The sequence below is a fragment of the Streptomyces sp. NBC_00654 genome (assembly GCF_026341775.1).
GTDB lineage: Bacteria > Actinomycetota > Actinomycetes > Streptomycetales > Streptomycetaceae > Streptomyces.
On record NZ_JAPEOB010000001.1, the window covers coordinates 3,559,558 to 3,789,687 of the forward strand.

Genomic DNA, 230,130 nt, shown 5'->3' on the forward strand with positions numbered 1-230,130 from the left:
TGCGCTCGAGCCTGCGCCCGCTCACCCGTATCGAGGAGACCGCGGCGGCGATCGCGCACGGCGACTTCTCCCGCCGGGTGCCGACCCTGGCCGGGCCGCGAACCGAAACGGGCCGGCTCACCACGTCGCTCAACGGGATGCTTGTCCAGATCGAGACGGCCTTCCAGGCTAGGGAGGAGGCCGAGGTGCGCATGCGCCGCTTCGTCGCCGACGCCAGCCACGAGATGCGCACCCCGCTCGTCGGCATCAAGGGATACACGGACCTCTACCGCATGGGTGCTCTGCCGACCCGCCAGAACGTCGACGAGACGATGGAACGCATCGCCCGGGAGTCAGAGCGCCTGGGCCGGCTCGTCGAGGACATGCTGCTGCTCGCGAGGCTCGACGAGAGCGCGTACCTCGCCCGGCCGGGAGCCGCAGCGCCGGACCCGTACCCGTTGGAGCTCGCGCCCATGGACCTGCGCACTCTCGCCGTCGACGCCCTGCACGACATCCACGCCCTGGATCCCGCTCGGTCCGTCACACTGACCGGCCCGGACGCCGGCAAGGCCACCTCGGCCCCCGCCCTGGCGGACGAGGCACGACTTCGGCAGGTGGTCAGCAACCTCGTCGGAAACGCGGTGAACCACACCCCGCCCGGCAGCGGCATCCGCGTCGGCGTCGGCTCGCTGGACGGCCATGCCGTGATCGAGATCGAGGACACGGGCCCCGGTCTGACGGCCGACGAACAGGAGCGGGTCTTCGAACGCTTCTACCGCGCGGACAATTCGCGCAGCCGAACAGCGGGCGGGGGCTCCGGACTCGGCCTCGCCATCGTCCACGCACTCGTCAGCGCGCACGGAGGCAGCATCGAACTGCGGTCGGAGCCCGCGCGAGGGTGCTGCTTCCGGGTGCTGCTGCCCCGGCTGAACATCGAGACACATGGGACCTGAGGCCAGGCAGGCCAGGGGCTGTGTCGCCAGCCAATTCTCCCCGGATTCACCCCAGTACTTGCAGGAGGGTAAAAGTCCTGGTCAGGGCCTTGCTTGGAGGTAGGTAGACGAGATCACCCGCATCACTTCTCCCCAGGGACTCCCATTCTCCCCATCCGCTCCTCAGCGCAAGTTCATTCTCCCCAGCTTCGGTCCCGCACGCACAGCGGCAGTGCCACCGGTCGGTGGTCTTTCCGGGATAGGTCTCAAGGGGCTCGAACCCCGCCTGGCGAACCTCGGCAGCGGCCCTAAAGAGATTGGTTCGGCTGCCGGCTCGGGGCACTTCTTGCAGCCTGCCGTTCCGGAACGGACGAAGGACAGGCGCGTCATGACGTCGTTCCCGCAGGAACAGCGGCAGTGCCACGGGGCCGTCGCCTGGCCGGGGTAGGGCTCCAGCGGCTGGAACCCGGCCGCGCGCATCTCGCCTTCGGCCTGTTTAGCGTTCGATGACTTGGAGGAGCAGAAGCGGCAACGGCTCCCTCCATTGTTGACGTTGGAGGTGCTCTCTCGTTCGCCTGTGGTGCAGCGGCAGCGCCAGGGGGTCTGACTGGATGGTCGATTCCAAGGGGTAGTTGCGGCTTCGGGGTCCAATGAGCCTTCAGGTCCGGTTGACGGCCACTCGTATGGGGACAGTCGACGGGATTAGATACTGGCCCTCAACGTAGGCATGGATGAGGAGCACGACCAATGACCAGCGTCAATCGCATAGGACCGCCCCGTTTTGGCAGCGAACGCGACATGCTGCGGGCTTTCCTCGACTACCACCGCGCAACTCTCGCCATGAAGTGCGAAGGGCTCACCGACGAGGAGCTGCGGCAGCAGCCGATGCCGCCGTCCGCGCTTTCGCTGCTCGGTCTGGTGCGGCACATGGCGGAGGTGGAGCGTGCTTGGTTCCGTCGAGTGTTCGAGGACAATGACGCGCCCATGGTCTGGTCCGACAAGATCGACTTTCAGGCAGCGTACGACGCGAGTGCGTCGACCAGGGACGAGGCGTTCGTGGCCTGGGATGCCGAGGTGGAGAACTCGCGCCGTATCGAGCGGGAGGCTGAGTCCCTGGACCAGGCCGGGTATCAGCCACGATGGGGCGAGGAGGTGTCGCTGCGGATGGTGATGGTGCACGTGCTTCTGGAGTACGGCCGCCACAACGGGCACGCGGACCTTCTGCGTGAAGGTGTCGATGGGACCGTGGGCGCCTGAGTCCGCGGGAGCCATCGATCTCCACATGCTGATCCGTTCCAGAGAATCGCCTGCGGGGTTGGAAGGAGGGAGTCCAACGTCAGTGTGCGAAGACAGAGTTGGACTCCCTCGCCACCGCACTCTGTGTGAAGACCGACGACTTGCTGAAGGACTCACCGCACCTGGCGTCCTGGCGTCCGGCGGTCGGGATCGCTCCGCAACTGACCGATGCCGAGCAGGTCACGCTCGCGATGATGCAGGCCATGCTGGGCTTCACCTCCGAGGCCGAGCGGCTCCGCCACGCCCGCGCCCACCTGCGGCATCTCTTCCCCTACCTGCCCAAGCAGCCCGGCTACAACAAGCGCCTGCGCAAGGCCACCGAGCTGCTGCGGCGGGTGACCCGGGTACTGGCAACCGACACCTCTGTATGGAGTGATGACATGTGGATCGTGGACTCCACGCCGGTGGAGTGCGGACGCTCCCGCGAGACCGTCAAGCGCTCCGACCTGGCCGGATGGGCCGAGTACGGGTACTGCGCCAGCCACAGCCGCTTCTTCTGGGGCCTGCGCCTGCACCTGGTGTGCACCCTGCAGGGCCTGCCCATCGCCTTCGCCCTGACCGGGGCCAAGGCCGACGAACGCGAGACCCTGCTGGACTGCTCGCCGCCGGACCGGAACTGGTCGCCGCCCGGGCCGGGCAGACGCAGATCGGCGACAAGAACTGCTTCGGCCGCGCCTTCGAGTACCAATTGGCCGAGCAGGACATCCGGCTGCTGAGGCCGGCCCGCAAGGGCGAGCCGGAGCGGGCCGGGCACCCCTGTTCAAGCCGTTGCGGCAGGTCATCGGGTCGGTCAACGAGACCTTCAAGGGCCAGCTTGACCTCGAACAGCACCGAGGCCGCACACCGGGCGGCGTGGTCGCCCGCGTCATGCAACGCATCCTCGCGCTGACGGCCGTGATCTGGCACAACGACCACACCAGCCAGCCCGTCCTACGCTCACTGACCGCCTACGACCACTGACCCCTTGGAATCGATCATCTGGTGCGGTAGGGCTCCAGCGGTTCGAATCCGGCCGCGCGCATCTCCGCCGCGCACTCCGCAGGGTCGAGCGGCGCGCTTCCCGCGCAGTGCCCGCAACGGTGCCCGCGGCCCTTGACCCCGGAGTACAGGGGCTTCGACTCCTTCCCGTACGTGGTGCAGCGGCAGTGCCAGCCCACCGAAGCACCGGGATACGGCTCCAGCGGCTCGAACCCGTGCGCCCGCATCAGAGCGGTGGCCTCGACCGGGTCGATACGGCGGGCAGCACCCCGCTGCTTGTTCCCCACCGCCCGGCAGAGCGGACACAGGTCGTAGCCGCTGCGGACGCTCGACGCCTTCACCCGGACCACCTCGCCGCACGCTGCATGACGGCAGTTCCACGGTGTACCGGCAAGAAGATTCGGCTCCAGCGGCTCGTACCCCGCCTCGCGCATCATGGCCTCCGTCTTTCCGGCGTTGGCCTCGCGCTGCCGCCGACCGCGGGCCCTGCGGTTGCACGTGGCGCAGCCCGACGAGACCCCCTCCTTGACCAGTTTCCGGACCGCGGACAGTCGTGGTGTGCCGACGGCCCCACACGCGGTGCAGCGGCAGCGCCACGGTGTCTGACTGTTGAGATACGGCTCCAGCGGCTCCAGACCGACCGACCGCATGTCCGTCTCGGCCCGGTCGGCCCCACCGGCGCGCTCCTGGAAGATGGCCCGGCGGCTCTTCTTCGTGCACTCCGTGCACCCGACCCTGCCCGGCGCTGAGGTATGCCGGTCGTGGGGAGACGATGCTTCCGCACGCCAGGTGCCGGGACCGCCACGGTTGCCCGCTCCCGGGATAGGGCTCCAGCGGCTCATATCCGGCTGCCTGCATTTGCGGCGGTGTGCTTGGCCTCAGCTGCTTGACTGCGCGGCCGCCCTGCATCCTTGCGGTCGGAGAAAGGGCTGCGGGAGGACGAGCGAACCATGCGACGATTCTCGCGCTTCAGCGCGAGCAACGAGCCCTGGTCTGTGGTCCTCTTCGAAAGTTGGCTTGCGAGGGCGTGAGCTGTCGTCCGGTTTCAGGATGACCACGCCGGGGGAGATCCTGCGGTTCTGCGCCATCGTGTCGCGCACTGGCCGCGTGCTGATGGGGCCGGAGGATTATGGAATAGAGGTTCGCATCCCAGGCGCTCAGTCCGGCTTGCTTGCCGCAACGTCGGCAGCCGGGCCCGTACGCGCTTGCTGCCCGCGCCTAGGGCGCGTATCGGGTTGTGATCAATAGGTGGTCCGGGTGAGGTGCTCGAGCCAGATAAGGTGCCCCCGAAGTCAGGCATGAGGGGGATCGCGGTGGAGCGACGGAAGCTGATCGGGATCGGGGCGGGGCTGGCGGTCCTACCCGCCTGGTGGGCCCTGCGTCAGGTGGCGAACGGGGCCAAGGGGGACTGGCACACCACTACCACACCGCTGGAGCGGGCGTTCCCGCTGCTGGGCCCGCTCACCGACGCCAAGTGGGTGAGCAGCCGGGACAACGATCGGGGCATACCCTCGCCGGAGCTGGTGATCTCGGGCTTCGCCCGGCTGACACCGGGGAAACTTGCCGAGCTGACGGCGGCCCACGCCTTCGTCTCCGAAAGGCCGGCCGATGACTTCTCCTCGTGGTTCGAGAAGCCGCTCAAGGGCGAGGGGCCGGAGAACCCCCAGTGGATCCGGTCGCACGAGCTCGACCGCGACGGCAGCGGCTACTCCACCAACCTGTGGTTCGACCGTCGCAGCGACACCGTCCGCTTCTGGGCACTCAACCCGTACGGCTAGAAGTTTGCTGAAAATCTTGTCGAAGGGCTGTCCGGCTGCAGGCCGGGTGGCCCTTTTCGCTATGCGGTGGCTGGGACGAGGTGCCAGGTGTTGCCCGTCCGAATGAGTCCGAGGCTGATCAGTCGGCGGAGATTGAGGGCGGCGGCGCGGTGGTGGAGCCAGATGTTGTTGGTGATGACGCCGCGGTAGGGAACCCGGCGGTTGCCCTTGGCGACGAGCCAGGCCATAGCCCGCTCGACGGGCGGCCGCCATCTGCGGTATTCGTCCTGCCAGGCCACGTCGGTGGTGGCCTGGGCTCGGGCGGCGGCCAGCAGGTCGTACTGGGGGTGCACGTTGAGGGTGCGTCCGGTCTTGGAGGTGGTGCAGCGTTCCCGCAGGGGGCAGTCGGTGCACAGGCGCTTGAACTGGGCGGTGCGGGCGCCGTCCGCTTTGACCTGTCCGAGGTTGGCGGCGTGTCCGGCCGGGCAGGTCGCGGTGTCGGCCGCTGCGTCGATGCGGAAGTCGTCGATGGTGAAGCCGCCGGGGACGGCCTGCCGCATCGGCGGCGGTTTGATCACCAGGGTGTGGCCCTCCGCGTGCAGCCGAGCGCGCAGGTCGCCGGTGCCGTAGGCGGAGTCGCCAAGCACGGTTAACTCGCCGTCTTCGTCGGCGAGCAGACCGGCGGCGACGGCGGCCTCGTGGTTGTCGGGGCCGTAGCCACTGGTGAGGGCGACTGCGGTGAACAGGCCGGTCTCCGGCTCGAAGGAGACATGTCCTTTGAAGCCCTCCTGGTGACGGGTGCGGTTTTTGTGGATGTGCCGTGCGTCGGGGTCGACGGTGGACACGGTCCGGTCGGCCACCGTGCGCTTGGCGATGCGCCAGCGTCCGTCGCGTCCGTCGGAGTCCTCGGCGGGTTCCACGTCCTGGCCCGCGACCAGGGCCAGCAGGCCAACAGCGTTCGCCGCCTTCTCGCCCAGGTTCTGCTCGGGCAGGTGCCCGAGCAGGAGATGGGCATCAGTGACCAGCGCGTCGACCAGCGTGGCGCGGGCCGTCTCGTCGTCCCAGGCGATCCTCGGCTTGCCCGGGTCGGTGTAGTCGTGCGCCCGGCAGTGTTCCGCAGCCACTTCCCCGGCGCCGGGGACCTCGCGGATCACTCGGCGGACGGCGGAGATGATCTGGGTGACGGTGTCCTGGGTGGCCACCGCGTCATCGAGCACCGTGGAGTCCAGCGCCCGCCGCTGCCTTCCCTTGAGTACGCCGGTCGCGGCCACGACCTCCCTGACCTTGGTAAAGATCCGCATCGGATCGGCCGAACGACGCAGGCGGCGCCGGAAATACGTCAGCAGCGACGGATCGAACGCGGTGTCGTACAGGCCGAGCCCGCAGGCGGCCTTCCACCGCAGGTCACACCGCAGCTCCTGGACCGTCTCGAAGTCCGAAAGCCCCTGCAGGCTCTGCAGCACCACCGTCGCGGCCAGCACCTGCGGCGGCAGACTCGGACGGCCGTTGGACGACGGATACATGTCCGCGAACATCCCCGGCGGGAACAGCACCTCACGATGTTCAGCCAGGAACGCGAACACACTGCCTGCCGGGATCAACTCCCGGCAGGTCTCCCACACATCCGGCCCGACCGTGTCCCCGGCCCATTCCCCCTGCATGCCTACAAGACTGGCCCCGACTCCACCGAGCCGGGGCCAGAACCCGAGATTTTCAGCAATCTTCTAGGGCGCTGATTGTGATCAATGGGCGGTCCGGGTGAGGTCCTTGATCCAGATCATCGAAGCGCGGAGGTGGAGGCCGGCAAGGTAGCTCTCCGGCGTCTTGTCATAGCGAGTGGCGATGCCTCGCCAGGCCTTCAGCTTGTTGGTTGGGTAGGCCACGCGACGAGGTGCCTGCCATATGCAGGCCCTTTTCCGCACGGCCCTCCTCCGAACCCGCCGTACGAGTTTCCCCGTAACGGGCTCTCCAGTGACCTATTTCGTGACGCTGCTGGTTGGCTTTCCCGAGTGGATCATGTCATGGCAACCAGTGCAGACCACCAGAGTCTTGCGCCGTTTCTTCGCCATGACCTGGCGCCATTCAGTAGGTGGATCTCCCCTGTCGAGGTCGGCGATTCTTCGGATGTGGTGCACTCGCACGTCTTCCGATGTCCCGCATAGCTCGCACTTCCCTTTCAAGAGCCGGGTAATCAGCTCTTTTCTGGGGCGGGGGTTGGCCACTTGACGGTCCGCGGACCGCTGCCTTCTGTCGCGTCAATGAGATTCCGCCGAATCGTGCGACCAGTGGCTTCCTACCTGCGCCGCTGGGGATGCTGGCTTCGAAGCATGTGCGGGACCCATATGGTGTCTCGACTTTGGCCTTGTAGCGGGCCGCCATCTTGGACACGGTCGAGCGATGCTTCGCTGCCAGTGTCTTGAGCAACGAGGTTTCCATGGCCCAACGCAGCCGATGCAATCGGCATACGTTGCCAGCCAGTAGGTAGTACTGGACGATGCCCCGGTATTCGGCCCCGTAGACGTTGACGATGGTGTAGTCGTCGTCGAGGGAGCTGGGACCGATGCGCGGGTTTTCCGCGACTGAAATACAGGGCTGCCTTCTCTCGAATCACCTTCGCTGGCACACGCAAGGCGATCGACCCGTTGGCCGTCCTGCGGCCCCGGGTTGCCTGCCTATCGTTGTGCTGGACGGCGATCTCGTATCCGAGGAACGTAGCCGCGCCCTTGCGGGCGTGGGTGATCAGCGTCTTTTCTGGCGACATTTCCAACTTGAGGTCGTCGCGGAGGAATGCCGCGAGGCGCCGTTTGATCTCTTCGGCCTCGGATTTCGGCCCGATGAACCCTAGCAGGGTGTCATCGGCGTATCGCACGTAACGCAGCCTTCGGTAGCCCGGATCATTCGGATCCACGCTGGGAATACTGCGCTGCTGCTTGCGAAGTGACCGGACTTCGGTCCGGTTGCCCCGCCTGCGGGCACGAGCGATCGCGTTGACCACCTCCAGGTAGGCAGGGTTGCGCACCCTGCTCTGCCCTCGGGTGTATTGCGGAATCAGAGTCTTCTCGACAAATCTGTCCAGTCGGTGGAGGTAGATATTGGATAGAAGCGGGGAGAGTACCCCGCCCTGGGGTGCCCCACTGAGCGTGGCGCCCCAGGTCCAGTCCTCCATGTACCCGGTCTCAAGCATGTTTCGCACCAGCCGAAGAAACCGGCCATCGTGAATTCTTTCTGACAGGGTCTCGATGACGACTTGATGGTCGATCGATCCGAAACAGTCGGAGATATCACCTTCGATGAACCAGGTCGTACCCGTCCAGGTATTGCCCACCTCGGTTAAGGCCGTGTGGCATCCCCGTCCGGGCCGGAACCCGTGGGAACGGTCGGAGAACTGCGGCTCGTAGTACGCCTCCAGAAGGAGGCGCATCACTTCACCAACCAGTTTGTCCGTCCATGTCGGCAGCCCAAGCGGGCGGAGCTTCCCATTCTTCTTGGGAATGCTGACCCGCTTGACGGGACTGAACCGGTAGCGCTCGTGACGCATCGCATCGATGATGCGGCCGATCTTGTCCAACGACATGCCGTCCACGGTTTCTTGAGTGACTCCCGGCGTCATCGCCCCTTTATTGGAGTAGATGCGGTCGTAAGCCGCCAGGTACAACTGCGGATTAAACATTTGCCGATACAGTTCGTCGCACGGCAGTTCTAGCCTGCCGCGCTCACGAAGGATGCCTAACACCGTGTCGGCACTCTGCATTTCGCATACCTCCAGGTCTCGTTCGCATCCAGTCACCTGTGCCCCTTCGCCCTGCGAGCGGCTTTCCCGCTCTCCTTGACAGGTCGTTACTCCTGCGACTACTACGAGCACTCCGTCGCCTTAGGGTTCGCACCCCGTAGGCGATCCCACGTTCGTCCTTGTTGTACGTCATAGCGTGACGTAGGCGCCCCACTCATCTCCTTGAATGCCCGTCACTGGACATCGCCCCATGTCGCAGAGGGTGCGTCGGCCCCTGATCAAGGCCGCCACAGGACATGGCATCGGTTTCAGTAGCCTTTCCGATGGATGCGAACTTTCATCAACTGGAGATTGGGGTTCAGGCAATCCAGCTTTCGCCATATCACGCGGGCCCCTCAGTGCACCGTCCCTGGCAACTGAGCCCGGTCACTGATTGTCTGGCATGCTCTGGTCCCCATCACCTTTCGGATCCAGGTGAGCCATCAGGCCCAGGAATATCCCTCCAATTCCTCCCGGCTGAGCCGGGGATACAACAAGGCGCCTCGTGGCGCACATCAGGCGTTCGACGGTGTTCCTCTCCTTGTAGAGGTCGGCGTCGTGGCTGTCGGGCCGGCCGCCTCTGGAGCCCTTCTTCTTCCGGTTGGCGGCCTGGTCCCTCTTCTCAGGGATGACCGCCTTGATACGGCGTCTACGCAGGTAGGCGCGGTTTCCGCGGGACGAGTAGGCCTTGTCCCCGGCGACCGCGTCCGGCCGTGTGCGGGGGCGGCCGACGGGCCTGCGTACCCGCACCTTCTTCAGGGCCGGGATGAACTGCGGGCCCGCGGTCAGGATGAACGCCAGCGGGCGGCATTTGCGGTCGGCGGCGAGGTGGACCTTGCTGGTCTGTCCGCCTCTGGAGCGTCCGAGGAGGGCAGCTTTCAGCCGGAGTTTCCGCCGACGCCGGACGCGTCTTCGTTCTTCCCGCACGGGATCGCTTTCGGTCTCCTGCCCGCTTTGTTCTTCGATACTGCCCCCTTTGACCTGACCTTCTCCTCCCCGGCGGCGGCTTTCTCCAGGGCGGCGACGACGTCCTCGTTGAGGTGCATCCCGGCCGTGTCGTGGTGGGCCCGGGTGGTGGTGGAGTCGATGCTGACCAGGAACAAGTCCACCTCACCGCGTTTCGCGGCTTCCGTGATCAGGCCCTCCAGCAGAGCCTCGAAGACCCCGGCGTCACGCCCTGCCTAAAGCGGTTGTAGACGGTCGACCAGGCGCCGAACTCCGTCAGCGTCTCCCGCCACTGCCCGCCCGTCCTGAACCGCCACATCACGCCCTCGAACTGCTGCCGCAGCCGCTCGGGATACGGGCCGTACTCGCCGATCGGCAGGTACGGCCCGGCGAACTCCCACTCTGCATCCTTCAGTCGCACTCGCGTCACGCAAGAAGGTCTACCGGCCCAGGTCTCGCCGTGAGGGCGAAATCTGGGACTGCCACCGTCCGCTGTCGAGTCGAACTGGGCTCAGCCGAGACCACGATGGGCGGCCCACAACGCCCCGGCACGGCCGGCAGCATCGGAGACCAGGGCCGCCAGCTCGGGTTTATCGGGGACAGGGAACGAGACGTACGCGCCCCGACCACCACCGACTGGTCTGCCGTAGGCCTTCACGGCCAGGTGACCGTCCGGGAGAAGCCGGACGTTGAGTGTGGTCAGCGTGAACGCTTCACCGCGTCGGGTGTCCGTCCAGCGGAGCGCCTGCGGTATCACGACATTGATCGCCAGAGCGCTTACTTCCAGGTCGCTGCTCATGGACGGATGATCTCACGCGAGTCGCCGCGGGCGGCCGCCACCGGCCCACGCAGCAGGTAGTTGATCACGACTCGATACGCGCCCTAAGGGGCCTGTGCCCTTTCGGCCGGGGGCGGTTTCCTACCGCGCCTCCGGCTCGCGAGGCCATCGGGCGGGAAGCCGTCGCTCGCGAGTTCCATGTTGCCGAGGGGCCTCGGGTGGGCCGCAGACAGCGAGCCGACTTCCGGAGCGGTCGAGTGTCGATCGCCTGATGGTTCATCAGGTACGTCGGCATTCAGTCAGCATGAGTCCCCGCGCGTTCCGGGACGATCGTCTCAACAGGCTCCGGTGCGAAGGGAAAGTCCAGGTAGGAAGCCGTCGCGCCTGACCGGAGCGATGTTCCTCACAAACATCGTTCGGCGCGTGCCGGTGTAAGGTCGAGACCGCCCTTGACCTGCACAAAGCAGGCAGGGAGCCGTATCAGAGGAGTCCCCGGTGCTGCGCACGATGTTCAAGTCCAAGATTCACCGGGCCACGGTGACCCAGGCCGACCTGCACTATGTCGGATCCGTGACCATCGACGGCGAGCTGATGGAGGCCGCCGATCTGCTGCCCGGTGAACTGGTGCATATAGTCGACATCGACAACGGTGCACGCCTGGAGACGTACGTCATCGAGGGCGAGCGCGGTTCCGGTGTCATCGGCATCAACGGGGCGGCCGCCCACCTGGTCCACCCCGGCGACCTGGTCATCCTGATCAGCTACGCACAGGTCGACGACGCCGAGGCCCGCGCGCTGACTCCACGAGTGGTCCACGTCGACGCGGGCAACCGGATCGTCGCCCTCGGTCACGACGCCTCCGCGCCCGTTCCCGGGACCCGTACCCGACGTGGCCCGCACGTGGTGCCCGCGGCAGGCTGAACCGCACCGTCCATGCCCGCAGGCGACAGGAGCACCGTCATGGCAGAGAACTCAGCGGTCGGCATCCGGGACGACCGGGAACACGGCAACCTCGTGGCCTACGAGGACGGCACGGCCGCCGGGGTCATCGCGTACTTCGTCATGGAGCCCGTACCCGGCGCCCTCGTCGCCGTGCACACCGTCGTCGAGCCGGGCCACGAGGGCAAGGGCATCGCGAGTGCCCTCGTGGCGGAGTTCTACGCCATGGCGGCCCGTGAGGGAGTCCCCGTCGTCCCGCTCTGCCCGTACGCGGCGAAATGGGCGCAGCGCCACCCGGAGCAGGCGCCCGCCGCCCCCGCGGAGCTGGTCCGGGAGGCGGAGCGGCAGCTCACGTCGCACCCCGAGCTGTTCTGACCGCGTCGGCGCCGCGGGTGCGCGGGGCACACGTGTGGACTCGACAGGCGCGGGCAGCCGCAGCGGGAGACGGTGGAGACGAGCTCCACCGGAAAGACTCCCGACGCTTTGGAGGTCCGAGATGACCCACCCGTACCCCGACCCGGTACCGCCGGCGCCGACCCCCGCACCGGTGCCCGGTCCGCCCACACCTGTACCGGGCCCGCCGCCCGGACGGCCGGGGCCCGGCCCGATGCCGCCGGGACCGTCGCCCGACCCGATTCCGCAGCCGCCGGGGCCCGACCCCGACCCGGTGCCCGAGCCGGAGCCCTCGCCCCAGCCCGCCGGGTGAGCCGCTGAGCCCCCGTCCGGCACGCGGACCCTCAGGCGGGCCGGGCAGGCCCGCCGCCGGGCCCGGCCAGCGCGTCGGCGTGGGCGAGACCGCTCTCCGCCGCGATCGAGTCCAGCGACTGTGCATCGCGCACCGGGGCGAACACCACCCCGGCGCCACCGTCGCCCGCGGCGGCCCGGAAGCCGTGCACGGCGGGGCGCGGCAGGCTGTTGTACGCCCACGGGGTGGAGAAGTAGTAGGCACCCGTGTCGTACAGCACGACGAAGTCGCCCTCGCGCAACTCCGGCAGCTCCCGGCCGTACGCCACCACGTCCCCGGCGAAGCAGCACGGGCCCGCGATGTCCTGTGCCAGCGGTGGTCCCTCCTTGGGGCGCCCGTCCGCGCCGAACGCGCCGACCCGCAACGGCCAGGCGTCCGGCATCAGGACCGTACGGGTGGCGGTCTGCGCACCCGCATGGGTGAGCGCGACACGGCGTCCGCCCGCGTCCTTCGTGTACTCCACCAGGGCGCCGATGAAGCCGTTCTTCGCGAGCAGGGAACGGCCGAACTCGGTGACGAGCGCGTAGCGGCCGTCGAAGAGGCCCGGTACCGCCTCCGTGAGGGCCGCCACGTAGTCGGTGTACGCCGGCCGGACCGTGTCGTCGGCGAAATTGACCGGAAGCCCGCCGCCGATGTCGAGGCTGGTGATCTGCCGGGTCCCCAGACGCCCGTTGATCTCCTCGGCCAGCCGGTACGTCTCGCCGATGCCCGCCGCGATGAGTTCCAACGGGCAGCCCTGGGAACCGACATGGGCGTGCAGCCGGGTCAGCCACGGCCGTTCCCCGAAGGCCCGGACCACGGCCTCACGGGCTCCCGCGTCGCGCAGCGCCACCCCGAACTTCGAGGTGGCCGTCGCCGTGCTCATCGCCCCGATGGAACCACCGCCCACCTGCGGATTGACCCGCAGCCCGAGGACGGACGCGGTGTCCGGGGAGCGCAGTTCGTCGATACGCCGCAGTTCGTCCAGGCTGTCGGCGTTGACGGCCACGCCCAGCGCGAGCGCCAGCCGGATCTCCTCCCGCGTCTTGACGGGGGAGTCCAGCACGATGGCCGAGGGAGCGAAACCGGCGTCCAGGGCGAGCCTCAGCTCACCCGGGCTCGCCACCTCGCATCCCATCCCGCAGTCGGCCAGCAGCCGCAGCACCGGGATCAGGGCGGCGGCCTTCGCCGCGAAGGTGTGGAGTACACCGGGCGTCCCGGCGAACGCGTCCCGCAGCGCGGCGACGGAATCACGTACCCCGTCGGTGTCGATGAAACCCGCGACGGGACTGTGCTCGCCCAGCAGGCCCTGCTCGACGGCCTCGCGGACGGCGTCGGCGAAGTACGCGGCGCGTCCGGAGGAGGCGGACTGCGCTGAGGAGGCGGACTGCGCTGAGGCGGCGGACGGCGGGGAGGAAGCGGACTGCGCGGATGTCTGCGTCATACGGTGAGAATCGGTGATGGGAACCCCACAGGTCTTTGTCGGGAAGGACAAGACTGGCGCCGATCCTTGTCCGCACGGGCAACCGCCGTACGGAAACCTGCCGAACCCCTCAAACCTCACCCGACAGGCGCACGGCCAGGGCCAGGAGCAGCCGGGTGTCCGGGTCGTCCACATCGACGCCGAACCTCTCCCGTACGCGCCGCAGCCGGTACCGCAGCGTGTTGGGATGCAGCACGAGCCGGTGCGCGGCCCGGGTCACATCGCCCGCGGCGTCGAAATAGGCGGCGAGCGTGCGGACCAGCTCGCCGCCCGCCGCGAGATCGGCGGCCACCAGGCCGTGCACCGGCCCGCCGCCCGCCTCCCACAACGGCCGTACGGTATCCAGCACGCGCAGCACATCGAGGGCCGTCCGTACCCCGGACGCCCCGGCGTACCGCACCGGGGCGCCGTTCCCGCCACGGTGCTCCCGCTCGCGCAGCACCCGGACGACGAGCACGGCCTCCTCCAGCGAGCCGGCGGCGCCGAGCGCGGAAGGGGCCACGGACCCGGCCCCGATCCGGACCGGAACGCCGCCGGGCAGTGACCCCGCCACCCGGTCCAGCTCCCGGGCCAGAGCGAGCGCCTCGCGGTCCCGCCCCCGCTCGGCGGGCAGCAGCACCAGCAGCCGCGCCCGTTCGCGCAGGACCAGCACCGTACGGCGGTACGCGGAGGCGTGCAGGCCGAGCACATCGAGCGCGCGGCCGGCGGACGACGGCGAACCGGCCGCCGGGTCCGGGACCACCGCCAGGACCGCGCACGGAGCGTCCGGTGCCAGGCCCAGCGACCAGGCGTGGGTACGGCGGTCCCCCTGCCCGTACAGCAGCCCGCGCAGGGCATGGTCGCGACGGCGTACGGCACCGCTCTCGTGCAGCCGGTGCCGCACGAGATGGGGCGCCACGGCCCCGGCGGCGCGGCGCAGCGCCTCCCCGGCCCGCGGGGACAGGGGGCGGCCGTCCGCGGCGGCCCAGATCGAACCGAGCACCTCCGGGCCGCTGCGCACGGCGATGACCAGGCGCTCGGGACTGTCGCCGTCCGCCGGGCGGTGGATGACGTCGCGTGAGGTCCACAGACTCCGCAGGATCCCGCTGCGGCGCAGCTCGGCCACCCGCCACTCGGGGACCCGGCCGCCCAGGATCGTGGACCGGCGGATCCCGTCGGCCTCGGGCCGGGTGGCCGAGTGGGCCAGCACCCGGAAGCCGGTGTCCTCGATGGTGATCGAACCGCCGGCCGACTCGGCGATGGACGCGGCGAGCGCGCTCAGCCCGCCCGCCGGAGTGCCGTCCGCCACCGGGTGACCGCTGCGCCCCGCGCGTGCGTACGCGAGTGCGGAGCGCAGCAGGGTCGCGGTGTCGGTCCAGTCCGCCCACGCCGCGCGGGCCAGCAGCGCGATGCCCGACTCCTCGGCCGCGGCGAGCACTTCGGGAGCTGCCGCGGCGTCCTCCGCCTCGCGCAGCACCACGGCACAGGCACCCTGCCGGGCCGCGCGGAACACCGGCTCCGCCGCCTCGGCCAGGGCTGTCGACGCCCCGACCGCCAGGACCAGGTGCGCCCCGGCGGGCCGGTCCGCCACCTCGTCGCCGAACATCACGCCCCGGACCGCGACATCCTGCCCGGCGGGGGCCAGCAGCAGCCGCAGCGCCCCGCTGTCGTCGAACGCCAGGATCTCCCGGAGCGTGAGCCCGGCCGCCGTCATCTCATGGGGCGGTCCGCTGTCCATGGAACCGAGCATACGAGCGGGACCGGCGGGACGGACCGTGCCGACGGCATCCCCCGGACCCGCCGCGCAAACGACGGCCGCCGCCACACCGTGGGCGTCACCTTCGTGGACCGTACGGAGGCGATCCGCGACCCCGCCCTACGGGCGCTGAGCCGCGATGGGCCGAGCTGGGCTGGACCGTGAAGGCGACGGCGGCCGGCCCCCCGCGGTTCCACGGCCCTCGGCCGAGTGCCAACGGCCCGCGGCCGAACGGCCCGTGGCCGGGCGCCGACGGCCCGAGCGGCCGACCGCCCCCGCCGCCGTGGTCCCCTCAGGCGATGAGCGGGACCACGGCCTCCGGCGTCAGCATCCGGAAGGTGAAGGCCTGGTGGAAGTAGAGGCGGATGCTCGTGGCGTCGTGGTCCTGGTAGCCGATCGACAGATCCTGGCCGAGCCGCAGCTCGAAGTCGCCGCCACGGGTGGACAGCAGGACCCCGCCCGTCACGGCGGGCGCCCACAGGATCTTGTCGTCCAGCAGGCGCCCCAGATGGGTGGCCACCGGATATCCGTGGTCGGAGGTCTCGGTGGCCTCGGTGAACGCGTCGGCGCCCAGCAGCAGCCGGTACGGTCCGTCGACCCCGGCGAGCCGCAGCTGTGTCAGGGCCTGGCTGACCGCCGCCGGGTAGTCCCGCGCATCGGCCGGCAGCGGGAGCGGAGTGTGTGAGGAACCGTCCCGCAGACCGGTGATCCCCGCCGCCGGGTAGCCGTCGATGACGGCCATGTCCTCGGCGAACGCACAGGTGCGGGCCGCGTCCTTGACGGGCTGCCAGTCGCTGTCGTCGGAGCCCCGTTCCACATCGTCCACGGCCGCCCGGGTCACCGTGAACGGCACCTTCCACTCGATGAGCGGCATCGAGGTACGGGCCCTGGCCAGCACGTCCGGGGTGGGCGGGTCGATGTCGCGGAGGTGACCGTCGCCGATCGCGGCCAGCTCCGGCCCGTCCGGGTCCGTCACGTCCACCACCCGGCGGCCGGCGACATGGCGGCTGAAGGTGCGCCGGGCCTCCTCCTCGATCTGGTCCCAGGCGGCTTCCGTGACGGGCGCGAGTTCGCGGTGGAGGTTGTTCATCACTGGGCGCTTTCTTGCAGGCTGCCGATGCGCAGCGAACCGTCGGCCGGGACCGCCGGTGCCGGTGCCCGCCGTACCGGCGCGGTGGCCGGTTCCGGGCGGGCCCCGGCCCCGGCGAGGGCGGGCGACGGCGGCGGGGCGTCGAGGAACTCGGCGCTGGGGGCGTAGAAGAGCGTGCCGGTGACCGCGGTCGAGAAGTCGAGGATGCGGTCGTGCGTACCGGGCGGATCGCCGAGGAACATGTTGCGGAGCATGCGCTCGGTCACCTCGGGGTCGGCCGCGTAGCCGATGAAGTACGTGCCGAACTCGCCCTGTCCGAAACTGCCGAACGGCATGTTGGCGCGCAGGATGTCGCGCTCCGTACCGTCCGGGTCGGTGATCGTGTTGAGAGCGATGTGGGAGTCGGCGGGCTTCTCGGCGTCGGACATCTCGACGTCGTCGAACTTGGTCCGGCCGATCACCAGTTCCTGGTCACGGACGGACAGCGCGTTCCAGGCCGCCAGATCGTGCAGGTACTTCTGCACGATGACGTAACTGCCGCCCGTGAAACCGGGGTCGTCGTCGCCCACCAGGGCGGCGGACCGCGCGTCGTCACCCACCGGATTCTCCGTGCCGTCCACGAAGCCGAGCAGGTCACGGTGGTCGAAATAACGGAAGCCCTGGGTCTCGTCGACGATCCGCACCGCACCGCCGAGCCGCTCCAGCAACTGCCGGGCCCACTCGTAGCAGACGTCCATCCGCTCGGCCCGGACATGAAAGATCACATCGCCCGGCGTCGCCGGAGCATGGTGGAGCGGACTCCGCAACTCCTGGAAGGGATGCAGCCGCGCCGGGCGGGGACCGTCGAACAGCCGGTCCCAGGCCGCGGAGCCGAAACCCGTCACACAGGCCAGCCCCGCGTCCGGGAAGCGGAACCCGATCGAACGGCTGACCGCCGCCAGGTCCGGCAGCACCTCACGCACGGCCGCCTCGCCCCCCGGTTCGATCGTGCCGACCAGAATCAGCGCGGCGCTGGTCAGCTGGGCGACCACGGGCTGGACCGCGACCGGGTCCGGGACGGCGTCGGGCATGCGCGCACTCCAGGGTTGGCGGGGCATCGGCGGGGCATCGGCTGGACATCGGCGGGACCGGAGGCCGGCGGGGGCTCGCTGCCACTTACCCACACCCGCGGCCCTCCCGCACCCCGGGTGACCCGGCCGGGTCACCCGGCGGACCGGTGGCGTCACCCGGCGGGGACCTCCGACCTGTCGCCGCCCCAGAGGGTGTGGAAGGAGCCCTCCCTGTCGGTACGCCGGTAGGTGTGCGCGCCGAAGAAGTCCCGCTGTCCCTGGGTGAGCGCGGCCGGAAGCCGGCCGGCGCGCAGCCCGTCGTAGTACGAGAGCGCGGCGGCGAACCCGGGGACGGGGACCCCCTGCCGTGCCGCCTCGGCGACCACCGCGCGCCAGTCGTCCTGCGCGGCGCCGATCTCCCGCGCGAACTGTTCGTCGGACAGCAGGCTCAGCAGTTCCGGGCGGGCGTCGTAGGCCGACCTGATCCGGTCCAGGAACGCCGCCCTGATGATGCACCCGGCCCGCCAGATCGACGCGACGGCGCCGAGGTCGATGTCCCAGCCGTACGCCTCGCCGCCCGCCCGGATCTGGTGGAAGCCCTGGGTGTACGAGACGATCTTGGAGGCGTAGAGCGCCTGCTCGACCCGGTCGGCGAAGGCCGCCGACTCCGCCTCGCCCAGGGGTACGGCCGAGGGGCCCGCCAGACCGCGGGCCGCCTCCCGGAGGTCCGCGTGGCCGGACAGCGACCGGGCGAAGACCGCCTCCGCGATCCCGGAGACCGGCACGCCGAGATCGAGCGCGATCTGTACGGTCCAGCGGCCGGTGCCCTTCTGCTCGGCCCGGTCCTGCACGATGTCGACGAAGGGCCTGCCGGTGGCCGCGTCGGTGTGGGCGAGGACCTCCGCCGTGATCTCGATCAGATACGAGTCGAGCCGCCCGGTGTTCCAGCTGCGGAAGGTCTCGGCGATCCGCCCGGGTGAGTAGCCCGCGACGGCCCGCAGCAGGTCGTACGCCTCGGCGATCAGCTGCATGTCCGCGTACTCGATGCCGTTGTGCACCATTTTCACGAAGTGTCCGGCCCCGTCCGGCCCGATGTGGGTGGTGCACGGGGTGCCGTCCTGGGCCTTCGCGGCGATCCTCTCCAGCATCGGCCCCAGCGACTCGTACGACTCGGCGGAACCGCCGGGCATGATGCTCGGGCCGTGCAGGGCGCCCTCCTCACCGCCGGAGATCCCCGTACCGACGAAGTGGATACCGCGCTCGCGCAGTTCCCTCTCGCGTCGGCGGGTGTCCTCGAAATGGGCGTTACCGCCGTCGATGACGATGTCGCCCTCGTCCAGCAGCGGTACGAACTCCTGGATCACCGCGTCGGTCGGGTCCCCGGCCTTCACCATGATCACGAGGCGGCGGGGGCGCTCCAGTGCGGCCACGAACTCCTTCGGCGTGTGCGCGGCGACGAAGGTGCCCTCGTCGCCGAACTCCCCGACCAGGGCGTCCGTCCTCGCGGTGGTGCGATTGTGCACGGCGACGGTGAAGCCGTGGCGCGCGAAGTTCCGCGCGAGGTTGCGGCCCATCACCGCGAGCCCGGTGACGCCGATCTGCGCAGTGCCGCTCATCTGTGTACTCCTGCGATCTCGTGGGATGACGGGGACGTGAGGGAACGGCCGGGGTGGACACCGGTCGGGAGGACGGAGCGTTCAGGACGTGCCGGCGCCCGCCTCACGGTGCGGGGGAGGGGGCCGCGCCGTCACCGGTGGGCAGCGGCCCCTCGCCCGGCAGGCCGTCCTCCTCGTCCGGAATCACATACATGGCCGCTTCCTCGGCCGATGCCGCGGCGCCGTCGATCCCGACGTCCCGAGCGGTCAGTGTGTACGGAACGCTGCCGTCCGCCTGCTGGGTGAGCCGTCCGGCCCGGACCGTGCCGACCTCGGTGTCCCGGAGCTCGCCGTCCCCGCCGGGCAGGTCACCGGGACCGTCGTCGGCGGAGACCGGGATCTCGGGCAGTTCCCTGGTCAGCCGGCTGTCTAGGGACTCGCCGGTGTGCTGCTCGGCCGCCGTGGTGCCCCGGTCGTCGACCGCCCACGGCCGGTCCGGTGGCGAGTAGCCCTCGTCCAGGACATCCGTGATTCCCGAGGTGTCCAGGGTGTCCTCGACATCGAGCAGGTCGTCGGGGTCGGAGGCTTCCGGCTCCTGGGGCTGGTAGACGTCGTCCCCCCGGTCGGTGTCGGTCATGGTGTGTGTCCTTTCTGCCCGTCGTCACCGCATTCGGCACTCCGCCTCCGGCAGCGCACTCCGGCGGTCCACCCTTGGCGGTCCACGTCGGCGGTCCACTCCGGCGGGGCGGACAGCCCGGTGCCGAACGGCGCGGGCGCCCAACCGTCCCCTGTACGCAATTCCACTCCGGTCGGGCCGGGGCCGCAAAGGGAAGATCAGCACCCGGCCCGTCCGCGGAGGCGCGGCCGTGCCTTCCCTCGCAGCTCAGGGCCTGCGCCGGGCCCCACCCGGCACGCTCCAGGCTTGCCCCCACGCGGTCGGGACAACCGTCGTCCGGGGCCGAACATCCCGCGCGGGACCTGCGGCCCGCGCGGGTTCCGTCGCGCAGGGCCGGGCATACACTCGGTCCATGGGTCGCACCGATGACGTGAGGAAGTGCCTGTCGCGGGCCACCTCCGTGCTGCGCCCGGCCGCTGCCGCTCCGGCAGCTCCCGCAGCGGCGGCCATGCCCGCCGAGGGTGCCTCCGATACGCGTCGCACCGCTCTGCACGGCCACGGCTAGCGATCTTCCGCGGTTCCTGTCCGGGGCACTGCCCCCGACCCGCCCCCTTCACGACCCCGGCCTTCGCGCCGGGCTGAACCGTCGCGTCCGGCATCGGCCGGCCGCGAGACCCATCACCGGCTCCACACAGCATCACCGCAGCTTCCGGCGCACCGCCGGTGCTGTTGCCCGGCGACGGCCGCAGGACCGGGCCCGAGCCGCCTTCGAAGGGACCACCGTGAAGCTGAGCGAACTACTGGCCGGGCAGGAACACCACGTGCTCCAGGGTGTACCGGAGCGGACCGACATCACCGCAGGGACCACCTTCGACGCGGACCGGGTCACTCCGGGCTCGCTCTTCGTCGCGGTGCCGGACCACCTCGCGGGTGGCCCGCATGCCGTGGCCCCGGCCGCCGCCCGAGGTGCGGTGGCAGTCCTGGTCGACGCGCAGGCACCGCCGCTCCCGGCCTCCGCGGAGGGTGTGTGCGCCGTCCGTGTACCGGACACCCGGAAGGCGGCGGCCGTCGTCGCCTCGCGGTACTTCGGTGAGCCGGGTCGCGCGATGGACCTGGTGGCCGTCACCGGCACCAACGGGAAGACATCCGTCTCGTACATGGTCGAGTCGGTGCTGCGGATCTCGGAGGGCGCGAGGGTGGGGGTGATCGGCACCGCCGGGAGCCGGATCGGCGACGAGCTGATCCCGATGCCTCCCTCGGTACTGACCACGCCCGAATCGCCCGACCTCCAGTATCTGCTCGGGCGCATGCGTGACCGGGGGGCCGGCAGCGTCGTCCTGGAGGCCACCTCGATGGGCCTGCTGAACCACCGGGTGGACCGTACGTTCATCGACGTCGGCGTCTTCACGAACCTGACGCAGGACCACCTCGACGACCACGGGACGATGGAGAACTACCGGGACGCCAAACTCCGCCTCTTCCAGGGACTCTGCCGGCGTGCCGTGGTCAACGCCGACGACGGGGTGGGCGCCGGGATCCTGGCGATGATGCCGGGCGAGGTGACCACGTACGCCCTGGACACCCCGGCGGACTACCGGGCCACCGACCTTCTCGTGGATGCCGCGGGCACCCGCTTCACCCTGCACCACGAAGGCGTCAAGTATCCGGCGGCGATCCCCTCGCCCGGACGGTTCTCCGTCTCCAACGCACTGGCGACCGTGGCCGCCTGCCACCTTCTGGGGCACGATCTGACCGGGCTGGTCGGCGCGCTCGAACGGATGCCGCAGATCCCGGGCCGCTTCGAGCGCCTCCACACCCCGCGGGGCACATCGGTGATCGTGGACTACGCGCACTCGCCGGACTCCCTGAACAAGGTGCTGACCACGATCCGGGGCTTCGCCCGGGGCCGGATCATCACCGTGTTCGGCTGCGGCGGGGACCGCGACACCACCAAACGGGCCGCCATGGGCACCATCGCCGGTACCCACTCCGATCTGTGCGTCCTCACCTCGGACAACCCCCGGTACGAGGACCCGGACGTCATCCTGGACCAGATCGCTCCGGGCCTCATGGCGACCGGAACCCCCTTCGAACGCTTCGCCGACCGCCGCCGGGCCATCACGTTCGCGCTGGAACGGGCGGGCCGGGACGACATCGTTCTCATCGCGGGCAAGGGCAGTGAGCCGTACCAGATCGTCGGTGACGAACTGGTGCCCTTCAGCGACATGGCGACGGTGCGTGAGCTCATGGGGACATAGGGCCCGTTGTCCGACGGTCCCCGGCCGACGGACCGGTCGCGCGTGCCGGGCCTCCTCCGTACGCCTCCCGTACGGAGGAGCGGGCCCGGACGCCGTGCGCAGACCCGGCACGGCCGCGGGGTGTGCCGTCTCGCGGGACCGCGCCGGTCATTCGGGCCAGGGGGAGTCGAGGACGGTACGTACGAAGTCACCGCGTGCGAAGCCGGGGACGAAGTGCTCCAGCACATCGGCCTTGACATTGCCGAACGTGGTCTCCGGCCTGGTCCGGATGCCGTCCGTGAACGCGGCGAGAATCTCCCGCTTGAAGTCCGGACGCGGATGGAGCGCGACGATCTCCGCCCGGTCGGCCTCGGAGATGTCCCCGAAACCGATGCCGAGCACGTCGTACTCCACACCGGCGGTCACCAGAGCCACTTCGGGTTCCATGTGTGACGGAATGCCCGGGGTCGTATGCAGGGCGATGGCGGTCCACACCCGCCGGACGCTGTCCTCGGGCACCTGGTGCGCCCGGAGGAAGCGGCGGGCCTCGTCCGCGCTGTCCACTTCGAAGCGCCTGCCGCTGGAACGGAACCGCTCGCCGAGCCCGAGGTCGTGGAACATCGCCCCGATGTAGAGCAGCTCGGGATCGAAGGAGAGGTCGCGGTGACGGCCCTGGAGGGCGCCGAACCAGAAGACCCGGCGGGAGTGGTGGTAGATCAGCTCGCTCGTGGTGTCGCGTACCAGCTCGGTCGCTTCCCGCGCGAGCGTGGTGTCGGGTACGGGGACACCGGCCGTGAGAGGCGTGTCGGTCGTCATGGTGTTCACCGGCTTTCCGCTTCGTGGATCGTACGGTCGTGGGGCGTGCGGTCGCGGACCGTGCTGTCCTCGGCCGTGCCGTCATGGGCGGTGCCGCGGTCCGAGGGTTCCGCCCGGTGCTGCTTCGGAACGTACACCCCACAGATCCGGACATCGGCTGTTCCCAGGCTGTTCCCGGGGGCCGGGTGTTCCCCGGGCCGCCGCTCCGTACGACCGTGGCCGTGGCCGTACGGCACTCGGTTCCGCACACCGGCTCACATCCACAGTGCGTCAATCGTGGTGATCTCGGTGTTGGCGCGTTCGTCCGACCGCTGACACGCTGAATCCGTGTCCGGAACCGAGAACCGGTCACGGAGGACGGGGGAGCAGCGGTGGCCGAGTACACGACCAGGTCCGGACGGGTGCGCGGGCGGACGGCCGCACGGGACGACAGGATCGTCGCCGTGCTCGGCATCCCCTACGCCGCTCCGCCGTTCGGCGCGAACCGGTTCGGCGAGCCCCGGCCGGCGCGGCCCTGGGACGGGGTCCGCGACGGTGCGGCCTTCGGGCCGGTGGCCCCCCAGTCCGCCGAACTGCCGGGCGCGCCGGTCTGGTCACCCGGCGACGAGGACATCCTCACCCTCAACATCTGGACGCCGGGCACCGAGGGGGACGGGCTGCCGGTACTGGTCTGGATCCACGGTGGTGCCTATGTCTTCGGCTCCTCCGCGCAGCCGGACTTCGACGGCACCGCACTGGCCGGATCGGGAGTCGTCGTCGTGACCCTCAACTACCGCCTGGGCTTCGAAGGTTTCGGCCATGTCCCGGCCGGGGAGGACGAGGCGCCCTGTCCCGACAACCGGGGGCTGCTCGACCAGATCGCGGCCCTGGAGTGGGTACGCGACAACATCGCGGCGTTCGGCGGCGCGCCGGGGAACGTCACCGTGGCGGGACAGTCCTCGGGAGCCACCTCGGTCGCCTGCCTGATGGCGATGGACCGGGCGCGCGGACTCTTCCGCCGCGCCATCGTCCACAGCGCCGTCAACGCCTGCGCGTCCGTGGCGGAAGCCGCGCGCACCACCGCCGAAGTCGCCGCCGCGGCCGGTGTGCCCGCCACCCGTACGGGGCTGCTCTCCGTGTCGCCGCAGCTTCTCGTGGCCGCGGGCGACCGGGTCGTGGACCGGTACCGGCGGGACCCCCGTTCCGGGCAGCGCCACTACGACCCGGCGGTCTACGGACCGGTCGCGGACGGGGACATCCTGCCCCTCGACCCGCTCACCGCCTCGGCGGCCGGACTCACCCGGGCGGTGGACCTGCTGGTCTGCCACACCACGGAGGAGTACTGGCTCCTGGACGCCGTCGGGAGCAGCGCGAAGATCGCCACGGAGAAGCAACTGGCTTCCTTCGCCAGGGACTTCGGCCTCCCCGACGCGCTCGTCGAGGGATACCGCGTACGGATGCCGGACGCTTCCGTGCGCGGCCTCCATCTGGCCATCCATACGGATCTGCTCTTCGGCGAGTACAGCAGCCGGCTCGCCGACTCCCACGCGGACGCGGGCGGGACGGTGTTCATGTCGCGCTTCGCCCGGCGGCGCGGTGGTCAGGGGCAGCGGGTGCGCGCCTGGCACTGCGCGGACATCCCGTTCGCGTTCGGCAACCTCGACGAGGAGAGCGTCCACTTCCTGACCGGCGGCGTACCCGGGCGGGACGATCATGAGCTGTCGCGCCGCATGCTGGGGGCCTGGGCCGGTTTCGCCGCGCACGGCGATCCCGGCTGGCCCCGGTTCGCCGCCCCCTCCCGGGCGGTGAGGATCTGGCGTACCGCCGGGGAGGAGGACGCCGCGCCGGGCGGCGGCTTCCGCGAACTGTGGTCCGAGGCCGGACTCCCACTGCTGGCCCCGTGACCGCGATCAGCCCTCGCCCGGCCTGCACCCGGTGAACGGGCCTGTCACAGGAGCCCCCTGAGGAACCCGAAGAACGCGCTCACCAGCATGGCCAGCCCTACCAGGACCCCGACGATCACCACGGTGACCCAGGAGCAGCCGCCTCCGGTTTCCACCTCGTGCTTGTTCCGGCCGCCCAGCTCCCAGTCGAACAGATCCACGAACTTCCCCCTCTTCCGACGACGGAGCCCCCGGCTCCATCGGGATGCGCTTTCGCCCCGTGCCACTGTGACAGTACGACCGCTGACGGTGCGCCGGATGAGTACGCCTACTCAGCCCCCGTACCGGGTGGAGCCCTGTTCCGGCGCCGGTTCGCTCCTTGGTGTGGACCTGATCCATTGGCATGGACCTGCCTATCGTTCTGGGCTACAGTCCGTTGCGGTACATCTGAGAGCGCTCCCAGTCGACTGTTCCGGATGCGCTCCCGGATGCCTCCTGTTCCACCCCACGATGCTGGAACAACAGGAAGGTCCATTCCCTTGAGAAACACGACAGTTGTGCGGACCGGTCTGTCCGCGCTGCTCCTCCTCGGCGCCTGGGCGGCTGTCGGCCTGCCCTCGGCCTCCGCGGCGGATTCCCCCTCCATCACCGGCACCCGGGCCTCCGCAGCCGCCGACGCTCCGGCCTCCGCCGGCCTGCTCTCGGCGATGCGGAAGGACCTCGGGCTGACGGAAAGTCAGGTACGGGCGCGGCTGGCCGCCGAGAAGACGGCGACAGCGGTGGAGCCGAAGGCACGGCGCGCGGCAGGATCCACGTACGGCGGCTCCTGGTTCGACGCGGGCACCGGCAGGCTGACCGTCGCCCTCACCGACGACCGGGCCGCGGCGGCGGTACGGGAGACCGGCGCCGATACCCGGCTGGTCCCGCACACCGCACGGCGGCTCGACGCCGCCAAGCGGCGCATCGACGCGCTGTCCGCACCGAGCGGTGTCAGCAGCTGGCACGTCGACCCCGAGGCGAGCAGCGTCGTCGTGAACGTGGTCGCCTCCGCGCGTGCTGACAACGATGTCCGGAGTTTCGTCGCGCAGGCCCGCAAGGCCGGTCCGGTCACGGTGAGGGAAACGGCCGGCGCCCCGCGGACCTTCGCCGCGGGCACGGTGGGCGGTGACCCGTACTACACCGGCAACGTCCGGTGCTCCATAGGCTTCTCGGTGCACGGGGGCTTCGTCACGGCCGGGCACTGCGGCCAGGCGGGCGGGGCGGTCCGCGGCTGGGACGGCTCGGACATCGGCAGCTTCCAGGGTTCGTCCTTCCCGGGCGACGACTACGCCTGGGTGAGTGTGGGCAACGGCTGGTGGACCGTCCCCGTGGTCCTCGGCTGGGGTACCGTCTCCGACCAGCTGGTCCGGGGCTCGGCCGAGGCTCCGGTCGGCGCCTCGGTCTGCCGCTCGGGCTCCACCACGCACTGGCACTGCGGCAGCGTGCTCGCCAAGAACGAGACCGTCAACTACAGCCAGGGCGCCGTCCATCAGATGACCAAGACGAGCGTCTGCGCCGAACCCGGTGACTCCGGCGGCTCCTTCATCAGCGGTGACCAGGCGCAGGGCGTCACCTCGGGTGGCTGGGGCAACTGCGGCGGCGGCGGTGAGACCTGGCACCAGCCGGTCAACGAGATCCTCGGCCGCTACGGGCTGACCCTGCACACCGCCTGATCCACCCGGCCCGTGTCGCCCGGGCGACACGGGCCGGGGTGGGCGGAACCACCGGGCGTCCCGGCGAAGGGTGACCGGGATCGAGATCGCCCTCAGCGTCGCTCGTCGCGAAACCTGCGCAGCTGGGGCGCGCGTATGGCGGGCAGCCCGACCAGCGTGTCCGCGAAGGCGCGGCGGTTGGGCATCAGCGGGTACCAGGGCTGCGACGGCAGTGGATAGTCGTCGCGCAGGACACCCTCCGGGAGCACTCCGCTCGCGGGCATCGGCGAGGTCTCGCCCGGGTGGGCGAAGTACGCCCAGACCCCGCTGTCCAGCGGCACCACGGCCCCCTCATCGCCTGCCGGGCGCCAGGTCTCCCCCGTGAGGGGGTGGAGGGGGACGAGGAGGACGGCGGGTCGGGGGCGGGGCGGGGCGACCCCCGGGCCGGCCAGTCCCACGGTCCGGGCACCCGGCCCGGCAGGGAGACACCGGCCGACGGCGTGGCCGAGCAGCTCGGCGACGGGGCCGGCGGGGAGAATGACCGGGCCTCCCGCGGTGGTCGCCACGAGGTGGGCCAGCACGACCCCGACCGCGGCCTCCCAGCGGCGGCTCCACGACCCGTCGGGTTCGACGGGCGGGACGCGATGCTCAGCGCGTTCCAGATCGTCCCAGCAGGGCGGCGGACCGGCGGGGAGCAGCCCCGAGGGGCGGCATACGACCGCGTCGGGCTCCAGCCACACCGTCTGCCACATTCCGCAGTCGTCCATACGGGTCGCCACGGCCCGGCCGCATTCCTCGCACGCCAGGTTGGGTCCGGCCCGGCCGTCCACACCCCGGCAGTAGCCCTCGCACTTCTCGGGGATCAGAGCCATGGACCGGGAGTCGCCGGGGGCGATGACGATCCTGTTCCGCGCGCCGAAGGAGACGGAGTACACCGGCGCGTACACGCCCTGCCGGGCGGCCGCTTCCTCTCCGACCTCCTCCCACAGTCGCCAGGGCGGTCCGGTGGGCCGGGAGTCGACGGCGTACGTGGCGGACTCCATCAGCGGAGGATGGAGCTCCTCCCACGCCCCGTGGTGGGCGTGGACGGGGAGGGCGACCCGGGACACCGGCGCCGTCAGCTCCGTGCCGCACCCGGCACACGCGAACACGTCCAATCCAGCTCCCCCTCGGCCCGCTCCCCGGGGGATTGTGCCTCGCCCGCGGCGGAGGAACCACCGGATTTCGGGACGGCGCTCGGGGCGCCTCTTCCTGATCGCCTCGGCGCCGTCGTCATCCGGTCAGCAGTGATGCGAAAGAAAGGGCCTGGATTCGAAAGAAACGGTCTGGGGGCAGTGATGCCCGGGAGTCAATGTGCCCGGACCAGGACACGCCGCCGAGGCCGGGCGCGCGAGGACTTCGTGCCACGGCAGACCGTTCACCTCCGTCAGCCGGCCGCCCGCGCGAGGCGAGTCGGCGCGCGCAGAGGGGCAAATGCCACGGTCCTGTAGGCCGTGGTTGCGGAAGACGAGCAGATGGACGCCGCCGGGGCGAGCGCGTCGCGCGACGCGGCGACCGTGTCCCGATGGGCCGCCCCGGTTCACCTGTCGCTTCCTCGCCCCGACTCGTCCGGTTCTTATGGAGGTTCAGCGTGTGTTCGGGCGGTTCGGGGGGTGCGACGTGGTAGGCCGGGCCGGTCGCTCCCACAGGCCGGCCAGATGCGTGTGGAGGAGGTCGTGTGCCTCGTGCGGGGTGAGGTGGCCGATGAGGACGTGCGCGGTGAGGCCGTCGGCGAGGGCGAGGAGGGTGCGGGCCTCGCGCTGCGGATCGAGGGGAACGGCGGATCCGGCGCACTCGTCCGCTTCCGCGATGAGTCGGGTGAACGCCTCCTGCAGAGCCGCGTAGTTCGCCTTCAGCGTCCTGGCGAGCACCGTGCTCACAGCCGCCTGCGCGACGAAGGCGAGCCAGACCCTGGCCTCGGCGCGGTGCTCCTCCCGGAGCAGTGAGATCTCGTCGGCGGCGTGTCCCAGGGCGGTGCCGGCCGACTGGGCCGGGCTCCTGACGAGGCGGGCCTGTACGCGCTCGCCGATCCGCTCACCGATGTGCCCGAGAGCGAACACGAGCATTTCTTCCTTGGTGCGGAAGCACCGCTGAACCGCGCCCATCGACACCTGCGCGCGGGCGGCGACGTCGCGAAGGGTCACGCCCTCCAGCCCCCGTTCGTCGGCGAGATGGCAGACGGCCTCGGCGATGAGGCGGCGCCGGCCCACATGGTCCACGTGCCTGGGCATCCTCCGTCGCCTCCTTGTTTCACAGCACTCCGGTTCACCGCGCACTTTATGTGATGCGAACGCATCGGTTCCAGCGGTACGGTTCCGATGCAAGCGCATTGGTACGGGAACGAGGAGGGGAAAGCCATGCAGGACGCCCTGTGGACGATGCCGGCCACTGCACAGGCGGAGGCGGTGCGCGGCGCGGACGTCTCGGCCGTGGAACTGGTCGAAAGCCACCTGGATCGCATCGCCGAGGTCAACCCGCAGGTGAACGCGGTCACTCAGCTCCTGGCGGAGCGCGCACGGGAGGCCGCGGCACGGACGGACCGGCGACGGGCCGCCGGTGAAAGGCTGGGGCCGCTCGCGGGCGTGCCCTTCACGGTGAAGGAGACCACCGCCGTCGAGGGCGTGCCCACCACGTTCGGAGTGAAACGCTTCCGTGATCTGGTGGCATCGGCCGACGCGCCCCCGGTGGCACGGCTGCGCGCGGCCGGGGCCATCCCCATCGGGCACAGCAACATCCCCACCCTGATCCTGGCCGGGGTGCACACGCGCAGCGAACTGTTCGGTGACACGGTCAATCCGTGGGACAGCAGCCGGACCCCGGGCGGATCCAGCGGAGGTGACGCGGTGGCCGTCGCCACGGGCATGGCAGCGCTCGGGCTCGGCAATGACTCGGGCGGATCGGTACGCGTACCGGCACAGTTCTGCGGTGTGGCCGGGCTGAAGCCGTCCATAGGCCGGTTTCCCGCCGACCACCGGATCCTCGGCCCGGACGACCCCGGCCCGGCGTCCCAGATGCTGGTCACCGACGGCCCGCTGGCCCGGAGCGTGGGCGATCTCCGGCTCGCGTACGAGGTGCTTGCCGGGACCGATCCGCGCGACCCGCGCGCCGTGCCGGTACCCGCCTACGGCGAACCGCTCGCCGGGCCGGTGAAGGTCGCGGTCGTGGCGGACCCCGGCGGGCACGGCGTCCACCCCACGGTCCGCGCAGCCGTCGAGACGGCGGCCGACGCGCTCCGCGACGCCGGATACGACGTGCGCGAGGTGCCGGACGTGCCACGCCTGGACGAGGCGCTTGAGGCGTACGGCCGGATCACCGTGACCGAGTTCGCCCCGAACTGGCCGGCGGTGCGCGAGCTGCTCGGCAAGGGCGGGGACCGCTATATCGGGATGGCGATGGAGCAGACCCCGCCCGCGACCGCGGACGAGCTCATGAAGCTGATGGGCACCTGGATGAACATCCGCCGCTCCTGGGCCGGATTCCTCGACTCCTATCCGCTGTTGCTCGGCCCGGTGTTCACCGAGCCGCCGGTCGAGCCGGGGCTGGAATCGCGTGACAGGCCGGGGCGGGACCGTGTCGGGTCGGGGATGCGCCTGTGCACCGTGACCAGCTTCGTGGGCGTACCCGGTGTGGCCGTACCGACCGGGATGGCGGACGGGCTCCCCACCGGGGTGCAGATCGTCGGGCGCGCGTTCCGGGAGGACCTGTGCCTGGACGCGGCCCAGGCGATCGAGGACCGGCTCGGAGTCCTCGCACCGGTCGATCCGCGAGTGGGAGGCTTGGCCGATTGAGCCCTTGAGCCCTTGAGCCCTTGAGCCCTTGAGTCCTTGGGCCCTTGGGCCGTGGGGGACGCGCGGGACGACCTGTGTACCGGTCACCCTCGGGATGCGGCTTCCCGCGAGGCTCCCGGGCGCGGCCGCGCGCCTCCCTCGTACGGCAACACCGCGTGCACTGTGCATCGTTCACGGGCTATTGACACTCTCTCAGCACCGGCGAAACACTGACACGGCGCGGGAGAGCGCCCTCCCGCGCCGTGTCTCCCGTCGAATCTCCCGATGAATCCGGGCTTGGGGAACATCGGTACAGCGGTTGGCGCTGAGAACGATCACGAGCGGTGGGCGGTGGACTTCTAGCACGGGTGGTCTGCTTCCCGGGGCCCTTCGGTCAAAGATCCACGTTCTGTAGCGGCGGGTGGTTGGCTCCGCCGCATGCCGGTGGAATTTCTGACGGATAACCAGGCCGAGGCGTACGGGAAGTTTGTCGAGGAGCCGACGCGTCCGGAGTTGGAGCGCTTCTTCTTCCTGGACGACGTGGACCGCGATCTGATCGCGCTGCGGCGTACGCGGCACCACCAACTGGGCTTCGCTCTGCAGATGTGCACGGTGCGCTACATCGGCAGGTTCCTCCCCGACGATCCTCTGGGTGTGCCGTGGCCGGTGGTGGAGCACCTGGCCGAGCAGCTCGGCATCGAGGACGTCTCGGACGTGAAGCGGTACACCGAGCGGCCGAAGACGGCGTACGAGCACGTGTGGGAGATCCGGAACGCGTACGAGTACCACGAGTACGACGACCCGGAGTGGGGGCGGAAGTTCCGGACGTTCCTGCACGGGCGGGCATGGACCGCGCATTCGGAGGGGCCGAAGGCGCTGTTCGACTGTGCGGTGGGCTGGCTGCGTAAGCACCGGGTGCTGCTGCCCGGGGTGTCGGTGCTGGCGCGGCAGGTGTCCGAGGTCCGCGAGATCGCGGACAAGCGCCTGCACACGACAGTCGCCAGGGCGGCCTGGCGGGCGGACCGGTCGCTGCCCGCCGACCTGGTGGCGCTGCTGGAGACGCCGGAGGGCAGGCGGTACTCGTATCTGGAGACCTTCCGCCGGCCGCCGACGAAGACCACGGGGACGGCGATGAAGCGGGCGCTGGAGCGGGTGGATGAGATCGCCGTGTACCGGCTGGGGCGGGTGAAGCTGGACAAGCTACCGCCGAACCGGCTCGCCGCGCTGGCCCGTTACGGCCTGGGGTCGAAGGCGACAAGCCTGGAGCGGGCGAGCGAGCCGAAGCGCACCGCGATGCTGACCGCGGTGATGCGGCACTGGAGGCCAGGGCCATCGACGACGCGCTGGAGCTGTTCACGGTGCTGATGTCGACCAAGCTACTCAGTACCGCGAAGCGGCTCACGAACAAGGATCGGCTCTCCACGCTGCCGCAGCTGGAGAAGGCGTCCCGCATCACGGCCCGCATCTCGAAGGTGTTCATGGAGGAGCTGGAGCACATCGAGGAGAGCGGCAAGGCGGTGGATGCGGCCGCGATGTGGAAGGCCTTGGAGGAGGTCGCGCCGAGGGCCCAGCTGTGGAGCGCGGCCGCCACGGTGGCGAGCCTGGTCCCGGAGGACGACAACTCGGCGGAGATCGCGATCCGCGAGGCGTTGGCCAACCGCTACAACACGGTGCGCCCGTTCCTGTCGCTGCTCGGCGACACCAAGATGCTCGGCGCGGCCCCGGCCGGGGAGCGGGTCCTGGCCGCGGTCAAGGGCCTGCCCGCGCTCAGCCGGCGCCAGGTGACGAAGAAGCCGCTGCTGAAGCGGGAGGTTGACGACAAGGTGGTGCCGCCGTACTGGCGCAAGGCGGTGTACGCGAACAAGGACCTGCCGCAGGGCGCGGTGGACCGCGACGCCTATGTGGTGTGCGTGCTGGAGCAGCTGTACCGGGCGCTGGTCAGCCGCGCCATCTTCGCTTCCCCCTCGCACCGCTTCTCCAACCCGCGCGCCCGTCTGCTGGACGGCAAGCCGTGGCTGGCGGTGCGCGAGGACGTACTGGCGGGCCTGAGCCTGGAGGCGCCCGTCGAGGAGCATCTGGCGGAGCTGGTGCGGGTACTGGACGCGGCGTGGAAGCAGATGGCCGAACGCCTCGAAGAGGCCGGCGCGGATGCGAAGGTCAGTATCGAGGTGCAGCCCAACGGGCGGGCCAAGCTGAACGTGGACGCGCTCGGGGCACTCGGGGTGCCCAAGTCGCTGGCCTGGCTGCGGCGCCGGGTGGAGAAGATGCTCCCGAAGATCGACCTGCCGGACCTGCTGTTCGAAGTGCACTCCTGGACCGGGTTCCCGGACGCCTTCGTGCACCTGGGCGACGGCAAGACCCGCATAAAGGACCTCACCACCTCGGTCGTCGCGCTCCTGGTGAGCGAGGCGTGCAACATCGGCATGACCCCGGTGACCAACCCCGGCCACGAGGCGCTGACCCGCTCCCGGCTGGTCCACGTCGACCAGTACTACCTTCGCGCCGACACCATCGCCGCGGCCAACGCCGCCCTGATCGCCGCCCAGGCGAAGGTCCCGATCGTGGCGCACTGGGGCAACGGACTGCTTGCCTCCGTCGACGGACTGCGCTTCGTCGTCCCGGTCCGCTCCATCAGCACCGCCCCGAACCCGAAGTGCTTCGGATTCAAGCGCGGCATCACCTGGCTGAACGCCGTCAACGACCAGGTCTTCGGCATCGGGCAGATGGTCGTCCCTGGCACGCCCCGCGACTCCCTGCACATCCTGGACGCCCTGCTGACCTCGACGGCGGGGTGAAGCCGGAAATGGTCGCCACCGACAACGCCTCGTACTCGGACATGGTGTTCGGCCTGTTCAAGATCCTGGGCTACAACTTCTCCCCGCGGTTCAAGGACCTGGACGACCAAAGGTTCTGGCGGGCGGAGATGGACGGGATCGAGACCGGCGGCTACGGGCCGCTGACGGACCTGGCCCGCACGAACAAGGTGAACCTGAAGAAGGTGACCACCCAGTGGGAGGACATGCTGAAGGTGGCCGGCTCGCTGGTCACCAACCAGGTGCGGGCCTATGACCTGCTGCGGATGTTCGGCAACCATGGACGACCGACGCCGCTGGGGCAGGCGTTCGCCGAGTACGGGCGCATTGCCAAGACCCTGCACCTGCTCCAGGTCGTCGACCCGGTCGATGACACCTACCGACGGCAGATGGGCAAGCAGCTGTCCGTCCGGGAGTCCCGCCACACGCTCGCCCGGGACATCTGCCACGGCAAGCGGGGCACCATCCACCAGGCATACCGAGACGGCATGGAGGACCAACTCGGATCGCTGGGACTGGTGCTGAACGCCGTCGTGCTCTGGACGACGAAGTACATCGACGCTGCGGTCGCCCAGCTGCGTGCCGAGGGCCACGAGATCAGCGATGAGGATGTCGCCCGCCTCTCCCCGCTGAAGTTCAAGAACCTCAACGTCCTGGGCCGCTACAGCTTCACCCCCTCCACCCCGCGCCAGGGCCTGCGTCCGCTGCGCGACCCGGACGCTCCCGAGCTCGACGATGACGAAGACGGGGACGAGTGGGCCGCCCCGGCACAGGACTCGTCAACTTCTCGCAGTACTACGACTGGGCTGGGAGCAGGGTGAGGCGAACGCTTCGGCCCTCCAGGTGGAAGCTGAGAGGAGAGTGATGAACGAACCGGACGATATGGCCCTTAGAACCCGTCTTTGAACGGCCCTTGAGCAGACTGTCGGGAGAGATCGCGGGAACGCCTCCTCTGATTGGGAACGCATCGAGCCTTCTCGCCGGGCTGAGCGGTCATCGATCGCCCGGCCGTCTCGCTGCCGGGGCGGTTTGCGGCAACTCTGATGGACGCGCATCAAGGTGCGAGCGATGAGGTCTCGCGGCACTTCGCCGCCTGGGCAGCGGCTCAGCGGGCGCGGCGGATGGGCTGCCTGGTCTGGGTGGGATTGGTGGTGAGGAAGTCCAGGATGGCCCGATAGACCGGCTCCGGCTTCTCCATCACCAGGAGGTGTGATGTGCCGGGTACGACGGCGAGCTCGGACTCGGGGATCGCCCGGTGGAGCGCGATCGTGTGCTCCAGCGTTACCGCGTCGTCGTCCCCGGACATGACGAGGGTGCGGCTCGCGATGCGGCCGAGGTCGTCCTCTGTCAGGTTCGGCTCGGACCGCGCCATGCGCAGCAGCTTGTCCACGACGACGGGGAAGTGTTCCTGGCCGTCGGGTGACACTTCGCCGTAGCGGGCACCCAGGTACGGCACGGCCTCGGCGAATCCGTCCAGAACGCCGGGCACCAGGCCGCCGTGTCGGAAGTTGCCGCTGATCAGGACGAGACGCCGCACGAGGTCGGGGCGGCGCATCGCGACGATCATCGCCACGTTCGCGCCGTCGCTGTGGCCGACCAGGTGCGCCGGGCCGCCGACCGCCTTCTCCAGGAAGGCGATCATGTCGTCGGCCATGACGTCATACGACAGCGGGCCATGGACGTCGGGTGTGTGGCCGTGACCGCGCCGGTCCACCGTGATGACGCGCAGGCCATCGAGAACGGGCAGGGCCGGGACGAACATCCGCGAGTCGACGAAGCCACCGTGGAGCAGGACGACGGGTTCACCGTCGCCCTGCTCGTCGTACCAGGTCGCAACCTCACCGAGCTGAATGATCGCCATATGATCCATTGTGGCCCACGTGGGACAGCGACGGCATCGGCGGGTCGCCCTGAAGAAGATCGACGTCGTCGGCTACGCCGTCTGGGCCGGCATCGGAGCCATCGGCGCGGCCGTCCTCGGTCCGGTGTTCCGGCTGACACGCATTCCGTGTGCCGGTCAGCCGATCGTCCTGGCTGCCCGGCACACGGACTCCGGCCTTGAGGGCCATCGGGGCAGCCGTTAGCGCCAAGGGCTGCCCCGATGGTCCCCAAGGCTGTAGACATCGGCCCCGACCACGAGTTCGACGCCGGGATGGTCGCCGTCGCACGGCGACAGGTCGAACGGATGCGGATGATGGAATGGGAACTTCGGGCGCCCACCCGAGCGACGTCGACCCAGACGCCGAGTGATTCTCACAAACGGACCCTTTGCCCGAGCAAGATCAAAGATGGCGTCCCGATGATCGCGAACCGGCGGTTCGGTTCGCAGAACTCGTTCTCACTCAAAGGTGGGTTCGGGGTACTTCTGGGAATCGTTTGTGACAGTCTCCGGTGCCATGACGGTCCCTCAAGAGGCTTCCGCGAGCGACGCGGACGATGTCGAGCGCCACCCCTGCCCGCGCTGCCGAGCCGAGCCCGGCTCGCCGTGCCGCTCTCGCTCCGGGGCGGTCGCCGGCACCTACCACACCGGCCGCTTCACCGAGGTGCCCCGGCTCGCCAAGCTCCTGCGCGTGCCCACCCCAGCCGACCGCGGGCCCGGCCGGCCGTGGCGCCCCGGTACCCCGGTCCCGCTCGCCCTCGCGCCGGACACCCCGACCGCCGACATCCGTATCGGGTACGCGCGGTGCTCGACGCTCACCCAGGAACTCCAGTCGCAGCTCGACGCCCTCACCAAGCACGGCATCCCGCGCGACAAAGTGTTCTCCGAGAAGATCAGCACCCGGGTCCGTGTCCGCCCGCAGTTCGAGGCCGCGCTCGCACTCGCCCGCCAGATCAAGGCCCACGCCCCGCACTGCCGGGTCATCTTCACCGTGTACGAGATGAAGCGCCTGGGCCGCGACGCCGCCGAACTCACCGCACTCGCCGACCACCTCACCGCTCATGGCCTGGTCCTGGAGATGCTCGCCGGACCTCTGCCGGGGATGTACGACCCGAGCGGGCCCGGAAGGCTGCTGTTCGCGTTCTTCGCGGCAATGGCGGAGACCGAGCGGGAGAACATCCGGGAGTCGACCCTCGAAGGACTCGACGCAGCGGCCCGCAAGGGCAAATACGGCGGCCGGCCGCCCGTCATCACCGAGGACATGCTGCACACCGTGCTCCGACGCCGGGCGAACGGCGAGTCGGTTGAGCAGATCCAGCCCGACCTGATCATTCCGACCGGCAAGCGCAAGGGCCTGGCCCCCAGCGTCGCGAGCGTCTACCGGGCGCTCGCCGAGCACGAGAAGCAGGAGGTGTACCCCGAGGCCGTCGCCCAGGCGCACGCCGACTTTGCCGACCTCCAGGACGTCGACGACATCCCGCGCCCCCTCCGAGTCCGCATCCGGCGCCCCGGCGACCCGCTCACAGCCGAAGAAGCCGACCTCCGCCAGCGACTCCAGACCCAGCCTCACCCGAACTCGGAGACTGCCACCCAGGAACCATGATCGTTCTCAGCGCCAACCGCTGTACCAATGTTCCCCAAGCCCGGGATCGGTGGAGTCGATAGGCACGGGACAGCCTTCAGGCCGACTCCCTCACCACCAGCTCCGGTTCGAAGATCACGGATGTGGGCGGGCCGTCCGGCCGGGCCAGCCGGTCCAGAAGCAGCCGGGTCATCTCCGCGGCCATCTCCTCCACCGGCTGCCGGACCGTGGTCAGCGGCGGGCGGCACGCGGAGGCGGCGCTGCTGTCGTCGAAGCCGACCACCGCCACATCCTGCGGCACCCGGCGGCCGTGTTCCCGCAGCACATGGCAGGCCCCCATCGCCATCAGGTCGTTGGCGGCGAACACCCCGTCCAGATCAGGGTGTTCGGCGAGCAGCCGGGCCATCGCCGCCTCCCCGCTCCGCTGGGTGAACTGCCCCTCGGCGACCGGGATGTACGGGTGTCCGTGCCGCGCCATGGTGTCCCGGAACCCGGCCAGCCGGTCCTGGCCCGCGGGGACGTCCAGCGGGCCGGTGATCGTGGCGACGCGCCGGCAGCCCCGGGCGAGCAGATGCCCGGCGGCCAGCCGGGCGCCGTCCTGGTGAGCGAGATCGACGAAGCTGATGCGTACGGGCCGGGCGGGGCGCGCGTACAGCACCGCCGCCAGACCGGCGTCGGTGATCAGTCCGGGCAGCGGGTCCTCCGCGTGCGTCGACACGATCAGGGCACCGTCCGCGCTGCCCTGGCGCAGATACGACACCACCTCGTCGCGGTCCCGCGAGGTCTCCGCGCACATCAGAACGGGGTGCATCCCCCGCGGCCGCAGGTAGTTGATGACCCCGGTCACCACCCGGCCGAAGAACGGGTCGGTGAAGACCCGCGTGGTGAACGGGCCCTCGGCCGCGGTCTGCGCCGCCCCCGCTTCGACGCCCGCGCCCGACATCACCAGGGCGACGGCATCGGCGCGCCGGGTGACCAGCGAGCGGGCGGCACGGTTGGGGGCGTAGCCGGTGACGGACACCGCCTGCCGCACGGCCTCCTGGATGGCCGGGTCGACATTGCGGACCCCGTTGATGACCCGTGAGACGGTGGCGCGCGACACGTCGGCCGCCCTCGCCACGTCCTCCAGGGTTGGTGCACCTGCCGACCGCGGGTCATCCGTCATGTGCGCCTTTATAGCATCAGGGGAGAGCGCTCTCCATTTCCCGGCCGCGCCGCCCCGGCCGGCGTGCGCCGGTGCTCCTCAGGGGCGTCGGCCGACCGCCCGCGGCGCGGGCCCGGGGGCGGAATCAGGCCATGGGAACGGCAGGGGCGGCCGAGACGAAACGGTACCTTGTCACCATCCTTCGTATGGGCCTAAGTTGGCCGTTTGCGACGTGTCCTACTGCCTGTGGGGGAGCCAAGTCATGGCCGCGAACGGACGGCACCGCAAGTATCAGCCGAGCCGGATCAACCGTGCCTCGCTCACGGTGACGGTGGGCGGTGCGGGCATCGCGCTCCCGCTCATCGCCGCGGCCCCGGCCGGGGCCGCATCCAGCGATGTCTGGGAGAAGGTCGCCGCGTGCGAGGCGACCGGCGACTGGCACATCAATACCGGCAACGGCTATTACGGCGGACTTCAGTTCACCGGTTCCACCTGGGCGGCGTACGGCGGTACGGCCTTCGCGGCACGCGCCGACCTGGCGACCAGGGACCAGCAGATCGCCGTGGCCGAGAAGGTGCTGGACGGGCAGGGGCCCGGCGCCTGGCCCACATGCTCCGTGCAGGCGGGACTCACCCGCGGCGGCGACGCCCCGGAGGTCACGCCGCAGGCCGCGGGCAGCAGGCCGGTCCAGGCCCCGAAGAAGGCCGCTCCGCCCCGTCAGCCGCGGACCGGCACGGCGTCCGCCTCGCCGACCGCCGTGCCCGGCGAGCACGAGTCGTACACCGTGGCGAGCGGCGACTCGCTCTCCGGGATCGTGGCGACAGAACGCCTCCGGGGCGGCTGGCAGGGGCTCTACGAGGCGAACCGCACGGTGGTCGGTGACAACCCCGACCTCATATTTCCCGGGCAGCGGCTGAACCTCGACGTGGCCCGGACACCGAAGGCCGGAGCGAAGAAGCAGGCGGCCGACGCCACGTCCGGGAGGGAGCGGGCGAAGCCCGCCCCCCAGCCGAAGAAGCAGGACGGGAAGGCGGCGGAGACCGGGCGGGCCGAGAAGCCGCAGGCCACGGAGTCCGCCACGCCGACGCCCGGGCAGGCGGCCCGGCAGGCGGCCCGGCCGGTGGCGCAGGCCCCCGCGAGGCAGGCCGCCGAATCCGGGCCGAAGAAGACCCCCGAGCCCAGACGGACCTCCGAGCCGAAGCGGAAGCCCGAGCCGAAGAAGGAGCATCGCGCCCCCGAACGGGCGGAGAAGCCCTCCGGACTGAGCGCCCCCGTGTCCGCCCGTACCGGAACCCCGTACCGGCAGGCCGGTTCCTGGTCCAGCGGCTATCACACGGGCGTCGACTTCCCGGTCCCCACCGGCACGTCGGTGAAGTCCGTGGCCTCGGGGAAGGTCGTCTCGGCCGGCTGGGCGGGAGCGTACGGCTACCAGGTCGTCATCCGGCACAGCGACGGCAGGTACAGCCAGTACGCCCATCTGTCCGCGCTCCATGTGCGCGAGGGGCAGAAGGTCTCCAGCGGGCAGCGGATCGCCCGCTCGGGCTCCACGGGCAACAGCACCGGCCCGCACCTGCACTTCGAGATCCGCCTCGGCCCCGGCTACGGATCGGACATCGACCCGCTGGCCTACCTCAGGGCGGGCGGCGTCAACGTCTGAACGGCCCCCGCCTCCACGGCCCGCTCCGGCTCAGCCCCGACGGCGGGTGCCGGCTCCGCACGTCGTGCCCGGCCGCGAAGGGCCGCGGGCCGGCGAACACCACACGCCGCGCGCCGCGGCCCGGCGGCACGGTCACGGACAGCGGCAGGGCGTGCGGCGCGGGAAACGGACCCGGCGGCAGGGCCTCGGCGCGCGCGCCGGGGGCAGCCTTCCCGGTTGCCGTGACACCGGCCGAAGCGGGGCGGGCGGGCGGCTCGGGCGGGCGCGGGACCGACCGGCTCCAGGGCGCCGCTCCGGCCGGAGTCACCGGCAGCGCGGGCGTCCCGGCGGAGCCCCGGCGCGATTCCGCGCCCGGTGCGCCCTCGGGGTCGCCCAGGTCCTCGGTGGCCCTCCCGTCCCCGTCGCCGGTCCCGGCCGCCTCGGCGGCCCGCACGGCCTTCGCCGCCCCGGCGGAGGCCGCCTGCGCGCGCTCCCCTGACCGCGCGGCATCGCTCATGCGCTCGGCGCCCAGCCGTTCCGTCGTCAGCAGCACCAGCCCGCCCGCGGCCAGGGCGCCGCAGGACAGCGCCAGTCCGGTGCCCGTCCAGCCGTAGCGGAAGTGCTCGCCGAACAGGGTGATGCCGACGGCGGCGGCGACGACCGGGTTCACCACGGTCACCGTCGCCAGCGGAGCGGTCAGACCGGCCCCGCGGTACGCCGCCTGGGACAGCAGCAGACCCGCCGCGGCGAGTCCCGCGATCACCAGGAGCGGCGGCAGTCCGGAACGTACCGAACCGGACGTCCACTCCATGGCCACGGTCTTGGTGAACACCGACGCCATACCGAAGGCCACCCCGGCACCGGTGGCCAGCACCACGCTCCGCAGCATCGGCCGGTGCAGCCCCTGGGCGAGGAGGAAGAGCGCTGCCACGGCGCCGAACGTCACGGTCGCCAGCATCAGCTGCTCCGGACCGTCCAGCGAGTGCGACGCGGAGTTCCCGGTCAGGGCCAGCAGTCCGGCCAGTCCGACCGTCGCCATGACCGCGCCGCGCCAGGCCGTGGCGCCCGCCCTGCGGCGGACGAACAGCGCCGCCATCGGCAGGGCGAACACGATCGTGAGGGCGCCCAGTGGCTGAACCAGGCTCAGCGGACCGTAGGCCAGAGCCACCACGTGCAGGACCGCGCCGACCCCGTTGAGGGCCACGGCGGCCCACCACGCGGCGTTGCGCAGGGGGGCGTACGAGCGGCCGTCACCGGCCGCGGCCACGCGCTCCTGGACGATCGCCCCGGCCGCATAGGCGACCGCGGAGATCAGTGACAGCAGCACAGACAGCGCGAGGGAACTCATGTACACCACGATGTCCCGTTCAGGCCGCCGCGTCGTCGTCCTTGAGTCGGCGATTCGGCGTACTGCTCTAGTAGTACGGGCGTAACGCCTACGTCCTCCTCCTGACGGTAGTCCTCCTTCCCCCAGGGCTCAGAAGTTGGGCCCCTGCGGATACGGTGAGCTGCTGATCCGGCACATCGAGTGGCCGGAACAAGGCGGACGGGCTGTGACCGGCCCGAGGAGGAGCCGAGCATGGACCTGACCCGAGCGGCCTCGGTGGGCGGATTCTTCGCCCTCAGGACCGCCCCCGTCCCCGAGGGGGCCCACCGGCCGCTGGCACGGCTGTACGCAGGGGAAACGGCGCCGCTCACGGCCCGTATCGACAGGGTCGCCGCCCGGCTCCAGGCTCCCGAGCGCCGGGTCGCCGCCTCCATCGCCCACCTCGGTCTCGCGGCGCGGCTCTGGTCCGTCGCGCTGGGGCCGGCCGCGCTTTTCGGCCAGTTCCCGGACATCGCGCCCGAGGCACTGCACTGGGACCCGGAGCACACCTCCCCGGACGACCTGTGGCTGGCGGACCCGGAAGCGGTGCCGGGCACCGCCGAGCGGCTGCGCGAGGCCGTCCAGTACGGACACCTCGTGCCGCTCGCCGCGGCGATGCGGCGCGACGGGAACATCTCCGGCCGGCTGCTGTGGGGCAACGCGGGCTCGGCGCTCGCCGGTGCCGTACGCGAACTCGTCGCCTGGGCGCGGACGAACTCCCGCCCGGACGTGGCGCACCGGGCCCGTGCGCTGGGGGCCGAACTCTTCGACGATCCGGACCTGCGGACCACCGGTGCTCCGCACACACCGGCGTTCCGGCGGCGCAGTTGCTGTCTGTACTACCGGTGTCCGGCGGGCGGGCTGTGCGGCGACTGCGTCTTCGACGCACCACCCGTGGCGCGCTGACGGGTCCGGGCCGCCGTCCTCCGGGCCGCCGTCCTCCGGCCGACCGGTTCCCCGGCCACTCGGCGACCGCTCAACTGCTCAGCTCGAACTCCGCCCGGATGCGCTTGCCCACCGGCACCCGCTCGGCGGTCAGCCGGTCGCACAGCGCGACGACGATCTCCATGCCGTGGCCGCCGGGCCGGGCCGGATCGGGCGCGTAGAGCACGGGCAGTGCCGTGCTGCTGTCGTACACCGTGACGCTGATGCGCTCGGCGGTGCCCTCCAGCTCCAGGAGATAGGGCCCGTGGCTGTACCGGTCGGCGTTGGTGACCAGTTCGCTGACCGCCAGCATCAGGTCGTTGCGGGTGTGTTCCCCCAGCACCGCCAGCCATTCGGCCGCGAGCCGCGCCAGGAACCGGTCGGCCAGGGCACGGGCCTGCGCTATGCAGCCCGGCTCGCCGTCGAACACGGCGGCGCTGTGCAGCATCTCGGTGGGCCGTGACTCCTCGGAGCGGCCGACCGGTCGCGAGGTGACCTGTTCGTTCATGAGCTCCAGCCAGGGCGCTGCGGGGATGGTCGGATTCGCTTTCTCGCCGGTCGTCTACCCGCGTCCGGACATCTCACTCCGGCCGGATTCCGGCGGCCCCACGAGGGGGCGGGGAAATCCTACGGGTTCCGTCCCGGTCCGCTCCAACACCCGGCGGACCGGGGGGTGCCGCGGGGGAGGGCCGGCACGCGTTCCGGCCCCCTCACCGGCGCGAGGGGGCCGGAACGCGAGCGGACGATCCGTCAGGCCACCACGGACATGCCCGTGCGCAGGCGTTGCACGATCCGCGACAGCAGCCGCGACACATGCATCTGGGAGACGCCCAGCTCCGCGCCGATCTGTGCCTGCGTCATCTCGTCCCCGAACCGCATCTGGACGATTCTGCGCTCCCGCTCGTCCAGCTGCTCCAGGAGCGGCGCCAGGGTGTGCAGGTTTTCGACGGTCTCCATGGCGGGGTCCGTCTCGCCCAGCAGATCCGCGTAGGCCCGCTGGTCCTGACCCGAGTCGCTGTCGGCCGACGGGGTGTCGAGGGAACCCGCCGAATAGCCGTTGGCGGCGACCAGACCCTCGATGATCTCCTCCTCCGGGAGGTCCAGACGGGCGGCGAGCTCCTTGACCGTGGGTTCGCGGTCCAGCTCCGCCGACAGCTGTTCCTTGGCCTTCGCCAGGTCCACGCGCAGTTCCTGGAGCCGCCGCGGCACGTGGACGGACCAGGAGGTGTCCCGGAAGAAGCGCTTGATCTCGCCGACGATGTACGGCACGGCGAAGGTGGCGAACTCGACCTCCCGGGACAGGTCGAAGCGGTCGATCGCCTTGATCAGCCCGATGGTGCCGACCTGGATGATGTCCTCGGTGTCGTCACCGCCGCGGTTGCGGAACCGGGAGGCGGCGAAACGCACCAGCGACAGGTTCATCTCGATGAGGGTGTTGCGCGCGTACTGGTACTCGTGCGTGCCCTCCTCAAGGACCTGGAGCCGGTCGAAGAACACCTTCGACAGGGCGCGGGCGTCCTGTGGCGCGACCTTCCCGGTCTCCTCGATCCAGGGCAGTGTGCCCGGGTCGGCTCCGGTGGTTCGCACGGACATGGCCGCCATGGTGTCGCCCTCCCTGCCGTCGGATGTGTCGATGCGCGCCTGCCCAGCAATACGGAGGTCATGCGTCCGGGCGCGCTCTTCTGCCGCAGGTCGAGTCCATGTCGATAAATCGTCGAACGGATGTCGACAAAGGGTCGGGCGGACACGAACGGAGCAGCGTTCGGCTCATGGCAGACTTGACCGGGGTGTTTCGGCCTGCGGTGACCAGTGGCCCGCAGGGACAGATGGCAGAGGATCGGCAATGACGGTGACAGAGGACAACCCGGAGTTCGCTCCCGGAATCGAAGAGTTCGGTGCCGGTATCGACCCGGAGCGACTGGCCGTCTGCCTGAGCGTGCTCGACGAACTCGACTCCATCGAGATCGACCACCCGGACGCCGTCGCCGTGCGCCGGGCCACCGCGGGCGTCTACCGCACGGTGAAGCAGCGCCGCCGCCAGGAGCGCCGGGCGGCGAAGACCGCGCACGACAAGGCCGTCACCGAAGCCACCGCGACCGGCTCCGCCGAGCGCATCGACGACGAGACCCAGGGCGTCCTGCCCTCGTCCTCGGCCGAGGCGGAGATCGCCGGGATACTCCAGCGGCCCCGGTCCTGCTACATCTGCAAGACCCGCTACGTCGAGGTGGACGCCTTCTACCACCAGCTCTGTCAGCGGTGCGCCAAGGAGAACCGGGCCCGGCGCGACGCCCGGACGGACCTCACGGGGCGCCGTGCGCTGCTCACCGGCGGCCGGGCGAAGATCGGTATGTACATCGCGCTGCGGCTGCTGCGCGACGGTGCGCACACCACCATCACCACCCGCTTCCCCAACGACGCGATCCGCCGCTTCAAGGCGATGCCGGACAGCGACGAGTGGATCCACCGGCTGAAGATCGTCGGCATCGACCTCCGTGACCCGGCCCAGGTCGTGGCTCTCGCCGACTCGGTCGCCGCCGAGGGGCCCCTGGACATCCTGATCAACAACGCCGCCCAGACCGTGCGCCGGTCCCCGCAGGCGTACAGCGAGCTGGTCGGTGCGGAATCGGCGCCGCTGCCCGCGGGCGAGCTGCCCGCGGCCGAGGTGATCGGCACCTTCGGCAGCGGCACCGTGGACCGGGTCGCCGCGCTGCCCGCCGCCCGCAGGGAGGGGCTCAGCGCGCAGGACGTCACCGAGCTCGCCCTGGTCACGGGCTCGGCCTCGCCGGCGCGCATCGCCGCCGGTACCGCGATCGACGCGGGCGGGCTCGTCCCGGACCTGCACGACACCAACAGCTGGATCCAGACGGTCGAGGAGGTCGAGCCGATCGAGCTCCTCGAAGTCCAGCTCTGCAACTCGACCGCGCCGTTCATCCTGATCAGCCGGCTCCGCCCGGCGATGGCGGCCACGGCCGCGAAGCGCGCGTACGTGGTGAACGTCTCCGCGATGGAGGGGGTCTTCAGCCGCGGTTACAAGGGCGCCGGCCACCCGCACACCAACATGGCCAAGGCCGCCCTGAACATGCTGACCCGCACCAGCGCCCAGGAGATGTTCGAGAAGGACGGCATCCTGATGACCGCCGTCGACACCGGATGGATCACGGACGAGCGTCCGCACCCCGACAAGATGCGCCTCGCCGAGGAGGGCTTCCACGCCCCTCTCGACCTGGTCGACGGTGCCGCCCGGGTCTACGACCCGATCGTGCGCGGGGAAGAGGGCGAAGAGCTGTACGGCTGCTTCCTCAAGGACTACGCGCCCGCGGGCTGGTGATCCGGGGCCGGTTCTCCCGGCCCCCGGATCCGCCGATGGCGGAAAGTGACCCAGGCCACACGTTCTGTCGAGCGCGATGACGCTCATTTGGTTACTCTGAAGTGAACGGACGGCACCGAGGGATCCACGAACCTTCCTCGACCGTCCTGGGACAGGCCTGCAACCAGGTCGTCGTCCCGCCCCATGCCGGCGCCACCGCGACCGAACTGTTCCTGCCCCTGCCCCCGAGGGCGGTCGGTCCACGGCCGAGAGGTCGCGCCGTAACTGTCCGGGGTTACGCGACACAGAGGAGTGCGCGGTGACACCAGAACTGACGAAGGACGAGAAGCGGCCCGCCGAAGGGCACGGAGAGCGGGCCGGACGGCCCGAGAAGCTCCGGAACATCGAGGTCTGGGCCAGGTCCGCACCCATCCGGCTGGCCGGCTACGAGGACGACCTCGCCGAGCCGCACATCCTGCCCGGCATCGACTGACAGTCGTAGCCGCACACCGCACCGCCGAGCCCCGGCTCCCGCACCCGCGGGGGACCGGGGCTCGGTGGTGCGAGAGGCCCGGCAGCCCGGGCCCGCGCGGCCGGTCCCGTCACCGGACCGCGCCGGCCAGGGCGGCCCCGGCGAAGGACAGTCCCACGCCCGCGCCGACGCTGACGCACAGGTAGGCGCCGGCCGCGGCGACGCGGCGTGCGGAGGCCAGGGCCAGCAGCTCGTACGAGAGCGTCGACCAGGTCGACAGGGCCCCGCAGAAACCGGTGGCCAGCAGCAGGTGGACCCGGGACCCCAGATCCCCCTCGGACGCCCCTTCGGCGACGAATCCGAGGATCAGCGCGGCGGCCGCGTTCGCCGCGAAGGTGCCCCAGGGGATGGCGGTGTGGACGCGGGACGTGACCGCGGCTCCGGTCAGATAGCGGAGCGGGGCGCCCACGAGACCGCCGGCCAGGACGAGCAGCCAGTCGAGCGTCATGCGGTCACCCCGTTGCCGCTCCGGCGGCCCAGCACCGCGCGCGTGGCGTACACGCCCGCGGTCACACCCGCGAGAGCCGCGACGACGGTCAGGACCAGGCAGCCGACCGCGTACCCGGGGGATCCCTCCTCGAACAGCCGGCGCACGTCGTCGGTGTAGTGGGAGAACGTGGTGAATCCGCCGAGCGCGCCGGTGCCCAGCAGTGGATTCAGCAGAGCCGGCGCACCGGTGAACCGTTCCTTGAGGGCCACCATCAGGATCCCCATCAGCAGACAGCCCACGGCGTTGATCAGCAGGACGGTCCAGGGGAAGGACGACTCCCCGTCCGGCCACAGGCGCTCCGCGCCGTAGCGTGCCCCGGCGCCGATGGCGCCGCCGACGGCCACGGCGGCGACCACGGGGCCCTGTCTGCCGGGGGAGTGATCGGGGTGAGCGTGTTCGCGCGAAGGGGATCTGAGGGACACCTGTGGACCGTACGGGGCGGCGATGGCGCCCCCGGCGTACCGACCGCGCGGGGCTGCGGGCCGTCACTCCTCCGGCGCAGCCATCCGGATTCTCCGGTGGGGCGAAAGTAAGCAAATGGGATATATCTATCATTGGCTGCCACCTCCGTTCCCCGGGTGGCTTCGCCGCCATGTTTCCCTGCTGAGTTACGGAGTTCCTCGTGCCCTCCGCCGAAGCGCGACAGCACCAGAGGTCGAAGGCACCGCAGCCGCTGGCCTACTTACTCGCCTCCGTGCGCGGAGTCGGTCAGGTGGATCTCCAGCCCGGCGCCTGGACGGGCGCCGTCATCCTTCTCGGACTGTGGGCGGCGGGCTGGGAGACCGGTCTCTTCGCCACCCTCGGCACACTGATCTCCACCGCCACCGCCTACGCCCTCGGCGTGGACCGCTCGGGCATCGCGCTGGGTCTCCAGGGGTACTGCGGCTGCCTCACCGGCATCGCCCTCGTCAGCTCGCTGGGCCACCATCCGGCCACCTATGTGCTCGCCGTCATCGGCGCCATCATGTGCACGCTCCTCATGGCGGCCCTCACCACACTGCTCGCCCCCTACGGACTGACCGCGCTCACCGCGCCGTTCTGCCTGGTCTCCGGAGTCATGGTGCTCGGAGCGCCCTCCTTCGGCCGGATCTGGCACGGTGACCCGGCACCCGTGTCCAGCACGACCAGCGGGGACACCGCACTGTCCTGGGACGACCTCTGGCACGGCTTCTTCACCAACGTCTCGCAGGTGTTCCTGGTCGACGACTGGTATGTCGGACTGATCATGCTCGTGGGCCTGGCCCTCGCCGGGGTCCGTGTGGTCCTGTTCGCCGTCGCGGGCAGTGCCGTCGGGATCTTCGCCGCCTGGGCGCTCGGAGCGCCCGCCGAACTGATCGCCAACGGGATCTACGGCTACAACGCGGTTCTCGTGGCCATCGCCGTCGGTGCGGTCCTGCTGGCCGGCACTGTCTGGAACGCGGTGTACGCGCTGTTCGGAGCCGCCGCCACCACCGGCCTGACGGCATCGCTGACCTCACTGTTCAAACCCTTCGGCGGCCATACCTTCACCTGGCCGTTCATCCTCACGACCTGGGTCCTCATGGCCGCCGTGCCGCTCCTGCCGCGCTTCCGCCCGAGCGACTGACCCCGCCCGTCCGCCCACGTGTTGCCGCACATCCCCGACGAGGAAGGTACCGACGATGAACCTCGCGCCTCGCGAGATCGACAAACTGCTCGTGTACGTCGTGGCCGACCTGGCCCGCAAACGCCAGGGCCGCGGTCTCAAGCTCAACTACAGCGAGTCGGTGGCACTGATCACCGAAGCCATCCTCGAAGCGGCCCGGGACGGAAGGAGCGTGGCCGACTGCATGGAACTCGGCCGCCATGTCGTTGGCGAGGACGACACGATGCCCGGCGTACGGGAGATGCTCGGCCTGCTCCAGGTCGAGGCGTCCTTCGTCGACGGCACGAAGCTCGTCTCCTGCCACGACCCCATCGGCGGCTGACCCCGGTGGCCGGGCGATGCCGGGTGATCGTTGTCTGCGGACACGAGGCCGCGTACGGGCGGGCCGTGGCGGACCTGACGGGTCCGGACGTGACCGTGGTGCCCGGCGGACGGGAGCTGTTCCGGTGTCTTGCGGAGCTGGGCCGCCGGGGGGAGGAGAGCTGTGTCGTACCGATGACGCTCGGGCGCGACCCCGAACTCGTCGCCGACACCGCCCGTACGCTCCGGGCGCTGCCCGCGAAGGACCGGGCGGGGACGGTCCTGGCCGAACCGTTCGGCACCGCGCAGCACCTCGTCGGCTGGCTGCGGGCCGCCGCGGGCCGGGTACCGGCCTCCGACGCGCTGCTCGTCACGGCACCTTCCGGGGATCCGTTCGAGGACGCCGAGCTGTACCGGGTCGCGAGTCTCGTGCGGCGCTACGGGAACCACCCGCTGGTCGAGGTGGCGTTCACCGGCGGTGACCCCGATCCCGCGCAGGGGGTGCGGCGCTGTCTGCTGCTGGGCGCCGCCCGGGTGGTGGTGCTGCCGGCGGCGTTCGCGGTGCCCGGGGTCCCGGAGGTGCCGGGCGCCCGGGTCACCGTCGCCGGCCCGCCGGTGTCGCGCTCCGCCCTGCTGCGGGTGCTCGCCGAACGGGTCTTTGACGCCCTGCGCCGACGCGAGCACGGCGACGACGGGATCGCCGCCGGACTGGGCGCCGCCGACCACCACGGCCACCACCACACCCACCCACCGGGCGAGGGCCACGAGCACGGCCACGAGCACGGCCACGAGCACGGTCAGGCACCCGGCCACAGCCATGGTCACGTCCATGTCCCCGCCCACGGCGGGGGCCGGCACGACGACAGCCACGAGCACCCGCATCAGCACCCGCACGCCCCCGGCGCGGGACACGTTCTCAGGAGCTCCGCATGACGTTCCGTCAGAAATACATCTACGGCAAGGACCCCGTCGAGATCAACGCGGGCCGCCGCACGGTGACGCTCACCGTCAGCAATACCGGCGACCGCGCGGTCCAGGTCGGCTCGCACTACCACTTCTTCGAGGTGAACTCCGCGCTGTCCTTCGACCGCCAGCAGGCGCTCGGCATGCACCTCAACATCCCGGCAGGCACCTCCGTACGCATCGAACCCGGCGGCACGCGCGAGGTCGAACTCTGCGCCTATGCCGGAACGGGCCGGCTCGTCGGCTTCAGCGGACTGCTCAACGGCAGCCTCGCCTCCCACCCCGCGAAGGTCGAGGCCGTGCGCAAGGCCATCGAGCAGGGCTTCCAGGGCGCCGAACAGCCCCCGAAGGCCGCGGTGGCGCCCCGCGCGAAGAGCCCGCGCAAGAACGCGAGCCCGAAGACCACGACCGGTGCCAAGAACGCGAAGGCCACGCCCGGCACCAGGAGCGTGAAGGCCGCTCCGAGCGCCAGGAGCGCGAAGGCCGCGGCAGGTGCCAAGGGCGGGAAGGCCGCCGCGGGCGCCAAGAACGCGAAATCCACGACCGGCGCCAAGAGCGCGAAGACCAAGAAGAAGGGTTCGCGCTGATGCCCATCCTGCCCCGCAAGCAGTACACCGACATGTTCGGCCCGACGGTCGGTGACCGGTTCCACCTCGCCGACACCAACCTCGTCGTCGAGGTCGAGAAGGACTTCAGCGAGGGCCAGTACGGCGACGAGGTCCTCTACGGCGGCGGAAAGACCATGCGTGACGGCATGGCGGCCTCCCCGCAGGCGACCAGCGGCCAGGGCGCGCTGGACACCGTCATCACCAATGTCGTGGTCATCGACCCCATGGTGGGCGTCGTCAAGTGCGACATCGGGATCAAGAACGGGATGATCGCCGGGATCGGCAAGTCCGGCAATCCGCAGACGCAGAACAACGTCGACCCGAACCTGGTCATCGGCCCGGGTACCGAGGCCATCGCGGGCGAGCACCTCATCGCCACCGCCGGGGCCATCGACAGCCACGTCCACCTGATCGCCCCGCAGCAGGCCGAACAGGCGCTGACCAACGGCATCACCACCCTCATCGGCGGTGGTACCGGTCCCTCGGACGGCACCAACGGCACCACGTGCACCCCCGGTCCCTACAACATCGCCCGTTTCCTCCAGGCTGCCGAGGCCTGGCCGGTGAACCTGGGCATCATGGGCAAGGGGAACGGCAGTCTGCCGGAGGCCCTCGACGAGCAGATCGAGGCCGGAGCCTGTGCCCTGAAGGTCCACGAGGACTGGGGTGCCACCCCGGCCGTCATCGACAACGCGCTCAATGTCGCGGACCGCTACGACGTCCAGGTGTCCATCCACACCGACAGCCTGAACGAGAGCGGCTTCTTCGAGGACACCCGCTCCGCGATCGACGGCCGCGCGATCCACACCTTCCACAGCGAGGGCGCGGGCGGCGGTCACGCCCCCGACATCATGCGAGTGGCCGGCGAGCCCAACATCCTGCCGTCCTCGACCAACCCGACGCTGCCCTACACCAAGAACTCCGTCGATGAACTCCTCGACATGGTCATGGTCTGTCACCACCTCAGCCATGACATCCCCGAGGACGTGTCCTTCGCCGACAGCCGGGTCCGCGCCGAGACGATCGCCGCCGAGTCGGTGCTCCACGACCTCGGCGTGATCAGCATGTTCTCCTCCGACTCCCAGGCCATGGGCCGGGTCGGTGAGTCGGTGACCCGCGCCTTCCAGACGGCGCACCACTGCAAGGACAAGCTGGGAATCCTGGAGGGCGACTCCGCCCGCAACGACAACCAGCGGGTCCTGCGCTATCTGGCGAAGGTCACCATCAACCCGGCCATCGCCACCGGTATCGCCGACCATGTGGGCTCCCTGGAGAAGGGGAAGATCGCCGACATCGTGCTCTGGCCCATCCACTCCTTCGGCGCCAAGCCGAAGATGGTCATCAAGGGCGGCATCATCTCCTGGGCGCAGATGGGCGACCCGAACGCCTCACTGCCCACTCCGCAGCCGGTCATCTACCGTCCGATGTTCGGGCAGTTCGGCAAGGCGCTGCCGGCCACCCATGTCACCTTCATGTCGCAGGCGGGCATCGCCGCGGGCGTCCCGGCGGAACTCGGCCTGGACCGCACGATCCTGCCGGTGCGCGGTACCCGCACGATCGGCAAGCACAACATGGTGCGCAACAACGCGCTGCCGGACATCCAGGTGGACCCGGAGACCTTCAAGGTCACCCTCGACGGCAAGGTCGCGACGATCGACCCGGCCGAGGAACTGCCCCTCAACCACCTGTTCTTCCTGGTCTAGGGCCTGAAACCCCGATGTACCTCAACGAGCGCGAGCATCCCGGCCGCCCGGCCGCCCCGGCACCGCCACCCGTGGTGCCGCCGGCCGGGCCCGCCGGGACCGGACCGGACCTCGCGGCGCTGCTGACCGGTCTCCAGCTGACCGATTCGGCCTTCCCGAGCGGCTTCTACACGCTGTCCCACAGCCTGGAGGGATACGCCCACGCGGGGGCCGTCGACGCCGCCACCCTGCCGTCGCTGCTGGAGGACCTGCTGGTGCACGGCGTCGGTCCGGCGGACGCCACCGCCCTCGCCCTCGCCCACCGGGCCGCGGCGTCGGGCGACCTGGACGCGGTGGCGGACATCGACGAGCATCTGTTCGCCACCAAACTGGGCCGGGAGATGCGCCAGGCGTCCACCCGGACCGGGCGGCAGCTCCTCGACCTGGGGGCGGAGGTCTTCGACCGGCCGTCGATCACCGCCTACTTCGACCGGGTCCGGCGCCGGGAGGCGCCCGGCACCCAGGCGGTCGCCGCCGGGGTCATCTACGCCGCGACCGGGGTCCCGGTCCGCCAGGCCGTCGCGGCCGACCTGTTCGCGTTCTGCGCCAGCTTCGCCGGTGCGGCCCTGCGGCTCAGGCTGACCGACCACCGGAAGGCCCAGACCCTGCTGCGGGGAGCCGCACCCGTCATCGAGCGTGTCGTCGAAGAGGCGCTGCGGCGCGAACTCGCCGATGTCGGCGCCACCGTCTTCGCCTCCGACGTCATGTCGGGCCGCCACGAACGCGCCGAGGCGCGCCTCTTCGCCAGCTGACCATCCACCCCACCGGACAAGGGAGCACCATGGACGACAACGTACTGAGGGTCGGCGTCGGCGGACCGGTCGGCTCGGGCAAGACCGCCCTCATCGAGGCGCTGGTGCCCGTGCTCATCGCCCGGGGCCACCGTCCCTCCGTCATCACCAATGACATCTACACCCAGGAGGACGCCCAGCACATCCGCCGCACGCTCGACGGGATCCTGGAACCGGAGCGGGTGGTCGGTGTCGAGACGGGCGCCTGTCCGCACACGGCCGTCCGCGACGACCCGACGATGAATCTGGCGGCGGGTGCCGAGATGCTGGAGCGGTTCCCGGACACCGACACGCTGTTGTACGAGTCCGGCGGCGACAACCTCACACTGACGTTCAGCCCGGCCCTCGTCGATCTCTTCCTGTTCGTCCTGGACACCGCCGAGGGCGAGAAGATGCCGCGTAAGCGGGGCCCCGGTATCACCGATTCCGATCTGCTCGTCATCAACAAGATCGATATCGCGAAGTATGTGCGCACGGACATCGGGATCATGGAGTCCGACGCCCACCGGGTCCGTGACAACCGCCCCGTCGTCCTCACCGACTGTCTCACCGGCATCGGTATCGAGGACATCGCGGGCTATCTGGAATCCCGCCGCAAGGTGCTGATCTGACATGCCGCCCGCCCCCGTACCCCCCATGGCGCCGCGGTCCGCCACGGACCGGCTCGCGCCGGGGTACTACACGGCGGCGCGCGTCCCCCCGGAGGTGGGGGAGCTGGCGTCCCTGCCCGATACGCTCGCCCCCGGCTCACCGGCGAAGGTCGGCATCCTGGACCTGGGCTTCGCCGTCCGGGGCGGGCGCACGGAGCTGGTCGAGCGCTACCAGAAGACGCCGTTGCAGATCATGCGGCCGTTGTGGATCGATCCGGCGCTGCCCGGGATGAGTTACGTGTATCTGATGGCCACCGGCGGCGGGATCGCCCAGGCCGACCGCTACCGGATGGACTTCCGCTGCGGCCCCGGCACCCAGGTGCATCTGACCACCCAGGCGGCGAGCAAGATCTTCCGGATGGAGCACGACTACGCGAGCCAGCGCGTGCACATCACGGCGGCGGAGGGCTCCTACGTCGAATACCTCCCCGACCCGCTGATCCCGTTCAGGGACGCCCGGTTCTACCAGCACACCGACGTGACCGTCGCGCCCGGTGCCACCGTCGTCCTCGGCGACACCGTCACCGCCGGGCGGCTCGCCCGCGGCGAGCGTCACGACTACCGGGTGCTCGCCACGGACCTGCGCATCCGCCGCCCCGACGGCACCCTGCTGGCCATCGACACCCTGCGGCTGGCGCCGGGCGGCGGCCGGGGCCGGGCGGAGGTCCTGGGGCCCGGGGTGTTCGCCGGGCACGATCATGTGGCCTCGCTCTATGTCGTCACCGACCGCAGACCCGCGGCCGAGGTCGCCGACACCCTGCACCACGCACTGGCGGAACGCGGACTGCTGTACGGCGTCAGCGTGCTGCCGCGGGAGTGCGGCGCCTGGGTACGGCTCCTCGACGACAGCCCGGTCCGGGTCGCCGCCGCGAAGGACGCCGCCTGGGACGCCGTACGCCGTCTGCTCACCGGCCACCCGGCCCCCGACCTGCGTAAAGCCTAGTCCGTCTCCGGAAGAACCCGCCCGGCCCACGAACGCTCCCACCCCCTCCCCCACGAGGTGTCCCTCGATGATCACCGCCCCCGCGCCGATGCCCCCCGCGTACGACTCCGGCGACACCGCCTGGCTGCTCGCCTCCACCGCGATGGTGCTGCTGATGACGCCGGGACTGGCGTTCTTCTACGGCGGTATGGTGCGCACCAAACACATCCTGATGATGATCAAGATGAGTTTCGCCGCGCTCGCCTTCGGCACCATCGTCTGGTGGGTGATCGGCTACACACTCGCCTTCGGCCCCGATGTCGGAGGAGCGGGAGTGATCGGCGATCTCGACCATGTGTTCATGCGCGGGATCGAACTGAACACCCTCACCGGTCACATCCCCACGTACGTCTACAGCACCTTCCAGATGGGCTTCGCCATCATCACCGTCGCGCTGATCAGCGGCTCGATCGCCGACCGCGCCACGATGAAGGGCTGGCTCGTCTTCGTCGTCCTGTGGCTGCTCATCGTCTACATCCCGGTCGCGCACTGGGTGTTCGACCAGGACGGCTGGATCGTGAAGCATCTGGGGGCACTCGACTTCGCCGGCGGTCTGCCGGTGGAGCTGAATTCCGGTGTCGCGGGGCTCGCGGTGGCACTGGTACTGCGCGCACCGCGCGACTTCGCACGCCGCGAGGAGCAGCCGAACAACATCCCGCTCGTCGTCGTCGGTGTCGCACTCCTCTGGTTCGGGTGGTTCGGCTTCAACTCCGGCTCCGCGCTCTCCGACCAGGGCACCGCGGCGGCCGCCTTCCTGAACACCCAGCTCGGCGCGGCGGGTGCCATGGTCATTTGGCCGCTGGTGGAGAGGTGGCGCACCGGCCGGGTCACCACCATGGGTGTCGTCTCCTCCGCCGTCGCGGGCATGGTCGCCATCACCCCGGCCTGCGGGGAGATCAACACCCTCGGAGCCGTCATCACCGGTCTGGTCGTCGGCGCCGTCTGCGCCTTCGCCATCACGCTGAAGTACCGCTTCGGCGTGGACGACACCCTGGACGTCGTCGGTGTGCACGGGGTGGGCGGTCTGATCGGTCTGATCATGGTCGGGCTGTTCGCCACCGCGCGGATCAGCGGCAAGGAGGGGCTGTTCTACGGCGGCGGCTGGGGGCTGCTGGGCAAGCAGCTCGTCGCCATCGTCTCGGTGATCGCGTTCTCCTTCGTCCTCACCTGGATCATCGCGAAGGCGGTGGACCTGACCGTCGGATTCCGTGCCCGCGACGAGTACGGCAGTGTGCCGGGCGAAGAGGTGGAGCGGGCCTACGACTTCCGGACCGCCGAGCGGCTGGGCGCGCTGGTCCAGGGCAGGGAAGGCACCAGCGACTCCGAACTCGTGGAGCAGATCGGCCGGTTGCTGAAGTCCCGCGAGGATGCCAAGTAGCGCGGACGGCCGAGCGCCCGGAAGCGGGCGGCAGGGGACCGGGAGCGCGTGTCCGGGCCGGTGGCAGGCCCCGGCCCGGACGCGTCATGTCGTCGGCGACCGGATGACGCTCCTCGGGGACGACCGGCCGCTCAGCCGGCGCACCACGGGCGGCCCACTCGTGATCGATGTGCCCGCGGCGGCGCGCCGGACGGGGGAGCGCGCCTGGGTGTTCACGGTCGCCTGGTCGTCCTGCGCGGCACCGGCCGGGCCATCGGCCGCATGAACTCCCGTACGTAGGTCCGGTGCCACCAGCGTCCGGTGGCCCGCAGTTCGCGCCAGTCGGTGTACCGGTAGTGGTACACCCTGGCGCGGACGTGCGCGGGCGGTGTGCCGGGGAACGGATTGTGCCGCAGCAGCCGGAGCGTGTCGCGGTCGTTCCTCAGGAGCCGCTCGGCGAACGGCCCGAACCACGGACGGGCGTAGGCGGGGGAGAGGGCCGCGAACCACATCATCCAGTCGAGCCGCAGGTGATAGGGGGCGAACTGCCGTGCCGCACGGCGCGGATCGCCCGGCTTGCCGCGGAAGCCGTACTCCCGCCAGTGCGCCCCGTCGTGGGCGACCGGATCGGCCGTCCCCTCCACCACGACTTCGAGCCGGAGCCTGCTGATGCTGCCGAACGCCCCGTAGGTATTGACCAGATGCAGGGGATCGAAGGACCGGTTCATCACCTGACGGCGGGAGAGCAGATTGCGCGCCGGGCGGTAGCTGAGGACCAGGATCAGCGCGGTGACCGCGATGACGGCCACCTCGTACCAGAGCGGCGGCGCCGACAGCGCGGGAGGCCGGCCGCCGATCGGACGCCAGTCGACCGCGGAGAGGGCGAGAGTGATCGTCAGCCAGTTCAGCCAGGCGAAGTTCCCGGACAGGACCAGCCACAGCTGGGTGATGACCATCAGCCCCGCGGCCGCGCTCGCCACCGGCTGCGGGGTGAACAGGAGGAAGGGGACCAGAAGCTGGGTGACATGGTTGGCGGCCGCCTCGACCCTGTGCACCGGTCTCGGCAGACGGTGGAAGAACCAGCTCAGCGGCCCCGGCATCGGCTGGGTCTCGTGGTGGAAGTCCAGACAGGTCAGCCGCCGCCAGCACGCGTCGCCCCGGATCTTGATGAGCCCGGCACCGAACTCCACCCGGAAGAGCAGCCAGCGCAGCAGCCACAGCACCAGCACCGGCGGCGTGGTGTCCCCGGTACCGAGAAAGACGGCGAGGAACCCCGTCTCCAGCAGCAGGGACTCCCAGCCGAAGCCGTACCAGACCTGGCCGACCTGGACGATCGACAGGTACAGCACCCATGGCAGAGCCCAGAGCAGCATCCCGCCCCACAGCGGAAGGTGTCCGTCGAGTCCGGCGATCAGGGCCACCGAGATGGCGCAGCCGCTCCAGGCGACGGCGGCGAAGAACCGGTCGGAGTAGTGGAGCCGGAAGAGACCGGGAGCCTCCCGCCAGTGAGTGCGCCGCAGCAGCTCCGGTACGGGCAGCATGCCGCGCTCGCCGATCAGCGCACGGAACTGGAGCGCGGCGGCGAGGAAGGCGACCAGATAGACCACGGCCAGTGCCCGCTGGAAGATCAGCCTGCTGAGCCAGTAGCCGTCTGCGGTGAACCACTCCATCCCTCCCAGTATCGGCCAGGGTTCAGCTCACGGCCACGATTCGGCGCAGGGTCCGGCCCAGCCTCCGCGCGTACCAGAGCTGTACGGGCGGCACGAGCGGCCCGGCGAGCCGGGCGTACCAGCTCGCCGGGCGGGAGAACGCCATGACCGTGAACCAGACCGTGCCGTCGTCCGCCAGATCCACCACGAAACACTCCTCGCCGCGTTCGGGATGCCGCTCCAGCGTCCCGTAGCCGAAGCCGGTGCGGTCCTTCTCGTACGCGGTCCAGACCACCTCGCACGGGGCGGTGAACCGGACGGGGCCGAGCCCCAGCGACACCTGGACGCCGCCGCCCGCCTCCGCCCGTGCCGCCGAGGCGTTCACCCGGGCGCCCGAGGTGCGGTGCATCCGCCACTCCGTGACCGCGGCGCCCGCGGCCCGGAAGTCGGACCGGCCCCGGCCCACCCGGGTGCGGTGGTGGAGATGGTGGTAGCCGCTCGGGAGCGGGCCGAGCCGGGTGGCCCCGACCTCCGGGTAGGTGAACGTCGTCATGCGGTCCCGCCTTCCGGGTGGGCGGCGCCCCGGACACGGCGCCGGGCAGCCCCTTTGAACATGTTCAACAGCTGGGTCGAGAGTAGGGCTTTCCTTGAACGCGTTCAAGACGCTGGGTGGTACGTCGTGTGCGCCATGTGCCCCATGCCGGCTTGCGGGCGGGCGTGACGTGCCCAAGAGATGGGAGTCGCCCATCCGCCCGATGTGAACAGGCAGGTCGACGTGGCCAGACAGACTGACACAGGCCGGCAGGCGCCGCCCGGTCCGGCCTCCCGGCATCTGCGGCGCGCGATGCTCGCCGCGCTGTCCGCCGGAGTCCTGTTCGCCGCGGGCTGCGGCGACGGCGGCGACGGGGCGGCGCGCGGTACCCCCGGCACCGCCGAGGCCGCGGAGGTCCTTCTCCAGCCGGTGGCGGTGGCGGGACCGGCTCCGTTCACCGGGTCGACGGCGAGGCCCGCGCCCGCGCCGTCCGTCACCGCGAAGTCGACCGCCAGGCCCCCGGGCGACGTCCGGAGGGCGCGGGCCGTGTCCGGGGCGGCCCCGGGACTCTACGGCGGCACCCGCTCCGCCGCGGCCTGCGACGTCGAACAGCAGATCCGCTTCCTGACCACCGACCGGGCCAAGGGGCGCGCCTTCGCCGGGGCCGCGGGCATCGAGCCGGTACAGATCCCCGGGTACCTGAGATCGCTGACCCCCGTCGTTCTGCGGGCCGATGTCCAGGTGACCAGCCACGGCTACGAGGCGGGCGCGGCCACCAGCTTCCAGTCCCTGCTCCAGTCGGGCACCGCCGTCATGGTCGACAGCAGGGGCCTGCCGCGGGTCCGCTGCGCCTGCGGCAACCCGCTGGACCCGCCCGTCGTCGCGAAGGGCCGGGTCGCGCACCGCGGCGAGCCCTGGGCGGGCCACGACCCGTCCCGGGTCACGGTCATCCGCTCCAGCGCGCAGGTGATCACCCATCTGGTCATCGTCGATGTCGCGGACAACACCTGGATCGAGCGGCCCATGGGTGACGGCGGAGGCCGGGACAAGGTTCCGGACGTCCCGCCGCCGTTCGAGCCGGGCGACGACATCCTGCCACCGTCGCGCCCGGCGGACCCGTCCGGTTCCGCCGACCCCACGCCCTCCGGCGGGACGGGGCGTACGGACTGTCCGGCGCCGGCCCGGCCGGGCCGTGACGCAGGGACCGCGGCACCCACGGGATGCCCGACGGGCGGTGACGGCGACCCGGACCGGGACCCCGTGACGCCCGGCATGCCCACGGACACCCCCACCGACCTGCCGCCCGACGGCCCCGGTGACCCCGACCCCGGCCACCCGGCCGATCCCGTCCACCCGGACGGGTACCCGGACGGACCGGCCCCGGTCCTTCCCGACGGACCCGCCGAGCCGGCCGCCCCCGAGCCCTTCGCGGGCTGAGCGGGGCCGGGTGCGGGTGCGGGGCGGGTGCGGCGGCGGGCTGCGGGCGAGGGTGGGGAGCAGGGGCGTGGGAACGCTCGAAGAATCGGACAAATGATGGCAGAGTGACCCACATGGATGATCGGGTAGCGGGTGCCCTGTCACTCCCCGACGACTGGCCCGCCCACCCGGACCTCAGCCTCGCCCTGAACCGTATGGGCAGCTTCGACTGGGATCTGGACAGCGGCCTGATGCACATGGACCGGCCCGCCCTCGACGTGTTCGACCTGAGCCCCGAGGAGTACGACGACCGGCCGGAGTCGCTCGCCGTGCGCGTACCGACGGACGAGGGCATCCGGCTGGACAGCATGGTCTCGCAGGCGCTGAAGAGCGGGTCCGCCAACTACGGCGTGTACTTCCGTATCCAGCGGCGCGACGGGACCCTGCGCTGGACCCATACCCAGGGCTTCGTCCGGCGGGACCCCACCGGCCGGCCCCGTCGCATCATCGGAATCGTCCGCGACGCCACCCAGGAGCTGGCCGACTCGACCGCCCGGCTGGAAGTGGACCAGGACCGCCGGCGCCGCACCAGTCTGGTGGAGGGCACCACGGCGGCCCTGGCGCACGCCCGTACCGTCAAGGACGTCATCGACGTGCTCAACAACTCCCAGGGGCTCGCGCACCTCGGTGCGACCAGCCTCGTCGTGGGGCTGCTGGAGGCGGGGCGCATCCATCTCGTGGCCGACGGGCCCGACGGGGCGTATGTGCCGGGCACCCGGTACACCCGGACGGACGAGCCGTACCCCATGAGTGAGGTGGTCCGCACGCTCACGCCGCGCTTCATCGAGTCCGCCGAGGACTTCGCCGCCTCGTACCCCCTCCTGTGGCCCAGCATCAGCCACCTCGGCATCACCTCCGCCGCCTATCTGCCACTGATCGCCCAGGCCCGCCCGATCGGCGCCCTCGGGCTGCTCTACGGGGACAAGGAGGGCTTCACCGCCGATGAACGCAATCTGATGGTGGCGCTCGGCAGCTCGATCGCGCAGAGCCTCCAGCGCGCGATGCTCTACGAGCAGGAGCACGACCTCGCCGAGGGGCTCCAGCAGGCGATGCTGCCGCGCCGTATCCCCGAGGTGCCCGGGGCGCAGGTCGCCGTCCGCTACCGCTCGGCCCGCCTGGCGCGCGACATCGGCGGCGACTGGTACGACATCATTCCGCTGCCCGGCGGCCGGGTCGGCGCCGTCATCGGAGACGTACAGGGCCATGACACCCACGCGGCGGCCGTCATGGGGCAGCTCCGGATCGTGCTGCGCGCCTACGCGGCCGAGGGGCACAGCCCGGCCACCGTGATGGCGCGGGCCTCCGTCTTCCTCCATGAGCTCGACACCGACCGGTTCGCCACCTGCAGTTACGCCGAGGCCGATCTGACCACCGGAGTCGTGCAACTGGTCCGGGCCGGGCACGTCGACCCGCTGGTGCGGGACGCGGACGGCAGCTGCCGCAGACTGCCGGTCGAGGGCGGGCTGCCGCTCGGCCTCTCGGCCGAGTTCGGCCGGCTGGAGTACCCGGTCAGCACCGTCGAGCTGGACCCCGGCCAGACGCTGGTGCTCTACACCGACGGCCTGGTGGAAATGCCGGGTACCGATCTGGACGAGGGCATGCAGCTGCTGACCGCCATGGTGACGAACGGCCCGCAGCACCTGCAGACGCTGGCCGACCAGCTCTGCGAAGCCGTCGACGAACGGGGCGGCGAGGACGATGTCGCGGTGCTGCTCCTGCGCCGCAGGGCCGCCGACGCACCGCAGCCCGGCGGCCGGCTCCAGCAGCACGTCGCGCAGAACGACCCGGAGGCGCTGAGCTCCTCCCGGCACATGCTCAGGGCGGCGGTACGGGCATGGGGTGCCAAGGACCGCGCGGACGAGATCGAACTGGCCGCCGACGAGCTGATCACCAACGCGCTGATGCACACCGACGGCGGGGCCATCGTCACGATCCGGGTCCTCGCCGGGCCCGAGCGGCGGCTGCGCGTCGATGTCGAGGACCGCTCCAGCGCTCTGCCGCGGCGCAGGGACGCGGGGGAGTCGGGAGTCTCCGGGCGCGGCCTGATGCTCGTGGACCGGCTGGCCGACGTCTGGGGCGTGGAGTCCCGGGGCAACGGCAAGTGCGTGTGGTGCGAGTTCCTCATCCCTGAGCGGCTGTGAGGCGGCGTCCCGTGAGCCGCTGAGGCACCTCGCCCAAGAGGCCCGGCCCGCGTGCGCGTGACGGGTCCCCGGCGGAGAATGATCCGTACTGCAAGGTAACAATACGTAACAAGTCTGTCCTTGACCGTAATCGACCGCAAGGGATTGACTGCGGCCGTACGGCGGTTCTGCCTTCGATGACATGAGGACCCGTTGGGCACCGAGCTTCTGGCCCCTCTCGATCTGGCTTTCTGGCACTTCGAATCCGCGTCCCACCCGATGCATCTCGGCGCGCTCGCCGTCTTCTCGCCGTCCCCCGGCGTCACCCCGCAGGACATCCTGGGGCTGCTCGGCGACCGGGCCGCCGCGATTCCCCGGCTGAGGATGTGCGTACGGGACGTGCTGCTGCCGGTCGGCGGCTGCGCCTGGGCCGTGGACAAGAACTTCGATGTCCACCGCCACGTCAGGCGGCTGGTCCTGGCCGAGGGCGACTTCATGGAGCAGACGACCCGGCTGGCCGGGGAGCTGATGGAGCAGCCGCTCGGAAGGGGGCTGCCGCCCTGGCGGATGTACCTCATCGGGGGTGCCGGCGGCGGGCCGTTCGCCGTACTGGTGAAGCTGCACCACGCGCTCGCCGACGGGATGCGCGCCGTCGCCATCGGCGCCGGGATCTTCGACGAGATCGCGGCCGTCACCGGCGGCCGGGGCGCGGCCCGCCGCGCCCCCGTACCGCCGCGCTCGTGGCTGCCGGACCCCCGTGACGTGGTGGGTACGGCGCTGGGGCGGATCGGTGAGGTCGGCCGGGCGCTCGGCGTGGGAGCCTCCGTCGTCCGGGCGGGGCGCTTCGGTCCGCGGGGTGCGACCGCGCTCACCGCGCCCTCCAGCGGCACCCGGCGGATCGCCACCGCGGAGCTCGACGCCGCCGCGGTCCGACGGATCCGCCGGGCCGAGGGCGGCACGGCCAACGACGTCCTGCTCGCCGTGGTGGCCGGGGCGCTGCGGCGCTGGATGCTGGAGCGAGGCGAGCCGCTGCCCGCCGGTGATCCGCGTGCCCTGGTGCCCGTCTCCCGGCGGCGGCCGGGCGGTGCGGCGGTGACCGGCAACCTGCTCTCCGGATACCTCCTCGGCCTGCCGGTCGGCGAGTCCGACGGCCGTGAGCGGCTTCGCGCGGTCCGCACCGCCATGGACCGCAACAAGGCGGCGGGACCGCTGAAGGGCGCGGGCGCCGTCGCCGTACTCGCCGATCGGCTGCCGCCCCTGGCCCACCGGCTCGGGGCGCCGCTGGCCGCCGGTGCCGCGCGGATGCTGTTCGACGTTCTGGTGACCAGCGTGCCGCTGCCGCGCTCCGCGCTCTCGCTCGGCGGCTGCCCCCTGCGCGCGCTCTACCCGATGGCCCCGCTGGCCCGGGGGCAGTCCCTCGCCGTGGCGCTGTCCACCTACGGAGGGCGGGTGCAGGTCGGGCTGGTGGCCGACGGCAAGGCGCTCTCGGACCTCGACCGGCTGGCGGCCGCGGTCCAGGAGGAGTTCGGGGAGCTGTACGCGCTGACGGTCACCTCGCGGACCGCGGCGCTCGGCGGCGGGGAAAGCGCGTGATAGGTCGGACAGATCGCTGAAGATCTGTCCGCATTCCTGGTGATGGCTCCTGCCGGGAGTGTTGACGCGCCCAAGTGATCCGATGAATATTCGCTCTGTACATCAAAGTGATCATCGGGGAGGGCGGCGGATCCATGCGGCGCAACAGGCTCGGACGCAGTGCGGTCGAGATCACCGAACTGTCCTTCGGGGCAGCGGCCATCGGCAATCTCTTCACCGCAGTCACCCCGGAACAGGCCGCTGCCGCCGTCGACGCGGCCTGGGACGAGGGCATCCGCTACTTCGACACCGCGCCGCACTACGGCCTCGGCCTCTCAGAACGGCGGCTCGGCGAAGCCCTGCGCACCCGGCCCCGCGACGCGTACACGGTCTCGACCAAGGTGGGGCGGATCCTCGAACCGCTGCCCGCGGGTGACAGGCCCGCCGGCGACGGGCTCTCCGAAGGGTTCGCCGTACCCGCCACCCACCGGCGCCGCTGGGACTTCAGCGCCGACGGCGTCCGCCGGAGCATCGAGGACAGCCTCGAACGGCTCGGCCTCGACCGCGTCGACATCGTCTATCTGCACGACCCCGACGACCACGGGGAAGCGGCGTTCCGCGAGGCGTACCCGGAGCTGGAGCGGCTGCGCGCCGAGGGCGTCGTCGGGGCGATCGGCGCCGGGATGAACCAGACCGCCATGCTCACCCGGTTCCTGCGCGACACCGACGTCGACACCGTCCTGTGCGCGGGCCGCTACACCCTTCTCGACCGGAGCGCCCTGACCGCCCTGCTGCCCGAGGCCGCCGCCCGCGGCAGGAGCGTCGTCGTCGGCGGCGTCTTCAACTCCGGACTCCTCGCCGACCCGCGCCCCGGCGCGCGGTACGACTACGCCGCCGCCCCTCCGGCCCTGCTCGACCGGGCCCTGCGGATGAGGGCCGTCGCCGAGGGGCACGGTGTGCCGCTGCGCGCCGCGGCCCTGCACTTCCCCCTCGCCCACCCCGCCGTCGCCGGAGTGCTCGTCGGTACGCGTTCCCCGGACGAGGTCCACGACGCCGCCGCCCTGCTGCGCGGCGGCATCCCGGACGGGCTCTGGGACGACCTGCGCGCCGAAGGACTGCTGATGACGGACGGACACGAGGACGGGAACTGACATGAGGGTCGCTCTGCACACCAAGGTCCGCGCCGACCGCATCGAGGAGTACGAGGCCGCGCACCGCGAAGTCCCGGCGGAACTCACCCGCGCCATCAGGGCGGCGGGCGCCACCTCCTGGACCATCTGGCGAAGCGGCACCGATCTCTTCCACCTCGTCGAGTGCGCGGACTACGCCCGGCTCCTGGCGGAACTGGAGCAGCTCCCCGTCAACGTCGCCTGGCAGGCCCGGATGGACCAGCTGCTCGACGTCTCCCACGACTACTCGGCGGACGGCGCCGGGGCCGGACTGCCCGTCGCCTGGGAGCTGTGAGCATGACCGCTCCCGTACCCCCCGCGCTTCCCCTGCCTGCGGTCGACTCCCACCACCACGTCTGGGACCTCGCCGTGCGTGACCAGGACTGGATCACCGGCGAGGAACTGGCCCCCATCCGGCGCACCTTCACCCTCGCCGACCTGGAACCCGAGGCCCGCGCCGCGGGGGTGTACGCCACCGTCCTCGTGCAGACCGTCACCGTCGCCGAGGAGACCCCCGAATTCCTCGCCCTCGCCGACGGCAGCGACCTGGTCGCGGGCGTCGTCGGCTGGAGCGACCTCACCGACCCCGGGATCGCCGGCACCCTCGCAGCCCTGCGCGCCCTGCCCGGCGGCGACCGCCTCGTCGGCCTGCGCCACCAGGTCCAGGGCGAACCCGACCCCGAGTGGCTGCTGCGGCCCGACGTGCTGCGCGGGCTCGCCGCCGTCGCCGACGCCGGACTCGTCTACGACCTCATCCTCCGGCCGCACCAGCTGCCCGCCGCCACGAGGGCCGCCGAACTGCTCCCCGCACTCACCTTCGTACTCGACCACGGGGGCAAACCGCCCATCGCCGCCCGGCGCGTCCACCCGTGGTCCGAGGACCTCGGGGCCCTGGCAGCCCTCCCCAACACCGTCTGCAAGCTCTCCGGTCTGGTCACCGAGGCCGACCCGCGCACCTGGACGGTCCAGGACCTGCGCCCGTACACCGCCACGCTCCTGGACGCCTTCGGACCGGACCGGCTGATGTTCGGCTCGGACTGGCCGGTGTGCCGCCTCGCGGCGGGGTACGCGGAGGTCGTCGACACCGCACACACACTCACCTCCCACCTCACCGAGGACGAGCGGCGGGCCGTGTTCGCGGGGACCGCCACCCGCGTCTACGGACTCGGCTGACCCGTCCACGGCCGCAGCCGCCCGGCCGCCGCTGGAGAGGCACCCGTCACCGGCCTGCGGCAGGCTGGGGGACATGCCCGAACTGCCGGAAGTCGAAGCCCTGCGGGTCTTCCTCGACGACCACCTCGTCGGCAAGGAGATCGCCCGCGTCCTGCCGCTCGCGATCAGCGTCCTCAAGACGTACGACCCACCGCTGACCGCCCTGACCGGCGGCACCGTCACCGCCGTGGACCGGCACGGCAAGTTCCTGGACATCGAGGTGGGGCCGCTGCACCTGGTCACCCATCTCGCGCGGGCCGGCTGGCTCCGGTGGCAGGACAGCTTCCCGGCCACGCCGCCCCGGCCCGGGAAGGGCCCCCTCGCGCTGCGCACCGTCCTGAGCGGCGGCGACGGCTTCGACCTCACCGAGATGGGCACCACCAAACGCCTCTCCGTCCACCTGGTGCACGATCCCGCCGAGATCCCCGGCGTCGCCCGTCTGGGGCCCGACCCGCTCGCCGGCTCCTTCGACCGTGACACGTTCGCGGCCCTGCTCGGCGGGGAACGCCGCCGGATCAAGGGCGCCCTGCGCGACCAGTCCCTCATCGCGGGCATCGGCAACGCCTACAGCGACGAGATCCTGCACGTCGCGAAGATGTCCCCGTTCAAACCCACCACCGGCCTCGGCGAGGACGACATCACCCGGCTGTACACCGCGCTGCGCACCACCCTCGGCGATGCCGTCGCCCGCTCCAGCGGACTCACCGCCGGAAAGCTCAAGGCCGAGAAGAAGAGCGGCATGCGGGTCCACGGCCGCACCGGCCTGCCCTGCCCGGTCTGCGGCGACACCATCCTCGAAGTCTCCTTCCGCGACTCCTCCCTCCAGTACTGCCCCACCTGCCAGACCGGCGGCAGACCGCTCGCCGACCGCCGGCTGTCCAGGCTCCTCAAATAGCGGGAAGAAGCCCGTCAGCACTCGTGCCGACACCGCCCCGCAGCACCTACACTCCGGCCTCATGCTGCGCGTACTCGCCGTCGACGACGAACAACCCGCCCTGGAGGAACTCCTCTACCTCCTGCGCGCCGATCCCCGCATCCGCAGCGCCGAGGGCGCGGGCGGAGCCACCGAGGCGCTGCGCCGCATCGGCGGCGCCGTGGACGCGGGCCCCGAGGACCCGAACGCCATCGACGTCGTCTTCCTCGACATCCACATGGCGGGCCTCACCGGACTCGACGTCGCCCAGCTGCTGGCCGGATTCGCCGCGCCCCCGCTCATCGTCTTCGTCACCGCCCACGAGGGCTTCGCCGTCCACGCCTTCGACCTGAAGGCCGTCGACTACGTCCTCAAGCCCGTCCGCCGCGAACGACTCGCCGAAGCCGTGCGGCGCGTCGCCGAACAGGTCCAGGACCGCTCCGCACCCGTCCACGACATCGCCGCGGACCAGATCCCGGTCGAACTCGGCGGCGTCATACGCTTCGTCCCCGTCGACGACATCGCGTACGCCGAGGCGCAGGGCGACTACGCCCGGCTGCACACCGCCACCGGCAGCCATCTCGTGCGCATCCCGCTGACCACCCTGGAGGAACGCTGGCGCTCCCGAGGCTTCGTCCGTATCCACCGCCGGCATCTCGTGGCGCTCGGCCGCATCGACGAACTCCGGCTGGACGCCGGCAGCATGAGTGTGCGCATCGGAGACGCCGAGCTGGCCGTCAGCCGCCGCCACACCCGCTCCCTGCGCGATCTCCTGATGCGCCAGACCAGCCGCTGACCTGGACCTCCGCGGCCGGAGACCTTCCCAGCGGGACAGGGCCGCGCCTACACTCCCAGCTCATGTCCGCAGAGCCCACCCCCCGGCGCGAAGTGGTCACGGGGGAGCCTCGGCGGGTCCGTCCGCTGCCCCGCTACCGCACCCAGTCGGAGATCGACGAGCAGACCGCCCTCGGCGGTGCCTATGTGCGCTCGCTGATGCGCAGCCAGCTCCGTGCCGCGATCACCGCCTTCGCGGTGCTCGCCCTCGTCGCGGGGACCCTGCCGCTCGTCTTCGCCGCGCTCAGGAGTTCCGCGCTCGTCTGGGCGGTGCTCGGCTTCGCCGCCTACCCGCCGCTCACCCTGACCGCCTGGTGGTACGTCCGCCGGGCCGAACGCAACGAGCGCGACTTCGCCAGGCTCGTGGAAGGCCGCCCCGCACCGTGAGCGAACCCGACCACATGGCGTCGTGGGCGGCGGTCGCTCTCGTCGTCCTCGCCACCGTCCTCGTCGGCGGATTCGGGCTGCGCATCTCCCGCACCACGTCCGACTTCTATGTCGCCTCACGCACCGTACGGCCCCGCCTCAACGCCGCCGCGATCAGCGGTGAGTACCTCTCCGCCGCCTCCTTCCTCGGCGTCGCGGGCCTGGTCCTCGTGCACGGCCCCGACATGCTCTGGTACCCGGTCGGATACACCGCCGGGTATCTCGTGCTCCTGGTGTTCGTCGCCGCGCCGCTGCGCCGCTCGGGGGCGTACACCCTGCCCGACTTCGCCGAAGGACGGCTCGAATCGCGGCAGGTGCGCCGACTGGTCAGCGTGTTCGTGGTCGGCGCGGGCTGGCTGTACCTCGTGCCGCAGCTCCAGGGCGCCGGGCTCACCCTGAAGATCCTGACCGGTGCGCCCGGCTGGCTCGGTGATGTCCTCGTCGCCTCCGTCGTGGTGATAGCGGTCGCGGCGGGCGGCATGCGCTCCATCACCTTCGTCCAGGTGTTCCAGTACTGGCTGAAACTCACCGCGCTCCTCGTCCCCGCGGTCTTCCTCGTACTGGCCTGGCGCGGCGACGGTCAGCCGCGGGTCTCCTTCGGCGATCAGCTCCCGGTCTTCCGCGCCGACCACCCGCTGTACGCGACCTACGGGCTGATCGTGGCGACGTTCCTCGGCACCATGGGGCTGCCCCATGTCGTGGTCCGCTTCTACACCAGCCCCAACGGCCGCGACGCCCGCCGCACCACGGTCGCCGTGCTCGCGCTGGTCGGCGCGTTCTATCTGCTGCCGCCCGTCTACGGTGCGCTGGGCAGGCTGTACGCCCCCGAACTCCGGCACGGCGGGGACGCGGACGCCGCGGTGCTGCTGCTGCCCGCCCGGGTCATCGGCGGGCTCGGCGGCGATCTGCTCGGCGCGCTGATCGCGGGCGGCGCCTTCGCCGCGTTCCTGTCCACCGCCTCGGGGCTCACCATGGCCGTCGCCGGCGTCATCACCCAGGACGTCCTGCCCTCGCGCGGCGTACGGCACTTCAGGCTGGCCACCGTGCTCGCCATCGCGGTCCCGCTGGGCGGTTCGCTGCTGGTCAGCCGGGTGCCGGTGGCCGATGCGGTGGGCATGGCCTTCGCGGTGTCCGCGTCCTCCTTCTGCCCGCTGCTCGTCCTCGGCATCTGGTGGCGCCGGCTCACCCCGCCCGGAGCGGTGGCCGGACTGCTGCTCGGGGGCGGCTCGGCGCTGCTGGCGGTCGCCATCACGGTCAGCGGTGCGGTGCGGCCGCCCGGCTGGCCGCACGCGCTGCTCGCCTGGCCCGCCGTGTGGTCCGTGCCGGTCGGCTTCCTCGCGATGATCCTGGTCTCGCTCGCCACCCCGGGCCGGATACCCCCGGGCACCAACGCCGCCATGACCCGCTTCCATCTGCCGGAAGCGCTCACCTCCGGGAGGGAGCGATGACCGGGGCGGGGATCGCCGTACTCGCCGTGCTGGCGGCGCTGCTGACCGGTGCGGGCTTCCTGCTCGGGCGCCGCACGGCCCGCCCCGTACGCCCCAGCGACGTCGGCACGCCCGTCGAGCACGCCACGTTCGAGACCCTGCACACCGCCTCCCTCGCGGCGCCGCCGCTGCGGGCAGGTCTCACCGAGGAGAGCGCCCGCCGGTCGGCCCGCCGGCTGCGCTCGCTGCTGGGCACCGACGCGCTCTGCCTCACCGACCGCGACCGGGTCCTGGTCTGGGACGGCGCGGGACACCACCACGGCAAGGACGTGATGGACCACGTCCGGGGCCTGCTGGACAGCGGCCGCGACACCGCCTTCCACAGCGGCTGCGGCGACATCGACTGCCCGCTGCGATGGGCCGTCGCCGTCCCGCTCACCGTCGACCACCGGGTCCTGGGCGCGCTGGTCGCCTACGCGCCGCGCGAGTCGGCGGTACTGGCCAGGGCCGCGGGAGAGGTGGCGCGCTGGGTCTGCGTCCAGCTGGAACTCGCCGAGCTGGACCGCTCCCGCACCCAGCTCATCGAGGCGGAGATCAAGGCCCTGCGCGCCCAGATCTCCCCGCACTTCCTCTTCAACTCACTCGCCGCGATAGCCTCGTTCGTCCGCACCGACCCGGAGCAGGCACGCGAACTGCTGCTGGAGTTCGCCGACTTCACCCGCTACTCGTTCCGCCGCCACGGCGAGTTCACCACCCTGGCCGACGAACTGCACTCCATCGACCAGTATCTGGCGCTGGTCCGGGCCCGTTTCGGTGAACGCCTCGCGGTCACCCTCCAGGTCGCACCCGAAGTGCTGCCGGTCGCTCTGCCGTTCCTGTGTCTCCAGCCGCTCGTCGAGAACGCCGTCAAGCACGGGCTCGAAGGCGCCGCCACGACCAGCCGCATCACCATCAGCGCCCTGGACGCCGGTTCCGAGGCCGAGGTCGTCATCGAGGACGACGGCACCGGCATGGACCCCGGCCGGCTGCGACAGATCCTGCGCGGCGAGGGCGGCGCGTCCAGCGGCATCGGACTCCTCAACGTCGACGAGCGGCTGCGGCAGGTGTACGGCGACGACTACGGGCTCGTCATCGAGACCGGTGTCGGCGCGGGTATGAGGATCACGCTGCGGCTGCCCAAGTACCGTGCCGGGGTGCATGGTTCATGACCCGGCGCGCGGGCGTTCAGCAGAGGTGGACGGCCAGGTGCCCGAGCGGCAGCCCGAGCTGCCACGCCGGTGTCCAGACCTGGGCCTCCGCTTCACCGGTCCTGTCCGCCCGCTCCGCCCGGCCGGCTCCGTGACCCGGTGGCTCCCGGTGCGGCGGCGTGATCGCGTCGAGGTCCGCGGCGAGCATCTCGGTCTCCTCCAGCCACCGCCAGGCCGCCCGCGCGAGCGCCAGATCGGGGTCGCCGGGTGCGGACCGCGCCGCCGCGCCCGCCAGCCGCTCGCAGACCCATCGGCGCCAGGGCGCCCCGCACGCGGTGAGCAGCCGCAGTTCGTCCACCCGCGCCTCGGACAGGGCACCGGCCGCCGCCCCGTCCGAGAGGAAGATCGTCAGCGCGAGCGCGTCGCGCCCCGCGCGGAACTCCAGCGTCGCCGGCTCCATCAGGTCGCCGGTCCTCAGCAGCTCGTCGGCCATGTACTCCGTGGACAGCCAGGCCATCGGGACCGGCAGCCCGCCACCGGTCCCCTCGTCACGTTCCGGACGCATTCCGTCCCGCCTCTCTCCCCGCTCGGCACCGGGCTCCACCGAGCATTGAACCGGGGGCGGGTGCCCCGCGTGGGCAGAAGAGCAGGATCGTTGAGGAGATACGAGGTTGTGATGACCGCCGACCCCGGCGATGACCCGCATGTGCGCCAGTCGCTCGGCGCGTACGTCCTGGACGCCCTGGACGAGGACGAGGCGCGCCGGGTCTCCGGACACCTCCAGCGCTGCGACGGATGTGCCGCGGTCTATGTGGAGCTGGCGGAGGCCTCGGCCCTGCTCGCGCTGCTCGGTGAGGAGGACCTGTCCCCGGGGCCGCCCGCCCCGTAACCGGGCAGGCCGCGCGACAGCAGCCGCAGCGCGTAGTACGAGCGGGACTTGACGGTGCCCGGCGGGATGCCGAGCACCTTCGCCGTCTCGCCCACGCTGAGTCCCCGGAAGTAGATCTGCACCAGCACCGCACGGTGCTCGGGGCTGAGGGTGCGCACGGCCTCCCGTACGTCGAGGGCGCGGACCGCCGAGTCGGCCGTGTCCTGCGGTGCCGGGGCACTCTCCAGGACGGCGTCGCTCACCTCGACGGGGCGGGCACCGCGCGACCTGCGGGCGTCGATGGCGAGCCGGCGTCCGACGGTGAAGAGCCACGGGCGCATCGAGTCGAAGGGCGCGTCGAACGCCTCCGGATGCTGCCAGGCGCGTACCAGGGTCTCCTGGAGCAGGTCCTCGGCACGCTGCCGGTCGCCGAACGTGAGGCCGAGCAGAAAGTGGAACAGTGCGGGGCCGTGCTCGCGCTGCAACTCCGCGATGGCCCGCTCATCGGTCGTTGTCGTGGTCATCGTGAACGTCCTTTCCCGCGAAGGCCTCTGCCGCCTCGCTGCCGCCTGCCGTATACGAACGCATCGGGGCGCTGAGCAACAGGCGGTACGCCGAGGCGTGCGACGAGCGGTCGCACAGTGCGGCGAATGGTGCGGTGAACGGTCGCGGGGCCGTCGGGTGCGAACAGTACGGCCGGTTCAGCTACTTACGCGGCTTTGCTCCTTGAATGAGTTGTATGACTATCTCTTTATTCGGAAGGTCTAAATCTTCCGACTGTGGAGCCGCGCAGATGACGAAGCGCATCCGAAGGGGCGCGACGGCCGCCGTCGCCGTGCTGTTCGCCGCGGCGGCCGGCTGTACGGGCCCGCAGCCCCCGCCGGCCGGGGAGCGCGGGCCGCGGCCCGCCGGTTCCCCGGCCGCCCGGGGTGCGGGGGGCGAGGAAACCGGCGGGCCGGGCGCCTTCACGCTGCTGGCCTCCGGCGACGTACTCCCGCACTCCTCCGTCATCGAGCGGGCCGCCGCCGACGCGGGCGGCCGCGGCCACGACTTCGCCCCGATGCTCGAAGGTGTCGCCCCGGTCGTCTCCCGGGCCGATCTGGCCCTCTGTCACATGGAGACGGTGTACGGGCCCGCCGGCGGACCGTTCAGCGGCTATCCGAGCTTCACCTCGCCGCCCGAGATCGCCACCGCGCTGCGCTCGACCGGATTCGACTCCTGCTCGACCGCCTCCAACCACAGCCTGGACGACGGCACGGAAGGCATCCGCCGCACCCTGGACGCCCTGGACAGGGCGGGCGTGCGGCACGCCGGTTCCGCCCGCACCGCCGCGGAGGCCGCCCGCCCCGTACTGCTGAACGCGGGGCCGGGGAAGCGGGCGGCCACGGTCGCCCACCTCGCGTACACCTACGGCACCAACGGCATCCCGTCGCCCGCCGGCCGGCCCTGGGCGGTCAACGTGACCGACGGGCGCAGGATCGTCGCCGATGCCCGAGCCGCCCGCCGCGCGGGCGCCGACGTGGTCGTCCTGTCCGTGCACTGGGGCACCGAGTGGCAGGACGAACCCGACGGGGAACAGCTCGCACTCGCCGAGCGGCTCACCGCGTCCGCGTCGGCCGGCCGCCCCGACCTCGACCTGATCATCGGCACCCACGCCCATGTGCCGCAGGCCTACGAGAAGGTCAACGGCACCTGGGTCGTCTACGGCATGGGCGACCAGATCGCCGGAGAGATGATCAACTACGAGGGTGAGCGGGATCCGCGCGGCAACCAGGGCTCCATGGCGCGCTTCACCTTCGCGCCGCCCGGGAAACCCGGGCAGCGCTGGACGGTGGAGAAGGCCGAATTCATCCCCCAGTGGTACGACCCCGAAGCCGGTCGTGTCATCGATCTCAACGCGGCCATCGGCGACGGGAACAACGGTCTGCGGGAGGTCCGCGACCGCATCCGCACCGTGGTGCTGGGCCGGGGAGCGGGCCGGGACGGCCTGGTCATGGGGAAGTAGGCGGCGCGGACCCGTACGCCGGGCACCGCGGGCCGGCCCCTACGGCACCACGGTGACCGGCCAGCGCCCGGCCTTCACCAGCCGTACCGCCACCGACCCGATGAAACGGTGCCCCGCCGACTCCGACGCGCCCACCACCACGGCGTCCGCCCGCAGCTCGTCAGCCGCCGTCACGAGCCCGTTGTAGGGATCACCGCGGAAGGTGTGGAACTCCCAGCGCACATCCCATATGTCCTTGAGCCGCTCCGTGGCCGCCCGGATCTCGCTGACCAGCCCCTCGGCGACCTCGACGGTGGTGTCCCCGACCGGCGCGCCGAGCGCGGCACCCGCGGGCATCACGGGCTGGACGTACACGAGGGCGAGCATGGCGTTCTGCCGACGGGCGAGCCCGGCCGCGTAGGCCGCGGCGCGCATGGAGGAGTCGGACCCGTCGAGACCGGCGACGATCACCTTGGGACCGTCTGTGCCACGTTCGAACTGATGGGGGTTCTGGTCTGTCACGGGACAGAGGTTATCGGCTGATACGGAGGAAGCTGCTCCGGGTGTCCCCGGCACGGTGAGCGGTCCCGCCGGGCGCCGCCGACCTGCTGCGTCGATCGGGTGCAAAACCACCGGCACCCGGTGTCGCACGCACGCTCGCACGCTCGGGCGTGCGAGCAGTTGGCCATGAGACGTGATCAGACCTCACCCGGGCGCCGCACCGCTCTGAAACTCGCCCTGGGCTTCGGGGCCGCCACCGCCGTACACCTGATCGCGGCCGATCAGGCCGCCACACCGGTCCGTCCCGCGGGCACTCGGGCCACCGCCGCCGCCGGTCCGCCGGCGAAACCGCGGGGGAGACCCTCCGCCTACCGGCTGCAGCCGATGACCGGGAGCGCGCCGCCCCGGTTCAGACCGGCGGCACCGCCGGTACGCACCCGGCCGTTCGAGGCGCTGCCCGCCCTCGGGCACTCCATGGTGCTCAGCTTCGACGACGGCCCCGACCCCCGGTACACGCCGGACATCCTGGCCACGCTGCGCGCACACCGGGTTCGCGCGATGTTCTTCGTCTGCGGCGAGATGGCCGACGACAACCGGGACCTGCTGCGGGAAATGGCGGCGGACGGCCATGTCGTGGGCAACCACACCTGGACCCACCCGTTGGTCCCGAAACTCTCCCGGCCGGGCATCCGCGACGAACTGGGCCGCACGAGCGAAGTGATCGAGAGGACGCTCGGCGCCCCGCCGCTCTGGTACCGGGCGCCCTACGGAGCGTGGAACCGCGACTCGTTCGAGATCGGCGCCGAGCTGGGCATGGAGCCGATGGCCTGGACCGTGGACACACTGGACTGGACGACGCCGGGCACCGGAACCGTCGTGCGCCGGGTCCTGGACGGAGCCGCGCCCGGGGTGGTGGTCCTCTCGCACGACGCGGGCGGCAACCGGTCGCAGAGCGTCGCCGCGCTCCGCCGCTATCTGCCCGCGCTGCTCGACGACGGCTACCGGATCACCGTGCCGCACCGCGACTGACGGTGGGACGGCGGGGGCGCGGCCGCCGTACTCCCGGCGGGCGCGCTCCCGCGCCCCTCAGCGGGTCTCGACCAGCCGGGCGAAGACGACCACGTTCCCGTCGTACCCGCCCGCCCTGGAGTAGCCGCCGCCGCAGGTGATCACCCGGAGCTCCGCGTGGCCCGTGTCGCCGTACACCCGGGCGCCGGGGAAGTCGTTCTTGGAGAACACCTCCACGCCGTACACCTCGAACACTCCGATCCGGCCGTCGTAGCGGGTCACCTCGACCTGCTTGCCCTTGGCGAGCGAGCCGAGCCCGTAGAAGACGGCGGGCCCGGACTTGTTGTCGACATGGCCGACCACGACGGCGGTTCCGCGCTGACCGGGAGCGATCCCGTTCTGGTACCAGCCCGCCAGGTTGGGGTCCTCCGGGGGCGGCGCGGCGATCCAGCCGTTCGCGTCCAGATTCACATCGATGACGGGTGCGTCGACATCGATGGACGGGATCTGGACCCGGGCGGCGGGGGCATACGGCAGGGTCTGCACCGGCTCGCCCTCCACGGGCGGACCCGCGGTGTCCTGCCCCTTGTCCAGGGAGGCGGCCGCTGCGGGCTGGGGCGGGCCCGCCGTGATGTCCGCGCCGTTCCTCATGAGGGCGAGGCCGGTGAGCATCACCAGGGCGACAGCGCCCCAGGGCACGCGTCTGGTGCGCTCGGCCCCCGAGTAGTCCCGGCCCATGGTTCTCCCTTCGTCGCGACGAGGGGAACGTTAGGTGCCGTGCGGCGGGGCGGCGATCAGAGAGGGGCGAACGGGTGGCGGCACCCGCCGGCCCACCGGGCTGTCTGCTCTTCGGAGTAATGAGCGGATAAAAGTTCTGACGGTCTGTGACCTGCGACTCCGTCAGATCCGGGGTTTCCGTACGGCGTGTCGGCTCACCGGGGTGGAGCAGTGCCGAAGTGCGACGGCCCGGGGAACTGGTGAGGGTTCGTCATGGGACGCGTTTCTCTTCGATCCATCCCGGAGGACAGGACTCCGGGGCGCGCCCCGCTGGAGGTTCACACCATGCGTGCTTCACGCGCTCTCGCGGTCACCGCGACCGCCTTCGCGGCCGTCGGGCTGGCGGCCCCGCTGGCCGCCGCCGGCGGTGCTCCCGGCGATGCTCCGCGCAATATCACCGTCAATCCCTCGTCGGTCCACCAGGGCGCCACGATGCAGGTGACCGCACAGGGCTGCCGCAACGGCGGCAAGGTGTGGTCGAACGCCTTCCCGACGACCGAGCTGTCGGCGGGCCGTACGGGGTACGCCACGGCGCACATCCGGCACAACGCCACGCCCGGGAACTACAACCTGTCCGTGCGGTGCAACAACAACAACGAGAACAACAACGACTTCAACGGGAACGGGGGCAACGGAGGCAACGGGGGCGACGGCGGCAACGGCGGAAACGGAGGAAACGGCGCCATCGCGACGCACCAGTTCACCGTCCTGCCCGGCCGGGGCGCACAGGGCGGCCTGGGCGGTTCCATGGGGCCGAGCTCCGTGGAGATGCAGATCGGCGGCGGTCTGGTGGCCGCGGCGGCCGTCGGAGGTGCCGTCTTCATCACCCGGCGCCGGCGGTCGAGCGATGCGGCGGTCTAGGGCCTCGAACCTCCCGCCCGGCCCGATACGCCCGTCGCCCCGGGTCCTGGATCAGGACCCGGGGCGACTGTCGTGCGTCCGCGGTGTACCGCCGGTCAGTGCTGACGGCCGGCGGTGCGCCGCCGCACGAAGTAGACGGCCCCGGCGCCCGCCGCCAGCACCAGCCCCGTACCGGCGGCGATGCTGGTGGCGTCCATCGTGCCGATACTGCCTCCGAGCCCGCCGGTCACCCCGCCGGGTGGCGCGATGGATGTCGAACTGGATGTGGGCGCCGTGGTGGGGGTGGCGGTGGCGCCGCTGGTGATGGTCAGGCTGACGCTCCTGCTCGCCCCCGTGGAGCCGCAGACGAAGGTCACCGCGTAGACGGCACCCCGCCTGGCGGCCGCGTCGACCGTGGCGGTGGCCGAGGTGCTGCCGCTCGGGATGACCGTGGTGCCGAACACGCCCGAGGTGACGGTCGTATTGCCCGTGCAGCCCCCGCTGCCGAGGGTGACCGTGCCGCCCGGGGCGACCACCGACGGGGCGACGGTCGGGTCGAACGAGGTGTTCGTGCCGCCCGCCACGGCTTGGACGGCCGGTGTCAGCAGGGTGAGTGCGGTGGCGCCGAGCAGGGCGGCGGGTGCGACACGTATCGCGCGCATGGTGAATCCTCCGGGTCCCCGAGGAGCAGCTGCGGAACGGATTTCCACAAGGAATAGGAAATGCACCTCGATACCCGAAACGCTAGAAGTCGCTCATATCGCCCGCGATCAGGGTCCGGCGAATGGGGCAGCGTTGTCCCCCGGCCGGCGCACCGGCCGGGGGTGGCGGCCGTCAGCCGCCCGCGTGCGGGAACAGGTCGAGGAAGGGTGCGGCGGTGGCCGGGACACCCCGGCCGAACGGTGAGTCGAAGTCCCAGATGAGGAAGAGCAGAAAGGCGATGAGTGCGCTGAACAGGCCCGCCAGCAGCAGTTCGCGGAAGGTCCTGCGGATCTGCAGCGTGAAGATCAGCCCGACCGTCACCAGCGCTCCGGTGATCAGCCCGAACCAGACCACCCCCGGCATGGTGGCTCCGGCGCTCTGCCCCCGGGAACTGCGGGCGTCGTCGGCGGCGGCGACCTGGTCCACCAGTGGCTGGTACGCCTGCCCTTCGTGATCGGTCCTCGGCTCGTATCCGGTGACGTCGGCACGGACCCGGTCCAGCAGGCGCGTACCCCGGTCGGTGAGGCTGCCGCGGTCGGACATGGCCTTCCACTCGTCACGGACGACATGGCCGACATAGGCGTCGACATCGGCGCGGATACGGTCGCGGACCTCGGCCGGATAGACCGATGACCGTGCCCGCACCTCGTGCAGCGCCTGGGCTTCCAGCCGTACCGACTCCTGGGCCGCGCTGCGGCCCTCCCAGACTCCGGCGATGGCGAGGCCGAGCACGATCGCGTACACCACGCCGATCATCATCGTCATGTACTCGATGACGTCGGGTGTCTCGGACGGGTCGTCGTCCTCGCCGACGCGGCGGTTGTTGAGGACGGCGATGGTGAGGACGACGGCGCAGGCCGAGGCCATCGCAAGGGTCAGAACAAGCCATTCCGACATGGGTTTCTCCCTCGGTCAGCGGGACGAGCGGGGCCGGAGCACGGCGACGGCGAATACGGCGGGGGCGGTGATCAGCAAGGTCAGGGAGACCAGCGACGGCCCGCTCCCCGGTGTCTTGTGTGCCGCCCTGCGGTACGTGGGGAGTGCCACGGGCCGGGGGGTCGGGGGCGCCGCGCGTGCCGATGGTGTCGGCGCGGGCTGCGGGGAAGGTTTCGGTGGGGGCGGTGGCGTGGGCATCCGCGACGGAGGCTCCGGTTCCGGTGGTGCGGGAACCGGAGCGGGCGCAGGCGGAGGCGGGGGTGCGGGCGCTGGCGGTGGCGGTGGCGGTGCGGGACGGGGTGGAGGAGGAGGCGGCGGTGGCTCCTCCGGCGGCGGCGGGGGAGGTTCGGGCTTCGGGACCGCCTCGCACCGTGCTCCGCCCGCCACGGCGACCGAGGAACCGCCGTCGAGCCCGATGGAGGCCACCGCACAGGCGTCGGCGGACGCGGGCGGCGGTATGGCTATCAGCCAGATGAGTGCGGCGGCTGCCGTGAGCCGCCCGATGAGTGATCCGTACACGATCCGGAGCATGTTCCGCGCCGAAGCCGGACACGCGAGGAGTGGCAGTGGATTCGCCTGATAGGGGGGACAATTGACGGTTCACGTTTGAGACGCCGGGCGTGCGCACTGCCGAACCGGTCGATCACTCAAGGCTTTTGGCGCGCGAGGACCCGGAACGGGGGAGAGATCCGCCGAAGCCGCCGTCCGGGCGACTGCTCAAGAAGTGAGCGATGCTCACCCCGGTGGCCGGGAAATGCGGCGAAAGCCGTCACTGCCGGGTAGGTCCATACCTTTTCCGGTGATGTGAAGCGCGGATCCGCCAACTGCCGGGGCGTCGGCGGAACATGATACGCGGTCTCCGACGTACGGAACTCGGCGGTGCGCCGGAGTGGTCCGCGGGCATCACCGCGCGCATTCGTCCAAGTCGCCGCCGGGTGCCGGAAAACGGGCCCGAAGTGCCGTTCCGTCGCTGAATGCGTACACGCAGCGACGGGCGGCGCCGCACATGCCACTGGTGTGTGACCAATAACGGACCGCTAATTTCCGTTTCCGCTCGCTCTCTTGGCGGCCGATCAGTAGCCTCTGGTCAACACTGACCATGAACATGGCCGGATCGCCGTGGCGACTTGTTGGAGACATCGATGGAGCGTCCCGCCTGGGCACCGCAAGGCATAGACATTTCGGTGCCGAGCGTGTCTCGCATGTACGACTTCTATCTGGGCGGATCGCACAATTTCGAGGTGGACCGGGAAGCGGCGCGCAAGGCCATGGAGTTCATGCCCGGCCTTCCCAAGATCATGCAGGCGAACCGGGCGTTTATGCGCCGGGCCGTGCGCTACGCCACAAGCGTGGGTATCAGCCAGTTCCTGGACATCGGTTCCGGCATACCGACCTTCGGCAATGTCCATGAAGTCGCCCGGGCGGCCGACCCCGAGTCCCGGGTGGCGTACATCGACCACGACCCCGTCGCGGTCGCGCACAGCCAGGAAGTGCTGGAGGGCGACGACCGTACGGTCGTCGCCGCCGCCGACCTGCGCCGCCCCCGGGACATCCTGAACAGCCCCGAGGTGGGCGGACTGCTCGACCTCGGCAGGCCGGTGGCGCTGCTGCTCGTCGCGGTGCTCCACTTCATCGAGGACGCCGACGACCCGTACGCGGCTGTCGCCGAACTGCGTGAGGCGCTGGCCCCCGGCAGCCTGATCGTCGTGACCCACGCCTCGTACGAGGGGATCCCGCTGTCCGAGGCGGAGGCGGGCGGCACGGTCGGCGTCTACCGCAACATCCGCAACCCGCTCGTCATGCGTTCGCGCGACGAGGTCAGCAGGTTCTTCGAGGGGTACGAGATGGTCGAGCCCGGCCTCGTCGCCATGCCTCACTGGCGCCCGGACACCCCCGTGGTGCCGGAGCAGGAGGACCCGTTCGCCTTCTCGGGCTTCGCAGGGGTAGGACGCAAGGCGTGAGCATTCCCGCCCAGGCGTCCGGTGAGCCGGACGCGGAACCGGACGGCCCCGAGGGCCGGCTCCGGAGATTCGCCACGATCTGGAGCCGGGCCATCTTCCCCTCGACGGCCACCTCCATGACCCGACCGGAATTCGAGCAGCATCTCCTGCCGCTGGCACGGGAGCTGAACGGAATCCTGCACGCCCACCCGTTCGAGGCGGCGCCCGCCCAGCGCGTGGGCGCGGCGCTGGTCGAGGCCCACTGCACGGACCCGGACGCCCTCAGCTCCTCGCTCGGCGTCGTCGACTCCTATCTCGTCCTCTACTGCGGCGGCAACGGGCCCAGGGAACTGTCCACCGAGGACAGCAGGGCCCGCTGCGCACGGATGCAGCACGCGATGGCAGGCGGCTTCACCCAGGCGCTGCGTGAGCGGACCCTGTCCGAACAGGAGGCCATCGCCCGCTCGGCCCTCGCCGCCCGCTCCCACGCGGAGCAGGTGCTGCATGCCACGGAGGCACGCTTCCGGGCCGTCTTCAAGGACGCCGCCATCGGCATCGGCATCGCGGACCTGGACGGCAACGTCCTGGAGGTGAACGACACCCTCACCCGGATGTTCGGCGGCCTGGACCACCATGTCCGCGGACACAAGCTGAACGAGTGGGTCCACCCCGAGGATTCGCCGCAGGTCTGGAAGTACTACAACGAGCTGGTGCGCGGCGAGCGCGAGCACTACCGGGTCGAGAAGCCCTACTACCGCAACGACGGAACGGTCCTGTGGACCAACCTGACGGTGTCGCTGCTGCGGGACGCCGAGGGCCGCCCGGAGTACCAGCTCGCCCTGCTGGAGGACACCACGGAGCGCAGGCTCCTCAATCTGCGGCTGCGCTACGAGGCGACCCATGACGCGCTCACCGGCCTTCCCAATCGCACGCTCTTCTTCGAACGGCTGGAGAAGGCCGTCTCGGCGAGGAACGGCACCCGCTTCGGGCTCTGCTACCTCGACCTGGACGGCTTCAAGGCGATCAACGACAGCCTGGGCCACGCCGCCGGTGACCGGCTGCTGGTCGAGGTCGCCGACCGGCTGCAGAGCTGCGCCACGGCACCCGGCGAGATGGTGGCCCGGCTCGGCGGCGACGAGTTCGTCGCCCTGACCACCGGACCGGACACCGAGGACGAGGTCGACGAACTCGCCTGCCGCATCCTCGGCGTGCTCGCCACACCCATCCGGCTGGACGGCCGGGAGCTGACCGTGCGCGGTTCCATCGGCATCGTCGAAGGCCCCTCCGGGGAGCGCAGCGCCGCCGAGGTGCTGCGCAGTGCCGACATCACGATGTACCGGGCCAAGTCGGCCGGCGGCAACCGTTTCGAGCTCGCCGACGCGGAGGCCGACGCGCGCGCCATCACCCGGCACGGGCTGACCACCGCACTGCCCGCGGCGCTGGACCGCGGTGAGTTCTTCATCGAGTACCAGCCGCTCGTGCACCTGGGCGACGGCAGTGTGCACGGTGCGGAGGCGCTGGTGCGCTGGTGCCATCCGCAGCACGGGGTGCTCGGTCCGGACCGGTTCATCCCGCTCGCCGAGCACACCGGGCTGATCGTGCCGCTGGGCCGCTGGGTGCTGGAGGAGTCCGTCCGGCAGGCGAACTTCTGGCAGGAACGGCACAGCGACGGCGGCCCGTTGCGGATCAACGTCAACCTCTCGCCGACCCAGCTGCACCACCCGCGGCTGGTCGCCGAGACGGTCGATGTGCTGGAACGTTCCGGTCTGGAACCGGGGGCGCTCTGCCTGGAGGTCACCGAGTCCGCGCTGATCGGCGCCGACGACGACCTGCTCAAACCGCTGCGGCAGCTGGCGGAGATGGGCGTCGACATAGCGCTCGACGACTTCGGCACCGGATACTCCAACCTGGCCAATCTGCGCAGGCTGCCGGTGAGTGTGCTCAAGCTGGACCGTTCCTTCACCCAGGGCATGCAGCAGCACCCGGCCGACCCCGTCGACCTGAAGATCGTCGAAGGGATCGTGTCGCTCGCGCACAGCCTGGAGCTGGCCGTGACGGTGGAGGGCGTGGAGACCGGGGCCCAGGCCCAGCAGCTGCGTGAGCTGGGCTGCGACACCGCCCAGGGCTGGTACTACGCCCGCCCGGGTGCCCCGGACCGTATTCACAGCCTGCTGCTGGCCGACGCCGTGTGAGGGGACCGCCGGGCGGACGTGCGTCAGCCCGGCGGTCCTGCCCGGGGGCCGGTGGTCCTGCGGTTGTCCTCAGCCGCCGGACGGGACCGGACTTCCGGCCCGTCCGGCGATCGAGGACAGCAGCACACGCCGCAGCTCCCTCGCCGCCCGCGGCGGTGCCACATCGCTGCGGTGCGCGAGCGCGATCGTGCGGCGCAGCCCGGGTCTGGCCAGCGGGGTGGTGCGCAGATCGTGCCCGGCCCGGTTCGCGACCATGCTGGGCACCACCGCGATGCCCAGCCCCGCCCGGACGAAACCGAGCACCGCGTCCATCTCGCCGCCCTCCACCGTGAACGACGGTTCGAAGCCCTCGGCGCGGCAGGCCGCCAGAGTCAGCTCGCGCAGGTCGTAGCCGTGACGGAACATCACCAGCGGCGCGCCCTGGAGATCGGTGATCCGCACCCTGCCGCCCCGCCCCGGGGCGGCCTCCGCCGCGGACGACACCACGACCAGGTCCTCGTGCAGCAGCTCCACGGTGGTCAGCGCGGGCGAGGCGGCCGGCAGGGGCAGCACGACCAGGGCGAGATCGAGCGCGCCGCGCGCCAACTGCCGTACGAGGTCGTGCGAGCCGCCCTCCTCCAGCAGCAGCCGGACGCCCGGATGCAGATCGTGGAAGGCGCGCAGGACGTCCGGCAGCAGACCCGTGCAGAGGCTGGGGGTCGCCCCGAGCCGGACACGCCCGCGCCGCAGCTGCACCAGCTCCTGCACCTCGTGCCGGGCGGTGTCCGCGTCCGCGAGGATCCGGCGGGCCAGCGGCAGCAGCGCCTCGCCCGCGTCGGTGAGGGCGATATTGCCCCGCGCCCGGCTGAACAGTTCGGCGCCCAGCTCGTTCTCCAGCGCCCGGATCTGCTGGGAGAGCGAAGGCTGCGAGACATGCACCGCCTCGGCGGCGCGGGTGAAGTGCCGGGCCTCGGCGACGGCCACGAAATAGGAGAGCTGCTGGAGGTGCATACACCGACGATAACGCGGCACGATAGGCAAAGCCTATGAAGATGAGCCACACCATGTCTTGGACTGATGGGTCTTTCGGCCCTAGCGTCGTGTCCATGGCATTGGCAACGCGGGCGGACCGACGGCCGTCCATGACGCGTACACTCTGGGACTCGTCCGTCGGCAAGAAGACGATCATGGCTGTGAGCGGCCTGATCATGCTCGGCTACCTGGTCGTCCACATGGTCGGCAACCTGAAGATCTTCTTCGGATCAGGCGAGTTCAACCACTACGCCCACTGGCTGCGGACCATGGGCGAGCCCTTCCTGCACTACGAGTGGGCCCTGTGGATCGTCCGGGTGGTGCTCGTCGCCGCCGTCGTGCTGCACGGCGTCTCCGCATACCAGCTGAGCCGGCGCGACATCAGGGCGCGCCCGACCCGTTACGTCCACCGCAAGCCGCGTGCGAGTTACGCCACCCGGACCATGCGCTGGGGCGGCATCATCCTGGCGCTGTTCATCGTCTGGCACATCCTCGACCTGACGACCGGCACCGCGCACCCGGGCGGCTTCCAGTCCGGACGTCCCTACCAGAACGTCATCGACACCTTCTCGACCTGGTACGGGAACACCGTCTACATCGTCGCGATGCTCGCCATGGGCCTGCACGTCCAGCACGGATTCTGGAGCGCCGCGCAGACCCTGGGCGTCGGCAGCGCCACCCGTGACCGTGTTCTGAAGACCCTCGCCAATGTGCTCGCGGCGGTGCTGACGCTGGGCTTCATCTCCATACCCGTCGCCGTCATGACCGGAGTCGTGAGCTGACATGACCGACTACTCGCACTACACGACGGGCACGCCCGTCGCCGACACCAAGGCACCCGAAGGGCCCGTCGCCGATCGGTGGGACACCCGGCGCTTCACGGCCAGACTCGTCAACCCGGCCAACCGCCGCAAGCACACCGTCATCGTCATCGGCACCGGCCTCGCGGGCGGTTCGGCCGGCGCCACCCTCGCCGAACAGGGCTACCACGTCGTCCAGTTCTGCTTCCAGGACTCGCCCCGCCGGGCACACTCCGTCGCCGCGCAGGGCGGCATCAACGCCGCGAAGAACTACCGCAACGACGGCGACTCCGTCCACCGGCTGTTCTACGACACCGTCAAGGGCGGCGACTTCCGCGCCCGGGAGTCCAACGTCCACCGGCTCGCCCAGATCTCCGTCGAGATCATCGACCAGTGCGTCGCCCAGGGAGTCCCCTTCGCCCGCGAGTACGGCGGGCTCCTCGACAACCGCTCGTTCGGCGGCGTCCAGGTCTCCCGCACCTTCTACGCCAGGGGCCAGACCGGGCAGCAGCTCCTCCTCGGCGCGTACCAGGCGCTGGCCCGGCAGATCGCCGCGGGCAACGTCGAACTCCACGCGCGCACCGAGATGCTCGACCTGATCGTCGTCGACGGAAAGGCCCGCGGCATCGTCGCCCGCGACCTGATCACGGGGAAGATCGACACCTACTTCGCCGACGCGGTCGTCCTGGCCAGCGGCGGCTACGGCAACGTCTTCTACCTGTCGACCAACGCCATGAACTCCAACGCCACCGCCATCTGGCGCGCCCACCGTCGCGGTGCCTACTTCGCCAACCCCTGCTTCACCCAGATCCACCCCACCTGCATCCCGCGCACCGGCGACCACCAGTCCAAACTGACGCTGATGAGCGAGTCGCTGCGCAACGACGGCCGGATCTGGGTCCCGAAGGCCAAGGGCGACGACCGTCCCGCGGGCGAGATCCCCGAGGACGAGCGCGACTACTACCTGGAGCGCATCTACCCGGCCTTCGGCAACCTCGTGCCCCGTGACATCGCCTCCCGGGCCGCCAAGAACGTCTGCGACGAGGGCCGGGGCGTCGGCCCCGGCGGCCAGGGCGTCTACCTGGACTTCGCCGACGCCATCGCGCGGATGGGCAGGGCCGGGGTCGAGGAGAAGTACGGCAACCTCTTCGACATGTACGCGCGGATCACCGCGGAGGACCCGTACAGCACACCCATGCGGATCTATCCCGCCGTGCACTACACGATGGGCGGCCTCTGGGTCGACTACGACCTCCAGACCACCGTCCCCGGGCTCTTCGCGATCGGCGAGGCGAACTTCTCCGACCACGGGGCCAACCGGCTGGGCGCCTCCGCGCTGATGCAGGGCCTCGCCGACGGCTACTTCGTCCTGCCGTCCACGATCAACGACTACCTGGCCCGCAACCCCCACACGGAGACCGTCGACGCGGACCACCCGGCGGTCGCCGAGGCCGTCGCCGAGACCGAGGACCGCATCAACCTGCTGCTCGCCGTCGACGGCGACCGCACCCCCGACTCCTTCCACCGTGAGATCGGTGAACTCATGTGGGAGTTCTGCGGGATGGCCCGCACCGAGGAGGGGCTGCGCAAGGCCCTGGAACGGATCCCGCAGATCCGCGAGGAGTTCTGGCGCCGCATCAAGGTCCCCGGCACCGGAGAACAGTTCAACCAGTCGCTGGAGAAGGCCAACCGCATCGTCGACTACCTCGAACTCGCCGAGCTGATGTGCCTCGACGCCCTGCACCGCGCCGAATCCTGCGGCGGCCACTTCCGTGAGGAGTCACAGACCCCTGAGGGTGAGGCCGCCCGCCGGGACGAGGAGTTCTCCTACGCCGCCGCCTGGGAGTTCTCCGGCACCGGCGAAGCCCCCGTCCTGCACAAGGAAGACCTCGTCTTCGAGTACGTCCACCCCACCCAGCGGAGCTACGCATGAAGCTCACCCTGCGCGTCTGGCGCCAGCAGAACGCCGAGACGCCCGGCGCCATGGCCACCTACCAGGTCGACGGCATCTCCCAGGACATGTCGTTCCTGGAGATGCTCGACACCCTCAACGAGGAGCTCATCCTCGACGGGGACGAGCCCGTCGCCTTCGACCACGACTGCCGCGAAGGCATCTGCGGAGCGTGCAGCCTGGTCATCAACGGCGACGCCCACGGCCCGGAACGCACCACCACCTGCCAGCTCCACATGCGGTCCTTCCAGGACGGCGACACCATCGACATCGAGCCCTGGCGGGCCGCCGCGTTCCCGGTGGTCAAGGACCTCGTCGTGGACCGCTCGGCCTTCGACCGCATCATCCAGTCCGGCGGCTACATCTCCGCCCCCACCGGCACCGCCCCGGACGCGCACGCCACGCCCGTGCCCAAGCCGGACGCCGACTTCGCCTTCGAGCACGCCGAGTGCATCGGCTGCGGCGCGTGTGTGGCGGCCTGCCCCAACGGCTCCGCGATGCTCTTCACCTCGGCGAAGGTCAACCACCTCAATGTGCTGCCGCAGGGCGCGCCCGAACGTGAGACCCGGGTCCTGGACATGGTCGCGACCATGGACGAGGAGGGCTTCGGCGGCTGCACCCTCACCGGCGAGTGCGCCACGGCCTGCCCGAAGGGCATTCCGCTGCCGTCGATCGCGGCCATGAACAAGGAGTGGCTGCGCGCGACCCGCAGGGCCGCCCGCTGACCGGACCCGCACACCGCTCCTGACCCCCGGCCCCGGGGGTCAGGAGCCGATCACGAGGTCACGCCCCGGCCGTCCGGCCGCAGGGCCCTCGCCAGATAGGGGGCCGTGCGGCTGTCCGCCGCCCGTGCCACCTCCGCCGGAGTGCCCGTCGCGACGATCCTGCCGCCCCGGCCGCCGCCTCCCGGCCCCAGATCGATCACATGGTCCGCACCCGCCACCACGGCCATGTCGTGCTCCACGACCACCACCGTGTTCCGCGCGTCCACCAGCCCGTGCAACTGCCGCATCAGCACCTCGACATCGGCCGGATGCAGTCCGGTCGTCGGCTCGTCCAGCAGATACAGCGTGTGGCCGCGCCGGGTGCGCTGGAGCTCGGCGGCCAGCTTGATCCGCTGGGCCTCGCCGCCCGACAGCTCCGTCGCGGGCTGACCGAGCCGCAGATACCCCAGCCCCACATCGAGCAGCGTCGACAGACTGCGCCCGGCCGCCGGGGTGCCGGTGAAGAACCCGGCCGCCGACTCCACCGTCAGGTCCAGCACCTGCGCGATGGTCAGCCCGCCCAGCGTGACCTCCAGTGTCGCCGGGTTGTAGCGCGCGCCGTGACAGTCGGGGCAGGGCGCGTACGTACTGGGCAGGAACAGCAGCTCCACGGAGACGAACCCCTCGCCCTGACAGGTCTCGCACCGCCCGCCCGGCACATTGAAGGAGAACCGCCCCGCCCTGTAGCCGCGCGCCCGCGCCGTCTCCGTCCCCGCGAACAGCTTCCGTACGACGTCGAAGAGCCCGGTGTACGTGGCCAGATTCGACCGGGGCGTACGGCCGATGGGCTTCTGGTCGACCTGGACGAGCCGGTCCACCGCCTCCAGCCCCCGCGCCGACGCGCAGTACCGCGCGCCCCGCGCCCCGGGCGGCCCGTCCGCGGCCTGCCGGTCCGCCAGTGCCCCGGCCAGCACCTGGCCGACCAGGGTCGACTTCCCCGAACCCGAGACACCGGTCACCGCGGTGAACACCCCGAGCGGGAACTCCGCGTCGACGCCGCGCACATTGTGCCGGTCCACCCCGGTCAGCCTCAGCCACCCGGACGGCGTCCTCGGCTCCCGTACCGGCGCCGGAGTTCTGTCGAACAGGAACCGGCGCGTGGCGGACTGCGGCACGTCCGCGAGCCCGGCGGGCGGCCCGCTGTGCAGCACCCGCCCACCGTGCTCCCCGGCCAGCGGTCCCACATCCACCAGCCAGTCCGCGCGCCGCACCACATCCATCTGGTGCTCCACCACGAAGACCGTGTTCCCGGCCTCCTTCAGCCGGCCGAGCACGGCGAGCAGGGACTCGGTGTCCGCGGGATGCAGTCCGGCCGAGGGCTCGTCCAGGACGTACACCACCCCGAAGAGCCCCGAACGCAGCTGGGTGGCGAGCCGCAGCCGCTGCAACTCGCCGGAGGACAGCGTCGGTGCCGTACGGTCCAGGCTGAGATAGCCCAGCCCCAGCTCGGTCACCGTAGCGATCCGCGCCAGCAGATCGGCCGTCAGTACCCGCGCCGTCTCCCCGCCGCCCGCGAGGGACAGCACCTCGGCGAGCTCGGCGAGGGGCAGCGCGGCCAGCTCGGCGATCGTCCGCCCGCCGAAGGTGACGGCCATCGCCTCCGGCCGGAGCCTGCTGCCCGCGCAGACCGGGCACGGGGCGCTGGTCAGGAACCGCTCCGCCTTCGCCCGGAGCGTGGCGCTGCGGGAGTCCGCGAACGTATGCATCACATAGCGCCGGGCGCTCATGTACGTGCCCCGGTACGGGCGTTGGATCCGGCCCGCCTCACGCACCGGATGGACTGTCACCACCGGCTGCTCGTCGGTGAACAGGATCCACTCCCGGTCGGCGGCCGGCAGCTCCTCCCACGGCCGGTCCACGTCGTACCCGAGCGCGTCCAGCACATCGCGCAGGTTCTTGCCCTGCCAGGCTCCGGGCCAGGCGGCGATCGCCCCGTCCCGGATCGACAGCGAGGCATCCGGTACGAGCAGTTCCTCGGTGGTGCGGTGGATCCTGCCGAGACCGTGGCACGAGGGGCAGGCCCCGGCCGCCGTGTTCGGGGAGAAGGCGTCGGAGTCGAGCCGCTCGGCGCCCGCCGGATAGTCCCCGGCCCGGGAGAACAGCATGCGCAGCGAGTTGGAGAGCGTCGTGACCGTACCGACCGAGGAACGCGACCCGGGGGCGGAGCGGCGCTGCTCCAGGGAGACCGCGGGCGGCAGTCCGGTGATCTCGCCGACCGCCGGAGCGCCGACCTGGTGGATCAGCCGGCGGGCGTACGGGGCGACGGACTCGAAGTAGCGGCGCTGGGCCTCGGCGTAGATCGTCCCGAAGGCCAGCGAGGACTTCCCGGACCCCGAGACACCGGTGAACACCGTGAGGGTGTCACGCGGGATGTCGACATGGACGTCCTGGAGGTTGTGCTCACGGGCGCCTCGCACCCGGACGTACGGATCGTGGGGGGAGGACATCGGGGCGTGGCTCCGTACGGAAACTGATCAGGGCGGAGAATTCGGGGCAAGCGGTTCGATTCTAGTACCGCCCGCCCTGGGCGGCCCGGTCCGCGCCCACCGTCCGGCCGGTGAGCGCGGACAGCCGCCGCAGGGAGTCCAGCAGGCCCTGGCGGTCGTACGTGCTGGTCGTGACCAGTACCTCGTCGGCGCCGGTCTCCCCGATCGCCGTTTCGAGCTGTGCGGCCACCTGCTCCCCGGTGCCGTGGATGTGCCCGGCGAGGCCCCGCTCGAACATGCTCCGCTCCCGCTCCGTCATGGCGAGGCTCTCGACGCGCTCGGCGGGGGCCAGCGGGGGGAAGGAGCCATGGGTGCGGGAGTGGGCCATGGACCAGGCTTCGGGTATCAGCAGCCGACGGGCCGCCGCTTCGGTGGCGGCGACCGCGACGGTGCCCGCGACGATCACATACGGCTGCGGAGACCGGGCGGACGGCCGGAAGTCCCTGCGGTAGACCTCGACGGCGCGCAACAGCCTGTCCCGGCCGCGCAGATCGCCGATGACCAGGGGCAGGCCGGCCGCCGCCGCGATGGCCGCGCCCTCGCCGGTCGCCAGGATGTACGGGGGGATGTCCAGGCCCTCGGCTGGGCGGGCGTGGACCTGGGGATGGGCCTGCTGGGTGCCGTCCAGCCAGCCGAGCAGTTCGCCCAGCTGCCCGGCGAAGTCGTCGGCGTCCCGCTTGCCGCGGCCCAGCGCCCCGCGGATGCCGTCGGTGAACCCCACCGAGCGGCCGAGCCCCATGTCGATCCGTCCCGGGAACAGTGAGGCGAGCACCCCGAACTGCTCGGCGACCACGAGCGGCTGATGGTTGGGGAGCATCACCCCGCCGGTGCCGACCCGGATGGTGGAGGTCACGGCGGCGACGGCGGCGGCCAGCACGGTCGGGGCCGAGCCCGCGACTCCCGGCACGCTGTGGTGTTCGGAGACCCAGAAGCGGTGGAATCCGAGAGCCTCGGCCTCCTGGGCCAGGCGCACGGTCTCGCGCAGGGCCTGCGGGCCGTCATGACCCTCGCGGGTGCGGGAACGGTCCAGGACGGAGAAGCGGGTCGACGCGATCGAAGGGCTCACACCGTGTTCAACGTCCTGCCCCCGCCAGGATTCCCGGAGGGCCCTTAGGCTGGGGGAGTGAGCGACAAGGCGCGGCCACTGGCCGTTTTCGATCTGGACGGCACACTCGCGGACAGTGCCCACCGGCAGCACTGCCTGGAGGGCCGGACGAAGGACTGGAACGCCTTCTTCACCGCCGCGGTGGATGATCCCCCGCTGGCGGAAGGGGTCGCCCTGGCGCTGGAGTGGGCCGAGGAGTGCGAGGTCGTCTATCTGACCGGACGGCCGGAGCGGTGCCGCCGCGACACCCTGGACTGGCTGGCCCGGCAGGGGCTGCCCGGGGGCCGGCTTTATATGCGGCGCAACGACGACCGTCGGCCGGCCCGCCGTACCAAGCTGGACAGCCTGAAGCGGCTGGGCCGGACGCGTGAGGTGCGGGTGTTCGTCGATGACGACGAGCTGGTCTGCGATGCGGCGGAGGCGGCCGGATTCACCGTGGTGAGGGCCCGCTGGGCGGTCGCCCCGGACGTGCTGAAGGACGCGCAGGAACGCGAGGGGCGGACCTGATCAGGCATTCTCGTCGAGCCGGAAGCCAACCTTCAGGCCGACTTGGTAGTGCGCGATTCGGCCATCCTCGATGTGTCCGCGCACCTGGGTGATCTCGAACCAGTCGAGATTGTGCAACGTTTCAGAAGCTCTGGCAACGCCGTTCCGGATCGCCTCATCGATGCCTTCCTCGGAGGTTCCTACGATTTCGGTGACCCGATAGGTGTGGTTAGGCATCTTATGTCCCCTTTCCTGTGACCACGTTGCCTCATTTCGGGATGTCGCGCGAGAGGGAGAATCGGCTCGTCCCGGGCTCGAGCGGGCCTTGACCTGACGAATGGTCCATACCAAAATCCAGCCACGCCCGTGCGAGCGATGCCCGCAGTCCCCCCACACCGGGTTCTGATTCCGTCGTACCGTTCCGCAGAAGGTGACCCAGTGAAAAACCGCATACTCGCCGGAGCCGTCGCGCTCGTCTCTTCCGTCGCTCTCGGTGGATGCGGCTATTTCTCGGACTCCGGTTCCGGCGACCGCACCGTGACGGTCTGGCTGATGAAGGACAGCGTCTCCCAGGGATTCCTGGACAAGTTCACCAAGTCGTACGAGGAGGAGCACCCCTCGGTCGATCTGGAGTTCAAGATCCAGGAATGGAGCGGAATCGGCCCCAAGATCATGTCCGCGCTCAAGGGGGACGACGCCCCGGACGTCATCGAGGTCGGGAACACCCAGGTGGCCCAGTACGCGGTCAGCGGGGGGCTGCGCGACCTCACCCTCGAATCGATGCGTGACCTGGGCAGCGACGACTGGATTCCCGGACTCGCCCAGCCCGGGAGCATCAACGGAGTCCAGTACGGCATCCCCTGGTACGCCGCCAACCGGGTGGTGATCTACAACAAGGACATCTTCGAGCAGGCGGGCATCAGGACTCCGCCGAAGACCCGCCAGGAGTGGATCGCGGCCGGCGAAAAGCTCAACAGCAACGGAAACCAGGGCATCTATCTCGCGGGCCAGAACTGGTATGTCCTGGCCGGGTTCATCTGGGACGAGGGCGGGGACCTGGCCGACGAGAACGGCGGCGACTGGGAAGGGGCCCTCGGAACACCGGAGGCGCTCAAGGGAATGGAGTTCTACAAGGAACTCCAGTCGCTCGGCGACGGGCCCACGGACGCCGACGAGGAGAAGCCCCCGCAGACCGACGTATTCGCCCGGGGCAACGTCGCGCAGATCATCTCGGTGCCCGGGGCCGCCTCGCTCATCGAGCAGAAGAACCCCGAACTCAAGGGAAAGCTCGGCTACTTCCCCATTCCGGGCAAGACGGCGAAAGCGCCGGGTTCCGTATTCACCGGAGGCTCCGACCTGATCGTGCCCAAGAACGCCGACCAGCGCAGCGCGGGCATCGAGGTCGTCAAGGCGCTGGCGAGCGAGAAGTGGCAGACGGAACTCGTCCGGACCATGAGCTATGTGCCCAACAAGCCGAGCCTCGCGCGCGTCATCGGGGACGAGGAGGGCACCGCGGCGATGGCCGCCGGGGCCACCGAGGGCCGCGCCACCCCCAACTCGCCCCAGTGGGCGGCCGTCGAGGCCGAGAACCCGATCAAGCCGTACATGACGGCGGTCCTCCAGGGCGGTGACCCCGCCGAGGAGGCCAAGGCGGCATCGGAGCGGATCACCGCGATGCTCACGGGCAGCTGAGCCGGCGCGGTACGTACGCCGGGTCGTACGTACCGTCCCCGGACGCGCGCCGGGCCCGTACGCCGGTGCCCCCGCGCGGGGGATTCAGCCGTCGCACATCCCCGCTCTCCGTAGCGGTCATGTCAAATCCAGCCGGTAGCGGAAGAAGTAAGGGGCCGGGCCGTCGCACCACCGCGGCGGCCCGGCAGCCGCCCTTGCTGATCCGTCCCCGGAGACTGCCATGACCGCGCTGCCCACCACCCCTCTTGCCGCCGCCCCGTTCCCCCCGGTCCCGGCCCAGGCCGCCCCCCGCCCCCGGGTCCCGGACCGGCCGGCCGCGGCCGTTCCCGAGGCCCCCGCCTACCGGGTCTCCCTCGCCACCGGCCAGGACGACGTCCGTGCCGCCCAGCGGCTGCGCCACCTGGTGTTCGCCGGCGAGCTGGGCGCCCGTCTCGACGGCCCCGAACCCGGTCTGGACATCGACGCCTTCGACGCCTACTGCGACCACCTGCTCGTACGGGAGCCGGCCACCGGAGACGTCGTCGCCACCTACCGGCTGCTGCCGCCCGAACGGGCCCGGGTCGCCGGACGGCTCTACGCGGACGGCGAGTTCGACCTCGCGCGGCTCGGACCGATCCGCCACGACCTGGTCGAGGTCGGCCGTTCCTGCGTCCACCCCGCACACCGCAACGGCGCCGTCATCGCCCTCATCTGGGCCGGACTCGCCCGCTACATGGAACGCTCCGGCCACACCTGGCTGGCCGGCTGCTGCTCCATATCCCTCGCCGACGGCGGCGCCCTGGCCGCGCGCAGCTGGGAGACCGTCCGTACGAAGCACCTGGCGCCCGAGGAGTACTGGGTCAGCCCCCGCCGCCTCTGGGACAGCTCCGGGCACCCCACCGGGACCGGCGGCGCCCGCGCGGATCTGCCGCCCCTGCTGCGCGGCTACCTGCGCCTGGGCGCCTGGGTGTGCGGAGCCCCGGCGTACGACCCGGACTTCGACGTCGCCGACCTCTACGTCCTGCTGCCCCTGCGCCGTACCGACCCGCGCTACCTGCGGCACTTCCTCTCCCTCGCCCCGCTGCGATGAGCGCCTGGCTGCCCGCCGCGCCCTGCACCCCGCGCGACTGCGCCGGGCACCGGGGGGCGGTCCGGCCACCCCTGCCCGCCGCGGCTCTGCTGCTCACCGGGTGCACGCTCGTCCTGCTCGGGGTGGTGTGCGTACCGGCCGTGCTGCTCCTCGGCACGGCGCACCGCGACCGGCTGATCCGCCGGTGGGCGTACACGGTGGTGCGCGCGTTCGGCGTACGCCTGAGGATCAGCGGCCGGCCGGCCCGGCGGAGGGAGGCGGGCGCGGGCGAACTCGTGGTCGCCAACCACATCTCCTGGCTCGACATCCCGCTGGTCGCCGCCGCGCTGCCCGGCCGGATGCTCGGCAAGAAGGAGATCCGCGCCTGGCCGCTGCTCGGCCCGCTGGCCGCGCTCGGCGGCACGCTCTTCATCGAGCGCGACCGGCTGCGCGCCCTGCCGGACGCGGTGCGCACCGTGGCCGGGGCCCTGCGTTCCGGCTCCCGCGTCGTCGCGTTTCCCGAAGGCAGCACCTGGTGCGGACGGGGCCCCGGCGGCCGGTTCGCGCCCGCCGTGTTCCAGGCGGCGATCGACGCCGGGGCGAGCGTACGGCCGGTCCGGATCGACTACCGCGTCCACCACGGCCACCGCGGTCGCCAGGACGTCGCCCCCTCCCGGTGCGGCCCGGAACGTGAGGGCGGCACGGGGGACGCCGCCGGAGCCGTCGCGTTCGTCGGTGACGACCCGCTCGCCGCCTCCCTGTGGCGGGTGGTGCGGGCTGCCGGACTCACCGCGGAGGTCAGCGTCCTGGCGCCGATCCCCGCGCGCGGTGAGCCCGGCAGAGGGGCGCTCGCCCGTCAGGCCCGCACCGCCGTGCTGGCCGCCGGCCGGACGGCCGTGGCCAGCGACAGGGCGAACCGGCCCGCGGAATCCGTCCACCACTGATCCAGCCGCAGCCCCGCGGCGTCGAGCTCCTCGCGCACCCCCTCCTCGCGGAACTTCGCCGACACCTCCGTACGCAGTTCCTCCCCGGCCCCGAACGGAACCACCAGATCCAGCTCGGGGATCTTCACCGTGAGCGCCCGGCGGGCCCGCAGCCGCATCTCGATCCACTCGGCACGCGGGTCCCACACCGCGACATGGCCGAAGGCGTCGAGCGGGAAATCGGCCCCCAGCTCACGGTTGACGACGCTCAGCACGTTCTTGTTGAACGCGGCCGTGACCCCGGCCGCGTCGTCGTACGCGGCCACCAGCGTGTCCTGGTCCTTCACCAGGTCGGTGCCGAGCAGCAGCGAGTCACCGGGGGAGAGCAGCGACCGTACGGAGCGCAGGAAGGACCCGCGCTCCTCCGGGAGGAGATTGCCGATCGTGCCGCCCAGGAACGCGACCAGTCGCGGACCCGGGGTGCCGGGCAGCGCCAGGCCGCCGGTGAAGTCGGCGATGAGCGCGTGCACCGAGAGGTCCGGCCGCTCGGCGAGCAGGGATTCGGCCGCTCCGGTCAGCGCGCTCTCACTGACGTCGACGGGTACGTAGCTGTGCAGCGCGGGCAGGGCGTCCAGCAGGTGCCGGGTCTTCTCGGAGGAGCCCGAACCCAGTTCGATCAGCGTGCGGGCACCGGATGCCGAGGCGATCTCCCCGGCGCGGGCCAGCAGGATCTCCCGTTCGGCCCGCGTCGGGTAGTACTCGGGCAGCCGGGTGATCTCCTCGAACAGCTCGCTGCCGTGCGCGTCGTAGAACCACTTGGGCGGCAGGGTCTTCGGGTGCCGGGTCAGACCGCTGAGAACGTCGGCGCGCAGCGCCGCGTCCGTCGCGTCCTCCGGCAGGGTGCGGGTCAGCAGAAAGGGACTCACGCGGTGGGCTCCTTGAGCGGGGTCAGCGAGACATCGGCAAGGGTCGCGACCAGCAGGGTGCGGTCGGGGACCTCCCGCCAGCGGGAATCGTCGTCGTACGGCTCCGAGGCCACCACCGTGCGGCGGGCCGGAGCGTGGAGATACCAGAGGCTGTCGCCCCACGCGGTGCCCACGATGACGGAACCGTCGGTGAGCAGCAGATTCAGCCGGGAGCCGGGAGCCGCGGCCGCGATCTCGCCCACGGTGTCCGCGACGGCCTGCGGGACGGCGTCGCCCCGGGCCGTCCGGTGGCGCACGAGTGCCCAGATCAGCGCGGAGTCGCAGCGGGCGGTCAGCGTCAGCAGTTCGGCGGGGGGAAGCGTGGCTGCCAGGTCCGCCATCGACCCGGGCCAGCCCCTGACCACCCCGTTGTGGCTGAAGAGCAACCGGCCCGCGGCGAACGGGGCGGCCGCCGCCTCCCCGTCCGCGCCCGCCTCCGTCGCGTCACGGACCGCGGCGAGCAGCGCCGTGCTGCGCACCACCCGGGCCAGATCGGCGAACGTCTCGTCGCCCCAGACGGGGCCCCGGCGCCGGTAGCGGCCGGGCACCGGGTCGCCGTCCGCGTACCAGCCCACACCGAAACCGTCGGCGTTGACCGTGCCGAACCGCTGCCGGCGCGGTTCCCAGGACTGGCGGACCAGTGAGTGCGGGGGTGAGAGAACTATCTCGCCCAGGGCCACCGGCTGTCCCACATAGGCGATATGACGACACATCAGGCATCCCTCGCGGTCCGGAAGCCGGAGAAGATCTGGCGCCGTACCGGCAGGTCCCAGTTGCGGAACGTACCCCGGCAGGCGACCGGGTCCACGGCGAACGAACCGCCGCGCAGCACCTTGTGGTCCGGGCCGAAGAACACTTCCGAGTACTCGCGGTAGGGGAAGGCCGCGAAGCCCGGGTAGGGGAGGAGGTCGCTCGACGTCCACTCCCACACATCGCCCATCAACTGGCCCGCGCCGTACGGGGACCGGCCCGCCGCGTAGGCGCCGGCCGCCGAGGGGCGGAGGTGGCGCTGTCCCAGATTGGCGCGGTCCGCGGTCGGGTCCTCGTCGCCCCACGGGTAGCGCCGGGACCGCCCGGACGCCGGATCGTGGCGGGCCGCCTTCTCCCACTCGGTCTCCGTGGGCAGCCTCCTGCCCGCCCAGCGGGCGTACGCGTCCGCCTCGTACCAGCTGACGTGCAGCACGGGCTCGTCGGCGGGCACCGGCTCGGTCACCCCGAACCGGCGGCGCAGCCACTGCCCGGCCTCCCGGTGCCAGAACAGCGGTGCCGACAGCGCGTGTTCCCGCACCATGGCCCAGCCCTCCGGCGCCCACCAGCGGGCGTCGGTGTATCCGCCGTCCTCGATGAACCGCTGATACGCGCCGCAGGTCACCGGGGCCGTGTCGAGGTGGAAGGCCGCCACCTCGCGGCGGTGGGCGGGCCGTTCGTTGTCCAGCGCCCATGGCTCGGTGGACGTTCCCATGGTGAACGGGCCCGCCGGTACCAGGACTTCGGCCGCGAGAGCCGCGTCGTCGGTGGGGGCGGGCGGCTGGGGGGCGGTCAGGACGGCCGGGCCCGCGCGCAGCTGATGGGTGATCAGCATCGTTTCGTCGTGCTGCTGTTCGTGCTGGGCGATCATCCCGAAGGCGAAGGCGGCCCGTTCGAGAGGCCGGCCGCCCTCGTGCAGCTCGGCGCCCTCCAGCAGGTCCAGTGCCCTGCCCCGCACCTCGGCGGCGTACGCGCGTGCCTCGGCGGGCGCGAGGAGGGGCAGTGACGGCCGGGTGGCGCGGGGATGCTCGAAGGCGTCGTACAGTCCGTCGATCTCCGGGCGCATGGCCTCCCGGCCGCCCACGTTGCGCAGCAGCCACAGCTCCTCCTGGTTGCCGATGTGCGCCAGGTCCCAGACCAGTGGCGACATCAACGGGGAGTGCTGAGCGGTCAGTTCGCCGTCGTCCACGCTCCCGGTGAGCAGGGCGGTACGGTCGCGAGCGGTGAGGAGCGCGTCATGGGCGAGCCGCCGCAGGGTCTCGGGGTCGACGCCGGGTGTGCCGTGGGAGTCGGTCATCAGGAGGTGCCCCTTCCGGAGTGCGGCGTCGCGTCGTTCCCCGCGGTCGAGGTACCGGGACCGGCGGGATCGGGCAGGTCGTCGGCCGGACATCGGCCCCGCGCGACGAAGCGGTCGTGGAAGGCCGCCACGGTGTCGTGCACGGCCCGGCTCGCGCCGATCCGGGGGAGCGCCTCCAGCGCCACCTCGAAGCAGGTGACGGCCGCCGCCCGCAGCTCGGGGTCGGCCAGACCGTCCCGGGCGGCGCCCGCCCAGAGCGGATTGCGGGGCGCGGCGGGAGAGCCCGCCGTCTCCGCGAGCGGTTTGACGGTGCGGTACACGGTCTCGGCGGCCTCCGGGTCGTCGAACAGCGCCGTGGTCACGGCGAGCGGCACCAGCCATCCGTCCGGTCCGCCCTGCGCGTCGATCATGCGGAGTTCGAGGTGCCCGCGCGGACGCACCGGCGGGAACAGCGTCGTGACGTGGTAGTCGAGATCGGCGCGCACGGGCGGCCGGGGGACACCGCTGCGGATCCACTCCCGGAAGGTGAGCCCGTCCGGCACGGTCCAGGGGACGGCGTCGCCCCGGATGCACATCACCGTCGTGTCCAGCGCGTGGGCGGCCCAGGCGTCGCGCGGCGGCAGACGGCCGGGCGGGGCCAGTGAGCGTACCGGGTCGAGGTTCGCCCACAGGGCCTGCCGGGTGGACTGCCACCCGGTCCTGCGCCCTTGCCGGAAAGGCGAGTTGGCGAAGGACGCCACCAGGACGGCGCCCAGCAGATGGGCGAGCTGCCAGCGCCGCCCGTAGCCGAGCGGCCCCGGCTCCTCCACGCCCGCGTCCAGACAGACCTGGACGGAAGCGGAGGTGCACATCATCGCCCGCCCGGCCGGTCCCGAGCGGTCCAGGGCCCGCTCCATGGCCTCGTAGCGCGGCTCCAGCAGCCTGCGGCGCGGTGGATGCCAGGGATCGACGCCCAGGCCGACCGGCGCGAGTCCCAGCCGCCCGAGGGTGTCTCGCACGGCGGCGAGGTCGGCGGCGGTGGCCTCGACGCAGGCCATCAGTGAGTCCGCGGGCAGGGAGCTGAGCTCCAGCTGGCCGCCGGGCTCGAAGGTCAGCGAGGCGCTCAGCGGCAGGGCGCGGACGGCGTCCACCGCGGCGTCGTGGCGCTCCTGGGACACCGGGACATCGGGGCGGTCCCGGTCGTGGACGAGCCATTCCAGCTCCACACCCACGGTGCGGGGCGGGCCGGTCTTGAAACAGATGCCACGCAGTAAGTCCTCCGCCCCGCCCTCATCGAGGGGGGCGTCGGCGGAAGGGCGCGGGCCGTGATCGCCGGAACTGTCCGGGGGCATACGGGCCTCCTCTTCGGTTACATCGATACCACCCAAACCCCTCCCCCGAGATCGCACAAGAGTGCCCCCGGCCGACGGAAATCCGCTTGCGTCCATGCCGGTACGGAGCCGAGCATGCCCCGTATGCACCACACGGGGGCGCGCCCATGAGCGCACGACTGCGCGGCATCGCGCGGGAGACGGAGCAGGCCGTCCAGGCCGGCCGGTACCGCACCGAGGACGGCCGGGAGGTGTCCATCGAGCGCGCGCTGACCGCCGCGCTCTCCGGCACCCGGCTCTACGGCCCCGAGCCGGTGCCCGTCGCCGTCCTGGACACCGACCGCACCACGGCCGTCGAGGTGACCGGCGAGAGCAGCCTGCGGGCGGCACACCGGATGACCCGTGCGGCGGCGGGCAAGGTCGCCGTCCTCAACTACGCCTCGGCCCGCAATCCGGGCGGTGGCTACCTCAACGGCGCGCAGGCCCAGGAAGAGGCTCTGTGCCGGGGCTCCGCGCTCCACGCGACCCTGTTGCGCGCCCCCGACTACTACGCCCACCACCGCGCCGAACGCAGCGCGTTCTACACCGACCGGGTGATCCACTCGCCCGGTGTACCGGTGTTCCGCGACGACCGGGGACGGTTCCTCGACCTCCCGTACAGCGTGGGCTTCCTCACCTCGCCCGCGCCCAACGCCGGAGTCATCCGCAGGCGGACCCCGGACGAGGCGCACCGCATCCCGGCCGCACTCGCGAGTCGCGCCGAACGGGTGCTGGAGGTGGCGGCGGTACGCGGCTACCGCAGGCTGGTGCTGGGAGCGTGGGGCTGCGGGGTGTTCCGGAACGATCCGGCACAGGTGGCGGGCGCCTTCCACACGCTGCTCCGCGACGGCGGCCGGTTCGGCGGCCACTTCGAGCAGATCGTCTTCGGCATCCTGGAACGCGGCCCGGAGTCCGCCGTCCGCACGGCTTTCGCCGGTACGTTCGCCGACCGGCTCCAGGACTGAAGGGCCCTCCGGTCAGCTCCAGCCGTACAGTTCCCGCAGCCGCCCGGCGACCAGCTCGAACCGCTCCCGGTCCAGCGCGCAGGCCTCCCGCCGCATCCCGTCCTCGTGCACCCGCAGCACCCGGTCCAGATCGGCCCAGGACGGCCGGCCCGAGCTGTCCCAGGGGCCCGCCCCCAGCGCCACCCACTCGCGGTCCGGATCGTGCTGCTTGCTGGAGAGCTGGACGGCGAGCAGGGTGCCCGCCTCCTCGCGGGCCACGACGAGAACCGGCCGGTCCTTGCCGCGCCCGTCGTTCTCCTCGAACGGCACCCAGGTCCAGACGATCTCGCCCGGATCGGGATCGCCGTCGCGGTCGGGGGCGTACAGGGTGCGGACCGGGCCCACATCGCGCGGATCGGCCTGGACGGTCGCGGCCGGTCCGCCGCGGCCGGGGGAGCCGGACGAACTGTCGGTGCTGTATGTGCCGTGGTGGAACGTCATCGCATCACCGTAGGACCTGGACGGCCCATTCCGTGGAGCGGGGCCGTCGAACCGGCCGCAGGCTCGGCCTCATGGCCCACACCGTCACCATCACGCTGTCCCGGATCGTCACCGCCGCCGCACTCCTCGCGGCAACCCTGCTCCCGGCGGCTCCTGCCGGAGCGTCGGATCCGCCGCGTCCCGGAGGACAGGAATCCGCACCCGCACCCGCACCCGCACCCTCAACCGTAGGGTCAGACTCCGGTACGGGCGGAGGCGGCCCGAGGGCCCTCCCGCGCACGGTGCCGGCCTGGCTGCCCCACCGGGACCAGGAGGGCGCGTACCAGGACGCACTGCGGCCCGTCGGCCAGCTGCACACTGTCAGCCCCTTCTGGTACGAGGCGATCTCGGCCGGCCGGATCGACGTACACCCCGGCGCCGGAGAACGCCGCATCATCGACGGACCGCACCGGGCGGGCACCGAGGTGGTGCCCACCGTCATGGAGACGATGAAGTCCGGAGCCCTGGCGGCGATCCCCACCAGCCCCGCCCGGCGGTGCTGCGCCGCCACGGCGTACGCGACACGGCCCTGTGGGCCCTGAACTTCGAGGACCCCGCACTGTGGCCGGAGCCGGCCTGCGGCTGAGCCACGGGCTCGCGCGGGCCGCCGTCACCGGGGGCGCCGGCGCACCGTTTCCGGCGCTCCGGCTCCGCGCTACGGGCCCCCGGACCGTTCCCCGGACCGCCCGGTCTGGAAGACTGCCCGACGCCATGAGCCAGTTACCCAAACAGCCCGCCGCAGTCTCCGTTCCGACCAGCGCCGACGTGGCGCGACTCGCAGGAGTCTCCCGGGCCACCGTGTCGTACGTACTGAACAACAACGCCACCGTGCGGATCAGCGAACCCACCCGGCGAAGAGTCAGGGAAGCCGCGGCCCATCTCGGCTATGTGCCGCACGCGGCCGCCCGGAGCCTGCGCGCCGGACATACCCGGATGGTGCTGCTGCCCGACGGGAACACGCCCGCGGGGCCTCTGCACCAGCACTTCATCGAAGAACTCCAGTCCGGGCTGCGCCGCCTCGACTACACCGTCGTCCAGTACGGCAGCGGCGGCCTCGGGGCCGACGAGGCCGCCAGGGCGTGGGCGGAACTGCGGCCCGTCGCCGTCGTCGCCCCCGCCGGGGTCGCCCTCACACCGCACGGCATAGCCGTGCTCACCCGGTCCGGTGCCAAGGCGGTGATCACCCTGGGCCCGGAGCCGGTGGACGGCGCGCACGCCCTGGTCATCGACCAGCGGGAGATCGGCGGCTGCGCCGTCGGGCATCTGCTGTCGCGCGGACGCCGCCGGATCGGGGTGGTCATGCCCCAGGAGCCGGCCCTCGCCCCGTTCGCCGAACCGCGGCTGGCCGGCGCACTGCGCGCGGCGGAACCGGCGGGTGCCCGCATCCAGCCGCTGCCGCTGCACTACGAGGAGGACTCGGCAGCCGCTCTCGCCGCCCGCTGGCGCACCCTCGGCCTGGACGCCGTCTTCGCCTACAACGACGAGTACGCCATGCTGCTGACGAGAGCCCTCCAGGACGCCGGCATCGCGGTGCCCGGGGAGACAGCCGTGATCGGCGCGGACGACCTGATGCTGGGCAGACTGCTGCGGCCCAGGCTGAGCACCGTACGGATGGAACTGGCGACACGGCAGCCGCCGGCCGAGATGGTCGACCGGCTGCTGCAGCACCCCGCCGGAAGACCGGAGCGGCACGACCTGCTGCGGGCACGGGCCGTCCCGCGCGAATCCAGCTGACCGGACCCCGCCGCCGGCGGAGCGACGACATGCGCGGGGAACGGCGGATGTCTAGCGTCGGAGCATGAGCCATCCGCAGAGCTACGAGATCCTGCTGGTCCCCGAGTTCAAGAAGTCCGGCACCGACGCCCCCCGGCCCGGCCGTGCCATCCGCTCGGCGGTCGTGGCCGCCACAGGGGAGACGGGGGCGTCGGGCTACCCCCGCTACGAGGGCGAGGGAGTGGTGGCGGACATCGACCCGGCGACCCGCACCGTGGAGGCGCTGCTGGTCGACGGCGCGGAGCTGGACTACGGGCTCTCGGTCCGGATCTCGGAGAAGAGCGTGGAGAGCGGCGCGGGCAGGCGCACGGGGGAGTCCGCGGCCGGGGGGACGCCGAAGCCCGGGGACAGCCGCGCGGAGCAGCCGGACGGCGAACCCGCGGACGAGGACACCGGGACCTGATCCCCTCGGCGCACAGCAGCGAAGAGGGGCCCGGTCCTGACGGACGGGCCCCTCACCTCACGCGCCGCGCGGAGAAAGCCGCTGCCGCGCCGCTACTGCTGCTCCGGCTGCCCCTGCTTCTGGGCCTCGACGGACTTGCGCACCTCGTCCATGTCCAGGTTGCGGGCCTGTCCGATGACGTCCTCCAGAGCCGCCTCGGGAAGCGCGCCGGGCTGGGCGAACACCGCCACGTTGTCCCGGACGATCATCAGCGTGGGAATGGACCGGATCTCGAACGCGGCCGCCAGCTCCTGCTGCGCCTCCGTGTCGACCTTGGCGAAGACCAGATCGGGGTGGCGCTCGGACGCCGAGTCGTAGACCGGCGCGAACTGCCGGCACGGGCCGCACCAGGAAGCCCAGAAGTCGATCAGTACGAAGTCGTTGTCGCTGACGACCTGATCGAAGTTTTCCTTGGTGAGCTCTACGGTGCTCATGCTCAAATACCTCTTCCTCTGCCCGTTCGGACGTGTCCCGCACAACGGTGACCGCTCCTGCGCTATTCCGCCTGCCCATGTGGCCGCGGCGCACACCCACGATCAGACTGTTCGCATGACCGACACAGCGGAGGGCGCAGTGGAGAGCATCGAGTACGACGTCGTGGTGATCGGCGCGGGTCCGGTGGGGGAGAACGTGGCCGACCGGGCCCGCGCGGCCGGGCTCAGCACGGCCGTCGTGGAGTCCGAGCTGATCGGCGGCGAATGCTCGTACTGGGCGTGCATGCCGAGCAAGGCCCTGCTGCGCCCGGTCGTCGCACGCGCGGATGCCCGTCACCTCCCGGGCCTGAGCGCCGCCGTGCGGGGGCCCCTGGATGTCGCGGAGGTCCTGGCCCGCCGCGACGCGTTCGCCTCGCACTGGAAGGACGACGGCCAGGCCGCCTGGCTGGACGGCATCGGCGCGGTGGTCCACCGGGGCACGGGCCGGCTCACCGGAGTCAGGACGGTCTCCGTCACCGCCCCCGACGGCAGGGAACAGCGGCTCACCGCCCGGCACGCCGTGGCCGTCTGCACCGGCAGCCGGGCCGTCGTCCCCGGCCTTCCCGGGCTCGCCGGCGCCCGGCCCTGGACCAGCCGCGAGGCGACCAGCGCCAAGGAGGTGCCCGGCCGGCTGGTCGTCGTCGGCGGGGGAGTCGTCGGCGTCGAGATGGCGACCGTCTGGCAGGCTCTCGGCGCCGAGGTGACGATGCTGATCCGGGGCAGCGGCCTGTTGCCGAGGATGGAGCCGTTCGCGGGCGAACTGGTCGCCGAGGCGCTCACCGGGGCCGGCGCGAGGATCCGCACCGGCGTGTCCGCCACCGCCGTGCACCGGGCCGGGCAGGACGGACCGGTCACCGTGGACCTGGACAACGGCGAGCGGATCGAGGCCGACGAGATCCTCTTCGCCACCGGCCGGGCGCCGCGCACCGATGACCTGGGCCTGGAGACCGTGGACCTGGAACCCGGCTCCTGGCTCACCGTCGACGACAGCTGCCGCGTCGAGGGCACCACCTGGCTGTACGCGGTCGGCGACGTCAACCACCGGGCGCTGCTCACCCACCAGGGCAAGTACCAGGCCCGTATCGCGGGCGCGGCCATCGCCGCCCGCGCCCAGGGCATCCCCCTGCCGGAGACCGACCGCTGGGGAGCGTACGCGGCCACCGCCGACCACGCGGCCGTCCCCCAGGTCGTCTTCACCGAACCGGAGGCCGCCTCGGTCGGCCTCACCCTCGCCGAGGCGGAGAGAGCCGGGCACCGGGTCCGCGCGGTCGACTACGACCTGGCCTCGGTGGCGGGCTCCGGCCTGTACGCCGACGGGTACCGGGGCCGGGCCCGGATGGTCGTCGACCTGGACCGGGAGACCGTGCTGGGCGTCACCTTCGTCGGCCCCGGCATCGGCGAGCTGCTGCACTCGGCGACGGTCGCGGTCGCGGGCGAGGTGCCCATCGAGCGCCTCTGGCACGCGGTCCCCGCCTATCCGACCATCAGCGAGGTGTGGCTGAGGCTGCTGGAGACGTACCGGGACGGCGGCCGGGGCTGACCCGCTTCCCGGGCTTCCCGCCGGAACCTCAATCAATGCCCCGTTTTTCGTGTTATTGGGGGCATATTCCGACATTCGCCCCTTAAGTTGTGGGAGGACTCCACTCGGGTGGCGTCGCGCATCACGTGGATACCGCAACGAACGGGCGACACCGATGTGCGCGGACGGATGCGCCGGATGAACCGCGGAACCGGAGCGCCGATCGCCGCACGGGCACGTGTCGGGAAAGGCAGGGCAGGTGAACGTGGTGGGGATCATCACTTCCGGTGCGGTCGCGCTGTTCATCACGGCGTTACTCACCGCAGGCATCCGCAGGGCGGTACTCCGGCGCGGAGCGGTGGCACGCCCGGACGGCCGCCCGCCGCGCGTCCGCCCGGCGTACCTGGGCGGACCGGCGGCCGTCCTGAGCGTCACCGCCGTCACCTGGGCCGGAACCGGGCTGGGCCTCGCGGAACCGGGCACGTCCGTCCTGCCCCTGCTCGCCGCGTCCGGCGCCGTCGCCGCGGTCGGGCTCGTCCATGATCTGCGACCGCTCGGCAGCTGGCCGCGACTGGCCGCGCAGACGGCCGCCGCGGTCGCGGTGGTGTCCTTCTCCGGGCTGTCACCGGCCGCGGGTGTGCTCGGCATGGTCTGGATCGTGTTCCTCACCAACGCCTTCAGCATGCTGGACAACTCCGACGGCGCGCTGGGCACCGTCTGTGCCGTCACGGCGGCCGGCCTGCTCGTCTGCGCCGCCGCCGACGGCCGGTCCGGCGTGGTCCTTCTGCTGACCGCCCTCATCGCCGCCCTCATCGCCCTGCTGGCCCACGGCCAGCACCCCGCGCGGCTCTTCCCCGGAGCGTGCGGCTCCCAGTTCACCGGCTTCGTCCTGGCCGGCTGTGCGGTGCTCGTCCACGCGTCGGCACCGCCGGAGCGCGCCGCGTGGACGGCACTGCCGGTGCTGACCCTGGTGGCCGTCACCGACACGGTGCTCGTGCTGGTTTCACGCCGGCGGGCCTCCCGGCCGATGCTTCCTGACCGCACTGATCACATCGCCCACCGGCTGCGCCGCGTACGCCTCACCAAGCCGGGCGTGGCGGTCGTCCTGGGGCTCGGCGCGGTTGCCGCGACGCTCACCGCCACCCTCGTGTACACGGGGCAGTTGCCCCCGTGGGCCGGGCTCCTGCCGACGGCGGGTGCGCTGCTCGCCGTTGTGGCACTGCTCAGGATCCCGGCGTACGCGAACGGGATCCCGCGCCCGCCGCGGAGCCCGCGCCCCGCGAAGGTCCCCCCGGCGCCCGCTTCCCCCGCCGCCGTACCCGGTGCCCGCCCGACCACGCCGCCCGCGACCGGCGGCCGGCCCGCCGCCGAACTCGCGGGAGACAGAAGGTGAGATGAGGGACCCGGCCCTCGTGTCCGGGGCTGGGGCGTGTGTCGAGAGTTCCGCCCGGCTCGCGACGCCCTCTCGGCAGCGGGCCGGTCGGGTCGGTCGCCCGCCGCGAGCCATGTGCGGTGTTTCGGACGAAGATTCCGTCCAGGACACCGCACGCGTGCGAGACGGTAGATTTTCCCTGACCCCGCACCGTGCGAGCGGAGCCGTACGCCGACCGACAGATCGGGAATCCCTCTCATGACCTCTCCCGCTTCTCCGACCGACGCCGCCGCGCACCCCCCGTACGCGGGCGGCAGCCTTCTCGCGGTGAGCGATCTGCACGCGGGGGTCTCCGACAACCGGGCCATCGTCGAGTCGCTGCGCCCGGAGTCGGACAAGGACTGGCTGATTGTCGCGGGCGATGTGGCGGAGCAGCCGCACGACATCCGGTGGGCGCTCGGACTCCTCGCGGAGCGCTTCGCCCATGTCGTGTGGACCCCCGGCAACCACGAGTTGTGGACCGTGGACAAGGACCCCGTACGGCTGCGCGGGCAGGCCCGCTACGAGCACCTCGTCGAGATCTGCCGGGACCTCGGGGTGACGACGCCCGAAGACCCGTTCCCCCTGTGGCCCGGCCCGGACAGCCCGGTGGCGGTGGCCCCGCTCTTCCTCCTGTACGACTACACCTTCCGTGCCCCCGGCGCCCGCACGATGGAGGAATCGCTGGCGATCGCGCACAAGGCGGGCATCGTCTGCAGCGACGAGTACCTCCTGCACCCCGACCCCCATGCCGGCCGGGAGGACTGGTGCCGGGCGCGGGTCGCCGAGACGGAGAGAAGACTGGCCGCCCACGACCCGGACATCCCGCTGGTGCTCGCCGGACACTGGCCCCTCGTCCGGGAACCCACCTCGGTGATGTGGTACCCGGAGTTCGCCCAGTGGTGCGGTACCGAGCTCACCGCCGACTGGCACCGCCGGTTCAACGTCGCGGCCGTCGTCTACGGACACCTCCACATCCCCCGTACGACGTGGTACGACGAGGTGCGCTTCGAGGAGGTCTCGATCGGCTATCCCCGGGAGTGGCGCAAGCGCGGCCACCCACGTGGCCTGCTGAGACAGATCCTCCCGTACGAGGAACGCCCCGCGGCCCCGGACGGCACCCCCGCCGGCGGACACACACCGCACCCCTACCCCGAAGGTGCCTCGTGATCGACCGGCTGCTCCCCGGGTACGTCTCCTGCGCCGCCACCCGCCGGGAAACGGTGCCGGACGGAATCCTCTTCCCCGAGGAGGAGGAACTGGTGGCCAGGAGCGTGCCCAAGCGCGTCAACGACTTCACGACCGCCCGCGCCTGCGCCCGCCGGGCCATGGCGGGCCTCGGCCTGCCGCCCGTGGCGGTACTGCGCGGCCGGCGCGGGGCCCCGCTGTGGCCCGCGGGGATCATCGGCAGTCTCACGCACTGCGAGGGCTACCGGGCGGCGGCGCTGGCACGGGCCACGGACGCCCTGAGCCTGGGCATCGACGCCGAGCCGAACGCCCCCCTGCCCGCCGGAGTGGCGGACATGATCTCGCTGCCTTCGGAGCGTCGCTGGAACGCGCCGCCGCCCGCCCCGGGCGACGACGGCGCCGTGCACTGGGACCGGCTGCTCTTCAGCGCCAAGGAGAGTGTCTTCAAGGCGTGGTACCCGGTCACCGGGACCGAACTCGACTTCGACGAGGCGGAGATCACCTTCGACCGGGCCGCCGGCGGCCGGGCCATGGAGGGCACGTTCGCGGCGCGCCTGCTGCGAACCGACCCGGCTCTGCCGCTGACGCTGGACGGCAGATGGCGGGTCGAGGACGGCATCGCCGCCACGGCCGTCCTGGTGCCGCACGGCTGACGGAGACCGGGTGCGTTCGGCGGCATGTGCACGGCCGGGTGGGTCACGGGGGCGTGTACGGGGGCGGGTACGGGGCCGGTTCAGCGTTCCCCCGCACTCCTCAACGGGCGTCCCAGCCGCACGTTCCACCGTCCGGACCGGCCGCTCAGCTCGGTGAGCGCCAGCGGAACGACATCGAGCCGCCAGAACGCCACCACCGGCAGGGCCAGGCCATGGACCACCGCCGCCCGCACCACCGAGGGTCCGGCCACGGCCAGCACGCTTCCGTCGGCCCCGTCCGAGGTCGCGTCCAGCCAGCCACCGACCCGGGCGGTCAGATCACGCAGGGACTCACCGCCGTGCGGGGCCGCCGCGGGATCGCCGAGCCACGCCGCCACCGCCTCCGGCTCCCGGGCGGTGACCTCGTCCAGCCGCTCGCCGCGCCAGCGCCCCAAGTCCCAGTCGGCCAGGGCGGCTTCGGTCCGCGTGGTGAGTCCGAGCGCCTCGGCCGTCCGCAGACACCGCTGCGAGGGTCCGCTCATGTACCGGCCGGCCGCGGGCACCGATCCGGCTGCGGCGCGGGCGCTCCGCTCACCGGCGCGGTCCAGGGCGGCTTCATCCTCGAAGCGCGCCTCCCGCAACGCCGCGTTCATCGCAGGTGAGATCAACAACACCCGTACCGTCACGATCGTCCTCCAGTCTCCTCAACCGCTGTTCCGGTGGCGCAGGTTCTCATGGTTCCGGAGGCCGGTGACCGCACCGGTCGCACCATGGCGGTGCCTGCGTACAGGCGGTATGGTCACGTCGACCATGACGACGGTGTGACGGAAGTCCGGTGAGAATCCGGCACGGTCGCGCCACTGTGTACCCGCTCTCCGGCGCGGGAAGTCAGACCCGGCACCTTCGTCTGAGGCACCACGACAGGGACGCGTGTTCCCACAGGAGGTTCTGCCATGGCACAGTCCGCTGCCCCCGCGAGCGGGGCAACTGCCCTCACCCCGATCTCGGCGAAGGCCATCGCGCCCTGGGCCGTCTTCTTCGGCGTTCTCATGCTCGTCCTGCTGTACTTCGTCGGCGCCGAGCAGGGTGCCACCGCGGTCATCTCCGGCGAAGGTGTCCACGAATGGGTTCACGACGGCCGTCACCTGCTCGGCTTCCCCTGCCACTGAGAAAACAGGGGAAACTCTCGTGAACTCCATATCTGTCAGAGCTCTGCTCGTGCGCGGCATGCTGGCCGGCCTGATCGCGGGCGCGGTGGCTCTCGTCGTCGCCTACTTCCTCGGCGAGTCCCAAGTGGACGCCGCCATCGCGCTGGAGGAGGCCCACAGCCATGATCACGGCGGCGGCGAGGAACTCGTCAGCCGCACCACGCAGGCCACCGGCGGACTCGCCACCGGCATCCTGGTCTTCGGTGTGGCGATCGGAGGGATCGCCGCTCTCGTCTTCTGCTACGCCCTCGGCCGTATCGGCCGTTTCGGCCCCAGGGCCACGGCCACACTGATCGCGGGCGCAGCCCTGCTGACGGTGTACGTCGTACCGTTCCTGAAGTATCCGGCGAACCCGCCGGCCGTCGGGAATCCCGACACCATCGGGAAGCGCACCACCCTGTTCTTCCTGATGCTCGCCCTCAGTGTGCTGCTGGCCGTCGCCGCCGTGATCCTCGGCAGACGGCTCGCCCCCCGCCTGGGCAACTGGAACGCGGCCGTCACCGCCGCCGCCGGGTTCGTCCTGCTGATCGGACTCGCCTACGCGTTCCTGCCCTCGTTCAACGAGGTCGGCAAGGACTTCCCGGCCTCGTTGCTGTGGGAGTTCAGGCTCTCCACGCTGGCCATTCAGACCACCCTGTGGACCGTCTTCGGCCTGACCTTCGGCCATCTGACCGAACGGCTGCTGGCACCCGGTACGGGGGGCGCGGCGACGGGCGGCGTCGCGGAGCGGCGCACGGCCGGTGCGGTGAACTGACGGTTCCCGTACGAGGACCGGCACTCACGAGGACCGGTACTCACGAGCACCAGCGCTGACGACGCACGCATACGACGGAACCCGCCGGGGCAGTCCCGGCGGGTTCCGCCGTATGCGGTGGCGGTTAACGGCGTTACGGGTGCCGCCCCGACAACAGTAGCGTTGCTAACGTATTGGTGTTAGCGTTGATTCATCGGGGTCGATGGGACCGGCGGCCCGCTGTGTCGACGGGAGCGAGATCATGACTGAGCACACCACCACGGCCACCGGCCGTCGCGTCGCCCTGGTGACCGGGGGTTCCAGGGGGATCGGCCGGGAGAGCGCCGAACGGCTCGCGGCCGACGGCTTCGCCGTCGTCGTCAACTACGCGGGCAATCAGGCCGAGGCCGAGGCCGCCGTCGGGGCGATCGCCGCCGCCGGCGGACAGGCCGTCGCGCACCGTGCGGACGTTGCCGACGAGGTCGCCGTGGCAGCGCTCTTCGATGCCGCCGAGGAGGCGTTCGGGGGAGTCGACGTGGTCGTGCACGCCGCGGGCGTGATGACGCTCGCGCCGCTGATCGACACCGACCTCGACGCGCTGGACCGGATGCACCGCACCAACATCCGCGGCACGTTCGTCGTCGATCAGCAGGCCGCACGCCGCCTGCGCGGGGGCGGGGCCATCATCAACTTCTCCAGCTCCGTCCTGGCCCTGTCCCTTCCCGGGTACAGCGGCTACGCCGCCACCAAGGGGGCGGTCGAGGCCATGACCCTGATCCTCGCCCGCGAACTGCGCGGCCGGGACATCACGGTCAACGCGGTGGCCCCGGGGCCGACCGCCACCGCCCTGTTCCTGGACGGCAAGGACGAGGAGACCGTCGCGGGAATGGCCGCTCAGGCTCCTCTGGAGCGGCTGGGCGCCCCGCAGGACATCGCGGAGGTCGTCTCCTTCCTCGCGGGTCCCGCGCGCTGGATCAACGGCCAGGTCGTACGCGCCAACGGCGGCATCGTGTGACGGCCGCGTACCTCGCCGTGTGCCGCTTGATACCGTCCGTTCGATGAGCACGCGAACGCGCATTCTGGAAGTCGCGGCCGACCTGGTCAGGGAGTCGCCCGACGGGGACATCTCCACGCGTGCGGTCTGTGAGGCGGCGCAGGTCGGAGCCCCGGCCCTCTACCGGCACTTCGGTGACAAGGAGGGACTGCTGTCGGCGGTCGTCGATCATGGCTTCGACACGTATCTGGCGGCCAAACGGGAGCGCGACGACACGACGGACCCCGTCGAGGACCTGCGCAACGGCTGGGACGGCCATGTGGAGTTCGCCCTCCGCAACCCGAACCTCTACCGGCTGATGAACTCACCCGCGATGCGCACACCACCGGAGGCGGCACTCGAGGCGCACCGGATCCTCACCGGGGACCTGGAGCGGGCCGCCGCCGCCGGAAGGCTGCGCGTCGCCCCCACGCTCGCGGCACAGATGATCATGTCGGCGAACACCGGTGTGGCGCTCATGCTGGTGGCCCGCCCGGCGACCTTCTCCGACGGCACCATGTCCCGGCGGGTGCGCGACGCCGTGCACGCCGCCGTCCTCACCCCGGACGCGGTCCCCGGTGAACCGGCTGCCTCCGGTGAACCGGCGGAGGCCGGTGTCCCCTCCACGGCTGCCAGGCTGAGTGCTCTGCTGCGCCACTCGCACGAAGCGGGACTCAGTACCGCCGAGGCCGCCTTGATGACGGAATGGCTGGACCGGGTGGCGAATTCCCTTCCGGCGGACGGTGCCGGGGCCTGAATCCCGCGGCCCCACGCCGGAGACCGGCCGGGGCGCACCGTGTTGGTGCACCCCCGGCCGGGACCGGTTTTCCGCCAGGCGGTCCGCGCCGTCCCGGATCTCCCGGAACAGGACGCCGCGGACCGGCAGGTCCGGATCAGGCCGTCCCGGAACCGGAATCCCCGGTCAGCGCGGCCGCCATCCGCAGATGCGGCGCGGCCTCCGCGTGCCGCCCCTGGCGTTCCAGGGTGCGCCCCAGCATGAGGTGCGCGTAGTCCTCCACCGGGTCGCGCTCCAGCACGGCACGCAGTTCGGTCTCGGCCCTGCCGAGCCGGGCGGAGTGGTAGTAGGCGCGCGCGAGCAGCAGCCGGGGGGCGACCTGGTGCGGCGCCTCCTCGACCAGTCCGCCCAGGATCCGGGCCGCCGTCAGGTATTCCCTGGCCTCGAAGAACATCTGCGCCCGGTCCCACCGTTCAGCGGCCGTGCCGAACTCGTAGTAGGTCTCGCTCATGTGTCCTCCTCCTGCGTGTCTTCCGGCGTGGGCTGCCCGGTGGTTCGTGCCGCCGGGCGCCCAGGGGTGACAACACCACATGATGGTTTAACATTCCACTACATTCTCGGCGTGGGGACCGGCTCTCCGTGCCTGTACGGGAATAGGTTGTGGGCCATGAGCAATCTCGATCGCCAGGCCGCACTCTCCGTCTGTGGAGGGCGTGGCTTCGTCGTCGCCGAACCGGTACGTGAACTACTCAGCCCGCGCCGCGTCCAGCTGGGCGAGTCCACCGAGGTGCGCCGGCTGCTGCCCAATCTGGGCCGCCGCATGGTCGGCGCCTGGGCCTTCGTGGACCACTACGGCCCCGATGACATCGCCGACGAGCCCGGCATGCAGGTGGCGCCCCATCCTCATATGGGGCTGCAGACCGTCAGCTGGCTCCACGAGGGCGAGGTTCTGCACCGCGACAGCCTGGGCAGTCTGCAGACGGTACGGCCCCGGGAGCTGGGCCTGATGACCTCCGGCCGGGCCATCAGCCACTCCGAGGAGAGCCCGAAGCCGCACGCGCGGCTTCTGCACGGTGCCCAGCTCTGGGTCGCACTCCCCGACGCCCACCGGGGCGTCGAACCGCATTTCCAGCACCACGCGGACCTGTCCAGCGTCACCGCGCCCGGCCTCACCGCCACCGTCATCCTCGGTGAACTCGACGGTGCCGTCTCACCGGGCACCGCCTACACCCCGATCGTGGGCGCGGACCTGGCGCTGACGCAGGGCGCCGAGGCCCGGCTGCCGCTGGATCCGGACTTCGAGTACGCGGTCCTGTCCATGTCCGGCGAGGCCGAGGTCGACGGCGTACCCGTACTGCCGGGCTCGATGCTGTACCTCGGCTGCGGCCGCACCGAGCTGCCGTTGCGTGCCCTCTCCGACGCGGGACTGATGCTTCTGGGGGGTGAGCCGTTCGAGGAGGAGATCGTCATGTTCTGGAACTGGATCGGACGGTCCCAGGAGGACATCGCACAGGCCCGCGAGGACTGGATGAACGGGACCCGCTTCGGTGAGGTGAAGGGCTACGACGGCCCTCCGATTCCAGCTCCGGAGCTGCCTGTGGTGCCGCTGAAGGCGCGGGGGAGGGTGCGCTGAGCTGGGGTATTCGCCCGAACTGGCCTCAGGCTGGCTGGCTTCGGGCAAATTCCGTTTCCGGTCCGCTCGTAGCTGCTCACTTGGCCCTTGGTGTGCGCTGCGGATCTTGGATGCGACTCCCATGTAGAGCAGGGTGTGGTGACGTTTGATGGTACGAATGCTGACTCAATGCTGACTCAATGCTGACTTTACTGACGAGTAGTCAGCTATCTGGTGGTGGTCCACGCCATGCCGTCGCGACAGGAGTGCGCGGGGTCGAGGCTCCGCCCGCAAGGCGGTCCCGTGCGTGGATCAGGGTCGTGGCGTGTGTTGCGTCGCGCGTGATGGGCAACGGTCGACTCCGCGCCTACGCTGATTCAGCGAATTGTGGGCAGTCGACAAAGAAAGCCTTCTCGGCTTCCCGTTCGTGACGGGACCGCGTCTGCGTGCGGGATCATGATGCGAGTCGCCGAGTTCGCGAGGATGCCGTCGGAGAAGCTGCATTGGTCGGCCTCATCGTGTCACCCGTCTGAGCGGTTGATCGCGGGCTGCCGCAGAGCTGGGTTTGTGGGACGGATCGCTGCTGTGCCAGCTGGTTCCACCGTCTGCATGGAACGCGATGCGGCGCATAATGGCGCACTCTGCCGGTGGGGTGATTCGCCCGCGCGGCGACAACCAGAGACCTTTGTCATGAAGTTGTCTACCTGGTGGCGCTGACCTGCGGATTTGTGATCCTATGAGCTCGTAACACGATCTTGTTGAAGTGGGGCCCTGACCCCGGAGTTTGGACACCGGAGAGACTTGGATCTTGATGGTCCAGGAGAACGGAGTCCCTGTGGGGATGAAGCACTATCCCACCGAGTTCAAGGCGGACGCGGTGGCGCTCTACCAGTCGCGTCCGGGAGCGACGATCAAGTCGGTTGCCACCGATCTCGGGGTGAACACCGAGACGCTGCGGAACTGGATCCGGGCCGCCGACGGACGCCGTGCCGGTGCCCACTCCGCGCCTGCGGCTGCGCCGCAGCCTGGCGGCGAGCTGGTTCAGGCGGAGCTGGCCGCCGCGCGCAAGAGGATCCGCGAGCTGGAGGAAGAACGCGACATCCTCCGCAAGGCGGCCCGGTATTTCGCGACGGAGACGCGCTGGTGACCCGCTGCCAGTTCGTTGAAGATCATCAGCGCCGGTTCGGCGTCAAGCGGCTCTGTGACATTCTCGGGATCTCCCGCTCGAGCTTCTACTACTGGCGCCGGACCGCCCCTGCCAGGGTGGCCCGGCAGGCCGCTGACGCCCAGCTCGCCGCCCGGATACGCAAGGTCCACGAGGACTCCGACGGCACCTACGGCGCCCCGAGAATCACCGCTGAGCTCCGCGACGACGGCGGCCAGGCGGTCAACCACAAGCGGGTTGCGAGGATCATGCGGACGATCGGGCTCGAGGGCGTCCGGCTGCGGCGCCGGCAGCGCACCACCGTCGCGGACCCGGCCGCGCCGAAGGCGCCGGACCTGATCGGGCGTGACTTCACCGCCACGGCCCCGAACACGAAGTACGTCGGCGACATCACCTACCTGAGGATCGGTGGCGGGAAGTTCTGCTATCTCGCGACCGTCATCGACCTCTGCTCGAGACGCCTGGCGGGGTGGGCAGTCGCCGATCACATGCGGACCGAACTCGTTACCGACGCCCTGGCCGCCGCCGAGCGGACCCGCGGGAGCCTGGCCGGGGCGGTGATGCACACCGACCACGGCTCGCAATACACGAGCCGAGAATTCGCCGAAGCCTGCAGGTCAGCAGGGGTCCGTCAGAGCATGAGCGCGGTCGGGTCCAGCGCGGACAACGCACTGGCGGAGTCGTTCAACGCGACCTTCAAAAGAGAGACGCTGAAGGGGCAAAGGGGCTGGCCAAGCGAGCGTGAGGCCCGGCTCGACGCCTTCCGATGGCTGACCCGATACAACACCCGACGCCGGCATTCCCACCTCGGACAACGCTCCCCGATCGCCTACGAGACCACCTTCCACCCACTATCAACTACCCTGACCCGAGCCGCATAGATGTGTTCAAGCTCCGGGGTCAAGGCCCGTGTGCTGGTGGGGCGTAACCGGTGTGACGATTCGGCCGTTCGTGAGGGTGTGGGTACTCGACCGTGGATCGTGGACGATGATTTGTGGGCGCTGATCGAGCCGTTGTTGCCGCCTTGGCCGGAACGAGCCCCGGGGCCAAGGCCGGTGTCGGACCGGCTCTGCCTCCAGGGCATTCTGTTCGTCCTCTACAACGACATAGCCTGGCAACTCCTGCCCCTGGAGCTGGGGTTCGGCTCGGGCCAGACGTGCTGGCGTCGCTTGGAGCGGTGGCAGAGGGCAGGGGTGTTCGACCGGTTGCACCAGGTCCTGCTCGCCGAGCTGAACGCGGCCGGCGAACTCGACTGGTCACGGGCGTGCGTGGACGGCTCCCACATCCGCGCGAAATAGAGGGCGCCGACACCGGTCCGTCGCCGGTCGGCCAGCGGAAAACGGGCAGCAAACACCACCTGATCTGCGACGGACGCGGCACCCCGCTCAAAGTCATCACCACCTCGGCCAACGTCAACGACGTCACCCAGACTCTCGCCCTGGTCGACGGCATCCCACCCGTCGCCGGCCGCCCCGGCCGGCCTCGCCGCAGGCCCGAAGCCCTGCTCGGCGACAAGGGCTACGACTCCAACGCCCACCGCGACGAGCTGCGTCGCCGACGGATCCTGCCCGTCATCTCCCGCAAGGGATCACCCAACATCAAGGGCATCGGCAAGCTCCGCTATGTCGTCGAGCAAACCTTCGCCCTGCTTCACCACTTCAAACGCCTCGCCGTCCGTTGGGAGCGCCGCACCGAACTCCACGACGCCTTCGTCTCCCTCGCCTGCAGCCTCATCTGCTGGAGACGCCTCAAGAGATCCCGCTCATGATCGTGTTACGAGCTCTATGGGCCCCTGGCCTGCGTGGATGTGTCTTTCACTGTCTTTCAGTTTCGCGCTGCGTTATGTAGCCGATTCTCCCCACGCGCTCCCCAAGCCTTCGAATACTCCCCAGATTCTCCCCAGAGGTGCTAATGCCGCGAGCGCCGTGCCTGGGGCGGGCGGGTGCTCGTTTGGCTGTATAGCCAGCACGCTGAGTGATCACTGCGCGTCGTGCCTGCCCCCGTCAGCGGCTGACGGAGTTGAGTCTGCGAGGCAGGAGTTGGCGGTTTCCGGTCCCACATGGCACAGGTTGTGGATGGCGTCCTGTGGTGTCCAGGCTGGTCCAGGTGAGATGCAAGAGGCCAGGTCAGCCGATTCTGTTCAGGCGCTTCGACCCTGTTGGTGAGATGCGTGTGAGAGGAAACGCTCTCTCGCGTGAGACGGGACGAACCCCCGTCGGCCTCAGCCGGCGGGGGTTCTCAGTGCGGTGGTGGGCCCCCCGGGGAATCAGCGTTCGGGCACCGGCAGGAGGCTCTCAGGCAGGCGTTGGTAGAGGCTTCGCCGGGCCGCGTAGTCGTTGCGGTCTGCCGTGTAGTGCGCCAGCCGCCTGCCCAGGCGTCGAGAGAAGCGAACCTGGATTTCTCCAGGGCTGCCGGTCGGGCTGCATGCGTAGAGTCTGCATGCGTAGCCGGCGTCGGCGCGTTGCTGACAGGTGCAGTCGAAATCCGTTACGACTAGGGGGATTCCGCACTCGGGATCTGTTAGTAGGTTCTGGAATCCCCGGTGGTGCAGGGGGGCCTCGGCGAGTGGCTCATGGATGTACTCGATGATCCATTCCCGGCCGCCATCTCTGGATGGGTTCGTCCAGGCCGTCGTGCTGAGTGGAACACCAATCGTCCTTAGCAAGGGTGCACGGCGAAGAATTCCGCTAGCCAGCCATGACGAAGCGATAATTCTGCGATGGTGCTGGGCGTACATGTCTTGTGCGGCAGGGGTGCGGGTAGCGATCTCGCTGCTATGCCATCGGTCGGGCGCCTGCTGGTGACAGAGGAAGGTGTCAGCGGATTCAGCATCGCGAGTCACGGTGTCAATGGCCATCAACCATTCGTCGGTGTCGACACCGGCCAGAGTTACGGTGCCCGCAAGGCCAATCCGGTACAGGCGGATCGACTCGTCTTCCACGGTGAAGCGAAGTCCGGGGATGCCGCATAGCTCTCCTTCTTCGGAGATCCGCGGTAGGCAGGCGCGGACCAGTTCTCTCGCCATGGACTCGCCGGATACTTCCCGGTTGACGTCTTCGTCCTCGACAGTGAGGAGCAGTGCGTCCCGGCGTGAATCGGCAGAGCGAATTCCCCACGGGTTGCGTGTGTCAATCCCCGGCCAGGCCATGCGGTAGAGGAAGTAGCACTCCAGCTCGGCCTGAGCCTCGTCCGCTGGGGGAATCAGTGGGTCTGCGGCTGCGAGACTCTTGACCCTGCTGAGAGATGTGCTCCAGGACAGACCTGTGGCGATCTGTAGCTTCTGGGCGCGGCGTTCGATACGAGTGTTCTTCACGCGGGAGGCTTTCCGCCGCAGTTTCCTGTCCCGACCCAGGCCACACGGCGATTCTCCGCTGCGCACAAGGGATACTCGAAGCTGCGACGCCAGCCGAGTTGGCTTGTCAGGCAACGTTCGTCGGGGGAACGCTGCGCAATTCGGGCCCCGCTGTGCCCTACGACGGCACCTTAGTTGAAGGGCGTCACGCAGGCCCGCATTTGCGCGCGGCTTGGCGTGGGTGCAAGCCAACCTCACCCCCGCGCCGAAGGGATTATCCGACGTAAGCATCGGTGAGAAGTGTCCAACTTGGTTCCCTGGGTCCCATCGACCAAGAAGCGCTGGACGCCCGCGAGAAGTGTGAGCGCGGCTATGACGCGTCTGCTCCGCACAGCCCGGCGAGGAAGGCGGGGGAGAGGTTGCTGGGGAAGCCTTCGTGTGGGAGGCGCCGCAGGATGCTCTGCCAGAGTTCGGGTGAGAGGCGGGATGGGGGGCGTTCGAAAGAGGCTCGCAGGTCGAGCAGCGCCGTCTTGGCGGGGTCGGTGAGGATGAAGTGCTGGTCGCTGCCGTACTTCTGGTCGGTGTCGCCTCGAAACCGCGTGAGATGCATCGGCAGACCGAAGACCGGGTCCAGGAGGGCTGCGGCGATGTGGTGCGGCCCTGGTCCTTGGTCGCGCACATGCGAGGACCGCACGACGATCCGTGTGTGGCCAAACGCCGTTCCGCGGTAGCCGTCTGCGAGGTAGGTGTTGGCCACGGTGTGAAGGAGGGCTGTGCGGCGCAGTAGCCCGCTGCCCAGCCAGGCTCCGCGATGCTGGACCTGGACGAAAGGATCGTTGTCGTTCTCCCACTGGGAGAAGTGCTCACGCTCACCGGCGATCCATGTTGACCGAGAGGTGCGCCAGCAGAGCTGCATGGTATCCGGGTCGATCCACTTGTTGAGCATGTTCTGCTCCGCCTCGCGCCACAGCGAGTGGGGCAGACCACTCAGCCGTAGCCGCGTGGGCTGGCCCAGTACGCGGAGTTCGATCGCTGTGCGGAAGCGTTTGACGATGCGCAAGCCGGGCACGCCGTGCAGTTCCCCTTCCGAAGGGAGGGTGGGGAGGAGCCCGAACAGGATCTCTGCAGCACGGTCCACGCTTTCTACCTGGAGTGTGAGCAGATTCGAACCGGGCTGGACTGAGACGATGCCGAGGGGGAAGCGCGTGCATGCGTTGCGGTTCTCCAGGAGGCCGAGGAACACGCGTGCCTCCAGGCGCATTTGGGCCGCGTGTGCTGGAGCGGGGATTGGAGCTGCTGTGGTTTCAGGCAGCAAGTCCAGGGCCCGTCGGGCCTGCTGGATACTTTCACCCGTGTACTTGACGCGGTTCAGCGCGACGGATTGGTCGTAGGCACACATGACTCTCCTGAGCACCTCGGCCCTGGGTGCTGGGAAGTAAGACTCGTGTGCGACAGCGCGTCGTCCTGAGTGATCAGTGACCGGTTCACCCGCGCGTGGAGGAATGGGCCGAAGCGTCTCCAGGGAGCGGTGGTCAAGCCGCAACTGCACCTTAAAGCACACGATGTCGGTTGTGACGAGCCACTCGCGGTGGCTGGTGGCAATTCACTCGTACGAGCTCGTAACACGATCTTGGTGGCGTGGGCGATGATCTCGGCGGTGATGGAGACGGCGGTCTCCTCGGGCGTACGGGCTCCCAGGTCACGGGGCCAGCGGCCTGCCGCTGTCCCTGCGCACCGGCCCCATCCACCGTCCCGCTCCCGCCGGCCGCAAGCACCTTGATCGGATGATTCCGCCCCACGTACGCTGACGGCCGTTACTGTGGGTGGCGCAGGGGGGGACAGACCGCTGAATACGGTTCGGTCGGGGTGCCTGCGGGATACGGGGGTGCGGGTTGAACAGCTCCATGCCGGTGGCAGCCGGGGTTCCGCCCATCAATTTCCGCGTGCACGAGCTGCGGACCGGAAGCGCGGACGGGGCGCGGGCCGACTTCGAGCAGATGCTCGCGCAGCTCGCCGGTGCGACCAATCCGAATGTCCGGATGATCGCCGCGAATCCGGGCGACTGGGGAATCGACGCCTTCGCCGGTGACCTCGGGGGCGCCATCACGGTCTGGCAGTCCAAGTACTTCATGCCGCAGACCACCACCAGCCAGTCCCAGCAGATTCGCGACTCCCTGAAGAACGCGCTGAAAGCCGCTGCGGCCAACGGTCACACCATCACGCTCTGGATCCTGTGCATCCCCTCCAGCATGGACGGGCCGGCAGCCAAATGGTGGGACGGCTGGAAGAAGCGGAAGGAAAAGGATCATGGCCTCGTCATCGAGCTGTGGGACGGGACCACGCTCGTGAAGAAGCTGCAGAGCCCCGAAGGCGACCACGTACGGCGCGCCTACTACGAACCCTTCACAGCCCCCGCCGCCCCCGCCCAGGGGCAGACGCGCCTCGTGCTGGACGTGGAGGAGGACAAGGCGACCGCGCTCGACTCTGCCCTGTTCGTGCGGCAGATGACCGAGGCCGGCCACGTCGAACTGGACTCGGCCAAACGGCAGTTCTTCAACGCCGACCTGGTGGCTCGCGAAGTCGCACACAAGGGCGTGCCGAGCGAGGTCGCCGCGCTGAGTTCTGCCGACGCCACGCTGCACGGCGTGTGGGAGATGCAGTTCAACGAGTGCTCGGCCGAGGGTACCCTCCCCGCTCTGCACGGCCGGGTCTGGCGCGAGGTGCGCTCCGAGCACGACAAACTGCCCACGGTGCTGCGTCTGGAGGTAACGCACAGCTGGGGCCTGGTCCACCGGCTGGTCGACAACCGCCGGGCAGGATGGGTCACGCACTGGCGGCAGATCGCGAGCGGTCACGCCGACGACTGAGACACCCCGACCGCCCGCACCGCCCGACCACTGATGAGGAGCATGCCGTGCACGCAGACCGGCCGGTCGTGATGCCCGAGGACGAGGTGCCCTTCCGCCTTGCTCAACTGCTGCTGCTCCTGGACGCCGTCGCCGCGCAGGACGCGAACGGGGCGACACTGGAACGCATCGGGTACTACGACTTCCTGTCCGCGAACCCCTTCCTCGTCGTTCCCCCCGAGGGCCGGGACGCCAGCCTCCTGCGGCTGGCCGGATTCGACCCGCAGGTCCTCGCCTACGCCTCCTCCTCACAGCGGTTCACGAGCCGACGCGAACGGATCCAGCACGACCTGGCGCTCCTGGTGGCCTACGGGTGCTGCCGCATCCGGAACCGCGAGGGCTCCCTCACCTACTCGATCACCGAGGCCGGTCAGGATCTCGGTGGCCGTTTCACCGCCACCTACGCCACCTCCTTCACCACCGCCGCCGGCATCGTCGTCCGCCAGCTCCGCAAACTCACTGACAAGAGGCTGCGCGAGCAGACCGCACGGTGGCTGAGGCCGGACGGACCCGCTGCTGCCCTCATGAGCGTCCTGGGCCCGGGGCCCGTGCTGGAAACATCCTGGGAGGGATGATCACCATGGAGCCGCTTCCCGGTATCCGCATCCGCCGCTTGCGCTTGGTCGGCATGGAGCGGTCCTACGACGTCGACTTCACCGCCGACCAGAGGGTGCGGAACCTCTCCGTCGTCGCCGGAGCGTTCAGCTCCGGCAAAACAGCGGTACTGGAGTTCATCGCCTACGGGCTCGGCGCGAAACGGCACCCCCGCCACCAGGAGGTGCTGCGCAAGGTCCGTTCATGCCTTCTGGAAGTCGAGCTGTCCGGCGAGCCGCACGTGATCGAGCGGTCGGTCGGCGAACCCTCGAAGGTCGCCTTCGTCCGCCGCGGAACGCTCGACAGCATGCCCGCATCCAGGGCCGAGAGCAGGCTCATCGACCCGCCCGGAGCACCGGAGAGTCTGTCTTCCCTCCTGCTCAGGCACTGCAAGCTCGAAGGGGTCCAGCTCCGCGAAGCACCTACCAACAGCGAATCGCGCACGGACCCGCTCAGCTTCCGCGATCTGATGTGGCTCGCCTTCCTTCCCAACGAACGCGTCGCGGACAAGAACTTCCTGTTCGAGAACGACTACATGCGCAAGCACAAGCTGCGGCAGGTCCTCGACGTCGCCTTCGGAGTCCACGACGACCGCGCCGTCGAACTCGGCCAGCGCATCCAGGAACTCGGCGGCCGGCTCAACCGCGCCAAGGCCGAACTGGCAGCAGCCCGCGCCTTCGTGGTGGAGCAGGATCCCACCGCGCTGAACGGCGAACCCACACCCGCCGTCCACGAAGGGGAGCTGGCCGACATCACCAGCCAGCTGGAGGAGTTGGACCGCAGGGCGCAGGCGGGGACGCAGTTCGCGGCCCAGCTGCGCCACCAGCACAAAGAGGCGGCCGGGAACTCCCGCCGGGCGGCGGCGGTCCTGCGGGACTGCGAAACGCAGCTCCAACGCCTGATGCCTCTGCGGGCACAGTACGCGGACGATCTCCTCAAGCTCGGCATGCTAGGCGAAGCACAGCAGCTCTTCGACCCCCTGAGTGTCACCACCTGCCCCGCCTGCCTGAACCGGCTCTCGGTTCCCCCCACCGCCGACAACGGGCGCTGCAGCATGTGCCGTCACGAACTGACCGCACAGGAAGGGACATTGACCCTGGGGGCTGCCGACACCGGCAGCCTGCCCGGGGACGGCCGGGTGGACGTCAAGGCGGAGACCCGGTCCACCCAGGCCCGCCTTAGAGAAATCACCAGCTACATCGATGAACTCGGAGACTCGCTCGCCGCACTCAAACTCCAGGCCGAAGACGCGGCCCTGAGGGAAGAGGAAGCCGCCGCCGCGCTGGACGCCGCGACGTCCCCCTCCGTCTCACCGTTCCTCGCCGCCCGCGACGACCTCCACCGAAGGCGCGAACAGGTCCTGCGCCAAAGCGAACAGGCTGAGAACGCGGTCAAGCTCCGCGAAGGACTCACCAAACGGGCCGACGTCGTCGAGCGCCACGAAACCGACATCGCCCGTCTCCGGGAGGAACTGGCACGGCTCGGAGACGCCTCCCACGACCGCGACCGTGTCATCGCCAAGATCAGCAGCCGATACGGCGACCTCCTCCGGGCCTGGCGCTACCCCAAGGTCAGCACGCCCTTCATCAAGACCGACCTCACCCCCTTCGTCCGCGGTGAGCCATACCAGGAAGCCTCGTCCGGGGCCCGCACTCTGCTGACCCTGGCCTGGCAGCTTGCCGTCTTCGAGATCGCCGTCGAAGAAGGGGCCGCACACCCTGGATTCCTCATGATCGACAGCCCCCAGAAGAACCTGGGCCACGGCGGCACCCTCGATGCCGTGATCGCGGACGCCGTGGCGATCGGCGACTTCTACCAGCACCTCTCTCGCTGGCTCGCGGACCGCGGCAGCCGAGCACAGCTCATCGTCGCCGACAACAGCCCGCCGCCGCTGGTGGAGAACGATGTGGTGGTGCGCTACAGCCGCAACGAAGACCGTCCGCCGTACGGGCTGATCGAAGACGAAACGAGTACGGACGAAGAGGCGGAGGCCGACCTCTGACACCCGTCGCTGGCCAAAGGCTCGGTGTTGGTGCGAGGCCATAGGGCGAGCCGAAACGGAGCAGCTGGCTTCTGTCTTCGACCAACAGTCCTGTGGGGGCCGCCACCCCCGGCCGTACCCAATCAGTTTAGCCCTCTGACCTGCACGTTTGTCGTCTAGGTTCCGGTTCCTGGCTTCCGGCTGCCTCGGCCTAATTCCAGGTGTTTCTGTCTGTTCCTGGGCGCTGTTGGTCACGCGTTGGCCATGGCGCCCCCTGAGGCAGGTTCTACCGGTGGTTGGCCGGACACGTCGATCAATGTGCGGCCAGCCCCATCCAACGGCCTGACAAGTTGCGCAGCCCCGGAGAGGTTTCTCCGGGGCTGCGGCGTGTTCGCAGAGTGTCGAGCGGTCGGTGCCGTCGGCGCGAGGATGAGGGGAGTTCCGCCTTCGGACCGGTAGAGCTCTCCGATGGCGGGTCGAATTCTGGGGGATTGGTGCCCGTCAGGCTCTCCTTGATGCCCGGCGTGGAGCATGCCCTCCACACCGGCGCCGGTTCAAAGCGGACGCCGGGCACCCGGAATTGAAGGTATATGTGCTGAGTACCGCGGTGCTTGCCTCCCCTCGGCGGAAGGGGGCATTGCGCGTCGTCTGGCCGACGAGCCGCGGAGATACCCCAGTTGGGCAGATATACAAGCCTCACCTCCGCGCATCTGTGTGATCTCCCGGAAATAGATCGACACCTCTCTGGCGTTGACGGAGCCTTGGCCGAGGAGGGAAGGTGTCAGGTCTGAGGCTGTTCCGCACGGACACAAGGGATAGCGGCATGACCGAGGTCATGCCACGCCTTGCTGAGATCGAGGCCGATGTGCAGGGCCTCGTCGAGGCACACATGGAGACGCTGCTGGGCGTCCGGTTCCTGGCAAGCGAGTACGGCACCGGGTCGGTGCACGGAGGCCGGATCGACTCGCTCGGGCTGGACGAGAACGGTAGCCCAGTCATCGTCGAGTACAAGCGCGGCACTGACGCCGGCGTGATCAACCAGGGTCTGTTCTACCTGGCGTGGCTGATGGATCACCGCGCCGAGTTCGAGCGCCTGGTCCGCGACCGCCTCGGGGTGACGGCCGCGTCCCAGGTCCTGTGGAGCGGACCGCGCCTGATCTGCGTCGCTGGCGACTTCACCCGCTACGACGTGCACGCTGTGCGCGAGCACCGGCGCTCGATCGACCTGGTCCGCTACCGACTCTTCGGCAGCGACCTGCTCGGTCTTGAGACCGTGGCGTCCGTGAGCGGTGGCATGAAAGTAGCCCGCCGGGCGCGCAGGCAGGCGGTAGTCGGCGTCGAGGGCGCGTCGATGGTGGAGCTGGCGAGCGCGGTCGACGAAGCGCTGCTCGGGATCGGGGACGGTGTGAACCGTGTGGAGCGGAAGACCTACCGGGCGTATCAGCGGCTGCGGAACTTTGCCTGCCTCTGCCCGCCGCAGCGCAGCAAGCTGCTGGTCTACCTGAAGGTGGACCCGGCGGCCGTGGACCTCATTCCGGGCTTCACCCGGGATGTGTCCGGGCTCGGTCATCACGGGACCGGTGATCTGGAGGTGCAGCTGCGTACGCCGAGGGACGTGGAGCGGGCGCAAGAACTGTTCCGGGCGAGCTACGCGGCGGTGTGACCCTCTGCGGGCTCCGTTGCCGGGCTTGCTTCGTGGCTGCTCTGTGGTCGTGGGGTGGTGCCTTTCGACGTACGGGCAGGGGAGTGGCGGTGGACTACCAATGGTGCTGAATATCGCCGGTTTGGCTAACCGGCGATCTCGCGTTATGTTCCGCCCGGCGGGAAGGGCGTCCCTTCGGGTGGCACACGCCCGGTTGGAGCGGTAGACCCGAAGGATGAGCCCGGATCGCCTCCGCCCGCCAGTGGAGCCCATGCTTGCCCAGGCCCGCGACACCATCCCGAGCCCGGGGGCACTGCGCGGCGGGCTGGCCATGGACCTCAAGTGGGACGGGTACCGGGCGATTGCCTTCAGCCCTGCCCGACCAGACGGTCCCTTCCTGCTCCAGACCCGGCGGGGTTCGCTGATCCAGGACCGGTTTCCAGACCTGGCCGCAGCTGCCGTTCAGCTGCCGCCGGGCCTGGTGCTGGATGGTGAGCTGCTGGTTCTGAACAGTGCGGGGACCATGGATTTCGAGGTTCTCCAGCGGCGGGCCGTGACCACCACTCCCCGGGCGGTGCAGACGCTCGCCAGAGCGCACCCCGCCTACTTTGTGGCGTTCGACATCCTCCAGCTCGGCGGGCAGCCGATAGTCGCCGAGCCGTACGAGCAGCGTCGTAGCCGGCTGGAGGCGCTGTTCGCAGGCCATGCGCTGTCCCCGCCGTGGACCTTGTGCCCGTCGACGAAGGACCCGGCGGTGGCCCGGGAGTGGCTGGAGACGTGGACACGGACGCCCGGGGTTGAGGGCGTGGTCTGCAAGGGCCTCCTCCAGCCGTACCGCCCCGGGGCCATAGGCTGGCTGAAAGTGAGAGCGAGACAGACGACCGAGGCTGTGGTCGGCGCGATTACCGGCACCCTGTCCCGGCCCCGCATGCTGGTTTTGGGGCGCTTCGACGGCGAGGGCCGGTTGCGCTACGTCGGGAAGACAACTCAGATCTCCACCACGGCTGCCCAGCAGCTCGTCGGCTGGCTCACCGCCGCCAGCGTGGGAACGCACCCGTGGGAAGACGCTCGGTTCTCCACCGCGTGGGGCAACCGCGACGTCCTCGACACGACGCTGGTCGCTCCGGACCGGGTGGCGGAGGTCAGCGTCGACACGGCCCAGGATCGCGGTGTCTGGCGGCACCCTGTCCGCCTGGCCCGTCTCCGCCTGGATATGCCGGTGAATGACGTACCGACCGTCTGAGGACTGCACACTCAGCGTGTCCAATTCGGAGGGGTGAGGGGAGTTGACGTTGGCCGAGAGCGATGTTCCGACGGTCTTTCTGCTGGTGGGGCTCACTGGCTCGGGGAAGACCACCTATGCCCAGCGGGTGCTTGAGCCCCGGGGGAACGCATGGACGAACGGCTGGCCTGCGGTCCATGTCTCGGCGGCGAGGATGGGGGCGCCGGGGCCGGCGCCGTCGTCCTGGACGCGGTAGGAGAAGTCCATGCCGTACGCGGCGCCGCTGCCGAAGTAGGCCGGGGTCTGCGGCTTGCGTGAGGAGATCACGAACAGGACATCCGTGATCTGGGCCGCCTGCAGTTCATGGACGAGGTGCTCCAGGATCGGCTTCCCTCCGGCGGGCAGCATCTCCTTGGGCAGGATGCGAGTGATCGGGGACATCTTGGTCCCGGCTCCGCCGGTGGCCACGACCGCCCTGGTGATCGTGTGCGACATGAGGCACTCCCCTCAGGCGCTCGGCCGGGCGGGCGGATTGGCCAGCCACTCAAGCCAGGTGCCGTAGACGTCGCAGTGGGCCACGACGTCGGAGCGGCTGACGCCGCCGTCGTGACTGGCCATGATCACGCGGGGGGTGTCGTGGCCGAAGTGGCCGATGGAGATTTCGTGCAGCGGGCGGCGCCGGCTCAGCTCGGCGAAGGTGTCGACGAGACGCTCCCGGCCGCCAGGCGAGCCGAAGATCTGGTAGATCGACCAGGAGAAGACGAAGAGGAGGTGCTGGTCGGCCGGGGTCTCGTCGACGATGCCAACGAGGTGCTCCTGGGCTGTGCCGGCCAGGATCGTCGGCGGCGTACGGGCGGCCAGCGCCAGGGCGGAGTTCAGGGTGCGCATCCGCTTGGTCTGCTCGGGCCAGGTGAGGCTGATCAGCCACTCGATGGCCTCGGGGTCCGTGACGTCCACCGGGTTCGGTTCGATCCCGACCGGGTGGACGAACCGCGTGACATCGAGAGTCAAAGGTGGGGTTCCGCCCCTGACCGCGCAGTGCACGACAGTGTCCCGGTTGCTGTCCGGCAGGGTGAGCCGGTGACCGTTGTACTCGTAGGTGTAGCGGTCCCAGAGCAGGGTCAGCCCGGCGCTGGCGCCCACGTCCACGATCCTGATCGGTCGTCCGTCGTCGAGCTGCTGCTGGAGCGCGGCGAAGGCGGGCAGAAGGACCGAACAGCGGTTGACCTCGTTGGTCTGGACGGACCGGGCCCCGATGATCCGCCGGATCTGTCCGGCGTGCTGGCGGCAGAAGTCCGCCAGCAGGTCGATGGCACGGTCGTCTGCCAGGTCCTCGTGGCCGGTGAAGTAGGAGGCGAGCGGGTGCTGGACACCGCGGCGGAGGACGTGGTGGACGGCCCCGAGCAACATGTTCGGAGCGGGCTGTCCCGGCTGGGTGCAGGCCGCGAGGGCGAGTAACTCGGGGGTGCGGGCGACCGCGCGGGACAGGGTGGCGTACAGGGGAGACAGGCCCGTCGCCTGCTGGTCGGCGAATTGCCGGAAGGTCGCGGCGAGTTGGGTGTGGTCGGTCATCGGGGACCCCATCAGATGATCTTGTAGCCGGAGTTGGCGAGTTGCTGCACGGCGCCGAGGCTCTGGCCGCGACGAGCCCACCACTTCTCTGCCTCGGCGCTCATGGACGCATGGGCAGTGGCGATGACGGCCGCGACCTGGTCGCGGGGGACGATCACCGTTCCGTCCTCGTCCCCGACCACTACGTCCCCGGGGGTAATGCGGACGTTGTCGATGTCCACGGGGACGTTGACCCCGCCGGCCTCTCGGCCGGCGGGGTAGTCGTAGTTGAGGGGGGTGGTGCCACGGGCGACAGTGGGGAAGGCGATGTGGCGCAACTCGGCGACGTCCCGGACCATGCCATCGACGAGGACTCCGGCGATGCCCCGGCTCTGCATGTGTGCTGCGGTCACGCCGCCGAAGCACGAGCGTTCCTTGTTCCCGCCGGCCGCGACCACGACGACGTCGCCGGGCAGCGCCAGGTCGATGGCCGCGCGCCGCACGGTCACGTCCGGGCCCAGCGCGGTGACGGCGCTGCCGCACAGAACCTGGCCCGGGGTCTGAAGGCGCAGGCAGTAGCTGAGTGCGCCGGTTTTGCCGAGGGCATCCACGATCGAGGCGACCGGGATGCGCGCCAGGGCGGCGATCTCGCTGCGGGCGGCGCGGACGATGTCGGTGCGGATCTCACGTACGGACATGGTGGGACCTTTCGTTCAGTGGAACGGGGTGTCGGAAAGTTCGCGGAGCGGTGCCAGGTCCTGCGCCATGAGGTCGTCGGACGACAGTGCAGCGCCAGGGCCGGTTCGGTCCGTGCCAGGACGGCGCGGGTGGTTCGGCACAGCAGATGGGCGACCGACTGCACCAGGGCCGCGAGCGCGAAGTCGTCGACACGCGGCAGCCGGAAGTGACGCGCCCCAACGCCGGAATGGCGGGGGCCGTCCCGGTGAAGGAGGAGCGGTCGGGTTCCTGCCACGGTGGCGGCGTTGACGGCCTCGTGGGTCGTCCTGCTGGCGGAGTCATAGGCCAGGAGGAACACCACGTCGTCGGGATCCGTGCTGCTCAGCTGGTAGCAGACGCCGTGCGCGGGGTCGGGGTGGTCGTTGTGCATCGCGCTCAGGTCGGCCAGCGAGGGATCGCTGACGACGAGCGGGGGTTGTACCCCCTCGACGCCGAGCGGCGCGTCCCAGGCCAAGTTGTGTGCGAAATGCTCGCCGACGAGGGCGAGGGGCCCGCCGTCCGGGCACAGCACGTAGATCCGGCGCCGGTATCGGATCGCGTCCGCGACGGCTTCAGTCGCCTCCCGCAGGAATGCCCCCAGCACCTCGGTATCCACTGCGCCCAGGGCGCGCAGGTGCTGCTCCGCTCGGGCCGACAGGGGCTCCGCGGAGGGGGCGACCGCGGCGGCGGCCAGGGTCAGCACAGTCAGCATGGCGTCTTCGCTGATCTGCTGATCCGTGGTGCCGGTCGCCCAGACCATCCCGTCGGCCGACTCCATCTGGGAACCGTCGCCGCCCACCAGAGCCAACACTGGCACGCGGCGTTCGGCGCAGAGCCGGGCGGCCTCGACAATGTTCGCCGACCGGCCGCTGACGCTGGCGACAACGACCAGGTCGACCCGGCTGATGCCGTCGGCGAGCGACCGAGCGAAGGCCGTGCGGTAGTCCTGCTGCTGCGCGCTGTAGGCCAGGGTCGCCGGGCTCATCATCGCGTCGTTCACCGGTACTCCGGCCTGGGCGTGGAGCTGGAGCAGAGCCGAGCGGACGATCGCAGAGGAGCCGCCGTTGCCGAAGGCGCGGACTTCGCCGCCACTGGCGGTGGCCTTGGCCAGCAGATCAACAGCAGTACCGCCACGGGTGAGCATGCGGCGGACCGTGTCGCCCACCCCGGTCACATACGCATGGGCGAAGTCCTCGTACAGGAGCGCGGTCATGATGGTTCCTTCCTTCGTCCGGGAACGAGTCCGGCAGGGATAAGCCAGGGCTCGACCACGGGTGGGAACTCGATGTCGAACAGGCGACGGACCGGGTTAAGGGCCCCGTGCAGATCAAGGGAGTCGAGGCGGCAGTCGACCGGCCGGTCTCCGGGCGCCGCGTCCGCGACCCCGCCGCGCACGTGATCGACGGGCAGGCCAAACCTGCGCGCGATCAGGAGAGCCATCCGGTACTTGGTCAGCCCGTGCTCCGCACTCCAGTGGGCAACCGATCCCAGGCCCTTCCCTTCCAACAGGGAACGGGCGAGCTGGCTGCACACCTCGGCGGCCTCGTCCACGTGCGTGGGGTAGCGAACACACACGTCGTCCAGCTCAACCGGTGTGCCGGTCCCTACCTGGCGGGCAATCACGGTCAGATTTGTCTCGGCTGCGAATTGGACCGGTCCGTAGAGCACGGGCAGCCGCAGGATCGCCGCGTCCGGGCAGGCGGCACGCACGGCTTGCTCGGCGAGGAGCTTCCAGCGGCCGTAGGCGTTCAGCGGATTCGGGAGGCTGTCAGGCCGGTAGGGCGGCGCAGTTCCGTCAAAGACATAGTCGCTGGAGATGTGCACCAGCCGGGCTCCGCATTGAGCACTGTGCATCGTGAAGTTGCAGGTCACGGGTCTGGTGTGCGCGGGGTTCGGGATGCTCGTGCTGGTCGTGGGCGGATGGCTTCGGCGAAGATCGTCGGTCACCGGGAGACTTCGCGGTTCGTCAGGACCAGCAGAGCCCTCACCAGCGCGGTCGCCCACTTCGGATCCGTGCGGACCTTGCCGAGGACGCGCCAGTTCTTCAGGTGGGCGAAGCCGTGCTCGACCGGCGCCCGTACTGCGGCAAGGGCCTTGTTCGACAGCTTCTGCCCTCGCGTGAGCGGCCGGTTCCGGGCGGCCTTGTAGCCGGTGATCACCGCTGGGTCGGCATCGGGACCGCTGTCATCGAGCCCGACGAATCCCAGGTCGGCGATCGCTCCGAGCCGGGCCGCCCGCAACTTCTGCGTGAGCTTGGCGTGACGGCAGGCGGTGATCTCCGAGGTCCGCCCCGGCCGGGCCGCCGAGACCCAGAGCAGTCGGCCCTTGTCGTCGGTGAGCGCGATCACGAGCAGACCATGGTGCTTGTGCTTGCCCGAGTAGTTCTTCCGGTTTTCCGTCCCGGTGCGCCGCCGGGTGCGGATCAGCGAGCCATCCAGCAGGACCACCCCGCCACCCGTTCGGGCGATTCTCTTCAGGGCGCGGTCCAGGCGCGGGGCGCGGGCGGCCAGCAGGCCGACGACTTCCCTGACCCACCGTGTCACGGTGGTGCGGTGTATCCCGTTGCCGCCGGCCAGGTCGCCCGGCCGCTGGTCACAGCGCAGCACCGCCAGCACGATCCCCGCGATCCTTCCCGCGGGCAGCGCCCGCCACCGCGAGCCGATCTTCTTGCAGTGGCCGCGTATCAGGGTGGCGAGATAGTTCAAAGTGGCGCTCGACAGCGGCAGGCGGGCAGTGTAGACAAGGTCGTCAGGGCCCTCGACGGACCCGTTGTTTTTCTTCACACCGAACTCAACTGCCGCCGGGGTTTCGCTGGTTACGGCCTGCCGGGTTTTCTTCCGGCACGGTCACCGACGTGCGGTGAACCGCCCGTCGGGACGTTTGTGCAGCCAGCCGCGATCAGCGAGCTTGGTCATCTTCGCCCGCAGCGGCTCCAGCTTCCCACGCACCGCAACGTCAAGGCCCAGCTCCTCACCCACCGCCCTGACCTGGACCGGGCCGTCGGCGGCCTGCACGATCGCCAGGATCATGCGGTAGTCGTCCAGCAGGGCGGTCTCATCGGGATTCTCGCCGCGGTGCGGGATCAGCAGGACAGCCCGCCCCGCCACCCGGCCGGGAACCGGGGCGGCGGCACCGGCCGCGGCCCGGTCCTGCTCGGCCAGCCGGTTCAGGACCCGCTCGGCAATCACCAGCTCCTCCCGCTCGGCCTGGACCTCGGCAAGCTGCTTGGCCAGTTTCTCGGTGAGCACGTCCAGTTCACCCCGTCGAGCCGTGATCCGCTCCAGCTCCTGCATCCCCACGCCCTCCCGCGTTCTCCCGGCGTACCGGCCCGGTGACGGATCGTAAGGGCGGCACGGCGGCCGACGCGGCAAAACCCGACAACGCCTCCAGCCGGCAGGTCAGACGATCTTCATCGTGGACACCGACCTACAGTCGGCCCCCGCGAAAGGAGGGCCGGGTCGTCGGACGTCGTCGGTCGCGTGTTCCGGCTCGTCGTCTCGGGGATCGCAGCTTCGCCGAGGGTGGACGTCACGGGCGTGTCACCGTCCGTGTGAGCAAGGGGACGTGGTCGGGGATGGGGGTGGACGATAGAGGGATGACAGCCAAGATGCGGGCGTGGGTGGGTGGTGTGGTGGCGGGTGCGGCGCTGGTGGGGTTGGCGGTGTATCTCGCGGCGGTGGGGTTGGACGCGGCGGACAAGTCGGCGAGCGTGGCGGGCCTGTTCGTGGCGATCGCGGGGTTGGTGGTGGCGGTGACCGGGCCACGACGCGAACACTCCCCGCAGGGCGGACAGTCGCTCGCGAACAGTGAGGTGAACGGCGGTGCCGCGCAGGTATCCAACATCGGCGGCAACGTGCGCATCACCCGCCGCGGCCGCCCCGCGGCGTCCCTGCCTCCGGTGGCGCCGGTACCGCCTCCGTCAGGCGGCGCACCAACGGGGGGCGACGGGCAACGGGTACGCGACAGCACGATCGTGGGTCCGGTCGACCAGGTGCGGGACACCACCGGGGACGTCGACATCGAGGAGGGTCCGTGACCGGCGCCGGCCGCAAGTCCCGTTGGTGGCCCCGCCCGGGCACCCCGACTGGTTCCGGGGAGGGTTCGGCACGGGAAGACGCCGCGGCGACGCCGACCCACGGGGCGCGGCCGGGCCAGCGGGTGGCGGATTCGGTGATATACGGGCCGGTGATCCAGGTCTCCGACACCGTGGGTCCCGTGCACATCGCCACGGGCACGGAGCACCCGTTGTACCGCGTCGGCGCCTTCCCGCGCGAGCACTCGGCCCCGTCGGTGGGGGCGGCGCGCACGCAGCCGGCACGTCTGTTGCATTCGCGCTACGCGCTGGTCGGCTTCACCGGTCGGGCCGAGGAGCTGGGGCGGTTGGCGGCGTGGCGGGACGGTTCGGAAGCGGTGTCGGTGAAGCTGCTGCACGGGGCGGGCGGGCAGGGCAAGACGCGGTTGGCCGCCCGTTTCGCCGCCGACTCGCATGCCGACGGTTGGGAGGTGTTGCAGGCCCGACACGCCGGCGACCCCGCCCCGGCGAACTCCTCGGCGGGCGAGGGCGACGCTCCGGGTCGGGCCGGCGTGGGGAATCCGCGGGCGGGGGTGTTGTTGGTGGTGGACTACGCGGAGCGGTGGCCGGCCGCGGATCTGTTGGCCATGCTCGCGCACGCCCCCGCGCAGGGGATACGGGTGCGCGTGTTGTTGGTGTCCCGTCCGGCCGGGTTGTGGTGGCAGACCCTGACCAATCGCCTGGACCGCATGGACCTGGACACCGACGCCCTGTGCCTGCCCCCGCTGACGGACGACCCCGGCACCGACCCGGCAGCCCTTTTCGCCGCCGCCCGTGATCGTTTCGCGCTAGCGTTGGACGTTCCCGACCCGCACCGGATCCCGGTACCCGCGACATTGGGCGACCGGGAGCGATTCGGGCAGGTGCTGGCGGTGCACATGGCCGCTTTGGTCGCCGTCGACGCCCACCGCACCGGCACCCCCACCGTGGACCTGGACGCCCCGGGCCGCATCTCCGGATACCTGCTGGGCCGCGAACGCGACCACTGGCAGAGCCTGCACGACAACCGGCGCGTCACTGTCACCGCCGAAACCCTGGCCCACACCGCGTACACCGCCGCCCTCACAGGGACTCTGACCCACGACGACGCCAAGGCAGCCCTGGCCGCGATCGGCGCGTGCCCCGACCACAGCACCGACCACGCCCTGACCGACCACGCCGTCCCCTACCCCCCGGCCGACCCCCACGCCGGCACCGTCCTGGAACCGCTCCACCCCGACCGCCTGGCCGAGGACTTCCTCGCCCTCACCACCCCCGGCCACCACCTGACCCACTCCGACCCTGACCCCTGGACCGCCACCGCCCCCCAACGCCTCCTCCGTCCGCCACCCGACACTCGCACAGGTACCGGGAACAACGGCACCATCGAGGGGCGGGGCCCATGGGCCCGATCCGCCCTCACGGTCCTGATCGCGGCCGCCGCCCGCTGGCCCCACGTCACCACCACACAACTCGTCCCCCTGCTCACCACCCGCCCGAACCTCGCGCTCCATGCCGGCGGCGCCGCCCTGGCCGCCCTCGCCGCCCTGGATGACGTGCCCGTGGAGGTCCTGGAGGCTGTCGACGCCCACCTGCCCGAAGGTCGCCACAGCGACCTCGACGCCGGCATTGCCGCCGTCACCGCCCGCCTCACCCCCCACCGCCTCGCCGTCACCACGGACCCGGCCCACCAGGCCGATCTACACGCCGCCCTCGCCAAGCGCTACGGCAACGCCGGCCTCTACCAACAGGCCCTGGCCGCCGAGGACCAGGCATTGGGCATCCGACGCCGCCTCGCGCAAGAGAACCCCGCCGCGCACGAACCCGATCTCGCTAAATCGTTGAACAACCTGTCGATCTGGCTGGGTGAGGTGGGGCGCCGGGCCGAGGGCCTGGCCATGAACGAGGAGGCCGTCGAGATCCAACGCCGTCTGGCGGGGGCGGATCCCGCCGCGCACGAGCCCACCCTCGCCAAGTCGTTGAACAATCTGTCGGTCCGGTACGGGGACGTGGGGCGACGGGCCGAGGCACTGGCCGCAATCGAGGAAGCAGTCACGGTCCATCGCCGCCTGACGGATCCCGCCGCGCACGAATCCGACCTCGCCGGCGCGTTGAACACCCTGTCGATCCGGTACGGCGAGGTGGGGCGGTGGGCCGAGGCACTGGCCGCGATCGAGGAGGCCGTCGAGATCCAACGCCGTCTGGCGGGGGCGGATCCCGCCGTGCATGAGCACGACCTCGCCAGGTCGTTGAACACTCTGTCGGTCCGGTTCGGGGACGTGGGGCGGCGAGCCGAGGGGCTGGCCGCGATCGAGGAAGCCGTCACCATCCGACGCCGCCTCGCACACGCCAACCCCGCCGCGCACGAACCCGACCTCGCCAACGCGTTGAACAACCTGTCGTTCCGGCTGGGCGCGGTGGGGCGGCGGGCCGAGGGGCTGGCCGCGATCGAGGAAGCCGTCACCATCCGACGCCGCCTCGCACACGCCAACCCCGCCGCGCACGAACCCGACCTCGCCAACGCGTTGAACACCCAGGCGATCCGATACGGGGCGATGGGGCGACCGGCCGAGGGCCTGGCCGCGATCGAGGAGGCCGTCGCGGTCCATCGCCGCCTGGCGGGGGCGGATCCCGCCGTGTACGAGCCCGACCTCGCGAACGCGTTGAACACCCAGTCGATCCGATACTGGGCGGTGGGGCGGCGGGCCGAGGGGCTGGCCGCGATCGAGGAAGCCGTCACCATCCGACGCCGCCTCGCGCAGGCAAACCCCGCCGGGTACGAACCTGACCTCGCGAACGCGTTGAACATCCTGTCGATCTGGTTCGGGGACCTGGGGCGGCAGGACGAGGGGCTGGCCGCGATTGAGGAAGCCGTCGCGGTCCATCGCCGCCTGGCGGGGGCGGATCCCGCCGTGTACGAGCCCGACCTCGCGAACGCGTTGAACACCCAGTCGATCCGATACGGGGCGATGGGGCGGCAGGCCGAGGCACTGACCGCAATCGACGAAGCCGTCACCATCCGACGCCGCCTCGCGCAGGCAAACCCCGCCGGGTACGAACCCGACCTCGCGAACGCGTTGAACACCCAGTCGATCTGGCTCGGGGCGATGGGGCGGCAGGCCGAGGCACTGACCGCAATCGAGGAAGCCGTCACCATCCGACGCCGCCTCGCGCAGGCAAACCCCGCCGGGTACGAACCCGACCTCGCGAACGCGTTGAACACCCAGTCGATCTGGCTCGGGGCGATGGGGCGGCAGGCCGAGGCACTGACCGCAATCGGCGAAGCCGTCACCATCCGATGCCGCCTCGCACAGCTGGATTTCAGCCTCAAGGCCTGCAGCGTGTCCGAAGAGGAGGAGACGGACGAGGAGCTGCTCGCGATCGAGGAAGCCGTCGCGGTCCATCGCCGTCTGGCGGGGGCGGATCCCGCAGCGTACGAGCCCGACCTCGCCAACACGCTCAGCTCCCTGTCGAACCGATACTGGGAGGCAGGGCAGGGGCTTGAGGCTCTGCTCGCGATCGAGAAGGCTGTCGGGATCTATCGCCGTCTGGCGGGGGCGGATCCCGCAGTGTACGAGCCTGATCTCGCCAACGCGCTGAGTACCCAATCGAACCGGTACTGGGGATCGAGGGGCAGGAACAGAAACACGGATACGATGATCGAGGAAGTCGTCGAGATCTATCGCCGTCTGGCGGGGGCGGATCCTGCAGCGTACGAGCCTGATCTCGCCAACGCGTTGAACATCCTGTCGGTCCGGCTGGGCGAGGTGGGGCGGCGGGCCGAGGCACTGATCGTGATCGAGGAAGCCGTCGCGGTCCATCGCCGTCTGGTGGGGGCGGATACCGCAGCGTACGAGCCTGATCTCGCCAGGTCATTGAACAACCTGTCGGTCCGGCTGGGCGAGGTGGGGCGGCGGGCCGAGGCACTGGCCGCGATCGAGGAAGCCGTCACCATCCGACGCCGCCTGGTGGGGGGGAACTCCGCCGCATACGAACCCGACCTCGCCAACGCGTTGAACACCCTGTCGGTCCGGCTGGGCGAGGTGGGGCGGCGGGCCGAGGCACTGGCCGCGATCGAGGAAGCCGTCACCATCCGACGCCGCCTGGTGGGGGGGAACTCCGCCGCATACGAACCCGACCTCGCCAACGCGTTGAACACCCTGTCGGTCCGGCTGGGCGAGGTGGGGCGGCGGGCCGAGGCACTGGCCGTAACCGAGGAAGCCGTCGAGGCTCAGCGCCCTCTGGCGGGGGCGGATCCGGCCGCATACGAACCCGACCTCGCCAGGTCATTGAAGAACCTGTCGAGCCAGTACTGGGCAGTGGGGCGGCGGGTCAAGGGGCTGGCCGCGATCGAGGAAGCCGTCGAGGTACACCGCCGCCTGACGGATCGCGTCGCATACGGGCCCGACCTCAGCAAGGTGTTGAACCAGTTTTCAATCTGGCGGGGGTTGCTGGGAAGGCGGGCCGAGGAGCCAGCCGTCGAGGAAGCTGGCGAGGTCTACCGCCGGCGGGCGGATCCAGTCTGCTATGAACCCGATCTCGCCCACTCGTTGACCATCCTGGCGATCCGGTACGGGGCGGTGGGGCGACTGGTCGAGGCGCTGGTCGCGATCGAGGAGGTCGTCACCATCCGACGCCGCTTCGCCGAGGAGAACTCCTCCGTGTACGAGCCCGACCTCGCCAAGTCGCTGTGGACGATGGCGAGGCTGCGAGTCGGTGGGGAACCGGGCCTTCTTCCCGGGGCGTTGACGGCGGTGGCGGAGGCCGTGGAGATTTACCGCCGATTGGCCGCGGAGACACCGGCTGTGTTCGCCGGGCTTCTACGGGACGTGCAGGAGACACAGGCGGACGTACTCGACGGGCTCGGCCGTACCGGCGAGGCGAAGGTGATTCGCCGCAGGCTCACCGACGAGGCCCCGGAGAGCTGACGCGGCATGGGTCGGTGTCGGGCGCGGCCATCCGCAGTACGAATCGCTGGAAGAACCCGGAGGACGACCTGCCGCCCGACTTCGAGGACAACCGGGACGTGACATGTCGCCGTTGCCCTCGTGCTGAAGGGTGACGGCGCCACCACCGCTGTCGACCTGGTAGAGGCTGCCCCACACGGTCGATCGGCTCACGGACTGTGAGGTGGCCCTGCGGCGGCGTCCCCACTTTCCCCAGGCGTCAGGCAAGTTCGGCAGCCTCACTCCACCTCAATGTCCGTGCCACCGTCGACCTGGTGGACCGGTCCGGAGATCGAACCGAAGACCGTCTGATCACCGCGGGGCACGGCTCGCGGAGGTTGCGGTGCCCCTGCCGGTGGCGTCGGGGGCGGAGTGGGCGTCGAAGAACTGCTTTTGATCTTGACTGAGCCAGTTGCCCCACGCACCTGGTACACGCCTCCGCCGACGTTCGCCGCCACGTGCTGTCCGCCTCCACTGGGGCGGTACTGGAGCACCAACCCCCAAATGGTCACGACGAGACTGGCGATGGCGACGAACAAACCCGCCACCCCGGCCAGCGAGGTCGCCTTTTCCAGCCCCACGCGGTTGAAGTACCAGATGAGACCGCCCGAAGTCACAGCCGTCACGATTCCGCCAGACCACGCCAGAGCTTTCCCCGTCATGACAGCATCATCGAGGATGCGCAGGCGTCGCACAGCGAAATTGCGCCACTGCGCCATGATTCTGGTACGTGGGGATGATGGCACCGCGCCCTCGCCGCGCGGACTGACCCCGCGGCGGTCTCTGACCTGGGTGATTTCTCGCTCAGCCACTCAGGCGGCCTGACTGAAGCCACCTGCGGCCCGGTCCTCGTCGCGCAGCGGGGTGAAGTCGACATTGAGGCTTCCCCTTGATCATGGACACCTGGAGACTGGGACCCTGAGGTTCCAGAGGAAGTAGCACCAGGTGGGAAGCAAGTACACAAAGCGGTACTCGGACGAGTACAAGTGTGACGCGATCGAGCTCGTACGGTCGTCGGGCCGGACGGTGACTGATGTCGCCCTCGGGGTCAGTTCGGAAAGCCTGCGTGCGTGGGTGAAGAAGGCCCGGGCCGCGGAGGCCGCGCCGGTGGCGGCATCCCTGTCGCCGGGCGCGGGCGAACGGGATGAGGAGCTGAAGCGGCTGCGGAAGCTCACCGTAGAGCAGGCGAAGACGATTGAAATCCTAAAAAAGCGACAGCTTTTTTCGCGAAGGAGAGCGATCGGTGAGCGATGTCTGCCGATTCATCCACGCGGAAAAAGCCAACTACACGATCGTCCTGCTGTGCCGGGTGGCGGGGCGGGCTGTCCTGCTGATCCCGCACCGCGGCGAGAATCCCGATGAGACCGCCCTGCTGGACGACTACCGCATGATCCTGGCGATCGTGCAGGCCGCCGACGGCCCGGTCCAGGTCAGGGCGGTGGGTGAGGAGCTGGGCCTTGACGTTGCGGTGCGTGGGAAGCTGGAGCCGCTGCGGGCGAAGATGACCAAGCTCGCTGATCGCGGCTGGCTGCACAAACGTCCCGACGGGCGGTTCACCGCACGTCGGTGACCGTGCCGGAAGAAAACCCGGCAGGCCGTAACCAGCGAAACCCCGGCGGCAGTTGAGTTCGGTGTGAAGAAAAACAACGGGTCCGTCGAGGGCCCTGACGACCTTGTCTACACTGCCCGCCTGCCGCTGTCGAGCGCCACTTTGAACTATCTCGCCACCCTGATACGCGGCCACTGCAAGAAGATCGGCTCGCGGTGGCGGGCGCTGCCCGCGGGAAGGATCGCGGGGATCGTGCTGGCGGTGCTGCGCTGTGACCAGCGGCCGGGCGACCTGGCCGGCGGCAACGGGATACACCGCACCACCGTGACACGGTGGGTCAGGGAAGTCGTCGGCCTGCTGGCCGCCCGCGCCCCGCGCCTGGACCGCGCCCTGAAGAGAATCGCCCGAACGGGTGGCGGGGTGGTCCTGCTGGATGGCTCGCTGATCCGCACCCGGCGGCGCACCGGGACGGAAAACCGGAAGAACTACTCGGGCAAGCACAAGCACCATGGTCTGCTCGTGATCGCGCTCACCGACGACAAGGGCCGACTGCTCTGGGTCTCGGCGGCCCGGCCGGGGCGGACCTCGGAGATCACCGCCTGCCGTCACGCCAAGCTCACGCAGAAGTTGCGGGCGGCCCGGCTCGGAGCGATCGCCGACCTGGGATTCGTCGGGCTCGATGACAGCGGTCCCGATGCCGACCCAGCGGTGATCACCGGCTACAAGGCCGCCCGGAACCGGCCGCTCACGCGAGGGCAGAAGCTGTCGAACAAGGCCCTTGCCGCAGTACGGGCGCCGGTCGAGCACGGCTTCGCCCACCTGAAGAACTGGCGCGTCCTCGGCAAGGTCCGCACGGATCCGAAGTGGGCGACCGCGCTGGTGAGGGCTCTGCTGGTCCTGACGAACCGCGAAGTCTCCCGGTGACCGACGATCTTCGCCGAAGCCATCCGCCCACGACCAGCACGAGCATCCCGAACCCCGCGCACACCAGACCCGTGACCTGCAACTTCACGATGCACAGTGTTCATTGGCTCGGATGGCGGATGAGGGCCCCGTGCAGCCAAGGTCATCGGTGCGCAGGTTCACTCGCGAGGAACGGTTCCGGTATCCGGACTCGACGATGAGGAGGACGGCGGGGAAGGGTGAATACGCACAGGCCGTGCCTGCTGTCATGGGCACTCTGTCGCCTTGCAAGGTACGGCTCGCTCAGCGCTGCGACAATGCGAAGAACGGCTGCGCAGAGCCAGGATGAACCCCCAGGGCACGCATGTCCGACGAGCGCGTGGCCTCCGTTGGAGTGCCGATCCGTGTCTTCCTGCCGGGCGGACGACGTCAGCTTGAGGCTTGTGCGACCGTCCCACACAGACACGACTTCCGCGATCAGCTTCGTCCGCATGGTGTCCGTCTCGGCTAGGGCCCCCACGTCACGCGACACCTCGCAGGTCTGTGGCCGAAGTCCTCAGCTTCCAGTGACGGCTCGGTGAGTCGCGCTCCTGCTCACCAACACGTGAATGCACTACGGCGCCCCACGTGCGTCGCACGGGTCAGGGCAGGGTGCCGTCACACCAAAGCGGGCGTATTGTCACGGTATGGGTGACGTGCGGTGCGACTGGTGTGGTGCGTGGCTGCCGGGGTCGGCGGCACGTGGGCGCCGGTATTGCCGGCCGGCGCATCGACAGGCGGCCTGGAGGACACGGCGCCGGTGGCGGGAGGCTGCGCCCGCGCGGGAAGGGGTGACCGCAGCAGGAACGGTACCGCTGCTGCACGTCAAGAAGGTCGCGCATCCTCCTCTGAAACCGCCCCCGCCGGGTTCACCTTTGAGGTGGCAGTGCGCTGCGGTGGCCGGGGTTCCTGACCTGGCCGGGCAGCTGGTCCGGGCGGCGGTGCTGGCGGACCGGCGGGCCGGGGCGAGCTGGGAGCAGATCGGCGCGGGACTGGGCGTCAGCGCCGAGGCGGCCCGCAGTCGCTTCGGGCGTACGCGCAGCGTTGCGCGGGCCGGCCGGAGTGGATGATGTCCATGGGGTGTCCCGTTGCCCCTGGCCCCGGTGCGGAACTTCCGGATTCTGTTCTGGCCGAGGTGGTGCGGGGCACCGGCGCGTCGGTGGGCCTGGTGTACGTGCTTCCGCCGGGGGAACGGGTGCTGCGCCTGGTGCTGGTCTCCGGTCTGTCCCGGCAGATCGCGGCTCCGTGGGCCCGCATCCCTATGGACGCCTCCATCCCAGTGGTGGATGCCATGCGCGAGAGGCGCCTGGTCTGGCTGGGCAGCCAGGAGGACGTCGCACGGCGCTATCCCCAGCTCGGGATCGTCCTGCCGTACGAGTTCATGCTTGCCGCAGTCCCGATCACCAGCGGCACCACGGTGTGGGGAGGGTTCGTGCTGCTATGGCCTGTTTGGCATTCGCCGCAGCTCAGTGCGGCCGAGCGGAAGACGATCAATGGCTGCTGCCTGCGTACGGCAGCCATTCTGCAACAGGCCGCCGACAGCGGCCGCCCACTTCAGCCCGCCGACGAACCGCGCCTGCTCACGGCGCCGCACCCCCGTGAAGCGGACCCGGGCCAGGCCATGGCCGCGCTGGGTTTCGCCGAACGTCTGCCCGTGGGCTGCTGTTCCCTCGACCTGGAGGGCCGGCTCACCTTCATCAACGCCGCCGGCGCCGAGCTGGTGGGTGCTGGGGCGGCCTCCTTGGTGGGCAACAGGCCGTGGGAGGTGCTCCTGTGGCTGCACGATCCGGTGTTCGAGGACGCGTACCGGGCAGCGGTCGTCAGCCGCCAGCCCTCCTCCTTTACAGCCAGGCATCCACCCGATACCTGGCTGTTCTTCCAGCTCTACCCCGATGACAGCGGCATCAGCGTCCACATCACCCCCGCCGTAGGGCAACCGGATGCCACCGAACCGGGCCCACCGCCACCGTCCCCGGCCGAGCCGGTGGGCGTGACGGCGCTGTACCACCTGACGCACCTTGCCGCCGTCCTCGCCCAGGCCGCCGGTGTTCATGACGTGGTGGAGCTGGCTGCCGACCAGATCGTGCCGGCCTTCGGCCCCAAGGCCATGGCGCTGTCGACGGTGGAAGAAGGACGGCTGCGGATCATCGGCTACCGGGGCTACAGCCCCGACCTGATGGACCGCTTCGACGCGATTCCCCTGACTTCCGACGCCCCAGTTGTGCGTGCCATCACCACAGGAGTGGCCGGCTTCTTCCCCACTTTCGCCGACCTCAAGAGGGCCTACCCTCAGGCACGACATCAGGACGAGATGGCCGCCTGGGCCTTCCTACCGCTGACCGTTTCGGGCCGCCCTGTCGGCTCCCTCGTCCTCGCCTACAACCGTCCGCGCCCATTCCCGCCCGCCGAGCGGGCCCTCCTCACCTCGCTGGCCGGACTGATCGCCCAGGCTCTGGACCGCGCCCACCTCTACGACGCCAAGCACGCTCTCGCCCGCACCCTGCAGACCGGCCTGCTGCCCCGCGTCCTGCCGCACATCCCCGGCCTGGATGTGGCCGCCCGCTACCGGCCCGCCGGCCACGGCATGGACATCGGCGGCGACTTCTACGACCTCATCCCTTGCACCGGAGCGACAGCCGCCGTGGTGATCGGCGACGTCCAGGGCCACGACCCCGCCGCCGCCGCGCTCATGGGACAAGTTCGCACCGCCGTCCGCGCCCACGCCACCGACGGCTCCTCTCCCGGCGACGTCCTCGCCCGCACCAACCGCCTTCTGACAGATCTCGACCCCGGCCTGTTCACCAGCTGCCTCATCGCCCACCTCGACCTGACCAACCACCGCGTCCGGCTGGCCACAGCCGGCCATCCCCCACCCCTGCTCCGCCACCCCGACGGCCGCACCGAAACCCTTCACCTGCCTCCCGGACTGCTGCTGGGCATCGAACCCGACGCCGACTACCCCACCACCGAAATCCCCCTCCCGCCCGGCGCCGTCCTCGCCCTCTACACCGACGGACTCGTAGAAACCCCCGGCACCGACATCGACCACGCGACCACCGCCCTCGCCAACCAACTTGCACAAGCACAAAGTGAGAACCTGGACGCTCTGGCTGACACGCTCATCGACCACGCCGAACAATCCGCGCCCCGAAATGACGACATCGCCCTGCTCCTCATCCGCCCATACGACGAACCGTGACCACCCAGCCCGCACCCGCAGGCCGGGCAACCCGTCCTCTCGCAGATGATCAGATGTGCGAGTCCGAGAGGGTGTTCAGCGTGGGCGAATTACCCTTTGCGCTCTAGCCTCGCCGTTTCGGTTGGGGTGATGAGTCGTCGCTGATCGTTAGCCGCCGGGTGGGCGAGGTGATTTGGCTGTTTAGGCATGGCGGAGGCCCGGCGCGGTGGTCGGGTTCTCCAGGGTCCTTCGGGTCGTGGGCGGGCAGGGGTTGTCGGTCAGCCGGCTGGTCGGGGCAGTGCGGCAAGGCGATGGAAAGCGTCGGCGAGTTCGTTTCTCCATGGCCAGGTCGCCGATATCCGCAGGCGGAGGCGTCGGCCGCCTCGGGTGAGGCGGGCGGCGACGTGCAGCAGTCGGTAGCGGAGCTTTTTCGGTTCGGCAGTGGCCAGTTCGCCGTTCAGCAGCAGGACGCGGGTCCAGGCCAGCAGGTCGGTCGCCGCGAGGCTGAGTTCGAGCCAGACGGCGTTGATGGCGAAGTCCCGGGAGGGGAAGCGGCCGAAGCCGGTGGTCTTGCCGCATCGGATGTGGTCCTCGACGGTGGCATGCCCGCGGTGACGGGCCTCCAGGAACTGGGCGGGACCGCCACCGCAGGACGGGGTGTCGGTGAGGAAGACCTGATGGCGCAGGCCCTCGTCCTGATCGAACAGGGAGAGCTGGGCTCCGGGGTGCGGGCGCTCCCGGCGCACGATGATGCGGGTGTCGGCCGGGTAGCCGGTCAGGTCGACCATGCCGGTGAGCTCGGCGACCTCGGCGCCGTCACGCAGAGTTCCGTTCTGGTCCAGGGCGGGGTGCCAGCAAGCGTCGGGTATGGCTCGGACAGCACGGCGGACCGGCTCGGTGACCGCGCATCCGACCGAGAACCGCAGGTTGAGGCCGTGCTCACGCAGAGCCCGGATGTGGGCGAGGAAGGCTTTCGCGGATCCGGCACTGCCGGTGCGGACAAGAATGTCGGTGCCGTGCCGGTGGACGTCGGGAATCTGTGCGAGAGCGTCGTCCAGCACAGTGATGTGATCGGCGGCGGTGTTGGCACCGGCGTTCCCGGGCCGGAGCCGGCCGGACAGTGCTTCGCCGGTGTTGGCCAGGAAGCACAACAGCGGGTGGAAGCCGAAGCCGCCCTTGTAGGTGGGTGCGGCCGCTTCTTTCTCGGAGTGGCAGGTGATCAGCGTGGCATCGAGGTCCAGGACCAGGCCGGGAAGTTCTCGTCCGCCGGCCCGGACGGCGGGTATGCCCTGGCCGGTCTCGGCGGCCTGCATCCAGGCGACTTCCCGGGCCGAGGCGCGGGCCGCTCGCAGCGAAGCAAGCACTGCCCCGTCGATGTCGGCGAGCAACCGCCAGGCGGTGGGCGTGGAGGCGACCGGTCCGAATACCTCGCCCTGGTCCCGCAGCACGGCCAGATCCGCTATCGCCTCACCGCCGTCGGCGAGCATCACCGCGAGATCGGTGGCGGTCCGACCCGGATCGTGCCCGGTGCCACGCGGTCGTAGCGGCCCGAGCGCAGCGGAGTACGCGCCTGTCAGGCCGGTGGCCTCGGCGAGATCCGCCAGCAACCGTGCGCCCGCGTGCCCCACCACCCCCGAACCGTCAGTGGAGACGTGGAGCTTGGCACGAGAACCGATACCCTGCACGCAGAAAGTGCCTTCCGCTTGGACCGACAGAACCCCTCGACAAGGTTCATCGTCCCAGCTCAGAAGGCACTTTCGTATTTTCTTCCCGCTTCCGGCCTCATCTCAACCGAAACGGCGAGGCTAGCGGGATCGAAAAATGAGAGTCAGAATTCGCTCAGCACGTGCCCTGACCTGCGGTTCGGGGTGTGACAGTGCCACAGATATCAGCACCCCCAATGTGACGGTCAGTGGTCCGGTTAACGTTGTGAGATTCGCAGCAACTTCCATGCGTTCAAAGATATCAGCGGGCTCTGCACTCGCTAATTTACTCTTATGGGGTCGGGGTGTTAAGTTATACGCGTCAAATTATGAATACATGCTGATCGGGGGTGTAGGGCTATCTCGTTTTGATCTGCGGACGGGTGGAGTGCTTCGGGAGAAGTGTGGCGGGTGTCACTTTTCGAACTTCGATTGGGGCCTTGTCCGCTCAGTGCCGGTCGGGCCAGAGACGCGACATCGGGAGCCGGACGGAGGGCAGCCGTACTGCCTGGATCGGTCCGAGCGCGGCTGCTGCAGCGCGAAGAACTTCGTCGTAGGAGCCGAAGCCGAGGAGTTCGGCGGAACAGGCGGAGCAGTCGCCGGGGCAGCGGGTGTGACCGGCGCTGCGATCCGTGGAGCCTCGGACGTGCGTGAAGGCGTCGTCCGGGAAGTCGGCGCGCACGGCATGCCAGATCCCGGCGCGTTCCTCTTCGGGCAGTCCGGCTGCTACCGCCGGCCGCATCGGCGGGAGGAGGCGTTGGTGGTCCTGGACGAGGAACACCCGGTCGGTGAAGTCGACGGTGTCCCCCTCGGGGCGCTCTCGTTCCAGCCAGGCTCGGGCCTCCTCTCGGGTGCCCGGCCCCCACAGGTAGTCCGTCGGGAACCGTGTGGTCTCGTACCGGGTGTCGAACTCGGCCCAGTGAGCGTCATCCCATCGGCTGCCCGGTACGAAGGGGATGGACCGCACCACTACGTGCTGGTATGCCTCGTCCCTCTGGTCTTCCTTGGGGTCGGAAAGGATGAACGCGCCGGCGGGCTCCATTCGCGTACGGCCGGAATCGTTCCAGCTCAGCAGGGCGATCTCCCGGTGCAGCGGGGCCGGGTAGAGGCGCCCATCGGTAGTGGCCTGCCCCCACAGTTGGTTGATCAGTTCCGCCAGATCCCGCACCGTTCGGGCTGCCTCGACGGGGGTGTCGACATGGTGGCCGGATGGATGGGCCACGTGGTTGCGCAGCTTGGCGAGCGCGTCCTCGACCGTGCGGCTGCGGCGCCCTCGGAGCAGACCTGAGGCCCGGGCCCAGAGGCGGAGTCCGTGCAGCATTCCGTTGAACTCGACGGCGTGGGCAGTTACGACCAGCTTCGACCGCTCGCGCGTCATCTTGCCTGCGAGTTTCTTCACGTCGTCGTACGACGTAACGGTCAGGGAGACGTCCGGGCCGTTAGGGCGGCGGAACGTGATGGTGCCGGCGCACCATTCCATGAAGCGGTCGCGCAGTGCCTGCTCGTAGATGAGGAGCGCTTGATCGCCGACCAGGGTGTACACGTCGTAGCACAGCACGCCATAGGCGAAGACGGTGCGCAGCCGCTCGAAAGAGTCGCGTGTTCCAGCCGCGACGCCGTCCGCCAGGTCGCAGTCCGCGATCTGGTGCTGCTGGAATTCCGCAGCGTCCTCGGGTTCCAGACGGCCGCCGAGCCCATAGGGGTTGAACGCCAGAGACAGATTGTCCGCGGCGCGCAATTCTGCAAGTGGACGGATCTCCATGTACTTCTCCTCGCAGTGGGAAACGGGCAAGCATGCACCCGGAGGCGCTTCGTCGGCCACTTCTTTCCCTTCGGGTGGCTCCGTGGTTTCGCCGCGAAATGGTGTGCGTCAGTAGTTCGCCCGGGGCAGACAGGAAAGATCGCGGAAAGACTGGCCAAGGTGCGTTGATGCATGTCAACGTAGACGACCTTGCAAGAAATGCCAGGTCAGAGAGGTGATTGCCTGTGACCGTAGCTCCTGCCGGCCCTGGTTTCTCTACCACCATCGAAGCCCTGCGTCTGCGCGAGCGGCAGCTTGGCCGCGGCCGACCCTCGCTCGTGACAGATCAGTTTTCCGCTGACGACTTCCACCTGATCGTGGATGACCGGGCGGACGTGCACATCAGCTCGAAGGACGGTCGCTTCTGCCTCGGCTGGTTTCCCAGTGGCCGTCCGGGCACGGATGGTGAGGGGTGGACGATCGCCGTCACCAGTACGGCCGAGGTGCCCGGCTATTGCATGTCGTTCGACACCGAGACACCGGCCGACATGGTCGCCGCAGTGGTGGAGTGCGTGCTGGCGACCTCACGTCGCGTATGACCGCGGCGACTTCTGCCGTCAACGCTCACCGGCCCTGATGTCTCGCTGGCGGCCGGATCCGTATTTCTGCTCCCCGTTTTCCCACCCTGGAGGCTGTTCGTGACGTCCTCGGAGATGACAGTCGGCGGTCTCATTGATCTGCTGTCCGCCCGTGACCGGAGTGCTCCGGTCCGCCTGGCCATGAACCCGTTCTTCCCGATGGCGCACCGCATCGAGCGGGTGTTGGCGTCCGTGGACGAGACCGGTCGGGCCGTCGTCTATCTCGCCGAAGGACGGGACGAGGGCACCCAGCTCGGCCATCTGCCGACCGATGTCGCTGTCGCCCTGACGTGGCAGGGCCCCGTCCAGGCGCCCCCGCGCCGCACCCGCCGTTGCGCCGGCGGCAACTGAATCCACACCGAGCCATTGGAGGCGCCCCTGTACCCCGAATTTCCGACCGACTCCTCCGCCGCCGGTGGCGGCCCGCCCGCATTCTGGGTCGGCCCTCGGCACCTTGCCGGTGACGACGGGCGCCTCTACGACGTCGTCGCCGACACGCTGTCCGGCCTGGGCTGGACGAGCCTGACCGTTGTCCGCGGACGGCACGAGCCGGATGAGGCACCGGAGGACCGCCAGGTCGTGCGCAGCACCGTCCTACATATCAGCCCCGATGCCCTTCGCTGGGCCCAATGGGCGCTGCCGGACGAGCCGTTCCTCCTGGGAGAACTGCCGGTCGCCTGGCAGATCTCCGCCCGAGCCGAGTCGAGCAGCCCGCTCGCCCAGTGGTCGGCCTACTTCACCCGCGACGTTCCCGGCGAGGCGGTGGTCGACTTCCTTGTCGCGCTGGACGCGAGCGAACAGCCGACCGAGCCGCTCACCGGACCCGAGCTGGTCCTTGACGCTGTTGCCGCTCATGGATGGTTCCGCGACCTCGACCAGCCGGAAGTGGGAGCGGCGGACCCGACGTTCACCTCGCAGATCAGCCTCGGCGAGGTTCCGCCGCTCATCCAGGACTCCGACCCGCGCGTTCTCGTGGCCGAGTACGACGAGGCGGGACTGGCTGGGTGGCAGGCGTGGGCCGAGCCCTCGCTCGGCGCACCGTGGTTGTGGGCCGCATCGTTCGCCGCAGGGGTCCCGCACGATCTCGTCGCAGCCTTCGCCGCCGCTCTCAGCTCAACCGCACCGGTCCTGCGTCGGGTGCTGCCCGCTGCTACACAGGAGCGGCTGTTGCGGGCCCCGGCCAGTTAGTGGTTGTCCGGCGGATCTCCTGACCGAGGAATGGCCGTGTGGACCGCGGTACATCCTGCTAACGTCTGGGGCATGAAGCGCGCTGCTATGACGACGACGCCGGAGAGTGTCCCGGCGCGCTGACAGACGATCTGATCCGAAGCCCCGGGGCAAGTGCCCCGGGGCTTCGTCGTAGGCCCGGTCACTTGCTCCGCACCCAGCAGGGAGACCGCGATGACCACCGTGCACGATCACCGCAAGCTCGGCCGTGAACTGGGTCTGTTCGACACCGATCCGCTGATCGGCGCCGGCCTGCCGTACTGGCTGCCCGACGGGGCGGCCGTGAGGCACACCCTGGAGGAGTACATCCGTGCCGCCGAGCGGCGGGCGGGCTACCAGCACGTGTACTCGCCGGTCCTCGGCAAGCGGGAGCTGTACGAGATCTCGGGGCACTGGGCGCACTACAGCGACGACATGTTCCCTCCGATGGACCTCGGCGGGGAGCAGGTCGTCCTGCGGCCGAGCCTGTGCCCTCATCACGCGGTGATCTACCGATCCCGTTCCCACAGCTACCGCGAACTGCCTCTGCGGATGGCGGAACTGGGCGGCATGTACCGCTCCGAGCTCTCGGGCGTGCTCGGTGGACTGACCCGGGTGCGGGCCATCCAGCTCAATGACGCACACATCTTCTGCACCCTGGACCAGGTCGCCGAGGAGGCGCAGGCGGCGCTGGAGATGATCCGCCGGGCGTACGAGGCGCTCGGCATCACCCCCACTCGTTACCGGCTCTCCCTCCCGGGCCCCGGCGGCAAGTACGTTGCCGCACCCGAGAAGTGGCAACGCTCGACCGCGCTGCTGACCGATGTCCTCGACCGCTCCGGTCTGCCCTACGAGGCGTCCGAGGGAGAGGCCGCGTTCTACGGTCCCAAGATCGATGTCCAGGTCACCGACGGCGCCGGCCGGGAGTCCACCCTGTCCACCGTCCAGGTCGATTTCCACCAGCCCGAACAGTTCGACCTGCACTACATCGGCGCGGACGGCGCCAAACACCGTCCGGTCATGGTCCACCGCAGCATCATCGGCAGCGTGGAGCGAGCCGTCGCCCATCTCATCGAACAGCACGGCGGCGCTTTCCCCGCCTGGCTCGCCCCCACTCAGCTGGTGATCCTCCCGATCTCCGACACCGAACTGCCGAACGCCGCAGCCCTCGCCCAACGCTGCACCCGTCTCGGGCTGCGTGCCCAGATGGCGGGACCGGACCGCGGCAGCCTGGGCGCCCGAATCCGAGAGGCCCGCCTGGTTCCCTACCAAGCCGTCATCGGCGCCAAGGAGGCCGCTGACGATCACGTCGCCCTGCGCTTGCGAGACGGACGCCGACTCGACCCGCAGCCGGTCAGTGACGCACTCACCCGCATCAGCGCTCTCATCAGGGCGCACAGCACCGAACTCTGGGCCGACCCCGCCTCGTAGCATGCGTCGAGATCAGCGCCTGCTGTCAGGATGACGCCCCGGCACCACCGCCCCGACGTGGGAATGGCGCCCACGGTCCCGTCCGCCTCGCCGGACACCAACGAAGCCCGGCCTCCCCGTACGGGGAGGCCGGGCTTCACGCATGCGCCGGGCATGGCGACTCGACGGCCCCGCAGCCTTCACGGGCTGCGGTATCGACCCGCGCAGGGCGTCGCTCGCGCTGAACGACGCCCCGGCGGGCAATTCCGCCTCAACTCCTTGTCGTGGCCTTGTCGAGAGCCTTGTCGAGGTGGCGGTCGACGAGGGCCGGGGAGCCGGAGACGACCAGCAGCAGGCTGCCCGCGCGGATCGCGGTCTGCTTGACCACGGTGCTCCGTCCTGCGGTGGAGGCCGTCAGGAGCTGGCTCCACTGCTCGTCACCGAGACTGCGGGGCGGGGACAGCTTCTGGGAGGCCATGTTGATAGAGGTGCCACCCGCGACGACCTGATAGGTCGGGCACCCGGTCATGGCCTCGAAAATCCGGCCGATGCCGTCGGACAACGTGTCCTCCCGGCCGCTGTACAGCTCCTCTGAGACCTCCGAGGAGCCGCCGCCATAGGCGAAGGACACCTTCGCCTTGCGCGGGAAGGAGAGGCTGCCGCCGATCGCGGCGTCGCCGCCCAGCTCGGTCAGGGCCGGGCAGCCGATGACGGTGACGTCGTCGTGCTGGGCGGGACGCTCCGGCTTGCGCAGATAGCCGCTGCCGAGATCGCTCTCGTCGAGCAGGCGCGTCTCCAGCGCGGCCGACGAGAGGACGGTTTTGCCGCTGCTGGACTTTCCGGTACGGGGGGACGGTGCTGCGATGGGCTGGCTGTCGACGGAGTCGGTGGAGCAGGCGGGTACGGCGAGGAGGGTGGCGGTGATGCCGAGGATGGTGGTGGCGACGCGAACGTGCATGACGGAACTGACCCCTTGGTGCTAGGTGACGGGTGGTCAGTACGGGCCCGCAGGCCCGGTGGGTTCGTCGAAGTGGTGGTCAGTGCCCGAGGTGGCGCAGGCAGTCCTCAAACGTGGCGTGCGTCGCGTCCGCCGGCCCCGCGTGTCGGTTGTACCACGCGGTGTCGAGGCGCGTCTCCTGCTGCTGGTGACCCGCCCGGCAGCGCAGCCAGATCTCGTCGCGCGTGGAGAGGATGAGCCAGTCCCGGTACTCGCCGCACTCGGTGCAGGCGACCATTTCACCGTCGAGGACGAGGGGCTGCTTCCACGGCATCATCCTGCCGTCGAGCTGGTCGTGGCTCGGCACCCGCAGCTCCGGCGGAAGGAAGTCGTCCACTACGCCGGCCGGCTCGGGCTGCCTCGGCTCCGCCGTCGGCTCGCCGAAGCCCTGCGGGACCTGGTTCTGCATCCGCGCATGCCACTCGGCGACCTGGCGCTCCGCCTCGCTCGATCCCTTGGCCCTGCGGCGTATTCGGTGAAACACCCTGGCGTCCTCCCTTGCCTCGTCCGACTCGCTTCACGATCGTGCCCTATGCCCTCGGCTGGTTCAATTCACAAAGTCCACAGTTACCTTCGGGCAGCTCATGACGGGTTTCCCGCCCTTTCGGCCGGGAAGGCGGGCCGGTCCACCGCCGAGAGCGGGAGTGGCGGGTGGACCATGCTGTGGATCGCGGGCGCGGTGGCGCTGGCCCTGCTCTCCGCGATGCGCTGACGCTGCGCATCAGCGCTCGCAGGAGGTCACCGGGACTTGCCCGGTGTCTCCTTTCCGCTGCGCTGCCTTCCGGGTGAGGAAGGTCGGTTCGCTGGCCTACGTGCTGCGGTCCGGTCGCCTGCTGTGCCCGTCTCGGGCAGGTTGGCGGCGTCGGCGGGAAGGTCTGCCGTTCGCCGCAGCCGCCACACGAGCACATCGCTGACTGAGACCGCGGTGCCGAGTTCCCGGCGCTCGACGGCGTCGGACAGAAGGGCTGCCGGGTCGTGGCCGGCGGCCTCGGCTTCCGCGATGGTCGCGGCCAGGGCGTACCAGCCGGGCTCGGCGAGGATTTGCTCGGCCAGCTCCGGCAGCGCCTCGCGCAGCGCCACCGTCTGCCGCTGGATCACCGGTCGGCTCAGGCGTCGACCGCGCTGGTAAAGCACGCCGAGAGGCTGGGCGGCGGCGGGCCGATAGGCGGCGCGCAGGTGCTCGGCGGCCCGGGCGGCGGCTTCGGCCTGCTGAGCGTGCCCCTTCCGGGCGTGCCAGTGCGCGGCGGCGGTGATGAGGAAGAACAGCATGTCGATTGCCATCGCGGTGCTCGCGCCGTCCTCACCCCGGCCAAGGGCCCGACCGCCGTGGACGAGGTCGCGTGCCGCCTGGCGTAGAGCCCGGTCATGTCCGCGTACGGCGCGCACGTGGGAGCGCGAGGCGCGCTCGAAGGCCGTTGCGGCGTCGCGGAGTTCGCGCCGGGTGTGGGCGGCGGACGTCGTTGCGAGGGCGTCCAGGACCTCGCCGGCGGCGGCGATGTGGGCGGCGACGGTCGGGTCGTCGCCGTGCTCGACGACGAGTACGGCCCGCCATGCGACCGATGCCGTTGCACGTCGGGCGGCGGCTGGAGTGCTGGGCCTCGTACGGACCGTGTCCTCTTGTCGGGGAGCCGGTTCGCTGGACCAGCGCTCCCGGGTGCGGGGCAGCGACAGATCGGGGGCCAGCCGCGCGCCGGGGTAGAACACCGGCTCACCATCCTTGTTCAGGTCGTCGTGCAGGGCGACCTTGTATCCCAGGAGGTCTCCGGAGGGCGCGGCGCGTTTGCGGATCAGGAGGCCAGCGGCGGCGAGCCGTGCGAAGAACTCCTCATCGCTTGTAGCGCCGGTCACCGCGCGCCGCACCGTTTCTCGCAGTGTCTCGCGGGCGGTGCGCTCGCGGCCCTGACGTTGGGCCTTGTGCCGCTCGGCGCTGGTGGGGCGCCGTGCGGCGGTGCCGTCGCCGGGGGCGACCTGGTGGAGTCCGAGTTCCTTCTCGATGAGTCGGGCTTCGGCCTGGGCCCGTTTTCCGGATCGGTGGTGGTCGGGGCGTCGGCCGTCTTCGCGCACGAGGGTTGCGACGATGTGGATGTGGTCGTCGGCGTGCCGTACGGCGGCCCAGCGGCAGCCCGCGCCGTCGTTCGGGTCGATTCCGGTGGCGGCGACGATGCGGCGCGCGATGTCCGCCCACTGTTCGTCACCCAGGATCGGGTCGTCGGGCGCGGCACGCACCGAGCAGTGCCAGACGTGCTTGTCGGGGCGCTGGTCCGCAGCGAGGAGATGGAGGGGCTGGTCGAGGAGCTGCGCGAGGTCCTTCTTGGTGACTGTCGCGTCGCGGCCGGGGTCGGGCGACATGCCGTCGAAGGAGGCGACGAGGTGTGGGTCGATGTGTTCTTCGTGGGTTCCCTTGCCGTAGAGGTAGTACAGCAGGCCCGGGGTGTGGCTGCCCTGCTTGTGAATCTGTGGAATCAAGGTGCCTCGTCTGACTGTCGGTTTGCCACCTTGTCGGCAGCCGCCCTCACCGCGTCGGCCGCCCGGTGGACATCGGCCACCACGTGGGCCAGGCGGGGAACGTCGCCGCCGGAGTTGAGGATCTTGGCTGCTTGGTTGAGGTTGCTGCCGGCCCAGCCGAGCTGCCTCCGCATCGCGAAGAGCTCCGTGAGCACGTCTTGTTCAGTGGCGATGGCGACGGCAGTACGGGACCGGTTACGGGCCATGGCCAGCCCGGCGTAGGCGAGGAAACCCGCCACGCTCATACCGGCGGCGTCTGCTCCGCCCTGGATGAGAGCGAGTTCGGACGGGTTGAGGCGGACGCTGTGCGCGCGACGCTGCTTCTTGTCGCGCGGACGCGCTCGCCCCCTCGACCGCCCTGTTCGGGCGGTTTCTGGCTGCGATCCGCCCCCGGTCGCAGCATTCCCGACCGGTGCCCCCTGGTGCCGGTCGGGCCCCGCCACCTCAGGGGCAGGGGCTGGTTCGGACGCTGCCCCATCGGGGGAGTGTCCGAACCTCCATCTTGCTCGCCCTGACACCGAGTTGATGTCGGGACCAGGTTCCGGGGTGGTGTCGTTCTGGGGTGCGTGCGTCATCGCAGTTCGGGCCTCGCGGATCGGGTGTGGTGCTGGATGGTCGCGGTCAGCGCGATCACGTCGGCCGGGTCCGTAGGGGCGCGGAGCGGCCCGCCGGGACGGCCCTGGACGATCCACTGGCCGGTTGGCGCGAGGACACGGCGTGCAGGGAGCCGTCGGCGCACCAGGACGTGTGCCCAGGCGCCTGGCTCGGCGAAGGCGGGCTCGGATGACCGATGGGAACGCGGGATCACGGCATTACCTCCCAAGCGGGACGGTGGCCCGGCACGGAGCCGGACCACCTGTTGTGAATAGGGCCATTGAGCCGAGGTTTTGCCAGGTCAGCCGCACTCAGGGCAGCGCCCGACGTGGGTGGAGAGCGCGCGGGCCATCTGCTGTTTCGTGGAGGTGGCCCGCTTCGCGCTGGACTTCGCTGCGGGCCTCCCCTCGTACCGCTGGGAGTGGGCCAGCATGAAGCTGATCTCCCGCTCGAACTCCGCGCGGACGGTGCTGAACCGGCGGCAGGTCTTCATCGCGATCTCCTCGTGTCTCGGGGCAGGTGCGCGAGCCCAGGATCTGCGTACAGCTGAGCCTGGAGCTTGCGGAAGCCCTCGTTGCTGATGGTGATGTTGTTGCGCCGAAGGTGCGGTCGTATGACCCGGCGCGTCATACGACCCGACGCCAGAGCCGCCTCGCGGGCCACCTCGACCTTCACCTCCCACGGGACCTCGTCGTTCTGGTCCGCAGACGTGGTCCGCGGCGCGTGCGAGGTTTCGTGGTCCGTGGTCGGAGCGCCCTGCGGTCCAGTTGAGGAATCGTCCTCTTCCTGGTCCGCCGGACCGTCCGCCTCCTGGTCCGCGAGGTTCGGGGCGTCCTGGTCCGTGGCGGCGGGCTCGGCGGGCTGGTCCGTGGTCCGAGGGTGCTCGCGGTCCGGCATCCGGTCTGCCGGGGCAACCTGGTCCGTGCCCGCCGGGTCAAGATCCTGGGCCGGTCCACGCCCATGGTCCGCTCGGTCGTGCTCCACCGGACCATGGGAGCTATCAGCGGATTGACCTGGGGTTTTCCCGGTCCGCCCGTAGTTTTTGATGCCGTGCGGACCATCACCGGTCTGCTGGTCCGCAGCCGCCGCGTCCTGGCTGTCCTCCTGCTCCGAGGCCGAGTCGCGCCGGCGGTCCGCAGCCGGATCCTCGTGGTCCGTCGGGACGGACCCAGTGCCATGGTCCGTGGTCCGCAGAGGGCCCTGACCGTGCGGGTCGAGGTGGTCCACGCTCGCTGGACCAGCCTCCGATACTGGTCCGCGCCCGTGGTCCGCGCCGCCTCCAGGACGGTCCGCAGGGCGGGTCCAGTCCGCTGCTGGGGCGGAGGCGGGCCCTTGGTCCGTGTTCTGCTCCCCGGATCCCGCCGCTGTAGTACCCCCCGCGTATCCGGCACCCGGGTGGTGGCGGGTGATGAGGATGTACAGGTGGACCGCGCCGGCCAGGGCGAGCGGGGCCAGGGTAGACAGGATGGCTACGACTGTGTCGCCCAGGCGCAGGCCGGTGGAGTGAGCGGTCTGCTGGTTGAGGCGGACCGCGTGCAACGAGTTGGCCCAGATGCTTGCTGCGGTGGCCGTACCGAAGAGCATCCAGACATAGAGCCGGGCACGCAGCGGAGCCTCGGAGAGGACCAGCAGGGCGCGTACCCCGTAGGCGATGAAGCCATCGACCACGAGAGGGAAGAGATAGGTCAACAATCCGCGGATGTGGATCGCGACGGCCATCTGCTGGAGCGCGTCGTAGCTCAGGGCGCATCCGGCGAGGCCGAGGACCACGATGGCGAGCCGGTCCCACAACCCGATGGGCGCGACGGCGGGGCGTGCAGAGGGGGAGGTCATGCGGCCTTTCCGAGAGGGGCGGACACCGAGGCCACCGGCGCCGCAGGACGAGTGCCGAGCTTGATGGGCGCGGGCGCAACCGTGGCCGGAGCGATCTTCTTGCGCTTCTTCTTGGGCTTTGGCACGCCGTAGGTGCGGTCGCGGTCGAGGACCTTGTTGGCCGCCTGCCGGAGCAGGTCACGGGCGTGGGTGCGGCTGATCTGCAGGGCGATGGAGAGCCGTTCGGGCCGCCAGCCGCGTACGTAGGCGTGATCGATGACGATCTGCCGCTCGGCCTCGGTCAGGTGCACATCGCGTCCCTGGAAGAAGGCGACTACGCGCCGGTAATCGCGCCTCTTGTGCAGGTTCTTGTGCAGAGGGGCACGCTCGGCTTTGGTGAGGCCGCCCCAGATGCCCTCCTTGAGGCCGTTCTCCAGGGCGAAGTCGAGGCAGTCACGTCGTACTGGGCACCAGCCGCACAATTCCTTCGCCTCCGCGATGTCCTCGTGGTCCCGGGGGCCGGGGAAGAACACCGCTTCGGCGTCCTCGACGTCCATGCCGTGGCACGCTCCGCGGACGTGCCAGTTGGTGTCTCCTATGCCGCGCAGGCCGGTGGCCGGGGCGTCGTGGGTGGTGATGTGGCGCAAAGGGGTCTCCGATGTGCTGCCGCGCCGGCCACTGCGGGCCTTTGCGGGCCGACGCGGCGTCGGGTACCGGCTGCGGCGCGAGAGCATGCGTCGCAGCCGGGACGGGATGGTGGTGTGGAGGAGGCGGTGAACCGGACGGGGTGCACCGGCCTTGCGCGCAGGTCAGGCTGCGGTGGGCTGCTGGACCTGCTCAGGCTGCCGGGCGGCGGCGACGTCGAGGCGGCTGGGGTGAGTTGCGCACGGGGCGGTCCCGCGAGCCCCGCCGTCGGGGCTGATCCTCCGGCGGCGGCACGGTTCGCCGGGCTGGGCCAGGCACCACGCGCACCGGACACTCAGAGCGTCGGGCAGACCCTGCGCGACGGCTGCCTCGCGTGCCGCTCGGGCGGGCCGGTAGGGCGCGAGGGCGGCTCGGGCGGCGGGCGGTATGCAGGAGCCGATCTCCCGCAGTCTCGTCTCCAGCCTGGGGTCGACCCCGTCGCGGCAGGTCGTGATTGCTCGGGCCTGTGCGGGTTGCGCGGTGCCGGTGGCGACAGCGCGCCGGGTACCGACCAGCTCGGCGGTCCAGGCGGCCTGGTCGTCCGGGTCGACGGACGGCGTCGGATCGGAGTGCCTGGCCAGGCGGTCGCGCCGGTAGCTCTCCCAGGGGCGGGCAATGTCCGCAGGCAGGATCTGGTACGGCGAGGTGCGGACGTGCTGGCGGGCGGTGACGCGGACGTCCCAGCCGTGCGGGGTGGCCAGCGGCACGTCGCCGAGCAGCTCGTGCCATTGAGCGAGCTGGTCGCGCGCTTCGCCCTGGTCGGTGCGGATGGTGCGGGGGTCGAGGCGGCCGAGGTAGGCCAGCAGGGCGGCGATTTCGCGGCGGTCCACGGTCAGCCCTCCGTTCCGGTCGGCTCGTCGAGTGCGGCGAGAAGAGCGGCGGTGTGGGCCTCGGCCCGCGTCATTCCGCCAGGCGTGGCGCCGTTCTTGCCGGGCACGGCGTGGAGGTTCGGTCGGCCAGGAGCATGCTCTCGGGCGACCCAGGACTTCCAGTCGGCAGCCCAGGCGTCCGCCGGCCTCGGTTTGAAGTCGGCGCGGTGGGCACGCCACTTCGCGTCGGCTGCTTGCAGGCCCTGCTCGCCGAGGCGGTCGATGTGTCCCTGCTGGCGGAGCCAGGCTTGGGTGGCCGGGTCGACCTGCCACTCGGCAGCCGAGAGGACGGCAGCACTCTTGCTGTACCTCCGGTTCAAATCAGGTTCACTACGGTTCTGTGTGCCGATGGCCGGTACATCGCTGTGCCGGTGGCCGATACGCCGGGGTGCCGGTTTCCGTCGCGATCTGCCGGTTTCCGGTACTGCCGGTTTCCGGACCCTCGCGGCGGATTCCGGTACCTCACGAGGGCGGATCCCGTACCGCCGCAGAGCCGAGAGCCGGAGCTTCGCCGGAGCGTCGGGCTCGTCGGACACCGCCGGGTCGCCGTCCTCCTCCCGCTGCTCTTGCCGGGCCTGTACGACGGCCTCGGCGGCGAGGGGCAGACGGTAGACCGTGCTGCGCTGCGGGCCGACGAGGTCGTCGAGCTGTTCCAGCTCGCCTGCGAGGAGCAGGCGCTCGATGGCTTCGCGCACCGTGGAGACCGAGGCGCGCGTGCGCTTGGCCAGGCTGGACAGCGAGGCCCAGGAGATGCACTGCTCGTCGGCCACCCGGTCGGCGATCGACAGCAGGACCAGGCGCGCGGCCCCTCGGCTGGCGCTGTGCTCCCAGACCCACTCGCGGGCGTCGCTGCTCATCGGCCGCTCCCGGTGGGGCGGGCCGGGATGGAGTACTCCGGCTCGGGGCGCCGAGGCGCCGGCGCGGAGGTGGCTGCCGCGCAGGCCGTACGGAACGGCCTTTTACGCAGGGCAGGAGGCATGCGATACTCCCCTTTGCAGTGTTGCCACGTTGATGCGCCCCTCGGAAGGACTCAGCGTGGTGATGGTGGGCAATCTCGCCCTTGCCGGGGCGGGTATGCCGTTTATGCGTTCGGCGTCCGGGAGTTCGCGCTCTCGGGCGCCGCCGCTATATGCGGACCTACGCGGTCTGGGCGGTGCCTGCCGCGCTCTTCATGTTCGTAGTGCCGGGCGGTGTGCCCGGGGGACGACGAACATCGCACGGACCCGTGTCAAGATCCAGAGTTGGTTCTCAAACTCTGTACTAGTTGCAGAGAGTCATGAGGCGGGTCGGTCGCGCAGTTGCCTGCGGGCGCCTCGTTGCTGGCGTTCCTCATGCGCTGACCGGTGGCTGCTGAGGCAGCGCATCGCGCCAGCCCCGCCCGCCGAACGGCGTGCGCTCCTTGGGTGCCGCAAGCTCTGGTGCGGGCGCCGGGGTGTTCACTCACCGGCAGTCGCTGCGAACACGGCCATGAACAGGCTGCCGGTCAGAATGCCGGTCGCCCCTGGAACGGTAACTGGTTCGCTGGCATGGGTGAGGTCCTGCCTGGTCGTGGCGGCGCGCACTGTCGCTCGCACGGTCTGGAAAAGTGGGGGGATGAGGTGGTCGCAGAGAGGTCACCCTCCGGCCCCACAACGAAAACCTACGTGATGTAAAGTGATGTTGCAAGGGGTTGTTTTGACGCAGCCTCCGACCCTCTCACCAGCACATTCAGGAGCACAGGTGCCACCACGCCGCTTCGACGGCCGCCGCCTGCGGGAGGTGCGCCGCGCCGCTGACATGCATCAGCGAGTCTTGGCCCAGGGGCTGGGCCTGGGCTCGCACGCGCCCGTGGCCACGTGGGAGAACGGACGGGCGTTTCCCCCGGCGGAGAAGCTGCCCAAGATCGCACAGCTGCTCGGCCAGGACCTTGACGTCCTGTTCCCCCGGGACGGCGATCCCGACCTGGTGGACCTGCGCTGCGATGCCGGCTACTCCCAGGGCGCCGCCGCGGACACGGCGGGGGTGCTGAGCCGCTTCCTGCTGGGGAGCGCTGAGCGCGGGGTGCGTCGGCTCGACGCCGGCGCAGTGGCCATGCTGGCGGAGCTGTACGGAGTGACCAGCGACGAGCTGCGGGCTGCTGAGGCCAGATCTTTCGGTGAGTCCGTACCTTCACACCGGTTTGCTCCCGGGAAGACGCCGACCGGAGGGTTCGAAGCTCTTCTCCAGGCGGCGTTCCCCGGCGCCGACGTGTCCGACAGCGACGTTGCCTCAGCCGTCAACGCCAAGCTGGGCAGCGCCCTCGTCCAGCCTGCGCAGATCGCGGCCCTGCGCGCCGGTACGGCCGCGACCGACGTGTTCAGCGGCATCGCCCGGAGAATCGCATTCGAAGGGCTCGGCGCGGTGCTCGGCGTCTCCCCGATCGTCTTCGAGGACGGGGCCTCGGTCGAGCGGCGCGTACTGGAGGACATCCGGTACCTCGCGGAGCAACGCGACATCGCCCTCGCCGCGCGTGGCGGCGAGGGCGGGGTTTCCCCGGCGATGCTCAGCGTGCTCAATGAACTGCTGGCAGCCGAGAACGCTCACGAGCAGGACGGCGGTTCGCGGTAGGTCCGATGCGGCAACTGGTTACGCCGCACGCGCTTGGCCTTCCGGGTGTGGGCTGCCGCTCGCAGGCGCCCCTGCCTCCTGTAGCAGCTGACGCACCTGCTCCGGCGCCATGGCGGTGTAGGCGCGGGTGACCCGCGCCAGCCAGAACCCCTCCGCCTGGGCATCACTCAAAGGCTTACTTGGCAGGCCCCGTACCGGGAGCGCAGCTCGCTGTCCCGCGCTCGCGCTGTGCAGGGCGGCCCGGATCCAGTAAGCCTCGGCTGCCGGTTCCGGATCGGGAAGGCATTCGGCCGCAGCCTGAGCACAGGGCATCAGGTCCTCGGTCGCGTGATGACGCAGCTGCTCCACCGCGTCGCCGATCTCCTGCGTCCAGCGGTCCAGGCGCACGTCCAGCGGGGGCGACAGGCGAGTCAACTCCCTGGCGGCCGACCCGGGCGGCTGGAAGGCGAGGTGGGGGAAGGCACGCATCAGATCCCGCCACAGAGGGTAAAGAGCGCGCAGTGCACGCCGGGACGTCCAGCGTGCCGCGACCGCCGTCGTGGACGGGATGCTCGCGCCGGCGGCCCACAAACCCGCTACCACCAGATTGACGGAGTCGGCGATGGTGCGCATCGTGACCGAGCTGGCATCCGTGGGGAACCAGACCGTGAAGATGCGCAGTGCGGGGTAAACGGTGTAGATGACCATGGCAGCGGCCATGAGGGTCAGCCCGATGCGCAGCGACCGGGTGTCCGCGCGCCGGCTCGCGCGGCTCCACTGGTAGCAGCAGGTTGACGCGGCAGCCGCGAGGTACGTGTACACGATCGTCAGGAAGAGCCCCGCACCCCACTGCCCGGCGTGATCGGCGGCGAAGTCAACGCTCGGCCGGCTGCGGTCCACCACGGTGAAGAAGAGGACGACCATGGCGGCCAGGGCCCCCAGGGCGCTCGCATTGGCGACGCGGCTCACTCGCCGCGAAATGGTGATGTGCCGTGGCGGGACTCCGGAGATAGGCCGTGCGTAGATTGCCGTGATGTAGTTGAGGATTGCGAGGATCGCACCCATGGACGTCAGGTACTTTCCCAGCGCGGAGAGGTCCGTCACGGGGGAGTGGTCCAAGGCATGCTTCACCTGCGGCACCCGGCACCAGATCGTCCCACTGAACGCCAAAGTGCAAAACCACAGAGACCGCCGAAGACGATCACCGTGGCGAAGGGCAGGCAGGCGCCACAGAGCCACTGCCGTCATAGCGATGGCCGCCGCCCAGATAAGGCCGCTCAGCACATTCGCTCCGCATTCTGACCCGTCGCCCCGCGCGGTGCGGCCACCGGGTGGGAGAGGCTCGATTCCAACTGACTGACCAGGTCGTCACCCGGCGGTGTCGCCTGATGGACCTGCCGCTTGATCACGGAGGCGCCCAGCTCCGCGATCTGTTCCTCTGCAGTGTTGTAGCGCGTTCGCGCCTGGACGAGGGCGCCCGGCCCCAGTTCGTCCAGCAGTTTCCCCCGCACTCCGGACGGAAGTCTGTCCAGCACATCCAGCAGCGGAATGCTCGTGCCGTGGTCCACCCACTCGTGCACGAGTTCGTGCAGGATCGTGTGCTCGGTCTGGTTCGGTGTGGGCCGACGCCGGAAGAGTATGTACGTCGTTGACAGCCCCTTCACCCGCAGACCGCACGCGGTGCGCAGATCCGCGTCCGGATCATCGACCGGCAGCAGGTGAATGGTCCGGCGCAGCGCCACTTCCATGCTTGTCACAAGCCGTTGCACGGTGAACGGGTGCGGGATCGGCAGGCCAGACAGCCGGTCCTCGCACTCGCGACGCAGCCGACGCATCTCGCCGCCCAATTTCAGCGCCCGCAACGCACTCATTCTTGACTCTCCCGAGCATTCGCCGGAACCGTCCAGTAGGACGGCCCCGAGATTCCTACTTCCGAGGAGCCTGGGGCAGGCTCGGAAGCGGCCTGATCGTCAGACCTTATGCCTGCCGCTTCGAAGCGAAAATCACCAGGGTGTACGGAATTCCGGTTCGCCTGAATTTGCGAAGAGGATTCACCTTGACCGCTGGGCAAGATCATTTCTTTCGGGCGGGTGATTCCGTGACGCGGAAGAAGGGGAGTGTGTCTTCGTTGTAGCTGGTGTCGCGATTCCCTCCGTCGCTTGACCTGGACATGTTCGAGTCTTCGGGACCTCCTGTTGCGTGGGAGCTCGACTGCCCAGAACGGGGCTGTGCGTCTCTGGATGTGCTGGCAATTCCTTTGCCGGGTATCCGCGGTGACGCCTCTTCAGGACCCCTGGTCCTGCAAAATGCCTGAAGGGGCGCCTGCTTGTTGCCAGCTAGGACCCAGGAATGGCAATCGGTCGCACGTCAGGAGAATTCCCACGCCTGACTGGCGCTCAAGTCTGCACGCGCAAAGTCAATTTCCATTGAACCGCGTTCGGTTCCACGTGTTCAGTCCTCGGGCGCGATGCCAAGCCCTGGCAGCATCAGTTGCCCGTTGTCCCCGCAGTTCACGTCGGTCACCCCGAGGTCGCCGGGCATTCGCGCACCGCGTGCGCGTACCTCCTTCACCACGAGCTTCGCCGCTGCCTCCGCTCCGTCCGCATCGGCGGCAAAATATGCGTCCCACCACTGGAGAAGCGGCACTCGGCTGTCCCAGCCGCGATGCCTCATGGTGACGGCGTGATCGCCGCTGCCCGAGCCGTCGCGGTCGTCGATATAGATGGTCAGGCCATCGTCTGCTCCGTAGAGCACGGCCAGGACTCGACCGCCGTCCGCGTGGTTTACGACGTTGTATCCCGCCCAGTCGTTCACCTGCGGCGTCAGTTGGGTCGCCCAGGCGTGACATAGCGACCGTATCGACTCCTCCAGCCGGTCCCAGTCCGGAGCGAGGGGAGGGGCCGGGAAGCTCGGCGGGAGAGTGCCGATGCCGTTGCGGGCCACCTGCCAGAGATACGGCAGGTCGCTGTAGCGGGGAACCTGCCCCTTGTCGTCACCGACCCCGCGGCCGAACGCGTCGCGCTCCGCCGTCTCCAGAACCTCTGTGGTGTGGCAGGAGAGAATCAGGCCCACATCACCCGGATGGAGCAGCACTGTGTGTTGCGGCAGCCGCCAGCGGATGTTCGGACCGGCCGCACCACCCCCATACAAGGTGGGTATGCCTATCCGATCCACGATGGCGCTCAGGGCCTCTCTCCAGTCGTGCACCGGAAGTGGGGGCGGCTCCTCGGTGTCGACTGGGGGGTGAAGGAGCAGCTGCTCGGCAGCATCGACGATTTCGGATATTTTTGGCCGCATATGGGAACTCTGCGCCCAATAGGTAAAACCTGCGATTCGGAACAGTCCGGTGGCTCTGCGGCGACGCGGCGGCAGCTCAGCCCGGAAGACGCCAGCAGTCGGACGCTCCTGACCTAGGCGGCCCGCGAGCCTGCGCATGAGAGCCTCCAGGAGCCCTTCCCCGCCCGCAAGGCCGCCTCGCGGGCGGGGGTGGAGGGCACACTCACGCGGCCGTATACGCGGGCGCGAACGTTCGCGACGAGGTCGTGTCGTGTGCAGGCGTACTGCCACAGAAGACTGCCTGGTGGTGCCAGCGTGTAGGTGGCTGTTGGCGGTGCAGCGCGTGGAGATGCGGGCGGCGAATCCCGGAGATCAGGTGACGCGTACGGCCCCGCGTACGCACCCAGTGCATGGGCATGGATGAACCCGTCGAGGGATACGATCTCTGCGTGCAGGCAGTTCCCGAGGGCGTTTTCGGCTCCCGGGACACTCGTGATGATCTTGCTACAGGGCGGCGCGCGCTCCTGCTCACTCAGCTGCCGAGGTCTGTCATGGGTTGCGTGCTGGTGACGACATCGACGCGGTGGGCCTGGGCGTAGGAAGCCAGCGACAGGGACAGCTTCGGCTCGCTGTTCGTCTTGCGTGAGGTGGCGGCTAGGTGGCGCAGGAGGCCGGGTGTAGCCCGCATCCGCCCTTGGAGGAGTTTAAGGCGGGCGGTGCCGTGTTCCGCCTCCAGTCGCAGCGCGTGTTCACGGTCGGGTTTCTCGATCAGCTGCACCAACCTCTGGACCGGCTCCCTGCCCGCGCAGACGATCACACCGTGGTGGTCCGCTGCGGTCGCATCGAAGGGCGCTGCGAGCACAGCCGGTGTATCAGGAGAGGCTGCCGTGGCTAGAGCGGACAGCGCTGTGTGCGTGGGGTCGACGTTGTCAGCGAAGATCACGTACAGGTCCCCGGTGCGCAGGTGTTCGGCACCGTTCAGCACGGACGTCACGTCGGCGTACCTGCCGTGCTGGGCGATGAAGTCGACCTGGAGGAGGTCGGAGGCCGATGGGCGGCCCGGAAGCTGGTTGGTGAGCATCCGGTAGCGAGCCAGCGCTCCGGGGGCGAGAACCTGGCGGGTCCAGTCGGTCAGGGGCGTGTAGTAGGGGTGGTGGACCACGACAGCATGGCCACTGCCGATGGCGGCGGCTTCGTCCACGATGTGCGCGAGCCCCGGCCGGCCACAGACTGGGCGCAGTTCCTTGGGCAGGTACGGCGACCAGGCACTTACCCGTGTGCCCAGTCCTCCGGCGGCGATCACCACAGGGAGTACCGAGAAGTTTGGTGGCCGGTTCATCGCTGTCCCCTTCGGGCCGGGTCCCCGGACGATAGCGTCGGCGGATGCATACACGTGTGACGGGCATCGTCATCGAGGACGACAGGCTTCTCCTGCTGAACCAGGACACCGACGGCCCCAGGAGCTGGTCCCTGCCGGGGGGCAAGGTCGAGGACGGCGAGACGCTGGAAGAGGCACTGGTCAGAGAGATGCGGGAGGAGACCGGCGCCGAGATTGAGGTGGGTCGGTTGCTGTACTTGTGCGACAACATCAATGCGCACGTCGTTCACATCACCTTCGAGGCCCGCCGCGTGGGCGGGGAGATCGGGGCGGTTAAGGAAGGCGCGGACACCCGGCAGATCCGCGGCGTCGAGTTCGTGGCGCTGGACGATGTGCCCGCTCTGGGATTCAGTGACCTGTTTGTGAAACTGTGCCGGCAGGGGTTCCCGGGCGCCGGGTCGTACATGGGGCCGAAGTCCGCTATCGGGCTATGACCCGAACGTGCTGAGCAGCAGACGGTCGAGCCCGCCCGGCGTGGCCCGGGCGGAGCTGTCGGCGGCGGCGACCCACTGATTGAGCCGGTGTGCCAGCTCCCATGCCCCGAGCCGGGCGGCGTCCGTGGTGTGGGCGTCGCGCACCAGGCGGACACCCACGCCCCGCGAGGAGCCGAGCAGATAGCGGGAGCGGACGGAGGTCACCGCCTCCTCGGTGCCCGGTGTGTTCCACGCGGCACCGAACAAGTACTTCTGCACGGACCGTGATTCAGGCTGATCGGGACCGTCGCCGCACCAGACTTGCACGTTGCCGATCAGGTGGTGGACCTCCCGGTCGCCGAGCCCGGGTTCCGCAACGGGGCAACTGTCGCCCGCTACGTAGTCGCTGTTGTGCGCCCGCGCTCCCTTCGCCGCCTGCAGTGCTTCGGTGCGGGTGGGCAGGCGCGCTCCGCACCACGCCGCCATGAGTGCTGCTCCGATCCAGGTGACCCAGTACGCGGGATGCTGTTCGTATCCTCGGCTGATCCGCCACCGCCGATCGGCTCGGTCGTAGTGGAGGCGCCCGCCACGCTCGTGGGGCATCGGGCAAACCAGCAGGTTGGTGCCCAGACGGGAGTTCGCCGCACCGCCCGCGTGCAGCATGGTCAGCAGCTCGGCCATTTCCGTATTGGTGACCAGCAAGTTGCGCCACTGGATTCCTGCCACCGGCCTGTACGCCGGCTTGGGCATCCTCTGAAAGGGGGGTTCCGACCGGGCCCGGCGGATGGGCCGTGGCGTGGGTTCGTGCACCTCGTACTGGTCGTCGCGGGTAAGCCATTGGGCGGCGGCCTCCGTGACCTCGGGGGCGAGCAGGCGACGGGCTTGGGCGAGGGTCTTGTCAACCGCGGTGATGACCAGTTCTGCGGTGCCGGGCATCAGTTCGGCGACCAGGGCGTCCTTGCGTCCGATGGTGGCGAACGTTGTGTCCGACGCGGCCGTGGTGCCGGTGGTGATCAGCGGCACATCCCTGGGTTGCGGCATTTCGATGTTCAGGAACCGGGCGAGGTCGGTCTCCGTGCGGGGCCGGTCGGTGACGTGCTGTTCATACGGGATGACCAGGCAGGGGCGGGAGGCAGGGGGCCCCTCGCGCAGGGCGCGGGACAGCAGAAGGGCGTTCACGGTGATCAGGCGTCCCAGGGCGGTGGACGGGTCGGGGTCGTCATGGGGAAGGAGCGGGGCGAAAGCTGTGCGCCAGCGCGGTGCGCGGGCCGTCGCGGCGACCTGCGCGTACCGGTCGCCGTAGCGCCATCGGTCCCAGAGCTGCCCACGGGCGAATGAGGAAGCGATGCCGATAGGGGCCCGGGTGAGGACGACAACCGGTGATCGGGGCAGCATTCCCAGGACGGTGTCCACGGCGAAGAACAGGTTCGTCTCTTTGACCAGGTGCCGGGGGTGGCCGTGCAGGTCGCCGAGCGCGCACAGCAGCTGGTGCAGGCCCAAGCCGCTGAGACCGGTTCCCTGGAGGCTCGACGGGATGCGATTGCCGGGCGATAGCGGGTGTTCGCGGCCGAGCTGCTGACGGAAGGGCTCGTTGTGCTGCGGCATCGCCCCGCGCAGCGAGTCGGACAGCCAGTTCGAGCCGACCCGCTCGAAGATACCCAGTGCCAGCACCGGGGCCGGGGCCGGTCCCCCGCACTGCTCGTCCAAGTGGGCCATGCGCATGACGATGCTCTCGATGGTTCCGTCGAGCGGAACGCTCAATGCTTGAGGGGCTGTCGGTTCCGAAAGCGTGGGCCGATTGGAGTTGGTCGGAGTGTGCATGTGATGCCTCCTGTAGTGAGGATCAGGTTGGGCAGGCAATGCCGGGTCATGGCGCGAGCGAGAACCGGGCAGCCACGCGTTCCGCCGTATCTGGCACTGCGAACCTGGAGCCGTTCATGGTCGGATCGCCTCGTACAGGGCGCTGAAGCGCTCATCGGTGTGGGTTCTATGGGTGCCGGGAGCAGTTGGACTCACGCGTCGAATTCTCCTGATTGGGAGCTGGAGGCGGAGCCGCTTCTTTCGGCGGAGCGCTGTTTGATGCGTGCTGCGACATGGATGGCTGGGATGCATGGCAGTGCGATGAGCAGGCGGTACCGGAGGGGCAGTGACACGAGTAGTCCTCCGAGCAAATCGAAGGCAGCGTGGCCGATGATCATGGGGGTCACGAGGCCGTAGCGCCGGAAGAGCCAGACGCGGCCTGCCCCGTACAGAGCCATGGCCAAGGCGGGCACTCCGACGTAGGCGTGGAGAAGGACCTCGATGACACAGATCGTGGTGTAGATCAGCCACACCGGCCTGCGCGCTGCGGCGAGCAACGTGCTCCCCGCAGCAACGACAACTAGATCTTCGAGAATCACGGCACAAAGAACGCTGAGCATCAGATCGCCTGCGCCGCCGAGACCTAGACCGGACAGTTGGCCGCCCGCCATCACCGGCACGGTGCTGTCAGCGTCGAGGACGCGCAGGAGCATCACAGAGATGCCCATGACGCCTCCACCCGCCGCGCACGCGGCGATGGTGCCGCCGGCCACGGTCCACGTCCGCTGCGTTCCAGCCGCACGGGTCCAGGTCCCGAGATCCAGATTCAGAGGCACACCTCGGGCACGAGTCACCTCTATGGCCAGCCAGGCAAGTGCGCCGGCGGCCAGAGTGAGCCCGAGGAGGCCGGTGGCCATGCTGGGAAGGGCAGCGACGACGACGATCGCACCGTACATGGCCGCCGCGGTACCCTGCATCCACCGGTAGGCGGGCCGTAACCGAGTCCGGGCGACCACAGCCCAGAGAAGCCAGCTCGAGGTCAGGCACGCCCCGATCAGCTGGACCACCAGGGCTTGGTAGTAGGCGCTCGATGTCCACTCCACGCCGAGCAGGCCGCGGACGTGCAGGACACCCGACGCGATGGGACCGCAGCTGGCGAGCGTCAGCAGTCCGACAGCCGATGCCAGAGCGCGCCCGGTGCCAGCTTCGGAGCTGCGGGCCCGGCCATCGACGTCGCGGCCGAGAGGGGCAACAAGCGGGTCGTGGTTCGACATCAGAGGTACCCCCGAGCCGAGCCCGCAGCCCCGTACAGGCAAACGATTCCATTGATGGTGCTCCACACGTACGGCGAGCTGACCACGCTGACGATGCCGAACAACTCGATGACAACGAGGCGGATACGGCCGGTGTCGCCAGCAGCACCAGCGTTCGGAAGGCGGCCGGTCTTCATCCATCCTGTGGACGGCTTTGCGGGCATGGACTCAGCAATTCTGTGAGATGTCATGTAGGACGGGCGAGCTGCTACGGGCTCGTTAGATCGCGTGGTTCCGTGCGGCTGTTGCGCCGGAAGCGCTGTGCTTCCGGCGCTGCGCGGGCGGGTGCAGAGTGCGGGCGTCGTGTTCGCGTGCGACGGCTGGCCTCGGTGACGAGATTGCAGAGTCCGGGCGTCTCGTCCCTGTACACGGGCCACTGGGCCGCGTCCCGCAGAACGTCTGCGGTGGACGAGCGGCGCTTTGCTGGCCTCGGTTCGCACTAGATGAGTCCCTGGCGCATTGCGAACGCCACCGCATGGGAACGATTTCGCAGCTGGAGGCGGGTCATCACGGAATGCAGCACGCTCTTGATCGTGCGCTCGGAATAGGCCAGTTTCGTCGCGATGTCCGCGGTGTCGTATCCCTCGGCGACCAGCCGCAGCACATCCACTTCACGCGGCGCCAGTCCGGTGAAGTGGAGACCGCGCGGACCCAGCACCTGCCCCTGGAGCCTGCCGACCTCTTCGAGGAGGCGTCCGAGCAGGTCGGCGGGCAGGTGCCCCTCGCCGTGCGCCACCGTCCCGATGACGTGCACCAGATGCTCCGGCGTCGACTCGGAGCGCCTGACCACACCGGCGACGCCGCACTCCGCGGCGCTCACCAGCTTCTGCTCATCGATGTCCGTGGTGACCAGAATGGTGCGGGCGGTACTCGTGCGCTGAATGTGACGCAGGATTCGTAGTTCGTCCTCCTGGACGGCGTCCACGATCACGACCACTACTTCAGCTTGGTACTCGTCATCGCCATGGAGCAGGGTGATCTCCGGGCTCTGCCGCAGCTGGGTGTGTATGCCCGCGAGGGACAGCGGGTCCCCGGCTTTGACCGCGACCTTCGTCCGGGCTTCGCTGGAACTCATGAACCAACCCGGGCGGCCGGGACCTGCCGGACCTGTGACGTCCCGTTCGTGCCCGATATGGCGAAGTCATCGGCCTTCTCGCCGACGAGCTGCTTGTTGTCGGGGACGCGGGGCGGGTCGGAATCCTCTGCCGTCAAGGGGCGGCTGCCGGAGCGAGGGCTCTGTTCGGGGTGCGGCAGCGGTGTCCTGGGGGGTGTAGTCACAGGGTTGTCTCATCTCGGGCAAGGGCGAGGAAGCCGCCGCAGGTTCGTATGGTGTCCAGGGCGTCTTCGTAGGCGCTGTGGAAGTTGCTGATGTCCGTGCGGGAGGGGGCGACGATTCCGTGCAGCTCGCCGCGGCGGATCGCGTTGCAGAGCCGGGCCAGTTGGGGGCGCGTCGCGGGGTCGGTCATGCCGGTGTCGTCGTAGGCGGCCACGACAGCGACCCACCCTTCGCGGGTGACGAAACCCATCGACTGGGCGAGGCGGTCGGCAGCGTCCTGGCCGGGTGCGACCAGGGCGTACCGGGCTACAAGAACTGGGCGGCCGGCGAGACGATGCAGGACGGCGGAGCAGGCTGTCTCGCGCAGAGCCCGAAGGCGGGCGGCGCTGCTTCGCCCGCGTTGATCGCTTCCCGTTGATACGGACACGTCGGCGGAGTGCCTCACTGCCCCACCGCCCGCAGTTCGCCCGCAGATACCTGATCGGGTGTCGCTTCCGGAACCGGTCTGATGTGGCGACGCGGCTTCAGCTGCCAGAGACGGCGCTCCACAGGGACGGCACTCCTCGCGGGGACGACTATGTCGCCGGTTGTGTCGCCATGGCCGGGGGCTGAGGCAAGGCGTTGCCGCAGGGCGTGCAGCGCGGTGGCGGCGGGTTGGAGGCCCACGCTTGCTCGTCGGTCGTCGAGTAAGGCCGGCTCGCGCACCGGGTACGGTTCCAGGCCGCCGGGGCCGGTGCGGTACTGCGTGCCGAACTCCTGGGCCTGCCCGCTGTTGACGAGGGCGCGGTCATGGAGGTGGGCCCACTGCTGGACGGGCGCATCATCGGCTTGGACGGCGCGGTCGAGCAGTTGTGCGGCGGTGCGTTGGAAGTCCGGGGCATGGTCGGCGTGCAGGGCGATACGCCATGCGGCCTGGGCGGCATCGGGGCCGACGAGCTGGAGGCCCGGCCAGTCGTGGTCGGCCAGGATGCGCTTCAGGACGGCCGCGTTGGCGTGGTCGGCGTGGCGGCTCTGCCCGATGTGGATGGCGTCGAGCTGGTTGCGGACGAGCCGAGCCCACCGTTCGGTGGCCTGCTCGTAGCGTGCGATCAAGTCGTCGGCGAGGTCGGGGCGGAGAGGGGCTGTGGCCGTCATGATGTGCTCCGGTCGTGCCCGGACAGAGCCTGGGCAGGGAAAGGAACGGTGCAGAGGATGAGGGGTGTGAGCCGGAGATGCGGGTCGGCACGCAGTTCGAGCCGGGTCACCGGCTCGCCATTCGTCCCGGTACCTGTTCCGCAGTGCTCCCAGCCCATGTCCTGCAGGTTGGAAAGGAGGCTTTCCGCGGTAGCCACGCGGGGGCCGTGACCGGCGGGAACTTCGGCGCGAACGTAAGGAATGTTGTAGCGGGCTGCGTAGTCGGACGCCCAGAGAGTGATCAGCCGAACGATGTTGTCCGGGCGTTCCGGGAGGGTGTGGACGTGGCCGAGGAACAGGCTGCGGCGGGCACCATGCCTGCCCCAATGCCCGAGGTCCGCTTCCCGGTCGAGGATCAGGCAGCCGAGCAGGGCGTCGTCCTCGAACAGGCCGACGGACTGGTGCCGCTCTTCACGGAAGAGGGCCGGGACACCTTCGAAGGATCCAGGGAGGGGCACCCCTCTGCCCGCGAGCCAGCTGCGGCGGTCCTCGACCAGGGCGCCGGCCTCTGCCCTCTGGGCGTCGGTGAGCAGGGGCCGCATCTCGTATACGCAGAGAGCCGCAGGCCCGGGAGAGGGGAGGGCCGTCTCCGGCTTGACCGGATTGTCGAGAGGGCTCACTGGTCTGCACCCGTGTCTGCGAAGCTCTTGCCCGCTTCCTTGAGGGCCTCGGCGCACCGGTCATCCGTCTCACGCCGCGCGTGCACAAACTGCTCGCTGGTCGGGGCCGGGCCCAACTGCCCGGTCAGCGCGGCCACGGTGGTGCTCTGATCTGCGCGCGGGGCATCCGCGGCGTGGGCGCTTCCGTCACAGCGGGTGCTTGTCGCCGTTGTGGCTTTTGAGTCGCGGGAGGGCGTGTCCGAGAGCTGTTGCAGGAGCAGAGCGCTCTGGACCAGCCCCATATGGCTGAATGCCTGGGGGAAGTTGCCGAGCTGTCGTCCAGCCACCGGGTCGTACTCCTCAGCGAGAAGACCGAGGTCGTTGGGAAGGGCGAGGAGGCGGCCGAAAAACGATCGGGCCTCGGCCCGGCGGCCGGTCAGAGCGAGCGCGTCGACCATCCAGAAGGCACAGAGCAGGAACGTGCCCTCGTCACCGGCGAGGCCGTCGACTCCGGCCCGATCCCCGGCAGTGGGGTACCGGCGGACGAGTCCGTCGGACGTGGACAGTTCCCGACGGACCGCGTCCACGGTGCCGACGACGCGCGGGTCGTCGGCAGGGAGAAAACCCACCCGGGGAATCAGTAGCAGGGAGGCGTCCAGCTCCTTCGAGCCGTAGGACTGGGTAAAGGTGTTGCGCACCGGGTCGAAGCCCTTGACGCAGACCTCATGGTGGATTGCCTCGCGCAGCTCGATCAGGGCGAACAGGTCGACGTCGAGGGCGCCGGCTTCGGCCAGCCGTATCGTCCGGTCGACCGCGACCCACGCCATCACCTTGGAGTGCACGAAGTGCCGGCGCTCCCCCCGGATCTCCCAGATCCCCTCGTCCGGTTCCTGCCAGCACTCCTCCAGGTGCTCCACGAGCCGTCGGTGCAGGACCGCCGTGTCGCCGCAGTGAGCAACCCCGCCCTGGTGCGCGAGGTGGAGAGTCTCGATCACCTCGCCGTACACGTCGAGCTGCAGCTGGTCCGCGGCACCGTTGCCGACCCTCACCGGGGCCGATTCTTCATACCCCGGCAGCCACGGCAGCTCCCGCTCGGGCAGATAACGCTCCCCGGTGATCCCGTACATGATCTGCAGGTTCTCCGGATCACCGGCGACCGCCCGCAGCAGCCACCGCCGCCAAGCCTCGGCCTCCTGCCGGTACCCGGTTCCCAGCAGTGCGGCCAGAGTCGCGGAGGCATCGCGCAGCCAGGTGTACCGGTAGTCCCAGTTCCGGCCGCCGCCGATCTCCTCAGGCAGGGAAGTGGTCGGCGCCGCGACGATCCCGCCGCTCGGGGCGTAGGTCATCGCCTTCAGCGTGATCAGGGAACGCACGACGGCCTCGCGGTACGGCCCTTCATAAGTGCACTGGCCCGTCCAGTCACTCCAGAACCCGAGGGTGTCCGCCAGAGCGGCGTCCGGGTCCGGGATCTCCGGCGGTGCCGCGTGGGACGGGCACCAGCTGAGAACGAACGCCACACTCTCGCCCGCGGCGACCGTGAACGAGCTGACGATCGACCCGTCCTTCTCCACCTGCGGGGCAGAGGAGTCGAGCCACAGGGCGTCCGCGCCCGCCTCGGCGATCACGCGCCCGCCCAGCCCGTGGATCCACGGGCTGACACGGCCATAGCCCGGCCGAGGACACAGGGCAGAGATCATCGGCACTTCGCCGACCGTCCCTTCGACGATCCGGATCATCTGTGGCGCCCCGTCACGAGGCGGCATGAAGTCGACCACCCGAACCGTCCCGGTCGGCGTGCGCCATTGGGACTCCAGGACGAGGGAGTCGCCCCGGTATCCACGTCGAGCGACCACGCCGGGGACGCCCTCCGTGACGGGCGTAGGACATATCCGCCAGGATCCATGCTGCTCCGTGCCGAGAAGAGCGGCGAAGACGGCCGCAGAGTCGAAGCGGGGCAGGCACAGCCAGTCGATCGAGCCGTCGTCACACACATGCGCGCTGGTCTGCATGTCGCCGATCAGGCCGTACTGCTCAATGCGGGGGAGGCGTTTCATCGTGTCTTTACTCCATAGCGCCGGACGGTTCCGGGGTCAGTTGGCCGACCGCCGAGACGGCCGACGATTGGCAAGAGGCATGCGGGCTTGTGAGGGAGCGCCGCACGGTTGTCCGTGGGACGCGCGGCGGGAGCTTCGCGCGTGGGGAGGAGCCCGACGACGGGGAGTCCTCCCCACACGCTTCTTCCGGCCCCGAGCCTTGTTCCAGGTCCGGTTGCCGGGTGGTGCACCCGCCTGTCGCCGACGACGGGCGGGCGGTGCGTGGGCCGGCCGCATGTGCTTCCACGGGGTGCGGCCAGGGCGCGGTGTCTCGGCGTCACCTCCTCCACCGAAGACCGGGTCGGGGTCCGCCGTGCACGGGCGCGGCGGTCCGCATGTCCGGGAGGAGGCCCCAGTCCTGGGGATTCAGGCGGCGACTGGGTCCTTGCCGACAGCGGAGGCGTACTCGGCGGACAGGATGGCGTTGAACGTGCGGTCTGTCCGGTCGATCGCTTCGTCCTCACGGAAGCCGACGAACGTCCGCCAGTAGGTCCGGGCGATCTCGCGTTCCATGAGCCACTGCGCCTGAACCCGTAGCGAGTGCCTGTCAAGAAGCCCTGCCCGGAACTTGGCGGCCAGGAAGCTGACCAGCCGGTTGGCGTGAAGAAGGTTCTTGTGCACCTCGTCTGGCAGTTCTCCGCCGGGCGGGGCCCAGAGCGCGCGCAGCTCGGGGTCCGTGGCCAACTCGGCGGTCCACGTCTGGTGCATTTCCGCGGCCTGGAGCGCGAGCCGCCGTCGGTTCTGCCGCTCGGACAGAACGAGCCCGGCGGCTCCGACCACGGCGGCGACGAGAACGGAGTGTGAGGACTTCATCCCAAGGTGCCTTTCGTAGGGGCTTGCTGCGGAGTGGAGTTCGGTGCCGACCGCTGCTCGGCGCTGACCTGGTGGGTAGCGCGGAGCAGACCCTGGACGAGGCGGGCCACGTTCCGCGCGCGGCGCGCCGCCGCCAGCCGCGTGACTTCCGGCGGCGAGAGATAGAGGCGCCGGCCCGCCTCACCGAGCGTGGCCTGGGCACCCAACCGGGCCTCCGACTCGGCGGGGAGGCTCAGACACATAGTGCGTAGGACGATGGCGACGACCCGGCCGTACGTGGTCAACTGCTCGACCATGCCAAGCGTGACGTCGGCAGGTGGCAGATCAGAGCCACTCAGATCCCAGGCGAGCGCCGTCTCGACGACGGCCAGAACCTCGACCTTGTCTGGCACCGAGTCGGTCAGCGAAGCCATGAAGTCACCTGGGCCGCGGTGAGGATCTGGAACTGCCACGCGCGGGTGATCAGATGCGGCCGGTTCCGGGCCTGCAGGCTCTTCAGGAGTTCCCGGCCGTCCGCACGTACATCGGTGACCGGACGGTTCTGCTCCCTGGCCATCTGCGCGGGGCCAAGGCCCCGCGCGATGAACGCTACGAGGGCCCGCTGCTCGCGCAGCAGGTGCCACTCCACCGGGTCCAGCAAAGGAGGTTGAGTGATGGCCTCGACGGCGAAGCCGACGGCGACCGCAGCGGCGGTATCGCTCGCGCCGTACAGCTTGTTCTTCGCGAGAAGGAGGTAGCCCGCAGCGGTGGTCTTGCGGATATCGAGGCCCACGGCGACTTCGGCAAGCGTGTCGCCTGCGGCCAGCCCCTCAAGGACCTCCCGCTCTCGAGGCGCGAGGACGATCTTCGCGACAGGTGAAGCGATCACTACTCAACTCCTTCTCATGACTGACATGTCGGCAGTCGTCGTAGGCACAGGGCCGGGGACCGTCCACGAGTACGCGTGCCACTGAGACGGACGATGTGGTGAGGATTCCGTCCGGAGGCGCCTCGGCCGACCGAAGGGGGGACGGACGGACCGCGTCGTGACGGCGCAGGGCAGACCTCCGGAGTATTGGGGCGTCCCGGCGTCTGCGATGGGCGTCAGTTGTCATCTCCCATCAGGTTGAGGAGAGTGACGATCGCCAGGGCGTACCGGCGCAGGTACGAAAGCGCCTCATCGGGGGCCGGACGTTCGTCGCGCAGGGCGAGCAGGTGGCACAGCTCCTCGGTGGGAAACACCGCGACCCGGTACGGGGCAACTTGCAGGAGCTGGTGCGTGGCCCGTCGGAAGCGGTGAGTGATCCGCGCCGTGTCCTCGGCGCTCAGCGGCTCGACTGCAGGGGGCCGCCGCCGGGGCAGGGGAAGCCCGAAGCGGACCAACACACCGTCGAGCCACTGACCGCCGCCGTCAGCCACGGTGCTCGGCCGGTCCCGGAGGACTTCCTCCACAGTCGCGATCAGCTCATCGCTGATGCCTTCGGCAGTGAGGGAGAGGGATAAGGCGTGGGCGAGCCCGCGCATCGCCACGTCCTCGGAAGTGATCAGCCGCCGGCGCTGCTCGGCGGTGACGCCCATGCTGACGGCGCCCATCAGGGCTGCTCCGAAGGGGCCCGCAACGAAGCCCAAGTGGTTCGACCGCCGTCCCTCACGCCCCAGCCCTGAGCGAGATCGGCGACCAAGAACAGTCCGCGGCCGGATTCCTCTTCGTCGCCGGCGGTACGAAGACGGGCGGGGGCCGGGTTGTCGTCGGCGACCTCGACGTGGAGTTCACCCGGGTCTTGCCACACCCGCAGGCAGACAGTTCCGAGGCCGTGCTCGATCGCGTTCGTGACGAGTTCGGATACGACGAGTCCCACATCCTGCGCCAGGGGAGTGGGTACAGCCCAGCTCCGCATGACCGCTGCGGTGACGTGCCGTATCTCCGGGACGCGAACCGGATCCGGACTCATCACCACCTCAAAGGCACGTGATGCCAGTGGCCCCGGCTCCGTCGCAGCCGCAGCCGCAGCCGCAGCCGCAGCCGCAGCCGCGACGGTGGCGGTGGCGGTGGCGGTGGCGGTGGCAGGGTTCCACTTCGAGTCGTGCTTGACGTCCATCCAGTCAGGAGCCCTGGGGGCGGTGATGCTCTGGCACATCGCTGGCCTCGGCTTCGTCGGTGGGATGAGGGAGTTCGTGCGGTCACCCGGCTCCGTAGGGCCATCGCTCGCCGATTGTCGCCGCACGGTTGGTCCCAGACCGGGTACGTCCATAAGAGAACCGCCCCGGCGGCCCGGTAAGAAGGGTGCATGGAGGATGTCTTCGACCACGCGGGTTGGCACGGTTGGTGAAGGGTTGCGCAGATGACTGATGCAGGACATACCGGTGGGCAGCGGGCGGCGACTGGACAGTTCGCGGGCCGCCGCATTGTGGTGACGGGAGGCTCCAGAGGGCTGGGAGAACACATCGTGCGCTTGCTCCTGTCCGAAGGGGCGCGGGTGGCGACGTGTGCCCGGAAGCCCGAGCCGTTGGAAGCGCTGCGCAGTTCGCTCGATGTGCCGACTGCTCTATTCACCCGGACTCTGGACGTCTCCGCGCCGGAACTGCTGGAGCGGTTTGTCGAGGAGGCCGCCTCAGCGCTGGGAGGGTTGGACGGGGTTGTCGCGTGTGCGGGCGGTGCGCGAGGGAGGGGAATCACCGAGGCGACAGCGGAGGACTGGGCGGCGACCTGGGAGTTGAACGTTGGCCATGTCGTCCGGCTGATCGCGGTGGCCACCCCGCACCTGCGAGCGGCCGGTGGCGGGTCGATCGTCGTCGTGGCCTCGGTCTCCGGGTGGAAGCCCGGCCCGCAGGCTCAGTACGGCTCGGCGAAGGCGGCCCAGATCCACATGGTGTCGTCCTTGGCCAGGGAGCTGGCTACGGATGGCATTCGCGTGAACGCGGTCTCGCCCGGATCGATGCTCATCCCCGGAAAGCGCTGGGACCGGATGCGCCGGGAGGACCCGTCGGCCTTCGACCGATTCCGAACGGAGTTCCCTGGGAGAGAACTGGTGCGGCCGGAGGAGGTGGCAGACGCGATCGCCTTCCTGCTCTCGGACCAGTCGCGAGCGGTGACCGGGATCAACCTGCCCGTCGACAAGGGCCAGAACGCGCCGACGCCCGAAGGATACTGACCGGGAGCTTCAGGCCGCTGTACCGAGAATCGGCCGGGCCTTTCGTTCGAAGTCGCGGACGATGGACTCGCCTTGGTGAGGAGTAAGACGTGCACGGAAGTCGCGCAGAGCCTGGACGGACCGTTCGCTGTGCACTCCGGCGAGCAGGTCCACGGCGTTGCTCGCAGTGTCGACCGCCTCGTCCAACCTGTTCTGCTGAAGGAACGCCGTCGCGAGCACCGAGCGGCTGATGGCCTGCCGGCGGCGGCGGTCGCCGTTCGCCTCGACTGACGCCCGGGCGAGGTGCTCGGCCTCTGCGGCTTCGCCGAGGTCGCGGTGGACCAGGGCCGCCTCGGCTTCCAGATAGTGGTGGTCCAGGAAGCGAACCCACGGCGACTCCTCGGCGGGGCCCCGGCTGACCTCCAGGTTCTTGTGGGCCTCCAGGAGGGATGCCGTCGCGCGCTGGGAGTCGCCCAGGGCGGAGTACCCGCGGGCGGCCATGGCGTACAAGCGCATGAGCCCGAGCGGGCTGCCCACCGACTTGGCTGTCGCGATACCCGCTCTCGCTAGCGAGACGCCTTCGGCGGGGTTGCCGAGGCTGGTGGCGAGGTGCGACATGCCGGCCAGGATCTGCCCGCCGAGCACGCGGTCTCCGCCCTCGGCACACAGCCTCAGCGCCTGGATCATGTAGCGCTCCGCGAGCCCGTAGTCGGCGGCGTCGTACGAGCACCAACCAGCCATTGCCCCCAACTTGGCAGCCGAGGTGTACAGGAGTCTGCGCTGGCCCGAGGAAAGGTTGCGCTGCTGCAGCATGGGTGCGAGTTCGGTGCTCAGATAGTGCACGATGCTCGCCCGTACACCACCACCGCCGAAGCGATTGTCCATCTCGTCGAACATCTCGATCATCGCCTGGACCTGCTCGACGGGGCCGCCGCCGGCCACTACAGCGAGCCGGGAGGCTTGCTCGTCCTCCAGGAGCCAAAGCAACCAATGCCGTTGAGGGTCCAAAAGAGCCGTCGCGACGTACGGAACCGCGCCGAGGAGACTGCGTCGCGAGATATCGGTCGAACCGAGCTCGGCGAGCGTATGAAGTGTTTCACCCACATCTTCACGGTACGTCAAGGCCCTTGCGACCACAGGTCTCTGGTGCTGATCTGTGAAACCGATGTCAACGGGGGAAATGGATCGGCCTAAGAACCCTGCCAGGGCAGCGGCAATGAATTCCGGGGCGCGGCCTCGCGGGGTCATGCCCTGTAGCCATCGGGTCACCGATGCCTTGTCGTAGCGGGACACCACGCCCTGCAGCGCACCCAGTTCGTTGACCTTGCGAGCCAAAGCGGCGTGTGAATAACCGGCCTCCGTGAGCACCGCCGCGAACGCGGCGTTGTCCTCACTGCTCGCCTTTGAACTGCTCATGTGTAGATGATGCCTTGCCGATCACCCTGCGTCCCAGCCTTCCGACACAGCGCGAGAGAGATGCAACCCCCGTACAACCGGACAACCCTGTTGCCCTCTCCTCCCGAGCCCTGCTAGCGCCGACAATGAATGCGCTCTGGGGCTCGCGGCCCTTCCCGGCGAGGACGCCGCTGGAACACCGCCGAAACCCCCAGCGCTGGAGGGAGACCCATATGCAGCCTGTAGTGATCCTGGACTGCTTCACCGTCGAGCCGAGTGGCCTCGGCGTACCGCCCTACCTGTCGACCTACGTCCGAAACGCCTGGTGTGCACTGCGTGTCGGCAACGGGTGAAATGGATACCACGGACGGCGGATGAAAAGTGAGCCACTCTGCGATCTCTTGATCATTCTGGCTTCAGGGTCTCTGGAGCGGGAGGAAGAGAGGGTGATCCTTGTGGAGGACTGGGCTGAGATCCGCCGGTTGCACCGGGCTCAAGGACTGTCCGCGCGGGCTGTTGCCCGACAGCTGGGGATTTCACGGAACACGGTGCTACGGGCTCTTGCTTCGGACCGGCCCCCGCAGTACCGGCGGGCGGCGAAGGGGTCTGCGGTGGACGCGGTGGAACCTGCGGTCCGGGAGCTGCTGCGGCAGACCCCGACCATGCCCGTGACTGTGATCGCGGAGCGAATCGGCTGGGAACGCGGGCTGACGATCCTGCGGGACCGGGTGCGTGAGCTGCGGCCGGTGTATCTGCCGGTGGATCCGGTATCGCGGACGGTCTATCAGCCCGGTGAGCTCGCGCAGTGCGACTTGTGGTTTCCGCCGGTGGATATCCCCCTCGGCTACGGCCAGAGTGGACGCCCGCCGGTCCTGGTCATCGTCTCGGGCTACTCACGGATGATCACCGCCCGGATGCTGCCCTCCCGGCAGACCGGCGACCTGATCGACGGTCACTGGCGGCTGCTGGCCGACGGCTGGCAAGCAGTCCCCAGGACGCTTGTCTGGGACAATGAGGCAGGCATCGGCAGAGGAAAGCTGACTTCCGAGTTCGCGGCGTTCGCGGGGCTGCTCGCGGTGAAGGTCCACTTGTGCCGGCCCCGTGACCCGGAGGCCAAGGGCCTGGTGGAACGCGCGAATGGTTACCTGGAGACGAGTTTCCTGCCCGGGCGGACGTTCAGTGGCCCCGACGATTTCAACACCCAGCTCACCGGCTGGCTGCAGATCGCCAACCGCAGGACCCATCGTGCAATCGCCGCTCGGCCGACGGACCGCTGGGAGTCCGACCGGGCCCAGATGCTCCCGGTCCCGCCGGTCGCCCCGCCCCACTGGTGGCGCTTTCAGACCCGCATCGGCCGTGACCACTACATCCGGGTCGATACCTGCGACTATTCCGTCCACCCCCGGGCGATCGGTCACCGCGTCCTGGTCCGTGCGGACAACGAGGACATCACGGTCACCCTCACCGATACCCCCAGCGCCGGTGCCGGGACGGAGACGGTGGCGCGGCACCCGCGCTGCTGGGCCCGCCACCAGACGCTCACCGACCCCGAGCACGCCGAGGCGGCCCGCCTCCTGCGCGGAGAGGTCTGGCATCAGCAGGCCGCCCGAGCGGCCACCGCCCATACTGCCGCCCTGGCACCGAACAACCTCGGCGTCGAAGTCGAACAGCGCGAACTGGACACCTACGACCGGATGTTCACCCTCATTGAGGGCGGCGGCGGGAAAGAGGAGGCGGACACCTGATGCCCCGCACCCCAGCGGCCGGCTCCCGGCCAGGCCCGGCGAAAACCGCGGACAAAACAGCGCCCACCGGCCATCAGACTGCCTCGGACCTGGCATTTCTCGCCCGCGCGATGAAGGCACCCACCCTGCTGGACGCCGCCGAACGTCTGGCCGAACGCGCCCGCGCCGAGTCCTGGACCCACACCGAATACCTGGTCGCCTGCCTGCAACGCGAGGTGTCCGCCCGCGACAGCCACGGCGGCGAGGGCCGCACCCGGGCTGCCCACTTCCCCGCGATCAAGACCATCGAGGAACTCGATGTCGCCCATCTGCGCGGTCTGACGCGACAACAGCTCGCGCATCTGGGCACACTGGACTTCATAACGGGCAAAGAGAATGTGGTCTTCCTCGGCCCGCCCGGAACCGGCAAGACCCACATCGCCACCGGCCTCGCCGTCCGGGCCTGCCAGAGCGGACACCGCGTGGCCTTCGCCACCGCTTCCCAATGGGTGGACCGCCTCGCCGCAGCCCGCCGCTCCGGGCAACTCCAGGAAGAACTGGTCAAACTCGGCCGCTACCCGCTGATCGTGATCGACGAGGTGGGATACATCCCCTTCGAAGCCGAAGCGGCCAACCTCTTCTTCCAGCTGATCGCCAACCGCTACGAGAGAGCGAGTGTGATCGTCACGAGCAACAAGCCCTTCGGACGCTGGGGAGAAGTCTTCGGCGACGAGACCGTGGCCGCCGCCATGATCGACCGGCTCGTCCACCACGCAGAGGTCCACTCCCTCAAAGGCGAGTCCTACCGCATGCGAGGACGAAAACTCGGCCGCGTCCCCACCCCCACCGACAACGACTGACAACCAACCAAGACCGCAAAACGGCCCACAATTCAACCGCCCAAACTGGCCTCAAATTCGGCCGTTGCCGACACTGCGACAGGCCCGTCCGGAGGCGGAGGTCCGGTACGTGACCATCGACGATGTCCGATGGTGCCTGGCCGGAGGCAAGCCCACCGTCGAACCGCCCCAAAGCGATCGGCTCACTTACTCGACCACCGTCAACCGGGACACCGCCATTCAGCTCCTGCGAGATGCTGCGATCGTGATCGTCATCGCCGGAGACGCGGTCCCGTCCGTCCACCTGCACGCCGTGAATGGATCGTTCGAGGAGATCGCTCGCGCACTCGCCTGCACGCGCGGCCGTCGCTACCTGCTCGGCCCGCTGTCCGCCTACGCCCTAGCCACGCCTGCGGAGTACGCGGGGCTGTTCGACGCTGTCCATACCCATACCGTGACGTCCGGTGACCTTCTGCTTGGCAGCCGACGCCCGGCCGACTATGAGCAGATGCGCACCGAACGCGACTCGTTCACCGGCCTCGTCGAGCAGATGCCCTGGCGTCCGATCGCCGAGCTGGAGCTGTACCGCGGCTGCACTCGACGCAAGTTCTGTGACTTCTGCAACGAACCGACGAAATCGCCTCTCGTCGCCTTCCGCGAAGTTGACGACGTCGTGGCCGAGACCGCCCAGCTCTACGCGGCCGGCATCCGGAACTTCCGCCTCGGCCAACAGACCTGCTTCTTCTCCTACCGTCATCGGGACGAGACCGCGATTCGCGCCCTGCTCAGCGGCATCCGCGAGTGCTGCCCCGAACTGGAGGTGCTCCACATCGACAACGCGGACCCCCTCGCCGTGGCCGCGCCCGTCGGGTTACGCATCGCGAAGCTGGTGGCGGACTTCTGCACCGAGGGCAACTGCGCGCCGATGGGTATCGAGAGCTTCGACCCGGCCGTTATCGAGCGCAACACCCTCACCTGCACGCCCGAAATTCTGATGCGTGCCATCGGGCATGTGAACGAGGCAGGCGCAGCCCGCGGCCCCGGTGGTCTGCCGATGCTCCTCCCCGGCCTGAACCTGATCTACGGTCTCCCCGGGGAGACTCACAACACTCACGTGGCGAACCTTCGAGGCTTGGCCGGGATACTCGACGCCGGCCTGCTGTGCCACCGGACGAACGTACGCCTGGCGAGAGCCTTCCCCGGTACCCCGCTTGCTTCGCTCAGCGAGCCGGAGCCGCTGCCGTCGGCCGAGCACTTCGCGTCGTGGAAGGCGGACATCGACTTCACCTGGGATCAGCCGATGAAAGAGCGGGTCTACCCGACCGGCCTGCGCGTGCCGGGACTGCACTCCTACTTCATCAGCGAGGAGGGTACCTATTGGCGGCGATTGGGCTCGTACTCCATCCAGGTCATCGAGCGCAGCGCGCGAGTGCCCCTGGGGACTACCGGAGATCTGGTGGTCACCGGTCATTCGCCACGCATGATCTTTGGGGAACGTGTTGCATCCGCTGCCTGACGGGACACTCGCGAAACTGGCTGCTCTGGACGCGGCCGCGGAAGGCACCGTCCGTGCGGGCATGCTGCTGCCCTGGGCCAACGTGGCAGTGGAGACCGAGTTGCCCCGCCTCGGCCTGCGCCACACGGTCTTCCACCACGCACGGCTCGTGCCCGCATCCAGGACGACGGCGATCGACACCTCCTTCTGGCACGGACTGCGCGAGGCATCGGTTCATGCGCTGGACTCGTTGTCGCACATCCCGCTCGACACGGTGATGCTGGCGTGCACGTCGGCGGGCTTCACCGACGGCCCGCCACTGCCGAGCGGAGTGGTCACCGCCTTCGACGCCCTCCTGCGGGCCCTGACCGACGCGGCCGTGGCACGTGTGGTTCTCGTCACGCCCTACCCCACTCCGGTGACCGAAGCGGAAGCTGCGGCGCTGACCGAGGCCGGTATGGAGGTCTTGGCCCACGCGAGTCTGGGCCTGACCGATGGCTACCCTGAAGTCCCCCCGGGCCAGATCCTTGCCCTGGTGGAGCAGCTGCCGGAGGCCGCCGTCGAGGCTGCCGGCGCGATAGTCCTGTCTTGCACCGGGTGGCACACCCTGCCAGCAGTCGCCGAACTGGAGCACCGGTTCGGCAAGCCGGTAATTTCGTCCAACCTCGCCATGGCCCTTCTTGCCACCCGAGCACCTGCTGGAGTTGGTCCATGACGATCGAACGCGCAAAACCAACACCGCTTGAGATCCGGCGTGTCCATCGGTTGGTCGTCCGAGCCGCCGGCCTGCCGGACGTGCGGGCCGAGGTGGAGGCCAATCACGACGAAAACCGGTGGTGGCCGACCTCGATCAGAGACCCACGGGTACGGATGCTCGCCGCCGGTTGGTCCACCCGGGTCTCCTACCGAATGGTGGAAACATACGCCCGAGTGATCACATCGGCGGATACCCGTGGATTCGACGGGCTCGTCACGGGCACGGACGCCGAACTGGTCGCGCTGGTGCGCCCCATCGGCCTGCCACAGACCCGGATCGACTACATGCGCTCCCTCGCCGAGCTCCTGCAGAACTGGGAGAAGGAAGGGGTCGACCCGGCTGCGGAGTCGGCCGATCTCGACGCCCTGGTCCTCGACTTCGCCACGCGGGTGCGGGGTGCGTCCTACAAGGTCGCCCAGTGCGCGCTGCTCACCGCCCGCGGGTACCACTGCGGCATCATCCCGGTCGATTCCGGCATGGTCACCAAGCTGGCACCCGTCCTGGGCATCACCCTCCCCTCGGGCGCCGTAGCGCACGAACGGATGCGGCACGTCCTTGAAGCCGCCGTACACGCCCGCTCGACCGACCTCCGTTCCCTGGTCACCGCCAACGGGTACCGGGTCGCGATCCCGGAAGGGGTGGAGCCGACCTGGTGGGTGCACCTCGTCCTGATCTACTTCAAGCGCCTGTACCTCAACGGTGCCTCCCCACAGCTCTGCCGCCGGCGACCGGTCTGCACGAAGGTCATCGGCTGCGCACACCCGACCCGGATTGCCTGATCCCTTGGGGGAGACAGTGGAACGGCTCGACGTGATCGGCAACATCAGCCGGGACCTGACCCGCTACCCCGACCACCGTGGTGGTTCCCGGCTCGGCGGCGCGGCCCTGTTCGTATCGCTGGCAGCGGCGAAGTCCGGTCTCAGGGCAGCTCCGGTCTGCGTCCTCGGAAACGATCTCGCACACCTGCCCGAGACGCCGGGCCTGGACGCGCTCGACTGGTCAGCACGGCTCCAGGCCGACGGCACCTCCACGACCTTCGACCTGGAGTACGACCTGCAGGGCGAGCTGATGAGAGTGGACACGGAGTACGGCGTCGCCGAGAACCTGACCGAGCACGCTCTCAGGCACGTGGACGCGCACCCGCGAGCCACCTTCCACGTCTGCTGCCGCCGCCCGCTGGACGTGGCGGCAGTGCTCGGCCGACTCACCGCGAACGCAGCCGACTTCAGCGTGGACTTCTTCCTACCGAGCGCAGAAGCGATGATCCGTGCAGCCGCTCCATGGCTGCCGAAGGCGACCACCCTGTTCCTCAACACCGCCGAGTACCGGCTCCTGGAACAGGCGATCGACTGCGGCAACCTGCCGGAAGTGGTCGTCACCGACGGTTCACGGGCAGCCGTGGTCCGCAACTTCGGGCGTCAGTCCGCCTCCGCCGTACCGCCACCGAACCCAGCGCACGAGGTCTCCGGCGCCGGAGACACCTTGGCCGGGACCTTCCTGGCCCACCGCTCACGCGGTGCGACAACCGCCCAGGCCCTGGCGGAGGCGACAGCAGCCGCAACCAGGTACGTCGCGGCCCCGACCCTTCCAATCCCCGCGCCCCGACGCGGCTGACCTACCGACTTGGGGGCCTCTCCCGATGTCCGTCTACATAGCCCACCGGCTCTTCGCCGCCCACGATCGCGCTCTCGCCGCCGACCTCGCCGACCGACTCGCCTCGAAGGTGGGTCCCGATCGCGTCTTCCTGCCGTTCTGCGACACCGACGAGGAGGACCTCGTCGCCGAGGTCAAGGGGCGCCGCCTGTTCGAGCTTGACCGCGAACGCCTCAGTCACTTGGGCACCATGATCGCCATCCTGCACGGTCCGAGCCTCGACGACGGGGTCTGTATGGAGATCGGGTACGCCGCCGCCTCCGGCGTACCCGTCGTCGTGCTCACCACCGACTTCCAGACCTACTCGATGACCGAGGCCGGCACCCATCTCGAATTCCCCGACCCCCTCCTCCAGGCCGTGGCCACCCGCATCGTGCGCGTGGACAACCTCGGAACACCGCCTCTGCCGCTGGCTCCGGGCCGGTCGCGGTTCCAGGACTTCCAGACACGCAACGTGGTCCAGACGAACACGGCCCTCGACGCAGCCGTCGACGCCCTGCTCACCCTCCCAGATCACGCCAGCCTCCCCGCGTGCCCTCCGGGAATCATCGGTACACCTGTGTACGTCGAGGCGTCGCCGTACACGGCGTGGGGCCAGGACCAGTTGGTCAAAGCCTGTGTGGACGCCGGTCACACCGTAGTGGTGCCCCAGCGTTTCACCGCGTCGGACCCGGTGGCAGGGGCCCTGGCCGACCTGACCGCAGTGCGCTCGGCAGCCCGGCTGCTGGTCGACGTCTCCGGCCCCGAGACACCACCGGGATCCGCCCTGCTCATCGGTGCCGCTCTGGCCAGTGGCGTAAGGATTGCGGCCTTCCAGCCACGGATGACGTTCACCCATGCTCATGGGCGCGAACCTAACTGGCGAAATCTCATGATCCAGTACGCTGCCGACGCGCACCTCGACAACGGCGAATCCGTCCTGTCGTGGCTGGCCACATGAACCTCGAAGAGATCGTCGGCGAATACCAGACCGTGGTTCTGGAAGGTTGTGACGGAGTCGGTAAGAGCACGCTCGGCGAGCGTCTGTCGTCGCATCACGGCTTCGTCGTAGTGCACTCCCCGAAGACTCCCGACCATCTCGATCTGTCCAGCCGCTACAGGACCATCCTCGCCGGGGACGGGAGGATCCTCTTCGATCGGTGCTTCATCAGCGAACTGGTCTACGGCCCGCTTTACCGGGGGCGCTCCAGGATCAACTGGACCCAGGCGATCGACCTGGCCGAGAGTGTTATCGCGAGATCCGGCGTGCTCGTTCACCTGACCGCGCCACCTGGCATCATCCACCGGCGGCTTCTGTCACGGGATGGCGAGGCGGTTGGCCTGGAAGAGGTCTCAACTCTGGTGACGGGCTACGAGAGGATCTTCTCCACGCTCGCTGACTACACCCATGTGCTCACGCTCGATACTTCGCTCCTCGATCTCCCCTCGACAGGGTGATGGCTCGCCGAAGCCAACACGCCGGCACAACACTCCCGCTAGGCTTCCAGGGCACCTGCTGTACCGCCGCTGGAGGAGTCTTGGAGATCGGAGCTGTCCAGAAGCTCGCCTGGGAGAACAAGACCCTCAAGGGGTTCAATACCACCGACGTGGCTTTGGAGTTCGGTCTCCTTACGGCTGAAGTCGGTGAAGCCTTCACTGCTTGGCGCAAAGGGCTGCCCGATCTTGGGGAAGAGCTGGCCGACGTGTTCCTCTACCTGACCGCCTTGGCGGAAATGAACGGGCTGGACCTCGAAGCAGAAGTGGCCCGGAAGGTCGAGAAGAACGAGCGGCGTACATACGAGCGCAATGAACACGGAGCGCAGATCAGGACGAGCGGCGACTGAAGTCTCCCCTCGCTGCACCTAACCTCGCCGTTTCGGTTGAGATGAGGCCGGAAGCGGGAAGAAAATACGAAAGTGCCTTCTGAGCTGCAATGCCGGTGAGTTAGCGCGTCGGTGCAGCTCAGGTGGGGTACTTGGTGACTTTGAGTGTGCAGCGGACGTTACTGGGAGTGCGGGGCTGGTCCCGCTTTCTGACCTCGAAGGTGTTCTTGGACGGCTTCTTGATGCGTTGGCACTGCCGGTTGCGGCGGGGCGGGAGGAGGGCGGCCAAGAGCTCTGTGGTGACCTCGCGGCGGGCAGCGGCCAGTGTGGTGGCGTCTGTTGCGGCCTGGGCAGCGACGGCCAGCCGGGCGATTTCTACGGTGACGGTGAAGGAGATCCGGTCGGGATCGGTCCCGCCGTGTTCTGCCGCGCGCGTCTGCAGTGCGCACAGTGCCTGGTAGACGGTGAGAAGGGCGTAGATCTCCTGGCAGATCAGCTCGGGCGCCTTGGAGCGCAGGATGAATCCGGCGCCGCGCAGGCGGTTCTTCAGTTCCGCGAATCCGTTTTCGATCTCCCACCGCTGGTGATATGCCCTCGCCAGCTGGTGGGCCGGGGCGAGGCGGTGGTCCAGCAGGCTGGTGACCAGCCGGAACGTCTCGGTGCGGGGTGGGCCGGCCTGCGGGTGGATGGTCACGGTGTACTCGATGATCCGTACCAGGTGTCCCCGGGGCGGCTCGGTCAGGGTGCGTCCGGCCGCGCGGGCCTGACCGTGGCGGATGTTCTCCGCGGGCGTGCGCATGATGGACAGGTAGGACCCGTCGGACAGTACCCGCAGCGGCACGAAGACCAGGTTCTTCTTGATCCGCCAGGCCAGGTGGGCGCCGGTGGCGCGGGCCAGGCCCCACAGCTGGTATCCGGCGAAGTTGCGGTCGGCCAGCAGTAGCATGTCTGGTCGCAGGGAGGCCAGCAGCCGGCGGGCGAGCTTGTGCTCGCTGAACCTGGCCACGGCGTCGAAGGCCGAGTCGACCAGGGCGTGGGTGCCGCATTCGGTCAGGGCCATCACGCGCACCTGCGGGTGTCCGCTCTGGTTGACCCCGCCCTTGCCGGTGAAGCCGAACTCGGCGGCGTTTGCCGGGGTGTCGGGGACGTCCAGCGCGGTGCCGTCCCAGGCGACCAGCCGCAGCCCGAAGGCGAACGCGCCCGGAGTGACGGTCGTGGCCAGCGTGCCGCACCGCCGCTCGAACAGCGCCTGCAGCGGCTTGTCGCCCAGCCGCTGCCGGGCCCGTGTCAGGGCCGAACTGGTGGGCAGCCGCTGCACACACAGGCCCGGCAGATGCCGCAGCTTCTCCGTCAACGTGCGCAGGACCGACCGGTATCCCGGCGGCCCGGCACTGTCGGAGCTGCTGAACAGGCACAACGCCAGGACGAAGTAGACCACCGCCCGGGCCGGCAACAACCGGCGGCGACGCTCGCCGCAGCCGGTCAACTCCACGACCTCATCGACCAGTTCAGGGCTGATCTCCTCGGTCAACACGCCGAGACGGATACGTTCGCCAAAGCGTCGGTCCGAGGGCGCCGCCAGCCTGTTCAACGGGGCCTGGCTGCCCTCGGCGATGGCAGACGGCATGCGGGCGATGGCACACTGAGTACCCAACGGAGTTCCCTCGCGGACAGTCGGATCTTGGTCGATCTTCTGTCCTACCGGGAACTCCGTTGCCGTGTCCCGGCCTCCGCCGACACATCACCAGAAGTGACGGATCACGCAACGTCACCAGGGGATATGACCACCCAAACCCCGCACCATCAAGTTCCTGACCTGCACCGACGCGCTAACTCACCGGCATTGTTCTGAGCTGGGACGATGAACCTTGTCGAGGGGTTCTGTCGGTCCAAGCGGAAGGCACTTTCTGCGTGCAGGGTATCGGTTCTCGTGCCAAGCTCCACGTCTCCACTGACGGTTCGGGGGTGGTGGGGCACGCGGGCGCACGGTTGCTGGCGGATCTCGCCGAGGCCACCGGCCTGACAGGCGCGTACTCCGCTGCGCTCGGGCCGCTACGACCGCGTGGCACCGGGCACGATCCGGGTCGGACCGCCACCGATCTCGCGGTGATGCTCGCCGACGGCGGTGAGGCGATAGCGGATCTGGCCGTGCTGCGGGACCAGGGCGAGGTATTCGGACCGGTCGCCTCCACGCCCACCGCCTGGCGGTTGCTCGCCGACATCGACGGGGCAGTGCTTGCTTCGCTGCGAGCGGCCCGCGCCTCGGCCCGGGAAGTCGCCTGGATGCAGGCCGCCGAGACCGGCCAGGGCATACCCGCCGTCCGGGCCGGCGGACGAGAACTTCCCGGCCTGGTCCTGGACCTCGATGCCACGCTGATCACCTGCCACTCCGAGAAAGAAGCGGCCGCACCCACCTACAAGGGCGGCTTCGGCTTCCACCCGCTGTTGTGCTTCCTGGCCAACACCGGCGAAGCACTGTCCGGCCGGCTCCGGCCCGGGAACGCCGGTGCCAACACCGCCGCCGATCACATCACTGTGCTGGACGACGCTCTCGCACAGATTCCCGACGTCCACCGGCACGGCACCGACATTCTTGTCCGCACCGGCAGTGCCGGATCCGCGAAAGCCTTCCTCGCCCACATCCGGGCTCTGCGTGAGCACGGCCTCAACCTGCGGTTCTCGGTCGGATGCGCGGTCACCGAGCCGGTCCGCCGTGCTGTCCGAGCCATACCCGACGCTTGCTGGCACCCCGCCCTGGACCAGAACGGAACTCTGCGTGACGGCGCCGAGGTCGCCGAGCTCACCGGCATGGTCGACCTGACCGGCTACCCGGCCGACACCCGCATCATCGTGCGCCGGGAGCGCCCGCACCCCGGAGCCCAGCTCTCCCTGTTCGATCAGGACGAGGGCCTGCGCCATCAGGTCTTCCTCACCGACACCCCGTCCTGCGGTGGCGGTCCCGCCCAGTTCCTGGAGGCCCGTCACCGCGGGCATGCCACCGTCGAGGACCACATCCGATGCGGCAAGACCACCGGCTTCGGCCGCTTCCCCTCCCGGGACTTCGCCATCAACGCCGTCTGGCTCGAACTCAGCCTCGCGGCGACCGACCTGCTGGCCTGGACCCGCGTCCTGCTGCTGAACGGCGAACTGGCCACTGCCGAACCGAAAAAGCTCCGCTACCGACTGCTGCACGTCGCCGCCCGCCTCACCCGAGGCGGCCGACGCCTCCGCCTGCGGATATCGGCGACCTGGCCATGGAGAAACGAACTCGCCGACGCTTTCCATCGCCTTGCCGCACTGCCCCGACCAGCCGGCTGACCGACAACCCCTGCCCGCCCACGACCCGAAGGACCCTGGAGAACCCGACCACCGCGCCGGGCCTCCGCCATGCCTAAACAGCCAAATCACCTCGCCCACCCGGCGGCTAACGATCAGCGACGACTCATCACCCCAACCGAAACGGCGAGGCTAAGAGCTCGTAACACGATCTTGGCGAAACGTGCTGGTTGGCCCTGACCGGTGTGAGGATTCGGCCGTTCGTGATGGTGTGAGTACTCGGCCGTGGATCGTGGACGACGACTTGTGGGTACTGATCGAGCCGTTGCTGCCGCCGTGGCCGGAGCAATCGCCGGGGCCGAGACCGGTGCCGGACCGGCTCTGTCTCCAGGGCATTCTGTTCGTCCTCCACAACGACATAGCCTGGCAGCTCCTGCCGTTGGAGTTGGGGTTCGGCTCGGGACAGACGTGCTGGCGGCGTTTGGACCGCTGGCGGAAGGCCGGGGTCTTCGACCCGCTCCACCGAGTCCTGCTCGCGAAGCTGAACGCGGCCGGTGAACTCGACTGGTTACGGGCCTCCGTGGACGGTTCCCACATCCGCGCGAAAAGGGGGCGCCGATACCGGTCCGTCGCCGGTCGACCGGCGGAAGACGGGCAGCAAACACCACCTGATCTGCGACGGACGCGGCACCCCGCTCAAAGTCATCACCACCGCGGCGAACGTCAACGACATCACCCAGACCCTCAATCTGGTCGACAGCATCCCGCCCGTCGCTGGCCGGCCCGGCCGACCGCGACGGCGCTCCGAGTCCGTCCTGGGGGACAAGGCGTACGGCTCGAAGGCCGTACGCCGGGAACTGCGGCGCCGCAGGATCCTGCCGGTCATCTCCCTCAAGGGCGCCCCGAACATCAAGGGCCTGGGCAAGCTCCGCTACGTCGTCGAGCAGACCTTCGCCCTGCTCCACCAGTTCAAACGTCTCGCCGTCTGATGGGAACGACGCCTTGGTCTCATTGGGCTGCAGCCTCATCTGCTGGAGGCGCCTCACGAAGATCGGATTATGAACTCGCGCTGCAATTCTAGGAGTTACGGCTCACGATTGAGTTGGTCTATGACGCGAGACCGTGGACCCAAACCTGCAGGCGCCGTCTCCTGAGCATGTCCAAGAGAGGGAGGGTGTGCCGGTAGGTCGCCGACCAGGTGATGTTGGTGCCGCCATGGGGGGCTGCCTATCGTGGATCTGCTTGTCGAAGAGGGAAAGCAATGGCACGGGATCGATGGCGCCGCCGTTTGGTCGGTCATGGGGGTAACGCGGACGCGCGTGAGGTGTTAGGTCAGGCGGCCAGGCCGAGGTCGAGAACCTTTGCTGCCTGCCCGAGGGTGCCGGGCATGAGGTGGCGGTAGATCTTGAAGGTGATATCGATGTTCTTGTGCCCCATCCATTCGGCGACGTCAGTAATGGGGATGCCACGGCTGAGGCAGTTCGAGGCGAAGTAGTGACGGAGGCTGTAGATGACCGCGCCTTCAGGGACGGCGATTTCACGTAGCAACTTTAGTCTCTGCCATTGGTTTTGCAGGAGATATGGCTGGAACGGGCGGGTGACATCATTCGGGTGCCGGAGTAGGTAACCATCGGTTGTGCTGTGCTTTTTGGTGAAACGCTCTATTGTGTCTCTAATTCGGGGCGGGAGCGGGACATCGCGATATTCGCCAGGCTTTCTGTGTTTGAGCGGCCCGTACGTTTTGGTGGTCTGGTTGACTTGCTCGGTGATGCGGTAGACATGATCGGACACGATATTGCGAGTGTTGACTGCGGCGGCCTCGCCGTTTCGCATTCCGCAGCCACTCATCAGGTCGACGAGCAACTGGAAGGAGTCGTCACCGGCGGAACGTAGCGCTTCTAGCTGGCACGGAGTCGGGATGACGCTACGACTTGGTGCGTACTGCGGAGGCTTGACGCCTTGTAGAGGGTTCTCGTCGAAGACGCCCAAGTGGTGCGCATCAAGAAGGATGGAAGCCAGCTTATCGAAGGCATTCGATTGCGTTGCCGCGCCGACCCCTGCAGTCTCCATATTGCGAACAAAGTCGTCTACCACCTTGTGGTCGAAGCTGCTCATTCGCTGACTTTTGAGGGCTGGCAGGAGGTGATTCGCGAGCAAGGAGTCGAGCTGTCTGGCTGAAGAAGCAGCTAGATGACGCTGCCCTGTTCGCCATTCTGCGGCATATTCGCCGAATCGCATGCGTCCAAATCTATCGATGCGCTCGGCCTTCGCCTGGCTTTGGGTATTTCGTTTCTTTTTCTCGTAGATCTCGGTAAGTCTTCTGACGGCCCTCTCTTGGGTTGTGAATCCAGATTCCTGTATTTGGCGCCCCGATGGTCCTCGGAATCGAATCTTGTAGTCATGTGGGCACTTTGACCACCTGGATTGTGGGTGATCGCATGATTTGAAGAGCGTACCCATTCCGCGGACCATTTTTCTCGTTGCCACCGTTTGGCTCTCTTTTCCTCGTGCGGGTGTGCCGCCAGCGGCGGATTGCATTACACGGAGCTGGGCAACTTCTGGTTCCCGATCCATGCCTGGACCTCGGACACCTTGAATTGGATCTTCGCGTTGCGGCCTGTCCCGAACTTGTAGGGCGTCAGGCCCGATCGCGCGGCCTCTCGGTATACCCAGACCAACGACATGTTGAGATGTTCTGCAAGTTCCTTGGCGGTCATGAACTGAGCTGGCATGGTGCCCCTTCCGTTGTCAGGCCCGGGGGATCCATGGTGCGGAGAATCGCCGGTTTGGCCAACCGGCGATCATGGGTTATATAGGAAGGTTTGGCTGCCGACTTTCGCAGCGTAGGACCGACAGCAAGCCCAGCGGTTGACGGGCACTTTGAGCGCTCGCTGGCTCGTTCCGGATCCTGCGACAGGACCTTTCGTTCGTGGGCGCCGCTACGCGGCAAGGCCAGTGTCGAGAAGTTTGGCGGCCGTGCCGATCGAGCCGGGCATGAGATGCCGGTAGATCTTGAAGGTGATGTCGATGTTGTTGTGCCCCATCCATTCGGCGACATCTGTGATGGGGATGTTATGTCTGAGGCAGTTCGAGGCGAAGAAGTGACGGAGGCTGTAGATGACCGTGCCCTCGGGAACGCCGAGCCCGCCTCGTCTCTTGAGCCGTTGCCACTGGTTCTGCAGGAGGTACGGCTGAAAGGGGCGGCCGGGGTCCTGCGGGTGACGCAGTAGGTAGCCGTCTGTCGTGCCGTGCTTGTCGGCGTACCACTCGATGGTGGTTCTGGTCCGCAGGGGGAGCGGGACGTCGCGGTACTCGCCGGCCTTGCGGTGCTTGAGACGGTCGTATGCCTTGGTCGACTGGTTGACCTGCTCGGTGACGCGGTAGATGTCGTCGGCCACGATGTTGTTGAAGTTGACCGCGGCGGCCTCGCCGTTGCGTAGACCGCAGCCGCTCATGAGGTCCATCACGAGCCGGAAGGTGTCGTCGCCGGCATCGCGCATGCTCTGCAGCTGCGAGGGGGAAGGGATGACGGCCCGCTTGGGGTCGTACTGCGGCGGTCTCACGCCCAGGAGGGGGCTGTCGTCGAAAATGCCCAACCGGTGGGCGTCCAAGAGTATCGACTTCAGCTTGTCGTACGCATTGGACTGTGTTGCCAGGCCGACACCGTTGCGCTCCATCGTCCGGATGAAGCCGTCCACCACCTTGTGGTCAAACGTGCCCATCCGGCGGGTCGCGAGGGCGGGCAAGAGGTGATGCAGGAGCAGAGAGTCGAGGTGTCTGAGAGATGCCGCCGCAAGGTGGCGCTGGCTGGCCCGCCACTCCGTGGCGTACTCCCGGAAGCGCATCTCGCCGTACTTCTCGATGCGCTCGTTCTTTGCTTGTCTCCTTGGAGTGGCCTTCTTCGCGTTGTAGGCACTGGTCAACCGCGCGATGGCCTCGTCCTGGTCCAAGAAGCCCGATTCCTCGGTCTGCCGTCCGCCGGGTCCGCGGTAACGGATCTTGTAGAGGTGTGGGCACTTCACCCACCGGGACGCGGGGTGCTCGCAGTCCTTGAAGAAGGTACCCATGCCATGGGGGAGCGTCTTGGTCGCCATGCGCCTGGGACTCCTCGGATGCCGATGCTGACGGTTTGCTGACCGTCGACGACCCGAGCCCCACTTGACCTGCGAGAACGTTCCTGTGCCGCGCTTTGTTCTGGAACTGGATCGGACGGTCCCAGGAGGACATCGCACAGGCCCGCGAGGACTGGATGAACGGGACCCGTTTCGGTGAGGTCAAGGGCTACGACGGCCCTCCGATCCCGGCCCCGGAACTCCCGGCAACCCGCCTGAAGTCCAGGGGCAGGGTGCGCTGATCTGCGGCGATACCTCATCGGTGCAGTCGGGCGTGACGGTATCCCTCTCATCCCGCTTCTGGGGCGCAGGGGGTGCGGGTGGGCGCTGGTGTGGTTTCCGGTGAGGTTTTGGTCTTGGTGCCGAGTCTCGTAATGGGGCCGCTGGCCTCCAGGCCCGGTACGGCTGTGTTCCCTTTGTCTCGCCGATCTGTATCCGGGCGAGGCGAAACGGACGCGAAGGACGCAGCGGTGATCGCCGACGTGGCCGGGACGATGCCTCACACTCTGCGTTCGCTGGAGCTGACCGACGAGATCACCGCCGAGCTCACGGAGCTGACCGGTTTCGACCAGGACCTCGCGGCCGATGCCACCCACATCAGCAACTGCTCCGAGACGGCACCTACTGCGAGTCCAGAACACCCACCATCACCTCGCCGCACAGCCATGCCGAACACCCGCACACCAGGCATCACGTCCTTGACGAAGGACCTAGAGCCCCGGGCGATCTGGTCGATCAGCGCCCAGCCTCGTGTCGATCCGTCCGTCCTCGGTGACTACCGTGAGTAGGGGCGTACCTTCCCGGCCGACAGGCCGACGCTGGCCTACTCGATTCCAGTCGATCGAGCGCCCGTGTGCCCTTCGCGTCCAACCCGAGGCCGATCCACAGGACTTGCGCATTGCTCGCCGCAGAAAGTTCTTGCGAGGATTTCGGTCCATCCCGGGCGGCTGGAGGCGGCGGATGTGGCTGGTGCTCAGCGTGCCCGGTCCGTGGCAGGGCGCGGGACCGCCCAGGACGAGTGGGTGTTGACGTGGGCCACGCCGGCCTCGGTCAGTTCCCTGTAGCCTTCCGCGATCTTTTCGGCCTGCCCCGCGGGCAGTATCCCGCCGTCGTCCGCGGCGCGCGCGATGATCTCTTCCGGCCCCAGGGCCCGGTTGGCCAGCACGACAGCGTTGACGACCGGCCGACGCATCCGGTCGTATCGGCGGAGCGCGGCAGCAGGGTCGTTCTCCCGGGCCAGGCACCAAGCCAGTACACGGGTGTCGACGACGGACTGCGATCCCCCGTTCATGCCCATGGGGTACATGGGGTGTGCGGCGTCGCCCAGCAGAGTGACCCGTCCGAAGCTCCAGCGCGGCAGGGGGTCGCGGTCGAGCATCGGGTACTCGTAGATCGCTGAGGAGCGCTCGGCGAGTGCCGCGAGGTCGATCCACGGCAGGCTCCAGGACGACAGCGCCGTGTGAGCCTCCGCCACCGTGACCCTACGGCCGGCGCCGCCCGGAGGTGGGGCGGACGGTCCGTGCCGAACCTCCAGCACCCAGTTCAGCAGGGCTTCGCCGTCCACGGTCGCGGGGTCCTCGATCGGGTAGGCGACGAACTTGGCGCCGGGGGTGCCACCGGCCACCACGATCGAACGGCCGTCGAGGACATGTGGGTGGTGAGCGACCCCACGCCACATGTGGACGCCGTTCCACCGCGGGCCGCTCTCGCCCGGGTAGAGCTGGGCGCGGACTGCGGAGCCGATGCCGTCGGCGCCGACCATCACGTCGGCGTCAACGACCACGGGCAGCCTGCTCGACCGGCCCATGAAGTGGGCGCGGACGCCATCCGCGGTCTGCTCGAATCGCTGGAACAGCAGGCCCGTACGGACCGCGTCCAGTCCGAGGCGTTCGCGCACCGCCGCGAGCAGCAGCATCTGCAGACGGCCGCGATGTACGGAGTACTGCGGCCAGTGGTAACCGGCCGCGAGCCCCAGCGGCTCCTCCCAGACAGCCTCACCCGCCCGGCTTTGGTAGCTCAGCCGCTGCGGCGGAAGCGCGACGGAGGCCAGCTCACCGGCCAGTCCCAGTTCGGAGAGTTCCCGGACGGCGTGCGGTAACAGGTTGATCCCCACGCCGACCGCCTCGATCGACCTTGACGCTTCGCACACCTGAGGTTGGAAGCCGGCCGCATGCAGGCTGAGGGCACAGGTCAGCCCGGCGATGCCTCCGCCGACGACGGTCACCTTCATCGGTCTGTCCCTGCCCTTCGCCTTGGCCACAGGGCCGGCCGACACCCGGCTTCCAGCCTCGGGGCACCGGCTTCGTACGTCCAATACACAGCGGTGATGCCAGCCGTCACGGTCGCTGATCGCACCGGGTGCCGTCCGCCGGGGCCGGCGGGCTGGACCTGCAACAACAACCCAGTTTGTCCGTGCAGGAGTTGGTAGCTTGTCGGTCATGGAGCTCCGTACGCTTGAGTACTTCGTCGCGGTGGCGGAGGAGCGGTCGTTCACCAGGGCGGCGGCCCGCTGCCATGTTGTTCAGCCGGCGATCAGCCAGCAGATCCAGGCCCTGGAGAAGGAACTGGGCGAGCTCCTGTTTGAACGGCTGCCCCGGCAGGTGGCCCTTACACCGGGCGGCGCCGCCCTGCTGCCGCACGCCCGCGCCTGTCTGGCGGCGGCCGCAGCGGCCGTCCTGGAGTTTGCCGACCGTTCCGGTCTGCTCAGTGGCTCGTTCGCGTTGGGGACCGTCGGTGGCCTGGAAGGCACCCGCATCCCTGGGCTGCTGGGGGAGTATCACCGCCGGTACCCCGGGGTCGCGGTGAGTCTCACCGGCGCGTCGAGTCCGTCCTTGCTGGCGAAGGTCCGCGACGGAGCGATCGACGCGGCCGTGGTCGCGGGGCCGCCAGAGGGTGCGCTTGCCGACGTCGCGTCGCGGGTGCTCCTGGAGGACCGCATCGTGGCGGTCCTCCCCGCCGGAAGCCGGGCCCCGAACCTGCCGTTGCCCCTGGACGAGGTGGCCCGGAGCCCTGTCATCAGCTACGGCTCCGACAGCGGGGTGCACGCGTTCATCCGTGAGGCCTTCGCCGTAAAGGGGCTGCGGTTGGACATCGCCTACGCGACGAACGACGTCGCCCTTCAGGTCGCATTGGTAGCGGAGGGGATCGGTATCGCCCTGACCTCCCACGCGAGTCCGGTACTCGCCGCCGACCCCAGGTTCGTGGTCGCGCCGCTGGAGCCTGCCGTCCGCTTGCGGAAGGTGTTCGTCTGGCGACCGGGTGCCCGGCCGAGCGTGCCCCTGCGGGCCTTTCTTGACCTGTGGGCGGAACTGCACGCCCCACCGACGTATGACGGGCATGTCACCGCGGCCGCCACGGGGAGGGGTACCGGTGGAGAGCGGGCCAAGGGTTCACTCCCCGAGTGAGTGATGTCCCTGCAGGACACTCACCCGGCGCGGCCTTCAGGCAGCCGACGAAGGCCGGTAACACTCGGGTACACCGAGGCGGGCAGCAGGAGAGGGAGAGCGTGCTGCGCCCGCATCGACGTGCGGCATCTTCGTCCGCCGTGACGAAGGCGTCACCAAGTGGATGACCGGCGACATCACCACCGTCAGGTTCAGCTCGGCACAGACCGGCGGCGCCCTGGGCGTGCTGGAGACTTCGGTACCACGCGGAGGCGGCGCACTCCCGCACGCCCACGGCCGCGAGGAGGAAGCGTTCTACGTTCTCTCCGGCGACTTCGATTCGTCAACGGCGACGAGATCGTCAGAGCGGGCCCCGGCGACTTCCTCTTCGTCCCACGGTGAAACCGGCAGGGCTTCACCAACACCGGTGACCTGCCCGCCGAAAACTGCTCACCTTCATCACGCCCGGCGGACACGAGGGCTTCTGGCCCGACAACGGAATCGACCCCGAGCCCGGCAAGGCAGTACCTTCCCTGACACCGGAGGACCTCGCTGCCCTCACAGCGGAACTCGTCAGGCACCGGATGGCGATCACGCCCGACCGCGAGCCCTGACCCCCTCTCCCATCATCCCGGCACACGCCGCGTCCGTGGTTGGCCGGACGCGGCCGGCCACAGGGCGATCAGGGGCAACCGCAAGAATGCTCCGCTTCGCTGAGCCGCGTCGGTCGGTTCATGATCGACGACGTCATCCGCGACGGCGACACACTGTGCCGCTACGACTCGGCGAGCCGCCCTCGCCAGTTCCCGCACCGGCCGCCGCCCCACTGCTGGAACACATCACGAACCGCAGCCCCAACCACACCATCGTGGCATTCCGCCGGCTGTTCCCCGGCCGCCGAACCGGCCCCCCACTCGGGGTCTGACATGTCGGCGGATGCGAGAGAGTCTGGCCCGTCTTGCGGGCCCGGACTCTCTGGCGGAGAGGGGCTCTCGCGTCGGCCTAGGGATTCGGGTCGGCTGCCACCTTGGGTCCCTGTTGCCTCCGTTTGTTGCCGGACGGCGTCACCGCCGCGGGGTGATGAATGTGTCGTTCACGACGTATCCGTCCAGCCCGTGGAGTTCGCCGTACGCAATCAGGTCGCTGCTGTGGTTGATGAACCCGCGTCCCGAGTAGTTGAGCGAGGTGTTGCAGAGGACGCTGAATCCGGTCAACTCGCCAAAGGAAGTCAGCAGTTCGGCCATTGCTGGGTTGGCCGTCGGGTCGATGGTCTGGGTGCGGGCCGTTCCGTCGACGTGCGTCACCGCCTGCAGTTCGCCGGACTCGACCTGGCTGAAGTACAGCATGTAGGGATCGGGCACCCCTCCGCCGAACCAGCGGCCCGCGTCCTGCTCCAGACAGATCGGGGCGATGGGGCGGTAGCTCTCGCGCTGCTTGATCTTGTTGAGCCTGCCCGTCGTCTCCGCGGTGAAGGGAGCGGCCAGGATCGACCGGTTCCCGAGCGCACGGGGGCCGATCTCCCAGCGGCCCCGCGCCCAGCCGATGATGTTCCCGTCGCGGAGGTAGCGGGCTACCTCGCCGTGGTCGAGCGGCCGGATTTCATAGCGCTGGGAGTCAAAGGCCATGTCCTCGACGAATTCGCCGCCCGCGTAGACGTCCCAGTCCAGGCCGGCCTCCCCGGTGTAGAAGTGCTGGGCGTCGATGGCGGTCCCGATCGCGGAGCCGCTGTCGTTGGGGCACGGCGGGACGAAGACCGCGGGGAAGAGCCCGCACTCGCGCCAACGGCGATTCCACTCGCAGTTGAGCCCGCAGCCGCCGGAGATGAGCAGCGGGAGGCCCTCCGTCAAATGCTCCCGGGCGTAGGCGTGGAACCGGTCGAAGATGGCGTCCGACAGACGGGCGGCGAGGTTCTTGTACGCGTCCGTCTCCACGCCGATGTTGTAGTAGGGGGAATCGGTCATCCGGTCCTTCAGGCTGCCGGTGATGACCTTCCTCTGACCGAGTACGAAGTCGATGACGTCCTGCTCCGCCGGGGTGGGCAGCCGGTCCTCGGCGAATCCGGCCAGTGCCATCTGCTTGCCCGCGTCCTGGAAGCGGACGAACTCCTCGTGCGAGCTGTACTTGGGATCGGCGAGCGCGAAGCCGTAGGAGTACTTGTTGCCCGGGTAGTTGAGCACCTCCTGGAGATGGGTCACCTTCCCGTGCTCGTCGATGCGGTAGAACGAGCCGATGTTCCCCTCCCATACCAGGCTGTAGAAGGGCTGGTCCCGACGGAACGCCGACATTCCGTAGGACGTCATGATGTGGGAGCGCTCGTGCGTGGAGGAGAAGACGCGCACGCTCTTCCCGAAGAACCGGCCGGCCTCGTCCGAGATCGCGGATTCGCCCACCCCGAAGTACCCGGCACGCGAGGGCTGGTCGGTGGCCTGGGTGCCCTTGATCCAGCCGCTCACGGCGATGATGTCGGGCTGTTTGTCCAGGCGGTCCGCCGCTACGGCGAACGCCTCGGCGGTCAGAGTGCTGTAGCGGACAAACGAGTCCTTCTCCGCCTCCAGGGAGAAGAGCAGCTTCCCGTCGTCGACGGCCGCGATTGCCCCGTCATGGCCTTCCTTGAGGGAAAGAATCAGCATGGTGGTCCGTTTCTCTGCGATCAGGCGGCGCCGGGATCGGCTGCCGCCGAGAGGACTTTCAGGGCGAGCCGGTGCAACTGCGGGTTGGCGGACAGGGCGCCGGTGCCGCCCTGGGGCGAGGCGCCCAGGAGATTGGTGCAGACACCTCCGGCCTCCGCCACGAGAACTTGCAGGGCGGCGATGTCCCAGGCGTTCACGACCGGTTCGGCCGCGATGTCGAGGGTTCCTTCGGCGACCATGCAGTGCTGGAGGAAGTCCCCGAAGGCACGGTCCTCCCAGCACTCTTCGGCCAGGCGCAGATAGGCCTCATGCGAGTGGAAGACGTCCCAGGTACGGGTGCTGGTGGTGGACAGGTAGGCGTGGCCGAGACTGGTGTTGCCGGAAACCCGCAAGGGCCGGGGGGCGGTGCCCGGGCCGCGCCGTAGCCAGGCGCCCTGTCCGGCCGCCGCCCACCAACGGCTGTGCAGAGCTGGGGCGCTGATCACGCCGACGGTGGGCCGCCCGTCCTCCAGCAGGGCGATCAGCGTGGCCCAGACCGGAATTCCGCGCAGGAAGTTCTTGGTGCCGTCGATGGGGTCGACCAGCCAGGTGCGCCCGGTGGTGACGGAGCCGCCGGTCTCCTCCCCGGCGAAGGCGTCGTCTGGGCGGGCGGTTGTCAGTGCCTGGCGTACGGCCGTCTCGACGGCGGTGTCCGCGTCGGTCACGGGCGTACGGTCCGGCTTCTCCCGGACCGTCAGGTCGAGGGCCTGGAAGCGGTGGCCGGTGATGCGGTCGGCGATGTCGCAGAGTTGCAGGGCCAGTTCGAGATCGTCCTGTTGTGACATGGGATCACTCCGTGTGGAGTTCGAGCAGGTGGTACTCCATGACCCGGACCTCCTCGATCCGGCGCACGTGGCGCAGGAGTTCGACCCGCATGCCTGCCTTCTCCGCGATGGTGTCGAGCCGTTGGCGGTCCCCGAGGTCGGCCGTGCCCAGCAGCAGCCTGCCGCCGTCGGCCAGGTGTTCGTGGGCGCCGGTGAGGTACCGGGCCTGGCCCTGGTAGCCCGGATCGAAGACGGCGGAGTGCAGGACGGTGGAGAGCGGGAAGTCGTCCTCCACGTAGGTCCAGGGCACGTTCCAGAAGATGGCGTCGAAGCGGTCCGAGGGCCGGAGCGCTTCGTACATGTCGCTGTGGAGGACGCGCACCCGGTCGCTCACACCGTGCCGTTCGGCGTTGGCTGCCGTATTGGCCACTGCCTTGTCGTTGATGTCCAGCGCGGTGACGGAGGCACAGCCGTGGAGTGCGGCGGTCACGGAGATGACGCCCGTGCCGCAGCCGACCTCCAGGAACGAGCCGCCGGGCGGATAGGGCACCATCGAGGCCAGCACCTCGGTGGCGGCGCTCAGGGTGCTGGGGAACACGCCTCGGTGCAGGCTCCATTCCCGCCCCAGCAGGGTGAAGGAGTCCGGCAGGTCAGCACCGACGAGGGCGTGCTGGAGGGCCTGGGCAACGGTCTCGGGGGTCTCCTGGACGGTCATCGTCTTTGCCTCTCCGGCGGTGTGGGTCATCGGTTCGGCCCGGCGGCGTACCGTACGAGCACTTCGCGGTGGCGGCCGATCTTGCGGAAGGCTTCGGCGTACTGGTCGATGAGCGTCTTGTCCTCGGGCCAGTTGGTGAAGGTGGGCAGGGACAGCGCGGTCTGCTCGACGTGTTCCGCGTGCGAGCCGCTCTTGGGCCCGATGCCCTTCTTCGGTGTGCCGGGGAAGAGGGGGTTCTCCGGGCGGGCGTAGAGCGGCAGGGCCGACAGGCGGGGGCCGGAGGGGGCGCCCACTTCCATGCCTTCGGCACGCAGTGCCTCGATGAGGACGGCACGGGGGACGCCGCCCAGTGCCTCGGGCCGGTAGAGCGGTTTGTAGCCGTACCAGGCGCCCATGTCGACGTGGTCGGCCACGTGCACCGGCTCCAGGTAGGGCACGCCGCCGAGTTGCTCGCCGAGGTGGCGCAGGCAGCGGTGCCGGGCTTCCATGCGTGCCGGGAACGCCGCGAGTGCGTGCCGGGCGACGATGGCGTTGAACGGCGACATGCGCAGCTTCAGTCCGAAGCCGGTGACCCAGTGCGCCCGCAGGTCCTCGTCGAGTACGGCGTCCCGGGAGCGGTCCCGGTAGTGACCGAGGAGCGTGGCGCGGTCGTGCACCTGGGGGTCGCTCGTGACGAGGATGCCGCCCTCGCCCGCGTAGACGGCCTTGTTGGCCTGCAAGGAGAAGACCGCGGCGTCGCCGAAGGTGCCGACGGGCCTGCCCTTGTAGCGGCTGCCGTGGGCGTGGGAGCAGTCCTCCAGGACGCGCAGCCCGTGGCGCTCGGCGATGCCCAGGATCGCGTTCATGTCGCAGGGGTGGCCCCACTGGTGGACGACCGTGATGACCTTGGTGTGTTCGGTGAGCGCGGCCTGGAGTGCTTTCGGGTTCAGACCACGGGTCGCGGGGTCGATGTCGGCCAGGACCACGTCGCCGCGGAGCGCGAAGACGGGGCTCAGCGCCGCGTGGTAGGTGAGCGCCGGGCCCACGACGTCCACGCCTTCGCGCACACCGAGCGCGAAGTAGGCGGCGAAGAGGGCGCTGGTCCCGGAGTTGAAGGTGACGGCGAATCGGGCTCCGCCGTCCAGGAAGGCGAGGAAGTCGGCTTCGAGCCGGCCGATGGGACCGCTGTTGCCCTTGATGGAGATGTCGGTGTTCCGCTGCTCGGCCAGTTCCGACAGCTCCGCCTCGTCGGCGGGGGGCGGCCAGACTTCGTGCGGCAGCGGCTGTTCGATGACGGGCGTGCCGCCGAGGAGGGCGAGTTGCTCGGTGGTGGTCATGTGTCCTTCCTGCTTTGCGGGGGTGGGCTCTCGGGACCGGCGCACCGCATCCGGTCGGTGCGCGTACGGCGGTGGGTCAGGCGCACCGGTCGGCGAGCCTGTTCTGTTCGCCCGACCGGTCCCGGTAGATCCCGTCGATCGTGCGTACGGCGGCGAGCTGACGCTGGAAGTGGTCCTGGCGGTAGTAGCGGTCGTCCAGGTGTGCCAGATGGTGGGCGATCATGGAGCGCACGGCGTCGATCTTGGGGCCCGCCCAGGTGCAGCTCTCCAACGGCAGCCCTCCGACGGAGTGCAGGGTGGCGGCCGTAGGGGCGACACTCAACGCGCCTTCCGTGCCGAGCACACAGAGGCGTTCGACCTTCTCGTGGTTATGGCGCGAGATGCGCAGCGAGCCCGCCAGTCCCGTCGCGGGATAGCTGCACATCAGGCTGACGAGATCCTCCAGATGGCGGTCCCGCATCTCCCGGTACTGGTGCACGAAGGCGGAGCGCACCCGAGGAGGTTCGGGGAACAGTCCGCTGAGTACATCGATGAGGTGGTAGCCCATGTCGAGGAGCACACCGCCCATCGCCTGCTCCCTGGAGGCACGCCAACCCGTGGTCGGGTGCGCCAGGTTCAAGTGGTAGTCGTAGGAGAACCAGTAGGGCTGCCCGATCCGGGCGAGGCTCTTCTGGGCGAAGTGGAAGACCGGGTTGAAGTTCCGTTGCAGCAGCGTGAAGACGCTGCGGTCGGCCAGTTGCGCCAGGTGTATCAGTTGCCGGGCTTCCTGCTCGGTGACGGCGAACGGCTTCTCCTTGATGATGTGCCTGCCGTGGGACAGGAGTTCCGTGCAGACCGGGAAGTGCTCACTGTGCGGCACGGTGACCACAGCGGCGTCGAATTCGACTTTCTCCAGTGCCTCGTCGAGGACGTCATAGTGCGGGAATTCCCAAGCGTCGGCGAGTGACGAGGCCGCCGGGGCGGGGTCGACGCCGCCGACGACGTCGGCATTCTCTCGCACAATCGGCAGATACTCCTTTCCTTGATGTCCAGCAAATCCGACCACCAGTACTCGCGGTCGCGGTCGCACGTTGTTCAACCTGTCACTGGACATGCGAAATATCCCCCTCGCAGAAGATCTGACGATGACACGGGAAGCCAGGAAGGATCGCGGAGATCCCGATCGGACTCTTGGTCGCAGGGGATTCAGGTGGTTGCAGCGGATCCAGGTGGCCGCAGGGGATTCAGAGAACTTTGTGGCGCTTCCCGGAGGTGTTGGCGAGCCACGCGTGTGCTGCGGTCACCACGTCCTTGATGAAGTTGCTTCCGCCCGGTGAGTTCTTGTCGAGCAACGAGACCTCCGCGGCAGTGACCCAGGCGAACTCGGTGTGCTTGTCCCGTTCGAGTTCGGGCGAGGCGAGGTCCCCGTCCACCTCGACGACGTAGTCCGACTCGACGTGCAGCAGTCCGTCCGCCGTCCACTCCTCGTGCGCCACCAGGGCGAGGACCCGCCGTAGCCGCCACCCGGTCTCCTCTGTGATCTCCCTGCCCAGCGCGTCCAGGAGGGACTCCCCTTCCTCCACCGCTCCGCCGACGACGTCCCAGCAGTCGGGGAAGAGGCGTCGGTCGGCCGAGCGGCGCTGGACGAAGATTCGGTCGTACGGGTCGCGGATCAGCGCGCCCACCACACATCGGGGTTCGTTCGCCTCGGTCATGTCAGCCTTTCGCCGGGCTCGGTGGATCGCTCGGTTGAGGACCGCGCGGCGGGCGGGATTGGCTGTGGGTCGGGGTGGTGGGGAGCGGAGCCCCAGCCGCACCTGCGGCAACACGGCTTCCTTCGCGGAACGGGCTGACCGCTCTTCCCCGTCTCACTTGCGCGTAAGGGGCTTCATGTGCCCCATGCGCCGGGTAGAATAGAAAATGATTCGAACGGCTTGAAGAATTTTTCCGCCCTGAACATTACCTGGAACGCCGTGCTGTGCATGGGTTCAGAGAAATCTTCAGACGCCTCAATTTCCTCTTGACGCGACGTCACTTCATATGCTGAAGGTGTGACACGGCAGGTGTCGTATATCCCGCACCGGGTTGGCGCCGCGGCAGTGCGCACTGAACCGCAGACCGCGATCGTCTCGGGCCGTCCACGCGGCCAATGGGGGGCGTCTTCCTCGTTTTCGCCCAAGCGATCATTCTTTTCTGCCACCGCCGGTAGTCTCGCGCTGGAGTATGTTGGCCGGATTTACCACCCGACGAGGCCGAGGTCTTCGGTCACGTCAGCGCTTCTTCTGGTTCTCTTTCCCCTCTACCGCCGCGCAGACCGGGGCGAGCTGGACTGCACCGATGCCCCCCCCGGACCGTGACCACGCGCAGCGAGGTCAGCGGGAGCGCCCCCGAGAACGGGGCGCTCCCGCTGACCAGCGCCGGGGCGATGCGGCGAAGTCGCGGACGGTGGTTTCGCTCAGAGGCGGCGGGCGACCAGGAAGACGTAGCCGATCTGTGGGAGCGCACCGAACCGGGGAAGGGAGCGCGTGGAGTTGAAGAATTCGTAGTGGGGGTCGTCGGCGGAGGGTGCGACATCGGCGAAGGCATCGGCGAACGCCTGGTAGGTGCGCCGGACATGCTCTCCGATGTCGTTGAACTCCACCACCTCCATATCGGCGCGGGCGAGGGCCGTTCGGAGCTCCGCCGGTTCGGGAAACCCGGGGGACCCGAACGCCTGGCCGGTCCGGCGGACCGTCTCCGCGGCCTCCCCGGTCACCGGCGAGCGGAGCAGCACATCGGTGACGACCAGCGGGCTGCCGGGCCGCAGGGTGCGGGCGATCTCAGTGAGGGCGGCGGTACGGTCGGGGATGTGCATCATGGACTCGATGGCCCAGGCGCCGTCGAAGGACGCGGCCTCGAAGGGCAGTGCGCAGGCGTCCGCGTAGCGGAACTCCACCCGATCTGCGAGGCCGGCGGCGGCCGCCCGGGTACGGGCGAGGTCGATGTCCTCGGCGCTGACCGAGACTCCCGACACGCGCACGCCGGTGGCGCGGGCGATGCGCAGGGCCGGCCGTCCGGTTCCGCAGCCGACGTCCAGCAGACGCCGGCCAGGTGCGCCGGCCAGTTGTGCCGCCACGAGGTCGGTGAGCCGGTCGGTGGCCTGGTTGAGGGAACGGTCGTCCGCGGTGCTGTCCCAGTAGCCGACGTGGATGTTCCCGTCGACGGCCGCGCCGTCCGCGGTCTCGGTCTGCGTGTCCTGCTCGTTGTGGAGTCGGTCGGCGTCCGGCGATGAAGGGAGGGTGTGGTGTGCGGTCGGGTCGTTGGTCATCGATGTCTCCCGCGCGTGAGGGTGTGCCAGCTGGTGAGGAGGCCGATCTGCCGCATGACCGCCGAAGGCGATGACTCGGCGGGCTGTGCTTTGCCGAAAGCCCTGTGCGGCACTGCGGCGCGGCTCGACGGCCGCTTCGTCAACGCCTGCCTGATGGTGGAGCTCGCGCTGTCGAGCGCGGGCCACGACGGAGAACCCTTGGGGGCGCGGCGCCCGACGCCGGATTCGCCGTCATTCTGAAGAATGTACTGGTGGCGCCACCACCCCGGAAGACGGCCTCATCGCAACCGCCGAGTCCCTGGTTTCCTTCAGAACGGGGCCACAAGGTAAGGGAGTTCGCCCGTGCGGCGCTTGCCTGGGCCAGGTCCTCGTATCTGTTCGCCGTCTCCGGCCCCGGCTCGCCCGCTCGCGCAGCACGCCGATGCGGTACAACCTGCGGAAGGTCTCGCCGCGTAACTCTCCTGGCCCGGAAGGCGCCGTGTGGCGCCTCGCCCCAGGACGTCACACGGCGCCTGCGGCGCTGGCACCTTTCTTGAACGGTTCCGGTGACGCCCCGCACCTGGGGCGGGCGGCCCGGGCGTTGCGGGTGGCCGGAGGTTCGGCGTGCCGGCGGGGCTCGGACCGAGACGACGGTGATGCCGGGCGGACGGGTGAAGAGCACACCGGCCAGGTGCGGCACGGCACGGCAGCCGCGCTGACGACCTTCCTGGCCCACCGCTCACGCGGTGCGACAACCGCCCAGGCCCTGGCGGAGGCGACAGCGGCCGCAGCCGGGTACGTCGCGGCCCCGACCCTCCCGATCCCCGCGCCCCGACGCGGCTGACCTACCGACTTGGGGGCCTCTCCCGATGTCGTTCCCCATAGCCCATCGGCTCTTCGCCGCGCACGACCGTGCTCTCGCCGCCGGCCTCGCCGACCGGCTTGCCGCGGAGGTCGGTCCCGATCGTGCCTTCCTGCCGTTCTGCGGCACCGACGAGGAGGACCTCGTCGCCGAGGTCAAGGGGCGCCGCCTGTTCGAGCTTGACCGCGAACGCCTCGGCGCCGTGATCGCCATCCTGCACGGTCCGAGCTCTGACGACGGGGTTTGCATGGAGATCGGATACGCCAGCACCTCCGGCGTGCCCGTCGTCGTGCTCACCATTGACTTCCAGACCTATTTCGATGACCGAGGCCGGCACCCACCTCGAATTCCTTGTCCCCTCTTTCCCTGCTGTTGTCCCCCGGTCCTGCCCTGTCGCTCCTCAGGGTGTGCGCGCGCCTCCACGGACGTGCAGCGTCGTCATGCTCGGGCGGTGCGCGTCGTCCCCTTCGTAGGCGACGACGATCTCCTGATCGCCCTTCGGCGGGGCCGCCGTGCGCAGCGTCGCCAGGCCCAGCTCGTCCAGGAGGACCGTGCCGAGGGACACCCCGTCCGCGGTGAAGGTGACCCTGCCCCGGGGCGGGGCTCCGCCCGGGACGGCCCGGGCGATGCGGACCGTGAGGACCGCAAGTCCAGCGGTCGCGGTCGCGGGGGAGCCCTCCGGGGCCGAGGAGTACGAGCGGGTGCCCGGCGGAGCGACGACGAGGGCGCCGTCGCGCGTGACCCGGAAGCCGCTGCACACGCCGTGCGCCGTCCGTGGCTGGTAACCGCTCGCGGGAGCGAGGACTGCGGTCAGTTCGCGAGGGGTATGCGGCAGGCCGTCGAGGGCCGCGATGCCGAGGAGGTCGCTGTCCGCTTCGGCGGCGCCGAGTGCCACGGGGAACCCGCTCACGACGAGGGTGCGTGTGCCGCGCCCGGTCAGGAAAGTGTCGCAGGACGGGTCGTAGTCGACGTTCCCGTCGGCGCGGACGGTGTACGAGAAGTCGGCGGGCAGACCGGGTGCGGTGTGGAAGGTGTATCCGGCGGCCGGAAGCATCGTGAGCCGGTGCACGGTGTCCGGGGACAGGAAGGAGCCCATGCCCGCGTCCGGCACGCCGACCGGCAGCAGGCCGTGGGAGAGGGACCGGCCGTCGACCGTGACGGTGCGTCCCTGGATCGTGAGGGTGCTTCCGGTGGCCTCGGCGACACCGGCTTCCGCGGCCTTCATGGCGAGCTGGACCTGCCCGTCGGGTGCGACGGAGAAGGCGAGGGCGCCGACGGCGGTGCCTGCCTCGACCAGCAGCCGGTAGCTCGCGGAGGGCAGCAGGAGCAACTCGTGGACGCGGTCCGAGGACAGCGGACCGGCGCCCGGCAGCTCCGGCGTGAGCGGGTGGTCCAGAGCTCTGGCATCGATGGTGACCGGCATCCCTCGCACGGTGAGGCGGTGTCCGCCGCGGCCGTCGAGGAACGCGTCGTGCTCGGGTGCGAAGTCGAGGGTTCCGTCCTCGCGTACGTCGAAGGTGACGGCGGCCGTCGTACCGTCGCCCAGACGCAGCCGATAGCCCGTGCCCGCGGGTAGCGCCACCTCCGGCGGCGGTACGGCGGCCCCGTCGACGAGGCCGTCCCAGGGGCTGCTCCCGGCCCCGGCCCCGGCCCCGGAGTCGTCCCGGGAGACCGCGACGAGGGGGAACGTCAGCTGTGAGGTGTCGATGGTGATGGAAGGCATCGGCTCTCCCGAGAAGGGGCGAACGGGTCAGGGCATCCGAAAGCTGCTCAGAACGGTGTGGTTCCCTGGATCTCCAGGCGCGGCACGGCCTCGATCCGGGTCAGCGTGCGGGCGGGCCGCAGCGGCACGCCGGTGATCCGCTCCCACCGCAGGATCCGCCGGTCCCAGCCGCCCGTCAGGAGCTCGGACCCGTCCCGTGTCGTCGTCATGGACCAGATGGCGGTCGCGTGCGCGGGCAGCGCCGCACCGATACGCTGCCCGGTCCGGTCCCAGCGGTGCAGGGTGCCGTTCGAGCAGGCCGCCGTGATCTCGCCGTCCCCCGTGAGCAGCACGCACCGCACCGGCGCCCCCGCCATGAGCGGCGCCCCGGTGGGCCGGTCCGCACCGCGGTCCCACCGGCGCACCGTGCCGTCCAGGCCGCCGGAGGCGAACTCCCGTCCCTCGGGGCCGATCGCGAGCGACTGCACCGGACCGTCGTGTCCGAGCAGCGGCTCGCCGAGCGGCGTGCCGGCCGTACGGTTCCAGCGCCGTACGGTGCCGTCCTGGCCGGCCGTGACGATCAGGTCGTCGTCGGGGGTGAGGGCCACCGCTCGCACCGCGCCGAAGGGTCCGCGCAGTGGTTCGCCGAGCGGGCTCCAGGTCGTCCGCTCCCAGCGGCGGACCGTGCCGTCCCGGGAAGCGGTCACCAGTTCGTGGCCGTCGCGGGTGCGGGCCAGGCCGAGGATCGGTGCCGCATGGGCGGCGAAGCGTTCGGCGAAGGCCGTGCCGGTCGTCCGCTCCCAGCGCCCCAGCGTGCCGTCGGCGCCCCCGGTGACGACCTCCAGGTCATCGGGCGTCAGCACCATTCCCCAGATGGTCCGTTTGGCGTGCAGAGCGAACGGACCGGCCAGTTGCAGCCCGGTCAGCCTCTCCCAGCGGAACATCCTTCCGTAACAGTCCGTGCCGACGATCTCCGCGTCGTCGGAGGTCAGGGCGATCACCGACACATCCGTGCGGATGTCGAACCCGGACCCATCGATCCGGGACGCCTCGGTCGCGAACCGTGTGGTCCCGAGTGCCTCGGTTCCCGCGCCCTCGGTGCGGATACGTCCCAGCCGGGGGAGCGGGCTGCCCCGCCCCGCGTTCACCGCTGCTCCTTCGGCGGTACGGCTCCGTCGAACGCGAGGGCGCTGGAGGCCTCGCCCCTCCCGGCACGCACACGGCGGCCCACCCACTGGAAGACCCGGCCGTCCTCACCGCGTGCCACCACCGGCACGCGGGTGACGGTCACTCCCGACCGGGGGATCTCCTCGTCGCGGAAGGACACCCGCTTCACCTCCGGCTCCAGGATCCGTCCGGCCGCCTTGACCTGCGGCAGCCGCGTACCGTTCGCCGCGAAGCGGGGAATCTGCCCGCGTCGCAGGCAGACGGCGGCCGATCCTGCCTCAAGGGGCACCGGCACGAGCGGGATCCAGTGCGCCGGCACGGGGGTGAGCAGTCGGTAGGCGAGTGCCGCCGGATCGGTCGGTGGCACCTGCGGATCCGCGTCCGATGGCTCGTCGGCGCGTACCCGTGGCCTGCCGGTGGCGCCCTGCACGACCCGTTCGATCGCGAAGCCCAGGTTGGCCATCTCGTCGCGGGCGAACAGCACCTCCTCGACGGCCGTGCCCTCCAGCCGAGCCGAAGCGGTCGGCAACAGCGGCAGCAACGGCGGCCCGGCCCTGCCGTCCTGGGCGTTCGTCAGCCGGAACACCGACCAGGCGTCGTGCTCGGCCGGTCCGACCACCGTGGTGTCCTCGAAGGTGTCGACGACCGTGAGCCCGGAGATCCGGTGGAGCGCGCTCGTGGCCAGTTCCAGCGGGATCATCCAGTGGTCGTTGCCGTAGATGTTCGCGAACTCGACGACGAGGAGCCGGGCCAGGTCCGGCACCCCCGCCCCCACGGCGGGCAGATTGACCCGCGCGTCCTCGAACTCCCACCAGCGGTCCGCCGGCATGCCCGGATACGTGACCCGCGTGGGCAGTACGCCCTTCGCCGTGCCACCGGTCGGCGCGGGCAGCGGGGTCGTACCGGCGTCGAGGTCGAAGTGGTACGCGTCGGCGGCGCCCCCGGTGAACTCGGAGGCCGTCAGTGTCACCGCCCGCCCGCCCGGCTCGGCCGTGACGGCGAACCGGTGTTCGAGCCGCTCCCGGGCCCAACTCGACGGCACCGGTGTCCCGTACTGATCGGCGAACCACTCCAGCCACAGCTCCGCTGCCTTGTCGAACGCGGTCTGCTGCGCTCCGGAGAGCCCCGGAGGCCGCCAGCCGTCGTCCAAGTGCCCGGCGAGCGCGACCCCGTCGGGCACCCTGCCCGCGAGCACCGCGCGCAACGCCCGCCCGCCGGGGTCGCGCCGGAGCGGATCGTCCTCCGGTCGCGCGGGCGGCCGGGCCAGCGGCGCCTTCGCCAGCACCGCGGCGTCGATCTGCTCCAGGACGGTGTCCGACAGGCTCTGGGTGCGCAGCGTGTCGAGGAAGCGCCGCCCGGCCCGGGCGGAGGCCCGCAGGGGCAGCGCCTTCGCGGTCTCGCCGGGCGCGCCCCCCGCCTCCGCGAGGAACTCCAGCGGAACCCCCTTCGGCAGGGGGACCTCCGCCCCTCCACCCGCCGGGCGGAACGCGCCGAGCGGAGTGCTCTCGGTGGCGATCTCGCACCACACCGGCGAGCCGCCGTCCTCGCCCGCGAACTCCGCCAGCTGCCACTGCCGGGCGAGCATGAACAACGGGTCGGCCACCCGGGCGGCCAGCGACTCGTCCAGCTGCCCGCCGGTGCCGCTCGGCCGTACCACTGGCTCCAGGCGGTGGTACTGGTTGAAGGAAATGACATCGAACATCGTCAGGACTCCTTCTTGATCAGTTGCTCCATCACGTCCGCCAGCTCCGGCCGTTTCATGATGTTGAGCAGGTGCACCGAGGGCTGCGTCCCCATCGCCCCCTCGGGCAGATACGCGGCCGGCAGGTAACGCCCCAGCCAGCCCAGCGCGTCCAGGTCCACGAGCCGTAGTTTCGCCAGGGCGAACGCCTCGTCGACGGTGGCGGCCAGCACGTCCGGGGTCCACGGCACCCCGACCACCGGCGGCACCGCGACCAGCACCGCCTGCGGAGCCCGAGCCCCGGGCGCGTCGTAGTGGAACGTGGCGCCCGCCGTGTGCTGCTGAGCGGGGATCAGCTCTGCCCAGGCATCGACGACGAGCACGGCGGCCTTGCCCGTTCCGAGCGGCTGTGCGGGGCCGTGCACCAACAGACCGGTGGCCGGCTTGTCCTCGTCGGCGGGTTCGCGCAGGGCGCCCACCCACCGGTCGCCCGGCGCGAAGGGCACCTGCCCGATCCGCAGGGCGTAGCCGGTACCCGTCGCCGCGGCACCGGTGTGCAGCAGCAGATCCGCCAAGGCGCCGGTGCCCGGCCGCACCGTGCCCATCAGCTCCGCCCAGTCGCCCGGCACCAGCCGGGCGTCGCCGCCGCGGTCGAGCCCGGAGCCGAACGAGGCGTCCAGCGCATCGGTGGCGGGCGCGGCTGACCGGCCCACGGCCCGGAACCCGGGTCCGAACACCGCCTCCAGGACCTCGGCCGCGGCCCCCGGTCCGCCCTCCGCCGTCTCCTGCTCGGCGAGCCGGATCCGCTCCTTCGCCTCGCGCAGGGCGGCTGCCAGCTGGTCGGCCTGCTCGTCGACCGGTCCGGTAGGCGGCCCGGTCACCCCGTAGGCGGCGAGTTTCTCCAGGTTCGCCGCGTCCAGCGCCGCCCGCAGGCCGGCGAGGGCCTTCTGCGCGCGGTCCGAGAACTCCAGGTCCGTGGCCGGCGGAGGCGGATTGTCCGCGGGTGCCAGGTCGGCCGTGGTGCCGGGCCGGGCGGCCGCGAGCACGGCCGCGACCGTCGCACCGAGCGCCTCCAGCTGGGCGATGTCCACGGTGGTACGGGTCCAGCTCGAGGCCCGGCCCGGGAGCAGGACGGGGACGGCGTCGTCGGGCACGGTCGACGGCTGCTGCGGCAGGAGCGCCTGCTCCAGCACGGTCCGCAGCCGGCCTGCTGCGGCGAGCGCCACCACGTCCAGGGCGCAGTGCCGGGTGAGCGGCCATGTGTGCTCGGTGACCGTGGCGGTGCCCGTCCCGGCCTCCTGGCCGGGACGCAGCCACGCGGCGCGCAGCTTGATCCGGGGGGCGGCCCCGAGTTGGTGGCCGGCCCAGGTGTCGAGCAGGGGTTCGGCCTCGGCCCTCGGCCGTGTGGTCTGCTGTGCGCCGTCCCAGCCCGCCGCGCGGGGCGATCCCTCCGGGACCACGACGAGGACCCGGTGGTTCACCGGGATGCCGCGCCGCGGCGTGTCGAGCACCTGGGGCCGTGCTGGCGGCTGCCCGCCCGCGGCGAGGGAGTCCAGTGTGGCACCGGCGCGGTCCGGATTGCCCTGGGTCAGCTGGTGGACGCTCTCGGCGAGGAGCAGGTCCCCGACGGCGTCGAGGTCGTCGCGGAGTGCGGTCAGGTGGCGCCGTACGGCCCGTTCCTCATCGGCGGTCATCGGTGAGCCGCCCGAGTTCGCTCGCAGGTGTGTGACGACCTCGTTCACGGGCACCCCGGCGAGCCGAGCGCCGTCCGTGACGTCGTGGGCACCGATGAACTCCTGCGCTCCCGCGGCGGGGTGCTGGACGCTCTGCACCGACCATTTGGCCCGCAGGGGAGCGATGAACCGGTCCAACTCCAGGGGTGCGTCGGCCAGTTCCCGTTCGTCGTGCAGTCGCCGTTCGAGCCGGTAGCCGAGCAGAGCCCCCAGGGGCTGGCCCTGGGCGACGCCGTCGAGGACGGTCATGGCCACCCGCATCCGCCGCGAGGACAGGTCGACCGCGAAGGCACCGGCGTCTGTGGGGTGCGACAGGTTGCCGCTGTGCAGCACGGCCGCGGTGGCGGCCTGCGGCAGCGAGGGAGCGAGCACCCATCCCCGGCTGCGCGGCACGCCGGCGGGCGTCAGGTTCTCCACCCAGCCGTACGCGCCCAGCTGCACCCCGGTCGGGCGGCGGCCCGGCCGGCGCAGTGCGTGGAGGCGGGCGGTGGCGAGGGATCCGATCCAGGCGTCGAGCCGGTGGGAGACGAGATCGAGGCATTCGCCGAGCAGCCGCTCCATGGCGGCGAAGGGATCCTCCTCGCGGCCCTGCCAGGTCTTCACCCGGCCGGCCAGGTACTGCAACGCGGCGTCGATCTCCGCCAGGCGCACGCTCCAGGGCCGCTCCGTGCCCAGCAGGCCGAGAACACCGTTGCGCCGGGTCGCTGCCTCGAAGACCTGTCCGGCCATGGAGGCACGAGCGTCGAGGATGGTCCGGTACACGGTCGAGTCGCGATCGGTCCCGCTGTCCGCGACGGCCGTCGGCGCGGACAGCGCCATGATCTTGCCCAGGGTGAAGGGGCGGGCGAGCAGCTTGGCGCTGGTGAGGGTGTTCAGCTCGTGCGTGGGGTTGAGCAGGGCTTCGGCGAACCGCAGCCGGGGCCACAGCGCGTCCGGGTCACGGACTCCGGACGCGGCCCGCCCGTACTCCAGGTTCGCGGTGTGCCGCAGCAGCGCCTCCAGGAGGGTGCGCGCCTCCTCCTTGCGGACCGTGAGCCTGATCAGTTCGAAGCGCTCGACGACGGCGTTGAGGAACCCGATCAGGTCGTCCGCCGGGTCGGTGCCTTCGGGCAGCTTCGCGGGACGGACGTACGGCAGCCACAGCCGGGTGGCCGCCCCGTTGATCTGGTGGCTGATCTTCGGCCGGTAGCTGATGCCGAGCGCCGCGTTGAGTGCCTGGGAGTGCCGGTCCTCCGGGGTGTCGCCGACGCAGTACCCGGTGCCGCCGAAGCTGATGCCGCTCATGCTGAGCGAGGCGTCCTTGAAACAGGCCAGGAGCCCGCCCTGGACGGAACGCACCGACACCGTCCGCGACACCGGCGCCATCCCGAGGGCGCGCAGCACGTCACGTTCGGGCTTGGGCAGCGTGAGGGTCTCCCCGGGCTGGTCGGGGCCGCCGACCCGGGGCAGGGTGTCGACGCCGACCTCCCAGAACGGGCGCAGCACGCCGAGGACGCGGTGCAGCCCCTTCAGACCCGACGGCTCGTGCTCGTCGGGCTGCCAGCGCGCGGTGGCGGTGACCGGCAGCACCCCGTACGGCTGCCTGCCGACCCGCAGAACAGGGAGCGGCCCCCGGGCCCGTACGTTCTCGTAGTAGTGGCGGCGCAGCCAGGACCGGTCGACGGTGAGCTCCGTACCTCCCCGGTCCTTCTCCAGGAGTTCGTCGAGGTAGAAGTCCCCGGTGGCGCTCCACAGGGCCATCTGCAGGGCGCGCGCGTCGGCCTGCTCCGGCTCGTCGGCCCCGGGCAGGGCCGTGAGCGCGGACACCGGAATGCCGAACGCGGCCGCGAGGCGGGAGCAGTTCGCCCACTCGTCGGGCGCCGCGGCGGGGCCGAAGACACCGAGCAGCCGGTCCACGTCCGGGGGCGGCGGTGCGGAACCGGCCTCGTCCCGGGTGTTGTTGGTCGCCGTGCCCTGCCGCACGAATGCCGCCTCGCCGTCCCCGTCCCGGCCGGCCAGCAGTCGGGTGAGCCGTCCCGCCGAGGCCTGGGGGTCGAGGGAGCCGGACACCCCGAACGCGACCACCCGGGTGAGCAGCGGTTCCCTGGCCGGCTCGTAACCGTTCCGGTCCAGCAGCACGGTGACGGCGAGCCCCTTCTCCTCCGCCTCGGAGAACTTCGTCAGCCAGCGCAGCTCCGGGTCGAGGTGCGGTTCGCCCTCCTCGGGCGTCGCGTCCGGGTCGGGCCCGACCTGCACGACGTCCGGGACTGGCTTGCCCTCCTTCTCACCGACCAGCACATCGCCTTGATACGCCCGTACGACAAAGAGGTCCGGAAGGGTAGAGGCGGTCGCCGCACGGTTCCAGCCTCGCCCGCGGACCGGGACCTCGGGCCAGGACGGCTCCGGATCCGGCGCGGAGTCGGACAGCGGCGACGGTGGCCGGGTGTCCGAGACGGGTGTGAGCAGCCGTACGAGCCAGCGGGCCCGCTGCGCACCGAGTGCGCCCGACAGCTGCCCCCAGGCGGCGAGGAGCAGCCGGCCCCGGTCCCCGTCCGCGTTGTCGCTGCGGCCGGCCCGCCACACCGTCCGCCAGTAGCGGCGGCCCTGCTCCACCTCGCCCGCGGTGGGGTGCGGCTCGTGCGACTCGACATGGATGTCGTCGGGGAAGATCCGCACGAGCAGCTTGTCGTGGCCGCCGTCCCTCCGCACCCGGGTTTCCAGCCGTACGGGCAGGAGCACCAGAGGTACTTCTGGATCCAGGTCGGCGAGCAGCGGGGCGAACCCCCTCCCGGCGAAGGCACGCACGCCCTCGTCCAGGGCGCCTCGGGTCGTGCCGATGCGGCTGAAGACGGCCTGCCGGTCGGTGGCGGTGGCCCGGGCGCCGAGGAGCGCACGGTGCTCCTCGGCCTCGGTCACGGCCCGGCGCAGTGCGCCGAGATCGGTCATGTGTCGTTCTCCTCAGGGGGACAGGAGTCGTGCGGCCGGCAGGACGACCCTGACGGGCTGCTGGAAACACTGGCGGGCGGTCCCCGCGGCGCTTGCGCCCCACACGAGACCTTCGTGGGCGACGTTGGGCCGCGGGTTTCCCGGGGCATGGGTCGCGGCCAGATAGGCCTCCTTGGAGTCGAAGAGATGGCTCCAGTCGAGGTTGTTCCAGTCGTCCGCAGTGCTGGGGGTGTTGGGCGGCGCGGTGTAGGGGCGGCCCCAGACCCCGGACGCCGGAGGGTCGGTGAGCGCGTTGTCCGGCGGGTCGTCGAGCCCGAACCGGGGCTCGGTCGGCTGCTCCGCGATCACGAAGCACCAGGGCGAGGCGAGGAGTTCGGTCTTCGTGAGGTCGAAACCGATCATGGCCGTGTCGGGATCCAGGCCGCCCCGGAAGATCGGATGGCGGGCGGCGGCTTCGTTCGGCTCGGTGCCGAGCAGCGGAGCCGCGTAGATGATCGCACCGGGGTAGCGGCGCAGCAGGGCGCTGCGCAGCACCAGGACGACCCGGTCGGGCGGGGCGGTCAGATGCGTCCCGAGCGTCAGGTCGCGCTGCCACGTGTGCAGGGGCGGCAGATCCTTCGCCTGTCCCCAGAACGACGCGAAGTACGTGCCGCGCTGGTCGGTCGGGTACTCGCGCCAGCGCAGCTCGCGCGCGAACTCGTGGTTGGCCCCGGCCATGTACGCGGCGACGAAGGGGGCGTTGGTGAGGGCGAGCACCGCCGTGTCGGCCGGAACGTGCTGGAGACCGGCGAACAACCACTCGTTGGACTGCGCCGACAGCGGCGGCCACATGGGGTCGTCGAAGACCGGCGCCCACTGCACCGGCACCTCCGGATCGGTGCCCGCGGGCCGTTCGACCAGGGTGTCGACGACGGCGGGCACGGTGACCGCGGGGTCCGTCAGATCCACGATCTTCTGTTGGGCCTGCAGGGCCGGGAACGGGTCCCGTTCCGGAATCGGCGGCGCGTGCGACGGCCCGAGCACCCGGTCGTGCGCCTGGACCAACATGTCCTTGACGTCCTCGGGGCGGGTGTCGAGCACGGCCGGGGCGGGCAGCAGATCGCTCTGCTTCGCCAGCGGTCCCGGGTGGGTGAAGACGCCGAGGCCGAGGCTGCCGGTCGTGTGCCACGTCTCGACGAGGTCCTTGAGACCGTCGGCCGTCCACGGTTCCTGCTCGGGGCCGGGTCCCTCCCCGGTGACCCGCAGCTCCCCTGAGCAGTCCGCCCACCAGAGCTCGGTGGTCGGATTGGCGTCGCACCAGTCCCAGCTCCCCGGGCAGGCGCCTCGGAACGTGCCGTGGTGGCCGGCGGACTGCCAGGTACCGGTGAAGACGCCGTCCGAACTGATGTTCTCCGGGCTCCAGATGCCGGTGCACACGCCGCGCCAGGTGCCGTGCTCCGAGCCGGACTCCCAGGTGCCGGTGTACAGGGCGATCCAGGTGGGACTACCGCCGTCCTGCCCGGGTTCGTTGCTCCATGTGCCCTCGTAGGCGCCCTTCCAGGCGCCCGACCGCCCCGCGCCCATGTCCCAGCTGCCGGCGCACCTTCCCCTCCACGTGCCCGCGGGATCGCCCGCGCCCGACCCGTCCCAGAGCCCGTCGAACGCGCCGGAGAACCGGCCCTGGGCCACGGTCTCGGCGTTCGCGTCGGAGAGCAGGTCCAGTCCGGCCGGACCGCTCCGGCCGCTGGGGAAGACCAGATCGCCGTGCGGGGTGACCTTCGTCGAGGCCAGGAAGCCCTCGGGTACCGCGACCTCGGGCAGCGCCGAGAGCCGGAAGGCACGGTTGAGTGAGACCGCGGCGAGCGGGCGGGTGGCGGCGAGCTGCTCGGTGGTGACCGCGCGCTGCGCGGAGCGCCGGGCCGCCTCGGTCGCCACCTGCCGCCAGGCGTCCGGCGCCCCGTCCTCGGGCGCGAAGACCTTGCGTACCGCGGCGAGCCGCTCCGGGGCCACGACCCGCTCCGGTGCGACGGCGAATGCCACCGTGCCGTCCGGATCCGGTCGGGGCACCGCGAGGCCGGTGGGGGAACCGGAGACGGAGGCCAGCACGGTGGCGAACGGCGGCTGCGGAGCGTTCGCCGCCCGCCCGGCGATCAGCCCCACCCGCCGGCTGAGCACACCCATCGGGCGCACCGCGCGGTGGAACTCCGCGGTGGCCATGGCGTTCGGAAGCAGACTCGCCCGGATCGACGACCACAACGTGGTGTCCGAGGTCAGCGCCAGACGGCTCTGCAGGGGAGTGGCCAGCCGCAGGACCTCGTCGGCGGAGAGCGGCCGTACGTGCCGCAGATGCAGTCGGCCGCCGACCAGTCGGGCGAACCGGGCCAGGTCGAGCAGCCGGTTGGCGGCCCGTACGTCGGCGAGCTGCTGCCACGCCGACGCCATGAGCTGCTCCTGGTCGGCCTGCACGGCCCGGGCACCGAGTCCGGCGGCCACCCTCCACCGAGGATCGAGGTTCAGGGTGTCGAGCCAGCCGGAGGACGCCGGGACCGCTCCTACCCGCAGTGCGTGGAAGCCGCCGTACAGCGGGGGCAGGACGTCGGGGTCCTCGTCACCCGTGCCGTCCCCCACCGGCACCAGCGCCTTCGCGAGCCGCTGTTGCCACTGGGCGCTCGGCTCGCCGACCGGCCACGGGTCGCGCGCCGGGGCGTTCGGATCGCGCAGGGCGCTCTCCACCTCCTGGACGACGGGCCCGGGGCCGGTCGCGAAGAGCCCGGGGCGGCTCACGTCGAGCGGCCGTCGGCCGGCGTGCGGCGGCAGAGGGCGGGCCCGCAGCCGGTCGGCCAACGTCTCGAAGTCGCCGCCCTCGCCGGCGGAGAACGTCCAGGAGAAGTAGACCGGCAGTTCGCAGCGGGCCGCCGGAGTCCAGGCGGGTGCGAGATTCCCGCCGGCGACGTCCTTGCCGAGCCCGGCCAGACGCCCCACCTCGAAGGAGGGGACCAGACAGGCGGTGTAGCCGGTGTGCGCCAGCAGCCGGCGAGGAGCGAGCAGTCGGGAGACGGATCGGCGGGGGTCGGTCTCGTGTCCTGGGAGCGTCTGGGCGTGGGCCCACAGGTGCAGTGAGGCCGGATCGGGCAGTTCGGTCCCGTCGACCCGCAGCACGGGCAGCGGGACGCCCGGCTCCCGCTGCGGCCGGCCCGCCGCGAACGGTACGCAGACCAGGGCGAGCCAGGGCCGCAGGGCGCCCGTCGGTCCCGGCGCCAGCGGGGTGAACAGCCAGGGCAGTTCGGCCCGTTCGAACTCCAGCATCGGGAACCTGGTGGTCTCCGCGTCCGGTGTGCCGGGCAACGGGAAGAGCCGCACGATCTCCTTGTGATCGATCGCCCGCACATCGCCCGGCCCGTACAGCCGCAGCGGTGGGACCGGAACCGCCTGCGCGGGACGGCCGTTCACCGACGCGGTGGCCGCGAGGGAGCCCCGTACGGGCATCGTGTTGACCAGGGTGTCGGGGTCGGTGAGCGAGGCGGCGGCCCCGGCCCGCTCCCAGGACGCGAAGGTGTACGTGGTCATGGCCTCACCTCGTGTGCGGGCACGACCTGGTGCAGCGCGGACCGGCCCGAAACGGTCCTCAGCTGGGCTGTGGCTTCGGTGAAGGTGGCCGTCCGGAGGAACCCGCCGGCCTCCTTGAGGGTGCCGGTGTCCACGATCGCGTACGTCCGCTCCTTCAGGACCGACGTGATCGGCGGGGTCGCGTACCGGCTGCGCAGTGCGTGCACGAGGCTGCGGCCGACCGCCCCCCAGGGCAGTGCGGCCGTCAGGGCGGCGTCGGTGATCACCCAGCGCGCGCCCGGGGCGGGGACGGTGCCGCCGAGCCACTTGGTCTCGTACTCCACCGGTACCGAGTACCGGGAGGCGGTCGCCGAGGACGTGGGAGGGGTCAGTTCGCTGCCTGAGCGAAGCCGCTCGAAGGCGGGCTGGGTGAGCTTCTCGTCGTCGGTGAGATCGAAGAAGTCGGCCCGGGCGAAGTCCTCCTCGACGGGCTTCACGACGCCCGCCCCGGCGGCGAATCCGACCGCCACGCCGAACGAGGTCGGCGCCGGGAGCCGGCCCGGTCCGAACCGGACCACCGGCGTGTCCAGCGGAACCGTGCGCTGGCTGAAGCGGAGCCGGCCGAGCGGGTGCAGCAGCCGTCCCCCGGCTTCGTCGGTACGCAGCGACACCATCGTGCGCGCCCCCTCCGGGAGGACCGGCTCCCAGCTCCGGGGGTCCTTCAGCGCTTGTTCAAGGAGTCGGCCGACGTCCGGGGGCGGCGGGGCCTTGGCCTCGCCGGTGCAGTTCCAGCGTTCGTCGAACGGAAAGCTGACGTCGAAGAACAGGAAGGACACGCTGGCACGGCCGGCGACGTTCCAGCAGGGCGTCGGCCCCTCCACGTGGACCCGCAGCCCGACCGAGCACAGCGTCTCCCCGGCGAAGCGCAGCGCGAAGGAGCCGCCGAGGTCGAGCATCACACCGAAACTGGGCTCCCAGCGCACCAGGGCGTCGAAGGAGAGCCGCCCGGACACACCGGTGCTGCGCGAACCGATGACGGCGGAGAGCTCGGCGCCCGCCTGGACGGTGCCCGGGGTGAGGGCGAAGTAGCCGGTGAAGACGATCCGCAACAGCGGGCTGTCCGCGATCGGGATCGTGAGGCGCTTCGGCGTCGGGAACCCCGCCGACGGGGTGAACCGGGGGTGGAAGCCGCCGGCGCTCAGGATGAAGGTCGCGTCCTGCCCGCTCTTGGCGCGCAGCGCGAGACCGCCGTCGATCGAGGAGGTCAGCAGCCGGGAACCCGCCAGGCTGGCATTGATCTCGACCAGCCCGTTCGCGGCGTCGACGACACCCGCGACCGAGGCCCGCAGATCGAGGATCGGAGCCTGCGGGGCGGGCAGCGCGACCCTGAGCCGGCCGAGGATGCCCACCACCCCGCTGGGCAGCTCCAGTACCACCCCGACGTCCGCGGTGAGGAAGGAGACGGGACGGCCCCAGCCGAGCCGGAACATGGGCCCCACGACCGTGCTTCCCGGACGCGCGGGGAACACCGCGCCCAGCGAGGCCAGGATGCGCGGCGCCGCGGCAGCCGCGTCCGCGGGGAAGAGCAGGTCGTCCAGGTGACCGGACTGGACGACCTCGGCGAGGCCCGCCCGGTCGAGCGCGCGGCCGATGCCGAGAAGACCACCGACGGCGTTCAGCGTGAAGGCGAGGCCCAGTTCGATGGCCGGAGTGAACTCGGCGCTCATGGCGACCAGGACCGACACCGGACGGGTGTCCAGGATCCCGAAGGCCTGCACCTCGACGACGCCGAGGCTGAGCGACAGGGCCCCCCGGTACTGGCCGTCGTGCTCGGCGAGGAACCCGCTGCCCTTGGCGGGGCCGACGGCGAGGGTGAGCCCGAGGCCCCTCGGTGGTACCAGGGCCGCCGTGTACCCCGCGCCGGCAGGGCGGACCTCAAGGCCCGCGCCGTCCACCGCCGCGTCCGCGAGACCGAGCAGCGACGCCCGGAAGGACGCGTCGAGCCGCAGTCCGCCGTTCTGGGCGGACACGTACAGAGAGGGCGCGCGCACCCCGGACGGGGCCCCGCTGAGGGGGACCGCGATCCCCCTGCCGCTGCCGCCGCCCTCCAGGCGGAGTCCGCCCTTGCCGAGCGTGGCGCCCAGTCGGCCCTTGAGGACGAGGCCGCCGGGGACGAGGAGCTTCAGCAGCGCGTGGTCGGTCAGCGCGAAGTCGACACCGTCGGCCCGGAAGGTCAGCGAGGAGGCGTCGGGTGCGGCGGACGGCAGGGAGAGCACGAGACTGACCCCGTCGCGTACGGCCAGGCCGGGTACGAGTGGGAGCGCGCCGGTGAGGACGAGGGAAAGGTCGATCTTCGGGGGCAGAGCCCCGACGAGGGGATCCTGCACGGCACCCGGCCCTGCTGTGAGGACCTCGTCGATGGCTAGTGTCCATGCCGGTGGTGACTGTCTGACGGCCGTCCGCAGCAGGTCGACGAGGACCGGCCACACGTCGCCGGGGGCCGCCACGTGCGTCAGAGCGAACCGTACGAGCAGTGTGTCCGCGGTCAGCGCGTCACCGGGAAGCCCGAGCGCCTGAGCGAGCCGCTTTCTGCGGTCGGCCTGGGAGAGGCCGGAGAGGAGCGGGAGCAGCGGGTCGAGCCCCGCGCGGAGTTCGGCCGCCAACTGCGGTAGTGGGCTTGCCATCAGCGGGCCGTGGGGAGATGGGGGACGTTCATCTGATCGGCACCATTCTCCGCCCACGGGTCACCGCGTGACTCTGGAACCGAGGCGGATGGGGATCGGGAACACCCCCGACGCTATCCCCGCCCGAGGGCCGGCGCGCGGCCACGAATCGCGGGACGCCCCCGGTCCGGTGCGGAAATCACCCGACCAGCAGAGGCCTGCCCGGACCGTCGTCGGCGCGACGCCGTTCTTGCGCGGTTGGCCGGCGGCAACGCCTGAACAGGCGCTCCTGGTCGCCGAGGTGGCCCGGGAACCGTCCGGATCTTGCGGGGGACCGCGACGGCCGGATCAGACCCAGATGCTTGGCCACTGCCGGGACCAGGACTCGGCGCGATGGGAAGCGGCTGCTGAAGACGGTGCCGCCAGGCCGATCGCGAGATCCCCTTCAGTCCGGAGCAGGCGACGGTGAAGCAGCTCTGCCAGTGCTCCCTCGGCATCCTCCTCGCACAGGGCACCGGCCTCGACCAGTCCATGAGTGATACGCCCGATGCTGAGCGGCCGCTCATCGAGTTCTTGGTAGAGCACGAGGCGGCTTGCGACAGTGTGCAGGTGTGCGGGTCCGTGTCGAGCGGCTGTCTCCTTCGAGGTCGTGGAACCGGTCGCCGTAGTCGGTCAGCGGCGTACGGGTGAGGTCGAACCTGGGCGGGCGAATGATCCGGTCGGCGAGGTGACCTGGCCACGAGGCCCGGTCACCACGCCCGGGAACAGCGAGGGCAAGGTCGACGATGATCTGCTCTCCGTCGCCTTGCACCACGGTGTCGACGACATCGACGGCCCGGGCGACGGCGCGTCCGGGCTCCCCTTCCAGGACGTAGCCGGCGAACACGACCGCAAGTCCCGGATCGCGGGCCTTGAGCCGGTGGCGAGTGCCAGAGAAGCCATGGTCCGGCCGAACAGGCAGGTGAACCCCACCAGTCGGGGAGAGATGGCGAGGATGCGCTCGGCGACGTCGTCAACAAGCTGCGGGACGACCTCGTACCCCTCGGGCGGCGATTGCCCTGGGTGTACTTCAGGATCCGGTCGACGACGGCCTTCTCCTGCTGTTCGTCGAGTAGCGGATCGATTTCTCCGGTGAAGACGAACCCGTCGAGTCCCCAGGCGTTTGCCAGATACTGGTAGGTGCCAGGCTTGAGCCATCTCGGCAAGTGTGGAGCAACGTGGACCACTCGTGAGCGGTGGAGGATCTCTCTGTGTCGAGCGCGGTCTTCTCTCTTCTGTGAAGGTTCGCGAGACAACGAACCCCCGTTCAGTCACTGCCGGCTTCGGCATTGACCCGACGCGCACCCACACCTATTGCGGCCAGCGGCTCAAAATGATCAACTTCGTGACTCCTGGGCGACATCACGCCGAAGCGCGGTCGGCCACATCGCTCCACCCGCTTCGGGGGTGTAGCGGTCGGCAGTCTTCTCCCGGGCCACCGGCCTGCTCTTCATCGGTCCATGACGTCCGAATGCGTACCGTCATACGGTTGGTTGGAAGCCGTTGATGGTGGCCTCGACCATGCGGGAGACCCGCTCGAGTTCGGCTCTGGTCGGATCGGCGGGGACCTTGAGGTTCTGCCACACGACCACGAAGTCGAGGTTCCGGTTGCTGTCGTGGACCTTGAGTGCCTCCGAGACCACTCTCTCGACGACACCGGCGCTGTTGGGCTTGAGCGGGCCGATGCCGATCTTCGCGTGGGTGGCGGAAAGCCCGCCGTTCGGCCACAGGAGTTCGCGGTGGAACCAGCTGCGGCCGCCACCCACGAGCATCTGGACAAGATCCGTCGGGCTGCCACTCTCCAGGCTGCCGTCGAACATCCGGGTGACGAGTTTCGCCATGTCCACGGCTGTGGTCGCCTGGGCGACCTGTCCGTCGTTCGCGGACGCGATCCGCACCGGGGTCCATTGCGCCAGGTAGTCGCCGGCGAGCCAGATGCCCTGCTGGGTCTGCTTCCGGAAGAAGCCGTCGTCTCCCGCCTTGGCGTTCATGAAGCCGAACGCGACGCCGTGGATGCTGGCCGCCGCGCCGGCATTCTGCTGCTGGAGGAGCATCCCCCTGAGCTGGGTGCGGTAGTCGAAGGTGAACTCGACGCCGATCGGGCGTCCCGCCGCGTCGAGTTGAGGTTCGAGAACCGTCCGGTAGGCCGGCACGATCTTGGTGGGGTCGCTCCCGTGCTGGATGGTGATGGCGCTCGGGGTCGCGTTCTTGATCTTCTGGTCGAAGTCGGACGAGAGGGCGAGGAAGAAGGCGTCCGACGACGACGGCTGCTGTTCCAGGAGCAGTTGATGGGAGAAGAAGCGGAGTGTGTGTGCCGCGTACATGGCGAGCAGTTTGACCAGGCTGCCCGAGAAGTGGACCTCGTTCTGCCGGTGGCCCGCCCACGCGCGATCGTCAGTGTCCTCCAGAGCCACCACGGTGAGGGCGACCCGTTCGAGTGCGGCGCGGTCGGCTCCGGTCAGCCCGTTCATGAAACCGTCGAGAGCGTTCTGCATGCTCCGGTTACGGTCGGCTGCCCCCTCGGCCTGGAGATTGTCGCCGTACGCTCCGGTGAACAATTCCATGTCGAATCGCCTCCTTGTGCATGAAGGAGATGAACGCCGCGAGGACGGCGGCGCTACCGATGAGCACGAATCTCCTTCAATTCTCGTACGTCACTCCGCCCGCTTCAACTTCTACGACGCCCGCTCCGCCCGCGGTGGCGCCAGGGTGTCCCGCACCAACGCCCGGGGGCGCACGTGCTGTAGGTGGGTACGGGCCAGACGTCGGTGGCGTTCGTGCGGCCCCCAGCGGACGAGGCGCTGCGCCTCATGCCGTAGCGCACGCAGCCCGTGGCCGCTACGCGCTACCTGTAGTACCGCATCAGCTCTCCGTTGGCGCGCAGGTGGTACAGGTGGGTGCTCGAACTGGCGATCATGACCGGGATGGGTCGGCCAGGCAGCCGGAGGTGGCTCATCTGCTCCACCCCGCCGCTCGGCGGATGCCGGAAGATCTCTCCCGTGTCGAGGAGCTGGTAAACGTCCCCGGCTCCGACACTGATCTCCAAGGTCCGGAGGTCGGTGTCGACCGTGTCCCAGGACGTGCCTCCCAAGTGCCGCAGGATCTCTCCGTTGGCCAGCCTGAACTGGTACATGACTCCGCCGCCGGCGTCGATCCGCGTCGCGCCGCTGCCGGCGAAGGCGAGGAACTCCCAGCCGGTCAAAGGGGTTCCGGTGTAGCGGAAGACTGCGCCCGTGGTATGCCGTTGGTACAGCTGGGTTCCGTCGGCCACGATCTGTGCCGTGAAGGGGTTGTTGTCCAGGAGTTGCCACCCCGTCATGGGAGCACCGGTGTACCGCAGGACGGCACCGGTGGTGTGGCGCTGGTAGAGATTCCCTCCCGACGCGGTGAGCTGCGCCGTGGCCGGATTGGCATCCAGTTGCTGCCAGCCGGTCAGGGGGGTGCCGGTGTACCGGAAGATCGCGCCGCTGGTCTCGTGCCTCTGGTACAACTCGTCGCCGTCGGCGGCGATCTGTGCCGTTGCGGGGTTCACGTCGAGCGCCAGCCAGCCGATCATGGGCGTTCCGGTGTACTCGAAGATCGCGCCCGTGCCGTGACGCTGGTAGAGCCGGTTCCCCGACGCGGCGAGCTGACCGGTCGCCGGGTTGCCGTCGATCTGCTGCCAATAGAGGCTGCGCGCCCGGCTCTTGTCGTTCGCCGTCGGCACGCGCCTCAGGGTGTTGGTATTGAACGTGGACCACATGACGTCATGCTGCGTGCCGATTCCGGCCGCGTGTCGCAGGCCGATGAGATGGCCGATCTCGTGGAGGGCGACACTCTCCACGTCGAGGCAGTCGGGCTCGGCCCCTATGCGCCACTTGTGTTCGTCTTTGTCGAAGTGGAGAGGTTTGGGAAGACTGGGCGTCCCGCATCCCGGCGGTGCGGCGGCGTGGGCGTGACGTGGGCCCACCAGGAGGGGGTAGTCGGGGTCGTTCGCCGGAACCCAGCTGATCAGGAAGTCAGGGTTCGCCCCCGAGGGCACCTCGGTGAACGTGACGGGGAGGAGAGCCTCCCACGTGGCGAACGCGGTTCGTACGGCGGCGAACTCGTCGTCACCAGGTATCTGTACGGTCCCTTCCTTGAACGCGTACGTGAAGTGGTTCTTGTCCCAGGCGCACATGTTGCCGTTGAGGGTGTCGTAGATGGGTGCTCCGGTCGCGCGGAGGACAGGGGCACGCATCAGCCCGCAGCGGGACTTCAGCATCTCCGCACGCGTACGGTCGTCGAAGACACCTGTCGGCGTGAGCCCGCTGTGCTCCTGGAACCAGGCCAGGGCCAGTGCGGTGATGTCGTCGAGGCGCCCCGCTTCGTAGGAGCGCGCGGGGATGTACCCGAGCTCAACCAGGAATAGCTGGACGTACTCGAAGCCGTCCTGTCGCTGACCGGGTCCGGTGGTGCCGACGCCGGCAACGGTGCGTCTCGAGTCGGTCTTGTGCGGTCCCATGGCGGACTCCTTCGATGTCGAGGGGGAATCGAACCGAGTCCTGCAGGAACGGGGTACACCTTCAGTCTCCTGCGGGACAACACCCCCTGCAATCGGGTGTATGCGCGCGGGAGGGCAACCCCCGCGCGGGCCCGGGGAAATGCGCGTATGGTGAGCAAGGGGCACAAGTGGGACTTCGCCGCTGACGGCCGACCTCCCGTACGGATTCCTCTCCGCCGCAACGAACCCATGCCGGTGCTCTGTCCCGGGGCCACCGCTTCCGTGCGGCGCATTCGTCCGCGGAGGCGTACGGCCGCCGGCCTTCGGCCGCCAAGGCCTCGGCCACGAAGGAGAGCACGATGGAATCGGGCAGGATTGAGCGGAACCCCGACGTGCCGGAGACGCCACCACTACACCCCCGCTCGGGCCGTGAGCTGGAACACGACGCGGCCGAGCGACTGGACGAGATCCGGCAGTACTTCAAGGACCAGTACGCGGAGCGCAACGTCGTCGCCCGCACGACGACCGAATCCGGCGACGCGCTCGACTGGGTCCCCGTCGAGGCCCAGGGTGAACCGCCCTACATCGAGTCGGCGGACCGCCCCAACGACCCCGACCGCCCGTCCTCGCCCCAGCCCTTCGAAGCGGGCGAGTCGCGCGAAGAGACCGGACCTCCCGGCACTGTCCCGATGCTGCGCAAGCCGCTGGACCGCATCACCCCGGTCGGAACCCTGCAGGACTACCTGTCGAAGGGGATCTACGCGAAGCGGTCCACGCCGCCCGACGATCCCGGCCTCGCCCTGCCCCGCGCCGCCACCGCCGTGCACAAATACGCCCACGCAGCCCAGGGCGTGACCAACTACGGCACCGAAGGCTTCATCAACACGTGGCGGCCTTACGTCCAGTGGTCCAACGAGTTCTCCCTGGGGCAGCTGTGGGAGGTCAGGGGATCGGGGGCCGGGACCGATCTGCAGACCGTCGAAGTGGGCGTGCAGACCTACTACGACCTCTACGGCGACTGGTATCCGCACCTCTTCATCTTCTACACCACCAACAACTACACGCAGATGGGCAACTACCTCGGCGGCTACAACCGGGACGTGAAGGGATGGGAGCAGCTGTCGAGCACGGTCTACCCCGGTATCCGCGTGGCGGAGAGCGTCTACGCGGGTGACCAGTACGACCTCGCCATCAAGGTCATGCTGTACCTGAACAAGTGGTGGATCCGGATCGGCAACGAATGGATGGGCGGCTACCCCACCAGCCTGTTCAACGCCACGGGACTGCGCGACCAAGCGGCTTCCATCGACTGGGGCGGCGAGATCGTCGACGACGTCGCCAACCACCCCGAGGCCACGTACACCTGGATGGGCAGCGGGCGCTTCCCGTCCGAGGGCTGGAGCCGCGCGGCCTACATGCGCAACCTGACCTACCAGTCCGACGCGGCCGGCACGATGAAGCCGGTGGTGGGCTACCCCTATGTGACGAACCCGAACGCCTACCAGATCTCCACCGACTTCACCGGCACGTCGACCTGGGGATCGCACTTCTACTGGGGAGGCCCGGGTGGAGTCGAGTGACGTCCCGGCGCGGGACGACCACCCGGAGGTCATCCCCTCCGAGGTCGATCCGGACGTCGAGTGCGTCCGGATCGACCGAACGGACGACCGCGCCGGACCGCCACCGTCCCCCGATCTCCCGGAAGAAGGGTCAGGGCCCTCGTCGGCGCCGGCGTCGGCGCCGGCCGTGGAGGGCAGAAGGCTCTGCCCCGAGGGCTATCTACCGCGGCGACGGCACCGCGACTACACCCTGGACGGCAAACGAGTCGTCAGCGACTCCCCGCCGATCCCCAACCCTGACGACCCGCCCGTTCGGCGGCCAAGGCCATGGTGATGGATCAGGCGATCGAGCCGGGTGGCCGGGGACAGCACCACCGGGGCCTGCCAACCGGACGACTTCCTGTGGCGGCAGATCAAGAGCTTCGTCCAGCTGGGTTCGTCGCCCCCGGTCACCAGCTGCGCACCGACCTGCTGCCTGTGGGCTTCGTCAGCCGTGCGCTGGTGCTGCTCTCCCGGCAGGAGGGCCACAGCCGGACGTACCACCCTGTTCCACCCCGAAGGCGCGGACTTTGAGGTGGTGCATGACGCGATCAGGGAGGCGGGCTCTCCGCTGGAGGTGGTCTCGGGCGACGCATGGTTCGCCGCTCAGGAGCGGTCGGCGGCCTCCGGGGCTGGAAACGCGCTCGCCGCCGCCCTCCCACTGTTCCAGGAAGGCGCACTGGAACTTGGCGAGAACGAGTCACGTGAACAAAGCCACCTAACGGTCGCTGCGGCACCTCGGCATGGAGTTCCCGGCCATCGACGTCGCGTCCATCTCCCGGATGATCGAGTACTTCCGGCGGACGGGGGAGCTGGACTGATCTGCCCGATGGCACCACATCTTCCGCTGAGCCCACCTGCCGGGCTCTCCGCCGGACCAGCAGCCGGACTGGCCGGACCCGGCCCGGGTGAAGGAGGTCCGGGCGACACTCGCCGAGAGCTAGCCGCTGGTGCGCTGGGACAGCGTGCGGCAACTGGGCGGTCTCCTGGCGCGAGTGGCAGAGGGCGAGCTGTGTGTGCTGATGGCCGGCGACTGTGCCGAGGATCCCGCCGAGTCCTCGATCGCCGATGTCGCGCCCAAGGCCGAGATGCTGGACGTCCTCGGCGACATCATGCGGGCAGGAGCCGGCCGGCCGGCCGGTCGTAGAAGTCGGCCGCTTGGCAGGGCAGTTCGCCAAACCCAGGTCACAGACGTACGAGTACGGTGTCGGCGGCAGGGTACCGGTCTACCGGGGTCCCATGGTCAACGGACCCGAGCCGACCCACCGGGCACGACGGGCCGATCCCGGGCGGATGATCGGCGGCTACCGGGCCGCTCGCGAGATCCTCCGCTCGCTCGACGCCCTCGGCCGGGGCGACGGCGCGACCTTTCTGGACCGGGTGTGGGCCAGCCACGAGGCCCTGCTCCTGGACTACGAGACTCCGCTGGTGCGGCCGACCGGTGGCGGCGGACGCTATCTCGCCTCCACGCACTGGCCTGGATCGGCGAGCGCACCCGGCAGGCAGACGGCGCGCACGTGCGGCTGCTGGCACGGCTCGAGAATCCCGTGGCGTGCGAGGTGGGCCCGCGCACGACCGTCGCGAAGGTGATGCGGTTGTGCGCGGTTCTCGATCCGGAGCGCACCCCCGGTCGGCTGACCCTCATCGCGCGCTTCGGTGTGACGGAGATCGACCGGCTCGGAGCGCTGGTGCGCGCAGTACGCCTGAGCGGGCACCCTGTGCTGTGGATGTGCGACCCGATGCACGGCAACACCGTCCAGGACCAGAGCGGCCTGAAAGTCCGTCATCTCAACCACATCCTGGACGAGATTCGCTGGTTCTTGTCGATCGTTTCGGACGGAGGCGGCAGATGCGCCGGGCTGCATGTGGTGGCTTCTCCCCTGGACATGGGCGAATGCGCGGGAGCCGGAGTCACTCCGGTGCGCGGCCCGCGTTACCGGACCCTGCGTGATGCTCGGCTCAACCTGATGCAGGCCGTGGCCGTTGCTGCGCACTGGCAGCAGCGCACGGCTCGGCAGGGTGAGGAGATGGTCCTGCCTTCGTAGGGGCAGCCCTCTCGTGAGAGGCGGCCGGCTGCTAGTGCAGCAGGACATCGATCGAGGTGGCGACCTTCTGGCACATTTCCGTGAACAAGGCCTGCTCGCCGGGCGAGAGCACCTCTGCGGCGGCGTGAACGTTCTCCCGTCGGCTGCGCGCCGCGCCGGCCAGGAAGGCGTGGCCCTGCGGTGTGAGAGAGGTCGTATGTTCCCTCTTGTCCTCGCCGAGTGCCGCCTGCTGGACGAGCTCAAGGTCTTTCAGGACGCGCAGCGCCTTGGACGCGGTCTGCCGCGATACCCCCAGGGACTCGCTGAGACGCGAAGGGTTCATGGCGCCGCGGATACGGAGCATCTCCAGTACGTCGTACTGCTGCCAGTTGATTCCTTCGGGGTTGGTCGCGGCCCGCCGGGCGACCAGTACACACTGCAGATGCGACAGCGCGTCCTCCAGCTCGGAGGGCGGACTGAGCTGCTGCGCGCGGACTTCGTGTACGTCTGTCATCGGTGGGCTCCTTTCGAGGGGGACACGAGGGACCGGTGCCGTTGCACTGTCCAGTGCACCCCTACTTGATTTCCACATGGAAATGATGCAAGCGTAACCGCTTTCTGCGCAAAGGGACGGCCACCCTTTTCGGGGGCGCCCGTCCCTTTGCCGTGCCGGGGCGAGTGTCTACCTCATGGTCGCCGCCTCCCGCATCAGGGCGAAGAAGAGTCCGGCGCCGGAGGGGCTGAGAACAGACTCCGGATGGAACTGCATCCCCGCGACGCCGGGTCCCCGCAGGGCGAGTACCTCGGCCGAGCCCGGCTGCGGGCAGAGCTCGACTCCGGCCCGGTGCAGGGCCTCGACCGGGCCGTCACCGGTGCGTACGGAGAAGGAATTGTAGAAGCCCACGGTCGCCGGGCGGCCGAACACTTCGATCCTGCGCTGCATCCCCTGGAGGGGCCGCTCTCCGCGCGAAACGGTCAGG

General features: G+C 70.0%; 201 protein-coding genes and 11 pseudogenes (2 of these 212 cut by a window edge). 103 read left to right on the top strand and 109 right to left on the bottom strand.

From position 1 onward, the window contains the following. The 3 genes and pseudogenes from OHA98_RS15240 to OHA98_RS15250 all read left to right on the top strand — a co-directional run. Positions 1-932 carry the 3' portion of a cell wall metabolism sensor histidine kinase WalK gene (locus OHA98_RS15240; protein ID WP_266926108.1) on the top strand. Its footprint begins 592 nt before the window's first position, so 932 of the gene's 1,524 nt are visible here — the last part of the coding sequence; its start codon lies off the left edge, out of view; it ends in the stop codon at positions 930-932. 726 nt (positions 933-1,658) lie between these two features. Then, positions 1,659-2,168, top strand: a complete 510-nt coding sequence (locus tag OHA98_RS15245; RefSeq protein ID WP_266926110.1) for a DinB family protein — start codon at positions 1,659-1,661, stop codon at positions 2,166-2,168. Positions 2,169-2,266: 98 nt separating this feature from the next. Next, positions 2,267-3,167: pseudogene (locus OHA98_RS15250) on the top strand (IS982 family transposase). A 14-nt stretch (positions 3,168-3,181) separates the two neighbouring features. Here OHA98_RS15250 and OHA98_RS15255 read toward each other — a convergent pair. Further along, entirely contained in the window at positions 3,182-3,835 is a 654-nt protein-coding gene (locus OHA98_RS15255; RefSeq protein WP_266926111.1) for a hypothetical protein, read from the bottom strand. Positions 3,836-4,498: 663 nt separating this feature from the next. On the opposite strand from OHA98_RS15255, the gene OHA98_RS15260 reads away from it, so the two are divergent. Further along, the gene (locus OHA98_RS15260) at positions 4,499-4,963 is read left to right on the top strand and encodes a hypothetical protein (RefSeq protein ID WP_266926113.1); all 465 of its coding nucleotides are present in this window, start codon (positions 4,499-4,501) and stop codon (positions 4,961-4,963) included. Between the two features lie 59 nt (positions 4,964-5,022). Here OHA98_RS15260 and OHA98_RS15265 read toward each other — a convergent pair whose 3' ends face one another. The 5 genes and pseudogenes from OHA98_RS15265 to OHA98_RS15290 all read right to left on the bottom strand — a co-directional run bounded on the left by OHA98_RS15265 (position 5,023) and on the right by OHA98_RS15290 (position 10,455). Beyond that, entirely contained in the window at positions 5,023-6,603 is a 1,581-nt protein-coding gene (locus tag OHA98_RS15265) for an IS1182 family transposase (protein ID WP_266926115.1), read from the bottom strand. A gap of 81 nt (positions 6,604-6,684) precedes the next feature. Continuing rightward, a pseudogene (locus OHA98_RS15270) lies at positions 6,685-6,810 on the bottom strand (IS5/IS1182 family transposase); the annotation flags it as partial. Between the two features lie 108 nt (positions 6,811-6,918). Continuing rightward, positions 6,919-8,693 (bottom strand): annotated as a pseudogene (locus tag OHA98_RS42665) (reverse transcriptase domain-containing protein). A gap of 531 nt (positions 8,694-9,224) precedes the next feature. Further along, positions 9,225-10,086: pseudogene (locus OHA98_RS15285) on the bottom strand (transposase); the annotation flags it as partial. A gap of 81 nt (positions 10,087-10,167) precedes the next feature. After that, positions 10,168-10,455 (bottom strand): hypothetical protein, encoded by a 288-nt coding sequence (locus tag OHA98_RS15290; RefSeq protein WP_266926117.1) that lies wholly within the window; start codon positions 10,453-10,455, stop codon positions 10,168-10,170. Positions 10,456-10,929: 474 nt separating this feature from the next. On the opposite strand from OHA98_RS15290, the gene panD reads away from it, so the two are divergent. Both panD and OHA98_RS15300 read left to right on the top strand, forming a co-directional pair. Further along, positions 10,930-11,355: an aspartate 1-decarboxylase gene (gene panD / locus OHA98_RS15295; RefSeq protein WP_266926119.1), complete on the top strand. Its 426-nt coding sequence runs from the start codon at positions 10,930-10,932 to the stop codon at positions 11,353-11,355. Positions 11,356-11,394: 39 nt separating this feature from the next. Further along, positions 11,395-11,748, top strand: coding sequence for a GNAT family N-acetyltransferase (locus OHA98_RS15300; protein ID WP_266926121.1), 354 nt, complete (start codon positions 11,395-11,397; stop codon positions 11,746-11,748). A gap of 362 nt (positions 11,749-12,110) precedes the next feature. On the opposite strand, the gene OHA98_RS15305 is transcribed toward OHA98_RS15300, so the two are convergent. The 6 genes from OHA98_RS15305 to OHA98_RS15330 all read right to left on the bottom strand — a co-directional run bounded on the left by OHA98_RS15305 (position 12,111) and on the right by OHA98_RS15330 (position 19,686). After that, the gene (locus OHA98_RS15305) at positions 12,111-13,541 is read right to left on the bottom strand and encodes a diaminopimelate decarboxylase (protein WP_266926123.1); all 1,431 of its coding nucleotides are present in this window, start codon (positions 13,539-13,541) and stop codon (positions 12,111-12,113) included. A gap of 109 nt (positions 13,542-13,650) precedes the next feature. Next, entirely contained in the window at positions 13,651-15,297 is a 1,647-nt protein-coding gene (locus tag OHA98_RS15310) for a CdaR family transcriptional regulator (protein ID WP_266926125.1), read from the bottom strand. 310 nt (positions 15,298-15,607) lie between these two features. Then, positions 15,608-16,405, bottom strand: a complete 798-nt coding sequence (locus tag OHA98_RS15315) for a family 1 encapsulin nanocompartment shell protein (RefSeq protein WP_266926127.1) — start codon at positions 16,403-16,405, stop codon at positions 15,608-15,610. Continuing rightward, positions 16,405-17,475, bottom strand: a complete 1,071-nt coding sequence (locus tag OHA98_RS15320; RefSeq protein ID WP_266926129.1) for a Dyp-type peroxidase — start codon at positions 17,473-17,475, stop codon at positions 16,405-16,407. The genes OHA98_RS15315 and OHA98_RS15320 overlap by 1 nt, the downstream gene beginning before the upstream one ends. Before the next feature lie 152 nt (positions 17,476-17,627). Beyond that, positions 17,628-19,070, bottom strand: coding sequence for an NADP-dependent phosphogluconate dehydrogenase (gene gndA / locus OHA98_RS15325; protein ID WP_266926131.1), 1,443 nt, complete (start codon positions 19,068-19,070; stop codon positions 17,628-17,630). A gap of 103 nt (positions 19,071-19,173) precedes the next feature. Further along, complete coding sequence (locus OHA98_RS15330) at positions 19,174-19,686, bottom strand: DUF5709 domain-containing protein (protein ID WP_266926133.1); 513 nt, start codon at positions 19,684-19,686, stop codon at positions 19,174-19,176. Positions 19,687-20,077: 391 nt separating this feature from the next. On the opposite strand from OHA98_RS15330, the gene OHA98_RS15335 reads away from it, so the two are divergent. Both OHA98_RS15335 and OHA98_RS15340 read left to right on the top strand, forming a co-directional pair. Then, positions 20,078-20,230 (top strand): hypothetical protein, encoded by a 153-nt coding sequence (locus OHA98_RS15335; RefSeq protein ID WP_266926134.1) that lies wholly within the window; start codon positions 20,078-20,080, stop codon positions 20,228-20,230. A gap of 217 nt (positions 20,231-20,447) precedes the next feature. After that, a complete protein-coding gene (locus OHA98_RS15340; RefSeq protein ID WP_266926136.1) occupies positions 20,448-21,923 on the top strand; it encodes a UDP-N-acetylmuramoyl-L-alanyl-D-glutamate--2,6-diaminopimelate ligase in 1,476 nt (491 codons plus the stop codon). A gap of 147 nt (positions 21,924-22,070) precedes the next feature. On the opposite strand, the gene OHA98_RS15345 is transcribed toward OHA98_RS15340, so the two are convergent. Further along, positions 22,071-22,718, bottom strand: coding sequence for an HD domain-containing protein (locus tag OHA98_RS15345; protein WP_266926137.1), 648 nt, complete (start codon positions 22,716-22,718; stop codon positions 22,071-22,073). A 371-nt stretch (positions 22,719-23,089) separates the two neighbouring features. On the opposite strand from OHA98_RS15345, the gene OHA98_RS15350 reads away from it, so the two are divergent. Continuing rightward, a complete protein-coding gene (locus tag OHA98_RS15350; protein WP_266926139.1) occupies positions 23,090-24,601 on the top strand; it encodes a carboxylesterase/lipase family protein in 1,512 nt (503 codons plus the stop codon). A 44-nt stretch (positions 24,602-24,645) separates the two neighbouring features. Here the strand turns inward: OHA98_RS15350 and OHA98_RS15355 are convergent, their stop codons facing one another. Then, complete coding sequence (locus tag OHA98_RS15355; RefSeq protein WP_266926140.1) at positions 24,646-24,801, bottom strand: hypothetical protein; 156 nt, start codon at positions 24,799-24,801, stop codon at positions 24,646-24,648. A gap of 318 nt (positions 24,802-25,119) precedes the next feature. On the opposite strand from OHA98_RS15355, the gene OHA98_RS15360 reads away from it, so the two are divergent. Then, a complete protein-coding gene (locus OHA98_RS15360; protein WP_266926142.1) occupies positions 25,120-26,292 on the top strand; it encodes a S1 family peptidase in 1,173 nt (390 codons plus the stop codon). A 92-nt stretch (positions 26,293-26,384) separates the two neighbouring features. Here the strand turns inward: OHA98_RS15360 and OHA98_RS15365 are convergent, their stop codons facing one another. Both OHA98_RS15365 and OHA98_RS15370 read right to left on the bottom strand, forming a co-directional pair. After that, positions 26,385-27,428, bottom strand: a complete 1,044-nt coding sequence (locus OHA98_RS15365; protein WP_266926144.1) for a hypothetical protein — start codon at positions 27,426-27,428, stop codon at positions 26,385-26,387. 468 nt (positions 27,429-27,896) lie between these two features. Beyond that, complete coding sequence (locus OHA98_RS15370; RefSeq protein ID WP_266926146.1) at positions 27,897-28,541, bottom strand: TetR/AcrR family transcriptional regulator; 645 nt, start codon at positions 28,539-28,541, stop codon at positions 27,897-27,899. Between the two features lie 126 nt (positions 28,542-28,667). Here OHA98_RS15370 and OHA98_RS15375 point away from each other — a divergent pair, with 126 nt between their 5' ends. Both OHA98_RS15375 and OHA98_RS15380 read left to right on the top strand, forming a co-directional pair. Then, positions 28,668-30,098, top strand: coding sequence for an amidase (locus OHA98_RS15375; RefSeq protein ID WP_266926147.1), 1,431 nt, complete (start codon positions 28,668-28,670; stop codon positions 30,096-30,098). A 417-nt stretch (positions 30,099-30,515) separates the two neighbouring features. Further along, positions 30,516-33,624: pseudogene (locus tag OHA98_RS15380) on the top strand (Tn3 family transposase); the annotation flags it as partial. A gap of 371 nt (positions 33,625-33,995) precedes the next feature. Here OHA98_RS15380 and OHA98_RS15385 read toward each other — a convergent pair. Further along, positions 33,996-34,751, bottom strand: coding sequence for an alpha/beta fold hydrolase (locus OHA98_RS15385; RefSeq protein ID WP_266926149.1), 756 nt, complete (start codon positions 34,749-34,751; stop codon positions 33,996-33,998). 43 nt (positions 34,752-34,794) lie between these two features. On the opposite strand from OHA98_RS15385, the pseudogene OHA98_RS15390 reads away from it, so the two are divergent. Then, positions 34,795-34,881: pseudogene (locus tag OHA98_RS15390) on the top strand (QacE family quaternary ammonium compound efflux SMR transporter); the annotation flags it as partial. Between the two features lie 405 nt (positions 34,882-35,286). After that, positions 35,287-36,372, top strand: coding sequence for a recombinase family protein (locus OHA98_RS15395; protein WP_266926151.1), 1,086 nt, complete (start codon positions 35,287-35,289; stop codon positions 36,370-36,372). A 76-nt stretch (positions 36,373-36,448) separates the two neighbouring features. Here OHA98_RS15395 and OHA98_RS15400 read toward each other — a convergent pair whose 3' ends face one another. Next, positions 36,449-37,516 (bottom strand): LacI family DNA-binding transcriptional regulator, encoded by a 1,068-nt coding sequence (locus tag OHA98_RS15400; RefSeq protein ID WP_266926153.1) that lies wholly within the window; start codon positions 37,514-37,516, stop codon positions 36,449-36,451. A 241-nt stretch (positions 37,517-37,757) separates the two neighbouring features. On the opposite strand from OHA98_RS15400, the gene OHA98_RS15405 reads away from it, so the two are divergent. Next, a complete protein-coding gene (locus tag OHA98_RS15405) occupies positions 37,758-39,152 on the top strand; it encodes a peptidoglycan DD-metalloendopeptidase family protein (protein ID WP_266926155.1) in 1,395 nt (464 codons plus the stop codon). Here the strand turns inward: OHA98_RS15405 and OHA98_RS15410 are convergent. Continuing rightward, a complete protein-coding gene (locus tag OHA98_RS15410; RefSeq protein WP_266926157.1) occupies positions 39,142-40,479 on the bottom strand; it encodes a DMT family transporter in 1,338 nt (445 codons plus the stop codon). The genes OHA98_RS15405 and OHA98_RS15410 overlap by 11 nt on opposite strands. Positions 40,480-40,710: 231 nt before the next feature. On the opposite strand from OHA98_RS15410, the gene OHA98_RS15415 reads away from it, so the two are divergent. Then, positions 40,711-41,403 carry a (2Fe-2S)-binding protein gene (locus tag OHA98_RS15415; RefSeq protein ID WP_266926159.1) on the top strand — a complete coding sequence of 231 codons (693 nt, stop codon included), beginning with the start codon at positions 40,711-40,713 and terminating at the stop codon, positions 41,401-41,403. Positions 41,404-41,473: 70 nt separating this feature from the next. Here OHA98_RS15415 and OHA98_RS15420 read toward each other — a convergent pair whose 3' ends face one another. Together OHA98_RS15420 and OHA98_RS15425 are read right to left on the bottom strand one after the other, a co-directional pair. Next, the gene (locus OHA98_RS15420; RefSeq protein ID WP_266926161.1) at positions 41,474-41,929 is read right to left on the bottom strand and encodes an ATP-binding protein; all 456 of its coding nucleotides are present in this window, start codon (positions 41,927-41,929) and stop codon (positions 41,474-41,476) included. Between the two features lie 242 nt (positions 41,930-42,171). Beyond that, the gene (locus OHA98_RS15425) at positions 42,172-43,023 is read right to left on the bottom strand and encodes an RNA polymerase sigma factor SigF (protein WP_266926163.1); all 852 of its coding nucleotides are present in this window, start codon (positions 43,021-43,023) and stop codon (positions 42,172-42,174) included. A 241-nt stretch (positions 43,024-43,264) separates the two neighbouring features. Here OHA98_RS15425 and OHA98_RS15430 point away from each other — a divergent pair, with 241 nt between their 5' ends. Together OHA98_RS15430 and OHA98_RS15435 are read left to right on the top strand one after the other, a co-directional pair. Next, a complete protein-coding gene (locus OHA98_RS15430) occupies positions 43,265-44,749 on the top strand; it encodes an SDR family NAD(P)-dependent oxidoreductase (protein WP_266926165.1) in 1,485 nt (494 codons plus the stop codon). A gap of 298 nt (positions 44,750-45,047) precedes the next feature. Further along, positions 45,048-45,221 (top strand): hypothetical protein, encoded by a 174-nt coding sequence (locus OHA98_RS15435; RefSeq protein ID WP_266926167.1) that lies wholly within the window; start codon positions 45,048-45,050, stop codon positions 45,219-45,221. A gap of 109 nt (positions 45,222-45,330) precedes the next feature. On the opposite strand, the gene OHA98_RS15440 is transcribed toward OHA98_RS15435, so the two are convergent. Further along, a complete protein-coding gene (locus tag OHA98_RS15440) occupies positions 45,331-45,708 on the bottom strand; it encodes a CrcB family protein (protein ID WP_266926169.1) in 378 nt (125 codons plus the stop codon). Continuing rightward, complete coding sequence (locus OHA98_RS15445) at positions 45,705-46,172, bottom strand: CrcB family protein (RefSeq protein ID WP_266926171.1); 468 nt, start codon at positions 46,170-46,172, stop codon at positions 45,705-45,707. Before OHA98_RS15445 ends, OHA98_RS15440 begins: the two co-directional genes overlap by 4 nt. 200 nt (positions 46,173-46,372) lie before the next feature. Between OHA98_RS15445 and OHA98_RS15450 the strand changes: the two genes are divergently transcribed. From OHA98_RS15450 to OHA98_RS15490, 9 genes and pseudogenes are all read left to right on the top strand, one after another. Next, positions 46,373-47,335: an urea transporter gene (locus tag OHA98_RS15450; protein ID WP_266926172.1), complete on the top strand. Its 963-nt coding sequence runs from the start codon at positions 46,373-46,375 to the stop codon at positions 47,333-47,335. A gap of 55 nt (positions 47,336-47,390) precedes the next feature. Then, complete coding sequence (locus OHA98_RS15455) at positions 47,391-47,696, top strand: urease subunit gamma (protein WP_266926174.1); 306 nt, start codon at positions 47,391-47,393, stop codon at positions 47,694-47,696. A 5-nt stretch (positions 47,697-47,701) separates the two neighbouring features. Further along, on the top strand, positions 47,702-48,607 hold the full coding sequence (locus tag OHA98_RS15460; RefSeq protein WP_266926175.1) for a cobalamin biosynthesis protein CbiX: 906 nt from the start codon (positions 47,702-47,704) through the stop codon (positions 48,605-48,607). Next, positions 48,604-48,975: pseudogene (locus OHA98_RS15465) on the top strand (urease subunit beta); the annotation flags it as partial. The gene OHA98_RS15460 and the pseudogene OHA98_RS15465, both read left to right, overlap by 4 nt. A gap of 248 nt (positions 48,976-49,223) precedes the next feature. Next, entirely contained in the window at positions 49,224-50,948 is a 1,725-nt protein-coding gene (ureC, locus tag OHA98_RS15470) for an urease subunit alpha (RefSeq protein ID WP_266926177.1), read from the top strand. A 14-nt stretch (positions 50,949-50,962) separates the two neighbouring features. Then, positions 50,963-51,739, top strand: a complete 777-nt coding sequence (locus OHA98_RS15475) for an urease accessory protein UreF (RefSeq protein ID WP_266926179.1) — start codon at positions 50,963-50,965, stop codon at positions 51,737-51,739. Positions 51,740-51,768: 29 nt separating this feature from the next. Then, positions 51,769-52,389 carry an urease accessory protein UreG gene (gene ureG / locus OHA98_RS15480; RefSeq protein ID WP_266926180.1) on the top strand — a complete coding sequence of 207 codons (621 nt, stop codon included), beginning with the start codon at positions 51,769-51,771 and terminating at the stop codon, positions 52,387-52,389. A 1-nt stretch (position 52,390) separates the two neighbouring features. Next, positions 52,391-53,371 (top strand): urease accessory protein UreD, encoded by a 981-nt coding sequence (locus OHA98_RS15485; RefSeq protein ID WP_266926181.1) that lies wholly within the window; start codon positions 52,391-52,393, stop codon positions 53,369-53,371. Positions 53,372-53,438: 67 nt separating this feature from the next. Beyond that, positions 53,439-54,788, top strand: a complete 1,350-nt coding sequence (locus tag OHA98_RS15490; protein WP_266926183.1) for an ammonium transporter — start codon at positions 53,439-53,441, stop codon at positions 54,786-54,788. Between the two features lie 212 nt (positions 54,789-55,000). On the opposite strand, the gene OHA98_RS15495 is transcribed toward OHA98_RS15490, so the two are convergent. Together OHA98_RS15495 and OHA98_RS15500 are read right to left on the bottom strand one after the other, a co-directional pair. Next, entirely contained in the window at positions 55,001-56,437 is a 1,437-nt protein-coding gene (locus OHA98_RS15495) for a lipase maturation factor family protein (protein WP_266926185.1), read from the bottom strand. 22 nt (positions 56,438-56,459) lie between these two features. Beyond that, positions 56,460-56,969 (bottom strand): DUF1990 family protein, encoded by a 510-nt coding sequence (locus OHA98_RS15500; RefSeq protein WP_266926187.1) that lies wholly within the window; start codon positions 56,967-56,969, stop codon positions 56,460-56,462. 222 nt (positions 56,970-57,191) lie between these two features. Here OHA98_RS15500 and OHA98_RS15505 point away from each other — a divergent pair, with 222 nt between their 5' ends. The 11 genes from OHA98_RS15505 to OHA98_RS15555 all read left to right on the top strand — a co-directional run bounded on the left by OHA98_RS15505 (position 57,192) and on the right by OHA98_RS15555 (position 69,305). After that, positions 57,192-58,385, top strand: a complete 1,194-nt coding sequence (locus OHA98_RS15505; RefSeq protein WP_266926189.1) for a DUF6777 domain-containing protein — start codon at positions 57,192-57,194, stop codon at positions 58,383-58,385. Between the two features lie 113 nt (positions 58,386-58,498). Next, positions 58,499-60,565, top strand: coding sequence for a SpoIIE family protein phosphatase (locus tag OHA98_RS15510; RefSeq protein WP_266926191.1), 2,067 nt, complete (start codon positions 58,499-58,501; stop codon positions 60,563-60,565). 192 nt (positions 60,566-60,757) lie between these two features. Continuing rightward, complete coding sequence (locus OHA98_RS15515; RefSeq protein ID WP_266926193.1) at positions 60,758-62,137, top strand: wax ester/triacylglycerol synthase family O-acyltransferase; 1,380 nt, start codon at positions 60,758-60,760, stop codon at positions 62,135-62,137. Between the two features lie 134 nt (positions 62,138-62,271). After that, positions 62,272-63,267, top strand: a complete 996-nt coding sequence (locus OHA98_RS15520) for an aldo/keto reductase (RefSeq protein ID WP_266926195.1) — start codon at positions 62,272-62,274, stop codon at positions 63,265-63,267. 1 nt (position 63,268) lies between these two features. Further along, positions 63,269-63,580 (top strand): L-rhamnose mutarotase, encoded by a 312-nt coding sequence (locus tag OHA98_RS15525; RefSeq protein WP_266926197.1) that lies wholly within the window; start codon positions 63,269-63,271, stop codon positions 63,578-63,580. 2 nt (positions 63,581-63,582) lie between these two features. After that, complete coding sequence (locus OHA98_RS15530; RefSeq protein WP_266926199.1) at positions 63,583-64,458, top strand: amidohydrolase; 876 nt, start codon at positions 63,583-63,585, stop codon at positions 64,456-64,458. A gap of 73 nt (positions 64,459-64,531) precedes the next feature. Then, on the top strand, positions 64,532-65,392 hold the full coding sequence (locus OHA98_RS15535) for an Fpg/Nei family DNA glycosylase (RefSeq protein WP_266926200.1): 861 nt from the start codon (positions 64,532-64,534) through the stop codon (positions 65,390-65,392). Between the two features lie 61 nt (positions 65,393-65,453). Beyond that, positions 65,454-66,206 carry a LytTR family DNA-binding domain-containing protein gene (locus OHA98_RS15540; protein WP_266926202.1) on the top strand — a complete coding sequence of 251 codons (753 nt, stop codon included), beginning with the start codon at positions 65,454-65,456 and terminating at the stop codon, positions 66,204-66,206. Positions 66,207-66,268: 62 nt separating this feature from the next. Next, entirely contained in the window at positions 66,269-66,631 is a 363-nt protein-coding gene (locus tag OHA98_RS15545) for a hypothetical protein (RefSeq protein ID WP_266926203.1), read from the top strand. Then, on the top strand, positions 66,628-68,118 hold the full coding sequence (locus OHA98_RS15550; protein ID WP_266926205.1) for a cation acetate symporter: 1,491 nt from the start codon (positions 66,628-66,630) through the stop codon (positions 68,116-68,118). The genes OHA98_RS15545 and OHA98_RS15550 overlap by 4 nt, the downstream gene beginning before the upstream one ends. Then, on the top strand, positions 68,115-69,305 hold the full coding sequence (locus OHA98_RS15555; protein WP_266926207.1) for a sensor histidine kinase: 1,191 nt from the start codon (positions 68,115-68,117) through the stop codon (positions 69,303-69,305). The genes OHA98_RS15550 and OHA98_RS15555 overlap by 4 nt, the downstream gene beginning before the upstream one ends. A gap of 16 nt (positions 69,306-69,321) precedes the next feature. On the opposite strand, the gene OHA98_RS15560 is transcribed toward OHA98_RS15555, so the two are convergent. Next, positions 69,322-69,849, bottom strand: coding sequence for a hypothetical protein (locus OHA98_RS15560; protein WP_266926209.1), 528 nt, complete (start codon positions 69,847-69,849; stop codon positions 69,322-69,324). A gap of 111 nt (positions 69,850-69,960) precedes the next feature. On the opposite strand from OHA98_RS15560, the gene OHA98_RS15565 reads away from it, so the two are divergent. Beyond that, positions 69,961-70,173, top strand: coding sequence for a zf-HC2 domain-containing protein (locus OHA98_RS15565; protein WP_266926211.1), 213 nt, complete (start codon positions 69,961-69,963; stop codon positions 70,171-70,173). Here the strand turns inward: OHA98_RS15565 and OHA98_RS15570 are convergent. Then, positions 70,092-70,676, bottom strand: coding sequence for a sigma-70 family RNA polymerase sigma factor (locus OHA98_RS15570; RefSeq protein WP_266926213.1), 585 nt, complete (start codon positions 70,674-70,676; stop codon positions 70,092-70,094). The genes OHA98_RS15565 and OHA98_RS15570 overlap by 82 nt on opposite strands. Before the next feature lie 269 nt (positions 70,677-70,945). On the opposite strand from OHA98_RS15570, the gene OHA98_RS15575 reads away from it, so the two are divergent. Beyond that, positions 70,946-72,157 (top strand): CapA family protein, encoded by a 1,212-nt coding sequence (locus OHA98_RS15575; RefSeq protein ID WP_266926215.1) that lies wholly within the window; start codon positions 70,946-70,948, stop codon positions 72,155-72,157. A 39-nt stretch (positions 72,158-72,196) separates the two neighbouring features. On the opposite strand, the gene OHA98_RS15580 is transcribed toward OHA98_RS15575, so the two are convergent. Next, the gene (locus OHA98_RS15580) at positions 72,197-72,658 is read right to left on the bottom strand and encodes a universal stress protein (RefSeq protein WP_266926216.1); all 462 of its coding nucleotides are present in this window, start codon (positions 72,656-72,658) and stop codon (positions 72,197-72,199) included. A 165-nt stretch (positions 72,659-72,823) separates the two neighbouring features. On the opposite strand from OHA98_RS15580, the gene OHA98_RS15585 reads away from it, so the two are divergent. Then, positions 72,824-73,666 carry a polysaccharide deacetylase family protein gene (locus tag OHA98_RS15585; RefSeq protein WP_266926217.1) on the top strand — a complete coding sequence of 281 codons (843 nt, stop codon included), beginning with the start codon at positions 72,824-72,826 and terminating at the stop codon, positions 73,664-73,666. A 57-nt stretch (positions 73,667-73,723) separates the two neighbouring features. On the opposite strand, the gene OHA98_RS15590 is transcribed toward OHA98_RS15585, so the two are convergent. Further along, a complete protein-coding gene (locus OHA98_RS15590) occupies positions 73,724-74,383 on the bottom strand; it encodes a class F sortase (protein ID WP_266926219.1) in 660 nt (219 codons plus the stop codon). Between the two features lie 324 nt (positions 74,384-74,707). Here OHA98_RS15590 and OHA98_RS15595 point away from each other — a divergent pair, with 324 nt between their 5' ends. Further along, on the top strand, positions 74,708-75,283 hold the full coding sequence (locus OHA98_RS15595) for a hypothetical protein (protein WP_266926221.1): 576 nt from the start codon (positions 74,708-74,710) through the stop codon (positions 75,281-75,283). Between the two features lie 95 nt (positions 75,284-75,378). Here the strand turns inward: OHA98_RS15595 and OHA98_RS15600 are convergent, their stop codons facing one another. The 3 genes from OHA98_RS15600 to OHA98_RS15610 all read right to left on the bottom strand — a co-directional run bounded on the left by OHA98_RS15600 (position 75,379) and on the right by OHA98_RS15610 (position 77,011). Further along, the gene (locus tag OHA98_RS15600; RefSeq protein WP_266926222.1) at positions 75,379-75,924 is read right to left on the bottom strand and encodes a hypothetical protein; all 546 of its coding nucleotides are present in this window, start codon (positions 75,922-75,924) and stop codon (positions 75,379-75,381) included. 172 nt (positions 75,925-76,096) lie between these two features. Next, positions 76,097-76,861, bottom strand: coding sequence for a DUF4239 domain-containing protein (locus tag OHA98_RS15605; RefSeq protein ID WP_266926225.1), 765 nt, complete (start codon positions 76,859-76,861; stop codon positions 76,097-76,099). A 15-nt stretch (positions 76,862-76,876) separates the two neighbouring features. After that, positions 76,877-77,011, bottom strand: coding sequence for a hypothetical protein (locus tag OHA98_RS15610; RefSeq protein ID WP_266926227.1), 135 nt, complete (start codon positions 77,009-77,011; stop codon positions 76,877-76,879). 1,031 nt (positions 77,012-78,042) lie between these two features. On the opposite strand from OHA98_RS15610, the gene OHA98_RS15615 reads away from it, so the two are divergent. Together OHA98_RS15615 and OHA98_RS15620 are read left to right on the top strand one after the other, a co-directional pair. Continuing rightward, positions 78,043-78,861: an SAM-dependent methyltransferase gene (locus OHA98_RS15615; RefSeq protein ID WP_266926229.1), complete on the top strand. Its 819-nt coding sequence runs from the start codon at positions 78,043-78,045 to the stop codon at positions 78,859-78,861. Next, entirely contained in the window at positions 78,858-81,032 is a 2,175-nt protein-coding gene (locus OHA98_RS15620; protein WP_266926231.1) for a bifunctional diguanylate cyclase/phosphodiesterase, read from the top strand. Before OHA98_RS15615 ends, OHA98_RS15620 begins: the two co-directional genes overlap by 4 nt. A 69-nt stretch (positions 81,033-81,101) precedes the next feature. Here the strand turns inward: OHA98_RS15620 and OHA98_RS15625 are convergent, their stop codons facing one another. Then, positions 81,102-82,022 carry a LysR family transcriptional regulator gene (locus tag OHA98_RS15625; RefSeq protein ID WP_266926232.1) on the bottom strand — a complete coding sequence of 307 codons (921 nt, stop codon included), beginning with the start codon at positions 82,020-82,022 and terminating at the stop codon, positions 81,102-81,104. Between the two features lie 95 nt (positions 82,023-82,117). Between OHA98_RS15625 and OHA98_RS15630 the strand changes: the two genes are divergently transcribed. The 3 genes from OHA98_RS15630 to OHA98_RS15640 are packed head-to-tail and all read left to right on the top strand — an operon-like array spanning position 82,118 to position 85,519. Further along, complete coding sequence (locus OHA98_RS15630; RefSeq protein ID WP_266926234.1) at positions 82,118-82,825, top strand: succinate dehydrogenase; 708 nt, start codon at positions 82,118-82,120, stop codon at positions 82,823-82,825. 1 nt (position 82,826) lies between these two features. Then, positions 82,827-84,776: a fumarate reductase/succinate dehydrogenase flavoprotein subunit gene (locus tag OHA98_RS15635; RefSeq protein ID WP_266926235.1), complete on the top strand. Its 1,950-nt coding sequence runs from the start codon at positions 82,827-82,829 to the stop codon at positions 84,774-84,776. Beyond that, positions 84,773-85,519 carry a succinate dehydrogenase/fumarate reductase iron-sulfur subunit gene (locus tag OHA98_RS15640; RefSeq protein WP_266926236.1) on the top strand — a complete coding sequence of 249 codons (747 nt, stop codon included), beginning with the start codon at positions 84,773-84,775 and terminating at the stop codon, positions 85,517-85,519. The genes OHA98_RS15635 and OHA98_RS15640 overlap by 4 nt, the downstream gene beginning before the upstream one ends. Before the next feature lie 50 nt (positions 85,520-85,569). On the opposite strand, the gene OHA98_RS15645 is transcribed toward OHA98_RS15640, so the two are convergent. Continuing rightward, positions 85,570-88,005 carry an excinuclease ABC subunit UvrA gene (locus tag OHA98_RS15645; protein ID WP_266926238.1) on the bottom strand — a complete coding sequence of 812 codons (2,436 nt, stop codon included), beginning with the start codon at positions 88,003-88,005 and terminating at the stop codon, positions 85,570-85,572. A gap of 61 nt (positions 88,006-88,066) precedes the next feature. Continuing rightward, positions 88,067-89,110: an MsnO8 family LLM class oxidoreductase gene (locus OHA98_RS15650; RefSeq protein WP_266926239.1), complete on the bottom strand. Its 1,044-nt coding sequence runs from the start codon at positions 89,108-89,110 to the stop codon at positions 88,067-88,069. Positions 89,111-89,167: 57 nt separating this feature from the next. Between OHA98_RS15650 and OHA98_RS15655 the strand changes: the two genes are divergently transcribed. Further along, positions 89,168-89,656 carry a hypothetical protein gene (locus OHA98_RS15655; RefSeq protein WP_266926240.1) on the top strand — a complete coding sequence of 163 codons (489 nt, stop codon included), beginning with the start codon at positions 89,168-89,170 and terminating at the stop codon, positions 89,654-89,656. Here the strand turns inward: OHA98_RS15655 and OHA98_RS15660 are convergent, their stop codons facing one another. Then, a complete protein-coding gene (locus OHA98_RS15660; protein ID WP_266926242.1) occupies positions 89,657-89,872 on the bottom strand; it encodes a dodecin in 216 nt (71 codons plus the stop codon). Between the two features lie 201 nt (positions 89,873-90,073). Here OHA98_RS15660 and OHA98_RS15665 point away from each other — a divergent pair, with 201 nt between their 5' ends. Continuing rightward, positions 90,074-91,327 (top strand): extracellular solute-binding protein, encoded by a 1,254-nt coding sequence (locus tag OHA98_RS15665; RefSeq protein ID WP_266926244.1) that lies wholly within the window; start codon positions 90,074-90,076, stop codon positions 91,325-91,327. Here OHA98_RS15665 and OHA98_RS15670 read toward each other — a convergent pair. Then, positions 91,314-91,448, bottom strand: a complete 135-nt coding sequence (locus OHA98_RS15670) for a hypothetical protein (RefSeq protein ID WP_266926245.1) — start codon at positions 91,446-91,448, stop codon at positions 91,314-91,316. The two genes, OHA98_RS15665 and OHA98_RS15670, sit on opposite strands and share 14 nt — an antisense overlap. A gap of 99 nt (positions 91,449-91,547) precedes the next feature. Between OHA98_RS15670 and OHA98_RS15675 the strand changes: the two genes are divergently transcribed. Together OHA98_RS15675 and OHA98_RS15680 are read left to right on the top strand one after the other, a co-directional pair. Beyond that, positions 91,548-92,396: a GNAT family N-acetyltransferase gene (locus OHA98_RS15675; protein WP_266926246.1), complete on the top strand. Its 849-nt coding sequence runs from the start codon at positions 91,548-91,550 to the stop codon at positions 92,394-92,396. Then, positions 92,393-93,319: a 1-acyl-sn-glycerol-3-phosphate acyltransferase gene (locus OHA98_RS15680; protein WP_266926247.1), complete on the top strand. Its 927-nt coding sequence runs from the start codon at positions 92,393-92,395 to the stop codon at positions 93,317-93,319. Before OHA98_RS15675 ends, OHA98_RS15680 begins: the two co-directional genes overlap by 4 nt. Here OHA98_RS15680 and egtD read toward each other — a convergent pair. The 4 genes from egtD to egtA are packed head-to-tail and all read right to left on the bottom strand — an operon-like array spanning position 93,232 to position 97,638. Continuing rightward, on the bottom strand, positions 93,232-94,224 hold the full coding sequence (gene egtD, locus OHA98_RS15685; RefSeq protein ID WP_266926248.1) for an L-histidine N(alpha)-methyltransferase: 993 nt from the start codon (positions 94,222-94,224) through the stop codon (positions 93,232-93,234). The two genes, OHA98_RS15680 and egtD, sit on opposite strands and share 88 nt — an antisense overlap. Next, the gene (gene egtC, locus OHA98_RS15690) at positions 94,221-94,976 is read right to left on the bottom strand and encodes an ergothioneine biosynthesis protein EgtC (protein ID WP_266926249.1); all 756 of its coding nucleotides are present in this window, start codon (positions 94,974-94,976) and stop codon (positions 94,221-94,223) included. The genes egtD and egtC overlap by 4 nt, the downstream gene beginning before the upstream one ends. Continuing rightward, positions 94,976-96,307 carry an ergothioneine biosynthesis protein EgtB gene (gene egtB, locus OHA98_RS15695; RefSeq protein WP_266926250.1) on the bottom strand — a complete coding sequence of 444 codons (1,332 nt, stop codon included), beginning with the start codon at positions 96,305-96,307 and terminating at the stop codon, positions 94,976-94,978. Before egtB ends, egtC begins: the two co-directional genes overlap by 1 nt. Further along, positions 96,307-97,638, bottom strand: coding sequence for an ergothioneine biosynthesis glutamate--cysteine ligase EgtA (gene egtA, locus OHA98_RS15700; RefSeq protein ID WP_266926251.1), 1,332 nt, complete (start codon positions 97,636-97,638; stop codon positions 96,307-96,309). Before egtA ends, egtB begins: the two co-directional genes overlap by 1 nt. Before the next feature lie 146 nt (positions 97,639-97,784). Here egtA and OHA98_RS15705 point away from each other — a divergent pair, with 146 nt between their 5' ends. Further along, entirely contained in the window at positions 97,785-98,621 is an 837-nt protein-coding gene (locus OHA98_RS15705; protein ID WP_266926252.1) for a TIGR02452 family protein, read from the top strand. Positions 98,622-98,633: 12 nt separating this feature from the next. Here OHA98_RS15705 and OHA98_RS15710 read toward each other — a convergent pair whose 3' ends face one another. Then, complete coding sequence (locus OHA98_RS15710) at positions 98,634-99,101, bottom strand: type II toxin-antitoxin system PemK/MazF family toxin (RefSeq protein ID WP_266926253.1); 468 nt, start codon at positions 99,099-99,101, stop codon at positions 98,634-98,636. Positions 99,102-99,172: 71 nt separating this feature from the next. Between OHA98_RS15710 and OHA98_RS15715 the strand changes: the two genes are divergently transcribed. From OHA98_RS15715 to OHA98_RS15725, 3 genes are all read left to right on the top strand, one after another. Then, the gene (locus OHA98_RS15715; protein WP_266926254.1) at positions 99,173-99,682 is read left to right on the top strand and encodes a hypothetical protein; all 510 of its coding nucleotides are present in this window, start codon (positions 99,173-99,175) and stop codon (positions 99,680-99,682) included. Between the two features lie 169 nt (positions 99,683-99,851). Then, positions 99,852-100,874 (top strand): LacI family DNA-binding transcriptional regulator, encoded by a 1,023-nt coding sequence (locus tag OHA98_RS15720; protein WP_266926255.1) that lies wholly within the window; start codon positions 99,852-99,854, stop codon positions 100,872-100,874. 64 nt (positions 100,875-100,938) lie between these two features. After that, a complete protein-coding gene (locus OHA98_RS15725; protein ID WP_266926256.1) occupies positions 100,939-101,316 on the top strand; it encodes a hypothetical protein in 378 nt (125 codons plus the stop codon). A 92-nt stretch (positions 101,317-101,408) separates the two neighbouring features. On the opposite strand, the gene trxA is transcribed toward OHA98_RS15725, so the two are convergent. After that, on the bottom strand, positions 101,409-101,789 hold the full coding sequence (gene trxA / locus OHA98_RS15730) for a thioredoxin (protein ID WP_266926257.1): 381 nt from the start codon (positions 101,787-101,789) through the stop codon (positions 101,409-101,411). A 115-nt stretch (positions 101,790-101,904) separates the two neighbouring features. Here trxA and OHA98_RS15735 point away from each other — a divergent pair, with 115 nt between their 5' ends. The 4 genes from OHA98_RS15735 (at position 101,905) to OHA98_RS15750 (ending at position 106,599) form a co-directional block, all read left to right on the top strand. Next, positions 101,905-103,368, top strand: coding sequence for an NAD(P)/FAD-dependent oxidoreductase (locus OHA98_RS15735; protein ID WP_266926258.1), 1,464 nt, complete (start codon positions 101,905-101,907; stop codon positions 103,366-103,368). Between the two features lie 247 nt (positions 103,369-103,615). Further along, a complete protein-coding gene (locus OHA98_RS15740) occupies positions 103,616-104,740 on the top strand; it encodes an MraY family glycosyltransferase (RefSeq protein ID WP_266926259.1) in 1,125 nt (374 codons plus the stop codon). Positions 104,741-104,977: 237 nt separating this feature from the next. Continuing rightward, positions 104,978-105,928: a metallophosphoesterase gene (locus tag OHA98_RS15745; protein ID WP_266926261.1), complete on the top strand. Its 951-nt coding sequence runs from the start codon at positions 104,978-104,980 to the stop codon at positions 105,926-105,928. Next, entirely contained in the window at positions 105,925-106,599 is a 675-nt protein-coding gene (locus tag OHA98_RS15750; protein WP_266926263.1) for a 4'-phosphopantetheinyl transferase, read from the top strand. The genes OHA98_RS15745 and OHA98_RS15750 overlap by 4 nt, the downstream gene beginning before the upstream one ends. A gap of 80 nt (positions 106,600-106,679) precedes the next feature. Here OHA98_RS15750 and OHA98_RS15755 read toward each other — a convergent pair whose 3' ends face one another. After that, entirely contained in the window at positions 106,680-107,264 is a 585-nt protein-coding gene (locus OHA98_RS15755) for a histidine phosphatase family protein (protein ID WP_266926265.1), read from the bottom strand. A gap of 267 nt (positions 107,265-107,531) precedes the next feature. On the opposite strand from OHA98_RS15755, the gene OHA98_RS15760 reads away from it, so the two are divergent. The 4 genes from OHA98_RS15760 to OHA98_RS15775 all read left to right on the top strand — a co-directional run bounded on the left by OHA98_RS15760 (position 107,532) and on the right by OHA98_RS15775 (position 110,309). Continuing rightward, a complete protein-coding gene (locus OHA98_RS15760) occupies positions 107,532-107,747 on the top strand; it encodes a CbtB-domain containing protein (RefSeq protein ID WP_266926266.1) in 216 nt (71 codons plus the stop codon). Positions 107,748-107,766: 19 nt separating this feature from the next. Continuing rightward, positions 107,767-108,540, top strand: coding sequence for a CbtA family protein (locus OHA98_RS15765; RefSeq protein ID WP_266926268.1), 774 nt, complete (start codon positions 107,767-107,769; stop codon positions 108,538-108,540). A gap of 241 nt (positions 108,541-108,781) precedes the next feature. After that, positions 108,782-109,534 (top strand): SDR family oxidoreductase, encoded by a 753-nt coding sequence (locus tag OHA98_RS15770; RefSeq protein ID WP_266926270.1) that lies wholly within the window; start codon positions 108,782-108,784, stop codon positions 109,532-109,534. Between the two features lie 43 nt (positions 109,535-109,577). Continuing rightward, on the top strand, positions 109,578-110,309 hold the full coding sequence (locus OHA98_RS15775; RefSeq protein WP_266926272.1) for a TetR/AcrR family transcriptional regulator: 732 nt from the start codon (positions 109,578-109,580) through the stop codon (positions 110,307-110,309). A 136-nt stretch (positions 110,310-110,445) separates the two neighbouring features. On the opposite strand, the gene OHA98_RS15780 is transcribed toward OHA98_RS15775, so the two are convergent. After that, positions 110,446-110,799: a tetratricopeptide repeat protein gene (locus tag OHA98_RS15780; protein ID WP_266926274.1), complete on the bottom strand. Its 354-nt coding sequence runs from the start codon at positions 110,797-110,799 to the stop codon at positions 110,446-110,448. 156 nt (positions 110,800-110,955) lie between these two features. Here OHA98_RS15780 and OHA98_RS15785 point away from each other — a divergent pair, with 156 nt between their 5' ends. From OHA98_RS15785 to OHA98_RS15795, 3 genes are all read left to right on the top strand, one after another. Next, complete coding sequence (locus OHA98_RS15785) at positions 110,956-111,921, top strand: pirin family protein (RefSeq protein WP_266926276.1); 966 nt, start codon at positions 110,956-110,958, stop codon at positions 111,919-111,921. A gap of 814 nt (positions 111,922-112,735) precedes the next feature. Further along, positions 112,736-113,946, top strand: a protein-coding gene (locus OHA98_RS15790; protein ID WP_266926278.1) for an IS3 family transposase whose coding sequence is annotated in 2 segments (ribosomal slippage) — positions 112,736-113,027 and positions 113,027-113,946 — 1,212 coding nt in all. Because the reading frame shifts where the segments join, the coding sequence is not laid out codon by codon here. Beyond that, positions 113,947-114,833 (top strand): IS5 family transposase gene (locus OHA98_RS15795; RefSeq protein WP_266926280.1). Its coding sequence is split into 2 segments (ribosomal slippage): positions 113,947-114,360 and positions 114,363-114,833, totalling 885 coding nucleotides; the frame shifts between segments, so codons are not numbered across the junction. It begins immediately after the preceding gene. A gap of 498 nt (positions 114,834-115,331) precedes the next feature. Here the strand turns inward: OHA98_RS15795 and OHA98_RS15800 are convergent. Both OHA98_RS15800 and OHA98_RS15805 read right to left on the bottom strand, forming a co-directional pair. Further along, the gene (locus tag OHA98_RS15800) at positions 115,332-116,378 is read right to left on the bottom strand and encodes a hypothetical protein (RefSeq protein ID WP_266926281.1); all 1,047 of its coding nucleotides are present in this window, start codon (positions 116,376-116,378) and stop codon (positions 115,332-115,334) included. A gap of 349 nt (positions 116,379-116,727) precedes the next feature. After that, complete coding sequence (locus OHA98_RS15805; protein WP_266926283.1) at positions 116,728-117,756, bottom strand: hypothetical protein; 1,029 nt, start codon at positions 117,754-117,756, stop codon at positions 116,728-116,730. A gap of 544 nt (positions 117,757-118,300) precedes the next feature. Between OHA98_RS15805 and OHA98_RS15810 the strand changes: the two genes are divergently transcribed. The 5 genes from OHA98_RS15810 to OHA98_RS15830 all read left to right on the top strand — a co-directional run bounded on the left by OHA98_RS15810 (position 118,301) and on the right by OHA98_RS15830 (position 124,723). Next, the gene (locus OHA98_RS15810) at positions 118,301-119,224 is read left to right on the top strand and encodes a serine/threonine protein kinase (RefSeq protein WP_266926285.1); all 924 of its coding nucleotides are present in this window, start codon (positions 118,301-118,303) and stop codon (positions 119,222-119,224) included. Positions 119,225-119,271: 47 nt separating this feature from the next. Continuing rightward, positions 119,272-119,838, top strand: a complete 567-nt coding sequence (locus tag OHA98_RS15815; RefSeq protein ID WP_266926287.1) for an ABC-three component system middle component 2 — start codon at positions 119,272-119,274, stop codon at positions 119,836-119,838. Beyond that, positions 119,835-121,859, top strand: coding sequence for a DNA recombination protein RecN (locus tag OHA98_RS15820; RefSeq protein WP_266926289.1), 2,025 nt, complete (start codon positions 119,835-119,837; stop codon positions 121,857-121,859). The genes OHA98_RS15815 and OHA98_RS15820 overlap by 4 nt, the downstream gene beginning before the upstream one ends. Before the next feature lie 757 nt (positions 121,860-122,616). After that, positions 122,617-123,501 carry a DUF5655 domain-containing protein gene (locus OHA98_RS15825; RefSeq protein WP_266926290.1) on the top strand — a complete coding sequence of 295 codons (885 nt, stop codon included), beginning with the start codon at positions 122,617-122,619 and terminating at the stop codon, positions 123,499-123,501. 250 nt (positions 123,502-123,751) lie between these two features. After that, positions 123,752-124,723, top strand: a complete 972-nt coding sequence (locus OHA98_RS15830; protein ID WP_266926292.1) for an ATP-dependent DNA ligase — start codon at positions 123,752-123,754, stop codon at positions 124,721-124,723. Between the two features lie 114 nt (positions 124,724-124,837). Here the strand turns inward: OHA98_RS15830 and OHA98_RS15835 are convergent, their stop codons facing one another. The 7 genes from OHA98_RS15835 to OHA98_RS15865 all read right to left on the bottom strand — a co-directional run bounded on the left by OHA98_RS15835 (position 124,838) and on the right by OHA98_RS15865 (position 130,263). Then, positions 124,838-125,197, bottom strand: coding sequence for a sugar phosphate nucleotidyltransferase (locus OHA98_RS15835; protein WP_266926294.1), 360 nt, complete (start codon positions 125,195-125,197; stop codon positions 124,838-124,840). Between the two features lie 12 nt (positions 125,198-125,209). Next, on the bottom strand, positions 125,210-126,274 hold the full coding sequence (locus OHA98_RS15840; protein ID WP_266926296.1) for a DUF2332 domain-containing protein: 1,065 nt from the start codon (positions 126,272-126,274) through the stop codon (positions 125,210-125,212). Between the two features lie 11 nt (positions 126,275-126,285). Further along, complete coding sequence (locus OHA98_RS15845; protein WP_266926298.1) at positions 126,286-126,864, bottom strand: RraA family protein; 579 nt, start codon at positions 126,862-126,864, stop codon at positions 126,286-126,288. Further along, a complete protein-coding gene (locus OHA98_RS15850; RefSeq protein ID WP_266926300.1) occupies positions 126,759-128,183 on the bottom strand; it encodes an SIS domain-containing protein in 1,425 nt (474 codons plus the stop codon). Before OHA98_RS15850 ends, OHA98_RS15845 begins: the two co-directional genes overlap by 106 nt. Beyond that, complete coding sequence (locus OHA98_RS15855; RefSeq protein WP_266926302.1) at positions 128,180-128,917, bottom strand: sugar nucleotide-binding protein; 738 nt, start codon at positions 128,915-128,917, stop codon at positions 128,180-128,182. Before OHA98_RS15855 ends, OHA98_RS15850 begins: the two co-directional genes overlap by 4 nt. After that, a complete protein-coding gene (locus tag OHA98_RS15860) occupies positions 128,914-129,753 on the bottom strand; it encodes a transposase family protein (protein ID WP_266926304.1) in 840 nt (279 codons plus the stop codon). The genes OHA98_RS15855 and OHA98_RS15860 overlap by 4 nt, the downstream gene beginning before the upstream one ends. Positions 129,754-129,816: 63 nt before the next feature. Then, on the bottom strand, positions 129,817-130,263 hold the full coding sequence (locus OHA98_RS15865; RefSeq protein WP_266926306.1) for a hypothetical protein: 447 nt from the start codon (positions 130,261-130,263) through the stop codon (positions 129,817-129,819). Between the two features lie 302 nt (positions 130,264-130,565). Here OHA98_RS15865 and OHA98_RS15870 point away from each other — a divergent pair, with 302 nt between their 5' ends. Together OHA98_RS15870 and OHA98_RS15875 are read left to right on the top strand one after the other, a co-directional pair. Continuing rightward, on the top strand, positions 130,566-131,006 hold the full coding sequence (locus tag OHA98_RS15870) for a hypothetical protein (protein ID WP_266926308.1): 441 nt from the start codon (positions 130,566-130,568) through the stop codon (positions 131,004-131,006). Positions 131,007-131,185: 179 nt separating this feature from the next. Then, a complete protein-coding gene (locus OHA98_RS15875; RefSeq protein ID WP_266926310.1) occupies positions 131,186-135,949 on the top strand; it encodes a tetratricopeptide repeat protein in 4,764 nt (1,587 codons plus the stop codon). Between the two features lie 257 nt (positions 135,950-136,206). Here the strand turns inward: OHA98_RS15875 and OHA98_RS15880 are convergent, their stop codons facing one another. Further along, entirely contained in the window at positions 136,207-136,686 is a 480-nt protein-coding gene (locus OHA98_RS15880) for a hypothetical protein (RefSeq protein ID WP_266926312.1), read from the bottom strand. 226 nt (positions 136,687-136,912) lie between these two features. Between OHA98_RS15880 and OHA98_RS42895 the strand changes: the two genes are divergently transcribed. From OHA98_RS42895 to OHA98_RS15900, 5 genes are all read left to right on the top strand, one after another. Further along, positions 136,913-137,329 carry a transposase gene (locus OHA98_RS42895; RefSeq protein WP_353962246.1) on the top strand — a complete coding sequence of 139 codons (417 nt, stop codon included), beginning with the start codon at positions 136,913-136,915 and terminating at the stop codon, positions 137,327-137,329. Next, on the top strand, positions 137,211-137,537 hold the full coding sequence (locus tag OHA98_RS15885; RefSeq protein ID WP_266926314.1) for a hypothetical protein: 327 nt from the start codon (positions 137,211-137,213) through the stop codon (positions 137,535-137,537). Before OHA98_RS42895 ends, OHA98_RS15885 begins: the two co-directional genes overlap by 119 nt. 63 nt (positions 137,538-137,600) lie before the next feature. After that, on the top strand, positions 137,601-138,440 hold the full coding sequence (locus OHA98_RS15890) for a transposase family protein (RefSeq protein ID WP_266926304.1): 840 nt from the start codon (positions 137,601-137,603) through the stop codon (positions 138,438-138,440). 914 nt (positions 138,441-139,354) lie between these two features. Beyond that, positions 139,355-139,528 (top strand): hypothetical protein, encoded by a 174-nt coding sequence (locus OHA98_RS15895; protein ID WP_266926316.1) that lies wholly within the window; start codon positions 139,355-139,357, stop codon positions 139,526-139,528. Continuing rightward, entirely contained in the window at positions 139,528-141,657 is a 2,130-nt protein-coding gene (locus tag OHA98_RS15900) for a SpoIIE family protein phosphatase (protein WP_266926318.1), read from the top strand. The genes OHA98_RS15895 and OHA98_RS15900 overlap by 1 nt, the downstream gene beginning before the upstream one ends. Before the next feature lie 257 nt (positions 141,658-141,914). On the opposite strand, the gene OHA98_RS15905 is transcribed toward OHA98_RS15900, so the two are convergent. Together OHA98_RS15905 and OHA98_RS15910 are read right to left on the bottom strand one after the other, a co-directional pair. Further along, positions 141,915-143,351, bottom strand: a complete 1,437-nt coding sequence (locus OHA98_RS15905; RefSeq protein WP_266927929.1) for an IS1380 family transposase — start codon at positions 143,349-143,351, stop codon at positions 141,915-141,917. Positions 143,352-143,787: 436 nt separating this feature from the next. Next, positions 143,788-145,101 carry a hypothetical protein gene (locus OHA98_RS15910; RefSeq protein ID WP_266926320.1) on the bottom strand — a complete coding sequence of 438 codons (1,314 nt, stop codon included), beginning with the start codon at positions 145,099-145,101 and terminating at the stop codon, positions 143,788-143,790. A gap of 224 nt (positions 145,102-145,325) precedes the next feature. Between OHA98_RS15910 and OHA98_RS15915 the strand changes: the two genes are divergently transcribed. From OHA98_RS15915 to thrS, 4 genes are all read left to right on the top strand, one after another. After that, positions 145,326-145,679, top strand: a complete 354-nt coding sequence (locus OHA98_RS15915) for a DUF317 domain-containing protein (RefSeq protein WP_266926322.1) — start codon at positions 145,326-145,328, stop codon at positions 145,677-145,679. 99 nt (positions 145,680-145,778) lie between these two features. Then, positions 145,779-146,069, top strand: coding sequence for a hypothetical protein (locus tag OHA98_RS15920; protein WP_266926324.1), 291 nt, complete (start codon positions 145,779-145,781; stop codon positions 146,067-146,069). Positions 146,070-146,084: 15 nt separating this feature from the next. Further along, positions 146,085-146,906, top strand: a complete 822-nt coding sequence (locus OHA98_RS15925; protein WP_266926326.1) for a DUF317 domain-containing protein — start codon at positions 146,085-146,087, stop codon at positions 146,904-146,906. 222 nt (positions 146,907-147,128) lie between these two features. Then, positions 147,129-148,355 (top strand): threonine--tRNA ligase, encoded by a 1,227-nt coding sequence (gene thrS / locus OHA98_RS15930; RefSeq protein ID WP_266927930.1) that lies wholly within the window; start codon positions 147,129-147,131, stop codon positions 148,353-148,355. A 250-nt stretch (positions 148,356-148,605) separates the two neighbouring features. Here thrS and OHA98_RS15935 read toward each other — a convergent pair whose 3' ends face one another. The 9 genes and pseudogenes from OHA98_RS15935 to OHA98_RS15975 all read right to left on the bottom strand — a co-directional run bounded on the left by OHA98_RS15935 (position 148,606) and on the right by OHA98_RS15975 (position 156,652). Further along, positions 148,606-149,292: a hypothetical protein gene (locus OHA98_RS15935; RefSeq protein ID WP_266926328.1), complete on the bottom strand. Its 687-nt coding sequence runs from the start codon at positions 149,290-149,292 to the stop codon at positions 148,606-148,608. 79 nt (positions 149,293-149,371) lie between these two features. Continuing rightward, complete coding sequence (locus OHA98_RS15940) at positions 149,372-149,815, bottom strand: hypothetical protein (RefSeq protein WP_266926330.1); 444 nt, start codon at positions 149,813-149,815, stop codon at positions 149,372-149,374. 254 nt (positions 149,816-150,069) lie between these two features. Beyond that, positions 150,070-151,797: a relaxase/mobilization nuclease domain-containing protein gene (locus tag OHA98_RS15945; RefSeq protein WP_266926332.1), complete on the bottom strand. Its 1,728-nt coding sequence runs from the start codon at positions 151,795-151,797 to the stop codon at positions 150,070-150,072. Then, the gene (locus tag OHA98_RS15950; RefSeq protein WP_266926334.1) at positions 151,794-152,081 is read right to left on the bottom strand and encodes a mobilization protein; all 288 of its coding nucleotides are present in this window, start codon (positions 152,079-152,081) and stop codon (positions 151,794-151,796) included. Before OHA98_RS15950 ends, OHA98_RS15945 begins: the two co-directional genes overlap by 4 nt. 650 nt (positions 152,082-152,731) lie before the next feature. Then, the gene (locus OHA98_RS15955; RefSeq protein WP_266926336.1) at positions 152,732-152,923 is read right to left on the bottom strand and encodes a hypothetical protein; all 192 of its coding nucleotides are present in this window, start codon (positions 152,921-152,923) and stop codon (positions 152,732-152,734) included. 908 nt (positions 152,924-153,831) lie between these two features. Continuing rightward, positions 153,832-154,263: pseudogene (locus OHA98_RS15960) on the bottom strand (DUF2637 domain-containing protein); the annotation flags it as partial. Next, positions 154,260-154,889, bottom strand: a complete 630-nt coding sequence (locus tag OHA98_RS15965) for a WhiB family transcriptional regulator (RefSeq protein WP_266926338.1) — start codon at positions 154,887-154,889, stop codon at positions 154,260-154,262. The pseudogene OHA98_RS15960 and the gene OHA98_RS15965, both read right to left, overlap by 4 nt. Positions 154,890-155,051: 162 nt before the next feature. Beyond that, the gene (locus OHA98_RS15970) at positions 155,052-155,756 is read right to left on the bottom strand and encodes a hypothetical protein (protein ID WP_266926340.1); all 705 of its coding nucleotides are present in this window, start codon (positions 155,754-155,756) and stop codon (positions 155,052-155,054) included. 2 nt (positions 155,757-155,758) lie between these two features. After that, on the bottom strand, positions 155,759-156,652 hold the full coding sequence (locus tag OHA98_RS15975) for a helix-turn-helix domain-containing protein (protein ID WP_266926342.1): 894 nt from the start codon (positions 156,650-156,652) through the stop codon (positions 155,759-155,761). Positions 156,653-157,514: 862 nt separating this feature from the next. Here OHA98_RS15975 and OHA98_RS15980 point away from each other — a divergent pair. Continuing rightward, entirely contained in the window at positions 157,515-158,381 is an 867-nt protein-coding gene (locus OHA98_RS15980; RefSeq protein ID WP_266926344.1) for a helix-turn-helix transcriptional regulator, read from the top strand. Between the two features lie 18 nt (positions 158,382-158,399). On the opposite strand, the gene OHA98_RS15985 is transcribed toward OHA98_RS15980, so the two are convergent. The 4 genes from OHA98_RS15985 to OHA98_RS16000 form a co-directional block, all read right to left on the bottom strand. Beyond that, on the bottom strand, positions 158,400-159,644 hold the full coding sequence (locus tag OHA98_RS15985; protein ID WP_323179559.1) for an MAB_1171c family putative transporter: 1,245 nt from the start codon (positions 159,642-159,644) through the stop codon (positions 158,400-158,402). Beyond that, positions 159,638-160,231, bottom strand: coding sequence for a hypothetical protein (locus tag OHA98_RS15990; RefSeq protein WP_266926348.1), 594 nt, complete (start codon positions 160,229-160,231; stop codon positions 159,638-159,640). Before OHA98_RS15990 ends, OHA98_RS15985 begins: the two co-directional genes overlap by 7 nt. 580 nt (positions 160,232-160,811) lie before the next feature. Next, a complete protein-coding gene (locus OHA98_RS15995) occupies positions 160,812-161,795 on the bottom strand; it encodes a hypothetical protein (protein WP_266926350.1) in 984 nt (327 codons plus the stop codon). 373 nt (positions 161,796-162,168) lie between these two features. Beyond that, positions 162,169-162,975: an NTP transferase domain-containing protein gene (locus OHA98_RS16000; protein ID WP_266926352.1), complete on the bottom strand. Its 807-nt coding sequence runs from the start codon at positions 162,973-162,975 to the stop codon at positions 162,169-162,171. A 56-nt stretch (positions 162,976-163,031) separates the two neighbouring features. On the opposite strand from OHA98_RS16000, the gene OHA98_RS16005 reads away from it, so the two are divergent. Next, positions 163,032-163,448 carry an NUDIX hydrolase gene (locus OHA98_RS16005; protein WP_266926354.1) on the top strand — a complete coding sequence of 139 codons (417 nt, stop codon included), beginning with the start codon at positions 163,032-163,034 and terminating at the stop codon, positions 163,446-163,448. On the opposite strand, the gene OHA98_RS16010 is transcribed toward OHA98_RS16005, so the two are convergent. The 13 genes from OHA98_RS16010 to OHA98_RS16070 form a co-directional block, all read right to left on the bottom strand. Continuing rightward, entirely contained in the window at positions 163,443-165,188 is a 1,746-nt protein-coding gene (locus OHA98_RS16010) for an SUMF1/EgtB/PvdO family nonheme iron enzyme (protein ID WP_266926356.1), read from the bottom strand. The genes OHA98_RS16005 and OHA98_RS16010 overlap by 6 nt on opposite strands. A gap of 251 nt (positions 165,189-165,439) precedes the next feature. Then, positions 165,440-166,501 (bottom strand): hypothetical protein, encoded by a 1,062-nt coding sequence (locus OHA98_RS16015; protein WP_266926358.1) that lies wholly within the window; start codon positions 166,499-166,501, stop codon positions 165,440-165,442. Next, positions 166,501-166,677 (bottom strand): hypothetical protein, encoded by a 177-nt coding sequence (locus OHA98_RS16020; RefSeq protein WP_266926360.1) that lies wholly within the window; start codon positions 166,675-166,677, stop codon positions 166,501-166,503. Before OHA98_RS16020 ends, OHA98_RS16015 begins: the two co-directional genes overlap by 1 nt. A gap of 302 nt (positions 166,678-166,979) precedes the next feature. Further along, a complete protein-coding gene (locus tag OHA98_RS16025; RefSeq protein WP_266926362.1) occupies positions 166,980-167,615 on the bottom strand; it encodes a response regulator transcription factor in 636 nt (211 codons plus the stop codon). A gap of 199 nt (positions 167,616-167,814) precedes the next feature. After that, positions 167,815-168,243 (bottom strand): hypothetical protein, encoded by a 429-nt coding sequence (locus tag OHA98_RS16030; protein ID WP_266926364.1) that lies wholly within the window; start codon positions 168,241-168,243, stop codon positions 167,815-167,817. Between the two features lie 14 nt (positions 168,244-168,257). Further along, on the bottom strand, positions 168,258-168,950 hold the full coding sequence (locus tag OHA98_RS16035) for a DUF6624 domain-containing protein (RefSeq protein WP_323179560.1): 693 nt from the start codon (positions 168,948-168,950) through the stop codon (positions 168,258-168,260). Further along, positions 168,947-169,609: a hypothetical protein gene (locus OHA98_RS16040; RefSeq protein ID WP_266926366.1), complete on the bottom strand. Its 663-nt coding sequence runs from the start codon at positions 169,607-169,609 to the stop codon at positions 168,947-168,949. The genes OHA98_RS16035 and OHA98_RS16040 overlap by 4 nt, the downstream gene beginning before the upstream one ends. Continuing rightward, positions 169,606-171,642, bottom strand: coding sequence for a glycoside hydrolase family 15 protein (locus tag OHA98_RS16045; protein ID WP_266926368.1), 2,037 nt, complete (start codon positions 171,640-171,642; stop codon positions 169,606-169,608). Before OHA98_RS16045 ends, OHA98_RS16040 begins: the two co-directional genes overlap by 4 nt. 405 nt (positions 171,643-172,047) lie before the next feature. Further along, positions 172,048-172,494, bottom strand: a complete 447-nt coding sequence (locus OHA98_RS16050; protein ID WP_266926370.1) for a DUF6082 family protein — start codon at positions 172,492-172,494, stop codon at positions 172,048-172,050. Further along, positions 172,491-172,907, bottom strand: a complete 417-nt coding sequence (locus OHA98_RS16055) for a DUF6415 family natural product biosynthesis protein (protein ID WP_266926372.1) — start codon at positions 172,905-172,907, stop codon at positions 172,491-172,493. The genes OHA98_RS16050 and OHA98_RS16055 overlap by 4 nt, the downstream gene beginning before the upstream one ends. Beyond that, a complete protein-coding gene (locus OHA98_RS16060; RefSeq protein ID WP_266926374.1) occupies positions 172,895-173,362 on the bottom strand; it encodes a LuxR C-terminal-related transcriptional regulator in 468 nt (155 codons plus the stop codon). Before OHA98_RS16060 ends, OHA98_RS16055 begins: the two co-directional genes overlap by 13 nt. 215 nt (positions 173,363-173,577) lie before the next feature. Then, the gene (locus OHA98_RS16065; RefSeq protein WP_266926375.1) at positions 173,578-174,066 is read right to left on the bottom strand and encodes a hypothetical protein; all 489 of its coding nucleotides are present in this window, start codon (positions 174,064-174,066) and stop codon (positions 173,578-173,580) included. Further along, positions 174,066-174,572, bottom strand: a complete 507-nt coding sequence (locus OHA98_RS16070; protein ID WP_266926376.1) for an ATP-binding protein — start codon at positions 174,570-174,572, stop codon at positions 174,066-174,068. The genes OHA98_RS16065 and OHA98_RS16070 overlap by 1 nt, the downstream gene beginning before the upstream one ends. Before the next feature lie 243 nt (positions 174,573-174,815). On the opposite strand from OHA98_RS16070, the gene OHA98_RS16075 reads away from it, so the two are divergent. Next, positions 174,816-175,625: an SDR family NAD(P)-dependent oxidoreductase gene (locus tag OHA98_RS16075; RefSeq protein WP_266926377.1), complete on the top strand. Its 810-nt coding sequence runs from the start codon at positions 174,816-174,818 to the stop codon at positions 175,623-175,625. A gap of 9 nt (positions 175,626-175,634) precedes the next feature. Here the strand turns inward: OHA98_RS16075 and OHA98_RS16080 are convergent, their stop codons facing one another. Beyond that, positions 175,635-177,020 carry a hypothetical protein gene (locus OHA98_RS16080; RefSeq protein ID WP_266926379.1) on the bottom strand — a complete coding sequence of 462 codons (1,386 nt, stop codon included), beginning with the start codon at positions 177,018-177,020 and terminating at the stop codon, positions 175,635-175,637. A gap of 425 nt (positions 177,021-177,445) precedes the next feature. On the opposite strand from OHA98_RS16080, the gene istA reads away from it, so the two are divergent. The 9 genes from istA to OHA98_RS16125 all read left to right on the top strand — a co-directional run bounded on the left by istA (position 177,446) and on the right by OHA98_RS16125 (position 185,290). Then, positions 177,446-178,744, top strand: a complete 1,299-nt coding sequence (istA, locus tag OHA98_RS16085) for an IS21 family transposase (RefSeq protein WP_266922051.1) — start codon at positions 177,446-177,448, stop codon at positions 178,742-178,744. Beyond that, positions 178,744-179,583, top strand: coding sequence for an IS21-like element helper ATPase IstB (istB, locus tag OHA98_RS16090; protein ID WP_266922050.1), 840 nt, complete (start codon positions 178,744-178,746; stop codon positions 179,581-179,583). Before istA ends, istB begins: the two co-directional genes overlap by 1 nt. Before the next feature lie 109 nt (positions 179,584-179,692). Beyond that, complete coding sequence (locus OHA98_RS16095; protein WP_266926380.1) at positions 179,693-181,078, top strand: radical SAM protein; 1,386 nt, start codon at positions 179,693-179,695, stop codon at positions 181,076-181,078. Continuing rightward, positions 181,059-181,772, top strand: coding sequence for a hypothetical protein (locus OHA98_RS16100; protein ID WP_266926382.1), 714 nt, complete (start codon positions 181,059-181,061; stop codon positions 181,770-181,772). The genes OHA98_RS16095 and OHA98_RS16100 overlap by 20 nt, the downstream gene beginning before the upstream one ends. Positions 181,773-181,987: 215 nt before the next feature. Then, the gene (locus tag OHA98_RS16105) at positions 181,988-182,593 is read left to right on the top strand and encodes a hypothetical protein (protein ID WP_266926383.1); all 606 of its coding nucleotides are present in this window, start codon (positions 181,988-181,990) and stop codon (positions 182,591-182,593) included. A 4-nt stretch (positions 182,594-182,597) separates the two neighbouring features. Beyond that, positions 182,598-183,428 carry a PfkB family carbohydrate kinase gene (locus OHA98_RS16110; RefSeq protein ID WP_266926385.1) on the top strand — a complete coding sequence of 277 codons (831 nt, stop codon included), beginning with the start codon at positions 182,598-182,600 and terminating at the stop codon, positions 183,426-183,428. A 25-nt stretch (positions 183,429-183,453) separates the two neighbouring features. After that, a complete protein-coding gene (locus OHA98_RS16115) occupies positions 183,454-184,407 on the top strand; it encodes a nucleoside 2-deoxyribosyltransferase (protein WP_266926387.1) in 954 nt (317 codons plus the stop codon). Continuing rightward, a complete protein-coding gene (locus tag OHA98_RS16120; RefSeq protein ID WP_266926389.1) occupies positions 184,404-184,904 on the top strand; it encodes an AAA family ATPase in 501 nt (166 codons plus the stop codon). Before OHA98_RS16115 ends, OHA98_RS16120 begins: the two co-directional genes overlap by 4 nt. Positions 184,905-184,984: 80 nt before the next feature. After that, positions 184,985-185,290 carry a MazG-like family protein gene (locus OHA98_RS16125; protein WP_266926391.1) on the top strand — a complete coding sequence of 102 codons (306 nt, stop codon included), beginning with the start codon at positions 184,985-184,987 and terminating at the stop codon, positions 185,288-185,290. Positions 185,291-185,408: 118 nt separating this feature from the next. On the opposite strand, the gene OHA98_RS16130 is transcribed toward OHA98_RS16125, so the two are convergent. Next, positions 185,409-186,896, bottom strand: a complete 1,488-nt coding sequence (locus OHA98_RS16130; protein ID WP_266926393.1) for an IS4 family transposase — start codon at positions 186,894-186,896, stop codon at positions 185,409-185,411. Between the two features lie 254 nt (positions 186,897-187,150). On the opposite strand from OHA98_RS16130, the gene OHA98_RS16135 reads away from it, so the two are divergent. After that, on the top strand, positions 187,151-188,587 hold the full coding sequence (locus tag OHA98_RS16135; RefSeq protein ID WP_266927929.1) for an IS1380 family transposase: 1,437 nt from the start codon (positions 187,151-187,153) through the stop codon (positions 188,585-188,587). 229 nt (positions 188,588-188,816) lie between these two features. Then, a pseudogene (locus OHA98_RS16140) lies at positions 188,817-189,607 on the top strand (IS5 family transposase). Positions 189,608-189,877: 270 nt separating this feature from the next. Here OHA98_RS16140 and OHA98_RS16145 read toward each other — a convergent pair. The 3 genes from OHA98_RS16145 to OHA98_RS16150 form a co-directional block, all read right to left on the bottom strand. Further along, the gene (locus OHA98_RS16145) at positions 189,878-190,660 is read right to left on the bottom strand and encodes a site-specific integrase (RefSeq protein ID WP_266926395.1); all 783 of its coding nucleotides are present in this window, start codon (positions 190,658-190,660) and stop codon (positions 189,878-189,880) included. Between the two features lie 422 nt (positions 190,661-191,082). Then, positions 191,083-191,277: a helix-turn-helix domain-containing protein gene (locus tag OHA98_RS42900; RefSeq protein WP_353962247.1), complete on the bottom strand. Its 195-nt coding sequence runs from the start codon at positions 191,275-191,277 to the stop codon at positions 191,083-191,085. Positions 191,278-191,484: 207 nt separating this feature from the next. Beyond that, complete coding sequence (locus tag OHA98_RS16150) at positions 191,485-192,639, bottom strand: site-specific integrase (protein WP_266926397.1); 1,155 nt, start codon at positions 192,637-192,639, stop codon at positions 191,485-191,487. A gap of 98 nt (positions 192,640-192,737) precedes the next feature. Here OHA98_RS16150 and OHA98_RS16155 point away from each other — a divergent pair. Together OHA98_RS16155 and OHA98_RS16160 are read left to right on the top strand one after the other, a co-directional pair. Then, positions 192,738-192,899 (top strand): annotated as a pseudogene (locus OHA98_RS16155) (pirin family protein); the annotation flags it as partial. Between the two features lie 178 nt (positions 192,900-193,077). Beyond that, a pseudogene (locus tag OHA98_RS16160) lies at positions 193,078-193,250 on the top strand (transposase); the annotation flags it as partial. Positions 193,251-193,630: 380 nt separating this feature from the next. Here the strand turns inward: OHA98_RS16160 and OHA98_RS16165 are convergent. Continuing rightward, positions 193,631-194,887 (bottom strand): FAD-dependent monooxygenase, encoded by a 1,257-nt coding sequence (locus tag OHA98_RS16165; protein WP_266926399.1) that lies wholly within the window; start codon positions 194,885-194,887, stop codon positions 193,631-193,633. A 208-nt stretch (positions 194,888-195,095) separates the two neighbouring features. On the opposite strand from OHA98_RS16165, the gene OHA98_RS16170 reads away from it, so the two are divergent. Beyond that, a complete protein-coding gene (locus OHA98_RS16170; protein WP_266926400.1) occupies positions 195,096-196,061 on the top strand; it encodes a LysR family transcriptional regulator in 966 nt (321 codons plus the stop codon). A gap of 1,043 nt (positions 196,062-197,104) precedes the next feature. Here OHA98_RS16170 and OHA98_RS16175 read toward each other — a convergent pair. From OHA98_RS16175 to OHA98_RS16210, 8 genes are all read right to left on the bottom strand, one after another. Beyond that, entirely contained in the window at positions 197,105-198,670 is a 1,566-nt protein-coding gene (locus OHA98_RS16175) for a carbamoyltransferase C-terminal domain-containing protein (protein ID WP_266926402.1), read from the bottom strand. A 20-nt stretch (positions 198,671-198,690) separates the two neighbouring features. Continuing rightward, the gene (gene hisN / locus OHA98_RS16180; RefSeq protein ID WP_266926403.1) at positions 198,691-199,494 is read right to left on the bottom strand and encodes a histidinol-phosphatase; all 804 of its coding nucleotides are present in this window, start codon (positions 199,492-199,494) and stop codon (positions 198,691-198,693) included. Between the two features lie 4 nt (positions 199,495-199,498). Next, positions 199,499-200,188, bottom strand: a complete 690-nt coding sequence (locus tag OHA98_RS16185) for a methyltransferase (RefSeq protein WP_266926405.1) — start codon at positions 200,186-200,188, stop codon at positions 199,499-199,501. 26 nt (positions 200,189-200,214) lie between these two features. Next, on the bottom strand, positions 200,215-201,504 hold the full coding sequence (locus OHA98_RS16190; RefSeq protein WP_266926407.1) for a DegT/DnrJ/EryC1/StrS family aminotransferase: 1,290 nt from the start codon (positions 201,502-201,504) through the stop codon (positions 200,215-200,217). A gap of 76 nt (positions 201,505-201,580) precedes the next feature. Then, positions 201,581-202,597, bottom strand: coding sequence for a Gfo/Idh/MocA family protein (locus OHA98_RS16195; protein WP_266926409.1), 1,017 nt, complete (start codon positions 202,595-202,597; stop codon positions 201,581-201,583). A gap of 130 nt (positions 202,598-202,727) precedes the next feature. Then, entirely contained in the window at positions 202,728-203,198 is a 471-nt protein-coding gene (locus OHA98_RS16200; RefSeq protein WP_266926410.1) for an NUDIX hydrolase, read from the bottom strand. Positions 203,199-203,371: 173 nt separating this feature from the next. Continuing rightward, on the bottom strand, positions 203,372-203,683 hold the full coding sequence (locus OHA98_RS16205) for a hypothetical protein (protein ID WP_266926412.1): 312 nt from the start codon (positions 203,681-203,683) through the stop codon (positions 203,372-203,374). Between the two features lie 255 nt (positions 203,684-203,938). Continuing rightward, positions 203,939-204,790 carry a cyclopropane-fatty-acyl-phospholipid synthase family protein gene (locus OHA98_RS16210; protein ID WP_266926413.1) on the bottom strand — a complete coding sequence of 284 codons (852 nt, stop codon included), beginning with the start codon at positions 204,788-204,790 and terminating at the stop codon, positions 203,939-203,941. 54 nt (positions 204,791-204,844) lie between these two features. Here OHA98_RS16210 and OHA98_RS16215 point away from each other — a divergent pair, with 54 nt between their 5' ends. After that, entirely contained in the window at positions 204,845-205,030 is a 186-nt protein-coding gene (locus tag OHA98_RS16215) for a hypothetical protein (RefSeq protein ID WP_266926414.1), read from the top strand. Between the two features lie 584 nt (positions 205,031-205,614). Here the strand turns inward: OHA98_RS16215 and OHA98_RS16220 are convergent. The 10 genes from OHA98_RS16220 to OHA98_RS16265 form a co-directional block, all read right to left on the bottom strand. Then, positions 205,615-205,968 carry a hypothetical protein gene (locus OHA98_RS16220; protein WP_266926416.1) on the bottom strand — a complete coding sequence of 118 codons (354 nt, stop codon included), beginning with the start codon at positions 205,966-205,968 and terminating at the stop codon, positions 205,615-205,617. A 63-nt stretch (positions 205,969-206,031) separates the two neighbouring features. Beyond that, positions 206,032-207,354 carry an Ig-like domain-containing protein gene (locus OHA98_RS16225; RefSeq protein ID WP_266926417.1) on the bottom strand — a complete coding sequence of 441 codons (1,323 nt, stop codon included), beginning with the start codon at positions 207,352-207,354 and terminating at the stop codon, positions 206,032-206,034. Positions 207,355-207,401: 47 nt separating this feature from the next. Continuing rightward, on the bottom strand, positions 207,402-208,481 hold the full coding sequence (locus OHA98_RS16230; protein ID WP_266926419.1) for a WD40 repeat domain-containing protein: 1,080 nt from the start codon (positions 208,479-208,481) through the stop codon (positions 207,402-207,404). Next, positions 208,478-210,202 carry a hypothetical protein gene (locus OHA98_RS16235; protein WP_266926420.1) on the bottom strand — a complete coding sequence of 575 codons (1,725 nt, stop codon included), beginning with the start codon at positions 210,200-210,202 and terminating at the stop codon, positions 208,478-208,480. The genes OHA98_RS16230 and OHA98_RS16235 overlap by 4 nt, the downstream gene beginning before the upstream one ends. Positions 210,203-210,204: 2 nt before the next feature. Continuing rightward, the gene (locus OHA98_RS16240) at positions 210,205-214,839 is read right to left on the bottom strand and encodes a hypothetical protein (protein ID WP_266926422.1); all 4,635 of its coding nucleotides are present in this window, start codon (positions 214,837-214,839) and stop codon (positions 210,205-210,207) included. Between the two features lie 12 nt (positions 214,840-214,851). Continuing rightward, entirely contained in the window at positions 214,852-218,385 is a 3,534-nt protein-coding gene (locus OHA98_RS16245) for a hypothetical protein (protein WP_266926423.1), read from the bottom strand. Beyond that, positions 218,382-221,048: a DUF6603 domain-containing protein gene (locus OHA98_RS16250; protein WP_266926425.1), complete on the bottom strand. Its 2,667-nt coding sequence runs from the start codon at positions 221,046-221,048 to the stop codon at positions 218,382-218,384. The genes OHA98_RS16245 and OHA98_RS16250 overlap by 4 nt, the downstream gene beginning before the upstream one ends. Positions 221,049-221,589: 541 nt before the next feature. Beyond that, positions 221,590-221,913, bottom strand: a complete 324-nt coding sequence (locus tag OHA98_RS16255; protein ID WP_266926427.1) for a hypothetical protein — start codon at positions 221,911-221,913, stop codon at positions 221,590-221,592. A gap of 634 nt (positions 221,914-222,547) precedes the next feature. Then, the gene (locus tag OHA98_RS16260; RefSeq protein ID WP_266926428.1) at positions 222,548-223,630 is read right to left on the bottom strand and encodes a hypothetical protein; all 1,083 of its coding nucleotides are present in this window, start codon (positions 223,628-223,630) and stop codon (positions 222,548-222,550) included. 281 nt (positions 223,631-223,911) lie between these two features. Beyond that, positions 223,912-225,549 carry a matrixin family metalloprotease gene (locus OHA98_RS16265; protein ID WP_266926430.1) on the bottom strand — a complete coding sequence of 546 codons (1,638 nt, stop codon included), beginning with the start codon at positions 225,547-225,549 and terminating at the stop codon, positions 223,912-223,914. Between the two features lie 338 nt (positions 225,550-225,887). On the opposite strand from OHA98_RS16265, the gene OHA98_RS16270 reads away from it, so the two are divergent. From OHA98_RS16270 to OHA98_RS42675, 3 genes are all read left to right on the top strand, one after another. After that, positions 225,888-227,108: a neprosin family prolyl endopeptidase gene (locus OHA98_RS16270; protein WP_266926432.1), complete on the top strand. Its 1,221-nt coding sequence runs from the start codon at positions 225,888-225,890 to the stop codon at positions 227,106-227,108. Between the two features lie 1,176 nt (positions 227,109-228,284). Beyond that, positions 228,285-228,716, top strand: a complete 432-nt coding sequence (locus OHA98_RS42670) for a 3-deoxy-7-phosphoheptulonate synthase (RefSeq protein WP_323179562.1) — start codon at positions 228,285-228,287, stop codon at positions 228,714-228,716. Beyond that, positions 228,644-229,171: a 3-deoxy-7-phosphoheptulonate synthase gene (locus tag OHA98_RS42675; protein ID WP_323179563.1), complete on the top strand. Its 528-nt coding sequence runs from the start codon at positions 228,644-228,646 to the stop codon at positions 229,169-229,171. The genes OHA98_RS42670 and OHA98_RS42675 overlap by 73 nt, the downstream gene beginning before the upstream one ends. Before the next feature lie 31 nt (positions 229,172-229,202). Here OHA98_RS42675 and OHA98_RS16280 read toward each other — a convergent pair whose 3' ends face one another. Both OHA98_RS16280 and OHA98_RS16285 read right to left on the bottom strand, forming a co-directional pair. Next, on the bottom strand, positions 229,203-229,664 hold the full coding sequence (locus OHA98_RS16280; RefSeq protein WP_266926434.1) for a MarR family winged helix-turn-helix transcriptional regulator: 462 nt from the start codon (positions 229,662-229,664) through the stop codon (positions 229,203-229,205). Positions 229,665-229,832: 168 nt separating this feature from the next. Beyond that, positions 229,833-230,130, bottom strand: the 3' portion of a protein-coding gene (locus OHA98_RS16285) for a hypothetical protein (protein WP_323179603.1). The gene runs 32 nt beyond the window's last position; the window shows 298 of its 330 coding nt (coding positions 33-330); its start codon lies off the right edge, out of view; its stop codon occupies positions 229,833-229,835.

Excerpts from the sequence above, each read along its gene's own strand:
- gndA (WP_266926131.1), bottom strand. The coding sequence starts at position 19,070 with ATGAGCGGCACTGCGCAGATCGGCGTCACCGGGCTCGCGGTGATGGGC.
- OHA98_RS15560 (WP_266926209.1), bottom strand. The coding sequence starts at position 69,849 with ATGCGTCCGGAACGTGACGAGGGGACCGGTGGCGGGCTGCCGGTCCCG.
- OHA98_RS15705 (WP_266926252.1), top strand. The coding sequence starts at position 97,785 with ATGAGCGCACGACTGCGCGGCATCGCGCGGGAGACGGAGCAGGCCGTC.
- OHA98_RS15900 (WP_266926318.1), top strand. The coding sequence starts at position 139,528 with ATGTCCATGGGGTGTCCCGTTGCCCCTGGCCCCGGTGCGGAACTTCCG.
- OHA98_RS15335 (WP_266926134.1), top strand. The coding sequence starts at position 20,078 with ATGGGTCGCACCGATGACGTGAGGAAGTGCCTGTCGCGGGCCACCTCC.
- OHA98_RS16145 (WP_266926395.1), bottom strand. The coding sequence starts at position 190,660 with ATGAGCAGCTTCGACCACAAGGTGGTAGACGACTTTGTTCGCAATATG.
- OHA98_RS15595 (WP_266926221.1), top strand. The coding sequence starts at position 74,708 with ATGCGTGCTTCACGCGCTCTCGCGGTCACCGCGACCGCCTTCGCGGCC.
- OHA98_RS16065 (WP_266926375.1), bottom strand. The coding sequence starts at position 174,066 with ATGGGCGCCGTCAGCATGGGCGTCACCGCCGAGCAGCGCCGGCGGCTG.
- OHA98_RS16270 (WP_266926432.1), top strand. The coding sequence starts at position 225,888 with ATGGAATCGGGCAGGATTGAGCGGAACCCCGACGTGCCGGAGACGCCA.
- OHA98_RS15570 (WP_266926213.1), bottom strand. The coding sequence starts at position 70,676 with ATGACCACGACAACGACCGATGAGCGGGCCATCGCGGAGTTGCAGCGC.
- egtB (WP_266926250.1), bottom strand. The coding sequence starts at position 96,307 with ATGACCGACTCCCACGGCACACCCGGCGTCGACCCCGAGACCCTGCGG.
- OHA98_RS15715 (WP_266926254.1), top strand. The coding sequence starts at position 99,173 with ATGGCCCACACCGTCACCATCACGCTGTCCCGGATCGTCACCGCCGCC.
- OHA98_RS16075 (WP_266926377.1), top strand. The coding sequence starts at position 174,816 with ATGACTGATGCAGGACATACCGGTGGGCAGCGGGCGGCGACTGGACAG.
- OHA98_RS16190 (WP_266926407.1), bottom strand. The coding sequence starts at position 201,504 with ATGACCACCACCGAGCAACTCGCCCTCCTCGGCGGCACGCCCGTCATC.
- OHA98_RS16170 (WP_266926400.1), top strand. The coding sequence starts at position 195,096 with ATGGAGCTCCGTACGCTTGAGTACTTCGTCGCGGTGGCGGAGGAGCGG.
- OHA98_RS16215 (WP_266926414.1), top strand. The coding sequence starts at position 204,845 with ATGACCGCCGAAGGCGATGACTCGGCGGGCTGTGCTTTGCCGAAAGCC.
- OHA98_RS15455 (WP_266926174.1), top strand. The coding sequence starts at position 47,391 with ATGAACCTCGCGCCTCGCGAGATCGACAAACTGCTCGTGTACGTCGTG.
- OHA98_RS15265 (WP_266926115.1), bottom strand. The coding sequence starts at position 6,603 with ATGCAGGGGGAATGGGCCGGGGACACGGTCGGGCCGGATGTGTGGGAG.
- OHA98_RS15680 (WP_266926247.1), top strand. The coding sequence starts at position 92,393 with ATGAGCGCCTGGCTGCCCGCCGCGCCCTGCACCCCGCGCGACTGCGCC.
- OHA98_RS15375 (WP_266926147.1), top strand. The coding sequence starts at position 28,668 with ATGCAGGACGCCCTGTGGACGATGCCGGCCACTGCACAGGCGGAGGCG.
- OHA98_RS15720 (WP_266926255.1), top strand. The coding sequence starts at position 99,852 with ATGAGCCAGTTACCCAAACAGCCCGCCGCAGTCTCCGTTCCGACCAGC.
- OHA98_RS15935 (WP_266926328.1), bottom strand. The coding sequence starts at position 149,292 with ATGCACGTTCGCGTCGCCACCACCATCCTCGGCATCACCGCCACCCTC.
- OHA98_RS15305 (WP_266926123.1), bottom strand. The coding sequence starts at position 13,541 with ATGACGCAGACATCCGCGCAGTCCGCTTCCTCCCCGCCGTCCGCCGCC.
- OHA98_RS15835 (WP_266926294.1), bottom strand. The coding sequence starts at position 125,197 with ATGTCGCACACGATCACCAGGGCGGTCGTGGCCACCGGCGGAGCCGGG.
- OHA98_RS15850 (WP_266926300.1), bottom strand. The coding sequence starts at position 128,183 with ATGACCGCGCTCCTGTACGAGGACTTCGCCCATGCGTATGTGACCGGG.
- OHA98_RS15760 (WP_266926266.1), top strand. The coding sequence starts at position 107,532 with ATGGCACAGTCCGCTGCCCCCGCGAGCGGGGCAACTGCCCTCACCCCG.
- OHA98_RS15865 (WP_266926306.1), bottom strand. The coding sequence starts at position 130,263 with ATGCAGGAGCTGGAGCGGATCACGGCTCGACGGGGTGAACTGGACGTG.
- OHA98_RS15345 (WP_266926137.1), bottom strand. The coding sequence starts at position 22,718 with ATGACGACCGACACGCCTCTCACGGCCGGTGTCCCCGTACCCGACACC.
- OHA98_RS16265 (WP_266926430.1), bottom strand. The coding sequence starts at position 225,549 with ATGGGACCGCACAAGACCGACTCGAGACGCACCGTTGCCGGCGTCGGC.
- OHA98_RS15770 (WP_266926270.1), top strand. The coding sequence starts at position 108,782 with ATGACTGAGCACACCACCACGGCCACCGGCCGTCGCGTCGCCCTGGTG.
- OHA98_RS16195 (WP_266926409.1), bottom strand. The coding sequence starts at position 202,597 with ATGTCCAGTGACAGGTTGAACAACGTGCGACCGCGACCGCGAGTACTG.
- OHA98_RS15320 (WP_266926129.1), bottom strand. The coding sequence starts at position 17,475 with ATGCCCGACGCCGTCCCGGACCCGGTCGCGGTCCAGCCCGTGGTCGCC.
- OHA98_RS15430 (WP_266926165.1), top strand. The coding sequence starts at position 43,265 with ATGACGGTGACAGAGGACAACCCGGAGTTCGCTCCCGGAATCGAAGAG.
- OHA98_RS15780 (WP_266926274.1), bottom strand. The coding sequence starts at position 110,799 with ATGAGCGAGACCTACTACGAGTTCGGCACGGCCGCTGAACGGTGGGAC.
- OHA98_RS15555 (WP_266926207.1), top strand. The coding sequence starts at position 68,115 with ATGACCGGGGCGGGGATCGCCGTACTCGCCGTGCTGGCGGCGCTGCTG.
- OHA98_RS15615 (WP_266926229.1), top strand. The coding sequence starts at position 78,043 with ATGGAGCGTCCCGCCTGGGCACCGCAAGGCATAGACATTTCGGTGCCG.
- OHA98_RS15245 (WP_266926110.1), top strand. The coding sequence starts at position 1,659 with ATGACCAGCGTCAATCGCATAGGACCGCCCCGTTTTGGCAGCGAACGC.
- OHA98_RS16210 (WP_266926413.1), bottom strand. The coding sequence starts at position 204,790 with ATGACCAACGACCCGACCGCACACCACACCCTCCCTTCATCGCCGGAC.
- OHA98_RS16025 (WP_266926362.1), bottom strand. The coding sequence starts at position 167,615 with ATGAGTTCCAGCGAAGCCCGGACGAAGGTCGCGGTCAAAGCCGGGGAC.
- OHA98_RS16245 (WP_266926423.1), bottom strand. The coding sequence starts at position 218,385 with ATGACCACGTACACCTTCGCGTCCTGGGAGCGGGCCGGGGCCGCCGCC.
- OHA98_RS15820 (WP_266926289.1), top strand. The coding sequence starts at position 119,835 with ATGATCACCATGGAGCCGCTTCCCGGTATCCGCATCCGCCGCTTGCGC.
- OHA98_RS15670 (WP_266926245.1), bottom strand. The coding sequence starts at position 91,448 with ATGACCGCTACGGAGAGCGGGGATGTGCGACGGCTGAATCCCCCGCGC.
- OHA98_RS15975 (WP_266926342.1), bottom strand. The coding sequence starts at position 156,652 with ATGAGCAGCGACGCCCGCGAGTGGGTCTGGGAGCACAGCGCCAGCCGA.
- OHA98_RS16120 (WP_266926389.1), top strand. The coding sequence starts at position 184,404 with ATGAACCTCGAAGAGATCGTCGGCGAATACCAGACCGTGGTTCTGGAA.
- istB (WP_266922050.1), top strand. The coding sequence starts at position 178,744 with ATGCCCCGCACCCCAGCGGCCGGCTCCCGGCCAGGCCCGGCGAAAACC.
- ureC (WP_266926177.1), top strand. The coding sequence starts at position 49,224 with ATGCCCATCCTGCCCCGCAAGCAGTACACCGACATGTTCGGCCCGACG.
- OHA98_RS15540 (WP_266926202.1), top strand. The coding sequence starts at position 65,454 with ATGCTGCGCGTACTCGCCGTCGACGACGAACAACCCGCCCTGGAGGAA.
- OHA98_RS15290 (WP_266926117.1), bottom strand. The coding sequence starts at position 10,455 with ATGAGCAGCGACCTGGAAGTAAGCGCTCTGGCGATCAATGTCGTGATA.
- OHA98_RS16055 (WP_266926372.1), bottom strand. The coding sequence starts at position 172,907 with ATGGCTTCGCTGACCGACTCGGTGCCAGACAAGGTCGAGGTTCTGGCC.
- OHA98_RS15745 (WP_266926261.1), top strand. The coding sequence starts at position 104,978 with ATGACCTCTCCCGCTTCTCCGACCGACGCCGCCGCGCACCCCCCGTAC.
- OHA98_RS15585 (WP_266926217.1), top strand. The coding sequence starts at position 72,824 with ATGAGACGTGATCAGACCTCACCCGGGCGCCGCACCGCTCTGAAACTC.
- hisN (WP_266926403.1), bottom strand. The coding sequence starts at position 199,494 with ATGTCACAACAGGACGATCTCGAACTGGCCCTGCAACTCTGCGACATC.
- OHA98_RS15530 (WP_266926199.1), top strand. The coding sequence starts at position 63,583 with ATGACCGCTCCCGTACCCCCCGCGCTTCCCCTGCCTGCGGTCGACTCC.
- OHA98_RS15995 (WP_266926350.1), bottom strand. The coding sequence starts at position 161,795 with ATGCGCAGGCTCGCGGGCCGCCTAGGTCAGGAGCGTCCGACTGCTGGC.
- OHA98_RS15950 (WP_266926334.1), bottom strand. The coding sequence starts at position 152,081 with ATGAGCGTGGCGGGTTTCCTCGCCTACGCCGGGCTGGCCATGGCCCGT.
- OHA98_RS16260 (WP_266926428.1), bottom strand. The coding sequence starts at position 223,630 with ATGGAATTGTTCACCGGAGCGTACGGCGACAATCTCCAGGCCGAGGGG.
- OHA98_RS15630 (WP_266926234.1), top strand. The coding sequence starts at position 82,118 with ATGGCATTGGCAACGCGGGCGGACCGACGGCCGTCCATGACGCGTACA.
- OHA98_RS15870 (WP_266926308.1), top strand. The coding sequence starts at position 130,566 with ATGACAGCCAAGATGCGGGCGTGGGTGGGTGGTGTGGTGGCGGGTGCG.
- OHA98_RS16175 (WP_266926402.1), bottom strand. The coding sequence starts at position 198,670 with ATGCTGATTCTTTCCCTCAAGGAAGGCCATGACGGGGCAATCGCGGCC.
- OHA98_RS15420 (WP_266926161.1), bottom strand. The coding sequence starts at position 41,929 with ATGAACGAACAGGTCACCTCGCGACCGGTCGGCCGCTCCGAGGAGTCA.
- OHA98_RS15600 (WP_266926222.1), bottom strand. The coding sequence starts at position 75,924 with ATGCGCGCGATACGTGTCGCACCCGCCGCCCTGCTCGGCGCCACCGCA.
- OHA98_RS15880 (WP_266926312.1), bottom strand. The coding sequence starts at position 136,686 with ATGGCGCAGTGGCGCAATTTCGCTGTGCGACGCCTGCGCATCCTCGAT.
- OHA98_RS16070 (WP_266926376.1), bottom strand. The coding sequence starts at position 174,572 with ATGGACGTCAAGCACGACTCGAAGTGGAACCCTGCCACCGCCACCGCC.
- OHA98_RS15370 (WP_266926146.1), bottom strand. The coding sequence starts at position 28,541 with ATGCCCAGGCACGTGGACCATGTGGGCCGGCGCCGCCTCATCGCCGAG.
- OHA98_RS15675 (WP_266926246.1), top strand. The coding sequence starts at position 91,548 with ATGACCGCGCTGCCCACCACCCCTCTTGCCGCCGCCCCGTTCCCCCCG.
- OHA98_RS15575 (WP_266926215.1), top strand. The coding sequence starts at position 70,946 with ATGACGAAGCGCATCCGAAGGGGCGCGACGGCCGCCGTCGCCGTGCTG.
- OHA98_RS15415 (WP_266926159.1), top strand. The coding sequence starts at position 40,711 with ATGGACCTGACCCGAGCGGCCTCGGTGGGCGGATTCTTCGCCCTCAGG.
- OHA98_RS15910 (WP_266926320.1), bottom strand. The coding sequence starts at position 145,101 with ATGGAGATCCGTCCACTTGCAGAATTGCGCGCCGCGGACAATCTGTCT.
- OHA98_RS15315 (WP_266926127.1), bottom strand. The coding sequence starts at position 16,405 with ATGAACAACCTCCACCGCGAACTCGCGCCCGTCACGGAAGCCGCCTGG.
- OHA98_RS15300 (WP_266926121.1), top strand. The coding sequence starts at position 11,395 with ATGGCAGAGAACTCAGCGGTCGGCATCCGGGACGACCGGGAACACGGC.
- OHA98_RS15725 (WP_266926256.1), top strand. The coding sequence starts at position 100,939 with ATGAGCCATCCGCAGAGCTACGAGATCCTGCTGGTCCCCGAGTTCAAG.
- OHA98_RS16050 (WP_266926370.1), bottom strand. The coding sequence starts at position 172,494 with ATGAAGTCCTCACACTCCGTTCTCGTCGCCGCCGTGGTCGGAGCCGCC.
- OHA98_RS15475 (WP_266926179.1), top strand. The coding sequence starts at position 50,963 with ATGTACCTCAACGAGCGCGAGCATCCCGGCCGCCCGGCCGCCCCGGCA.
- OHA98_RS16240 (WP_266926422.1), bottom strand. The coding sequence starts at position 214,839 with ATGACCGATCTCGGCGCACTGCGCCGGGCCGTGACCGAGGCCGAGGAG.
- OHA98_RS15425 (WP_266926163.1), bottom strand. The coding sequence starts at position 43,023 with ATGGCGGCCATGTCCGTGCGAACCACCGGAGCCGACCCGGGCACACTG.
- OHA98_RS15255 (WP_266926111.1), bottom strand. The coding sequence starts at position 3,835 with ATGCGGTCGGTCGGTCTGGAGCCGCTGGAGCCGTATCTCAACAGTCAG.
- ureG (WP_266926180.1), top strand. The coding sequence starts at position 51,769 with ATGGACGACAACGTACTGAGGGTCGGCGTCGGCGGACCGGTCGGCTCG.
- OHA98_RS15510 (WP_266926191.1), top strand. The coding sequence starts at position 58,499 with ATGGATGATCGGGTAGCGGGTGCCCTGTCACTCCCCGACGACTGGCCC.
- trxA (WP_266926257.1), bottom strand. The coding sequence starts at position 101,789 with ATGAGCACCGTAGAGCTCACCAAGGAAAACTTCGATCAGGTCGTCAGC.
- OHA98_RS15955 (WP_266926336.1), bottom strand. The coding sequence starts at position 152,923 with ATGAAGACCTGCCGCCGGTTCAGCACCGTCCGCGCGGAGTTCGAGCGG.
- OHA98_RS15440 (WP_266926169.1), bottom strand. The coding sequence starts at position 45,708 with ATGACGCTCGACTGGCTGCTCGTCCTGGCCGGCGGTCTCGTGGGCGCC.
- OHA98_RS15525 (WP_266926197.1), top strand. The coding sequence starts at position 63,269 with ATGAGGGTCGCTCTGCACACCAAGGTCCGCGCCGACCGCATCGAGGAG.
- OHA98_RS15635 (WP_266926235.1), top strand. The coding sequence starts at position 82,827 with ATGACCGACTACTCGCACTACACGACGGGCACGCCCGTCGCCGACACC.
- OHA98_RS15660 (WP_266926242.1), bottom strand. The coding sequence starts at position 89,872 with ATGCCTAACCACACCTATCGGGTCACCGAAATCGTAGGAACCTCCGAG.
- OHA98_RS16020 (WP_266926360.1), bottom strand. The coding sequence starts at position 166,677 with ATGAAGACCGGCCGCCTTCCGAACGCTGGTGCTGCTGGCGACACCGGC.
- OHA98_RS15495 (WP_266926185.1), bottom strand. The coding sequence starts at position 56,437 with ATGGAGTGGTTCACCGCAGACGGCTACTGGCTCAGCAGGCTGATCTTC.
- OHA98_RS15640 (WP_266926236.1), top strand. The coding sequence starts at position 84,773 with ATGAAGCTCACCCTGCGCGTCTGGCGCCAGCAGAACGCCGAGACGCCC.
- OHA98_RS16250 (WP_266926425.1), bottom strand. The coding sequence starts at position 221,048 with ATGGCAAGCCCACTACCGCAGTTGGCGGCCGAACTCCGCGCGGGGCTC.
- OHA98_RS42900 (WP_353962247.1), bottom strand. The coding sequence starts at position 191,277 with ATGCCAGCTCAGTTCATGACCGCCAAGGAACTTGCAGAACATCTCAAC.
- OHA98_RS15775 (WP_266926272.1), top strand. The coding sequence starts at position 109,578 with ATGAGCACGCGAACGCGCATTCTGGAAGTCGCGGCCGACCTGGTCAGG.
- OHA98_RS15590 (WP_266926219.1), bottom strand. The coding sequence starts at position 74,383 with ATGGGCCGGGACTACTCGGGGGCCGAGCGCACCAGACGCGTGCCCTGG.
- OHA98_RS16280 (WP_266926434.1), bottom strand. The coding sequence starts at position 229,664 with ATGACAGACGTACACGAAGTCCGCGCGCAGCAGCTCAGTCCGCCCTCC.
- OHA98_RS15625 (WP_266926232.1), bottom strand. The coding sequence starts at position 82,022 with ATGCACCTCCAGCAGCTCTCCTATTTCGTGGCCGTCGCCGAGGCCCGG.
- OHA98_RS15565 (WP_266926211.1), top strand. The coding sequence starts at position 69,961 with ATGACCGCCGACCCCGGCGATGACCCGCATGTGCGCCAGTCGCTCGGC.
- egtA (WP_266926251.1), bottom strand. The coding sequence starts at position 97,638 with ATGCCCCCGGACAGTTCCGGCGATCACGGCCCGCGCCCTTCCGCCGAC.
- egtC (WP_266926249.1), bottom strand. The coding sequence starts at position 94,976 with ATGTGTCGTCATATCGCCTATGTGGGACAGCCGGTGGCCCTGGGCGAG.
- OHA98_RS16080 (WP_266926379.1), bottom strand. The coding sequence starts at position 177,020 with ATGAGCAGTTCAAAGGCGAGCAGTGAGGACAACGCCGCGTTCGCGGCG.
- OHA98_RS16015 (WP_266926358.1), bottom strand. The coding sequence starts at position 166,501 with ATGTCGAACCACGACCCGCTTGTTGCCCCTCTCGGCCGCGACGTCGAT.
- OHA98_RS16035 (WP_323179560.1), bottom strand. The coding sequence starts at position 168,950 with ATGACGGCCACAGCCCCTCTCCGCCCCGACCTCGCCGACGACTTGATC.
- OHA98_RS16150 (WP_266926397.1), bottom strand. The coding sequence starts at position 192,639 with ATGGCGACCAAGACGCTCCCCCATGGCATGGGTACCTTCTTCAAGGAC.
- OHA98_RS15990 (WP_266926348.1), bottom strand. The coding sequence starts at position 160,231 with ATGAGTGCGTTGCGGGCGCTGAAATTGGGCGGCGAGATGCGTCGGCTG.
- OHA98_RS15490 (WP_266926183.1), top strand. The coding sequence starts at position 53,439 with ATGATCACCGCCCCCGCGCCGATGCCCCCCGCGTACGACTCCGGCGAC.
- OHA98_RS15545 (WP_266926203.1), top strand. The coding sequence starts at position 66,269 with ATGTCCGCAGAGCCCACCCCCCGGCGCGAAGTGGTCACGGGGGAGCCT.
- OHA98_RS16165 (WP_266926399.1), bottom strand. The coding sequence starts at position 194,887 with ATGAAGGTGACCGTCGTCGGCGGAGGCATCGCCGGGCTGACCTGTGCC.
- OHA98_RS15840 (WP_266926296.1), bottom strand. The coding sequence starts at position 126,274 with ATGACCGACCACACCCAACTCGCCGCGACCTTCCGGCAATTCGCCGAC.
- OHA98_RS15310 (WP_266926125.1), bottom strand. The coding sequence starts at position 15,297 with ATGGACAGCGGACCGCCCCATGAGATGACGGCGGCCGGGCTCACGCTC.
- OHA98_RS15385 (WP_266926149.1), bottom strand. The coding sequence starts at position 34,751 with ATGGCGATCATTCAGCTCGGTGAGGTTGCGACCTGGTACGACGAGCAG.
- OHA98_RS15405 (WP_266926155.1), top strand. The coding sequence starts at position 37,758 with ATGGCCGCGAACGGACGGCACCGCAAGTATCAGCCGAGCCGGATCAAC.
- OHA98_RS15830 (WP_266926292.1), top strand. The coding sequence starts at position 123,752 with ATGCTTGCCCAGGCCCGCGACACCATCCCGAGCCCGGGGGCACTGCGC.
- OHA98_RS16235 (WP_266926420.1), bottom strand. The coding sequence starts at position 210,202 with ATGTTCGATGTCATTTCCTTCAACCAGTACCACCGCCTGGAGCCAGTG.
- OHA98_RS15805 (WP_266926283.1), bottom strand. The coding sequence starts at position 117,756 with ATGTGTGCCTACGACCAATCCGTCGCGCTGAACCGCGTCAAGTACACG.
- OHA98_RS15485 (WP_266926181.1), top strand. The coding sequence starts at position 52,391 with ATGCCGCCCGCCCCCGTACCCCCCATGGCGCCGCGGTCCGCCACGGAC.
- OHA98_RS15400 (WP_266926153.1), bottom strand. The coding sequence starts at position 37,516 with ATGACGGATGACCCGCGGTCGGCAGGTGCACCAACCCTGGAGGACGTG.
- OHA98_RS16185 (WP_266926405.1), bottom strand. The coding sequence starts at position 200,188 with ATGACCGTCCAGGAGACCCCCGAGACCGTTGCCCAGGCCCTCCAGCAC.
- OHA98_RS15645 (WP_266926238.1), bottom strand. The coding sequence starts at position 88,005 with ATGTCCTCCCCCCACGATCCGTACGTCCGGGTGCGAGGCGCCCGTGAG.
- OHA98_RS16130 (WP_266926393.1), bottom strand. The coding sequence starts at position 186,896 with ATGCCGTCTGCCATCGCCGAGGGCAGCCAGGCCCCGTTGAACAGGCTG.
- OHA98_RS16045 (WP_266926368.1), bottom strand. The coding sequence starts at position 171,642 with ATGAAACGCCTCCCCCGCATTGAGCAGTACGGCCTGATCGGCGACATG.
- OHA98_RS15535 (WP_266926200.1), top strand. The coding sequence starts at position 64,532 with ATGCCCGAACTGCCGGAAGTCGAAGCCCTGCGGGTCTTCCTCGACGAC.
- OHA98_RS16115 (WP_266926387.1), top strand. The coding sequence starts at position 183,454 with ATGTCCGTCTACATAGCCCACCGGCTCTTCGCCGCCCACGATCGCGCT.
- OHA98_RS15330 (WP_266926133.1), bottom strand. The coding sequence starts at position 19,686 with ATGACCGACACCGACCGGGGGGACGACGTCTACCAGCCCCAGGAGCCG.
- OHA98_RS15735 (WP_266926258.1), top strand. The coding sequence starts at position 101,905 with ATGACCGACACAGCGGAGGGCGCAGTGGAGAGCATCGAGTACGACGTC.
- OHA98_RS15605 (WP_266926225.1), bottom strand. The coding sequence starts at position 76,861 with ATGTCGGAATGGCTTGTTCTGACCCTTGCGATGGCCTCGGCCTGCGCC.
- OHA98_RS15520 (WP_266926195.1), top strand. The coding sequence starts at position 62,272 with ATGCGGCGCAACAGGCTCGGACGCAGTGCGGTCGAGATCACCGAACTG.
- OHA98_RS15710 (WP_266926253.1), bottom strand. The coding sequence starts at position 99,101 with ATGACGTTCCACCACGGCACATACAGCACCGACAGTTCGTCCGGCTCC.
- OHA98_RS16200 (WP_266926410.1), bottom strand. The coding sequence starts at position 203,198 with ATGACCGAGGCGAACGAACCCCGATGTGTGGTGGGCGCGCTGATCCGC.
- OHA98_RS16225 (WP_266926417.1), bottom strand. The coding sequence starts at position 207,354 with ATGCCTTCCATCACCATCGACACCTCACAGCTGACGTTCCCCCTCGTC.
- OHA98_RS15410 (WP_266926157.1), bottom strand. The coding sequence starts at position 40,479 with ATGAGTTCCCTCGCGCTGTCTGTGCTGCTGTCACTGATCTCCGCGGTC.
- OHA98_RS15395 (WP_266926151.1), top strand. The coding sequence starts at position 35,287 with ATGACGGTCCCTCAAGAGGCTTCCGCGAGCGACGCGGACGATGTCGAG.
- OHA98_RS16000 (WP_266926352.1), bottom strand. The coding sequence starts at position 162,975 with ATGAACCGGCCACCAAACTTCTCGGTACTCCCTGTGGTGATCGCCGCC.
- OHA98_RS15500 (WP_266926187.1), bottom strand. The coding sequence starts at position 56,969 with ATGACGACGTTCACCTACCCGGAGGTCGGGGCCACCCGGCTCGGCCCG.
- OHA98_RS15785 (WP_266926276.1), top strand. The coding sequence starts at position 110,956 with ATGAGCAATCTCGATCGCCAGGCCGCACTCTCCGTCTGTGGAGGGCGT.